The sequence below is a fragment of the Roseburia sp. 831b genome (assembly GCF_001940165.2).
In the GTDB taxonomy this organism is placed as follows: Bacteria; Bacillota; Clostridia; order Lachnospirales; family Lachnospiraceae; genus Roseburia.
Window position 1 is genome coordinate 1448603 of the sequence record NZ_CP135162.1, and the last position, 230686, is coordinate 1679288.

231 protein-coding genes, 3 tRNA genes, 1 other RNA gene and 3 pseudogenes (2 of these 238 cut by a window edge) are annotated in these 230686 nt (G+C 40.6%); 16 read left to right on the forward strand and 222 right to left on the reverse strand.

The window, feature by feature from the left end:
• The 43 genes from BIV16_RS06690 to BIV16_RS06900 all read right to left on the reverse strand — a co-directional run.
• On the reverse strand, positions 1-243 hold the 5' portion of the coding sequence (locus tag BIV16_RS06690) for a hypothetical protein (RefSeq protein WP_075678571.1). The gene continues 600 nt to the left of window position 1, outside the view; only the first 243 of its 843 coding nucleotides appear in the window; its start codon is at positions 241-243; its stop codon lies off the left edge, out of view.
• Positions 244-300: 57 nt separating this feature from the next.
• A complete protein-coding gene (locus BIV16_RS06695; protein WP_083625001.1) occupies positions 301-639 on the reverse strand; it encodes an electron transporter RnfA in 339 nt (112 codons plus the stop codon).
• Between the two features lie 296 nt (positions 640-935).
• Positions 936-1247 (reverse strand): type II toxin-antitoxin system RelE/ParE family toxin, encoded by a 312-nt coding sequence (locus BIV16_RS06700; RefSeq protein WP_075678569.1) that lies wholly within the window; start codon positions 1245-1247, stop codon positions 936-938.
• Positions 1237-1497 (reverse strand): type II toxin-antitoxin system Phd/YefM family antitoxin, encoded by a 261-nt coding sequence (locus BIV16_RS06705; protein ID WP_075678568.1) that lies wholly within the window; start codon positions 1495-1497, stop codon positions 1237-1239. Before BIV16_RS06705 ends, BIV16_RS06700 begins: the two co-directional genes overlap by 11 nt.
• 56 nt (positions 1498-1553) lie before the next feature.
• Positions 1554-3713 carry a VirD4-like conjugal transfer protein, CD1115 family gene (locus tag BIV16_RS06710; RefSeq protein WP_075678567.1) on the reverse strand — a complete coding sequence of 720 codons (2160 nt, stop codon included), beginning with the start codon at positions 3711-3713 and terminating at the stop codon, positions 1554-1556.
• Between the two features lie 6 nt (positions 3714-3719).
• On the reverse strand, positions 3720-4853 hold the full coding sequence (locus BIV16_RS06715; RefSeq protein ID WP_075678566.1) for a PcfB family protein: 1134 nt from the start codon (positions 4851-4853) through the stop codon (positions 3720-3722).
• Positions 4854-4869: 16 nt separating this feature from the next.
• A complete protein-coding gene (locus BIV16_RS06720; protein WP_075678565.1) occupies positions 4870-5373 on the reverse strand; it encodes a hypothetical protein in 504 nt (167 codons plus the stop codon).
• 9 nt (positions 5374-5382) lie between these two features.
• Positions 5383-6618 carry a hypothetical protein gene (locus BIV16_RS06725; RefSeq protein WP_075678564.1) on the reverse strand — a complete coding sequence of 412 codons (1236 nt, stop codon included), beginning with the start codon at positions 6616-6618 and terminating at the stop codon, positions 5383-5385.
• A gap of 32 nt (positions 6619-6650) precedes the next feature.
• Positions 6651-8099: a relaxase/mobilization nuclease domain-containing protein gene (locus BIV16_RS06730; RefSeq protein WP_330546477.1), complete on the reverse strand. Its 1449-nt coding sequence runs from the start codon at positions 8097-8099 to the stop codon at positions 6651-6653.
• Positions 8086-8418: a plasmid mobilization protein gene (locus BIV16_RS06735; RefSeq protein WP_075678563.1), complete on the reverse strand. Its 333-nt coding sequence runs from the start codon at positions 8416-8418 to the stop codon at positions 8086-8088. Before BIV16_RS06735 ends, BIV16_RS06730 begins: the two co-directional genes overlap by 14 nt.
• A 4-nt stretch (positions 8419-8422) precedes the next feature.
• Positions 8423-8956 carry a hypothetical protein gene (locus tag BIV16_RS06740; protein WP_075678562.1) on the reverse strand — a complete coding sequence of 178 codons (534 nt, stop codon included), beginning with the start codon at positions 8954-8956 and terminating at the stop codon, positions 8423-8425.
• 363 nt (positions 8957-9319) lie between these two features.
• Complete coding sequence (locus tag BIV16_RS06745) at positions 9320-10303, reverse strand: DUF3991 domain-containing protein (RefSeq protein ID WP_075678561.1); 984 nt, start codon at positions 10301-10303, stop codon at positions 9320-9322.
• Positions 10304-10305: 2 nt separating this feature from the next.
• Positions 10306-10869, reverse strand: coding sequence for a JAB domain-containing protein (locus tag BIV16_RS06750; RefSeq protein WP_173664523.1), 564 nt, complete (start codon positions 10867-10869; stop codon positions 10306-10308).
• Positions 10832-10963 (reverse strand): hypothetical protein, encoded by a 132-nt coding sequence (locus tag BIV16_RS06755; protein WP_278335595.1) that lies wholly within the window; start codon positions 10961-10963, stop codon positions 10832-10834. Before BIV16_RS06755 ends, BIV16_RS06750 begins: the two co-directional genes overlap by 38 nt.
• A 10-nt stretch (positions 10964-10973) precedes the next feature.
• Positions 10974-11969, reverse strand: a complete 996-nt coding sequence (locus tag BIV16_RS06760; RefSeq protein ID WP_075678560.1) for a DUF5688 family protein — start codon at positions 11967-11969, stop codon at positions 10974-10976.
• Positions 11970-11984: 15 nt separating this feature from the next.
• On the reverse strand, positions 11985-12311 hold the full coding sequence (locus tag BIV16_RS06765) for a helix-turn-helix domain-containing protein (protein WP_075678559.1): 327 nt from the start codon (positions 12309-12311) through the stop codon (positions 11985-11987).
• Between the two features lie 73 nt (positions 12312-12384).
• Positions 12385-17763, reverse strand: coding sequence for a SpaA isopeptide-forming pilin-related protein (locus BIV16_RS06770; protein ID WP_173664522.1), 5379 nt, complete (start codon positions 17761-17763; stop codon positions 12385-12387).
• An 81-nt stretch (positions 17764-17844) separates the two neighbouring features.
• Positions 17845-18606 carry a hypothetical protein gene (locus tag BIV16_RS06775; RefSeq protein ID WP_075678558.1) on the reverse strand — a complete coding sequence of 254 codons (762 nt, stop codon included), beginning with the start codon at positions 18604-18606 and terminating at the stop codon, positions 17845-17847.
• 241 nt (positions 18607-18847) lie between these two features.
• On the reverse strand, positions 18848-19024 hold the full coding sequence (locus BIV16_RS06780; protein WP_173664521.1) for a hypothetical protein: 177 nt from the start codon (positions 19022-19024) through the stop codon (positions 18848-18850).
• A gap of 2 nt (positions 19025-19026) precedes the next feature.
• Positions 19027-19491, reverse strand: coding sequence for a hypothetical protein (locus BIV16_RS06785; RefSeq protein WP_075678557.1), 465 nt, complete (start codon positions 19489-19491; stop codon positions 19027-19029).
• A 5-nt stretch (positions 19492-19496) separates the two neighbouring features.
• Positions 19497-20408 (reverse strand): ParM/StbA family protein, encoded by a 912-nt coding sequence (locus BIV16_RS06790; RefSeq protein WP_075678556.1) that lies wholly within the window; start codon positions 20406-20408, stop codon positions 19497-19499.
• A 242-nt stretch (positions 20409-20650) separates the two neighbouring features.
• Complete coding sequence (locus BIV16_RS06795) at positions 20651-20839, reverse strand: hypothetical protein (protein WP_075678555.1); 189 nt, start codon at positions 20837-20839, stop codon at positions 20651-20653.
• Between the two features lie 282 nt (positions 20840-21121).
• Positions 21122-22360 (reverse strand): SpoIVB peptidase S55 domain-containing protein, encoded by a 1239-nt coding sequence (locus BIV16_RS06800; RefSeq protein ID WP_075678554.1) that lies wholly within the window; start codon positions 22358-22360, stop codon positions 21122-21124.
• 150 nt (positions 22361-22510) lie between these two features.
• Positions 22511-24184 carry a DNA repair protein RecN gene (recN, locus tag BIV16_RS06805; protein ID WP_075678553.1) on the reverse strand — a complete coding sequence of 558 codons (1674 nt, stop codon included), beginning with the start codon at positions 24182-24184 and terminating at the stop codon, positions 22511-22513.
• Positions 24185-24279: 95 nt separating this feature from the next.
• The gene (gene argR / locus BIV16_RS06810) at positions 24280-24732 is read right to left on the reverse strand and encodes an arginine repressor (RefSeq protein ID WP_075678552.1); all 453 of its coding nucleotides are present in this window, start codon (positions 24730-24732) and stop codon (positions 24280-24282) included.
• 13 nt (positions 24733-24745) lie between these two features.
• On the reverse strand, positions 24746-25606 hold the full coding sequence (locus tag BIV16_RS06815) for an NAD(+)/NADH kinase (protein WP_075678551.1): 861 nt from the start codon (positions 25604-25606) through the stop codon (positions 24746-24748).
• 2 nt (positions 25607-25608) lie between these two features.
• Positions 25609-26412, reverse strand: a complete 804-nt coding sequence (locus BIV16_RS06820) for a TlyA family RNA methyltransferase (RefSeq protein WP_075678550.1) — start codon at positions 26410-26412, stop codon at positions 25609-25611.
• Between the two features lie 21 nt (positions 26413-26433).
• The gene (gene dxs, locus BIV16_RS06825) at positions 26434-28308 is read right to left on the reverse strand and encodes a 1-deoxy-D-xylulose-5-phosphate synthase (RefSeq protein ID WP_075678549.1); all 1875 of its coding nucleotides are present in this window, start codon (positions 28306-28308) and stop codon (positions 26434-26436) included.
• 31 nt (positions 28309-28339) lie between these two features.
• The gene (locus BIV16_RS06830; RefSeq protein ID WP_075678548.1) at positions 28340-29230 is read right to left on the reverse strand and encodes a polyprenyl synthetase family protein; all 891 of its coding nucleotides are present in this window, start codon (positions 29228-29230) and stop codon (positions 28340-28342) included.
• Positions 29231-29274: 44 nt separating this feature from the next.
• The gene (gene xseB, locus BIV16_RS06835; RefSeq protein ID WP_075678547.1) at positions 29275-29487 is read right to left on the reverse strand and encodes an exodeoxyribonuclease VII small subunit; all 213 of its coding nucleotides are present in this window, start codon (positions 29485-29487) and stop codon (positions 29275-29277) included.
• 52 nt (positions 29488-29539) lie between these two features.
• Positions 29540-30739 carry an exodeoxyribonuclease VII large subunit gene (gene xseA / locus BIV16_RS06840; protein WP_075678546.1) on the reverse strand — a complete coding sequence of 400 codons (1200 nt, stop codon included), beginning with the start codon at positions 30737-30739 and terminating at the stop codon, positions 29540-29542.
• A complete protein-coding gene (gene nusB / locus BIV16_RS06845; RefSeq protein WP_075678545.1) occupies positions 30736-31131 on the reverse strand; it encodes a transcription antitermination factor NusB in 396 nt (131 codons plus the stop codon). The genes xseA and nusB overlap by 4 nt, the downstream gene beginning before the upstream one ends.
• Before the next feature lie 150 nt (positions 31132-31281).
• Positions 31282-31659, reverse strand: a complete 378-nt coding sequence (locus BIV16_RS06850; RefSeq protein WP_075678544.1) for an Asp23/Gls24 family envelope stress response protein — start codon at positions 31657-31659, stop codon at positions 31282-31284.
• A gap of 99 nt (positions 31660-31758) precedes the next feature.
• A complete protein-coding gene (locus BIV16_RS06855; RefSeq protein WP_075678543.1) occupies positions 31759-32940 on the reverse strand; it encodes an AAA family ATPase in 1182 nt (393 codons plus the stop codon).
• 325 nt (positions 32941-33265) lie between these two features.
• Positions 33266-34468 carry a tyrosine-type recombinase/integrase gene (locus BIV16_RS06860; protein WP_075678542.1) on the reverse strand — a complete coding sequence of 401 codons (1203 nt, stop codon included), beginning with the start codon at positions 34466-34468 and terminating at the stop codon, positions 33266-33268.
• Positions 34469-34544: 76 nt separating this feature from the next.
• The gene (locus BIV16_RS06865) at positions 34545-34742 is read right to left on the reverse strand and encodes an excisionase (protein WP_075678541.1); all 198 of its coding nucleotides are present in this window, start codon (positions 34740-34742) and stop codon (positions 34545-34547) included.
• A gap of 19 nt (positions 34743-34761) precedes the next feature.
• Entirely contained in the window at positions 34762-35760 is a 999-nt protein-coding gene (locus tag BIV16_RS06870) for a tyrosine-type recombinase/integrase (RefSeq protein WP_075678540.1), read from the reverse strand.
• A 143-nt stretch (positions 35761-35903) separates the two neighbouring features.
• Positions 35904-36191, reverse strand: a complete 288-nt coding sequence (locus BIV16_RS06875; protein WP_075678539.1) for a hypothetical protein — start codon at positions 36189-36191, stop codon at positions 35904-35906.
• A gap of 80 nt (positions 36192-36271) precedes the next feature.
• Complete coding sequence (locus BIV16_RS06880; RefSeq protein ID WP_075678538.1) at positions 36272-36949, reverse strand: DUF5052 family protein; 678 nt, start codon at positions 36947-36949, stop codon at positions 36272-36274.
• Between the two features lie 27 nt (positions 36950-36976).
• The gene (locus BIV16_RS06885; protein ID WP_159435900.1) at positions 36977-37132 is read right to left on the reverse strand and encodes a hypothetical protein; all 156 of its coding nucleotides are present in this window, start codon (positions 37130-37132) and stop codon (positions 36977-36979) included.
• A gap of 24 nt (positions 37133-37156) precedes the next feature.
• On the reverse strand, positions 37157-37363 hold the full coding sequence (locus BIV16_RS06890; RefSeq protein WP_330546438.1) for a hypothetical protein: 207 nt from the start codon (positions 37361-37363) through the stop codon (positions 37157-37159).
• Between the two features lie 40 nt (positions 37364-37403).
• Positions 37404-39002, reverse strand: coding sequence for a DNA cytosine methyltransferase (locus tag BIV16_RS06895; protein ID WP_075678536.1), 1599 nt, complete (start codon positions 39000-39002; stop codon positions 37404-37406).
• Positions 38999-39280 carry a hypothetical protein gene (locus tag BIV16_RS06900; RefSeq protein ID WP_143524674.1) on the reverse strand — a complete coding sequence of 94 codons (282 nt, stop codon included), beginning with the start codon at positions 39278-39280 and terminating at the stop codon, positions 38999-39001. Before BIV16_RS06900 ends, BIV16_RS06895 begins: the two co-directional genes overlap by 4 nt.
• 104 nt (positions 39281-39384) lie before the next feature.
• On the opposite strand from BIV16_RS06900, the gene BIV16_RS06905 reads away from it, so the two are divergent.
• Positions 39385-40086 carry a DUF4145 domain-containing protein gene (locus tag BIV16_RS06905; protein WP_083624975.1) on the forward strand — a complete coding sequence of 234 codons (702 nt, stop codon included), beginning with the start codon at positions 39385-39387 and terminating at the stop codon, positions 40084-40086.
• Here the strand turns inward: BIV16_RS06905 and BIV16_RS06910 are convergent.
• The 28 genes from BIV16_RS06910 to BIV16_RS07045 all read right to left on the reverse strand — a co-directional run bounded on the left by BIV16_RS06910 (position 40079) and on the right by BIV16_RS07045 (position 57485).
• On the reverse strand, positions 40079-40285 hold the full coding sequence (locus BIV16_RS06910) for a hypothetical protein (RefSeq protein WP_075678534.1): 207 nt from the start codon (positions 40283-40285) through the stop codon (positions 40079-40081). The two genes, BIV16_RS06905 and BIV16_RS06910, sit on opposite strands and share 8 nt — an antisense overlap.
• A 16-nt stretch (positions 40286-40301) precedes the next feature.
• Complete coding sequence (locus tag BIV16_RS06915; RefSeq protein WP_075678533.1) at positions 40302-41045, reverse strand: hypothetical protein; 744 nt, start codon at positions 41043-41045, stop codon at positions 40302-40304.
• A 159-nt stretch (positions 41046-41204) separates the two neighbouring features.
• Entirely contained in the window at positions 41205-41483 is a 279-nt protein-coding gene (locus BIV16_RS06920) for a hypothetical protein (RefSeq protein WP_075678532.1), read from the reverse strand.
• Between the two features lie 3 nt (positions 41484-41486).
• Positions 41487-42212, reverse strand: a complete 726-nt coding sequence (locus BIV16_RS06925; protein WP_083624973.1) for a hypothetical protein — start codon at positions 42210-42212, stop codon at positions 41487-41489.
• On the reverse strand, positions 42202-42489 hold the full coding sequence (locus tag BIV16_RS06930; protein WP_075678531.1) for an HNH endonuclease: 288 nt from the start codon (positions 42487-42489) through the stop codon (positions 42202-42204). The genes BIV16_RS06925 and BIV16_RS06930 overlap by 11 nt, the downstream gene beginning before the upstream one ends.
• Positions 42479-42916 (reverse strand): hypothetical protein, encoded by a 438-nt coding sequence (locus BIV16_RS06935; protein ID WP_075678530.1) that lies wholly within the window; start codon positions 42914-42916, stop codon positions 42479-42481. Before BIV16_RS06935 ends, BIV16_RS06930 begins: the two co-directional genes overlap by 11 nt.
• On the reverse strand, positions 42859-43335 hold the full coding sequence (locus tag BIV16_RS06940; RefSeq protein ID WP_075678529.1) for a hypothetical protein: 477 nt from the start codon (positions 43333-43335) through the stop codon (positions 42859-42861). The genes BIV16_RS06935 and BIV16_RS06940 overlap by 58 nt, the downstream gene beginning before the upstream one ends.
• A 1-nt stretch (position 43336) precedes the next feature.
• The gene (locus tag BIV16_RS06945; protein ID WP_075678528.1) at positions 43337-43522 is read right to left on the reverse strand and encodes a hypothetical protein; all 186 of its coding nucleotides are present in this window, start codon (positions 43520-43522) and stop codon (positions 43337-43339) included.
• Positions 43523-43901: 379 nt separating this feature from the next.
• Complete coding sequence (locus tag BIV16_RS06950; RefSeq protein WP_075678527.1) at positions 43902-44519, reverse strand: hypothetical protein; 618 nt, start codon at positions 44517-44519, stop codon at positions 43902-43904.
• Positions 44516-44749: a hypothetical protein gene (locus BIV16_RS06955; protein ID WP_075678526.1), complete on the reverse strand. Its 234-nt coding sequence runs from the start codon at positions 44747-44749 to the stop codon at positions 44516-44518. The genes BIV16_RS06950 and BIV16_RS06955 overlap by 4 nt, the downstream gene beginning before the upstream one ends.
• A gap of 2 nt (positions 44750-44751) precedes the next feature.
• Positions 44752-46080, reverse strand: a complete 1329-nt coding sequence (locus BIV16_RS06960; RefSeq protein WP_075678525.1) for a replicative DNA helicase — start codon at positions 46078-46080, stop codon at positions 44752-44754.
• The gene (locus BIV16_RS06965; RefSeq protein ID WP_075678524.1) at positions 46077-46886 is read right to left on the reverse strand and encodes a phage replisome organizer N-terminal domain-containing protein; all 810 of its coding nucleotides are present in this window, start codon (positions 46884-46886) and stop codon (positions 46077-46079) included. The genes BIV16_RS06960 and BIV16_RS06965 overlap by 4 nt, the downstream gene beginning before the upstream one ends.
• Positions 46873-47478, reverse strand: a complete 606-nt coding sequence (locus BIV16_RS06970; protein WP_075678523.1) for an ERCC4 domain-containing protein — start codon at positions 47476-47478, stop codon at positions 46873-46875. Before BIV16_RS06970 ends, BIV16_RS06965 begins: the two co-directional genes overlap by 14 nt.
• A 99-nt stretch (positions 47479-47577) precedes the next feature.
• Entirely contained in the window at positions 47578-47850 is a 273-nt protein-coding gene (locus BIV16_RS06975) for a hypothetical protein (RefSeq protein ID WP_075678522.1), read from the reverse strand.
• A gap of 155 nt (positions 47851-48005) precedes the next feature.
• Positions 48006-48728 (reverse strand): MBL fold metallo-hydrolase, encoded by a 723-nt coding sequence (locus BIV16_RS06980; protein ID WP_075678521.1) that lies wholly within the window; start codon positions 48726-48728, stop codon positions 48006-48008.
• Positions 48718-49095, reverse strand: a complete 378-nt coding sequence (locus BIV16_RS06985; protein WP_075678520.1) for a hypothetical protein — start codon at positions 49093-49095, stop codon at positions 48718-48720. Before BIV16_RS06985 ends, BIV16_RS06980 begins: the two co-directional genes overlap by 11 nt.
• Before the next feature lie 91 nt (positions 49096-49186).
• Positions 49187-49498: a hypothetical protein gene (locus tag BIV16_RS06990; protein ID WP_075678519.1), complete on the reverse strand. Its 312-nt coding sequence runs from the start codon at positions 49496-49498 to the stop codon at positions 49187-49189.
• A gap of 9 nt (positions 49499-49507) precedes the next feature.
• Positions 49508-50578: a recombinase RecT gene (locus tag BIV16_RS06995; RefSeq protein WP_075678518.1), complete on the reverse strand. Its 1071-nt coding sequence runs from the start codon at positions 50576-50578 to the stop codon at positions 49508-49510.
• A gap of 2 nt (positions 50579-50580) precedes the next feature.
• Positions 50581-51315 carry a hypothetical protein gene (locus BIV16_RS07000; RefSeq protein ID WP_075678517.1) on the reverse strand — a complete coding sequence of 245 codons (735 nt, stop codon included), beginning with the start codon at positions 51313-51315 and terminating at the stop codon, positions 50581-50583.
• A 16-nt stretch (positions 51316-51331) separates the two neighbouring features.
• Complete coding sequence (locus BIV16_RS07005) at positions 51332-52261, reverse strand: hypothetical protein (RefSeq protein ID WP_075678516.1); 930 nt, start codon at positions 52259-52261, stop codon at positions 51332-51334.
• 1 nt (position 52262) lies between these two features.
• Complete coding sequence (locus tag BIV16_RS07010) at positions 52263-54305, reverse strand: AAA family ATPase (RefSeq protein WP_075678515.1); 2043 nt, start codon at positions 54303-54305, stop codon at positions 52263-52265.
• On the reverse strand, positions 54296-54559 hold the full coding sequence (locus tag BIV16_RS07015) for a hypothetical protein (RefSeq protein WP_075678514.1): 264 nt from the start codon (positions 54557-54559) through the stop codon (positions 54296-54298). The genes BIV16_RS07010 and BIV16_RS07015 overlap by 10 nt, the downstream gene beginning before the upstream one ends.
• Positions 54559-55182, reverse strand: coding sequence for a single-stranded DNA-binding protein (locus BIV16_RS07020; protein WP_075678513.1), 624 nt, complete (start codon positions 55180-55182; stop codon positions 54559-54561). Before BIV16_RS07020 ends, BIV16_RS07015 begins: the two co-directional genes overlap by 1 nt.
• A 139-nt stretch (positions 55183-55321) precedes the next feature.
• Complete coding sequence (locus BIV16_RS07025; protein ID WP_075678512.1) at positions 55322-55594, reverse strand: hypothetical protein; 273 nt, start codon at positions 55592-55594, stop codon at positions 55322-55324.
• 10 nt (positions 55595-55604) lie between these two features.
• On the reverse strand, positions 55605-56276 hold the full coding sequence (locus BIV16_RS07030; protein ID WP_075678511.1) for a hypothetical protein: 672 nt from the start codon (positions 56274-56276) through the stop codon (positions 55605-55607).
• Between the two features lie 24 nt (positions 56277-56300).
• Positions 56301-57107 (reverse strand): antA/AntB antirepressor family protein, encoded by an 807-nt coding sequence (locus BIV16_RS07035; protein ID WP_083624969.1) that lies wholly within the window; start codon positions 57105-57107, stop codon positions 56301-56303.
• Complete coding sequence (locus tag BIV16_RS07040) at positions 57104-57265, reverse strand: hypothetical protein (RefSeq protein WP_159435899.1); 162 nt, start codon at positions 57263-57265, stop codon at positions 57104-57106. The genes BIV16_RS07035 and BIV16_RS07040 overlap by 4 nt, the downstream gene beginning before the upstream one ends.
• A 13-nt stretch (positions 57266-57278) precedes the next feature.
• Positions 57279-57485, reverse strand: coding sequence for a helix-turn-helix domain-containing protein (locus BIV16_RS07045; RefSeq protein ID WP_075678510.1), 207 nt, complete (start codon positions 57483-57485; stop codon positions 57279-57281).
• 209 nt (positions 57486-57694) lie between these two features.
• Between BIV16_RS07045 and BIV16_RS07050 the strand changes: the two genes are divergently transcribed.
• Positions 57695-58432: a helix-turn-helix domain-containing protein gene (locus BIV16_RS07050; RefSeq protein WP_075678509.1), complete on the forward strand. Its 738-nt coding sequence runs from the start codon at positions 57695-57697 to the stop codon at positions 58430-58432.
• 1 nt (position 58433) lies between these two features.
• Here BIV16_RS07050 and BIV16_RS07055 read toward each other — a convergent pair whose 3' ends face one another.
• The 5 genes from BIV16_RS07055 to BIV16_RS07075 form a co-directional block, all read right to left on the reverse strand.
• The gene (locus tag BIV16_RS07055) at positions 58434-58610 is read right to left on the reverse strand and encodes a hypothetical protein (RefSeq protein WP_159435898.1); all 177 of its coding nucleotides are present in this window, start codon (positions 58608-58610) and stop codon (positions 58434-58436) included.
• A 99-nt stretch (positions 58611-58709) separates the two neighbouring features.
• A complete protein-coding gene (locus BIV16_RS07060; RefSeq protein ID WP_159435897.1) occupies positions 58710-58889 on the reverse strand; it encodes a helix-turn-helix transcriptional regulator in 180 nt (59 codons plus the stop codon).
• Positions 58890-59231: 342 nt separating this feature from the next.
• Entirely contained in the window at positions 59232-60221 is a 990-nt protein-coding gene (locus tag BIV16_RS07065) for a GH25 family lysozyme (protein WP_075678507.1), read from the reverse strand.
• Position 60222: 1 nt separating this feature from the next.
• A complete protein-coding gene (locus tag BIV16_RS07070; RefSeq protein WP_075678506.1) occupies positions 60223-60510 on the reverse strand; it encodes a phage holin family protein in 288 nt (95 codons plus the stop codon).
• Between the two features lie 15 nt (positions 60511-60525).
• Positions 60526-60861 carry a hypothetical protein gene (locus tag BIV16_RS07075; protein WP_075678505.1) on the reverse strand — a complete coding sequence of 112 codons (336 nt, stop codon included), beginning with the start codon at positions 60859-60861 and terminating at the stop codon, positions 60526-60528.
• 162 nt (positions 60862-61023) lie between these two features.
• On the opposite strand from BIV16_RS07075, the gene BIV16_RS07080 reads away from it, so the two are divergent.
• On the forward strand, positions 61024-61473 hold the full coding sequence (locus BIV16_RS07080) for a hypothetical protein (RefSeq protein WP_143524673.1): 450 nt from the start codon (positions 61024-61026) through the stop codon (positions 61471-61473).
• Between the two features lie 2 nt (positions 61474-61475).
• Here BIV16_RS07080 and BIV16_RS07085 read toward each other — a convergent pair whose 3' ends face one another.
• The 39 genes from BIV16_RS07085 to BIV16_RS07270 form a co-directional block, all read right to left on the reverse strand.
• On the reverse strand, positions 61476-62027 hold the full coding sequence (locus BIV16_RS07085; protein WP_075678503.1) for a hypothetical protein: 552 nt from the start codon (positions 62025-62027) through the stop codon (positions 61476-61478).
• Between the two features lie 2 nt (positions 62028-62029).
• Positions 62030-62440, reverse strand: coding sequence for a hypothetical protein (locus BIV16_RS07090; protein ID WP_075678502.1), 411 nt, complete (start codon positions 62438-62440; stop codon positions 62030-62032).
• Positions 62441-62671 carry a hypothetical protein gene (locus BIV16_RS07095; RefSeq protein WP_143524672.1) on the reverse strand — a complete coding sequence of 77 codons (231 nt, stop codon included), beginning with the start codon at positions 62669-62671 and terminating at the stop codon, positions 62441-62443.
• On the reverse strand, positions 62668-64695 hold the full coding sequence (locus BIV16_RS07100) for a hypothetical protein (protein ID WP_075678500.1): 2028 nt from the start codon (positions 64693-64695) through the stop codon (positions 62668-62670). Before BIV16_RS07100 ends, BIV16_RS07095 begins: the two co-directional genes overlap by 4 nt.
• A 3-nt stretch (positions 64696-64698) precedes the next feature.
• Positions 64699-65079 carry a hypothetical protein gene (locus BIV16_RS07105; RefSeq protein WP_075678499.1) on the reverse strand — a complete coding sequence of 127 codons (381 nt, stop codon included), beginning with the start codon at positions 65077-65079 and terminating at the stop codon, positions 64699-64701.
• Positions 65080-65182: 103 nt separating this feature from the next.
• The gene (locus BIV16_RS07110; RefSeq protein WP_075678498.1) at positions 65183-66088 is read right to left on the reverse strand and encodes a DUF4190 domain-containing protein; all 906 of its coding nucleotides are present in this window, start codon (positions 66086-66088) and stop codon (positions 65183-65185) included.
• Positions 66089-66174: 86 nt separating this feature from the next.
• Positions 66175-69948 carry a hypothetical protein gene (locus tag BIV16_RS07115; RefSeq protein ID WP_075678497.1) on the reverse strand — a complete coding sequence of 1258 codons (3774 nt, stop codon included), beginning with the start codon at positions 69946-69948 and terminating at the stop codon, positions 66175-66177.
• A gap of 93 nt (positions 69949-70041) precedes the next feature.
• The gene (locus BIV16_RS07120) at positions 70042-70374 is read right to left on the reverse strand and encodes a hypothetical protein (RefSeq protein ID WP_075678496.1); all 333 of its coding nucleotides are present in this window, start codon (positions 70372-70374) and stop codon (positions 70042-70044) included.
• Between the two features lie 20 nt (positions 70375-70394).
• On the reverse strand, positions 70395-70736 hold the full coding sequence (locus tag BIV16_RS07125) for a hypothetical protein (RefSeq protein WP_075678495.1): 342 nt from the start codon (positions 70734-70736) through the stop codon (positions 70395-70397).
• 22 nt (positions 70737-70758) lie between these two features.
• Positions 70759-71184, reverse strand: a complete 426-nt coding sequence (locus BIV16_RS07130) for a hypothetical protein (protein WP_075678494.1) — start codon at positions 71182-71184, stop codon at positions 70759-70761.
• 133 nt (positions 71185-71317) lie between these two features.
• Entirely contained in the window at positions 71318-71719 is a 402-nt protein-coding gene (locus BIV16_RS07135) for a hypothetical protein (protein ID WP_075678493.1), read from the reverse strand.
• Entirely contained in the window at positions 71719-72255 is a 537-nt protein-coding gene (locus BIV16_RS07140) for a hypothetical protein (protein ID WP_075678492.1), read from the reverse strand. The genes BIV16_RS07135 and BIV16_RS07140 overlap by 1 nt, the downstream gene beginning before the upstream one ends.
• A complete protein-coding gene (locus tag BIV16_RS07145) occupies positions 72248-72751 on the reverse strand; it encodes a hypothetical protein (RefSeq protein ID WP_242940294.1) in 504 nt (167 codons plus the stop codon). The genes BIV16_RS07140 and BIV16_RS07145 overlap by 8 nt, the downstream gene beginning before the upstream one ends.
• Before the next feature lie 3 nt (positions 72752-72754).
• On the reverse strand, positions 72755-73021 hold the full coding sequence (locus BIV16_RS07150; RefSeq protein ID WP_075678491.1) for a hypothetical protein: 267 nt from the start codon (positions 73019-73021) through the stop codon (positions 72755-72757).
• 1 nt (position 73022) lies between these two features.
• On the reverse strand, positions 73023-73451 hold the full coding sequence (locus tag BIV16_RS07155) for a hypothetical protein (RefSeq protein WP_075678490.1): 429 nt from the start codon (positions 73449-73451) through the stop codon (positions 73023-73025).
• 7 nt (positions 73452-73458) lie between these two features.
• Positions 73459-74058, reverse strand: coding sequence for a hypothetical protein (locus BIV16_RS07160; protein WP_075678962.1), 600 nt, complete (start codon positions 74056-74058; stop codon positions 73459-73461).
• Positions 74059-74116: 58 nt separating this feature from the next.
• Positions 74117-74413 (reverse strand): hypothetical protein, encoded by a 297-nt coding sequence (locus BIV16_RS07165; RefSeq protein ID WP_075678489.1) that lies wholly within the window; start codon positions 74411-74413, stop codon positions 74117-74119.
• Positions 74414-74416: 3 nt separating this feature from the next.
• Positions 74417-74689: a DUF6275 family protein gene (locus BIV16_RS07170; protein ID WP_075678488.1), complete on the reverse strand. Its 273-nt coding sequence runs from the start codon at positions 74687-74689 to the stop codon at positions 74417-74419.
• Positions 74690-74909: 220 nt separating this feature from the next.
• On the reverse strand, positions 74910-75275 hold the full coding sequence (locus tag BIV16_RS07175) for a hypothetical protein (RefSeq protein ID WP_075678487.1): 366 nt from the start codon (positions 75273-75275) through the stop codon (positions 74910-74912).
• Positions 75276-75293: 18 nt separating this feature from the next.
• Entirely contained in the window at positions 75294-75626 is a 333-nt protein-coding gene (locus tag BIV16_RS07180) for a hypothetical protein (protein WP_075678486.1), read from the reverse strand.
• A gap of 16 nt (positions 75627-75642) precedes the next feature.
• Positions 75643-76710: a bacterial Ig-like domain-containing protein gene (locus BIV16_RS07185; RefSeq protein ID WP_075678485.1), complete on the reverse strand. Its 1068-nt coding sequence runs from the start codon at positions 76708-76710 to the stop codon at positions 75643-75645.
• 24 nt (positions 76711-76734) lie between these two features.
• Positions 76735-77304: a hypothetical protein gene (locus BIV16_RS07190; RefSeq protein ID WP_075678484.1), complete on the reverse strand. Its 570-nt coding sequence runs from the start codon at positions 77302-77304 to the stop codon at positions 76735-76737.
• Between the two features lie 156 nt (positions 77305-77460).
• Entirely contained in the window at positions 77461-79080 is a 1620-nt protein-coding gene (locus tag BIV16_RS07195; protein ID WP_075678483.1) for a phage portal protein, read from the reverse strand.
• A 21-nt stretch (positions 79081-79101) separates the two neighbouring features.
• A complete protein-coding gene (locus BIV16_RS07200) occupies positions 79102-79293 on the reverse strand; it encodes a hypothetical protein (protein WP_075678482.1) in 192 nt (63 codons plus the stop codon).
• Between the two features lie 111 nt (positions 79294-79404).
• Positions 79405-79812 carry a hypothetical protein gene (locus tag BIV16_RS07205; protein WP_075678481.1) on the reverse strand — a complete coding sequence of 136 codons (408 nt, stop codon included), beginning with the start codon at positions 79810-79812 and terminating at the stop codon, positions 79405-79407.
• Positions 79813-79824: 12 nt separating this feature from the next.
• Positions 79825-82554 carry an LAGLIDADG family homing endonuclease gene (locus BIV16_RS07210; RefSeq protein WP_075678480.1) on the reverse strand — a complete coding sequence of 910 codons (2730 nt, stop codon included), beginning with the start codon at positions 82552-82554 and terminating at the stop codon, positions 79825-79827.
• Between the two features lie 266 nt (positions 82555-82820).
• Positions 82821-83054 carry a Com family DNA-binding transcriptional regulator gene (locus BIV16_RS15805; protein WP_083624963.1) on the reverse strand — a complete coding sequence of 78 codons (234 nt, stop codon included), beginning with the start codon at positions 83052-83054 and terminating at the stop codon, positions 82821-82823.
• Between the two features lie 27 nt (positions 83055-83081).
• The gene (locus BIV16_RS07215; RefSeq protein ID WP_075678478.1) at positions 83082-83444 is read right to left on the reverse strand and encodes a hypothetical protein; all 363 of its coding nucleotides are present in this window, start codon (positions 83442-83444) and stop codon (positions 83082-83084) included.
• Positions 83434-83892: a hypothetical protein gene (locus BIV16_RS07220; protein ID WP_075678477.1), complete on the reverse strand. Its 459-nt coding sequence runs from the start codon at positions 83890-83892 to the stop codon at positions 83434-83436. Before BIV16_RS07220 ends, BIV16_RS07215 begins: the two co-directional genes overlap by 11 nt.
• A 663-nt stretch (positions 83893-84555) precedes the next feature.
• Positions 84556-84643: transfer RNA gene (locus BIV16_RS07225), tRNA-Ser, on the reverse strand.
• 526 nt (positions 84644-85169) lie between these two features.
• Positions 85170-85242: transfer RNA gene (locus tag BIV16_RS07230), tRNA-Ile, on the reverse strand.
• A 124-nt stretch (positions 85243-85366) separates the two neighbouring features.
• Positions 85367-85534, reverse strand: a complete 168-nt coding sequence (locus tag BIV16_RS07235; protein ID WP_159435896.1) for a hypothetical protein — start codon at positions 85532-85534, stop codon at positions 85367-85369.
• A 3-nt stretch (positions 85535-85537) separates the two neighbouring features.
• Positions 85538-85693 carry a hypothetical protein gene (locus tag BIV16_RS07240; RefSeq protein WP_159435895.1) on the reverse strand — a complete coding sequence of 52 codons (156 nt, stop codon included), beginning with the start codon at positions 85691-85693 and terminating at the stop codon, positions 85538-85540.
• Positions 85694-85696: 3 nt separating this feature from the next.
• On the reverse strand, positions 85697-85930 hold the full coding sequence (locus tag BIV16_RS07245; protein ID WP_075678476.1) for a hypothetical protein: 234 nt from the start codon (positions 85928-85930) through the stop codon (positions 85697-85699).
• Positions 85921-86076, reverse strand: a complete 156-nt coding sequence (locus BIV16_RS07250) for a hypothetical protein (RefSeq protein ID WP_159435894.1) — start codon at positions 86074-86076, stop codon at positions 85921-85923. The genes BIV16_RS07245 and BIV16_RS07250 overlap by 10 nt, the downstream gene beginning before the upstream one ends.
• 96 nt (positions 86077-86172) lie before the next feature.
• A complete protein-coding gene (locus BIV16_RS07255; RefSeq protein ID WP_075678475.1) occupies positions 86173-86745 on the reverse strand; it encodes a hypothetical protein in 573 nt (190 codons plus the stop codon).
• A gap of 283 nt (positions 86746-87028) precedes the next feature.
• Positions 87029-87652 (reverse strand): hypothetical protein, encoded by a 624-nt coding sequence (locus BIV16_RS07260; protein WP_075678474.1) that lies wholly within the window; start codon positions 87650-87652, stop codon positions 87029-87031.
• A 603-nt stretch (positions 87653-88255) separates the two neighbouring features.
• The gene (locus BIV16_RS07265; protein WP_075678473.1) at positions 88256-88996 is read right to left on the reverse strand and encodes a phage antirepressor KilAC domain-containing protein; all 741 of its coding nucleotides are present in this window, start codon (positions 88994-88996) and stop codon (positions 88256-88258) included.
• Positions 88997-89142: 146 nt separating this feature from the next.
• Complete coding sequence (locus BIV16_RS07270) at positions 89143-89385, reverse strand: helix-turn-helix domain-containing protein (protein ID WP_075678472.1); 243 nt, start codon at positions 89383-89385, stop codon at positions 89143-89145.
• Between the two features lie 222 nt (positions 89386-89607).
• On the opposite strand from BIV16_RS07270, the gene BIV16_RS07275 reads away from it, so the two are divergent.
• The 4 genes from BIV16_RS07275 to BIV16_RS07290 all read left to right on the forward strand — a co-directional run bounded on the left by BIV16_RS07275 (position 89608) and on the right by BIV16_RS07290 (position 90512).
• The gene (locus BIV16_RS07275) at positions 89608-89850 is read left to right on the forward strand and encodes a hypothetical protein (RefSeq protein WP_075678471.1); all 243 of its coding nucleotides are present in this window, start codon (positions 89608-89610) and stop codon (positions 89848-89850) included.
• 84 nt (positions 89851-89934) lie between these two features.
• On the forward strand, positions 89935-90159 hold the full coding sequence (locus BIV16_RS07280) for a hypothetical protein (RefSeq protein ID WP_143524671.1): 225 nt from the start codon (positions 89935-89937) through the stop codon (positions 90157-90159).
• An RNA gene (locus tag BIV16_RS07285) (hammerhead ribozyme type II) lies at positions 90159-90228 on the forward strand. The genes BIV16_RS07280 and BIV16_RS07285 overlap by 1 nt, the downstream gene beginning before the upstream one ends.
• A gap of 11 nt (positions 90229-90239) precedes the next feature.
• On the forward strand, positions 90240-90512 hold the full coding sequence (locus tag BIV16_RS07290) for a hypothetical protein (protein ID WP_143524670.1): 273 nt from the start codon (positions 90240-90242) through the stop codon (positions 90510-90512).
• Between the two features lie 432 nt (positions 90513-90944).
• On the opposite strand, the gene BIV16_RS07295 is transcribed toward BIV16_RS07290, so the two are convergent.
• The 20 genes and pseudogenes from BIV16_RS07295 to BIV16_RS07395 form a co-directional block, all read right to left on the reverse strand.
• Positions 90945-92000, reverse strand: coding sequence for an AbiH family protein (locus tag BIV16_RS07295; RefSeq protein ID WP_075678468.1), 1056 nt, complete (start codon positions 91998-92000; stop codon positions 90945-90947).
• A 274-nt stretch (positions 92001-92274) separates the two neighbouring features.
• A complete protein-coding gene (gene metA / locus BIV16_RS07300; protein ID WP_075678467.1) occupies positions 92275-93207 on the reverse strand; it encodes a homoserine O-acetyltransferase MetA in 933 nt (310 codons plus the stop codon).
• Positions 93208-93218: 11 nt separating this feature from the next.
• Entirely contained in the window at positions 93219-95216 is a 1998-nt protein-coding gene (gene ligA, locus BIV16_RS07305; RefSeq protein ID WP_075678466.1) for an NAD-dependent DNA ligase LigA, read from the reverse strand.
• A gap of 32 nt (positions 95217-95248) precedes the next feature.
• Complete coding sequence (rluF, locus tag BIV16_RS07310) at positions 95249-96040, reverse strand: 23S rRNA pseudouridine(2604) synthase RluF (RefSeq protein WP_075678465.1); 792 nt, start codon at positions 96038-96040, stop codon at positions 95249-95251.
• 117 nt (positions 96041-96157) lie between these two features.
• Complete coding sequence (locus tag BIV16_RS07315) at positions 96158-97438, reverse strand: SH3 domain-containing protein (RefSeq protein WP_242940293.1); 1281 nt, start codon at positions 97436-97438, stop codon at positions 96158-96160.
• Between the two features lie 18 nt (positions 97439-97456).
• Positions 97457-97528: transfer RNA gene (locus tag BIV16_RS07320), tRNA-Arg, on the reverse strand.
• A gap of 183 nt (positions 97529-97711) precedes the next feature.
• A pseudogene (araD, locus tag BIV16_RS07325) lies at positions 97712-98236 on the reverse strand (L-ribulose-5-phosphate 4-epimerase AraD); the annotation flags it as partial.
• A gap of 277 nt (positions 98237-98513) precedes the next feature.
• A pseudogene (locus BIV16_RS07330) lies at positions 98514-98867 on the reverse strand (transaldolase family protein); the annotation flags it as partial.
• A 29-nt stretch (positions 98868-98896) separates the two neighbouring features.
• Positions 98897-100175, reverse strand: a pseudogene (locus BIV16_RS07335) (FGGY-family carbohydrate kinase).
• A 129-nt stretch (positions 100176-100304) separates the two neighbouring features.
• Complete coding sequence (locus tag BIV16_RS07345; protein ID WP_075678463.1) at positions 100305-101429, reverse strand: DUF4422 domain-containing protein; 1125 nt, start codon at positions 101427-101429, stop codon at positions 100305-100307.
• 235 nt (positions 101430-101664) lie between these two features.
• Complete coding sequence (locus BIV16_RS07350) at positions 101665-103524, reverse strand: ABC transporter ATP-binding protein (RefSeq protein WP_075678462.1); 1860 nt, start codon at positions 103522-103524, stop codon at positions 101665-101667.
• Positions 103517-105667 carry an ABC transporter ATP-binding protein gene (locus BIV16_RS07355; protein WP_075678461.1) on the reverse strand — a complete coding sequence of 717 codons (2151 nt, stop codon included), beginning with the start codon at positions 105665-105667 and terminating at the stop codon, positions 103517-103519. The genes BIV16_RS07350 and BIV16_RS07355 overlap by 8 nt, the downstream gene beginning before the upstream one ends.
• A gap of 30 nt (positions 105668-105697) precedes the next feature.
• On the reverse strand, positions 105698-106189 hold the full coding sequence (locus BIV16_RS07360) for a MarR family winged helix-turn-helix transcriptional regulator (protein ID WP_159435893.1): 492 nt from the start codon (positions 106187-106189) through the stop codon (positions 105698-105700).
• 129 nt (positions 106190-106318) lie between these two features.
• Complete coding sequence (locus tag BIV16_RS07365; protein ID WP_075678960.1) at positions 106319-107137, reverse strand: shikimate kinase; 819 nt, start codon at positions 107135-107137, stop codon at positions 106319-106321.
• Positions 107138-107403: 266 nt separating this feature from the next.
• On the reverse strand, positions 107404-108453 hold the full coding sequence (locus BIV16_RS07370; protein WP_083624999.1) for a TRAP transporter substrate-binding protein: 1050 nt from the start codon (positions 108451-108453) through the stop codon (positions 107404-107406).
• Positions 108454-108483: 30 nt separating this feature from the next.
• The gene (locus tag BIV16_RS07375) at positions 108484-109773 is read right to left on the reverse strand and encodes a TRAP transporter large permease (protein WP_075678459.1); all 1290 of its coding nucleotides are present in this window, start codon (positions 109771-109773) and stop codon (positions 108484-108486) included.
• Entirely contained in the window at positions 109774-110340 is a 567-nt protein-coding gene (locus tag BIV16_RS07380) for a TRAP transporter small permease (RefSeq protein WP_075678458.1), read from the reverse strand.
• A gap of 184 nt (positions 110341-110524) precedes the next feature.
• A complete protein-coding gene (gene aroD / locus BIV16_RS07385) occupies positions 110525-111289 on the reverse strand; it encodes a type I 3-dehydroquinate dehydratase (RefSeq protein ID WP_075678457.1) in 765 nt (254 codons plus the stop codon).
• A 65-nt stretch (positions 111290-111354) separates the two neighbouring features.
• The gene (locus BIV16_RS07390) at positions 111355-112536 is read right to left on the reverse strand and encodes an MFS transporter (RefSeq protein WP_075678456.1); all 1182 of its coding nucleotides are present in this window, start codon (positions 112534-112536) and stop codon (positions 111355-111357) included.
• A gap of 37 nt (positions 112537-112573) precedes the next feature.
• The gene (locus tag BIV16_RS07395) at positions 112574-113449 is read right to left on the reverse strand and encodes a shikimate dehydrogenase (protein WP_075678455.1); all 876 of its coding nucleotides are present in this window, start codon (positions 113447-113449) and stop codon (positions 112574-112576) included.
• 262 nt (positions 113450-113711) lie between these two features.
• Between BIV16_RS07395 and BIV16_RS07400 the strand changes: the two genes are divergently transcribed.
• A complete protein-coding gene (locus BIV16_RS07400; protein WP_075678454.1) occupies positions 113712-114593 on the forward strand; it encodes a LysR family transcriptional regulator in 882 nt (293 codons plus the stop codon).
• A 327-nt stretch (positions 114594-114920) separates the two neighbouring features.
• Here the strand turns inward: BIV16_RS07400 and BIV16_RS07405 are convergent, their stop codons facing one another.
• Positions 114921-115814 (reverse strand): LysR family transcriptional regulator, encoded by an 894-nt coding sequence (locus tag BIV16_RS07405; RefSeq protein ID WP_075678453.1) that lies wholly within the window; start codon positions 115812-115814, stop codon positions 114921-114923.
• Between the two features lie 252 nt (positions 115815-116066).
• Between BIV16_RS07405 and BIV16_RS07410 the strand changes: the two genes are divergently transcribed.
• The gene (locus BIV16_RS07410; protein WP_075678452.1) at positions 116067-118067 is read left to right on the forward strand and encodes an NAD(P)/FAD-dependent oxidoreductase; all 2001 of its coding nucleotides are present in this window, start codon (positions 116067-116069) and stop codon (positions 118065-118067) included.
• A 159-nt stretch (positions 118068-118226) separates the two neighbouring features.
• Here the strand turns inward: BIV16_RS07410 and aroE are convergent, their stop codons facing one another.
• On the reverse strand, positions 118227-119096 hold the full coding sequence (aroE, locus tag BIV16_RS07415) for a shikimate dehydrogenase (protein ID WP_075678451.1): 870 nt from the start codon (positions 119094-119096) through the stop codon (positions 118227-118229).
• A 756-nt stretch (positions 119097-119852) separates the two neighbouring features.
• Between aroE and BIV16_RS07420 the strand changes: the two genes are divergently transcribed.
• Positions 119853-120881 (forward strand): 3-deoxy-7-phosphoheptulonate synthase, encoded by a 1029-nt coding sequence (locus BIV16_RS07420; RefSeq protein ID WP_075678450.1) that lies wholly within the window; start codon positions 119853-119855, stop codon positions 120879-120881.
• Between the two features lie 69 nt (positions 120882-120950).
• Here BIV16_RS07420 and xerD read toward each other — a convergent pair whose 3' ends face one another.
• From xerD to BIV16_RS07520, 20 genes are all read right to left on the reverse strand, one after another.
• Complete coding sequence (gene xerD / locus BIV16_RS07425) at positions 120951-121835, reverse strand: site-specific tyrosine recombinase XerD (protein WP_075678449.1); 885 nt, start codon at positions 121833-121835, stop codon at positions 120951-120953.
• A gap of 207 nt (positions 121836-122042) precedes the next feature.
• Complete coding sequence (locus BIV16_RS07430) at positions 122043-122615, reverse strand: hypothetical protein (protein WP_075678448.1); 573 nt, start codon at positions 122613-122615, stop codon at positions 122043-122045.
• Positions 122616-122657: 42 nt separating this feature from the next.
• Positions 122658-123218 carry an NUDIX domain-containing protein gene (locus BIV16_RS07435; protein ID WP_083624955.1) on the reverse strand — a complete coding sequence of 187 codons (561 nt, stop codon included), beginning with the start codon at positions 123216-123218 and terminating at the stop codon, positions 122658-122660.
• Between the two features lie 267 nt (positions 123219-123485).
• Positions 123486-124997: a ribonuclease Y gene (gene rny / locus BIV16_RS07440; RefSeq protein WP_442971735.1), complete on the reverse strand. Its 1512-nt coding sequence runs from the start codon at positions 124995-124997 to the stop codon at positions 123486-123488.
• Between the two features lie 241 nt (positions 124998-125238).
• Positions 125239-125868, reverse strand: coding sequence for a regulatory protein RecX (locus BIV16_RS07445; RefSeq protein WP_075678445.1), 630 nt, complete (start codon positions 125866-125868; stop codon positions 125239-125241).
• Between the two features lie 18 nt (positions 125869-125886).
• Positions 125887-126942 (reverse strand): recombinase RecA, encoded by a 1056-nt coding sequence (gene recA / locus BIV16_RS07450; protein ID WP_075678444.1) that lies wholly within the window; start codon positions 126940-126942, stop codon positions 125887-125889.
• 376 nt (positions 126943-127318) lie between these two features.
• Positions 127319-127657 carry a thioredoxin gene (gene trxA / locus BIV16_RS07455; protein ID WP_075678443.1) on the reverse strand — a complete coding sequence of 113 codons (339 nt, stop codon included), beginning with the start codon at positions 127655-127657 and terminating at the stop codon, positions 127319-127321.
• Between the two features lie 11 nt (positions 127658-127668).
• Positions 127669-129258, reverse strand: a complete 1590-nt coding sequence (locus tag BIV16_RS07460; RefSeq protein WP_075678442.1) for a peptide chain release factor 3 — start codon at positions 129256-129258, stop codon at positions 127669-127671.
• Between the two features lie 18 nt (positions 129259-129276).
• Positions 129277-130434: a phosphopentomutase gene (locus BIV16_RS07465; RefSeq protein ID WP_075678441.1), complete on the reverse strand. Its 1158-nt coding sequence runs from the start codon at positions 130432-130434 to the stop codon at positions 129277-129279.
• A gap of 150 nt (positions 130435-130584) precedes the next feature.
• Positions 130585-131298 (reverse strand): SpoIIIAH-like family protein, encoded by a 714-nt coding sequence (locus BIV16_RS07470; RefSeq protein ID WP_075678440.1) that lies wholly within the window; start codon positions 131296-131298, stop codon positions 130585-130587.
• Positions 131295-131903, reverse strand: a complete 609-nt coding sequence (locus tag BIV16_RS07475) for a hypothetical protein (protein ID WP_075678956.1) — start codon at positions 131901-131903, stop codon at positions 131295-131297. Before BIV16_RS07475 ends, BIV16_RS07470 begins: the two co-directional genes overlap by 4 nt.
• Before the next feature lie 33 nt (positions 131904-131936).
• Entirely contained in the window at positions 131937-132488 is a 552-nt protein-coding gene (locus tag BIV16_RS07480; RefSeq protein WP_075678439.1) for a stage III sporulation protein AF, read from the reverse strand.
• An 18-nt stretch (positions 132489-132506) separates the two neighbouring features.
• Positions 132507-133688: a stage III sporulation protein AE gene (locus BIV16_RS07485; RefSeq protein WP_075678438.1), complete on the reverse strand. Its 1182-nt coding sequence runs from the start codon at positions 133686-133688 to the stop codon at positions 132507-132509.
• Positions 133685-134068 carry a SpoIIIAC/SpoIIIAD family protein gene (locus BIV16_RS07490; RefSeq protein WP_075678437.1) on the reverse strand — a complete coding sequence of 128 codons (384 nt, stop codon included), beginning with the start codon at positions 134066-134068 and terminating at the stop codon, positions 133685-133687. The genes BIV16_RS07485 and BIV16_RS07490 overlap by 4 nt, the downstream gene beginning before the upstream one ends.
• A gap of 11 nt (positions 134069-134079) precedes the next feature.
• Positions 134080-134274 carry a stage III sporulation protein AC gene (gene spoIIIAC / locus BIV16_RS07495; RefSeq protein WP_075678954.1) on the reverse strand — a complete coding sequence of 65 codons (195 nt, stop codon included), beginning with the start codon at positions 134272-134274 and terminating at the stop codon, positions 134080-134082.
• 42 nt (positions 134275-134316) lie between these two features.
• On the reverse strand, positions 134317-134835 hold the full coding sequence (locus BIV16_RS07500; RefSeq protein ID WP_075678436.1) for a stage III sporulation protein AB: 519 nt from the start codon (positions 134833-134835) through the stop codon (positions 134317-134319).
• Positions 134829-135779: a stage III sporulation protein AA gene (gene spoIIIAA, locus BIV16_RS07505; protein WP_075678435.1), complete on the reverse strand. Its 951-nt coding sequence runs from the start codon at positions 135777-135779 to the stop codon at positions 134829-134831. The genes BIV16_RS07500 and spoIIIAA overlap by 7 nt, the downstream gene beginning before the upstream one ends.
• 127 nt (positions 135780-135906) lie before the next feature.
• The gene (argS, locus tag BIV16_RS07510; RefSeq protein WP_075678434.1) at positions 135907-137691 is read right to left on the reverse strand and encodes an arginine--tRNA ligase; all 1785 of its coding nucleotides are present in this window, start codon (positions 137689-137691) and stop codon (positions 135907-135909) included.
• A gap of 161 nt (positions 137692-137852) precedes the next feature.
• Entirely contained in the window at positions 137853-138371 is a 519-nt protein-coding gene (locus BIV16_RS07515) for a QueT transporter family protein (RefSeq protein ID WP_075678433.1), read from the reverse strand.
• Between the two features lie 207 nt (positions 138372-138578).
• Positions 138579-138950 (reverse strand): hypothetical protein, encoded by a 372-nt coding sequence (locus BIV16_RS07520; protein ID WP_075678432.1) that lies wholly within the window; start codon positions 138948-138950, stop codon positions 138579-138581.
• A gap of 131 nt (positions 138951-139081) precedes the next feature.
• Here BIV16_RS07520 and sigG point away from each other — a divergent pair, with 131 nt between their 5' ends.
• Entirely contained in the window at positions 139082-139861 is a 780-nt protein-coding gene (gene sigG / locus BIV16_RS07525; RefSeq protein ID WP_075678431.1) for an RNA polymerase sporulation sigma factor SigG, read from the forward strand.
• Positions 139862-139911: 50 nt separating this feature from the next.
• Here sigG and BIV16_RS07530 read toward each other — a convergent pair whose 3' ends face one another.
• The 19 genes from BIV16_RS07530 to BIV16_RS07620 all read right to left on the reverse strand — a co-directional run bounded on the left by BIV16_RS07530 (position 139912) and on the right by BIV16_RS07620 (position 159693).
• A complete protein-coding gene (locus tag BIV16_RS07530; RefSeq protein WP_075678430.1) occupies positions 139912-141513 on the reverse strand; it encodes an MBL fold metallo-hydrolase RNA specificity domain-containing protein in 1602 nt (533 codons plus the stop codon).
• Between the two features lie 72 nt (positions 141514-141585).
• Positions 141586-142311: an RNA polymerase sporulation sigma factor SigE gene (gene sigE / locus BIV16_RS07535; protein ID WP_075678952.1), complete on the reverse strand. Its 726-nt coding sequence runs from the start codon at positions 142309-142311 to the stop codon at positions 141586-141588.
• Positions 142312-142324: 13 nt separating this feature from the next.
• Positions 142325-143074 (reverse strand): sigma-E processing peptidase SpoIIGA, encoded by a 750-nt coding sequence (locus tag BIV16_RS07540; protein WP_242940291.1) that lies wholly within the window; start codon positions 143072-143074, stop codon positions 142325-142327.
• A 197-nt stretch (positions 143075-143271) separates the two neighbouring features.
• Positions 143272-144486: a cell division protein FtsZ gene (ftsZ, locus tag BIV16_RS07545; protein WP_075678428.1), complete on the reverse strand. Its 1215-nt coding sequence runs from the start codon at positions 144484-144486 to the stop codon at positions 143272-143274.
• 170 nt (positions 144487-144656) lie between these two features.
• Complete coding sequence (locus BIV16_RS07550; protein ID WP_075678427.1) at positions 144657-145406, reverse strand: cell division protein FtsQ/DivIB; 750 nt, start codon at positions 145404-145406, stop codon at positions 144657-144659.
• Positions 145407-145427: 21 nt separating this feature from the next.
• Positions 145428-146543: an FtsW/RodA/SpoVE family cell cycle protein gene (locus BIV16_RS07555; protein ID WP_075678426.1), complete on the reverse strand. Its 1116-nt coding sequence runs from the start codon at positions 146541-146543 to the stop codon at positions 145428-145430.
• 35 nt (positions 146544-146578) lie between these two features.
• Entirely contained in the window at positions 146579-147940 is a 1362-nt protein-coding gene (gene murD, locus BIV16_RS07560) for a UDP-N-acetylmuramoyl-L-alanine--D-glutamate ligase (protein WP_075678425.1), read from the reverse strand.
• Positions 147941-147967: 27 nt separating this feature from the next.
• On the reverse strand, positions 147968-148921 hold the full coding sequence (mraY, locus tag BIV16_RS07565) for a phospho-N-acetylmuramoyl-pentapeptide-transferase (RefSeq protein WP_075678424.1): 954 nt from the start codon (positions 148919-148921) through the stop codon (positions 147968-147970).
• A gap of 89 nt (positions 148922-149010) precedes the next feature.
• A complete protein-coding gene (locus BIV16_RS07570; RefSeq protein ID WP_075678423.1) occupies positions 149011-150726 on the reverse strand; it encodes a peptidoglycan D,D-transpeptidase FtsI family protein in 1716 nt (571 codons plus the stop codon).
• Between the two features lie 71 nt (positions 150727-150797).
• Positions 150798-152876 carry a peptidoglycan D,D-transpeptidase FtsI family protein gene (locus tag BIV16_RS07575; RefSeq protein ID WP_143524668.1) on the reverse strand — a complete coding sequence of 693 codons (2079 nt, stop codon included), beginning with the start codon at positions 152874-152876 and terminating at the stop codon, positions 150798-150800.
• Between the two features lie 9 nt (positions 152877-152885).
• Entirely contained in the window at positions 152886-153416 is a 531-nt protein-coding gene (locus BIV16_RS07580; RefSeq protein ID WP_075678422.1) for a hypothetical protein, read from the reverse strand.
• Between the two features lie 36 nt (positions 153417-153452).
• Positions 153453-154391 (reverse strand): 16S rRNA (cytosine(1402)-N(4))-methyltransferase RsmH, encoded by a 939-nt coding sequence (gene rsmH, locus BIV16_RS07585; protein WP_075678421.1) that lies wholly within the window; start codon positions 154389-154391, stop codon positions 153453-153455.
• Positions 154392-154426: 35 nt separating this feature from the next.
• Positions 154427-154858 carry a division/cell wall cluster transcriptional repressor MraZ gene (mraZ, locus tag BIV16_RS07590; RefSeq protein WP_075678420.1) on the reverse strand — a complete coding sequence of 144 codons (432 nt, stop codon included), beginning with the start codon at positions 154856-154858 and terminating at the stop codon, positions 154427-154429.
• A gap of 222 nt (positions 154859-155080) precedes the next feature.
• On the reverse strand, positions 155081-155239 hold the full coding sequence (locus BIV16_RS07595) for a hypothetical protein (RefSeq protein ID WP_173664520.1): 159 nt from the start codon (positions 155237-155239) through the stop codon (positions 155081-155083).
• Between the two features lie 318 nt (positions 155240-155557).
• Positions 155558-156136, reverse strand: coding sequence for a zinc dependent phospholipase C family protein (locus BIV16_RS07600; RefSeq protein WP_075678419.1), 579 nt, complete (start codon positions 156134-156136; stop codon positions 155558-155560).
• A 176-nt stretch (positions 156137-156312) separates the two neighbouring features.
• A complete protein-coding gene (locus BIV16_RS07605; protein WP_075678418.1) occupies positions 156313-156627 on the reverse strand; it encodes a DUF1540 domain-containing protein in 315 nt (104 codons plus the stop codon).
• A gap of 242 nt (positions 156628-156869) precedes the next feature.
• A complete protein-coding gene (gene thrS, locus BIV16_RS07610) occupies positions 156870-158834 on the reverse strand; it encodes a threonine--tRNA ligase (protein WP_075678417.1) in 1965 nt (654 codons plus the stop codon).
• A 109-nt stretch (positions 158835-158943) separates the two neighbouring features.
• A complete protein-coding gene (locus BIV16_RS07615) occupies positions 158944-159105 on the reverse strand; it encodes a hypothetical protein (protein WP_159435892.1) in 162 nt (53 codons plus the stop codon).
• Positions 159106-159192: 87 nt separating this feature from the next.
• The gene (locus tag BIV16_RS07620; RefSeq protein WP_075678416.1) at positions 159193-159693 is read right to left on the reverse strand and encodes an SEC-C metal-binding domain-containing protein; all 501 of its coding nucleotides are present in this window, start codon (positions 159691-159693) and stop codon (positions 159193-159195) included.
• A 333-nt stretch (positions 159694-160026) separates the two neighbouring features.
• On the opposite strand from BIV16_RS07620, the gene BIV16_RS07625 reads away from it, so the two are divergent.
• Both BIV16_RS07625 and BIV16_RS07630 read left to right on the forward strand, forming a co-directional pair.
• Positions 160027-161460 carry a hypothetical protein gene (locus BIV16_RS07625; RefSeq protein WP_075678415.1) on the forward strand — a complete coding sequence of 478 codons (1434 nt, stop codon included), beginning with the start codon at positions 160027-160029 and terminating at the stop codon, positions 161458-161460.
• 62 nt (positions 161461-161522) lie between these two features.
• Complete coding sequence (locus BIV16_RS07630) at positions 161523-161753, forward strand: hypothetical protein (RefSeq protein ID WP_075678414.1); 231 nt, start codon at positions 161523-161525, stop codon at positions 161751-161753.
• 51 nt (positions 161754-161804) lie between these two features.
• On the opposite strand, the gene BIV16_RS07635 is transcribed toward BIV16_RS07630, so the two are convergent.
• The 13 genes from BIV16_RS07635 to BIV16_RS07695 form a co-directional block, all read right to left on the reverse strand.
• Entirely contained in the window at positions 161805-162425 is a 621-nt protein-coding gene (locus BIV16_RS07635; RefSeq protein WP_075678413.1) for a DUF4340 domain-containing protein, read from the reverse strand.
• Complete coding sequence (locus BIV16_RS07640; RefSeq protein WP_075678412.1) at positions 162425-164548, reverse strand: ABC transporter permease; 2124 nt, start codon at positions 164546-164548, stop codon at positions 162425-162427. The genes BIV16_RS07635 and BIV16_RS07640 overlap by 1 nt, the downstream gene beginning before the upstream one ends.
• Entirely contained in the window at positions 164542-165498 is a 957-nt protein-coding gene (locus tag BIV16_RS07645) for an ABC transporter ATP-binding protein (protein WP_075678411.1), read from the reverse strand. The genes BIV16_RS07640 and BIV16_RS07645 overlap by 7 nt, the downstream gene beginning before the upstream one ends.
• 170 nt (positions 165499-165668) lie before the next feature.
• Positions 165669-166274 (reverse strand): HAD family hydrolase, encoded by a 606-nt coding sequence (locus BIV16_RS07650; protein WP_075678410.1) that lies wholly within the window; start codon positions 166272-166274, stop codon positions 165669-165671.
• Between the two features lie 12 nt (positions 166275-166286).
• A complete protein-coding gene (locus BIV16_RS07655; protein WP_330546260.1) occupies positions 166287-167552 on the reverse strand; it encodes an adenylosuccinate synthase in 1266 nt (421 codons plus the stop codon).
• A 277-nt stretch (positions 167553-167829) separates the two neighbouring features.
• Entirely contained in the window at positions 167830-168729 is a 900-nt protein-coding gene (locus tag BIV16_RS07660; RefSeq protein WP_075678408.1) for a LysR family transcriptional regulator, read from the reverse strand.
• Between the two features lie 4 nt (positions 168730-168733).
• Positions 168734-169609 carry a DegV family protein gene (locus BIV16_RS07665; protein WP_075678407.1) on the reverse strand — a complete coding sequence of 292 codons (876 nt, stop codon included), beginning with the start codon at positions 169607-169609 and terminating at the stop codon, positions 168734-168736.
• A 14-nt stretch (positions 169610-169623) separates the two neighbouring features.
• On the reverse strand, positions 169624-170094 hold the full coding sequence (locus BIV16_RS07670; protein WP_075678406.1) for a methylglyoxal synthase: 471 nt from the start codon (positions 170092-170094) through the stop codon (positions 169624-169626).
• Between the two features lie 38 nt (positions 170095-170132).
• The gene (locus BIV16_RS07675; protein WP_075678405.1) at positions 170133-170663 is read right to left on the reverse strand and encodes an NUDIX domain-containing protein; all 531 of its coding nucleotides are present in this window, start codon (positions 170661-170663) and stop codon (positions 170133-170135) included.
• A 23-nt stretch (positions 170664-170686) separates the two neighbouring features.
• On the reverse strand, positions 170687-172162 hold the full coding sequence (locus BIV16_RS07680) for a methyl-accepting chemotaxis protein (RefSeq protein WP_075678404.1): 1476 nt from the start codon (positions 172160-172162) through the stop codon (positions 170687-170689).
• Between the two features lie 230 nt (positions 172163-172392).
• On the reverse strand, positions 172393-174015 hold the full coding sequence (groL, locus tag BIV16_RS07685) for a chaperonin GroEL (protein WP_075678403.1): 1623 nt from the start codon (positions 174013-174015) through the stop codon (positions 172393-172395).
• Positions 174016-174200: 185 nt separating this feature from the next.
• On the reverse strand, positions 174201-174485 hold the full coding sequence (gene groES, locus BIV16_RS07690) for a co-chaperone GroES (RefSeq protein ID WP_075678402.1): 285 nt from the start codon (positions 174483-174485) through the stop codon (positions 174201-174203).
• A 388-nt stretch (positions 174486-174873) separates the two neighbouring features.
• Entirely contained in the window at positions 174874-176112 is a 1239-nt protein-coding gene (locus tag BIV16_RS07695) for a galactokinase family protein (protein WP_330546261.1), read from the reverse strand.
• 250 nt (positions 176113-176362) lie between these two features.
• On the opposite strand from BIV16_RS07695, the gene BIV16_RS07700 reads away from it, so the two are divergent.
• On the forward strand, positions 176363-177256 hold the full coding sequence (locus BIV16_RS07700) for an AraC family transcriptional regulator (protein ID WP_075678401.1): 894 nt from the start codon (positions 176363-176365) through the stop codon (positions 177254-177256).
• Here BIV16_RS07700 and BIV16_RS07705 read toward each other — a convergent pair.
• The 6 genes from BIV16_RS07705 to xylB all read right to left on the reverse strand — a co-directional run bounded on the left by BIV16_RS07705 (position 177253) and on the right by xylB (position 189313).
• Positions 177253-178383 carry an Mbeg1-like protein gene (locus BIV16_RS07705; RefSeq protein WP_075678400.1) on the reverse strand — a complete coding sequence of 377 codons (1131 nt, stop codon included), beginning with the start codon at positions 178381-178383 and terminating at the stop codon, positions 177253-177255. The genes BIV16_RS07700 and BIV16_RS07705 overlap by 4 nt on opposite strands.
• A 174-nt stretch (positions 178384-178557) precedes the next feature.
• Positions 178558-180291: a methyl-accepting chemotaxis protein gene (locus BIV16_RS07710; RefSeq protein WP_242940290.1), complete on the reverse strand. Its 1734-nt coding sequence runs from the start codon at positions 180289-180291 to the stop codon at positions 178558-178560.
• Between the two features lie 132 nt (positions 180292-180423).
• Positions 180424-183849: a glycosyl hydrolase 53 family protein gene (locus BIV16_RS07715; protein WP_075678399.1), complete on the reverse strand. Its 3426-nt coding sequence runs from the start codon at positions 183847-183849 to the stop codon at positions 180424-180426.
• An 826-nt stretch (positions 183850-184675) separates the two neighbouring features.
• Entirely contained in the window at positions 184676-186124 is a 1449-nt protein-coding gene (locus BIV16_RS07720; protein ID WP_075678398.1) for a 4Fe-4S dicluster domain-containing protein, read from the reverse strand.
• 213 nt (positions 186125-186337) lie between these two features.
• On the reverse strand, positions 186338-187819 hold the full coding sequence (locus tag BIV16_RS07725; protein ID WP_075678397.1) for an L-fucose/L-arabinose isomerase family protein: 1482 nt from the start codon (positions 187817-187819) through the stop codon (positions 186338-186340).
• Between the two features lie 24 nt (positions 187820-187843).
• A complete protein-coding gene (xylB, locus tag BIV16_RS07730) occupies positions 187844-189313 on the reverse strand; it encodes a xylulokinase (protein WP_075678396.1) in 1470 nt (489 codons plus the stop codon).
• 277 nt (positions 189314-189590) lie between these two features.
• On the opposite strand from xylB, the gene BIV16_RS07735 reads away from it, so the two are divergent.
• Positions 189591-190610 (forward strand): LacI family DNA-binding transcriptional regulator, encoded by a 1020-nt coding sequence (locus BIV16_RS07735; RefSeq protein ID WP_075678395.1) that lies wholly within the window; start codon positions 189591-189593, stop codon positions 190608-190610.
• Positions 190611-191051: 441 nt separating this feature from the next.
• On the opposite strand, the gene BIV16_RS07740 is transcribed toward BIV16_RS07735, so the two are convergent.
• The 7 genes from BIV16_RS07740 to BIV16_RS07770 form a co-directional block, all read right to left on the reverse strand.
• Complete coding sequence (locus BIV16_RS07740; protein ID WP_075678945.1) at positions 191052-192308, reverse strand: dicarboxylate/amino acid:cation symporter; 1257 nt, start codon at positions 192306-192308, stop codon at positions 191052-191054.
• A gap of 37 nt (positions 192309-192345) precedes the next feature.
• Positions 192346-193206 (reverse strand): dTDP-4-dehydrorhamnose reductase, encoded by an 861-nt coding sequence (gene rfbD, locus BIV16_RS07745; protein ID WP_075678394.1) that lies wholly within the window; start codon positions 193204-193206, stop codon positions 192346-192348.
• Positions 193207-193424: 218 nt separating this feature from the next.
• Positions 193425-193769, reverse strand: coding sequence for a hydrogenase maturation nickel metallochaperone HypA (locus BIV16_RS07750; RefSeq protein WP_075678393.1), 345 nt, complete (start codon positions 193767-193769; stop codon positions 193425-193427).
• Between the two features lie 31 nt (positions 193770-193800).
• Positions 193801-196575, reverse strand: a complete 2775-nt coding sequence (locus BIV16_RS07755; RefSeq protein WP_173664519.1) for an FAD-dependent oxidoreductase — start codon at positions 196573-196575, stop codon at positions 193801-193803.
• 192 nt (positions 196576-196767) lie between these two features.
• Positions 196768-197439, reverse strand: coding sequence for a hydrogenase nickel incorporation protein HypB (hypB, locus tag BIV16_RS07760; RefSeq protein ID WP_075678392.1), 672 nt, complete (start codon positions 197437-197439; stop codon positions 196768-196770).
• Between the two features lie 270 nt (positions 197440-197709).
• Complete coding sequence (locus tag BIV16_RS07765) at positions 197710-199260, reverse strand: ASKHA domain-containing protein (protein WP_075678391.1); 1551 nt, start codon at positions 199258-199260, stop codon at positions 197710-197712.
• 33 nt (positions 199261-199293) lie between these two features.
• Positions 199294-199923, reverse strand: a complete 630-nt coding sequence (locus BIV16_RS07770; protein ID WP_075678390.1) for a hypothetical protein — start codon at positions 199921-199923, stop codon at positions 199294-199296.
• Between the two features lie 104 nt (positions 199924-200027).
• On the opposite strand from BIV16_RS07770, the gene BIV16_RS07775 reads away from it, so the two are divergent.
• Complete coding sequence (locus tag BIV16_RS07775) at positions 200028-201128, forward strand: GGDEF domain-containing protein (protein WP_075678389.1); 1101 nt, start codon at positions 200028-200030, stop codon at positions 201126-201128.
• A 92-nt stretch (positions 201129-201220) separates the two neighbouring features.
• Here the strand turns inward: BIV16_RS07775 and BIV16_RS07780 are convergent, their stop codons facing one another.
• The 20 genes from BIV16_RS07780 to BIV16_RS07875 form a co-directional block, all read right to left on the reverse strand.
• Positions 201221-202372, reverse strand: coding sequence for an ATP-binding protein (locus BIV16_RS07780; protein ID WP_075678388.1), 1152 nt, complete (start codon positions 202370-202372; stop codon positions 201221-201223).
• Between the two features lie 92 nt (positions 202373-202464).
• Positions 202465-203844, reverse strand: coding sequence for an RsmF rRNA methyltransferase first C-terminal domain-containing protein (locus BIV16_RS07785; RefSeq protein WP_075678387.1), 1380 nt, complete (start codon positions 203842-203844; stop codon positions 202465-202467).
• A gap of 63 nt (positions 203845-203907) precedes the next feature.
• Positions 203908-205704, reverse strand: coding sequence for a Na/Pi cotransporter family protein (locus tag BIV16_RS07790; RefSeq protein ID WP_075678386.1), 1797 nt, complete (start codon positions 205702-205704; stop codon positions 203908-203910).
• Between the two features lie 136 nt (positions 205705-205840).
• Positions 205841-207847, reverse strand: a complete 2007-nt coding sequence (locus BIV16_RS07795; protein ID WP_075678385.1) for a 2-isopropylmalate synthase — start codon at positions 207845-207847, stop codon at positions 205841-205843.
• 159 nt (positions 207848-208006) lie between these two features.
• Positions 208007-210709: a translation factor GTPase family protein gene (locus BIV16_RS07800; protein ID WP_083624950.1), complete on the reverse strand. Its 2703-nt coding sequence runs from the start codon at positions 210707-210709 to the stop codon at positions 208007-208009.
• 133 nt (positions 210710-210842) lie between these two features.
• Entirely contained in the window at positions 210843-211661 is an 819-nt protein-coding gene (locus BIV16_RS07805) for a polysaccharide deacetylase family protein (protein ID WP_075678383.1), read from the reverse strand.
• 58 nt (positions 211662-211719) lie between these two features.
• Positions 211720-213063 (reverse strand): MATE family efflux transporter, encoded by a 1344-nt coding sequence (locus BIV16_RS07810; protein WP_075678382.1) that lies wholly within the window; start codon positions 213061-213063, stop codon positions 211720-211722.
• A gap of 594 nt (positions 213064-213657) precedes the next feature.
• Entirely contained in the window at positions 213658-214632 is a 975-nt protein-coding gene (locus BIV16_RS07815) for a sugar ABC transporter substrate-binding protein (RefSeq protein WP_075678381.1), read from the reverse strand.
• A gap of 2 nt (positions 214633-214634) precedes the next feature.
• Positions 214635-216638: a methyl-accepting chemotaxis protein gene (locus BIV16_RS07820; protein ID WP_075678380.1), complete on the reverse strand. Its 2004-nt coding sequence runs from the start codon at positions 216636-216638 to the stop codon at positions 214635-214637.
• Between the two features lie 138 nt (positions 216639-216776).
• Positions 216777-218822, reverse strand: a complete 2046-nt coding sequence (locus BIV16_RS07825) for a HelD family protein (protein WP_075678379.1) — start codon at positions 218820-218822, stop codon at positions 216777-216779.
• Between the two features lies 1 nt (position 218823).
• Entirely contained in the window at positions 218824-219744 is a 921-nt protein-coding gene (locus BIV16_RS07830; protein WP_083624948.1) for a M14 family metallopeptidase, read from the reverse strand.
• Between the two features lie 58 nt (positions 219745-219802).
• Positions 219803-223162 (reverse strand): ATP-binding protein, encoded by a 3360-nt coding sequence (locus BIV16_RS07835; protein ID WP_075678378.1) that lies wholly within the window; start codon positions 223160-223162, stop codon positions 219803-219805.
• A complete protein-coding gene (locus BIV16_RS07840; RefSeq protein ID WP_075678377.1) occupies positions 223149-223772 on the reverse strand; it encodes a DUF4194 domain-containing protein in 624 nt (207 codons plus the stop codon). The genes BIV16_RS07835 and BIV16_RS07840 overlap by 14 nt, the downstream gene beginning before the upstream one ends.
• A 49-nt stretch (positions 223773-223821) precedes the next feature.
• A complete protein-coding gene (locus BIV16_RS07845) occupies positions 223822-225282 on the reverse strand; it encodes a Wadjet anti-phage system protein JetA family protein (protein WP_075678376.1) in 1461 nt (486 codons plus the stop codon).
• Positions 225283-225320: 38 nt separating this feature from the next.
• Positions 225321-226370, reverse strand: coding sequence for a 16S rRNA (cytosine(1402)-N(4))-methyltransferase RsmH (gene rsmH, locus BIV16_RS07850; RefSeq protein WP_075678941.1), 1050 nt, complete (start codon positions 226368-226370; stop codon positions 225321-225323).
• A 54-nt stretch (positions 226371-226424) separates the two neighbouring features.
• Complete coding sequence (locus BIV16_RS07855; protein ID WP_075678375.1) at positions 226425-227963, reverse strand: 2-hydroxyacyl-CoA dehydratase family protein; 1539 nt, start codon at positions 227961-227963, stop codon at positions 226425-226427.
• Between the two features lie 2 nt (positions 227964-227965).
• Positions 227966-229153: a 2-hydroxyacyl-CoA dehydratase family protein gene (locus tag BIV16_RS07860; RefSeq protein WP_075678374.1), complete on the reverse strand. Its 1188-nt coding sequence runs from the start codon at positions 229151-229153 to the stop codon at positions 227966-227968.
• A 185-nt stretch (positions 229154-229338) separates the two neighbouring features.
• Positions 229339-229884: a hypothetical protein gene (locus BIV16_RS07865; RefSeq protein ID WP_075678373.1), complete on the reverse strand. Its 546-nt coding sequence runs from the start codon at positions 229882-229884 to the stop codon at positions 229339-229341.
• Between the two features lie 9 nt (positions 229885-229893).
• Entirely contained in the window at positions 229894-230043 is a 150-nt protein-coding gene (locus tag BIV16_RS07870) for a hypothetical protein (protein ID WP_159435891.1), read from the reverse strand.
• A gap of 138 nt (positions 230044-230181) precedes the next feature.
• Positions 230182-230686: the 3' portion of a hypothetical protein gene (locus BIV16_RS07875; RefSeq protein WP_143524667.1), read on the reverse strand. Its footprint extends 107 nt past the window's final position; only the last 505 of its 612 coding nucleotides appear in the window; its start codon lies off the right edge, out of view — the gene reads right to left on this strand; it ends in the stop codon at positions 230182-230184.

Below are 230686 nucleotides of genomic sequence, written 5' to 3' on the forward strand. Positions count from 1 at the left end.
CTCTTCCTTCACATCCACACTCTCCGAGCAGAAACCTATGACAAAGAACAAAACCACAAGGGAAGAACCAACCGCTACAAAGATTGGTTCAATTCCCTCAATGATTGCCCAGGGTCCGCCACCCTTAAAGCTTACCGGTGACTGCCCAAGCATTGAAAAAACAAGCGATATCTGGTTATTCCAGAAACCAAACACCATCTCAAGCAAAGCAAGGATTTTGTCACCAAGTTTGAATATATCCATACTTGTTACATCTCCTTCCTGTTGTTTTGGGGATTATCCCCTGTTCGTACCTCTATCTTAGAAACCTAAGAAAGTAAGTACAGTGGAAATACCTGCCATCATAACACCTGCCACAATACCCTTAAGGGCAGAGTTCATGGTGGATGAATCCTGCTGCTGGTATGCCTGTGCAAACTCCATGACATTCTTTGCAAGGATAATGACACCCACGGCACCGATTACCGCAATAACCAGTGTCTTAAGGTTTTCCAAAGGCTGTGTTACCGCAGAAGTACCGGTTGATGCCGCAAAGCAGGTGGTTGTCAGCTGGGACATCATCATTCCCACACCGCATAAAGCTGGTACTAATTTCTTCTTCATTCCTCTTAATCCCTTCATCTTGCTACCTCCATTCATATTGTTGTTAGTTGCTACTGCTACGTTTTCTCTCTTCATAATCAAAAATCTCCTTTTTGTTTGTTAGGTGCAGTGAGTAAGCCGGATAAAAAAAGATGAATAACATCTATCCGGCTTAAAACTCCCGAATAGATATCATTCATCCATTCTTATCTGCATTGTGTAATTGTTTCTATATCCAAACGGGATTGCTCCCGGTAATAAAGTTAAATCAGGCTTTTCCTGATATGGTATGCTATAACCACCTCCTTTAAGACGTGAAAAAGCATCAGACTTTCATGGCCTGATGCTTCACATTATAATTTATCTTTGTAATTTTCTAACTGATGAAATATCCCAAGTACATAGACGACATTACCCTCAATTCGAAAAATCAGAATATAGTCCATGTCCTTTACTACAGCTTCTTTATACCCTTTACTCTTGAGAAACGAATCTCTGCAATCTGCAAATTGATACGGATTATCCTCCAAACGGTCATACAACTGTTCAATACCGTCCAGCAAATGTCTCGCTGCCTGTTCATTCCTGAATTTATACAGAATATAATTTACCAGTTGTTCAAGTAATTCTTCTGTCCTTTCAGTAATAATAAGTCTATAAGCCATATTTTTCCCTCATAGAACCTAAAGAACTTCTTGCATCTTTTGTTCTTCCTTCTGTAATTTGCTGTTCAGATATCTCAAGCTCTCTATAAACATTAAGTCTACGCATCGTCTTTTCGTAGTTCTCCATGCTCATGATAACCATATCTCCATATCCGTTTTTGGTTATATAAATTGGTTCTTCCGCTTTGTGACACATTTCTGAAATTTCCGAGGTATTTTTTAAGTCTTTAATTGGAATAATCTGTGGCATAATATGCACCTCCTTAACTATGGGCTAATTATACCATTATTATCCCACTTTTTCAATCAGCTATTTGTGACAAATTTTTCCTTCATCGTTTCCACACTCACATCCGGATAAAAATACTGCATAATAACATCCTTTGTTATCTTTTTTGCAATTGCCTTACGCAATTCTTCCTTCTGCTCCTCCGAATAATCCCAGTGAAGCATTCGATTTGTGAGAGTATCTTCCCAATCAGGCTCTTTTCTTTTCTTATCCGTATTGACGGTCCCAACTTCCTCTGCCGGCTCCTGCGAATACTCCAGCTCATTATTCTGCGAACGGTTTAACTTCTCCTTCTCACTTTCCTCCTCAAGCTCAGAAAACCTCCTGCTTAATTCCAAATCTCCAAGCAGCATAAACTCATCATAGGAAAGATTGTCTATATAGATGTTCTCCCCCTTCTTCTGAAGCTTCTCGTAATGCTCCACAGCCTTCTTTGACAGAATCTCAAAAGGCGGACCGATCAGATTACTTTCCTTTGCAACCTGATGTTCATAAGGCTTTCCCTTACCGTCTGCGGTCTGGTTAAACATCGGATGATTAAACGGAACATACTTGTTATCGAGGATCGGGTCAAAGCCACGGATAAAGATAATACATTTCCTGTTATCCAGCTTTCTGACCTCATCCGGCGTGAATATCTCACGACCAAGCACATCATAATTCCTTGAGGAACTGCCCTGTCTGCCCTTGGTTTCTCCGCTTGACTTCTTATCAATCGTTCCTTTTCCCAGAAGTTCTGACACATATTTGTGGGTACTCTGCTCGTTACCTCCAAGATAAATGAAGGTATCGCAGTTGCCGGGAATTGTCTCCCATGTATCCTTAAACAGTGCCTTTAACTGGGCAAAGTTCTGAATGATGATAATGCTTGAAATCTCCCTGCTTCGCATGGTGGACAGTAATGAACAGTAGTCATCCGGCAATGCAATATTCGCGAACTCGTCTAACATAAAAGTCACATGAATCGGGAGTCTGCCGCCACAGTTAAAGTCTGCCTGATAATACAGCTCCTGAAATATCTGTGTGTATAACATACCGATAATAAAGTTGTAGGACTTATCACTGTCAGGAATGACACAAAACAGTGCGGTCTTGGTTTCCCCATCTCCGTTTACACCGATACCGATATCCGCAAGATTTAACTCATCCTTGGATAAAAGCCTTAACACCTGCTTATTTTCCAGAAAGGCAAGTCTTGAGTTGGCACTGATAATAATGGAACGGACTGTATCTCCTGCACCACGCATACACTTGTTGTACTGCTTTACTGCCGGATGATTTGCTCCAAGTGGCGAATTTTCTTCCAGAAACTTCATTCGCACATCAAGCCTTGATGGTTTCCCCTGCTCCGTAACTTCTGCCTCTCCAAGAAGCTTTAATACGGTTTCAAAGTTTCTCTTTCCCGGCTTTTCCTCCAGCCACACATAATAAAAGATTGCCTGTAAGAACAGCCCCTCCGCCTTCTCCCAGAACGGGTCCGAAGGAGTTGCACCCTTTGGTGTGGTATTACTGATAAGGTTGGTAATCAGCTTTACCACATCCGTTTCTTCCCTAATATAAGAAAACGGATTATAGCAGTCTGACTTATCCATTTCCAAGAGGTTGATAACCTTCACATTGTAGCCATTGTTCTTTAACATCTCCCCGCAGCTTCTTAGGATTTCTCCCTTCGGGTCAGTACATATAAAAGAACAGTTATGGGGCATCTGCATCAGGTTCGGCTTTACCTCATAGAAAGTCTTTCCTGCACCGGAACCACCACAGATTAAAATGTTTCCGTTAAGCTTCAGCCTTCTGAAATCAAGGGACATCTTCACATTCTGACTCAGGATTCGGTTGAAATTCTCATCCTTATCCATCAGAATCTTGTTTACCTTTGCCGGTGATTCTAACTTGGCTGTACCAAATTCCTTGCCGGGCATATAGTTTCTCTGACTGGTGTAATACATAACAACAGCCATAGCGTAGACTACTACAACTATGGCTATCATCTTAATCGTATTCTCATTGTAATAATTGGCAAAGGGAGCTTCACACACCTTACTGAACCTCTCCATAAAGTCCATCAGGTTGATTCCCTGCTCCCATGCCCCGCCTATCAGATATCCAAGATACCCGGCAAGAACTGCACCAAGTAATAAAAACACCATGGACGGTTTCTTTTTACTTGTCTGCATAGGCATCTACCTCTTCTTTGCTGTGGCAGATGTGGTTTTGGTATGGGCTGTCTTTGTTCTGGTTTCTGTCTTTGCCTGCGTTTTTTCATATCTTTCACGCACGGAAGCTTCCACCTTGTCATAATGCCTGTAAAGCTCATCCCCACGCTTTGTTTCTACCACACGGTTTTCCTCATCATACAGCTTGTAATCCTTACTGCTGTCGATGAAGGTAAGCATGGTCTTTCCACTGTGAATATCCATGATATTCTCTTTGTTAATCCATACATATCTTGCATTCTCTCCCCAGGTTCCTGGAACCCTTGTCTTGACTGCATGATCATTCTCTTTCACAATCAGGGTCTTGCTGATGGTAACATCCGAAAGATTGGTATTCTTGGATGCGGACACTGCCATCATTCGTTCTGCAAGGTTCTGATAACCCCTGATACGGTTGATAAAAGCATCCCTGTCCATAATTACCTTATGCTCTCCTGCTTTATTCTTCTCACCAAGCACACCGATTGTCTCAAGCTGCTTTAACACCGTTTCTGCCTGTGTACTGTCAATGCTGAAGTTTTCCTTTACTGCGTCCACACTGATACTCTGCTTCTCCATTGCAAACAGACCAACCTTTTCAATCAGTCCGTCCATTGCCGCACTGGCTCTCGCCCCTTCCGCAGTGTGGACTTTCTCGTTTCCCATCTTCTGGCTCTTCAGGAAATCCATCAGCTTTCCAAGCTGCTTTTCATCCCCGTTTTTCAAATAGTCATCAAATGTGGCAATACGACCAAAGCTTAACTTCTGAATCATCATATTCACTCTTGGCACAGCCTCTGTATGAAAGATGACCTCACTCAGTCCGTCTTTCTTATTCACATCCGGCAGCACCGAATAGAGAATACCGTACTTTTTCGCCATCTTCTCCACTTTCTTCATATCCTTGGTTTCAAACTGCAATACCTGCAAATCCCCGCCTTTCATAAGAAGCTTTCTCATGGAAGTCTTACCAAGTGACTTTTCATAATCAAGCATTCCTTTTAGAAAGTCGATTGCCTTCTGCATGGCACCGATACCGCCACTGCCTACTTTCATTGCAATCTCAATCCCATCATATGCGACACGGATAATCTGCACCGCTTCCTGAATCTCTTCTGCCATCTGACATCCTCCTCTCTTATAGTACTGGTTCTCGCAAAGAGCATCTTGGTGTGAAACTCTGGGATGATTCATTCTCTTCACGAGTTTCTTCCTCATGAGCTTTCTCATCCTCCGTTTCCTGCTCCCTTCTGCTCTCATTGACCTTTTCCTTAATCTCCTGTGCATCTGCTCTTCTGACCTGCTCCTCTGTCACATCCACGCCGTAAGCCGTAAGCACTTCTGCCAGACGGTTGATTGCCTTTTTCTCTTCGATACGGTACATCTCAATGGATACCAAAAGGTTTTCAATCTGACTTACCCATGGCGGCTTCATATCAATCATCTTTGCATACTGGTCCATTACCTTCTGTGATTCCTGTTCATCCTCACAATCAGCAATTTCATCAATCAACTTTCCGGTCAATGTCTTATCCCCACTGCGGAATGCAAACTGAACAACAAACTCTTTTTCCTTATCAGAAAAGCTATGCTTTGTCTTACACAGTTCACTTACTGTCTCACTTATAATCGTTAAACCCATAACTGCCTCCTAATAATCCATACTGTTTTCAAGCACCGCAATGTCGATGATCTCTTTCATCTTCTCTGCGGATACATTGTTATTGATAAGTTCCACAAGCTGACTTTCCGTAAGTCCTTTCTCAATGGCACTTCTTATCTGCACAAGCTGTGCAGGAACCAGATCCCCACTTGCAAGTAGCTTTACAATATCCTGTCTGGATTTCTTCATAAAGCCGAGCTTACCAAGAAGTCCTGTAAATGCTCCCTGATTGCCTTTTCTTATGGTTCTCTCCACCTGCACATGCTGCACAACTCTTCCGTTTGCATCCACAATAGGTAACTGGTAATACACAGGAATCTGATATGCTCCCTGTGGCAATGGTCTTTCGGCAAAGAAAGACTGTGCTGCTGTCGTATTATCAGCATTAAACGCAGGTTTGCTAACCGGCTCATCTTTTGCTGCCGTATTTGCTTCTGCTGTAGTTTCAGTTCCGGCTACCTGCTGTGATACAGCGTCACCCTCTTTTGATGTCGCCATGTTCACCAACTTATCCTCTAAGTCATTAATTCGATTCTGCATCCTCTCCACCTCCTTCTTCTTATCTTCAATCTGCTCACGAAGTCTTGCGATCGTGGATGTTGCCCTGCTCAATTCCTCCTGTTGACTATTCAGTGCTGCTTCACTATCGTTATATTTCCGAATCAGATTATCATGCACTTCCTTGTCATGCCTTGCCGTCTCAAATACAGAAAGTTTCTTATTCAACTCATCATATCGCTTTTCCTGATGATTGATTTTTGCAACCACCTCTTCAAGCTGTTTTACCAGTCCTTCTACATATTCCTTTTCCAATCCGGAATTTTGCAATTCCTCCTTGGATTTTTCCATATTAGCAAGAATACCTTCAAAGGCTTTCTGCATATGCTTGGCATTTTCGCCTTTATCCATAACAGACTGTATTGTCTCTATAGGTACACCCTTCTGATAAAACTCCAATGCTACCTGCATCTGACTCCCATCCAGACCATCACGCATAATAACTGCAATCACTTCGTCGGATAAACCCTCTCTCAAACATTTGGAATATATCTGCTTAAAGCGAACATCACCTTTCTTTTTCAGGTATAATTCAACCTCTTCAATCGTCAGACCATACTCCAAATCATCTGAAACAAGGTCAATGACATCTTTTTCATAACCTGTATCCCTAAGTCGTCTTAAATAGCCATTGCGGTCCGATACACTAATTTTTGTACGTTCCATACAAATCCTCCTATCTGCAAAAAAATAACAGCCTATCTTCGTGGCTGTCTTGTAATAATCTTGTCCTTATTCTGTTCTCTTTCTTCTGTGATTTCCTTTGCCTCGGGTTCTTCCTCTGATACCATATCCTTCCAGATAGCATTTCCAAGATTAAGCTCCTTCTTAGCTGCACTTTCCTTTTCACTGCAAAGTCTGACTTCCTCCTTAAAATGCTCCTGCAATCGTTTGATTTCTTCATAGTCATATCCTTCATCCGAAAGTATCTTTTCAAGCTCCATCCATCGGTTATGCTCTTCAATGAAGAACTCATCCCCACGCCGGTAATTGTTTTCTGCACCTTTTAGCAAATCCATCTCATCTGCCACATCAAACAGTTCCTTATATCGTTTTCTGGCACGATATACCTTACTCTTTTCAGCAGAGCTTTCCTTTCTTTTATCCGTCAGATTCACTACCGTAGCCGCAAGCTGCTCCATACTGTGAATATCGTGTCTGACCAGAAACAAATACTGTTTCTGAAGCTTTTCCATCTTCTTAATCTCATCCTTATATTTCCACACCTGAGAATATGGTTTCTTTTTCAGCTTTCCGATACGATAAAGCTTGGCATAATACTTCTTTTGTAATCCTGTCAGTCTTGTGCGTTTATACCTTCGCACATAGCATTTCACAATTTCGGGCTTAAACTCTTTACTTGACCGGTAAAAAGATAAATCCTCTTCTTCAATCCTCTGGCGAATCCGTTCCTCTGTGTAATCCTTGCCCAGAGATTTACATCTGCGGTACACTCCCATTCCGGGAGGCTTGACTGCAAAATGCTTACCAAACTTAAGCTCATAGCCTTTGTCTGATAAAAGCTCCGTAAAATCCTCAAAGTTGCCAGCCTGCAATATACAGGCATCCAGATCACGCATAATCATCTTGTCCCAGACAAATTTGCCGTGACGGTAATCGTTATGCGTCGTTTTATACTCAGTATGCTCTTTGTCATCATTACCGATTTCAATGGTAGACAAACCATATTCCTCACATAAGCGATTGGTTATAGGCTGAATATACTTTGCCCAGTCACCCTTTTCATAACGGTATTTCCTGCCATCCACAAAACTTACACTGTTGAATACAATATGTGAATGAACATGATCCGTATTGTCATGAATACAGTAAACAGCCTCATACTCTTTTCCAAGATATTCTGCTACAAACTTCTGCGTTATCTCAAAGGCAACATCAGGAGTAACCTCCCCTTCCTTAAATGACAGAATGAGATGATACCCCTGACGCTTATCAACCTTATTAAATTCCTTCTTTGTCTCAATCATCTGCTTATATGCCGTATCCGGCTGACAGTTCATACCACCGATAAGCCTTCCGCTCTGCGTTTTCTCCGGATTCATAACATACTCAAGTGCCTGCTTCAAATGCTTACCCGGATATCCCTTACCACAATCCTTCATATAAAGAATCTTACTGATTGCCAAGTATCTCCACCACCTTTGCAACAGCCATATTCAGCTTACGCATATATGCCACAAGTCTTTCCTTATCATTCTCGGAATACAGTCCGGCATTATTGTGATAGGTGATTTGGTTAATATTGACACCGATACGGTTTACCTCATTGATCAAATCTCGAAGAAGCTGCCTCACTTCAGGGTAATCATTTGGCTTTTGTGAAATCATTAATCGCAAATATTCCGATTCCGACATATTGGCTGCTTTTGCCTTTTTCTCTAAAAGTTTTGCATCCCTTGTGCTTAACCGAAATTTTTTAGTGAGCGACAATCCATTATCTGACATACCATCACCTGCTCCTTCCACTTATGGCCGGCTGTTTTATCTCCGACACAAGATTTTCAACAGAAGGACCGATACCCTGCTCATTTAAGTTCTGTATGAACTGATTTGCCAATTTCTCGGCAAGCTTATCAATACCGGCACGATACATAGTCTGGTCAAAAAGCTTATCCAATACCGCTTCTTCCTCTTTTAAGCTTTCGTATTTACTCTGCCTATTAGAGAAATCAATCATATCTTTAGGTTCCTGCCTTGCCGCATCCATCTCAAGTATCTGCTCATAATTCCATTCGCACACAGCATCAATCAAATCATCCACTGAATAATCATCCCATACAATCTCACCGGGAACCTCATCCAAATCGCCACGATAAAGTCTGCCCTCTGCATAACCTACCGTGTAATCATGGTCTTTCATATAACGAAGAAGCATCTCTGCCTCTTTATCCGTCATTACAATAGAACTTCCAACCTTCCCTGTGACAGCCAGTAAATCTTCCGGCTGACTAATCTCTGTGATGTCATTAACTTCTATTCCCATCGCTGCAACCACACCTCCTTATCCGTGTTTTAAGAATCTTTTCGTTTACCTTAAGGGAGAAAGCTTATCTTCGATAACCTTTGCTAGATACGCCCATTGTACCCACAAGCTCCAATGTGCATCTAGTTAGGGGGAAAATCCCCCTAAAACCCTCTGAAATATCATAGTATGTCGATTTTTCCGACATATAATAGAAATCTATGTCGATTTTTCCAAATGAATTTTTTAATTTATGTCAAATTTTCCGACATATTTTTGGATAATATTTCTTCCTGCATCATCTAAGAATAATTACTCGACATATATTTCCGACATAAAATTTTAATCCATGTCAAAATTTCCAAATGAATTTTTCAATCTGTGTCAAAATTTCCGACATACCACTTTTTTCTCTTTCAAATTATCTAAATAGTTTTTCTTCGCTGCCACCAGCCATTCATTGTAATCCTTATACCCTTCGGGCGGCGGACAATCCTCAACTTCATAACCCATGCCATAGTATTTCTCCATTAGCTGGGCAGCCGCCTTTCTTCCCGGTTCATCCCCATCCAGACAAAACTTAATGGAAGTAATCTGCGGATGTTCCTTAATGAATGTGACAAGTGGAGCATCTGCAAGCATCCCAAGTGCCAGCTTGTTTGTCTCATAATCAGAGAAAATGTCCACATAACTCATCAGGTCGATTGCACCTTCAAACACTATAAGTTCCAAACTCTCGTCATTGACCACATTAAATCCATACTCTTTGTCATTGCCTGCCACATCGCACTTAAATGGCTTTCCCTCCTTATCAAACACACCTCTCATGCTTGCAAATCTAGTAACACCATTCTTGTCATTCCCCTTAAATACAATGTTGTGGTAATGCCTGCTCTCATAAATAAGTCCCTGCGACACAAAGTAGTCGATAACCTCTTTGCTGATGCCCCGTTCTTCCTTCAGATAGGAATACAAAAAACTGTTATCCGGCGAAGGTACGGGTAATACAAAAGGCTTTGGTTCCTGTTTTTTCTTTGCCTCAACCTGATATTTAAGCTCCGGCTTTCTTCCGGTATCTTCAATCCGGCGATACCCTGCAAAATCAAGCAGCCACCATACCGCCTCTTTTACCTCCATCCCACAGAATACCCGTAGGAAATCAATCTGCGAACCGCCATTCTCACCCTTATCATACTGTCTCGACCATCGGAACCAGTGGCTCTTATCATAGATTCGTATGGAATCCATTTCCTTAAGAGTGTGATAATGACCAACTCTTTTTACCGTATATCCCAGATAGGATGCTACTGCCGTTAAGTCAACACTTTTGGCAATGGCAAGCTCTTCCTCTGTAAATCTTTCGTTCATCATTACCTTCCTTTCCCTCTCTCCGCCACAAGACTATTGTTAAAGCTGAAGTTCTTATAATCTGTCGAGTAGGTAATATTCGGATTGTCAATCAGTCCTTTTTCCTTGAAACTGAAAAACTCCCTGTTATCACCACCAACAATCACATGGTCAACTAATTGAATCCCAACCATTGAACATACTGCATTCATCCGGTCCGTTATCATGGTATCCATCTTACTGGGAAGCAGGTTCCCGCTTGGATGTGAATGAATCAGCATAATACTTGCAGCATTGGAAAGGATGCTTGATTTCAGGATTTCCCTTGGATGCACTAAAGCTTCATTCAATGAGCCAATGCTTGCAAAAGTCACATTGATAGGTTTTAAATCTGATTGCAGATTTACTACACAGACAACTTCCCTGTCCATATCGCATAGAAGTTCTCCAATGGTAGCTGCTGCTTCATAGGGATTCTGCAAAGGAAGCTCCGAATAAAGGGGAGCCTCCTTCACAAGCTTCACTCTTACCACATCAAGCTTAAAGGCATCATCTGCATCCGTCACAAGTGTTTTCTCTTCTTTCATCTGCATCCTCCTTTATCTCAACCTGTATCATGAAGTCTCCATCCCAGACATTTATAAGAGCAATCAGTTCCTTTACGGTCATTTCCTGCTCCATAAGCTTCCTCCTATCTGGACTTTCCTGTATCGTAGATAAGCTGTGCTTCCGCAACGATACCATCAAGACGCTTGTTCGGTGTGTCCGTTGCAAGTGTAAGTCTTCTCGCATCCTTATCATAATGATACACTTGATTGGATAAACGTTCCTCCAATGCCACCTGATCCATGTTGATTTCATTTACCATCGCTGCAAGCTCATAAGGATCACCCATATCCGTAGATACTGCGATGCACTCATGCACAGAGGATGGTAAGATATAAAGGTCTGTTTCGAGTCTCTCAGCAAGCTTATGGAGATTGTCCTCATAAAGCATGGAAGCAGCACCGTTGATTCCTCTGTCGTTACTGATAACCCACATCATCTTATCCTCCGGAATCTCGCCAATCATCATCTCTGCGATCTCCATAGGCATACCATCAGCAATGAACATTTCCTTCATCACATCATTCATGGATTTTACAGTAGGCGGCAAAATTCTTCTGGTATTCTCTACGGCACACTTGAATAACTGCTCCTCTGTCATTCCAAGCTGATTTGCAAGGCTGTTTTTCACCACAGAACTCTGGATGCCCTTCTCATCCAAATTCACTACCCAGCGATAGATAATGGATAAGTCCTGAAACTCTCTGTGTGGCATATCTCTTAACATATCTTCATTCTGCAGCGTATTGACAACCTGAAACACTATGTTGTCCTTTGCACTTTCAAAATCAAGTTTTCCTACCTCCGGAACTCTGTCAAATGCCTTTTCCATGGTCTTTGCTGCACTCTGCAATACCTCCTGCAGATTCTCCGTATTAAGATAATGCTCGTACATGTCATTGATATAAATGGTAGGCGATACATTTCTGCCTGCCTCATTACTTACCATTGTAAGTCCATCCAGATTCTTGTTTACCTTAGTCACCGGCTCTACACGAAGAGCCATGTCCTGAAACTGTGGCGGTAAATAATCCTTAAACTTCTCTGCCACTACTTCCTTAAAAATCTCGTAATTCATCATATAAATTGTTCCTCCTTAATCCAAATTGTCAAATAAGAGCCCTTCATCGTCTGGGTCCTCATATACTTTTCTTTCTGTTTCATATCCGGGATCATCTTCCAGATGGATAACCACCTTCTTTTTGAAGGGGCATTCCCTGCATGCCACCGGGCACAGGACTTCTAATGGCACAGATAATACTTCTGCCACTTTTTTCAATTTCTCAAGGTCCGGGAAACCTTCGTCCCGTTCAAATGCTTCGATGATTCTTGCTCCATCGCAGCCGAAACCACATCTTCTTCCCAGTTCCTCCCGGCTGAAACCTCTCCTCTCCCGATATTCTTTGATTGCTTCACCAATCAAATGCTCTCACCTCCAGTTTGTAAAACAAAATGAGGTGCAAGCACATACGGCCTACACCTCATAAAGATGATACTTATTCAGTTACTTCATCGTCTTCCTTCTTTTTCCAAAGGAAAGCTCCTACACCTGCTAACAGTGCAGTTAAACCAAGTCCTGCCCAGAGCCAAGGATTGAAATTATCCCCGGTCTGTGGAAGCTTAGGTTCTGTAGGCTTGTTAGTGAGTGATAAAGTATATTCCACACACTCAGGTGCGTCATCATCATACTGTAACACTACCTCATGGACTGTTTCATCGAGAATATACCCTTCTGCTGCTTTTGTCTCTACAACAAAGTAATGGATATCTTCCTTGAAGCTGCCATCCTCATTGTAAATGCAGATAGGAAGTTCCTTGGATTCTGCATGACCATCTTTGTCAGTTACAACAGTTTCAATGACCTTGCCATCCTTATCACGGATTTCAAATTCAACTCCTGCAATAGGCTTCTTGGTCACTTCATCTGTTTTTTCGATGATAATCTTACCAACTGCATACTCATCCTTCATTGTTACCTTCTGGATTTCTTCTGTCTCTGCCACTTCAAATTCCACATCGTTTGCAATCTTGTAGCCATAAGGCGCTGTCTCTTCACGAAGGATATACTTTCCTGCCGGAAGTCTCTCGATAAGGTGTGACTTTCCTGCCTCGGAAGTCCAGCTCTCGATAGCCGTTCCTTCTGAATCAATGATAGAAAGCTTTGCACCTGCAAGCTCCTTCTCACCTGTGATGTCAGTCTTTGAAAATTCTACTTTGATAGGTGTGTTTTCAAACTCTGCCTCAAACTCGATAACAGCAACACCTTCCTGGTATTCTGCCTCCACATCAAATACTTCATCGGACTTCACATATCCCTTTGGAGCTTCAATCTCCTTCACATAGTAGTTTCCAAGTGGAAGGTCGGAGATAAATGTTGCTGTGCCATCCTCGCCTGTTACAGCCTTTTCAATCAGCGTATCAGCCTTAACGATGACTCTGCCATCCACATCCACGATATCCTCTTTCGCATACAATCCGAAGATTGCACCGGAAAGCAATTCATCTGTCTCAGAATCTTTCTTGATAACCGAAATCTCTACCTTCTGTCTTTCGTTTGTTACATCCATACCTGCATATACAATCTCTGTATTCTGGTCGATATAGGAAAGATCGGCTTCGATTGGTGTACTGTCAAGGACAAAACCTTCCAGAGTCTCTGTCTCCACAAGATAGTATTTACCAAGCGGAAGGTCTGAAATCATTGCAATTCCATCATCATTTGTAACGATGGTTGCCACAAGTTCATCTGCCTCATAGTAAACAGTATCCAATCCATCAGGACTTACAATGTCCTCTCTTGCATATACCTCAAAAGTAACACCTGCAAGTGACTTCTTGAAATAATCAAATATGAAATCGTACCAGTGACCTTTTACAAGGTTAATGTCTGTAAGGAACTCACCATCCTTATTGATAATGATTGTTCCGGTAGGCACTTCATCCTTCATAACAACACTCTGGATTTCTTCTGTATCTGCTACAGTAAATTCTATATCTGTTGCCTTGAGATATCCGTATGGAGCAAACTCTTCACGAAGGATATAAGTTTCTCCCACATGAAGTCTTTGAATTACATGTGCTTCTCCTGCCTCAGATGTCCATGTCTCGATTACATTCCCATCCTTGTCAATGACAGAAAGTGTAGCACCGGAAAGCTCTGCACCACTTGTGATATCTTCCTTTGTAAATTCTAAGGTTGTAGGGAAGTTATGGTAGATTGCAGTATCCGTACTATACTTGATATCCTGTCCCTTATAAGTTGCATCAAACTCTACAATTTCATCAGAAGAAGCATAACCAAGAGGTGCCTTGATTTCCTTTGCATAGTAATTACCAAGAGGATAATCCTTCACAAAGAAAATATCTCCGTTTTCATCAGAAACAGCTACCTCAAGCAGGGTATCTTTCTCTACGATTACATCGCCATCCACATTTTCGATATCCTCAGATGCATATAAACCAAACTCTGCACCTGCAATACCTTTTCCGGTTTCTCCATCCAGTTTATCAATGGATAAGTCAACCTTCTGTCTTTCATTTGCAAATGTCATGCTCTCCTTAATTACCGGAGTCTTATCATCCACATAGACAAAAGTGACAACCTGCTCTTCCTTGTTCAGTACATAACCGTAAGGAGCTTCCACTTCCACTACTCTGTACTTTCCAAGAGGTAGGTCAGATACTACAGCTTTTCCATTGTCATCCGTAACAACAGTTGCTACCAGCTCACCGTTACTGTAATACTTTGTTCTGTTTCCGTCAGCATCGCACTGCATGTCAGCAGTATAAATGTCCTCCGCAGCATAAACCTCAAACTTTGCACCGGAAAGGCTGCCTTCCTTATAGACAAATTCCTTATCTTCGGAATCCGCAAACAGACCTCCCTTATAGGCATCCAAAACTTCGCCCTTTTTCTCAATGATAAGCTCACCAACCGCAGCAGCATCTTCATACTCTACTGTGATGATTGCTTCGTAAGTATCAGGGTCAACCTCATAGAAAGTATCTGTATCAACCTTTACTTCCACATAGTTGTCATTCAGTACATAACCGAAAGGGGCTGCAACCTCTTCAATACGATAATTGCCAAGAGGTAATACATCCGGCAGAATCAGATCGCCGTCTTCATCCGTGAAGAATGAAGTATGCACTTTCTTTGACGGATAAGTGGTAATCATCTCCACATACTCATTGGTATCCATATTGAAAATCTTAAACTCCGTATTCGGAATAAGAACTGTCTGCTTTGTATCAGCATCCTTCTTAATCACACGAAGCTTTGCGGTAAATTCCCTGTCGATGAACACTCTCCATACCTGTGGCTCTGTCGGATGGTTTTCTACAATCTTAACCTCAAACGGCTTGATAGTTTCCATGTTGTGAGGTGTTGTAGATTCAACCACCACATAGGTTCCGTAAGGAATTGCAATGGATACTGCATGACCTTTTTCATCAGTGAAAATCTCTGTCTTGCCATCATTGCCGATAACTACCGGTGTTGCCTTGTCAAAATCATAGCTTCCGTCTTTCTTTACAGGTAAAGAAGATTTCAAATATGCTGTAAATCCTGCTCCTGCAAGAAGTGGTGCTTCTGTATCATCCCCATTATCAGAAACCTTGATAAGCTGGAACGGCTGCTTGATTACCTGCTCTTTTGAAGTTGCACTTCTTAAAACCTGTGGAATCAAATCGCCTTCATAATCACAAACCACATCATGCTCCTCTTCATCCAGAAGATAGCCTTCAGATGGTGTGATTTCTTTCACATAGTATTTTCCAAGATAGAGATTATCAACGGAACACTTACCTTCTGCATCTGTAGTAAGTGTTGCCACGAGATCATTTTTCTTAAAAACAACCCCTGTTGCTCCATCAGGATGTGAAATGTTCTCACGGGCATATAAACCATATACAGCACCTTCAAGTGTTGCATCTCCCTGTGGAACTGCTTTTCCGGTTTCTTTATCTACCTTCTGAATCTGAATCTTTGCTGTTGTTCTGTCATTTACAAAGGTATGGGAAAATGCTGCCTTTGCAGTTGTTTCAGACAGATAGTTGAAAGTAAACTCATACACATCAGATGAATTTCTCTGATATCCGTAAGGAGCCTTTGTTTCCGAGATATAATATCCGTTAGCAATCGGCAAATCTACTGTATAAGCTGCCTTTCCGTCCTCTCCTGTTGTTACAGTCTGTAAAGCTGTTCCCTTTGTTACGATAACCTGACCTGCATAGTTTTTGATGTCATTTCCTGCATACATGGTGTACTGACCGCCATCAAGTACATTTGCTGTGTCAGAGTCTTTCTTGATTACGGATACTTCCGCTTTCTGTCTCTCATTGTAAACAGTTGTAGCCTCATACTGGACTGTCACCGTCTGGTCCTTATACTCCACATTTACTGTCTGTGGTGTCGGATTGATGGTATATCCGTTGATGCTCTTAATCTCTGTTACAACATAAGTTCCGAGATGAAGGTCTGTGAGAACCACCTGACCATCACTTCCGGTTGTAAGGCTTTCTGCAACAACATCACCCTTGTTGTAAACCTTGGTTCCGTCTGCCTTATAGATATCTGCTCCTGCTGTTACCTTAAAGGTTGCTCCCGGCAGCTTTTTCTTTTCATAAGTGAAGTTGCTGCCATTCCATCCGGCAAGGACTTCGCCTTCCTTATAGATTGTGATTGCTCCAAGCTGCTCCTTGTCTGTTGCGGTAAAAGAAGTTGTCTGACCTGCCTTGACGGTAAGTGTGTGTACCTTATTGCTTAACACATACCCCTTCGGAGCCTGAATCTCTTTTACATAATAAGTTCCTGCTACAAGAGCCTTGGACTTTGCTGTTCCGTCATTTCCGGTTGTAATGGTATCTACTTTATTGGTACATGCACTGTCGGTATAAATACCATACTTGGCACCGGAAAGCTTCACACCACTTTCTTCATCCTGCTTCGTGAGCTTGCCATAGCCGATATTCTCTGTCTTGACCTTGATATAGGCAGAAATCGGGTCTGCACTTGGTCTTTCAGAAACAAATTCCTGATCCCCGGCATTTCCGGTAAGCCAGAATACACAGCTTGATGTGGTATCCACTGCACCAATGGTTGACTTAAACGTACCAAGTGTGGCTGTTGTATTGACATTCTTTGTATAGACTGTCATGGAATTGCCATTCTTTGATACGCTGAATCCGTCAATGGAAAAATCAAAGTTACCAAGAACCCCGTTTGTATCCTTAAAAGTATGCTCAAATCTCTGATTCGTCTCATTCCACTTTAACTCAATGGTATCTGCACCACTCTTGGTAGCACTTGCAAAGCTTGGTCTTGTAGCATTGTATGAAGCACTGATATTGTTTCTCAGTGTCTCATAATACGAATAAGAAGCTGATGCATCCGGTGCACAGTCACATAACTTCTTTGCTGCTGAATCTCCACTTGAAGTACCGTAAATGTTATTTACAATAATCCAGACCATAGCCTGTGTTGCAATAAACTTGTCACGCTGATCATTCGTAGGTGCCTTTGCTTCCGTTGTGGAATAACCATAGTACATACAATAAGCAAGAAGTTTTTCCTGCGATGCGGAAAGACTTGTATTCGGGTTACTGTCACTGTTCATAAGCTGTCCGCCTTTTGCTGACAGTCCAAAGTTCATACAGTATGCCGAATGACCGTCAATCATTGCATAAAGAATTCCGCCTGTATGCTTACTGTTAAACTCACTGATTACACCGTGATCCTTTGCCGATGCAGTCCAGAATGCAATGTTTGCACTTGGACTTGCTGCAAATGCGGTTGTTCCATTGGAAAACAGTGTAGTGAATACGGTAAGCATTGCAAGAAAACCTGCCATAATTCGTTTAATTTTCTGTTTCACTATACATTCCTCCTTAAAAAATGGCACAAAAATAGCAGGTCATTTTCATGGCCTGCTATTTTCGTATTTATTGAATTGTTATTATCTGAGACATCGGAACTCATAGAAGTCAGTTCCACCTGTGTTATGAACCCCTGCATATACGATATTAAATACCGGACTGTTTTCCAGTAACAGCATGTCTGCTATGTAAGTTGCGATTGCATCCTCACTTCGCAGTGGCTGTCCTGAAGTAGTGCCTGCCGTATTCAGGTCTGTTTCAACAAATACACTGTAGTAGCTGTTTTCCAGACCATCATATGGATAATACTCATTGTATTCTTCCTGAGTAATCCTGCCCTCAGCCAGAGCATTTGCAAGGTTGTCCTGCGTAGTAATCATACCGCCAGCCTGACATTTTGCGATTGCCTTTGCCACTACCGAATCCGGGCTGTATTCCTTTACTTCCGGTACCGGCTCTGGTTCAGGTTCCGGAGTCTTTTCCGGTTCCTGCTTCGGTTTCTCCGTGGCAGCCGGTTCCTGCTTTGGTTTTTCTTCTTTTGGGCTTTCCGTAGGTTTGGAACTCTCTTCCTGCTTCGGTGTTTCTTTTTCACTGCTTTCCTCTGCAACTTCCTTTTTATCTGTTGCATCCTCCTCAGTTACTTTCTCGTAAGCAGTAGTTGTTTCTTCCTCTTCCACGGTGATTTCCTCTTTAGGAGTTTCCGTGGTAACTGCCTCTGTGTCATTCTCTGTCTCAGTATTTTCATAACCAGACTTTGTGTCAGTTGCCACTTCCTTTGTGGACCCACAGCCGGTTACAGATAAAATCATTACGGATAAAAGAAACATAAGTAATTTCTTCATAATCGTCACCCATCCCTTTCCGTAAGAGGGATAGGCTGTTGTGTCCGTGCCTGTCCACTCTTACTGTGAACAATCCTTATAGGTACACGGGACACTTAACTGGGACTGTCCCGTACTCTGTGCATCTTAATCTCCTTCCATTATACTGCAAAATTCTTCATTCTGAAGAAATACTGCATCAGTCTTCGGTTCTTACGATAGTTCGCAAAAGTATTCATCATAATGCTCTCCTCCCTTCATTCTATGGTGTACCTGCCCTGACAAAGGCAAGAAACACTCTTCCTACAAGTCCAAACAGCAAGAGGAATATCTTTGTCACATTCAGGACTAATTGCAATACATGAAGTAAAATCCATGCGATTGCTTTCAATATCGTTACTAATATGTTGCCTAATCCGGCAAAGAATCTTCCTACCATAGCTATTCCTCCGTTTCTTCGTCTTCTCCCCAAAGACTTGCCATATCTGCAACTATAGGGTTAATTGCATCTTTCGTATCAGTTTTTTCCTCTATCGGCTCCTGAGACTGTTTCTGATACATCTGTTGATTGTTATTTTGCGAATTTGCTACTGCATGAGCCAGTATTGCAATGACTTCTCTTTGTACTGCTATCATTACTTCACTGACCACATCCTGCTTTAGTTTTTCTAAATCAGATGCTTTTATCTGCTTTTCATCCTTAATATGCTCCATAGTTGCTGTCTGAGTTAAATCCTCTTGGTTTAGCGACTTACTATAGAACTCAATCGCGTCAATAATAAACTGATTACGGGACTTATAGATATCTAAATTCAAATCGTTTAAAATCTTATGAACATATACATGTTGCGGGTTATTGACACTACATCTGACATTGTGATAATTACCTGCATCTTTTTCTTTCATTATTATCACCCCTTCCGGTTCATAAGCATCAGCTTACCAAGAAATTCAAATCCTTTGGCATTTGCATGAATATCTTCCAAATAGTTGATATTTTTCTGATTTCGTTTTCCAAAAAGCCTCATAACCGTAGCACCGCCACCAACAAATAGAATAGGAATTGCATTGATGTTATACCCCAGGGAAATCAGCTTTTGATATACTCCCTCGGCAAACAGCTCCAATTCTGATTGCAAGATTCGAATATATCTGTCATCCAGCTCATCGTTCCTTCCGGTCTTCATAAATTCCACAATATCACTTTCATCAAGTTTACCGGATGCATTTCTTACACATTTATCGTTAATCCGATTGATGCATCTGATTAAACCTTCATCCTGCGTATCGCAATGAGATTCATCCGGCTTACAATTTACAATAGGCATAATATCTATGGTCCATGACCCAACATCAACCACCAGATGCTTTCTTGCATTCTGTGGTAATCTATCTGCTACTGCTGCATAACATTGCGGAAATACTACAACCCGCACAATGTTTACACTGTATTCCTCTTTTTCATATTTGAAATAGAGTTGCTTTCTCTTTGATAGGTATGATATAAAATCTGACTTTTCTTTTGCAAACTTAGTGATAGGCAATCCTACCGCTAATATCACACTGGCATTATGCTTTCCTCTTCTTTTAAGCTCCTTTGCCATTGCTGCCAAAGTCAGTAAGTAATAATTCTCGTCACCTACCTTATTTTCATTTACCTCTAATCGCTCACAACCTATCTTGTAAAACTTACCTGCAAACTCTAATGTATCATCAAATAAAGCAGGTTCTGATGTCACATTGACACCGGAAGTAAAGATGGTAGATACTGTTTTCATGTTCATCCAGCCATGATCGATACCAATTACTTCAACATTATTCATTTGTTCGTTCCTCCTATTCTGATCTATTTTCTTTCAACTCATCAAGAATCTTTCTCATACAAAATCCAAAACATGTTCCAACATCATTTCCATAAGGACACTCTTTTCCAGTCTCTGTCAGGCATCCTTTTCTTATCCTCATTGCTTGTAGACTTGAATGTTCGTTCCTCTCTGTTTCTTCCAGATAACACCGAAAATTTGAATCACATTTGTCTGTTTTATAATACATGCAGTAAGTACAATCATGTTTGTCCCGGTATTGTTGTAAAAGAATTTTTCTCGTACTCTTCATCTATTTGCACATCCTCTCTAAAAAATTTCTCATAAACCAACTCATCATATTTTTGATTTAATCTGCCAACAGAGCGGATGAAACAAAGGTAAAAGAATACTATTATGATTATTCCTAGTGCAATCAATATCTTAACCATTCATTGCACCTTCTTTCGTCACCGGTACTGTTTGTTCCGGTATCTTTTTTCTTATATTGACCAAGTCAGCTTTCATGTTCGCTCCTCCTACAAAAAAGCAGGACCAAGAAGCTACATTCAAGCTAACTTAGTCCTGCTTATTAACAGTAACAAATAAGGTGGAACCAAATTAGCAATCGCCCCCCAATAAAGGGGCATAACATACTTTACTAATCTAGTCCCACCTTGTATAATGAAAAAAGTTACATCTCCTTTCCAGCACATTTTATCTTTTGTGCTAATTCAGTTGTATCTTGCGCAAAATACTAGCCTTTTCTTGGTCAATGAAATAGGACTAGAACACCGCAAACCCTTGATTTTACTGGATTTCCTTGTGTTGTTCCCATTATAACTCGTGAACATCCCTTGCACAATTCCGCCTGTTAATTCTAACAATGCAGGATCTGTCACCTCAAACATGATTCCTTTGTTTTCCTCATTCTCGCTGTAATCGATTTTTTCAATCTCTATTTCATAAGATTTATTTTCTCCTGTAATACCGGAAATCACGTATGCCTTTCCGTATGAAATTTCCTGTTTATATCCAACTTCCATGTACTGGCTTTCGCCAAGCGTGGTGATATCTTTTTCTAACACACCATGAATTCCTATTTTTTCATTCTTGGAAACGGTTCCAAGACGGGCACTGCTCGCATAATCTATCACACCGCTAAGTTCTCCCGGTGTTCCGTTTTTCCCCTTTTTAATGCCGACAATGTTGGTCTTGTAAATCCAGCCATCCTCGATATCCATAAGAAGTCCCGTGTCCGCATCACTGACTCCATGCCCAAGTGCTGCATACTCTCCGGATTCCTTGGCATATGTCAGGGTTCCAACCCCTGCGAGGTCATCTCTTACCCAGATTCCAAGCATATAAGCATTTTCGCTCACACGGACAGGTTCTACCTCCACCTGAATCGTCTCCCCATTCCGCAAAATATCTAATGTCTCCTTATGCTCTCCACACTCATTGATTCTTTGAATCAGTTCCTCCTTCGAATTGACCTTTCGACCATTTACTGCAAGGATGTAATCCCCCTCTTTTACCAGATGCTTCGATGGATTTTGTGCAATTCCATCTGATGTATTAATTTCTCCTGTTCCAATCACCATAACACCCTGCGTCTCAACATAAATGCCAATCGGACTGCCACCTGTATATACCATCTGGTCATCCACCAAGGTAACCTCTACATCTTTTACCGGGACAATGCCAAATAATTTACAGGTTACCGTATAATGTGCCGGATTCTCATTTTTTACCTGCGAAACCGTTTTCGAGATATGTTCGAACACCTCTGCCTGCTCCTGTTTTAATACAACACTTACCGGCACTCCAAACTGATAGGATGCTTTCTCCCCTACCGGTACATACATTTTGTCCGGTATTGCCTGTTCAAATGTAATCACGGCGAAAAGAGCCACCAGAAAAATTCCTGCTTTTCCTAATAAATATATCGTTTTTTGAAAGTTCTTTCGCATACGAATCTCCCATCCCACGCAGCTTTTGTGCCTTCTAATTCTATGGGCTGGCACAAATCCTGTGTGTGAAAAATTTAAAAAAAGAAGATACTTCTCTTGTATCTTCTTTTAGTATGCGTTAAATTTTCATTTTTAAAACAGAGGATTCCCTTACTTTTTCGACTGTGCAAGTTCTTTCATTTCCCTTGCGCTGTCTCTTACCGTATCGGTGATTTCGACACCGCCGAGCATCCTTGCAAGTTCTTCTACGCTCTCAACCTCCGATAACCAGCGGATATTTGAAACCGTCGTCTGATTCTTGACCTCTTTTTCAATCAGATAGTGGCTGTCTGCCATCGCCGCAATCTGTGGCAGATGTGTGATGCAGATAATCTGATGGCGCTTTGCGATGACATTCATTTTCTCCGATACCATCTGCGCCGTTCTTCCACTGATTCCACTGTCAATCTCATCAAAAATCAGTGTCTCAATCTCATCGCTCTCCGCAAGTACTGTCTTAATGGCAAGCATGATTCTGGATAATTCACCACCGGATGCAACTTTTCCAAGCGGTTTTACCGGTTCACCCGGGTTCGTGGAAATCAAAAATTCGGCATCATCGATTCCATTTGCTGTAAAAGATGGCGTACGGTCAAACTTCATCTCAAATGCAACGTCTAAGAAATTCAAATCATTGAGTGCCTGTTTGATCTGTGCCACCAGTGTCTTTGCATTCTTTTTTCGGATATCCGAGACTTTTTCACTGATTTTTTCCAGCTCCTGCTTATCCTCCTCGTATGCCTGTCTTAATTTTGCAAGATAAGCATCATAATCCTTAAGCTTCATTAGTTTTTGCTGTTTTTCTTCTAAGGATTCTAAGATGGCGGCAATATCTTTTCCATATTTTGCCTTTAAATGATTCAGTTCATCGAGACGGCGCTCCATCGCGCGAAATGTCTCGTCATCAAACTGTGTATCTTCTTTGTAATCCGCGATTTCACGATTGAAGTCATTCAAAAGATTGTCAATTTCACCGAGCTGCTCTTCAAAACCGGCAATTCTTTCATCATAAGAAGAGGCACTTTGCAATTCCTTTAATGCTCTTCCTATCAAATCGGAGGCAGAATCCAGGTTGCCGCCCGTATAACCGTATGCACCGGAAAGGGCATCCATAATCTTTTTCCCATTTAAGAAACGCTTGTATTCCTCTTCTAACTGCTCATCTTCCCCTACTGTCAGATTTGCATCTTCAATCTCTTTGATTTCGTACTCTAAAAAAGAGACCTCACGAAGACGTTCCTCCTCGTCTACCACCGAATCATTCAGCTCTGACTCCACCTTCTTAAACTTCTGGTAAGTCTGGGCTAACTTTTCCTTTGGCTTTTGCAATTCATTTTTCGCATAGGAATCAAGAATTTCAAGATGTTTCTTTTTCGATAACAAAGACTGGTGTTCGTGCTGTCCGTGAATATCAATCAGTAACGCAGCCACCTCACGCACCTTTGAGGTTGGAACCGTCTCTGAATTAATCTTTGCAACACTTCTACCATTTGTGATTTTGCGGCTGATAATGACAAGATCGTCCTCAGCCTCAACTCCGAGTTCTCTTAATTTCTGTTTCTGCGATTCATTTTCCACGCGAAACACCAGTTCAACCAGTGCGTACTCCGCATTTTCACGTAGCATCTCTTTTTGAACTTTCTCCCCAAGTGCAAGATTGATGGAGCCTATGATGATGGATTTACCGGCACCCGTCTCACCGGACAAGATATTTAACCCATCCATAAACTCTACCTCGGACTCCTCAATCAGTGCAAGATTTTTTACGTGCAGATTCTGTAACATGATTCACCAAGCCTTTCTGCTGCCTGTCCCTCATGAGAGACAGACACTCATTGATACGTGAAAAAATATCACACAACTCTCCCAATTTGTGTGTTCTACTCGTCAATTACTTTGCGTAATCTTGACATAATCGATACCGTATCATCTACACTTCTTACCGCGCACATAATTGTATCATCTCCGGCAATACATCCTACAATTTCATGAAGCTGCATTGCGTCAAGTGCGGCTGCAACCGCCATCGCCATTCCGGCAAACGTCTTGATTACCAAAATATTCTGTGCCATATCCATGGAAACAAATCCAGCCTTAAAAACATGCACAAACTTTTCTGTCATATCCTCCGTCGTCTCATTCAGTGCAACATACTTTTGTTTTCCATTGCTCATCGCAACCTTGGTTAGTTTCAACTCACGAATATCTCTTGAAACGGTTGCCTGCGTTACCTGATACCCCTCTTTTTCCAAATAATCGGATAATTCTTCCTGGGTTTCAACATCATTTCGTTTGATTAATTCTAAAATCTTCGCTTGTCTTTTTGTCTTCATACAACTCTCCAATCTACTGGTATGCTTGCATTTTTTTTCTTAATATCTCTAAAAAGCTCTTCTTGCTCAACTTACATATTTTGACGGTATCGCTTGCCTTGCGCACCACAATCTTATCGCCAACTTCTAGTTTCACCGCATTATCACCGTCAAAGCTGACCTCCACGGTCTCATCTTTTTGCGAACGCCTTTTTCCAATCTCTATTGTGATCTCATCGTCCGCACCGACTACGATACTTTTAGAGTTCAGATTATGTGCATTAATCGGCGTAATCAGAATCATCTGCGCCTTTGGATCCACAATCGGGCCTCCCGCTGACATGTTATAGCCAGTCGAACCGGTTGGCGTTGATAAAATGATACCATCGGCATGAAACATGTTCAAATATTCTCCATTTACGGAAACGATTAAGTTGACAACCGATAACGCTCCTGTCCGGTGAATAACGACATCATTGAATGCAATTCGTTCCACAATACGCTCGCCGCCTTTTATCTCACATCCATTGAGCATCATTCGTTTCTCGACCATATAAATTCCATTCATCATCTGGTCAATTGCCTCAAACACGTTCGATTCTTCTAATTCGCAAAGATAACCAAGTGTTCCAAGATTTACACCAATGATTGGAAAATTCTTTCCCACCAGCCTTGTCGCTGCCCGAATCAGGGTACCATCACCACCTAAGACCAGAACACAATCTGTCTCCTTTGGAATGTCTTCATCCTTTGGTGCTGCGGTGGAAATCTCCTCGCCACCACTTTCATAGCAAACACAGTCTCCGCCTTTTTCTTCTATATAACGTTTTATTTGCCTGGTCAAACGCAGGTCATCATCTTTATATGCATTTACAATGACTAAGAAATGTTTCATACTTATTTGTCAAGTTCTCCATGCGCAGCCTCAACAACGCTATGAATATCGACAGATTCCTCTTTTCTGCCCTCGGCTGTTTTTCTGATATAAACAAGATATTCGATATTTCCCTCCGGACCTTTGATTGGGGAATATTCTAAATTTAAAACCTCAAATCCAATCTCCATTGCGAAATCGATTACTTTTTGAATGACTTCCTCGTGAACCGCTTTGTCACGCACAACACCTTTTTTACCGACTTTCTCTCTGCCGGCCTCAAACTGTGGCTTAATCAGGCAAACCATCTCGCCATTGTCATTTAACAATGCTCTTGCCGGTCCTAATACCTTTGTCAGGGAAATAAAGGATACATCCACAGATGCAAAATCTAATCTGTCCTCAATGTCATCCGGTGTCACATAGCGGATGTTTGTCTTTTCCATGCAGACAACCCGCTCATCCTGGCGAAGCTTCCAGGCAAACTGTCCGTAGCCGACATCTACAGAATATACCTTTTTTGCACCATTTTGCAACATACAATCTGTAAATCCACCGGTGGATGCTCCGATATCCATGCAGATTTTTCCATCCAGCGTGATGCCAAAATGCGTCATTGCCTTCTCTAACTTTAAGCCACCACGGCTGACATATTTTAACGTATTTCCATGAATTTCAATTTCAACCTCGGTATCAAAAGTTGCTCCTGCCTTATCTTCGCGCTGATTATTGATAAAGACATTTCCCTCCATAATCATCGCCTTTGCTTTTTCCCTGGAAGGTGCTAACCCTTTTTGTACCAATAAAACATCTAATCTTTCTTTCATTCCAGCTTTATGCCTTTCTTTTTAAAAACTTGTAAGGGACAAATACTCTGTCACAGTCCGTTTGTAAATCGTATCTGCATCAATTCCAACTTCTTTTCGCAAAATTTCAACATTTCCATGTTCGACATAGTCATCGGAAATTGCAATATTTAAAACCGCAATGTCGGTTTCACATTCATTGTAGAACTCTGTCACGTAGGAACCAAATCCGCCACTGATGACATTCTCTTCCATCGTCACCACTAATCTGTGATTCTTCGCAACAGACAATAACATTTCTTCATCCAATGGCTTCGCAAATCTGGCGTTTACCAAACTACATTTGTAACCAGATTCTTTTAATCTGTCACGCACTTCCTCTGCAGTCTTTACCATGGAACCTAACGCCAATAACACAATCTCGGATTCCTCGTATATCATCTCACTCTTTCCATAGCAAATCGGTGCCCGGAACTCTTTTAATCCATCGTAGGCTTCTCCTCTTGGATAGCGCACCGCAATCGGCGTTGGAAAATCGATTGCAAATTTTATCATATCCGAAAGTTCCCACTTATTCTTCGGTGCCATGATTGTCATATTCGGAATCGTAGACAAATAGGAAATATCAAAAATTCCCTGATGTGTCTCCCCGTCACTCCCGACAAGCCCTGCGCGGTCAATTGCAAACACAACCGGCAGGTTCTGGATACAGACATCGTGAAGAATCTGGTCATACGCCCGTTGTAAAAATGAGGAATATACGGCAAAAATCGGCTTTAGCCCTGCTGCCGCAAGTCCCGCTGCAAAGGTAACCGCATGTTGTTCTGCAATTCCAACATCAAAAAAACGGTCCGGGAACATATTATGAAAACGTTTTAGTCCTGTTCCATCTGCCATCGCCGCTGTAATTGCGACCACTTTTTTATCGCGGTCTCCCATTTTTCGCATTACCGTCGAAAAAATGTCGGTATAATTTGCCTTCGTACGAGGATGAAGCGGTAAGCCGGTCTCAATATCAAATGGTTCTGTTCCATGGAAACGGGCCGGGTGACGCTCTGCCGGTGGATATCCGGCTCCCTTATGGGTAATCACATGTACCAGGACAGGTCCATCGATATTCGATGCCTCCCGAAGCAGCTTTTCGATACCACGGATATCGCCGCCATCCACAGGACCAAGATAGATAATTCCCATCTCCTCAAATAACATTCCTGGTATAAAAAGCTGTTTGATGCCGCTTTTTGTTCTTCGGATTCGCTCTACCATCTTGTCCCCGTAAACCGGAATCTTCGTCAGGGAGTTCATGACGCCCATCTTTAAATCACGGTATGCATCTGCCGTACGGAATCCGCTCAGATAGGTTGATAATCCACCGACATTTTCTGAGATTGACATATTGTTATCGTTTAGGACAATGATAAAGTTGGATTTTAACCTTGACGCATTGTTCAAAGCCTCAAATGCCATTCCACCCGTCAACGCCCCGTCTCCTATGACTGAAATTACCTTATAATCTTCTCCGGTAATCTCTCTCGCCTGCGCATAGCCAAGTCCAGCTGAAATCGAAGTGGAACTGTGTCCGGTCTGAAAACTGTCGCAATCGCTCTCCCCACGTTTCGGGAACCCGCTCATTCCGCCATATTTTCTCAACTCATCAAAGCCTTCTTTTCTTCCGGTCAGAAGTTTGTGCGTATAAGACTGATGTCCTACGTCAAAAATCAATTTATCCTTCGGAAAATCAAGCACCAGATGAAGTGCCATCGTAAGTTCTACTACACCAAGGTTTGACGCAAGATGTCCTCCTGACACCGAGATCTTTTTAATTAAAAATTCTCTGATTTCATCTGCTAAAATTGGCAATTCCTCTTTGTTTAATTTTTTGATATCATTCGCCTGGTTAATTTTTTCTAAAACCATTGATGTTTCCTCTGACTTTTTCCCTTATCTCTTATTTTTCTCTTGCAATCAGATACAAAATGAGTTCTCTTAAAAATTCATTTTGTACTACAAGGGAATCCATGTGTGCAACTGCACTTTCGGATAATCGAACTACATCTGCCTTTGATTTCTCGATTCCTTCATACGTTACATACGTTATCTTGTGATTTTTCTCATCACTTCCGATTGGTTTGCCAAGCACCTCTAACGTACTTGTCACATCTAAGATATCGTCCTGAATCTGAAACGCCAGTCCGACCTCTTTTGCAACGTCTTCTATCACTTTTTGTTCATTTTTCGTTGCTCCGGCTAAAATAGCTCCAATCAGCATAGATGCCTCTATCAAGGCGCCTGTCTTTAACTCATAGATAAAATCCAGTTTTTCCTTTGTCATTGCAGCATCCTGTTCGGACTCTACATCCACAACCTGTCCGCCAACCATGCCGTAAACGCCTGCTTTTGTTGCAAGAACGCGAAGCGCTTTTCCAATTCTTATATTATCAGGCTCTAATTCAAATGCCTTTGTAGCTGTCTCAAATGCATAATTTAGCAGCGCATCCCCTGCTAAAATTCCCATTGCCTCGCCATAAACAGCATGTGTCGTCTTTTTTCCTCTCCGGTATTCATCATTATCCATTGCCGGAAGGTCGTCATGTACCAAAGAATAAGTATGAATCATCTCCATCGCCGCCATAAATGGCTCAATTACCTTTGATTTCCCACCAAACAGACGATAGGTTTCCTGCATTAACATCGGTCTTAAACGCTTTCCACCCGCTAAGATGCTATAATTCATCGCCTCAAAAATGGTCTTTTGATATCCTTCTTCCATCGGCAGATATTGTCTGATGATTGTTTCAATCTGTTCTACCCGTGCCGCAATCTCCGTCTTGATTTCCATGCTACGCCACTCCTATTTTCAGTCTTAACTACATTTGTCGTTTATTAAAAATCCTGCAATTCTCCCTGTGCGTTCATCATCTGCATTTTTTTCTCAACGCCATCCAGAATCTCATTACAACTTTTTAATTTTTCAATACCGCTCTGATAAAGGCTAAATGACTCCTCTAATGTGACGTCTTTTTCCTCCATCTTTGCAATTACCTCTTCTATGGATTCAAATAAATCTTCTAACTTTGGGGTTTCCTGCTGGCTCATTCTAATCTCCATTCTAGCACTGACTTCGTGCAAATCTTGTATCTGATATCTCTTACTCTGTCACCTTTATAACTTTTGCATCCAGGCTGCCTTCTAACAGATGAATTTTTACCGTGTCATCTACCTTGACATTCTTTGCATCTTTGATTGCCTTTCCATCCATATCTGATACATAGGCATAACCCTGACTTAACTTCTTTGCAGGAGATAACCCATCTAATCTTCCTGCAAGGATTGCAAATTCATGTTTCTTTTGCTCTATCATCCGATTCATCTGGGTCAAAAGCTTCTCTTCTAACTCTGCAACATAACGCTGTTCATCGCGCAGCTTATGCTCTGGGCTGACATAGCGGAGCCGGACCCGAAGCTGTTCTAGCCGGTTATAATACCAGGTTAATTTCTGCTCCATGTCGCGGTACATCCGGTTGTAGTACTGCTTTCTTTGTGCCTCCACTGCCTGATAGTCATAAATCGCTAATTCTGCTGCCGCCGATGGTGTCGGTGCACGAAGATCTGCTACAAAATCTGCTATCGTCGTATCCGTCTCATGCCCAACCGCCGAAATAATCGGTGTCTCACATTCAAAGATGGCACGTGCTACCGCCTCTTCATTGAATGCCCACAAATCCTCAATGGAACCACCGCCACGTCCGACAATCATAACATCGACACCCAGTTCATCTAAAGCATGTATCCCATTAATGATGCTTTGAATTGCACCATCTCCCTGTACAAGTGCAGGATATAAAATAAGCTGCACATATGGATTTCTTCTTGCCGCAATATTGCGGATATCCTGTACAGCCGCACCAGTCGGTGCCGTCACAACGCCGACTCTTTTCACATACTTTGGAATTGGCCTTTTATATTCCTGGGCAAACATGCCCATCTCTTCTAACTCTTGTTTCAGCGCTTCGTATTTCAGGTAAAGATTTCCAGCGCCGTCTAGTTCGATTTCTCTGGCATATAACTGGTATTTTCCATCTCTTTCGTAAACCCGGATGGATCCCGTCGCCACCACTTTATCCCCCTCTTTCATTCGAAAAGAAAGATTCTTGCAGTCACTTGCAAACATAAGAGCACTGATGGTGCTGGAGGCATCTTTTAAGGTGAAATACAAAATTCCGGAAGTGTGATACTTACAGTTTGAAATCTCACCTTTGATGCTGATGCGGTTCATCATAAAATCCTGGGCAAACATATTTTTGATATATGTATTTACCTGTCCTACCGAATAAACATTCTTCATCATGCTAATTTTGCTAATACTCCATTGACAAATGCAGGGGAATCATCTGTTCCATATTTTTTGGCAAGTTCTACTGCCTCGTTGATGGCAACCTTAACCGGAACGGACTCCTCATATTTCATTTCATAAACTGCAAGACGAATCAGTGTCAGGTCAACTTTTCCCATACGAGTTGTCTTCCAGCCTTCTGCTACATCATTGATTGCTTTGTCAATGTCTGAAATATGACCAAGGATATCATTAAACTTTGCCTTGATGTATAATGCATCTTTCTCGGAACATTCTTCCTGCATCTCCTCATACATCATAAACTGTTCCGGCATCTCCTCCACATTGTGAAACTCCACACGAAAAAGCATGCGGAAAACCTGTTCTCTCAACTCTCTTCTTGTCATTAAATTCACTATATCCTTTCTTCTTGGTTCTTCTCATCCGTCCTTATCCGGATCTCATCTATCTGATCAATTCAAATCTTTTTCTTACATGGAAAAAGGGTGTCATACGACACCCTATATTATACTACATCTTTCGCTTTTTAAAAAGTACTATTTGTTATTTCCCATATCAACGCTGGCAATGCGGATATTTACGATGGATACTTCTAAGCCTGTCATTGTCTCAACTGCTGTTTTTACCTTGTCCTGAACTTTCATTGAAACATCTGGAATTGCATAACCGTATGCAATATTCAGCGCAACATCCACACTTACCACTCCGTCTGCCACTTCCACACGGATTCCTTTTGATAAGTTCTTCATTCCAAGCTTGCTGACCAATTCGTTGGTGATGTTGCCCGCCATAGAGCTGACACCTTCTACCTCTGTTGCAGCAAGTCCTGCGATGATTGCAACTACTTCATCTGCAATCTTTACTTCCCCTAAATTATCATCTTTTATTTTAAATGTTTTTCTATCCTCAGCCATGTATTTGCCTCCTACGTGATATTATGCAATTATTATAACAGACTATTCCTGTTTTGGGAATAAAAATCAAAGAATCCTAAAATATTTTTAAATATCGTTCTATTTGCCATTCCATTGCTGATATTCATCCAATCGTTGAATATAGCCTGAAAACTCAGGAACCGTAAAGTCTAATTCCTTATACCTTACCGGATAAATAATTCCCTTGCTGATAAGCTGCGCCCTTGTTGTAGAAATCGAACCGACACTCTTTCCGAGATTTTTTGCGACATTTGAAATGGCACATGGTAACTCGCCACATTTTACCATTGCAAAAATAAATTTTTTATCACTTTCTGCACATCTCTCATATCTTGATTTGAAAAATCCTTCATCCAAAGTCTTCAAGAACTCACCTATGCTTTTCTCAACATCTGAGACTTCTATTTTCTCTTTTTCTGTGTTTTTATACACTATCTGGCATAACTGTTGGATAAAAAACGGATATCCTTTTGTAATTGACACAATTTTTTCTATTGCATCATCTGTATATGAGACATGAAACTTTTTCGCCGGCTCCTCTATCGCTTTTTGGGATTGTTCAAGCGTCAAAGAATCAATCTGTTTGTAAGCAAATAATCTTTCCGAATATGATTTTTCGTCGGAAAGCATTTTATATATTTTAGGCAATCCGGCTCCCACAATCATAACCGGATATCCTAACTGATTCGCCCGATGTAATGCAGCAATTAAAGAACCAAGCTGTCCCTGTTTCATATATTGAATCTCATCTATAAAAAAACAAATCGGTGTTTCCGATTTATACGCTGTCTCCCCTATTGTTGTAAACACATCGGTTAAACTTTGTGTCAGGTTATTCGAAACATATAATTCCCGCTCCTGCATTGAGAGTGAAAATGTACTATCATCCGGATTAAACGATATTACCAATGATTTTATCGCTTCTAACGGTTTTTGTATCAAATGTTTAAACTTTTCTTTTGTGCTCACGGTTCTCAAAAAAGCCTGTGAACATTCTGCAATCTGTGAAATAAAATCATTCTTTTCTTCCACTTCAATATGCTTGCAAAATATTCCTTTTTCCTCTGCAACTAACTGCAGCTTATTAATAAGCACCGTTTTTCCAACGCCACGTAATCCGCTGAATATGATGGACTGTGTCGGAATATTCAATTTCAATGCTTCAAACATCTGTTCGACATTTTGAATATCCTCATCTCTTCCTGCTATATATACTGGCATCACCCCAGCCCCGGGTCTGTATGGATTAATCTTATACATAACGCGCTCCATTTCTGCACATCTGTGATTTGCATTGCAATTTAAAACGTATGTGTGAGTTTTTCTTTTTCACATGATTCGTTTCAGACACAATCTTATTTTACCGCTTTTTAATGTGTTTTTCAATGTGTTTGCGCTTTTTCCCGTGGGGAAAAGCCTATAAGTTTTTTCAATACATCCTCCAGGAACTATTTTCCCACAATCTCATCCATATTAATAAACGAATACGGCGTTGTCTGATAGACGTAGTAGTTTAGCCAGTTTTCATTTAAAATTATGGTTTTTTGTTGATTTTAAGGCATTTCACAATATTTTCGTGTGTAATTTACACACTACATACACACTTTTTATCATGAAAATCAATAATATTGTCCTTTACATCCGGAACAATTTTTTCAATATCATTTGATAATTTACTTTCCATAACATGTGTGTATAAATCCATTGTCATTTTAAGCGATGCATGACCCAAATACGATTGAACGACCTTTGGCGAAATACCATTTTCAAAACACCTTGTAGCAAACGTATGTCTAAAAGTATGACCGCTAAAAAAATCAAATTCATCTTCCAGACTTCGTGTTGCATTGATTCGTTTAATTACCGAACGTATCGCATCGGCGTATATAACAGAATTTAATGGCGTATTGTACATTGTGACAAATAGATATTCGTTTTGCTCTTTTGGTCTCCGTTTTGAAACAATTTCTTTTAATTCAAACTGTTTTGCCAAATACTGCTTACAAATACTGTTTAATGGAACCTTTCGATAACTCTGCTTTGTCTTTGGCTCTTCAACATGAAATGTCTTTCTTTCATCTGTTAAGTACTTCTGATACACTAATGTTTTATTTACATCTATGAATCCATTTTCCATATCAACGTCACTTCTGGTCAAGGCAAAAAGTTCACCAGGTCTTAGTCCTGTATTGACAGCTACATTAAATAAATTATCATAGAATGTATTTTTACAAAATTCAAAAAATATATTCTGTTCTTCTAATGAAAGCGCCTTTGCCTTTATCTCTCTTTCTGAACGTATCTTCACTCCTGAACATGGATTTTTAGACACAAGGTCATCTTCTAATGCCCTACTGAACATATCCGAAAGGATTATTTTAATTTTATTTTGTCTTTCATAATGGTAGCTGTTTTCATATGCAGTGTCAATCAATAATTGAATGTCAGACTTAACCATAGAATTTATCTTGCGATTTCCCATATAAGGTGATATATTTTTATTGTAAATATGAGTGTATTCTCGAAGTGTATTCGGGCGTACACTTTTTTCTTTGTACAGACTCACCCAACGCTTAAACCACGAATCCAATGTAATATTGTCTCTAATACTTGTATAGTTTTCGTTTTCCGCAATAGCAATTGCATATTCTTTTCTTAGATCCGAAATCTTCTTATTATAAATCGTTTTCTGATTTCCAAATCTATCTTTGTATCTTGCTTGGTATAAACCATCCTTTCTCTGAGTAAATCCTACTCCTAATTCTTTTCCTTTTAAATCTTTTCCCATATCACTTGTGCTCCTTATTCAAAAGAGCCTTGATATATTTTCATATTACTACAACCAGGCTCATTTTTCAATAAAACTATATTTCCAACGTTTTAGCTATATATTTTTCAAACTCCTTTCTCTTTACCAATTTCTTACCTTTCCCTACATAAAGCACAAACGGACATCCAGGTTCTTTTAACATCGACTGCAACTTGTTAATCCCTATATTACTGTATTCAGCAGCTTCTTCTATTGTAATATTCATTTTTTCCCAAATTGGTATGTTATTCATTAAATCACCTTTCTCATTTTTATGCTGCAGTATTTGCTTTTGTTCGGTCTAGCTCGACATCATCACAGATATAGTATCGCATCGTCACATCTGTACTGCTGTGACCAAGCCTTTTCGAAACATACAAAATGTCATTCGTTCTTCGATATTCCCTTGATGCAAAAGTTTTACGAAAAGAATGAACTGTTGCATTAAACTTGCAACCACCAGCAACAGCAATTTCCTTTGCCATCGCTTCTATTGTGTTTCTCGACAACGCCACGTGTAATCCACGCTTTCCAACAAATACCGGTCCCGCAGAACGTTCCCCGATATAAACTTGAAGTGCTTGCTTACACCTCTCTGTCATAAAACATGTTCTCCATTGCGATGTTTTTTCTCCCAAAATACGAACCTCTTTTCGTTGAAAATCTAAATTTTCAATCTTTAAATTTGAAATTTCTCCAACTCTTGGCCCAGCCGATAACATTAATTCAAACAAGGCATTTAACCTTAAATCATTTGAAATCGTTAATGATGCTTTTACAATTTCTTCATCGCTCAATCGCTCCTTTCGCTTTTGTGGAGCCTTGATTTTGTCAATGTCTCTAGCAACATCCTCTTCAATATGTTTCTTCCGATATGCCCAGGAAAAGAATGCTGACATATATCTTTGAATCGTTGATGCATATGCCTTGCTGATTTTATCTCTATAAAGTCTCAATGCAATATAATCCATCACATCTTGGCCTGTGCATGTATGATAATTCAACCTTGTTTCTTCGAAAAACTTTTTTATTATAATAATGTATAGATTGATGGTGCTTTGCTTTCTGCCTGTGGCTGTCAAATCAATTATGTATCTCTTCAAAATCCAGTCATTATTATACACTTCATTTGATGGCAGCGTCTCACTTGCTGTCAGATTAATATTCATCAACTTCACGGTAATTATATTTTTTAACCTATCAATTCCATCATTCGTTAAGTACCCCGTCATGCAAAAAACCACATCATTAATCAATTCTGTTTTTGTCATATAACTTTCTTTCTCCTCTTCCCAAATATTAAATTTCCATCGTTTCAAATGAGCCTGCGCCTAAACGCAGGCCCTTATTTCTTTTCTATATACGTTCGCAAATTTATGTTAAGAACAATACTACATCCACAACGTATCCATTCTTATATCTCCTTGTTTGCGCATAAAAGCTTGGCTCTTTCCAATGTTGTTAGAGACTTGTCATCCAAGATTCTAAACCACTCGCGATGGAAGAAGTCTTCCCTCTCATCATGCTTGTACTTCTCGTCGATATTATCCTTTAAAATTCCCAATATATCGTCAAATATTCCAAAAAGTCCGTCCTCAAATCCGGTCACGTAAGCTTCCCCAAATAGTATTTTTTGAACTTCCTCGATTCCGTCCATTTTGTCATAAATTCTTATCAATTTTTCGTAATCTCTAATATTCATCCATTGATTCCTCCTCATTCGTTTTCTTGATTATGGCATCTTTCAACTCATTTTCACATTCGGTATGGTGTAAATATTCATTAGTTTACCGAGTCCTCTATTAATTCGCTGTCTATGATTGTGAAATTGCTTCTGTGGATATACAATGGCAATCCATCAATCATAATTTTTGTTGTCTTTGGCAACTTGTCAGCCACTTCCCAAGTTACATCATCTCCGATAAATGCACCTATGTTATATCCGTCCTGTGATTGGATAAGAACAACTTTACTTCCATGCTGCCCCTGTTCTTTAATGTCGTACCACCAATTGGTTAATCCGACGTATGTATTTATGCCTTGACCATCGACTGATACTGTATATCCATCTTCACTGCCAGCTTCTACGGAATTTAACTCGTCTGGAATATCAAGCATGTCTAACCTTGTATCTTTAAATATCACTGTGCTGCCACAAGATTGTATATAACTTCCATCGATTTCGATTGTTACTACTGAACTTGTTTCGTAAAAGCTTGTCCAGGTTCCATCTGTGTTCCAGCCGTACTGTTTTATTTTGTTTGGAGTGATTGTGAAATTATTTCCATAAAAATTCAGAAAATCATTTCCCTGGTTGTCATATAGCATGGCTTCATAGGTAATAGGCTCTGAATCCTCTGTACTCTCCTGTGTAATCGTTGTCGAGTTGTCCTCTGTGCATCCTGCCATCATAAGCATAATTATTAAAATTGCAATTACTGATATTAATTTCTTTTTCATCTTCCTACCTCCACTAAAATCTCTCTTTTAATCCAATTCGATTTTTAAATCGCTGTCTTTATAAATCATCTGCCCTGTTCTATCCTCGTAAACTACCACATAGGCACCGCCTTTATCATTTACACTCGTGGCATCGTTTCGGTGCAAAATTGTCTTGTTTCCTTTTTTTACTGTTATCTTCATCTTTCTACCTCACTAAATTTTAATTTAATCCAAAGCTTTCATCTGATTTTCTTCGTAAGGCTCTCCGCAAAATGGGCATTTTGACAAAAGCATTGGAAGTTTTCTTTCTCTTTTCTTACCTGGCTCTTTCACAGTAAACGTCAATATTGCTCTGCCCGATATAAACTCAATCGGTGGAATTACGTACTCGAATCCTTTTGATTCTTTTAGCTTTTCAGTTTTTTCGCTCATACAATTGCACATCGTCTCTACCTCCATAAAGTCTAATTTATCACGCAAACCGGAGCTGTCCGGTCTGCTCTGCTTCTATCTTCATGTTCGGTGTGCGCTCTGCCACGCACAGCTCTGGCAAGTTTGCTTTTACAAGTGCTGCTGGGATCGGCGGGCATACCGCATTGCCGCATCTACGCACTTGTTCACTTCTTGGGTATGTCTTTCCTGTATAATCATGGTCAATTATGTAATCACCTGGGAATCCTTGACATCCATACAGCTCTCTTGGCTCTAACATCCGAAGTCCGATATCCACAATCTGATAATCCACACCCTCGATTGTTACTAGACCAAATCTATCCTTTGTTGTAACCGTATCAAGTGGTTGCTCTATATCCTGTCCTGTGGCATCTCCATAGTATTTAATCAAAAATGCTCTGACTTCTCCGAAATGTCCGGCTGATGTTGTAATTGTATGCAATGGTTCTCGCAAATCTTGCCCTGTGCCACTCTTATAAAATTTGCTCAAAAATGATGTGACAAGTCCATAACGATTTGAACTATCAACCGTCATTATCGGGTCTTCAATTGTCTGCCCTCTGACTTCTCCCCGTGCTGTCTCGGAATGATACTGTATAAGCGTTGGACTGATAAGACAATGTTCATTCTTGCTCACAATCGTTGTCAGTGGTTCCCGTACATCCTTGCTTCGGTCTTTTGTAAATCCAGTTTGCCCAATCTGTACCATATACGGCTCCACGATTCCATATCCGTGCTTTCCAGTAATGGTTGGCATCGGTTCCCGGATATCGTTCGGTCTGCGCTCTCCACCGTGGTTGCATTGAATGATAAATGGTTCCGGATTATCAAGAACGAACTTTTTCAAGCCTCTTGCAATCCGATCCATTGTTTTCTTTGCCAGCGGACGTACCGCCCGGATGCCGTACTTTTCCTTGATTTCTTCCGAAGTGTCAAAAATGCTCGGGCATGGCCGGCTGAAATCAATCTGTGTGTACGCTCCAACATAGGGTTTCAACAGTCCTGCTTTTACCGCTTCGCTGTCTGCCGGTCCGTGCGTTGGCTCTGGCCAAACAATCGGCTTGCCGTCACACCGCGCAATCATAAAAAATCTCTTTCGCATGGTGGGTGCGCCGTAGTCAGCGGCAATCAACTCCTTGAACTGCACTTCATAGCCTAAATCTGTAAGCTGCTGGATAAACCGTTCAAATGTCTTGCCCTGCTTACTCTTGATTGGATGGTGCCGTCGGTTCAACGGACCCCATGTCTTAAATTCTTCGACATTCTCCAGCATAATCACTCTCGGTCGGACAAGTCCCGCCCACCTGCAGGCTACCCATGCAAGACCACGAATATTTTTATCTTTCGGTTTTCCACCCTTGGCTTTAGAAAAATGCTTACAGTCCGGCGAGAACCAGGCTAGTGCTACCGGATGCCCACCACAAGCCTTTACTGGGTCCACTGCCCACACGTTTTCACAATAGTGTTTTGTGTTCGGATGATTTGCCTTGTGCATCCGGATTGCTTCTGGGTCGTGGTTAATGGCAATATCCACGCTATAACCTGTGGCTAACTCAATCCCGGTGGAAGCACCTCCCCCGCCGGCAAAATTGTCTACTATTAATTCTCCTTTTATCATGGCAGCACCTCTGGGAAATCCTCAATCTGCATTTGCCCCGCTAGTTTCTCTGCATCCTGCTCACATTCTTTACATGCTGCCACAAGCTCTGCGTCCATATTGGATTCCTTTCCAACCTCAATACAAAATACCGGTTGGTCAAAATCCGTGATGCACATTGCATTGACTATATCATACACTTTTCTCTTCTTTGGATTCGTCAAGATAACGCTTACTTGCGCATCATCTGGAAAACTATTCAGATATTCTTTTAATTCACTATTTTTCATTCTTTTCAAAAGGAACCCAGCGCGCCTTTTATCCGGATAGGTTCCGTCTCCTTTCTTATACTTGTTATTCCTTTTTAACCGATGTAAAATATTGTCAAAAAGGAGGTTTTTTTATGTTACATACTATTACAGCTAAAAATATGATTGATTCACGAAATAGCGAAATCAAAATTGACGATAAAGATATTACAGAATGTCCTTTATGTCACAAATCTATTGCCCCTCTACCAATTTTTGCTTGTATCTATGAATTATCGGATTCAACTATATGTGCTAGTGTTGTTTATTTTTGTAGACACTGTACTTCTCCATTTATTGCTCACTATCTAGTTTTCGATCCTACTTATCATGTCAGTTCCATCACCTATAACGCTGCCACATTTCGTTATGTTGAACCAATAAAATTTGTAAAAACGGCTTTTGATAATAAAATCGTTAAACTTTCACCACAATTTGACAAAATATATAATCAAGCCCTTGCTGCTGAAACATCTGGTCTTGATGAAATTGCAGGTATTGGTTACAGGAAATCCCTTGAATTCCTAATAAAAGATTTTGCAATACATGAAAATCCGGATGCCGAAGAAAAAATCAAATCTATGCCACTTGCAGCTTGTATCAAAAACTTTATTGATTCTCCTAATATAAAAACATTAGCTACTCGGTCTGCTTGGATAGGTAATGATGAAGCTCACTATATTCGGAAGCAAGAAGACCGAGATGTTAATGATATGAAATCGTTTATTCAGGCAACAGTTTACTTCATTAGCATGATTCTAATTACCGAAGACGCTGGTTCTATGGAACCTAAATAGATTCCTTAACAGCTTTTGTATCATGCTCTATAATCACCATACAATGCTCTGCATCCATTTCTGCCAAAAAATTTCCATCGAAGTCCCAGTATTGAGTAACCTCTCTTACTGGGTCTTTTTTTGTTCCAATACCTCTTTTTGCCTTTGTTTCAATTACCTGTATTACTTTTGCAATTTCAGTTCCATCTGGTCTTACCATTTTTCTACCTCCTAATTCACTGTGCTAAATAGCACATTATCCCGCAATCCGGGAAAATTTCTGTGTTCATGTTACCTCTGTCCGGGTCCAGTTCATCCAGATATACCGGATTCCCTTTACCGTCCTTAAGGATTGAATAGCCTACCAACCTTTCCAACTTCGCCCGGCTCTCGAATACTTCCGGGAAATCTTTTCGAATCCGATTCCAATATCCCATACCGCCCTTGATACATCCAATGCAATTGTTGTTTGGATATCCTTTTTGGTACATCCAAGGTCGGGCAAAATCAAAAGTCCGTTCAAACAATCCATGTACCTCTTCTTTTGAGAGGTTGCTTTCTATAAGCGGAAATTCGTGTGTAGCCTGCGGATTGGCTTCAACGGTTCGTTCGGCTCTGTCCTTTTCCTTAAGGTCAAATCCCCAAACGTAAGTCAACTCACAATCCCGGTGCTGTTCTTCCCACTCTTTTCTCACTCTCTTTTTTAACCAGTTAGTGCATGGTGCGAATCCATTCGCCGGGTTTCTAAATCCCCCAAATGCTCTCACACAATCCTCTACACAACTGTACTGACTTGATTTCAGTATTTTGACTTCCTTTCCGATTGCCTTTTCGCAATCCTTAATGAATCTGATACTGTCCTCCTGCTGGTCGGCGATATCAATGTAAATCCATTCGTCCACGTCTCCGGCAAGATACCCTGCCATAAAACTTGAAATTCCTGCGCTTACCCAACATACTTTTAGTTTCTTTTTTGTCATAACACCACGCTACAAATCCATGTATCGTGGATAGCAATCGTGCCGAGCGTTTTTTAACGTACTTTAAAGACATTTTTTCAGCCTACTCACTTCCCCATTGCTTTATGTATCAACTTCGTAACTTTAGCTTCAATACAACCTCGGTTTACCGAGGATTCGTTATTCCTTTCTTTCTGATATAATTTCATCTAAACAAGCATTCCAGCCAATCTTATACGATGGTGTAATTCCATCAGGCTGCGGATATCTTCCGCAAACTTTCATTTTCTCTGGAAGTTCCCGAAGTGGACACCAATCCGGCTTCCCGACATTGTTCGCATCCTCTCCTGTAGCACCACATACCAGATTAAGTTCCTTGGTGTCTCTTTCAAAGTATCCGCAATGACAATCTGCACAACACTCTGGCATGTCATCCATAACTAATACTGCTTTAGCCATACCTCACACTCCTTCCGGCTTCTCACACTTCTCAAACTCGATAACCCATACCCACGGCGATGCATCCCAACTGTAGCTGTCAAGGTCGGATTTCTTGATGGTGCTGTTCCAAAGGTTTTTCCACTCTTCCATTGCAATCTCCATGTCTCCGGCATGAACTGCCATAGAAGAAAGCCCCTCATTGCGAATACCGTCAATGGTAATCTCCTGCAACCGCTCAATTCTCACGTCCGTAACGCGGAGCCAGATTCGCGCCGCTTCTTTTGGCATAAATAATGATGGTTTCCACTCACCATTATGACTGAACCACTTATGCACAAATGTGTCATAGTCTAATCGGTTTATGGAATCTGTATTTCCATTTGCAAATTGCAACCTCACATCATCTCCGCCTGCTCTAAATCTTATGTCAGCAGTTGCTTCGTATCGGTGTGCTCGCCAACATTGCCATGTTTCCCGGACATACAGGATATCACCTGTGTGATATGGTGGATTCCATCGTTTACTCAATTCTTCCTCTGTAATATCGTTTGGAAGTTTAAATTCTTCTCCCCATATTTCATGTGCTGTTCTATTTGGATATCCCCATGTGTCAGAATCACTTCCTGCGAATGTGTAACACAGCCTTGATTTAGGCTGTGGCTTTACCAACCGTCTGGTGCAAGTCTTCCGTCCGTCCAGAATTGCCCGAACCATTTCTGTATTGAATAAAATCGGTTTAATTGCCACCTATCACACCTGCCTTTCTTCTCGTTTCTGCCCTGTGTTTTGCATCATATCTGTTGTGGCATCTCTGGCATAACGCTCTAAGATTACTGTAATCGCAATTTTCCGGTGTATGGTCTAAATGCGCTATTGTCAGGACAACTTTTGAGCCATTTTCGCGGATAGCATAATTCTCAATTCCACAAAATTCGCATTTATTGTCTGCCCGTTTAAGGATATCTTTTCGTATGTCTTTCCAGTTTGCCGGATATCTTTTCCGATTTTCTGGTTTAATTGGCATCTACACCACCGCCTTTCACAATCTCGATTGCTTTGTCCATTCCGTAAATTCTTCCTCTATCAATGTCTGCTTCTGAAATTTTAAGTGTTTCCAGCATAAGGCTTTTTCTATCTTCCAACTGCTGCACAACCTTATCCGGATCATAGGCGGTCGGATAATCACGCAAAGCGTAAATTACGTCTTGCATATCCTCCGCATCACTACGCATAACCGACCTTTCAAACGCATCCGCATCAATTAATCTTCCCATCGTTCGCCCTCCTGTTCCATGCTTTTCCTCGCTTTCTTCCTGCAACCATCTAAGCCAATCATTCTTGCTCATTGAAATATTACTACATTGCATAAATGCGTTCGCCAACTCATCATCCGTCATGCTCCGGATTTGGTCTGCATTGGTCTGTGGCCTTTCTTTATCAATTTTATCCATGACTTTCCCTCCATTTCTTTCAGCTTGGCTTCGGCTTCCTCTCGGTCGAGAAAAATTGTTTCTCCTATTGCCGATATAGTTACTTTGTTTTTGCACTTTTTTGTATCATTCGTAATTGTAGAAATCAGCAAATTCCTATAAAAATCCACAGACACTTCCGTAACTGTCGCTTCATAAATTCCATACAGAAGTTTCTTCTCTTTTCTATTCATTCCGCTAATCATTATCTGCCAAACTGTATCTCCCACCTTGCACGGCAACCGCAGAAGCAATCCCTGTTCCTCGGCATCCTCGTAATTTCCCAATTTTTCAATAATTTCTGTCAGATTGCTCTCTGACGAATCTGATTTATGGGTTAAATTCAATGGCTTTTGGGGTAAATGCTCTCCCACCGCACTTATCTTTGTTAATCTCTCCACGTTATCTATCCCTCCGTTTCAATTCTCGTTTACATGCTGCAATCCTTGTCTTGTTCTTCCCGCCGTTCCGCTCCATCGTCTCTACCGCTATGCGAATCTGATTCGATGTTGCTCTTTTTAAGTCTGCCGTGAAATTCAAATCCGTTGCCGGAAGTGTTACAAGGCTTTTTATTATATCTGTGTACATTGTTACTCCTTGATTTATAATTCACATTATGCTAAATTTATCTTGTTACTATTTCTTGCCGTTTCAGGCTTATTTCCCACGAAAGGAATTTAAAAATGTTTACTCAAAAAGAGAGAAACCATATCGACCAATCTTATTTTGTCGTACTGCAAGCAACATGTTACTCAATCACATTGCAATCACGAAATACTAAACACTATTGGCACATTCTACATGAGGTCGGACAAGGCTATTCAACTTGCCAAATCAATCATAAACACCATTCTGAAAACTCTTGGCACAGGCATCGAAATCAACCTAATCTGTCTGCCTCATTAATAGAAATCCGTTCCCATGACACATTTCATTTGCAAAGAGAAAAATCAAAAAAATCTCATTTCTAAATTTCGTATGTCTTTCCTGCGAATCGCTTATCAATGTACTTGCACTCATACGCCAGCACACTTGCTACACCTGTCATGGTTTCGTACCCTTTTGAAATACTATTAATGTAATATCGAATCCATTCAAACAGCTCAGAAATTTTATTCTTCGAAAAGCCAAAACTTGTTTTTAAGCACACTCCAATAAGAGAAAAATAATTACAGATTGATGCTGTTAAATATTTCCCGGCGGACGGCATTGAACTAGCCGCAACCTTTCTTTCAACAAGACTAAATCTCTCTCTGAAAGGAACCTTGTTAGCTTCCTCCTTAACATCAATTCCACACTTCTCTTTCATGAAGAACTGTAACTGTTCTGTTGAAAGTCCACCTGCTGCCGTCGTTTTTAAATATTCGGAAGTAATATTCTCGACTTTAATGATTCTTCGATTTCCAAATCCGAACTTATCATGAAGAATTTGAAATGCTATTAACTGCAAATTCAAAAAGGATTCCTCGATTAAAAAATCCGTATTTCTTTTGTTCTTCGCATAGTTTTGGATTCCAACCAGCTCTTTCTTTGAATAACCCAAGGGCTGCATCTTTCTGGATTTACGTCTTAACGCGTTACTCATTTACTTTTCCATCTCCTTTCTACGTCCTCAAAGTGACTAAATATGAGACTTTGAACATATTTAGCTATATTTGTCTGTGCGTATTTTTCTATTAGTGATTCTCCTGCTTTCATCATTCCTGCGAACCATTCTTCTCCGTCGTCAGCTTCATAATACTTCTGCCGAAATTTGTAATAATCATTAAAGAACATCCATTCTTCCGAACCTTTTTCAAATTTTTTACTTGCCATAATCAACCATCCCAATCATCAAAAGGCGAATTGTCAATATCTTCAAAATCTTGCATACTCCGTTCAAGTTGTTTCACTCTGGAAGAGAACTTTTCAAATGGCTCCGGGCGTTCAATGAACCTCATATGTTCTCCATCAAATTCAAGTCCTTCTCTCATTGGTTCGCCTTGTCGTTGCTTTTCAACCTTTAAGCCTTTGTACTTCCTGTTTTCCGATACATTCCAAAGAAGAATAATATTTGATGCATCCTGCTCAATATCGCCAGATTCTCGAAGCTCTGACATTGTAGGCTCTTTTGTATCTCTTATTTCAGAAGTTCGATTCAACTGTGATAGAAGAATAATTGGTACATGCAGCTCCATTGCCAGTGCTTTAATTGCCTTTGAAATATCTCCAACCTCTGACGCTCTGTTTGCAAATTTTCTATCTGCCTTTATCAACTGCAAATAGTCGATGATAATAACATCAAATTGCTGATGCCTGCATTCTGCCTTAATATCACTTACTGTTTTAGCTCCGGTTGAAATTGTGACATCATATCCACACATTTCTTCATTAGCTCTGTCAAACGCTTCTTTCTCGCCACCTAAAAATGATGTTGCACGCCTAACTCTTGTAAGGCTTAATTCTGCCAATCTGGCAACAAATCGCTCGTACACTTGTGATTCATTCATTTCAAGGTTGAAATAACCTATTCTGTTTCCTTTTTTTGCTATTTGACCAATTATTTGCGTAACCAATGCTGATTTACCAACACCAGGTCGTGCACCGATTACAGTCACATCTCCACCTTCAAGACATCCAAGGCAATCATCTAATTTGTAGAATCCGGTTTTTATACCGCCCTCTCCAACACGCTCATTGAAGTACTTGTCCTTATTTTCTTGCACAATTTGCTTCAATGATTTTGATTGAACGTCCTTACCCGCTTGCAATTCTTCAAGCCTTATTAAAACCTCTGCAATTGTATTATCAATATCACAAGGCCTTAAACTCGACCTATGAAACAATTCCTTTACTGTCCTTGCCCTGTAATCTCGAACAATGGTTTCCGCATAGCTTTTGATGGAAACGGATGTCGGTGCTGACAATGTACAATCCTTTAATTCCTCTCCAATTACTTCTGGTGACCATTTATGATTTTCAAGTGCCTGCGATAAAGACATTACATTGATATTATCTCCACGGTCGTACATGGTTAACATTTCAGCAAATGCGTCTTGGCAAAATTCCGATTCAAACATCTGTGGTTTTAACGTGTTATAAATCTTATTCATTGAAACGTTATCAATCAAAACGCAGCCAATCACACCTGTTTCAGCTTCTGTCAACTTTCACCACCTCGTATTTTCTGTTTCTCTTCAACTTTTCTTATCCAATAATCACAGTCATCAACAAGCCAATCTGAATACTTCGGAATATATCTAAATGTCGTATCATTTGGCTCTCGTTTCGCATAATCCTTTATGTAATCAACCGTCGCATAGTAAATAAGCTTTGCAACATCCTTTCGATTTGGTTCAAGCACTCCTAATAGTTTTTCCATCCACACTTGCTTCGCTTTTACTGCTGCTGATTTTTTAGGATATTTGTCAAATGTATCAATCCACGCCTGCTCTGCATTGAATGAACTGGCAAGCGAGCTTTCTTTTGTATTTTCTTTCTCTATATCTGTATCTATGTCTTTCTCTGTATCTATCTCTACATTGCAATTTTGTTGCAAATTGTTGCGCTCCGCTTCAACAGCGTTGCATTGCAACATTTTTTGTGCATTTTCCCTAGATTTCCGACTTCTTCTAGTACTTGCGGTCTCACTTCCTAGGTTATCTTGCACAAATGGCATGATGTACTCGATATTGTCAGATGTTTCCAGTAATCCACATGATAAAAGATACTGAATTGTGACTTGAACATTAATCTCGTCCTCGTCAATATCAAGGGCGATTTCTTTGTAAAATTCATCTTCTAAGCCGGAGTATTCCAGGTAACCGCCTTTTTTTAGCGATAACAACTGCATTTTTAAATAGATGATGGTATATGTATCTCCACCTGCCATCTTTCGTAGCTTTTTAATTCTCTTACTGTCGAAGAAGTCATCCATCAATTTAAGCCAATAGTATCGCTTATTCTCCGCCATCCTCTTTTCCTCCAAGTAATTCGATAACCTTTGCGCCTGCGTTCTCTGGTCGGCAAAATACAAACTCAACACCATACTTAAGCTGCATGGTCAACATCGCCTTTGCAAGCGTCTCACCGGATGTTGGTTTTGCTTTCGGTAACGCTACGTTCAGCCACTTTCCAATATTGTGCATATAAGCAATTTTGTTGTATCGGTGCATCCGTGGATTCTGCCAACGGAATACATCATCAATAGATTTCACTCCATCTGTATTCTCAATCAATACATACAACTTAATTCCGTTGTTCTGTGCCAAGATACATTCATCCCTGAACCTCGCGTGTTGCTTTCCGCAGATATTCCCGACAATCTCCTGCATATCTTTCTTGGTGTCTACCGACACATCGTAGCTTCCAAGGAAATCCATTTTTTTCACTTCCGTGTTTCGCCTTGCTTTTCTGTCTATTACATCCTGAACCTTTTCATTAACAACTATGTAATCACCAACCGGCAAAGGAAGTCTGTAAACTTCAATATCATTATCTTCAAAAAATTGTTTTTTCTGAATATGTTTATCCGCCTGTTGTCCTTTATCTTCTATCAATTTCACTTCATCACTTCCTCTCAAAATACCTCTGTGGCTTTGTAATTTGACCGTAGACGAGTTTTTATTGCATCAGCGGACAAATTAACAACAAAGGATAAAAATTTAGTTAAACGGCAATTCTGAATAACCTTTGATAACATATCTATTGACAACTACTGCAAACGTAGCTTCTTGATGTGTTTTTAAACACCAAATAATTTGTTCCTCTGTTGGTTCTTTATCAAAAACTTCTTCTGCTACTACAGTTTTCTTAAATCCGTTATCGTAAATAAGTCGCACAACATATTCTTTTCTAAGCATTTCTCCATCATTCAAGAGAACTGTGTCGCTATTAACTAAATCTGATTTTCCATTTCTTTGAATTGCATACTTCAAAGTTTTCCTCCTTTCCGGCGGCCACAGGGGGATTGCAACCGCCTTGTTGGTATTCCATGGCTTTCAATAAAATTTCGTGATATATTATTTTCCTTACCAAATAGCCATGTCCGCATGAATGGGTTTCTTTTATGCTTTCGCAAAGGTGTTTCAACCTACGTGAACGGACAAAGGTTCAAATCGACCTCTAATCCTTTTTCTGCTATGTAACAATCTGCGCCATATTTAATTGTTTCTCTTGTCTTTTGTAGAAATTGTGCCGAATCGGCGTTTTTATCTGATAAGTGTAGTAGAACGACATTTCTCAATGCCGGATTATCGTTAGTAGATATGAAGTCCAGAGCCGTTTGCAGGCTCATGTGACCTCTTAAAACATGTTCGCGGTTGACAGCTTCATTGTCAATCAAATCATCGCTGTAATTGGCTTCTGCGAGTATATGATTTACATTGGAGAACCGCCAACGGACGCATTCTGTATCTGTCACGTAGACAAGACTTCCAATGTCCGGATGCTCAATATAGAATCCATAACAAGGACACTCCGAACCGTCATTATTTCCATGGAACCAATGACCATCTTTTGACATGTTTGGAAAAGCCCTTATTCTAAACTGCGAATTGTCAAATTCAAGACTTTGTCCTTCATTTCTGAACGGTTCAAATACTGGTATTCCTGCTCTTGCATACTCAAACCAATGTAAATGGTGGTCAGAATGGATATGGGTTATAATGACCGCCTTAATCTTCCTCACATTGAAATCCAATGCTTTCTTGACTTCCATAAATGGCAACCCGGCTTCGATTATCAATGCTTCGTTGTCATTCTCCAGTATGTAGCAGTTACCGGATGAACCGGAACCTAAAACTTTAAGTTTCATCACCATCACCGCCTTTTGATTCAGATATGTACTTTACCCGTAAGTCATATACTGTCTGGCAAAGAGTATCGCAGATTTCATTTGCAATCTCTCCCTCATTTGCCAAGTGACGAACATAACTTTTACCGCATATATAACAAGTCAGTTTTCGTATAAGTTCCCACATCGCCCATGAAGTAACGCTGTCAATAACCGTTCGCATTAGTCCATCTTGGCTCTTTCCATCAACAGTTCTCTTTACAAACCAATACTCCCTTGGCTCTTTAAGCGTTGTGGAAACATCCTCTCTTATTACCTTTCCTCTAAGTGATTTCTCAACTTCTTTCAGGATTTCTGCTTTCAATTCTTCTTTTTCTTTATCTGTCAAAAAAATTCTCTCCTTACGTCAATAATGCTTCGTGTCTGCCCTAACAACTTCCACATTGCACTGCGTCTAAAAATGATAAGACTTCCATAGGCTACTCCAATTCTTCCTCTGCCGGGAACTGAAATACTTTAGGAAGCACCCAATAATTCGGCTGTACATATACTTTGTTTACATGGTCAAAACCGCCATCAAGTTCCATTCTTGTCAGATATTTTTCTCTAAGCATTTCCATAGCTTTCTTGGCTTTTTCTTCGGTTGAGTATGAAGCCATTTCCATATCGTTTATAACTGACTCCACACCAGTTAAATTTTTATTGAGAAAGTATATTACTCGGTTAAAACGCTGAATAACAACCTGCTCATAAGGAACATCAATTGTTCCGTCCTGTGATATAACTCTCATGGCAACCTCCTAGTCCTTCATAAAGTCTGGCACGTTCTCGTCATTCTCAACGACTTCTCCGGCTACTTTCTCTGGCTGTGCCATCTTAGGTTCCTCCACGGTTTCTGCAACTTCCTGGTCAACCTGGAAATCCTCGGAATTAGCATTCTCTGCAATTTCTTCCTGCGTTTGCACATAGGTTTCATCAAGCTGATTGAATGACTGCTTTGCCATACTGTTAAAGTCCTTGCGATACTTCTTGATTGCATTGTTACGCATCTTGCGAACAATCATAGATTCTGGCGTATCAAGCCATGCTGCGCTGATATAAGGCTTTGCAACTTCACATTCCAACATTTCATCAACGGTTGCGCATTTTCTCAAAGCGTCGAAAATCTCTTCTTTCTTTGTCTTGATTTTGCCTAACTGTTCCGCCGATGCTTTGTAACGATTCTGGCAGATGCCAAAAGTCTCATTCATCAGATTGTTGCGCACATGGGCAAACAGATTGACTTTTACACCGTCTCTCTCTGCAATCAGATACTGAAATGTGCCGTCCTTTAATTTCAGAGGATAAACAACACGGACAACTTTCTGCGACTGTCCCATTTCTTCCCACTCTGGCGGTGTCATTTCGATACCTTTATGCTTTGGATATGAAAATTCATCGCCCTCTTTAACAAGCCAACAAGGATATACGGTATCAACATTCTCTCCGTAGTTACGAAGTAATGCATCGTTGCCGTCTCCCTCGATCCCCATTTCAACGACCTGCACATAGTTGTCTCCGGACTTCTTTGTTCTAAGCTGAAAATAGCACTCTCTCGGCACTGCATTTGCATTAAGTTTAAGGCTTGCGCACTGACCGACAACCTCACGCAGATTTGACTTATCAAGATTGTTTAAGTCCTTGATTTTGTCGCTGTCCTTAACAAGCTGATAAATACTTGTCATAGCTGACATGGCGCACTGTTTTGAATAATCATCATATGGCACGCCACATAACTCAAAATCCTTTGTAACAAGATTCGTGATTGAATTAGTCCACTGACTGACCGCAGTGTTGACTTTCTGTACCTCTAAACTGTTGTTTTCTGCCATAATTATTTTTCCTCGCTTTCTTCAAATTCTTTTAACTGCTCCGCTAAATTCTTGCACTCATCCGCAACATATTCTTCGGTGCAGATAACATCATCAATCGGATATTTACTTTCAACCATTTTTCGTAGTTGATACTCTTTTCTATGGCTCGGAAACTTCTGCATCGCATAATCCAAATCCGACTTATCTCCTGCATGTCCGCAATCAAATCCGAACCACCACAAATCACTCTCGATTGGATAACTTGAATGCTCTCCACCGCCTGCGTATGTAATACCACCGTGACACTGAAAGTATGCTTCAATGCGTATCCTTTCATCTTCATCCAGACAAGCACCAAGCAAAGGAAAAATCCCGCTTACTTCTCTGTCCCCGACATCGGCTTTCTTGATTTCAAGGTAATCACTGTAATCCTTTCCGTATAATGGATGATTCTTTGGAATGCCGACATAACCGCATCTGTGCCCGATACTTCCAAATATGACAACACATTTGTAGCCTGCGTGTTCAAACTCACGCTCGACAATGTACCGTTTTTCCGGCGCTTCATATTTCTTCACAACTGCCACCTTGTCAGCACCGTAGATTTCCACCCACTTCATATCCACAGATTCATCCGTGACGATTAACTTTGCACCTTTGGCATTTACAACCGTGTCACCGGCTTTTACAGAATCCTCGGTGCGGTATGTATAACTTCTGGTGCTGTTTGGGAATTTTGCTTTGATATAATTCATTCTGATACCTCACTATCTAAAATAATTTATTTATCAATTCCATTGCATACATTGTGTCAACCTTGGAATCGCCAGTCTCTTCCATGTGTTTCTGCAATGCTTCGACCATCATCTGAAAATAAGTTGTATCTACACCGGTCAGCTGTTCTTCCAAGACTTTTACATCTTTCAAATCCAGCTCATTTAACTGCATACACATTTTTACATACTGACCAGCGTTGATATGATAGCCGCGCTCAATGTACTTCCTTGTGCGAATAATAGAGCAAAGCGGATATTTAGAGCCTACATAATACAATTCCTTGTTAATGATGCACTCCAACGCCTTAGGTGGAAGAAATACCTCGTTATCCCACGAACTCCATGCACAGGTGCAATGAACGAAATCATAATTCTTATGAATTTCCTCTACTTCTCCATAGAACCTTGTAACAATCTGAATCTTGTTTGAAAGGCTTATTGCGTTGCTCGTAATAAAGCGCGGTCTGTATTTTTCTTTAGAATCTGAATCCGTTTCTTCCTGTTCGTGCTCCATTCCAACTGCTTCATCTTCCTCGGCTGTAGAATCAAAATTGTAAGAAACGGAATTTCCTTCCACTTCATCCTCATCTGCAATTCCTTTGGAACGGACAAAACATTTTACCGAACCATTATCACTACCAGTCGCTTTTGCCAATTCTTTCCCCCACATAAGAGTGACCGGTTTATCTTTGTGCATATCGTTCCACTTATCAACATAGTATTTCGCAACCGCAATACACGCATCTTTTGTTCTGAAATATACATCGTAGTCATGCACAGTCTCCCCTGTTAAAAGGGAAACCAAGGCGCCACCTGTGATAATGGTATTTTCTTTTACCACAGCCTTTACGTTCTCATCGTCAATGCTCTCCATCCAGTCACGAAGTTTGTTACCTAAATGCCGCTTGATATTCTTACTGTTCATCCTACACACCCTCCACTTTCAACTGTTTGTCCTCTGATACGGTCAAAAGAATTAACTGTGCATCCATATCTGGCACATTGAACTCATTCAGCGATTCCGCGTTATCAACAAAAATCGGTACGCTCACGCCGTATAACTCGCTAAGAGAACGGATAATATCAAGTCCGGCTACGATTCTGTGACCACTGTTCAAAGTCGAATACGGAACGCCATTTACGGTACACTCACAGCAATCTTTAAGTCCGCCATTTAATTGCGTTTCAAAGAGTTTGAAGTTTACGGTCTTGAAATGGCTGTTGATAGATTCAGAAACCTTATCCAGCTTGAAGCGTATAAACTCTTCCAAGAGGTAAAGCATCTGTTCCTGGTCCGCAACTTTCTGTCCGATTTCTTTCTGCTCTGCCTGCAACTGTGCGATTCTCTCGTCAATCTCGACATTCATGGATGCCTTGGCAATGATACTGTTCACTTCATCAAGCCGGCTCTGTAAATCAGATTTTTCACATTTAAGGGAATCCAAAATTTCTTCATCATTAGATTTTTCCAGATTCTCGATTTTTGCAGTAACTTCATCATGTTTCACTTTCAACTCTACATACTTTGGATTCTGCATATAGTCTGAAAATTCCGGAATCTCCGCAAGTTTCTTATCAAAATCATTCTTTGATGCAAGTGCTGCAACTTCCTGTTCCTTCAAACTTTTGATGGATTCATGCAATTCTGTATTTTCTTTTCTCATACGTTCGATTTCAGATTTGTATTTATTCCCATCAGCAATCAGTTGCTTAAGTGTTGCTTGCTTACTTGCATTGAAATTAGCAATTGCGTCTCTCAACCTCTTCTCGGCATCGGCTTTTGCCTTTTCTTTTCTGTCCTCAAAATCTAATTTTAACTGCTCAATCTTATCAGCCGGAAGTGTCTGCCCGCATAAAGAGCAAACCGTTGTAGATTCGTCAAATACCCACTTGGATTCATCAAAGAGATACGGTGTTTCATCAAATGCCCTGGCAAATTCGGCATTGTACTGTGTTCCTAAACTGTGACGTTTTTCGTCATAATCAGCGATGCACTTATCATTCAATTTAATCTGATTTTCTGCAATCTGAATCTGATTATGAAAATCACTAAATTTTCGTGCAGCACAATCCTTTTCATTGTTAAGTTCTCTTCTCCTTGCGGACAGTTCACTATTCATAGTCTGCATAATGCCAGACATTTCAAATTGCAACTGCATCTCTTCCTGCTGCAGATTACCAATTGCATTTTCAATACTGGAATCCGCAATCTTTTTATCAACACCTGTAATCTGTCTCTCTAAATCAGCTTTTGCAAGTTCCTGCTCCGCCACGTCAACGTCAACCTTAGATTTCTCGGCTTCATCAATACGGACCGGAATTTCAGCCTGTTTCTTCTTCCACTCTGTAAGAGCCTTGGAAAACTTGGCACGAATATCGTCCGTAGACGGCGCTTTTCCTAATTCATCAACCAGTGGTGCATACTTGGCATCTGTCTTTGCAAGTTCCACATCTGATACTTCTGCAACAAGCTTCATCAGAATATCTCTCTGCTCTTTCCATTTCAGAGAAGAGAAATACTGCGGATTGGTCAACAGCTTAAACATATCCTCGCTCTGCGCCAGTCCGGAAACATAAGCTTTGAAATCAGCTTCACTTTTCGGGTAACCGTCAATTTCAAATGAATTGACATTTCCCTGCAATGTAACAGTATCAGTACCACGTTTCTTAACCCAGTTCTGTTTCTGCGTCTTGGATAGTTCCACTTCCTTGCCGTCTACATCCAGAACCGCTGCAACATTAATTTCTACGTTGTCAATGCGCTTTCCGTCCTTATCCAGTGGGCGTACATTGAACTTTTCCTCTCCGGCACTGTTCTTGTTAAACAGAAGCCATGTAAACGCATCAAAGATTGTTGTTTTTCCTGCAGCATTCTGTCCTTTAATACTTGTCTTGTTGGAGAAATTCACATCAAGGCTCCTAATTCCTTTGAAATTCTCCATATGTAACGATTTCAAAATCATTCGCATTTCTTTTTCATCCTTTCTTCATATCCATTTTTTAAACTTTCAAAGTAATTTTCATTCTCAATATATCCACTAACTGATTCAAGCACAGCCAATGGAACTCCAAGAGCTTTCTTTCCACTGTATCTGATATTTATTGCGTGGCACCTTGTGATGTACTGGTACACATCATCTATGTGTGTTCTGCATTCAATCAAATTTTCATATTCATCTCTTGGTATACACACGCTGTCCGAATTTTTATTGCCCTTTTCCATCAATCCGCCACCTCAATATTGCTTGCAGAAACCTCATACGCAATTCTTTCCTCAAAATCTGTATCAGAAATCTTCTTTTTGTATATACGGCTTTGAACACGTCCTTTAATTTTGATTTTTGTTCCAACTTCTAAGCCAGATGAAAATGCAGCGTTTCTTCCCCATGTAATACACGGAATATAGTCCGTTTTTCCATAATAACGTCCAACTGCAAGCAGCACATCCGCAACCTCTCTTCCAAATGGTGTTTTACGGTAAATTGGTTCTTTACAGATAAATCCAATTAAAGTTATTTCATTTTTGTCTAATCCACTAACTTTCGTAATTATTTCTTCAATATCTTGGACGAATACAGATAGTATCAAATGATTTCCCGTTTCATCATGTTCATTGAATGAGCGGAAACTTCCATATACATTAACGGCAAGTCCGACATGTTTGTCTTCAACTTTAAACAACCGTTCAGAAATGGTCAGCGGAACGACATCTGCAATACCGCTCGTTCTCTTTGCTTCAAGTGTCATAATGTAAAATTTCTCACCATAAAATTCATGGCTAAATACAGGCTCTGATGTAATTACTCCTGAAAGTTCTACAATGTTATTCTCTATTGTTCTATTCATATTTGAATTTCTCCTTTTTGTATGTTAAAATGTACGCAAATAGCTTATGCTATTGCTTGATTTGGAATCATTCTGCTTTGGTCGGTTTGGATGATTCCTTTTCTTTTTTTCTAATGTTTCTTTAATATAATGAAGATTCTCATTTGCACATATAATTTTCAGATCCATGATTATCGTATGTAATGTATGTAATCCCATCATCCGTATCATCATCTTCAACATATGGCGTATGTTCTTCGACAATTTCTTCCGCATCCTGCCAGCCCCCTTCCACTTTTGTGCCAATAAAAAATACTATCCAGCCTGAAAGTATAGGAATTGACAAAATAGGCTTTTCCGAAACATCAAAGCACATTGAAACGATTGCAATAAAAAATCCGATAATCTCAAATACTTTTGCTATTTTTTTCATAGGCATCCTCTCATGTAATAGAAAAAAGTTTTTTCATCTTCTTTTTAGGACTTTTTATTTCAAACCTTTCTCCTGTTTCATCGTCGATCATGTATTTGCCTTCCTGATGCATTATGTGCGGCTTAACTCCCTGCTCTTCCATAAACTCGAGCAAGATGTCTTTTCCGTCCTGCACAATACTCATCCTGTTCACGACTTCCATCCAGTAGACCATGTATCGTTCAACATCAAGATTCTGATATTCCATAAGAAATTCTGCCGCTTTGTCTCCGATCACTTTATCAATCCCGAACTTCTTAACATAATCCATAGTGTAAAAATAATCTTTCCACTGGTATTTTTCTCCATCAAATGACTTTTCAATAGGAAACATGTTCATGAACTCTCTCGGTGTCAATAATCCGATCATACTGTCAATTGCACTGATAATCCTAAACTCATCAATGATAAATTCGGACTCTGCACTTTTAAACACATCAAAACCTGTTGTAGATTTCAATTTTATTAGCAAGAACAGATCTTTTTTAAATTCATCTGGATAGGTTTCTTTCATTTCCTGCATGGTCATATCGCTTTGAGAGTTTATCATTTCATATCTTCTATGAAATGCTCTTGCGTAGTTAATATGCTTAGGCTTAAAATCAATCAGCTTTTTCCCGTCCATGACATAAAAATCATGCATTTCTTTCGTCTCCTCTCATATTTATTATTCTTTTCCAACTCCGTATCTGATTGCCATTTCTTTCACAATAGCCGTATATCCTTCGACCAATTTCTTGTCCTCTGCAATAATATCCACATAGGATAATTTGTCTCTGGCTGATTTACAGATACCCTCATCTGCCATGCGCCTGCGCTTATTAGTCAGCCGTTGTTTCAGATTTACACCCATTCGCTTTGACAACAGTTCATAACTTTCCGCTCTTACTTGGCTATATGCCTGCCCGCCGCCAAGTTCCATGCTGATCTTGCGCAGAATGTTTCCAGTATCATCACGCCATGATGTTGTATCAAGCGCAACCACTTCCCGGATACTCTCAACTCTCTGTTCCACATGGTTCAGTTGTTCCGCCTGCCGTTTCTGTTCCAACTGCTGTTCTGCTACAGAATTGAAAATCTTCTGGAACATCTGTAACTCCGGTGATAACTGATTGAGGTCGATTACCTTTTGTTTCACACGTTCTTCCAAGGTTGTGAAATAATCTCGTGCTTCTTCTGCTTTCGCTCCATTTCCTTTCATGGAAAGCTTCTTTGCAAAATGGGCTGTGAGTTTATAATCATCAGCAAAATTTCCTCTGCTACTTTCATTCGCCATTGATGGCGAGTAAAAATAATCCTCATTTTCAGTAGCAAATTCATTGTCAACAATATTGGCTTTCACCCATCTGGAATAATGGCTTTTATCCATCTCCAAGAACTCATACAGCTTTCTTGCTGTAGTCATTCCGTTTTCATCAACACCAAGCGCAATTTCGATTGGTGTCTGCATTTTAATTGTTTCTAAGTCGTTCATTCTTCTTCCTCCTTAAATATTTCTGGTGTGTCAGCTGCCACCTCATACACGAATCTGTAAAAGAATCGTAAAGCCCTCACATCTGTGATTTTATCAACCAGCTTTTTAAATTCATCTTTGCATTCATCTGCTGTCATATCTTGAATTTTCTTTTGCATGAAATTCTCCTTTCTAATCAATTAAATCTGATACTTTCATATTTAACGCAAGTGCGATAGCAGAAAGTTTTTCAAGTTTTGGCTGATATCCCGCTGCACCGCCTGTTTCATGATGCTTTTTCCATTCGCTTAGCGTTGCGGTAAGTACCCCACTCATTTGAGCCACCTTATAATCAGTGAGTCCAAGTTCATCCCTGCGTTTCGCGTACTTTTCGTACATTTTCCCACCTCTTTTCTACTGAAAGATATTGACATTAGCTTAGATTTCTGATATATTCATAGTGCTGTCTAAGTTAATATAGAAATCCAAGCGATTACTTTTTGATTAGCTTATTTTTCTAAGCTATGTTTGTACTTTAACATAGTTTTGTAAGTGTGTCAATACGTAATAGCTTATTTTTCTTATCTATTTTTAGAAAGAGGTATAATATGGGCGATTATTCTTATGAAAGATACGCTAAAATACGTGATTTTCGTGGCTTTACTGATTACAAGGTAACGCAATTAGCAGGAATAAAAGGAACTGCCACAATATCAAATTGGAAAAACGGAAAATACACTCCAAAAGATGATAAAATGCAACGCATAGCCGACGCACTTGAAGTAAGTCTTGATTTTTTAAACGGTAAAACTGATGAGATAGAATGTAAAGAATGCGGACAAAAATACAACCCTCTTGACGAATTTGATTGTGCAATACACGAACAATTTCACACAAAGATTCTCAAAGCAAAAGAAAAATATAAATGTCTGTTGCCGTACAATGAACTTGTATCTATTCGCTATAACAGTTTGGAAAAAATTAGAAGTGGTTCGGAAGATATAGCTACAGAATTGAATAAATATTTAAAAGCCGAATTTTCTCATTACGTTTATATGAATTACGAAGATAGCAGACATTATGATTTCTTTGAATTTGCGAAATCTAAAGTTGTAGAAATGATTAACAACGGAGATATTCCTCAAGACCAAATAGATAATGTTGCGAAATGGTATAAATTGGATAAGGAGTTTATAAATATACAAGGAGCATCACTTGCAAGAGCAAGTAAAAATCCTCAGTTAATGCGTTTACTTGCATATGCTGAAAAATTAAATCCAGAAATGTTAAACATGTTAGAGATACAAGCAAAAGCTTTATCAGAACAAAATAAAAAAGAGGAGTAGCTTAATTGCTACTCCTTATTTTTTCATCTACAAAATTATAAAACCAACGTAATTTATAATTTTCATTAATACCTCTGAATAAATCGCCCAGTCGCCTACGATACTCTTCATTAGAGATATATCTTTCTTCTGTTTCCTCACTGCATTGAATTTCCTCATCTTCTAAAACCAAATCCATCAAAGTACCTCCATAATTTTTATCTTTCCGAAAATGTCCTATGAATATTATAGAACGCACGTTCGAATATTTCAACTATATTTTCGAACAAATGTTTTTTTACCAAAAGAATAACTCCTCTACGCTTACATCCAAGGCATTGGCAAGCTTAAAAGCAACCTCTATCTTCGGATTAATATCTTTCTGATTCTCTAATCTACAAATTGTGCTTCGGCTTACGCCAGATTCCATTGCTAACCGTTCCTCCGACCACCCATGTTTCCATCTTAATTCCTGCAATTTATGTCTCATGTATAGATTATAGTAATTTATGAATGAATTTTTTACCGGTAATTTTTTCCATCTGAGGATATTATCTCATAAAAAGATGTCTGTGTGCAAAACACTTTTTGCGGAATTTACGTCAAATCGAATATGTTTCTTCTTTTATTTGTGTTATGATTAAAAGTTATTCTTTTTTTGATTTTTAACCACCTCTCTAAAATCAGTGTAGTTATATTTAGGTGTTAAAAGTCAAGCATTTTTTTAATTTTTTATTTTTCATGCAAAGACAAGCAAAAGAACACAAAAAAGAGCCGACAGAGTTGAAAATTTTCTCTCTGTCGGCTTTCTCGCTATCACTTATTTAATTGCTTCGGTCACAGTTGCAAGACCAACAACACCGTCTGGAACAAGTCCATGTGCTTTCTGCCACTCTCTAGTTGCTTCTAGTGTCTTGTTTCCAAACTTGCCATCTGAAGTTACGCCAATAATTTCCTGCCACCATCTGACCGCAGTAGGGCATCCCTGGATGTTGTAATAAATCAGGTGCGTTTTTGCCACATTCTGCGTTTTCGGGCCAAACTTCTTGTCCTCTGCAAGTTCATTTTTTGTGCCTTTCAAATCAAACCCGATGTTCGCTGCATGCTGGTACTGCCCCACCTTGTCATTTTCAATGTACTTAGGCTTGTCTACGACTGCCTGTGTGGCTTGTAAAGGCGTTTCGTGTTTGATTTCAAAGAAGTACTCGTTTAAATCCACACTACCCTCTACGCCAGAAATAGAGCCTTTAGAGGTATACTGCCACATGTCAACTCTTTCGAGTGCTGGGCTTGTCTGCGCATTTCCATCATTTGTACCGTATTTTGCGCACCAAATCTTATACTGCTTAATCTGGTCATAATCAAGATTACTCTTGAACCAAGACTCAGATGCATACACACCAGCTTCTTTGCCGCATGATACAACTTTTTCACAGAAAGCTTTTACAATTGCTGTTCTATCCTCTTTAGAAAGTCTGTCGGCACGAACAACCTTCGGTGTACCATCTCCGTCCTCTGAATCTATAAACAGTGGAAGTGTCGCACCGTACTGGTCAGCAAATGTAGCCGCAAACTGTGCCTCCTCTTCTGCTTCTTCAATATTTATTGCCTGTGACATAAAATAGATTCCAAACGGAATACCTTTCTCTTTGCATGCCTGTGCGAACTCAACAAACTTTGCATCCTGTACCACCTTGCCTGATCCATATCCGCGATAGCCAGCACGGATGATAACTCCATCCACGCTGTTAGCCACAGCTCCAAAATCTGAAACTGTATTATATTTTGATAAGTCAATCACTTTTCTCATATTATTTTTCCTCACTTTCTGTTTTCTTATCGCCATCAATCAATTGTTTTAACAACTGATGTAATCCGGTACTTGCTAATCCACTAAATAAGCCACTTAGCAAGATAGATGGTGAAATACTCCATCCATTCATCCAAATTGCTAAAATAACGCCTAAAATGGCACACACAGTAGGAATATACTTATTGTCAACATCCTTAATCCATTTCTTGATTACATAGCCTACACAAAGACAAATTCCTACAATTACAGGCACCATAAATTCTGATAAAAATCCTAAATCTGTCATATCAATTCCTCCATTTTATAAATTTTGTGCAATTAAAAAAATCAACCCAGTTGCCATTGCTCCAGCAACCGTGCTGATTATTGATGTTATTGCTGTCTTTTTATAATTTTTCATATCATCCGCCGGGGCACGTTCCATATCGTCAACCCTTGCATCCATACGGTCAATCTTTTCATCTAACGTACATACTGTTTCGTTCGTATGTTTCACCTCTCCAACCAACTCCACCATTGTTTTTGACATTGTATGTATTTCATTCACAATTGGTTCTAATTTGTCGATACGGTGTGTATTCGACTTGGAGCGCTGCTCAACTTCCGTAATTCTGTGTTCAATTTCAATTTCATTCATATTTTACGCCTTTCTATGCAAGTGATTTATTATTTAAATTTGTTATGGACTTCCTCTAATTACTAATTTCAAAATTTTTCTCCTATAAACGAAAGTTTAAAACAGGAATCCCAAAAGGTCGGAACATTGACCTCTCTTACAACAACAATCAGAACGTCAATTGTGAACGCAATTAATTCCTTAGTTGCAAGGATAGTTATACTGGAAAATGTAAATTCATGTGATGCACTTTTTTCAGTCGGAGCACATGGAGCACTTGCGACATCTGCATATTACACACTGACCTCAATCACAAAGAACTTTGGTTCAGACAACATTTATGTAGATAAATATGGTGCTATCATTTTTAAACTTGAAGGTCATTATATGCTTGACATAAATCTTGTGCTTGATAAAAGCTTTACTTCGATAAGCGCCAATATAAGCGTCCATCGGTACGATTCGAAAGGTGGTTCAGACACCCTTATTGCAGAGGAATTTTTCTACTCAGCAAATAATGCGCACAGTGGTCATATTAACATTCTCGTACCTGTTAAAGAATATGGATTTATAAAAATCTTTGGTATCGGTAAAATAGCGGGCGGCTATATATCTTTACATAGAGTTGCTTAGGTCTACTCTTTCGCCCAGGTCAGCCAAAAACTCATTGTGGCACTGCTTGTTAATCCGTCAATGATGAGTGTGTAACGACCGTCATTTCGTTTATTTATACCTTTAACGAAGTAACTGGAATCATCTCTGACAGTATGCGCTGATAGTAATGTATATCCTTCTTTATTAACTATTGCATAGTTTGTATTAGTCGAAGCCGTGTACAACTCCATAATGAGCTTTTCCTGCCGGGTATTAACTCTTTTTTGAGCATCGGTGTGGATGTCGTCAATTGTCGAGCCACCGACAGCGTTGACATTTTGTTCTGAAATATTAGAAGTTGTGATAGCAGTCGAGGCGTCTTGCTTCTTACTTAAACTTTCGTTTATCTCATTGACTTTTCCATTCGTTGCATTAATATCAGCACCACCAAAAGGATCTCCCTCCTGCGTATACTCGGTCGCATCCTCAAACGAGACTGTTCCATCATCATTTTGAATCATCCTGAATTTTCTTTTTTCATTCTTTGACGTATCCAGCACATCATCTTTGTAATTTGTCTTTAAATCTGCCATGTTTATAACCTTATTCCTTTCTGGCCGCCAAGCCTAAATGACAACTTTGGAAGTGCTTCCTTTTGCGCTGTCATTGTTTTGTATAGCAATAAAATAGCACTCTCAATTCGGTTAAATTCCGAATATAATGGAGTGCTTTGGTTTGCGTAATATGTTTTTTTATTTCCAATATTAAAGGAATAGCTACCAAGATTCAGCTTTTCCAAACAATCCTCAATAGCATTTATTTCTTTTGCGTATATCATACTTGTATAGGTTTTACCAGCACCTAGACTTACAATGTTTGGAAATCCATAAAAAAGTGATGTTCCCAACGCCTTGAGATATTCCAGATTTCCAATGATGCGGTTGTAATCTTCGATATTGAAATAATCAGAACTCTTCCAATCCGTTTTCGGTTCTATCCATGCCATTTAAGCTTCCTCCGGCTCTCCAAAATACTCAATATATTTTTCTACGTCATGCTCGCCCAGATACTCTTTTGCCTGTTCATCCGTTATAGGTACAATATCATTTGTTGAATAAGCTTTAAAAAAGTTCCCCTTCTTGGTTCTATATAACCAACGTTTACCTTCTTCTTCTGTGTAAACTAACTCCGATTTATCTGTGTCATACAATTTCCCATTAACTACTTTTCTCATCATGATACCTCCATCATTCTTAATGCATGTCTCAACTCTAACGTTCCACTAAAGCTACCGTTAAAATCAAACTTATGTGATTCAATTTCAACTTGCAGATTATTAACAACATCACTTTCCATGTATATAATATCTGCAGCATTTAGCCTTGGTTCTCCTCTATATTTCACATTGTATGAAATATTGTTTCTGTAATAGTTTCCTAGCCATTCAGCCACATCCTGTGCATGTTTCTGCGTACTGATTAACTGATTTTCAAATTCAACAGTATAACCGACACTTGCTAACTTTTGTGTATAATATACGGAATCATCTTTTGCCTGTGGTTTACCTTGTTTATCATTTTCAAATGTAAATATCCTAACAGAAACCGCTTTGTTTTGCTTTTCTCTGTAGCCGATCGGTTCTTCCAACATATCTTGTTTTTTCAATGTATAATCAGACAAATCACCAAATGACACCTTATTAACAAGAACTCTGTCATTCGGGTATGCCCTGGTAAACTCCAATGTCATAGTATCAAATGTACTAAATTCTTGATTCAATATATTGGTTTTATTCAAATCAGAAAACTTAAAAGTATCAGCAGCAACACCATTTCTAAAAGTATGAACAACCATCTCCTTAGGCGGGTTCCCGTCAAAATCAACATAAATACTATAATACATATAGCCTGCCGGCAATTTGATTGTAATGGATGGATTCGTCGTAAATTTTCCATCTTTATCTGCTACCGATGCGCTTATAAACGATGTTGCTAGATAATTTCCATCTTCTGGCATAAATACCATGCTGCCGTCCACAGAAAAGAAATTCTTTGTCATATCAGCATAAACATAATCGCTTCCCTTAACAACATTACCAGGATTTGACCATGCGCTTGCACCCACTGATGTAACAGTCAAATCATCTGGATTCAGTACTGTTGCAAAATTAGCTTTGATGCAGGGGTTCCCATCCTTGTTCTGGTACAAAATACATCTACCTGCATTAGCAATTAACTGCAAGCATTGTGCGTGTGATGCTTCCGGTAATGGGTTTGTAATAACCACATCTTTCAAACATTCATCTATTTCGTACTCATCCGGTTCTAATCCATAATCAGTTAATACCGATTTTGCATCGTCATACAGTGTTCGTGTATGAATTGTATTTCCAGCCGAATACTTATCTGTCATAAATGCAAATATATCTTTTGCGTTAAAATTCATTGCGCCTTTTTGTGATTTCCAATCAGACAAATATACACTTGCTACCTGCAACCATTCAACTGAATCATCTGCCAATGTAACGCCAACTGATACCGGTATCTTCTGCCCTGCCTGCAAGAAGTTCACAAAGGAATTATCATCATCAACATTGAACCTGTGTTCCATATCATTGACAGTTAGTGAAAAATCTATAGCCGGTAATTCCTCACATACTGAATTTACCTGCTCCCGCCATGACGCTGAACAAATATCATCATTGCCAAAATCAAGTCCGACACCCATCAACACTTTGTTGATTCTAAGTCTCTGCTGACCACCAACCATTGATACCGGTATAATTTGAATGTATGAAGTAGTTCCAAGATTATCCTGCGTTGTAAATTCCATAGAATTGTTTGCGTATGTTTTGTCGACTTCCTCTGTCTTTAATCTGAACGAAGTTGGATAACATTCATCGAAATTAATGGTAAATCCTTTGATTGAATATGAATCATTGAACTTGATTGTTATTACTCCTAGAATATCGTTGGTTGTACAACTTCTGTTCTGAATATACTGTGCATACTGATTATCTTCCGGAAGAAACAACATGCTGCCATCTGCCTTGAAATAATTCTGATCCATAGTGGCATACCTGCCATTTGCATCCTTATTATTCAACGGTGTATCTTGGCTACTCCAATAAGCAAATTTTCCATTAAGCCTTGCAGAATTTTGCGCATATTGGTTAATGACACCGACAGCAACGGACATATATCCTTGCTTTCGTATCATGCTATCCATCATTTCTTTATACTGTCTTGATACATTCTGCATATACTACCACCCACAATCAATTAAATTGAATTTGCACGTTGAAAAATTCTTATAGAAAATACCATCAAGGAAAAGAGGTTGCCCCGATGTATCTCCTGGGTACATGTAAATCGTATGTCGCTGGTTATCATCACCGGTAAATGTCACTGGAACGAAAAAAGGTTCCAATGCCGCTTTCATCATCTTCCATGTATCAGCATCGAGACCATTCCACTGTAAATTATTCAATTTCCAAAGTTTTCTTCCGACAAGCTGACCGACAACTGCATTATTTGCATTACGACCACTGTTTACCGCCTGTGAATGAACTATATCCAATCCTCTTGCTGGGTACGGAAACTGCACACCATTCACAATTAAAAAATCCGATGTTTTTCCTCGCATAAAACCACCACCTATAATTTTCATTAGGTTAACAGCTATTTGCCTTAAATAGCCGTTATTGCATAGAAAAAGCACCTACCCTTTTTCGGGTAAGTGCCTTTAATTATTTTCTTCCTGCTAAATAAAATTCTACTCTATCAAAATCTTTATATGCTGTCATTTGTTCTGATATTGTTTCACCTGGTTTCAATTCTGAATCATCATCTGTAAAATATGTCATTTCATATTCAACCAATTCATCATTAGAAAAAAATAAAGCGTAACCTTCAACAAAATCCGCTGCATCATCTCCATTATTTGTTACTTGAAATACAGCACCATTTTCTATATCATTTTGAATATATGACAAATCTTGTATAACGGATTTATAATATTTACTGGTGGATACATTCATTTTTGTCTCATAATGGTCAATATCAGCATTTGTTTCAAAAGCTTCATCTATAACGGATACGCATCCAGCACCAAGTGCATACAATTCACCATCGGCAGAAGACACTATTGTATTATCTGATCCATATGCTAACGATGATGTTGATATATCAACAGTTTTATCAGAAATATTCTTAACAACAATAAAGTGGTTTGTATACCAACCTATGCTATCAGGAAGTGTATATTCTGCTATAGTTTCTATATATTTTTCTTCTTTTTTATCATCTTTTTCCTTTTCAGTACCGACTATTGTACTTTCCTCTGACGTCATATTAGTTTTTGTTTCACTATCTTCAATTATTTCTTGTTCACTTTCAGCAGTGTATGAAATATCTTTTTTTCTGTTATTTCCTACATTTATAATCATTAGAATTGCGCAAAAAATGAGTATGCCAACTATTGATACAATTAGTCCTGCAATAGCCGTCTCATGTCCCTTATTTTTCCTTGTAAATGCCAGTATTGCCAAAATAAGTCCAACTATTGATGGTATAATTCCAATAGCTATGAATGAAAACAAGACACCAGCTATTCCACACACTAATGATGCAATCCCCAATCTGCTTTGTTTCATATTTTTCTTCTCCTTCGTCAATATTTTTTTCTTTATCATATCATTAATGGAAATGGAAGTCCATCCGAAGATAAACTTCCATTATTTTATGTTGTTCTTAATGTCAATCCCATTGACCTGCGACCTCTTTCGTTTGCTCTAGCAATATCTCTATCTCCTATATTTACAGATGTGTCCTTTTCTAGTAACTGTTTTAGCAAGCTATTCTGTTCTCTTAACAATGCATTCTGCTCCTCATTTGCTTGATAAACACCGTTTTTAATACCTGCAACAATCTGGTCATTATTTGCTACTGCATGGTGACTGCCAATCTGACCGACCATCTCATTGATTCCGTTTTCACGAGCCATGAATAACTGACCTGTCTCTGGGAAACCACCATCGGCAAACATCGGTATGTTACCTAACGAAATCTTATCAGTTCCTAATACTGACTTAATTCCACTTCCGATTACTGTTGATGTATCAATTTTAATCGTAAGCTTTGCATTTAACCATTCTGCGAAACTGTTCCACTTTGATTTCAAAGTTTCAATTGCAGCATTCCATGCCGAACTAAGGCCATCTTTTATTCCACTAAAACTCCATGAATCAGATGAAAATTTAGATTCGACACCACTCCACCATTTTGCAAAACCTGTATTTGACCACCATGATGTAAATTCATTCCATTTGGATTCTAAACCACTTTTTGCATCAGAGCCTAAACTTGACCACTTTTCTCTCGTAAACCATGGTGAAACGTTCTCTTTCCACCACTTATATACTCCAGTGTTCTGCCACCAGGATGTGAATTCATTCCATTTTTCCTGAAGTCCTTGTTGCATTCCATCTGATGCACCGCGCCACTTCTCTTTTGTGAACCATGGCGAAACGTTATTGTTCCACCATGTAGGAACTCCTGTTCCACCCCACCACTGACTAAATTCATTCCATTTTGTTGATAATCCATCTTTAGTATTTTGACCTAATTCGGACCATTTCTCTTTGGTAAACCACGGTGAGACGTTTTCATCCCACCAATCTGGAACTCCCGTTCCACTCCACCAATCACCAAACTCGCTCCATTTTGTTGATAGCGACGATTTTATATTTTCACCTAACTCCTGCCATTTTTCCTTCGTAAACCATGGTGTTACATCATTCGTCCACCATGAAGAAAGTTTTGCCGATAAACTATCAGCTAGTTCCCCCCACTCTTTATCTTCTGCATCTCTTGTTTCTCGATTTTTAGCTTGCCATTTTTCAAGTTTTTCAAGCCAAGAATCAAATGGACCGCTTCCATCTTCCTGCGTAACAGCTTTTCCATTTTTGTAAGGATTTGCAGTATTTTCTTCTGCCGATTTTTTTCTACCCTCATCCCAACCAAAATCCTTTATGTTCTGTATCCAATTTTTTGCATCCTCTACAAATTTAAAAGATACATACACTGTTGCTGCTATTGCAAATCCTGCCGCAACTGCACTACCTACACTTCCTGCTGCTGCAGACAACGATGAGCCACCAATTAATGATGAAAGTTTTGACGTGATTACAGATTTAAGAATCGCAGATGTCAGCAACTTTCCTGCATATTTTAATGCAAATGCTCCAATTAAAATTGCTACAGTATCAACATCTAACTCACCTACAAAATCTGCTATTCCTTTCCATACATCACTCCATTTTACCTTTTTTAATGCTGTTCTAATTGCATTAAACAAACCTTGAACCCATACATTAAGTGTTCTTCCCATAGATTTAAAATCAAAAGTTCTAAAGAACTCGTTTACACCGCTTGCAATAGATTCTCCAAGATTCGACCAGTCAAAAGTTTCTCCAAAAGATAGCGCTGCGTAAATTGCAGTATTCAAAGAGCCAGCAATTGTTTTTCCAACATCACCGAATAACCTAGGTGTAATCAGTCCATTAAGGAACTGCGCTAAGCCTGTTCCAAAGTTATTTGCAACACCATACACTGATTTCCAATTGATTTTCTCTAATGCAGATGAAATACCGTTGCTGATATAAGTTCCGATACCCTCGTAATCTCCACGTTCAAAAGCACTGCAAATAGCATCTGCTATCTTCTGTGCCTTGTTTTCGGATTCAGCAAAAGCTTTATCCCAAACGGATTCATAATCTGCAAGAGCATTTGCAATCTCATCTGATAAATCAATACCATTACCTTTTCCAGAACCGCTACTAGATGAAGAACCACTATCAGAATTAGGATTATTGATGTTTAATTCATCAATACCAAGAGTTACATCTTTTAGCTTTTTAGCTGCATTGGCAGCATCATTAAGGCTGTCTGCTGTATCGTCTGCATCCTCTCCTAAGTCCTCTACACCACTTCCATATCCCTTACTTGTTCCGTCCTGTAAATCTTTCAGCCAGTTATCGCCAAAGAAATGGAATCCAAGTGTTGTAAATAATCTGTTCAATGCCATAATCAAAGCATTGACAACAGGAAGTACATTTTTCACGATAGGCAAGAATAAATTACCAATAGTTCTTCCAAGGTTCGCAATCTGCTGTTTCATGATTCTGTACTGGTTTGCAACAGAGCCAAGAGTATTCGCCTGGTCTCCCCATGCTACCTTAGACTGGTCTAAAATAGCTATTAGTCGCAACTGCATCTTCTCGGACTGAGACATCGACGATAAAGACTTTGTTACTCCAAGATTGTATGCATACTGCTGTAATGTGGCATTTGTAATATCAATACCGAATTTATACAGTGCCCTTGACTGGCCAATCAATCCGGACTGGAAATTTGTCATAACAGAAGATAAATCCTCATTGGTATATGAGGACATATCTGCTGCAAGCATAGAAAGTGCTTTTGCTGTATTGGTACTTGTTTCACCGCAAAGACCAACCGCGTTCGTTACAGATACAATCTTTGCCTGGTAGTTCATTAACTGCTCTGGGTCAAGACCAAGGTTCTTATTATCGGTTAATGTCAAATTGCCGGAATCTCCAATGCTATATCCGGTCATTTTTAGGGTCAATGACTTTAATCTATCTGAAAATGAATTTGCGTAAGCTTCAGCACTGTCATATCCGTATTGCTCAAATTGATTTCCAAATTCTGTACCAATCTTATCAAGCGCAACGTTCCAATAGTTGAATGTTTCCACATAATCCATTGAAGAAAGAACTGCTTTCCATGTTCTTTGTATTCCATGCAGAACCGAATAGAAATTTGCATAGAAAGCTCCTGCAAGCTGTGAAAAGCTCCTAAAACTTCTGGAACTTTTATTTGTGCTTGATGTAAGAGCATTAAAGAACTGTGATAACTTATTTACGCTCTCTCCAGTTTTAGATGTAGCAGACTGTGTTCCTTTTACGCTTACTGCTAGGTTAGCTAGCGCATTCGTCATTTGAACAAGATTTCCGCTGACCTTTGGAGCTTTAGAAAGGGTGCTTATTGTCTGACTTAATGCTGTTGCGAATCTTGGCATATTGTCAATTGCATTTACAACACCTTTATTTCCAAGCTTTGAAATATTCTTCGCAATCTCTCCGATAGCTGTTGCATTTGCGGATGCTGCACCAAAAGACGAAAGCTGTTTTGCCATCACTCCAATTGCTGATGAAGAAGCATTTAAACTTGCCGGACTGATAGATGCAATTTTTTCAATATTCTTAGCAAGTCTAGTAAAATCTGCTGTTTTGATATTTGACATCCCAGCACTTGATTTACAGATTTTATCAACGCCGTTTGCAAATCCAACCAAATCACTTCCGTTCACTTTTCCAACAGATGAACTTAGTTTCTCTAATTTGCTAACAAGTGCATCTAAAGCTCTATTTGCTTTTGTTGCCTGCGCTTCAACCTCGATTTCAAGGCGGTCAATATCTGCTGCTCCCATGATTTCACCAACTTCCTATAGCTTTTTAGGTCAATGACTATCATTCCCTTCGATAGCCAGTAAAAAGAACGGACGCTGTGACACGTCCGCTCCTTAATTTTCATCGAATTTTCTATTAAATTCTGCAATCCATAATTTAAACTTTTCTTCTGGTGATAAAGGCTTTTCTTTTTCAACTAGAGAAAATGGTTTTTTAGGATATTTCGCACTTTTATTAAAACACGATGCGATGGCTTGATGAACATACAAGCCCTGGTAATAGGCTGCCACATCAAGCATTTTTAGTTGTTCCTCTTTTTCTTTGATGAAATTGTCCTGGTACATATACATGTACTTAGGATTAAGCTCCCAGAACACATCCATAGGTATTCCCATTCGAAGTGCCGCTGGGAGCCATACATCATCAATTAAACTGGAAAAGGTCATTTCCTTTTTCTCAACAACCTCTACTCCGTTTTCTGCTGTGCAGATTTCTTCGTATTCTTCGGTTTCTCCTCGTCCACATTGAGGAGTTTTCTGAAAAAACGACTTTCCTGCACTGCATTTGCGTATGCTTCGTAAATTTCCTCAATGTTTCCGCCGCCTTCGATATGCTGCTCGACTAAGTAATCTGCCTGTTCAGCATCACATGGTACTACAATTGCCACAAATGCGGACACCGCTGTAAAAATATACTTTCTACTAATAAGTCCTTCAACTGGCAATCCCATCTGCTCCATTCTCTTTGAATGTGTGAAATTAAGTTCTGGTACCGTATAAGTTTTGTTGTTGATTTTCACTGTTGCCATAATGATTTTTCTCCCTTCAATCTTAGGCTGTTGCAGCTCCGACTGAAATCTTTGTGGAAGGCGATACAGAAATGGTCATTTCACGAACACCATTTACTTCTCCCTCGTTAATGTAAACTGAATGCTGTCCTTCCCATGTAGCTACACCATCTGCTCCGTCAGTTCCCATTTTCAAGCGATATTTCAATGCTGTTCCCTCTTTTGCCTTTACTGACGTATAAGCTTTCAATGTGTAGTTTGCGGTAAACTCCATAGCATCCTGTGACTGCACACCTGCAATGAATGTCTGTGATTCATCTTCAAGGTCTGTTGTTTCAAGCTGATCCGGTGCACCTCCTAACTGTGGATAAGACTTGATCTTACACAGTTTTTCCCATGCTGTACCATCTGTACTTGTTTCCAAAATTGTTCCAATCGTGCTTACTGCTTTTACTTCTGCTTCTGCCATATTTTCTTCCTTTCTACCGCTATCTGCCTGCGGTCAGCGAACGTCTCTCGAGTTGACGTCCGGTGCATAAAAATAAGAGCCTTTCGGCTCTAAGTTTCATTTATATGCTACCGACATAAATGTCGGGACCATTTTAATTTATCTCTTTTATCTCATCTCCATCTGCATAAATGCGTTGGAATCTTGCAACCCATCGGCTTACGTTTGGGTCTGCTGCATTTGCAACAGGTAACGGACCGGCTTTACACTGCCAGCCATACTTATGCATAATTTCTTTTGCCTTACTGCAAATCGTATAACAAGTATTATCCGCAAGACTTCCGGTGGCATATGCCGATATGGTAATCATTGGTGTCTGTGAACCTTCATTCCCTTCCAAATCGTAATTTCCACCGGATATATCGCTTAAGGCTACGTCACAATATGGAAAATCGGTTTTCTTCGGTGTGATATATCGCCCGACCTTGCATTGCGGATATGCAGTTTTCATTTTCTTTTCAAAATGTGTAAAAAATGTATTCCATTCAAATGACATTATCTAAATACCTCTCTGGCTATTTCTACAACTTTTTCTCTCAATTCCTTGCCGGCATTGTACATTGGCATCTTCGGAGAAATACCGGTTGAATAGTGCCATTCGCCTTGTAAGTCCATGTACCACCATCCCGGCTCATTACCGTGCGTGCCGTATGTTCCGGTTCCTACGCCCGGAATATTCGCTGGGTTCTGCGCCGGAAGTCCTGCTCCAAACTCTAACATGAGTGCCGGTGAGATTTCTTTACTTTGCACGCCATCTAAGTTTTGCCATTGGCTTATAATCTTCTGCGAATCTTCCATATAAAAGATTGCCTTGCATCCGGCTTTCTCCGGTGTGATTTCAGAGGATAAATGAATGTACTTACCAAAACCACTACTACCAATGTGAATCTGTGCAATAGATATGCCCTCTGCGGTCAATCTGCGGCACAATTCCTCGCATTTCCCATCAAGGCTGTTCTGGTATTCCTTAATCTCTTTGATAGCGTTCTGAATCTCTTTTACGGATAAGCCGAATGATATTTTCTTACTCATTCAGCAATCCCACCTGCCTTGCCGTATCAACGGTTTTTCTTGCCGCATCTGAAATGCACTTAAAGGCTTCGCTCATATCAAGATTGGTGAAAGAGCCTGTTTGCAATGGTGGAATACTTGGAATCGGTGCATCAATAAGCCCTAACTCCAAATACACCTTAAAAATCTTTGGAGACTGAATAGCGAACCAATCAACCATTTCCTCATTCTTCGCCCACGCACCGTCAAACCGGTTTGAACTATCGGATAGTCCACTCTCATTCAAAAAAGCGTGCATGATTTCATGGCGTAGAACCCTCTTTCGATATGTTTCTTGCGTCTTTTCATCCATGCCAGTGAAATATTTTTCTTCTGACATATCAGCAACAACAATCAGCTTTTCATCTTCTCCACAATAACCGGAAAGCTTGTTTTTCTCCAGATAACTGTCCTCTGATACTTTGTGGGTTTCAATCTGGTATTCAGTTCCAAGGATATTGATTTTTCTGTTTTCCATATTTCACGCTCCAAACGTCATAAATCTGTTTCCAAAATGTGCTTCATTCAATGCCTTTTCAAGTTCATCTCGATAAGCAAATGGGCTTAATGGACTTTCAATCCTCTCTCGTAAAATTGGTGCTAATGCGCCCACGGAAGCTGTCTGCCAAGCATCTGCACACATCTTAGGTGGCAATTCAGCCAAAGCGTACATTTCCATTTTCTTATGGTCGCACGAATCAACTTTCGGGCAAGCCTTACACTTCTCTGATAACTTCGATAATACCATATCATCCCTCCGGTAATTCCTTAATCGCAATAACGATTCCATTCAGACTTTTCGCAGGCGGCGCGGCAACCTCATAATTGGCACTATCGCCATTCACAGAACCGTCCTCGTTGTATTGCGGTTCACAGCCAATCCACAACCGTGTCAGCTTGGTAATCGGGCAATCCATATTGCAAGTGGATATTGTCCGGGAATAGTCAACGCTACTTCCGAACACATCAGCCTGCACATCGCCCTTGCCTGCGGAAATGTTGGCATAAAAAAGAACCGGGTCATTATAACCTGGTTCTGTTCCTATCTCGACAGGGATTTTCTCTCCGTCAATCTCTATGTACTTGATATTTCCGTCCTCGTCACGGTCGTATACCTTTTTCTCGGCATCGTAGGTGGCGTAATAGAATGTTTGCTTATTTTTCTTTAATGAACGCATGAGGACTTTACCTTTCCTTAATTTCCAAAGTTCCATTAGAAATGCTTGCTACCATGTCGTTTAATGGAAGATACTTATTTTTCCAACCATCTATCCTAAATATTTCCGAATCCTTTTTAACTATATCTGTTTCATCCTCTGTAATACTCTCTTTAAACAAATACATTTCCAGTAAATATAACACAGAAAGCAACATCAACACGTTTTTTAAATTTGCTTCTTGATAATTTGCCACTCTCCCATGTTTTATATCATTATAAGCCTTCCACCATTCTAATTCGGATGGTTTTCTCTTATTCAAATTCTCAAATGGGGTAATACTAATATCTTTTACTAGTATTTTTCTATCAAACATATCTTCGTGTTTTTGCTCGATTCCATTTATATAATCATTTATGTTCTTTCTTTCTCCCTGTGAAAAACCCAACAACTCCTTAAAAACAATATCTATTTCTGAGCCAATCTCTCGAATTTGGCTTGCAAACTCCATAGAAAATGTATCGAAATTTCGTTTATCAAGTTCAACATATTGAAGCGTTTCTGTAAATCTTCTTTCCAGCATCAAATAAAATCTCCAATGCCTTTCAATGAATTCTTGCTTTGTCATTAGCATACACCCACCTTTCACCGCCATTATACGGCAAAAGGAGAACCGCTACAAGGATTTATTCTCCTACAATATCAATTCCATACTGCACGGCACATTCATGCTCAATTTTACATCCTCTGTAATCTTCCCAACCCTCTGCAAAATAAGCACAATCAGCCGTAGAAAGTAATTCCAGAGACTTTCCAAGGAACCATAAGGGCTTGGCATCATGCGGCGCGGATTCAAAGAATGAATCAATAACATCAACCTCTCCGAAACGTTCTGTGACCGCTTTAACAATCTTGTCTCTTTCTGCCTTGATTTCTTCATCGGTCTTATCTCTCATAGGCTGTGAAATAAATAATTTCTTCATAGATTATTCCTCGCTTCCCTTTACAACGAAATTCTCCCACTTCTTATAGGCATCCACATAAGTTTCATTCTTATCGCCGTTATGGGTAATCTCGTAATACATACCGTCTGAAACGGTTGTGCTGACCAGTGCCTTGTTGTTCTGTAAAGTCTTACAACTCCATACAACAAATACATCTTCCTTGGAAATCTGCTTTTTATCGGTCTTATCAGCATGAGTGTTGAAATAATCAACAACAATCTGCTTGCATAAATCTAAAAACTTATCGTTTGACATAATTTCTTCCTTTCCAAAATAGAAATATGGCGCACCGCCCACCACCGCTTAACGTGCGCCGCCTGCAACCATATTACCGGCACTGGCAAAATGGTCACGCACAATCTTCTTTCATTGCCTGCATTGCAAACAAATTACCTTTTCTACAACACGGTAGATAGGCTATACCGCTTAACCCTGCGGTCGGGAGATAAAAACCGGATCACCTAAACCTTTCTTTTTAAATACAGTTCGCAAATCCTATCACTCCCTTGTAAGCCATAAGATACTCACTATAAGTCCTTGAAGTTCCATTTTCCGAATGGCTCAACTGATTTTCTGCACCGTTTTTGGATTCAATCTCAATCGCCGCCATTGCAATTTTGGCTTTGTTTTTCTCCAAGTCTTCAAGGATTTTATCCATTCCCCATGAACTAGGATAGTTTCTAAGCGTTTCAAACGATTCAATGGCAAGGCTTACTGTCAGACTGGAAACGCTGATTTCTGCGTCATATTCAGTTATCATCGACTTAATATCTTCCTTGAATTTCTCCATTGGAGTGAGCGTTACCGCATCATCCTTTGGTGTTTCTTCAATATCAGCCATCCTGCCACCTCATTTCATTTACAGACCAAGTTTTTCAATGATCTGTTCTTTCAGCATCTTCCCGGTAGATTCCTCTGTTACTTCCAACCCTAAAGTTTTCGCTACTTCCTTAAGATCAGACGTACTCATTCTGGTAATCTCCGATCTCTGATACTGTTTTTGCCCTGTTTTAGGCTCGCCCATATCGGCATCACTCGGATTTGTCTCAATTGTCTGCGCCGGATCTAGTGGAATCTGAGCGGAAGAAGGGGCGGTTTTCTCAACCACCCTCTTATATCCGCATGATTCCATAACCCTTACCATGTTCTCGTTGACAATCATCTGAACGCCGTCTTTTTCATAGCAAATCATTCAACGATCACTCCTTTTAGGAATTAAGTGTTACTGCCTGTGTTGCTGTCTTTGTAACGCCGTTTTCTGTGTAAGATACGGTGACATTGCCAGCCTGTGTGATTGTATCAGGTGCATATGTAACATGTTTTGTTACATCCTGTGTTGCCCCGGAATTGCCATATGTAGCTGTTACAACCATTCCGGTAGGATCAAACTTCTCTCCGGAAGCGTACTTAGTCTTTGTCGGTGCTGTTGTGATTGCAATAGAGCTTAAAGCTGCTGTTGCATGAACGCCGATTGCGTCCAGCTTTTCATTTAAGCAGAAAGCGTCATAACGAACACGACCTTCTACTAACCATCCAGAGATACCAGGTGCATCGGAGTGAATCTTGTACTCTGTAAGTTTGATTGGCGCAACACAAACGATTGAATTTGTGATGATAAAATCAACATTTGCAGGGAAATAAGATGCTGGAGCCTTGATAATCGGTACTCCGTCAACCTCACCAACAACACCGTTAATTGCGATTTGAGTTGCCATATCGCCCTTCTTTGTGAATGCATCATCTAACTTGATGTTCTTGTAGTAAGATGAACGGCAGAGACAAATACGTCCGCCTGTAGGCACTTTTGCATCGTCAAGTTTTTCCTGCACAGACAAGAAATTCTCATATGCATTAGTCTTTGTGGTAGCTCCGGTTACGATATTTGCTGCCTTTGCAGATGCACAAATCTTATGGATACGGTAAATATCAACCTCTGGAATAACAACCTCGTTAATCTGACGTGCGAGCGCTTTTCCAGCCTCCATCGTCATCTGTGTATCATCGTAGGACTTACGATCAATAGTGAATGTGAATGATCTGTCCTGTGTCAGAGTCATTTCCTGTGTGTTGTTCCCCAACTCGTCCGGATTGCCGTAACGATTGGCACCAGAAGTCTTATAATCGTTCATTCCAACGGTAGGGATTGAATATACCTTTACGGTTTCAACACCGATAAAATCATAACTGTTATTTACTACTGCTCCCGTCAAAGACCCGAGTGCAAAACGCTCATCAACCTGTGGACTATACTTCTCTGCATAATTTACTACTGCCATATTTTTACCTCTACTTTCTTAAAATTACGAATTAAATCCCTGTAAGAACGGATCCTCTTTTCCATTGCTTACCCCGGTATTTACCTCCGGGCGGTTTTTGTACCACTCACTCTCCTTTGCTTTCAGAATGGATTCCTGCGCCTGTGACTGCACGGTAAAAAGAGTGTCTGTGTCGCCATCAAACTGCGCTTCGGCAGCTTTCTTGGCTAATTCCTGTGAGTAACCAAGTGTCAAGAAATTCTTTTCGAATTTGGAAACAGCGCTCTCTCTGCGGAGCCGATTAAGCTCTGCATCCTTTTCCGCTTCCTTGTCAGCCTTTTCCTGTGCCAGCTTTTCAGCATCGCTTAAAGTGGCGTTGTACTTTTTCTTCCAATTGGAAGCATCCGTAGCAGCATCTTCCTGCGCTTTTTTCAGCTTTGCGTTCTCTATACGCATCTGCTGCAACTGCTCTTCAAGACTTGGCTGTGGCTCATCTTTTTTCGGCTCATCCTTTGGCGGCTCTGTTGCTGGTGGCTTCGGCTCATCCTTTGGTGGCTCTGCTGCTGGCTCTGCAAAATGCTGCAAATTCATTTTCAAAAGTTCTTTCTTTTCCATCTTTGTTACCTCAACTTTCTTTGCGATTGATTACCCTCGTTTCCCTACGAGTTGTTTATTTTTGCGATTTTCGTTTTCCCTAACGTTGCGTTGCGAAACTTATAAGGCGCTTTCCCTAGCGCATATAAAAAGCACCAACATTTCTGTGAGTGCTGATTAGCTTTGTATTGGGCTGTTTTTCGTCTGGTCTGATGAATCCGGCATAATCCGCTTGGAATCCGGATTGACTTTGGCTTTCAGTGCATCGTCTGCATCCTGCTGTTGCCGTGGATCATCATTTTTATTTTCTCCCAGCTGATTGCCACTGGATTTCTTGCTTTCAAGCAATGTTTTCTGGTATTCAAGCATCTTTGGTACAGAATCTTCGACAGCCTCGGCGAGGTTCGGGAAAAAGTCTATTGCTTCCATTGCCACACGCGGATGCACAAAATTCTGAACCATCGTAGCAAGTGAATTGATCTTTGTTGCCATATCAAACGTTTTTTGCCGAATTGGTCGAATCTCAATATCACTATTTTTCAGTTTCAAAAGTGGACTCTCTGGATCCGTGTCCGGAGATTTCTTAATTGCAATCAATGCAAGGCGATTTCTTTCCTTGAAACCTCTCTTAATGATTGCCGCCTGCTTGCAAGCCACCGCTTCTGTTGCGGTCCAACCACTTGACAAGCTTGTCGCTCCGGTCGTAGAGCCGCCGCTTTGCTCCGTCTGCTTTGGTGTGAATGTTCTTTCCAAAATACCGTCATGCTTGGCTTGGATATTGGCAAGAACGCCGGTATAGTCGTAATTAAGAACCAGCCCCTTAATATTTGGCTGTTTGCCGTTTCCGTTGGTCTTGGTCAAAATCCATTGTCCGGCTTGAGGTCCTTTTACTTTTCCGTTATCATCTGTATCTAATTCAATGTCATTGCCCCACCAGTTCGCCTGTGTGGTCTGCGACACATCATTACACAGATCGGATTCAAGAATATTCAAGGCATTCAGTTCGTCAAGCTGGCGCTCAAATACGCCGGTCCGGTCTGTAGAACGTTCAAATTCGACAATATTTACTCTGCCGAATGGATTTACCTGTACGCCGTCCTTACCCTTTGTTATTTTCTTTCCGTTGCGGGTTTTTGTTCCGCGAACAAATTCAACCATGTCGCGGATTTCATATATCGCATCATCCGTAACGCAAGTGAATATCTTTGAACCATTCTCACCCTCTGAATACGACACACCCATTACAGGTCGCTCATAAGCATCAGAAGAATAGACAACAAACGAATAAAGAGGATTCAGCGTCACAAGATCAAATGCTGCATCATCATCATCCGGGTTACGCTTAATATCAATAAGCTGACAGCATATTCCGCATACTTCCAGATAATACGCAAGTAACTGGTCCTTACTTTCCATGTCCTCGGCATCGTACATTTCATTCAAAAGGGTGATTGCAGAATCGCTATCTGTTGGGTTGCTATCTGTTGGGTGCTTGTCCGACTTCTGTACAAACGCCATGTGATTGCCCCAAAAGTAACCAAGCCAAAATTCTGTGATCTGATGTGCAAGGTTGGAAATAGACTTAATATCAATGTCTGTCCGAACCTTCTTTTCACGCTTTAACGGCTGATCTCCTTTTTCAAAATTGATAAGGTTGCGAATCTGCGTGCGATTCAGCTCATGCTTTGTCATGGCGGTAGAAAGAACCTGGATAACATTGTCCTTTGTGATTTCTTTCACGTCTGTATAGATTTTGATTCTTCCACGATATTCAATGTTACGTTCTTTTTCGCTCACGCTTACTCACTTCCTTTACTTTCAATATATCCTGCAGCCGGATGCCGTTCTGCACTCCGGCGGTTCGATTCTCTCAACCTCAACCAAACGGAAACGATATTTATAAAATCCTTTACATTTTGGGCATTTGAAAATCTGATCTCCCATGTCTGCCGGAATCTCGATTTTCTTGCCGCATCTACGACAATTCCAATAAATACGTTCTGGTTCCATACGCATTTCTCCGCACTAAAAAGCCACCGCCGGATTTCTCCAACGGTGGCTTACTTTTCATTTTTCGATGATATAATAATATCATGAAAGTATGTCCTTTTTTTCCGCATTTCACATTGCTTTATTTTGGTCAAGCAAGTAAAAGAAATATCTGCGCATCTCATAAAATGCCGATTTTCCAATTGGCATACCCTCGCAAGCTATTAGATATGTAACTGGGACTTCGTAGCAAACTGATTTAATTATATATTGGCTTAAGTCATTTCCTGCTTGCTTTGCTGTTTCTTCAATCAACCGGCATTTTTCTTCTAAACCAATTCTCTTAATTGCCAGATTGCCGGTTGCATCTGAATTGCTGTGATAAATTGGCGTGTCCTTTATTTCAATGCTCTTAACCGTATCATTACTGAATTTCAACTGATTTTTCCATTCCGGATACTGCTCACAAAATCCGCAAAGTTCTTTGTATCGCTTACCGGAAATCCCATATTTTTCAAGATTCAACTCTCTTTTATTCACTCTATCACTCCTCTATCCCATTGGGCTATTGATAACCTGTGCTTTACACACAAAACCATTTGTTATATAAAGTGCGAAGCTTGCTAATCCATCCGGAACATCATCATGGGGATTTTTACCGACTACTGAATAACTCAATAACCATCCCATCATCACGCCATATTCATCTTTAGGCTTGTACATTTCTTTATCCTTGAATAAAACATGTTTCTTTACCCAATCGGCATTGACTATAATCTTTGTTTCCTTGTTTGAACTGGTTGTTTTGTCAGTGATGTTACACCTACCGCCACGCTCGTCAACTATCTTCGCCACCTCATACGCCACCCTGGTACCGCCGTTATTGCTCTCAAATTCGCACTGCTGCATATTGTTTTCAAGGATAATATCTGCTGATCTCTCATATTGCAGGCCATAATCACTGCTATCGTTGCAAATACAGTCAACCAGATAGAAGTCGTTTCCGTACTGCTTGAAACATGGCAGGAAATAGAAATCACTTCCCTTGTCCTTTGTATCGCAAATACCAAGAATTGCATCCGGTTCGCCAAGTGGCAATGACTGATACCGCCGCAGGTCATCTTCGTGATACAGAAGTCCTTCACGTTCAATAGGTTCATTCTTGTACAAACATTTGTACGAAATATCATCCATCGTTAAAGCTTGGTCATTGAAGAATTTCACGGACATACCATTAAACTCGTAATCAAAGTTGCTTTCTCCGGTTTCCGGGTCAATATCCGGCACTGCAATAAACCTCGCCCTTGGATTTCCGTCATATAGCCTTTTCAATCGTCCAATAACATCATGCACGGACCACCTTGTGGCAATATGTATCTCTTTTACCTGTTCATTCAGCTTTCTTTGCTTGGCATCGGTTCCATATATTCGCCACAGCTTGTCAAGCTGATTCTTATTCAACGCTTCTTCGATGCCGCCTATCAGATCATCACAGTACAAATATCTGTTACATCGAACTTTACCTGCATTTTTAGATCCTACAGACGTACATTGCAGATTGGCAAACGGCTTGTACTTGTTGAAATTGATCTGTTCTCTCTTGGCATCGGTGCTTGCCAAGTGAACATCCGGGAAAATCTCATTCCAACAATATTCCTCATCATTCGTGGTAATATCAATCACTCCGTCATAAAACATACGGGTAATATCTCCGCTGTGTGAGAAAAACAGGCTGTAATCGTCCGGATGTCTGCCGATAATCCACGAAGCAAAGAACTTTTCAAGTGTGGTATTATGAGTAATTACATAATCATCGGTTATGTATAAATGCGATGGATCGTCGATATAAATACACTGGCACTCTTCTTTACCAACAAATTTAATATCTGTAATAAATCTTTTTAACTTTTTCCGTCTTGGCTTATATCTGTCTGCTTTTCTTTTGATATAAAAAGGATTTGGTTGTTTAGAACTAAAACCAATCGTGACAGTATAGCAATCATTGCAACGAATATACTTTCCGTCTTTTTTATATCCAGCTTCCATTTTTGTTATCTTGGCATATCCTCCAAGAGAATTTACCAATTCTTTAACATCTTTTGCCAATTGTTCAGATATTGTGGCATAGCTGCAATTTGTGCATTTATTTGAAGCGTATCCATCCGTATCCATCAAACCGCGTAAAAGCCACAATCGCTCATCGTAACTCGCATACAAGTATTCTTTTGGAATGTGCTTTTCTTTCGCACCTTTCCCTTTTAACCCATATCTTTCAAGTGATTTTCTTAAGTCGCTCTTGCCTTGTGAATAATAGGTATTTGTCTTTATTCCATACCCATATTTTCCCTTATGAATGAACTCATACTGCAATGGAACATTCATTCTTACTCTTTCTAGCAATTCTTCGTCTTTTGTTGTAATACTCATATTTCCATCTGTAATAGAGCCATCACCAATAAGAACTCCTAAAAAATATGGATCAATTTCCAACTTTTCATGTTTTGAAAAGTCAAATTGTGGTACATAGTCGATTGAATAATTTGCTCTTTTCCCATTTTCAACTCTGTAATTTTTAAGCATGTCTTTTAATTCAATTGTTCTATATTTTTCACTACCATCCTTATTTTTTCTTCTTCTGTCATCTCTGGTCTGAACTGTCCATAAATGATTGTCAGAGCATCTTACCTTAGAACCATCGTCAAAGGTTAATTCATATATATCTCTTTTCTTTCTAGGAGAAATGCTCAATACTGTTGCAATATTTCCCCTTCCAGAAATAACCTTTTCCCCGATCTTAACGTCTCCCATACGAATAAATCCTGTAGGCGTCAAAAGCTTTGAATAAAGCGGTTGGCATTTTTGCGTACCAGGTGGCATTGAAATACTCAAAATATCCAATTTATCATCTTCCAAGTCCTGCATGGCTTGAATCAAACCATGTTTATTCAACTGCTTGCGCTTTGGAAGATAAAACATATCGCGCCGCTCACGCTTGCGCTCCAGATAGATTAAATACGAATCAAACCAATACGGCGCTTCCACTTTCAGAGTTTTCCAATACAATTCATCCATCAGTACGACTTCCACGCCTTTTTGAATCGCCCATGTGCAACATTCCTTGATGTATGAAGTGACTTTCAACGCCCATTCTGTGTCATTTTCCTTTTCAAATGCCACTTTTGCCACATCCAAAAGGTCAAACAGTGACCGGTATTCAATTCCATGCTGTTTTATGTAATTTTTAATATCATCAGCGGTTGCCCGTGTCTGTTCTGAAACCAAAAAAGAGTCTACCTCCCTTCTATCTTGGAAATAGGCTCTCTCTACATATGTGCCACATGGCACTCTGCAACTGGTGCTCTTGATTTTCTATCTCATTTACAATTCACGCCAAAACACTACATAGCACATCTGACTTGTGTCATACGATATACTGATTATTTGATCCACACTTTCTAATCCTTCCCAGTTCGGGTCATTCGACATAATGGCTTTGTTTATATCATTTGGGTCTTTGCAATATTGCCAATTTACTAATCTTGCCCGTTTCATAACCTTTTCACCACAATTCTATTGATTTTCCCGCATTTCGGGCATTTGATTTCAGCCTGTCCGTTGAATTTGCCTAAAAGGCGATTGCAATGCTGACACCGCTTTTCAAATAGTCCATCTGGCTTCATTGTCTGCCGTAGCGCATCCCGCTCTATACTCTCTATTACTGCTTCCATGCTCATTTCTTCATCTACCTCTATCTTATTTTTGCGTAAAAAAATACCAACCATCGAATATTGACGGTTGGTAACAATTATTCAATTTATCAAATCATCTAAAAAATCGTCTGGATCATCCAATTCATTTTTTATTGTTTCTTCAAGTGTTTTTAATTTGGGAGAATTACCAGAGGATAAAACCGTTATATCCGCATTTTTATTTGGCTGAATAGCAATTTCTCTATACCCGTCTTCAACCTGATTTGTGAAATAAATATAACCCTCTTTGTATGGTGCCACATAATTATTTATGCCGTCTATTGCCATATCATTATTGGATATATATTTATTGTAAAAAGGATTTCTTTTCCACAAATCGATATCAGATCGTTCCCATTCAATTTTGCCGTCTTCCGTTTTTCTTAATATTCCATCCAACGCTTTCTCTAACTTATCGCCCATTATTCTCTTGCTCCTTTTCTAAAAATGTAATGAATTCGCCCAAAAAAGCTATTAGTTTTTTTGTATCTTTGCCATATCTTCGATCGTACATGTCTTTTAACTCTTTAAATTCCTGTTCCCAATGTTCAATTTTTTTCTTTTTAGAGCCCTTTCTCTCATACTGCATTAAAACGTCCCAAGAAGAGCGAACCAACTGAATTGCATTGTTTATGTTTGCATATTGTGTTGTCGAAAACAACACTTCTTCCTGTGCACTCGGCGCTATATCCTGCAATTGTCTCAAACTTGGTAAATATATTTCAATCTTTTTATCAAAATAACTACGATCACTTTTTGATTTTAAAATACCATTCACCTTTTTATTTACAGTCGTAGTAAGTAATAAAGTAATAATTGTGATCACAAGACCGATTATACTTGACCAATTGCCAATATCACTTAAATTCATAACATTTCCTTCTCTTTTGTAATAATAAATATATTATCAACCATCAATGTTCAATTGTCAATGTTCAAAATAGCTACACAGGGAATCGAACCCTGTCAGATCAAACCATGCCAACCACTTTCAAATCTGCAATTTCTAGTCACGGAAGGGTTTTCTGTTTCCAATGATGCCGCTACCATCAATAAGTCTCCCATCGACCTGAACTATTGCAGTAGTGCCAGACTAAGTGGAGATAAGGATAAACACGCCCGGAAAGCATCGAACTTTCGTTAGAGGTTTTGGAGACCTCTTTCTGACCAACAGACAGACGTATATAAAGTTTTCACGATTTTTTGAAACTTGAAACGGTCAAACTTTTTCATTGCTTTCCAAAACAAGAGGATTTGTCGCCACCTCGGCAAAGCTACTTTCTAGAATTTTCACTTCTCAATAGCAACCACTGGTCGCATCCTTCAACAACGCACGCCGTGTTAGGGATTTGAACCCCAGAGACTTTTACATCCAGACTGTTTTCAAGACAGCACCCTCGACCAACCGGATACACGGCAAATATAGCGATCGCAGTGTAACCGCTACATTTGAAATTGTTTTTGTCACTGCTTTGTACAATTTCATGCGGACTTTCTACCGCTTACGGCAAGGTTTACCCCTGTCGTAAGTTAGCGCAGATATTCAGACTCGAACTGAAACACCGTTTCCGGCTACTGGCTGTTTAGCAAACAGTTTCCTTGCCAATTAGGATTATATCTGCAAATAACTTTCAAAACGGAGAAGGTGAGGAGAGCATTTTGTGGAATATACTCTCCTCTGTATGTATTTAAGGGGTATAGTCATATCCTGGGGAAGATATGACTAACCGGAATGGAGGGAATCGAACCCACTAACTCTCCAACAAACAGCCTATCCAAAGTTCATCAGAATCGAACCTGCTGACATTCCGAAACCGCCATCAGACGGTTAGCAATAATATTTTTCGTGCCATGCGTTGCACTATCCGGTTTACAGCATTTTACCGGCAACTCTTTTTTAACAGCTCAGGCACCGTGGGATAGATGCCCGAACTATCAATAGGCTGCTGTTGGGTTGCTCGTCAGCAAAATTACAAGACGGTCTCCATCCTAACCACACAGGCTTACACCCAATACCGCTCTTGGCGGTGATAACCACCGGACGGTCTCGCACCGCCCTTAACAGAATAGTCCTAGTGGCGAAAGGAGGTGCATCTAATACACCAAGACAAAACGTCTACGGAATGAATCTTTAAATCCACTCCTCAGTCGGAACAGCAGGAATTGAACCTGCGACCGCTCGGATATAAGCCGAGTGCTCTTCCATCTGCGCTATGTTCCGATGCGGCACTTTATAGAACCGCTTACAAAATTCAACTGATGAATATTTAGTTATGGCCAGCAGCCACCCAAAATAGATATATGCCAATTTTCTATTTCTGTTATTTTCAGACTGCCGGCTTAAGCTAAACCGGATGTTCCGATTTCTCACTCTGGTGTTTGGCGTCACCATCCAGTTTGAGATAATCTCCGGTATATCCCGGCTCCCTTGAAATGATTTTATGTATTCTTTCCACAACGATTTGAATTATCGGTAGAAAGTAAATACCAAATATTGGGTCAAATATTAACATTAACTATCTCCATATAGCCATTATGTTTACTGCGACAAATGTAATGATGCAGATGTCCGTAATTTTCTCTTTTCTATCTTCTGTAACTATGCCCATAATTCCAAATAGCGCAATTGCCAAGACATCGAACATAGTTATGATTAATTTTGCAACTTCCATCTTTTAATCCTCCGGCAGACAAAACACTTTTGAATCAAGTACATGTTCTGGTCTTGTAATCTCTTCATACTTGTTATGCATGTTCATAAACACTTCCCTGGCTCGTTGCTCGGATTTGTACTTTCCAATCAATTGACTTGTCGTATCAACTTTTGCATATATGTAACAATCCTGCATCCATGACACCGTATTCTCAAATTCAAATGAAAAATCTCTATTCTGTGATACTACTCGCATCCTTTGCCCTCCCAATCGTCGCATACATGATTGAACTCTACGAAATCTGCCACATACTCACTGTCGCTATTCACGCATATATAACCATCTGTTTTGTCATATGATCCATATTGGCAAGTTCCGCAGCACTGTTTACAATCTGACATATTAAAACCTCTCTTTTTGTTTTAAAAAATTTTTGAAAATCGTTATCGAATGTAACTTTTGAATTTTTATCTGATGTGAAAAATAGATTTTTGTTGTCAATCTGTAATTTTTACTTCATACATCATCATTGCGTTGAACAATCTATCCGGTATTTTGTCTTTGTAGGCTTCCGCAATAGCCTTGATATACTTTTCTTTTTCTTGTTTGTAACATTCAAATGCTGATACAGCATCTCTGTGGTCCTTTTTATGATTTTTCCCATCTATACTACAACACGAAATGAAGCATTTCCTTTTCTTGCTATAATAAACTCCTATCGGCAAGTCACCACGTTTTAGTTTGTTAGAAACAAATACTTGATTTATTAACTTAGGAACGAAAATACAATTTTCCGGGCAATAGACCTTGTTTCCATGATGAATTATGTCTTTATCAAGGCTCATCTCTTCACCTGGTATCTCATAATAATTTCTATCGTACCATTTTCTAAACACAGAAAAATCGAGCCACTCATCGCAAACTGCAATCCCTTGTTTTCTATAATTTTCATATTTTTTCTCTGATGAATAACATCTCTTAAGCATATTTCTCCATGTTAGAAAGCTCTTATCATTGGTATTGCTATATCTGCTTGTCTTGTCAGAACAATATCCCATTCCATATACCATGCAATATCCCCTTTTTGTTATTTCTTAATTCGATCTACTCAGTTACTACCCGGGGGTGTTTCCTGTAAGACCCCGCCCCGGCATCCGTCCGGACCATTCCAGCACAATTAAAAACGCATGTTAAATTGTGCAATCTTCAAAAACAATTAACACAATTCTGTTTTGTGCGTTTCAAGACTTCGTTAAACAAAACTATTACGAAGTCTTAGCGAAATCTTGAACCTCTGAAACCCTTGATTTTGCTAGGGTTTTAAATTGTTGTTAAACTAAACACAATTTAGAATCAAAAATCCGGGTTCGGCGGTTCTAATTGTGTACTTTTTACAGACAATTCAGGCGGTTTATAGCGCTCCCGAATCTGTTCTATGCTCTGCGTCTGTTCTGGTGATTGTGCTCTCACGCCTGGCATATTGAAGCCACAATACTTATTCAGCGACGGCATGTAATTCATCGGGTTTCCTTTTCCGGAGACCTGCAATCCTACAAGGCTTTCCTCTCTCATTTCGTCAATCTTTTTCGAAATGTCGGAACCGAGAGAGCCGAGCGTGGCATCGTGTGACCACTCATTCAGCGTGTCTCTGTGAATTCCTGTAAAGAATGTGAATCCTGTAATATTAATAATCTTTTCATAATCATTACACAGGTCAATATAAAGTTCTAATACTTTTAATACTTTTTCCTTGTCATATTGATTATTTATATTATTTTCACTTTTCAAGTACACTGTATTATCTTTAAAGACATGATTATATATATATTTACAGCAGTTATACCATCTGTTTTGAGAAGTTTTACACATGTCTTCAATGTTTCGTTCTTCCATCCAGAAAGTAATATATTTTTCAATGTCATTTTTAAAAACATCGACAGTAATATTATTTACTTCCTGTACTTCAATTTTCGACATGATTGTATACTCCTTTCTTCTGGATCTTTAAAATAAAAAATGCAACTGATACAATTCAATTCCTTGAACTGCACCGGCTGCATGAATTCCGTCACTTCCGGGACCTGCTCAATTATGAGATGTTGCCCGGATGCTTTTAAATTTGATTTAACGATACCATTCTATCATTTTCTTGTCAAGATGTATTTTAAAATTAAATTTTAAGCTTATATATTATATATATTTAATATTAATATACTGCCTTGTTTATATATTTTATAAATATAATTGACTGGCTATAATATACTCTTTCTCTGTATCTAGTGTCTATATCTACGTTGCAAAAATGTTGCACTTTGTTGCACAGGTGTTGCATTGCAACAAAACTAATACTATTCTATCATTTTTCACTTGTTCGCCAGGCATTTTCTAGCCTTAATAATTTTGTGAAAAGCAACGAAATTTTTCTGCGATTTGCACAAAAAAGACGGCTATATTTCAAGCCGTCCATCTTGTTAAATATTTAAATCCTCTGTTACGATTCCCATCGCTTCAAGCTTCGCCTTCGCTGCTCTAATCTGGTACTCAATTTCTTTTTCTTTACATCATTAACGTGTTCAGCTTTTATGCTACTTTGTCAAGTATTTTTCTAATGTAGTCAACACCTTTTTGAAAAACAAGAGTTTTAATATTTATCCGGATTTCTCCCGGCTTGGCTGCATACTTCTGTTCTATAACTCTAAAATATCCACAGTCAATATATTTCTGATATGGTTCATTATTCTGCTTTAAAATTCCGTTATTTCTAAGAATTTCAAAAAGCTTGTTTCTGCCAATTCCTGGGAAGTTCAAAACCTTTGCGACTTGTCCAATATCAATAGCGTCTTTGCTGTCAGTCACCGCATCAAAAAACTCTTCTTTCGGCTTCATTCTCTCATTTTCGGTCAAGAGCAATTTATTCTTTTTCTCAAGCTCCTGTTTTCTTTCCAGTGCATCAGCGTAAGCCCTTAACGCTGTAGGGTAATCTTTCGGAATTTCGTTTTGATCCTTATTAAAATAGTTGTCAACAAGTCTGTCATACACATCCCATGCAACATCGTTGTTTAATGATTTTGCATGAAGAAATGCGCCTTTCTCTGTCCAGAGATACAGACGATTAAGATTACTAGGCAAATCGTGAATTTCACGAAACGCTCGGAGTTCTTCCCCGTCAAGCAAAATAAAATGTTTACCCTCTTTATACCGCCCTTTGTTATGATTAAAATTGTATGAAATCGTTTTACTATCTGTTCCGTACGCTTCAGCAATCTGCTGTGTTGTTAGTACGCGAATATTTTTATACTCCGTCACTGTTAAATTATTCATATATTTACTCTCCAATCAAATTCAATTATTTTTTATATCTTCTGTAAGTAGAGTTTTTCTCTTTCTTCTGTGAATTAAATTTGCTTTATCTGGAGTAAATAAAAAACTACCAAAGCGCCTATTTTGCGGCTGTTATCTTTGGTAGTTTAATCATTCTTGTTTGGTATGTATTCCATTATATCTTTTGGCTGACACTTTAAAGCATCACATAAAATAATAATTGTATCTGTGTTTATTGTATCGCCTGCAATTATCTTTTGTATTGTTGATGGGTGTATTGGGTTTGGCTCTAATTTTCTTAGATCTGCCTTTTTTATCCCCATTTTATCCATTCTCTCAAATAATTTTTCGTAAGAAATTTTACCGGGTAAAATTCTTTCTTTTGGCATGTTCTCACCTCACTTTTATCTTAATATACTTTAGCGTACTTTAAAAGTCAATATTTTTTTCGTTCTAATGTACTAATATGCGTTTTATTTTTGTACGTTATAGTGAACTTATTACAAGTATCATGTGTCGTTTTTGTGTACTTTATCCATTGCATTTAAGTACGTTTTAGTGTACTATATAACCATCAAGAGGAACACGAAACAGAAAGCGAGGAAATAAACATGGATGAATTTGCAAAGATGATTTACGAACAATGGTTCAAAGAAGAAGCAGACAATTTCAATTGGGGCGATTACGACAAAGCAGTTGAGAAAATCCACGAAATTCTAAACGAAAAACTTGCAGATGAAATAGAATGCTCCATCAACAAAAAGGTTTGGGATATTCAAGAAAAAGCTTTTATAGCCGGATTCTCATACGCCTGTAAATGTCTTTCAAACGGCAAAATAGAATTTTCGAAATAATCTTTCCGGCGGCGGTTCAGACGTACGCAGCAAAGCAACCGCCGGAACTACTAAAAAATGAAGCACGAAAGCGAGGGTTTAAACATGACAGGAACAATCAAAATCAATGGAGCATACGGCGCTAAAATTGGAAATATACAGGTATTTACTTATGAGGGAGCTGTTAATGCCTATAAAAATTTTTGCAAGCTCTTTAATCGTGACATGTCAATTGAGGCATCTGTAGTTCAGGATGCAGCCGCCGAAGATATGCACAAAATTGGCTTCAGTTGGGAAGAAATCGAAGCTATTGAATTATTTGTATCTTAAGCCGAAACGCTCCACTCCGGAGCGTCAGCCGCGGACCGGTCGCCGTGGCTCTGATGATGGCAGACCAGAAAGGATTAAAAATGACACAAAAAGAGCGATACGAAAACGAGATAAAAGAGATTCAGGAGAAAATCGAATTCTTAAAAACCAAATGCAAAGAAAAACGGGAATTTATAAAAAAAGAAAATTTTTCACTTCGAGAATTAAATTTGAATAAATCAGATTATTTGATTAGCAAAATTAAATTTTCGGGCTTTTCAGACAGCGAAAATGTGCTGATTGTAATAATTGACTTTGAAGATGGCTCTTATTTGAGAAAAAGAATTTATAATTTTGAAGAAAAATTTGACTAGTCGAAACCGCCGCCCGGCGGTCTGCAGGAACTGCCCCACCTGCACCGATGAGACAGGGCGCTGCGGTCGATGTGTTTAATGATTTATAAAATTATCCGCTTGACAATTACCGTGCAAGCTCATAAAATCGAATTTAAGAACATTTCAGTATAAATCAGCCAGATTATCATTAAAATGTTTCCAATTCGAAAATGACGCGAATATGAAGTCTAGACAGTATATTATCGATAATGTATCATGAATAAGGCACTTTATCGTTGTAAAATTTTCTAGGAGGTCAAAATCATGATTGAATTACTATTTTACATAATGTTCTTTCCTATTATTCTAGCATTCAAACTATTTGGGTGGATTATAAAAGGAATTCTTGCCATTCTACGAATGATTGGATTTATAGATATTTTCAAATAAAGCAAAAAGACCGTGCAGCTTCTATTCGCTGCACGGTTCAAATTTAATAAATCCGTTCTGAATAAGCTTGGTTGCTTCTTCTTTTCCAAACACATCTATCAGATTGATTACTTTCTGTTCGTAGTCATCCTGATTATATATATAAATCACAAATCCTCTTGCCAAACTTCGCAATTTTACGATAATATCTCCGTCTGTTTTATCCATAGAATGACCATAAAAATAAACAATTGGTTTTGGCGATAAAACGTTATTCCGATCTATCAATCTTGCTTCGTTTATATACCCGGTCAATTTCTGTATTCTCTGAAAATACTTTTTAAAATATACAAAATCCAAATTCATTTCATCCTCGTCATTAAATCCGAGAACCATATTATTTTTATCAAGACTTCCATGAACATGAAATACATCTTCCGGCTTTATTCCATAGATTCTATATGTATCAGTGTAATTAAAAGAAATAACATAAGATGGATTTACTTCTTCGATTTGGTGAATTTTCTTTATGCTCTCACATTTTTCATTCATTTGATTTTTTAAATATATTCGCAAAAGTTCTATTATTTCATCCAATTGTTTTTTTAGTAAATTCAAGATTTCTCGCTTATTTAATCCAAAGGCATTTGTATAATACTTATTATCCAAATGCATAGAATGAATGCTGGAACGGGAATAATCCTTATCATACAGCAATACAAATGAATGTAAGCAATATATAGTTTTTAGCATACCACTTTTTGACATATCTATTCGTGCTGAATCCCATGATATGCATCCTCTATTATCTATAAAAGATGGATATTTAGAAAAAAATAATTCAAAATACCCAATTATTTCTTTTATTAATCTTTCTAAATCTACCCAGCCAGGCACCACGTTAGTATAACGAAAAAAATATCCTACGAATCCATTGCTTTCTATGCACTTATGAATAAATTCACGTTCAGACTGATTTTCGATAAAACTATCATCTTCTTTTGCTTTCTTAATCCAATCAATAAAATCATCATATCTAGTGTTTAATTCGTGTGACAAATCAAATCCGTTTCCGATAACTAAAATATTGTGCTCCATAATCTTCCTCTTTCGTAATTAACAAATGAATTGTTGTAATACATCGATTATATAACAAACCATAATTTTGTGCAAAAAAAGAGAAGATGTAAAAAACATTCTTCTCATATTTTTGTCATATCAAGGCTCTTATTTAATTTTTCTTATAGTATCAGTTTTGTGTGTAGTACTACACACGCTTTACACACACTTGCTATTAAAATACATAAAAATTTATAGAATTTTATATTTTTCAGTACCTTTCAACAAATCCCATAAAATCAACTCAAATGCCTTATTTTCCCACAATCTCATCCATATTAATAAACGAATACGGCGTTGTCTGATAGACGTAGTAGTTTAACCAATTCAGGTACAGTGCATTTCCGTGGGATCTCCACTGTAATCTTGGTTTCTTGGTATCATCATCATCCGGGTAATAATTCTTTGGCGGTGCAATCGGAAGACCTTTTTCCTTGTCTCTCATATACTCTTTGTGAAGTGTCATTCTGTCATACTCTGGATGACCCATCACAAAAATCTTGCGGCCTTCGTTTGCAATCACAAGAAAAACTCCTGCTTCTTCGGATTCTGCTAAAATCGTCAAATCATCCACTGCTTCAATGTCTTCTTTTAACACCTCGGTGTGTCTGGAATGCGGTGCCATGAAATAATCATCAAAACCTCTGACAAGCGGAACCTTGCGGTTCTTTACGTGGTGTTCATAAACACCGAACTTCTTTTCTTTTAACATATGTTTTGGAATTCCATAATGGTAATAGAGTCCTGCCTGGGCTCCCCAGCACAAATGAAGGGTCGATGTTACATGTGTTTTGCTCCACTCCATGATTTCACACACTTCATCCCAGTAATCTACCTCTTCGTATTCCATCTGCTCTACCGGGGCACCTGTGATGATGAGCCCGTCAAGATTCTGTTTTTTTATATCATCAAAGGTCTGGTAAAACTTGTTCAGATGACTCAAAGACGTGTTCTTTGACACATGGCTTTTTACTGCAAGGAATGTCACATCCACCTGCAACGGCGTATTGGAAAGAGAACGTAAAATCTGAAGTTCCGTGTCCTCTTTTAACGGCATTAAGTTCAGGATTCCAATGTTAATCGGGCGGATATCCTGATGGGATGCACGTTTTTCATCCATAACAAATATATTTTCCTGTTCGAGAATCTCTTTTGCAGGCAGATCACTTTGTGTTTTAATTGGCATTTCTAATCCCTCTATTCTTCCAGCATTTTATATAATTCTTCCTCTGAAATTACCGGTATTCCAAGGTTCTGCGCTTTGGTAAGCTTCGAACCGGCCGCCTCTCCTGCGAGCACATAACTTGTCTTTTTTGATACAGAGCCAGAAACTTTCGCTCCATGTTTTTCCAGTAATTCAGCTGCTTCTTTTCTTCCTAAAGATGGCAGTGTTCCTGTAACTACAAATGTAAGTCCGGCAAATTTATCATCTGCCCCCTCTTCCTCTTGCAGTTCCATATTAACGCCACTCTCTTTCAGACGTTTTAGAATTCTTTGATTTTCTTCCTCATCGAAAAAGTCACGGATACAGATGGCGCTAATCTCACCGATATCATTTACCTGTTTCAAATCCTCCACAGAGGCGCCTACTAACGCATCGATATTCTTAAATACTTTTAAAATACCTTTTGCTGCCGCCTTTCCGACATTTGGAATTCCAAGTCCTGTCAAAAGCTTGTAGGCATCATTTTCTTTGGAAGATTCGATTGCAAGAAGCAGTTTATCTGTATTCTTTTCTTTTCCTATAATTCCCTGTTCAATCAGTTCATCACGATGATTCTTTAAATCGTAAATATCTGCAACATCTTTAATATACCCCAAACGAACCAGTTCTTCAATATAGACTGTTCCAAAACCTTTGATATCCATCGCATCTCTTCCGACAAAATTGATGATATGACGCTCTAACTGTGCCGGACAGGTCAAGGAAGTACATTTGATATCCGCAGTATCTTTTTCCCGCTCTGTCTTTGCGCCACAGACCGGACAGCGGTCTGGTATTGCAAATCTTACCCAATCCGATGGACGTTTCTCTTTTCTTACTTCCTTTACTTTTGGAATAATTTCACCTGACTTGTAAACCACAATGGTATCACCGATTCCAATGTCAAGGTCATCGATAAAATCCTGATTGTGAAGCGTTGCCCGGGATACGCTGGTACCACACAAACGGATTGGTTCAAAAATCGCAGTCGGTGTGATTCGACCTGTTCTTCCAACTGACAGTTCGATATCCAAAAGCTTTGTTTCTTTTTCTTCCGGTGGGTATTTATATGCAACTGCCCATCTTGGTACTTTTGTGGTTGCTCCTAACTTCTCGCGGTCCGAATAACGGTTCACCTTGACAACGGCACCATCGATATCGTATGCAAGGTTTCCTCTGTTTTCTCCGATTGCCGTAATCGCATCCCAGACTTCGTCTGCACTCTTACAGACTTTATAATCGTCAATTACTGTTACTCCCTGCTTTTTTAAATATTCATACCCTTGTGTATGGGTTTCAAACTCCATTCCTCTTACCTGTTGGATATTAAAAATAAAAAGGGATAATTCACGTTCCTTTGTCACTGCACTGTCAAGCTGGCGAAGTGTTCCTGCTGCACAGTTTCTTGGATTGGCAAACGGCTTCTTTCCTAACAGTTCCTGGCGCTCATTGACACGATCAAAGTTCTCTGTTTTCATATAGACTTCCCCACGAATTTCCAAATACTCTGGTGCGTCTTTTAATTTCTTTTTGACATCCTTGATTACTTTCGCATTCGCCGTTACATCTTCTCCAAAATTGATTCCGTCCCCACGAGTCTCCGCTAATACAAGTTCACCGTTTTCATAGCGAAGTGTCATAGAAAGTCCATCAATCTTATATTCCACAACGAACTCCGGATCATCTAACTGTTCCTGCATCTCTTCTACAAAACGATAGATTTCTTCTCTTGAAAATACATCCTGTAAACTTAACATTGGCACATTGTGGCGAACCAGCACGCCGGCCTCTCTTTTTGCCGTTCCCCCAACATGCTGTGTTGGAGAATCCGGTGTCACAAGTTCCGGGTGCTCTTTTTCTAACGCCTTTAGCTCATTCATCATCATATCATACTCATAATCCGTAATCTCAGGACTATCCATGTTATAATAACGATTGCTATGATATTCTAAGGTCTTTCTTAATTCTTTGACTCTTTCTTCCGCGGACATCTTTTTCTCTCCATTTCCAATTTCTAATCTAACTACAAATGTTTTTGATTGTATTTTGCCTTTTCACCAGATTTCTTCTTGGTCTCTTTGGCATAAACGGTTTGATTAGACGAATTCTCAATCAGTTTTGATAATGTTTTAAATTCTTCTGGTGTCACCTTCCGGTATTTTCCAACCTCAAGGTCTCCCAACTCAATATTCATGATTCTGACACGTCTTAACTTTTCCACACGATATCCAAAATATTCACACATCCGGCGAATCTGTCGGTTAAGCCCCTGTGTCAAAATAATCTTAAACTCCCGTTTTCCAGTCTGTTTGACATGGCATTTTCTTGTCGTTGCTCCTAGTTCCACAAGCGGAACCCCATTTGCCATTCCATGAAGAAAAGAATCTGTGACTGGTTTATTTACTGTCACGATATATTCTTTCTCATGATGGTTTCCAGCACGCATCATCTTATTTACGATTTCTCCATTATTGGTCAAAAGAAGAAGACCCTCTGAGTCCTTATCTAGTCTTCCAATCGGGTACACACGTTTCGGATAGTTGACAAAATCAACCACATTGTGTTTATCAAAAGATGCTGTCGTACAGACAATTCCAACCGGCTTATTTAACGCAAGTAGAATCATCTCTTCTTCCTTTGTCACTTCTTTTCCGTTAAAGCATACCCTCTGCCCCGGATACACACGTTCTCCCGTTGTTGCAACTTTTCCATCTATCGTAATATTTCCCGCTTCAAGCTGTCTGTCTGCCTCTCTTCTTGAGCACACACCCGCTTCACTTAAGAATTTATTAATTCGAACTCCATCCTGCTCCATACATTTCCTCCTTACCGCACGAAAACGTTTCCACACTTCTTTCTTTTATGTGAAAAAACGGAGACTTCACATATCGAAAAGTCTCCGCCTCTATACACTTTTTAAATGTCTTAAAACTTATTGAAGTAATTCGGTCTTCACATAACCTTCCTTACCATTCCAGGTAACCTTTGTCCAGCCTTCTGCATAGCTCATTACAACGGTAACTTTTTCTCCTGCGAATGCAACACCAACTTTATCTGCTGTCTCACTCATAGAAGAACGAATGTTGGTGGAAGCTGTTAATGTAATGACAGTTCCTTCTGCAATATCACCTGCTGCTGTTCCGGCATCCGTACTCTGTGCAGGCGCATCTGTTGTCAAAAATTCACTCTTAATATAACCGGTAGAACCATTGTAATCAATAATGCTCCAGTCACCATCTGTTCCGGTTCTTGTAAAGCTTGTGCCGCCTTCTGCTGTTCCAAGCTTATCAGAATTCTCATCTGCTGCACTTCTGACATTTACCTTAGAGGTAGTATAAACAGTCTCTGTTGTTACCTGTGGCTCCTGCGGTGTCTCTTCCTGTGGTGTCTCCTCCTGTGGAGTTTCTTCCTGAGGCGTCTCTTCCTGTGGTGTCTCAGTTTCAGTTGTTTCTGTCGATTGTGAGGTGACAGATGTTACCCAGGATGCAATCGCATCTTTTAATGTTGTTGAAATCATATTGGATAAATTCGGGTCTGCTGCAAGTGCACTCTCATATTTTGCCTGTACATCCTGCTGCAATGCAACCACGTCATCTTCCTGCTCAAACTGTGTAATCAGGCTTTGAATATTTGCATCCAATGCATTTTCCTGATTTGTGTAATTATACTGACTATATAAGTTATCAATATAAAGACTTCCATCCGGATTTGTTCTTACATAGAAGAAATCAAGTCCTGGTGCTAATATATCAACACCGACAAATTTCATTTCCATATATACTGACACCAGATAAGAAGTATCATCTGCTCCCTTTTTGGTATAGCAGCTGATGTTCTGATATCCTTCTACATACTGGCTGAATACCCCGATATAACTCTGTTCGTTTGCAGAGATTGGTGATGCAAGTGTTGATAATGTTGCAATATCACCATTGGCATATGCAGTATAGTAGTTGTTAATCAGTTCATTAATTGCCGGATTGGCATCCACTTCATATTCCTGTGCAGTTGTATCAGAAACCTCTGTCTGCTCTGTCTCAATCACATTCTGTGCATCTTTCTTATCCTTCGGATTGGTACATTGTGCAAGCACAATCACAAGAACAACAAATAATACACCGGCTGTAATATATCGAATATTTTTCTTACAAAAATCTATCATTTTCTGGAATGTTTCTTTTTTTAAAAAATCTTTTACTTTTGAAAAGTCCATCTTATCCTCCTTAAAAAGTGCGCCTGGCGGGAATCGAACCCGCATTACTGGAGTCGGAGTCCAGTGTTCTATCCATTAGACTACAGCCGCTTATCTATCAAAATTTTAGGAATTATCATACGAATCTAACTTCATTTGTTTTGTTGTTTTTTTGTAACAATTTCTTAACAACTGTTTTCTATAATAACAAAGATGATTTCAAAAGTCAATGCACCATGACAGAAAAAAGGCTTGATTGGAAACGTTTTTTTCCACCAAGCCTCTTTTTTTATTCTACTGACCGTAATATGCATTTTCTCCATGTTTCCGGTAAAAATGCTTTTCTTTTATGGAATCCGGTGCCGGTTTCACATTTGGATTCAGTAGTTCCGTATAACGCGCCATTTTTGCAACTTCTTCTAAGACAACTGCATTGTGAACTGCTTCCTTTGCATCTTTTCCCCAGGTAAACGGTCCATGGTTTGCACAAAGGACTGCCGGTGTATACATCGGATTTCTCTTTCTTTGTTCAAAAGTCTCTACAATGACAAGTCCGGTATTTTTCTCGTATGCCTCGTCAATCTCTTCTTTTGTCAGGCTTCTTGTGCACGGAATCTCGCCAAGGAAATAATCCGCATGTGTAGTTCCATACAGTGGGATATCTCTCGCTGCCTGTGCCCACGCCACTGTTTCCGTGGAGTGAGTATGTACGATGCCACCGATTTCTTTAAAATGCTGATACAACTCCAAATGCGTTGCGGTGTCAGAAGACGGATTTAAATGACCCTCCACACGGTTTCCCTTCAAATCCATCGCAACCTCCTAATGTTTATTGTCCAAAAACGGCAGAGCCGTCCTCCGTCTTTGACAACTTCTAATCTCCAAATACGGCAGAGCCGTCCTCCGTCTTTGACAACTTCTAATCTCCAAATACGGCAGAGCCGTCCTCCGTCTTTGACAACTTCTAATCTCCAAATACGGCAGAGCCGTCCTCCGTCTTTGACAACTTCTAATCTCCAAATACGGCAGAGCCGTCCTCCGTCTTTGACAACTTCTAATCTCCAAATACGGCTCTATAGTCCGCCTGGAACTTCTCAATTCCCTGATTTGCACTGAAAATCAATGTCACACTTGTCTTAATTTTCTCTGCGCAAAGAACCTTAACCGCTTTTAATCCCTCTATTGTCATTGGAATTTTTACAACCATGTTTGGATGAATGGCTGCGATTTCACGACCTTCTTTGATTATGCCTTCTGCATCGGTTGTCGTTGCTTTTACTTCCCCGGAAATTGGTCCATCTACAATGGATGTAATCTCTTTGATTACTTCCGTAAAATCTCTGCCCTCTTTTGCAATCAAAGATGGGTTGGTTGTAACTCCACAGATAACCCCCATATCATTCGCTTTTCTAATGTCGTCTACATTTGCTGTGTCAATAAAAAATTTCATGACTTCTCCTTTCTTTTGGAACTAAAATTTTATAAATTTTTCAGGCAGTCAACCGCAGCTTGTTCTACCGTTAACCCCTGTTTATAACGTTCTAAGAAATGGTCAAACCCTGTTACATCCTGTTCATCCGAATAAATGGTACTTCCGTTATCCTCCAAAAAAACTTTGCGTTTTAAATAGGTATCCAGTTTTTCCTTTTCCTCTTTTTGAACGAGATAAGAGGCAAGAAGTGCAATTCCCCATGCTCCGCCTTCTCCTGCTGTTTTCATCACCGTCACCGGTGTATTTAACGCTGCTGCAGTCATGCGTTGTCCAACTTCTTTTGTCTTAAAAAGTCCGCCATGACCGGTAATCCGATCCAGTTTGACCTGCTCGTCTTTCAGCAAAATATCCATTCCTGCTTTCAATGCGCCAAGCGATGTATATAGATGCACTCTCATGAAATTTGCGAGTGTAAAGCTGCTCTGTGGTGTCCGCACAAACAATGGCCGTCCCTCCGTGAAACCTGTAATATGTTCCCCAGAAACATAATTATATGCTAACAATCCACCACAGTCTGCGTCTCCTTCTAAGGCTTTCCGGTAAAGGGTACCGTAAAGTTCATCCATATCGACTTTTCTTCCAAGGCTTTCCTCAAACTCCCGGAACAGGTTCACCCACGCATTCAAATTCGAGGTACAGTTATTACAATGCACCATTGCAACTGCATGCCCCTCCGGGGTCGTGACAAGGCCTAACTCCTCATGAAGGTTTTGTAACTCCTTTTCCAGCACAACCATCGCAAAAACAGATGTTCCCGCCGAGACATTTCCGGTTCGAACCGCCACTGCATTCGTTGCCACCATCCCGGTTCCGGCATTTTCTCCGGCAGCAAGAACCTTTGGAAAAATATCGCGAAGTTTCCATGGATACTGCAGCGGTGCAATCTTTTCTTCAAACTGTTCTATCATGGTCTGATTGAAATCGTGTGTTGCTCCATCAATCGGAAACATTCCAGATGCCTCGCCAACCCCAAGCACCTTCTGTCAGTTCTTTGGATGCCTGCCCTGTCATCGTATTTCGCCAGGTACGAAATGGAACTAAAAGTTCTCCCTTTTGATCTAAGACAAGATAACCATGCATCATCGCAGAAAATCCGATTGCTGCAAGCTTTGTAAGTGTCACTCCATATTTTTGCTGTACGTCCTTTGCCATTTTTGTATAGGCATCCTGTAAACCACTCCAGATTTAATCCAATGAATACGTCCAGATCTGGTTCAATTCCAAGCACGCTTTCCCATTTAAAATCGTATCTTTCGTACTGCTCATGTAAAATCCTCCACCACTTTTTCCTGTTTCATCTTACAACTTGCCCATTCCCAAAAACAAGTTATTTTTTAACTACTTTTTTGGAATTAACATCCATTTTTTATCCTTTTCTTCTGTCAGGATGAATTTTTAGCACTCTTTTGCTGTTATTTTTTGCTCAAGGAATGAATATAACCTTTCTTTCTCTTCATCACTGCCCTTTAACATCAGAACCGCTACCCGGATTTCTTCCGTTGAAATCCGTTTCTCTTTTAAAACGGCAATGTTATCTTCTTCTACAATTCCATTTCTTGCCTTTAAAACTACGTGATTTAAAACGGTAAACTCCTTCATCAATTCCGCAAAATCGCAGCTGCGCTCCAAAAGAATTGGAAGTCCTTTTTTCTCCTCCTGCTCCATCGTTGCAAGCACCTGCATCGAAAGTTTTAATTCTCCTGTCACATCTGATGCTTCCATCAATACGTCTGGCCTGTGCTGTAATGTCTGTAAAAAATATTGTTTTGCCCCCACAACATCCTTTTTTGCAAAAAAATCTGCCAGTTTTTCTTTTACTTCCCTTGTCTCGGCTTTTTCGCCAAGCATTCCCACTTTGCATTCATAGACTTTTAACTTCCTTGTTGTGACAAAGACAAGCAGCAAAAATTCCGAAATAAATCCAAATACTCTTTTGTGATAATCATCCTCACCGGTCTCAAGATTGATTCGCTTTTGCACCTCAAAAAAGATGGAAAACAGCCAGGTACAATAATCGTCAAACAAGGCATGTGAAGTCACAAGAATATTTCCAAAATAGGTCTCATTGGAGTGCACCAGACGAACGAAATCGGGATAATATTCTGGATATTTTTCCTGGATAACCTCCCCTGTCACATCCAGGGCATGAATGTTATGATTCGCCGAAAATCCATCATAATAAGAATTGTTTAACTGCACCCTAAGTGTCGTAACCATATCGTATTCTTTTAAAAGTTCTTCGTATTCTTTCTTTGTGAAAATTTTATCAAACCGGTTCAGCAAATACCTGCGATAATGACAGGTTCCGATGTAATCATCCTCGTGATAATTCTTCCAGATCCAGTAAAATCCTGTCAGTTCACTATAATAGCAGTTCAAATTTGAAATATGCTCTCCGGTGTCGTCACACCAATATCCCAAATCCTCTTTTCCAAAATGACCGACCTGCAGCGGCTGATACATCCTATCCGGCGGAATCTCAAATTTTTTATGTGTAAATGTAAATATCTTGATACTCATCGCAGCTCCTCTTTCTACTCATGCTCACATCTCTTTGAACTCCATTATAAACCAGTTATTTCAAGAAAGAAACTGTCGAAAGACGGCTTTTCCTATACCATACAAATTTAGATACAAAAATACTTCACAACTTAGTGGTCGAAAAATTGAAAGCCAGGTCTTATCTGTTACGATAAAAGAACAGTAGACCTGGCTTTGAACATCATATTTCGTTTTCTAAATTGTAAAGTATTTTTTATTCTGCAATCGCATCTTCAAACTGTGAATTGTAAAGTCCTGCATAAAATCCATTCTGTGCAAGCAGCGTTTCATGATTTCCCTGCTCGACGATATCACCGTCTTTCATGACAAGAATCAAATCCGCATCACGAATGGTAGAAAGTCTGTGTGCGATAACGAAGCTGGTTCGTCCTTTCATCAAGTGATCCATCGCCTTTTGAATTGCAATTTCTGTTCTGGTATCAACCGATGATGTTGCCTCGTCAAGAATCAGAATCTTATTATCTGCTAAGATTGCACGTGCAATCGTAAGCAGCTGTTTTTGACCCTGGGAGACATTGCTTGCATCCTCGTTTAATTCCATCTGATATCCACCCGGCAATGTCTTGATGAAGTGATCTGCATGTGCTGCTTTTGCTGCTGCAATGACCTCTTCATCGGTCGCATCTAACCGTCCATAACGGATGTTTTCCATAATAGTTCCTTTAAACAGCCAGGTATCCTGGAGAACCATGCCGAACGCATCCCGAAGTTCACGCCGGTTAAAGTCTTTTACATTATGACCGTCTACAAGGATTGCTCCACTGTTTACATCATAAAAACGCATCAGAAGTTTTACCATTGTCGTCTTTCCGGCTCCGGTCGGACCTACAATTGCAATCTTTTGTCCAGGTTTTACGCTGGCGCTAAAATCATTTATAATCGTCTGATCTTCATGATATCCAAAGTGAACGTGTTCAAATTCCACTTCGCCTTTGATTTCTGCTAAGCGAACCGGATTCTCAACAATCTGGTCTTCTTCCTCTTCCTCTAAGAATTCAAAGACACGCTCGGAGGCTGCAGCCATGGACTGTACCTGATTGATAACCTGTGCAATCTGCTGAATTGGCTGTGTGAAATTTTTCACATACTGGATGAATGCCTGAATATCACCAATCTGAATCACATTTCGAATGACGAGCAAGCCACCTGTCAACGCAACTGCTGCATATCCTAAGTTGCCGACAAATGTCATGATTGGCATCATCATTCCAGACAAAAACTGTGACTTCCATGCGGAATCAAACAAGATTTCATTGGTCTTTTCAAATTCGTCTACAACGGCTTTTTCTTTATTAAATACTTTGATGACCATATGACCGCCGTAAACTTCTTCGACCTGACCGTTGATATGTCCTAAGTACTCCTGCTGGGACTTAAAATACTTCTGTGATTTTTTTACCACAAAAGAGACAAGCACTGCTGAGATTGGTAGAATTACAAGCGCAATCAGTGTCATAAGCGGCGAAATGCTAAGCATCATGATAAAGACACCAATCAAGGTGGCAACCGAGGTAATAATCGTTGTAATACTCTGGTTTAAGCCCTGACCTAACGTATCGACATCATTGGTGATACGGGATAACACTTCACCATATGTGCGGCTTTCAAAATAGCGCATCGGCATACGGTTGATTTTCTCTGAAATTTCTTTACGCAGCTGGTAACATACCTTCTGTGTAATTCCTGTCATAATCCATCCTTGAATGAAACTAAAGATGGCACTTCCTGCATACAGGCAAAGTACAAAAATCAGGATTTTTCCGATATGATTAAAATCGATGCCTCCTGTTCCCGCAATCTTAGCCATCAGTCCCTCTGACAAGGATGTCGTTGCTTTTCCTAAAATCTTTGGCCCAATAACATTAAATACCGTGGAGCAGGCTGCAAATAAAACAACCACAATAATTCCAATTTTGTAAGCTCCGATATAAGAAGATAATTTTCCGATGGCAGCCTTTAAATTCTTTGGTTTTTTACCCGGCATCATGCCTCTGCCCGGCCCTCTCATCGGTCTGCGCTGTTTATTTTGTGTATGATTTGTCTCGTTACTCATTGCAAATCACCTCACCTTCTGATTCAATTCCTAACTCTTTTGCAGACAACTGTGATTTTGCAATCTGCTGATATACGTCACAGTTTTTCAAAAGCTGTTCATGCGTTCCTTTTCCAACGATTCTTCCCTCGTCTAACACAAGAATCTGATCTGCATGTAAAATGGTACTGATTCTTTGTGCCACGATGATAACCGTACTGTCTGCAACCTTTTTCGATAATGCCTTACGAAGTGCTGCATCTGTCTTTAAATCAAGTGCAGAAAAACTGTCATCGAACACGAAAATTTTCGGTTTCTTTGCAATGGCACGTGCAATGGCAAGACGCTGTTTTTGTCCACCGGAAACATTGGTACCACCCTGTGCAATCGAGCTATCGTATTTTTCATTTTTTTCTTCAATGAAATCGGATGCCTGTGCGATGGCTGCTGCTTCTTTGATTTCCTCATCGGTTGCATCTTCTTTTCCAAATCGTAAGTTGGATGCAATTGTTCCAGAAAACAGCACACCTTTTTGCGGTACAAATCCGATTTCTTCTCTTAAATCTTCCATACGAAGAGAACGAATATCTTTTCCGTCCAATGTGATTTTACCTTCTGTCACATCATAAAGACGTGGAATCAGATTGACTAATGTTGATTTTCCACAGCCGGTACTACCGATAATCGCAGTTGTCTTTCCTGACTCTGCCACAAAATCAATGTCACTTAACGCATTCTCCTCACCGCCCGGATAACAGAATGAAACATGTTCAAATCGTAACAATCCATTGTGGGATGTCATTTCAAGTGGATTTTCCTCTTCCACAATTGTTGATTTTGTCTGCACAACTTCGTCAATTCGTTCTGCTGCCACCGCTGCTCTTGGAAGCATTACGGACATCATCGTAAGCATTAAGAAGGACATTACAATCATCATTGCGTATGTGATAAACGCTGTCATTGCACCAACCTGCATGGTTCCTGCGTCAATTTTATGTGCTCCTACCCATACGATTCCAATGCTAAGACAGTTCATAATCAACATCATTCCAGGCATCATAAATGTCATGACCCTGTTTGTAAAAAGCATCGTCTTAGTAAGTTCTTTGTTGGCATCGTCAAAACGTTCTTCTTCCTTTTTCTCACGTCCAAATGCACGGATAACCGGAATACCAGTTAAAATTTCTCTAGATACCAAGTTCACACGGTCTACTAATTTTTGCATCAGCTGGAATTTTGGCATTGCAACCGACATTAAAACAGCAACAAAACCTAAAATCACAAGGATTGCAAGTACGATGACCCAGCCCATTCCGGCACCGGTCTGTGCTACTTTTATGACACCACCGATTCCAAGAATTGGTGCATACGCTACCATACGAAGCAGCAAAGCTGATACCATCTGAATCTGCTGGATATCATTCGTACTTCTTGTAATCAAAGATGCCGTGGAAAAACGATCCATCTCCGCATTGGAGAATCCAACTACATTTTTAAATACATTGTCTCGAAGTCCCCTTCCGATTCCGGCGCCAACCCTGGATGCGAAAAATCCGACTAACACTGTCGTAACACCCATCAAAAGCGCCATTGCAACCATTCGAAGTCCCTCTGACCAAAGATACCTCGTCTGGATGTGATTCAAATCAACACCTGCATTTTCTTCACAGGATACTGCATAGGCAATTCCCATCGATTTTACCAAAGAACTTCCCATCGTATCGATTTTCTCATCCACTTTTTCTCTCATCGCAAGAATGCTCTTTTTTGTCATACTTTCAGGTGGAATCTGCTGTGTCTGCTCCTGTCCCGACATCGTAAGCTGGTAGTTCATCAACAGCGGTGTCGTAAATTCTTCATCCAATGCGTCCAGTTCGTTTTTGTCCTGTACTGTCAACACATAATTTTCACCCTGTTTTTCGTAACTGTCCTGCCAGTCCTTTACTTCCTCGTCTGTCATAAAAAGCTGTGCCATCTCATAATCTTCTTCTGTCATTTCCGATGGCAGCACGTGTTCAACACCATTATGAATGATTCCCACATCAATAATGTCAGATGTGTACTGTGGTAAGGACAAATCACACCATGCCTGCACAAACAAAAGCAGCACAATGATGATGATACTCTTCCAGTATGGAATCATATTTTTTGCTATTTTACTCATCCTTTTCTTCCTCTTTTCTCCTTCTAAATATTATGCAATGTCTGCATCCTGTCTTTTTCCGTCTTTTGGAGGCTTCGCTACGGCACGTTTCTTAATTTCCTGTGCAGAAACCTCGTAAACTTCTTTCAGGTATGCAATCAGATGTTCCATCTTTTCTTCATCCAGACGTTCAAACACCGCATGGGAAAAGTCATTCATAATCTGCTCTGCATTCGCTAGAACTTCCTTTCCCTTTTGAGTAAGAAACACATACGTGTTCCTCCTGTCCTCCGTATCCACCGAACGCTCTATCATACCCCGCTCTTCTAGGCCTTTCAGCGTCCTGGATGCTGCCGGAGTTGCAACCCGCATCTGCTGCGCCAATTCCGAGACCCTGACACCTTTTCCTTCTTTCTCTTTACCCACACATTCAATCGTCATAAGCGTGCGGAAATCACTTCCGCTCAACTCCGGAAACATCGATGTGATATCCAGCTTCCGGAAACGATGAAAGGCTTCGAAGAATTCATTCTTTTGTTTCAATTTCATCACCTCTAATTAGTTAACATTGTTATCTATTATCATATGTTAACTAATTTAGCAAAAAAAAGACTGCCCGTCAAGGCAGTCCGTTTACATTTTTCAAAGCTTTTCGAGATTGTTTATATTTTTTTAGATTTCTGCTTCCTGTGCTTTTTTCTTCTCATCCGCATTGTCTAATGCAATCAATTTTGAAATAATCTCCTCGCAGATTGTCACTACATCCTTGCCGTCCGTTGCAACCACGACATCTGCTACCTGCTGGTAACGCTCTCTTCTCTTTTCCATCAGGCTGCTGATAAATTCCACATTCATGTTGTTATTTAAGATTGGTCTTTCATCGCTGTCTTTGACACGCTCGTAGATGGTCTCCGGCTTAGCCGTAAGGAGTACCACTCTGCCGTGCTTTTTCATATGGTCAGCATTTTCCTCTCTCATGACAACACCACCGCCACAGGATACAATCGTCTGGCTTTTCTTCTGTAATTCAATCAATGTGTTGCTCTCAAGGTTTCTAAAGTATGCCTCTCCGTATTCGTCAAAAATCTCAGAGATAGACATTCCCTGTTTCTCTACAATCATCTGATCCATCTCGACACGTTCCATTTCAAGCTTGCGCTGCAATTCTCCCGCAATCGTGCTTTTTCCTGCACCCATGAATCCAATCAAAAAAATGTTGTAGTCAAACAGGCTCTTCGCCTGGATACGGCGGCTGTTTTTCATGATATATTTAAAAATATCAAGAATCTCTTCCTCAAATTCACAGTCCCCTAACTTTGCTTCCAAGGCATCTGTCTGTTTCTTCTCCTGCTCCGGCTGTAAAATCGGAATACCGGTCGCCTTCTTGTACGCAATGATTTCCTGAATATGAGACATACGAATCGCCAACTGCTCAATAATTACATCATCACATTCTCCAATTTTTTTTCGAATCTCCTCAAGTCTTTCCATGCTATCTAATCTCCCTGTCATTTTTTTGTAAAAATCCTGCATAGCAATTTCCTATAAAGATTCGGGTGTCAAAAGGTTGTTCACAAATTTGTTATTGGCAAATTGGCTTGTCATTGTGTAATTTGACAGTAAGAAAACTGTAAGCAACCTTTTGACACCTGAATCCTATAAACAAAAAAATCTTCCTGCTATTCACAACGTCTGACGTCATTATAGCAAGAAGATTTCGTATAATCAAGAAAAACTTTTTAGTACTTTAAAGTGTTTTAGTCGTAAAGTGCACCATTTGTGTACGCATCCACGATTTCCGGAGACACACTTTCTGAAATTGCATCATAGACAGGCTTGCTGCGCTCTTTCATTTCTTCCCTTGTCGCCTCATCTAGTGTTACAATCTGTGTTCCACTTTCCTCGATGGTCTCAATACGGGATGCAATACGTTTATCCGACTGCTCCCTTGCATATTCTTTTGCAAGATCTGCCGCCTGATTGATAATCGCCTGCTGTTCCTCCGATAAACCATTGTAAAATTCTTCACTGACAATCAAAGAAATCAGATGTGGTAAATGATTCGTCTCCACCACATATTTCTGCTGTTCATAGAGTTTATTCGATACAATAACCTCGTATGGATTCTCCTGCGCATCGATGGTTCCCTGCTGCAGTCCGATATAGACTTCTGAGAATGTCATCGGTGTCGGGCTTGCCCCGAGTGCCTTCCAGAAATCCATGTGATAGGAATTTTCCATCGTACGGATTTTTACACCTTTAAAATCATTTACATTTGTAATTGCTTTATTGGTCGTCATGACACGGAATCCCTGGTCTGCATAGCCAAGCAGGACATAACCGCCATCCAGATATACCTGATCCATCTTCGCAAGGAAGACTTCGTCATCGACATGCTCTCTGACCTCTTCAATCGAATCAAACAGACATGGAATGTCAAACACCGCCGTATCCGGCATAAATGTCACCTGTGGCGCCGTATTTTGCACCACAAACGGAATATCGCCGTCTTTACAGGACTCTAACAATTCGCGGTCTCCTCCTAACACACTGTTTGGATAGACGCAGATTTCCATGCTGCCGTCGCTGAGTCTTCCCACCTCTTCTGCAAATTTTTCAGCATAAATCTGTGTTACCGTATCCTCCGGGCTTGAGGTTCCAAGCGGCCATGCATAGCGCTGTACCTCTAACTGGTTTTCTTCGGTTGAAAGCTCCTTTTCCTTGCTGCTTGAAGTTCCGCAGCCAAACAATGTTACTGCTGCAAGGAGTACTCCAACCCCGCACATTAATACTCTTTTTCTTCTCATCACAATAACCATGCCTTTCTACCTGAACTTCTACAACAAAAACAGACTAATTGCCGGAATAAATGCAATCAAAAGCAACGCCAAAAGGAAATAACCGACCATCGGCATCGCCTTTTTTGCAATATCCATCACCGGCACCTTGGTCAGTGAACTTGCCACAAAAAGATTTACTCCAATCGGAGGTGTGACAAATCCAACTGCAAGGTTGACAATCATCATCACACCAAAATGAATCGGATTCATTCCGATGCTCTCTACGATTGGAAGCAGAATCGGGCTTAAAATCAAAATAGCCGGTGTGGTATCCATCACCATTCCCACAATCAAAAGGAATATATTCACAACAAGAATTAAAATAATTTTATTCGTCACATGTGCTAAAATCCACGCACTGACCATCTGTGGCACCTGCATTAAAGTCAAGACTCTTGAGAATGCGGTCGATGCTGCAAGAATGAAAAGAATCGGTGCATAGGTCTGCATTGCCTCTCGTAAAATGCCCCAAAGTTCCCGGATTTTTATCGTTTTGTAAATAAAAAGGCTGACAATCAAAGCATAAAAAACAGAGATTACCGCCGCCTCTGTCGGTGATGCCACGCCCGTATAGATACAGCCTAACACAATCACCGGGCTGAGCAGTGCAAAGAAACTGTCTTTTAAAACACGAAGGAACCCTTTTTCATGCAGTTCATCAATTTTGGCATTGATTTTTTCCTTGTCCTCGCCATATTTTTTACAATGATAGTACGCATAAAAAATCAAAAGTGCACCAATCATAAGTCCCGGCACAATACCCGCTAAGAAAAGGTCACTGACCGATTCCCCGGATGCCATCGCATACATGATAAACGGAATACTTGGCGGAATGATAACACCAAGTCCACCCGCTACCGCCACAATCGCAGTGGAAAAATCTTTTTCGTATCCCATCTCCACCAAAAGCGGGATTGTCATACTGCCGACTGCCGCAACCGTTGCCGGTGCTGAACCGGAAATGGCTCCATAAAACAGACAGGTAATGATGACGGCACACGGAATTCCCGCTGTTCTTTTTCCAAGGAAATAGGAAAACACATCAAACAGTTTCTTTGAAATCTGACCATGTGCCATTAAAATTCCCGCAAGAACAAACATCGGAACCGCAAGAAGCGGAAAACCGTCAATTCCACCAAGCATGGAACGAATGACATAGCTTGCGCTCGCCGTAAACGAACTGTCAAATGCTCCCGGCAGCACTGCCACAATTCCGAGGGAAATAGATACCGGAATTGCAATAATCAAACAGATTACAAATAAAATAAAAACAACAATAGACGACATCTACTTCACCTCCCCTTCTTCTTTTGTTCTAGAAACCGCCTCGTTTATTACGGATGCGAGGTCTCCCTCCTCCGGCTCTTTCTTTTCTTTATCTAGCACCACACGCCACTCTAAAAACCACCGCTGTACCAGACGGAAGGCACATAACACGAAACTGACAAGTGGAGCCGACTGCACATAATACATCGGGATTCCACACGCCGGACTGACCTGTCCGCTCTCAATCGTCGCTTTCAGATACAGGTACGCATACGGTATCAGATAGAAAAAGAAGATGATTTCCACTGTCAGATTTAACACCTTAAAAACTGCCTTGCCTCTCTTTGGAAAAAGCTTGATAAACTGATCAATTTTGATTGAAATACATTTCTTGGTGCAAAGGCTCACACTCAAAAAGGCTGACCAGATAAACAGATACCTGGTAATCTCCTCTGACCATGAAAGCGAAATGGAACATACATATCTGGAAAAAACCTGTATGCCCATAACCACTACCATGCCAATCAAAAATACAATCATGAAAAACTCTTCTAAATACTCGTCCACCAAATGTAATACCTTCTTCATCCTACATCCTTTCTCTGTCGCCAGCCATGCTGTCACACCCACCTTACAGCCGTTTCACCTGTGGCAGTTTTTGTCATTTTTTTAACAATCTTAAATATGAGATAAGTCCCTACCTGTATCAAGTCATAAAATGATTCACACATCCAACAACTGGCAAGTGGGGACTTATCTGTCCTACTAATAACTATAAACTTTTGTGAATTAATGTCAAAACTTCTTTTAAATCTTCTGCATTCATCTGTCCAGGTGCAGAGGCTTTTCCAACCGCACCAAAAGTTAATGCAGAGCCGAATACCTCACCGCAAAGACGGCTGATCAAACCGGTTCCTGCCATTGACATCGTAATGATTGGACGGTCTGCATACTCTCTTGTCATCTCTTCGGTTGCTGCAAGTAAGGTCAAGACATCCTTTTTATTCTGTGGCATAACTGCAATCTTTGGAATGTCTGCATCTAAGTCCTGCATTTTTCTAAGACGACCTACGATATCATCTTTGTCCGGTGTCTTGTCAAAATCATGGTTGGATGCCACAACTGCAACACCGCTCTCATGTGCGGCTGCGATGATTTCTTTTACATACTCGTCTCCTGTAAAAGCTTCTACATCCACAAGGTCTACCAGACCGGTTGCTGCTGCATTTTTATTCAATGTCACATAAGTTTCCGGGTCGATTGCTTTTTCTCCGCCCTCTTTTGAGGTACGGAATGTGAAAAGCAATGGTGTCTCTTTCAATGCCGGGCGGAGATCTTTCAATACGTCTTCTACCTTATCAAATTCGAATACACCTTCGAACCAGTCTACACGCCATTCTACAACATCTGGATTTACATTCTCAAATGATTTTGCTGCTGCAAGAATCTCTTCTTTTGTTTTTCCAACGATTGGGACACAGATTTTTGGAATTCCGTCGCCAATCTTAACTCCACGAACTTCTACATATGCGCTCATATTTTACCTCGTTTTCTATTTGGTTTCCGCTCTAGGAAACTGTGCCATAATTTTTTGTTACCTGATTATTCATCTACGTTCTTCAATAATGTACCATATCTGATATTGACAAAAATTGCAAGAACTACACCAATTACTGTGATGACAATGTTCATCACGATAACACCGGTTGCGCTCATCTTAGATGCTGCACTCAAAATTGTGTAATTACACAAGCTGGAGGCAATCATAACTAAGCTTGTGATGGTTCCCTTGATTTTAGGGAATAAGTCGTTTACCGTAGCGGTTGCCATCTGAAGAACTCCACCGGCTGCTGCGTAACCGATGACAAATGCACCAATGTAGCAGATAGATGGTGTTCTAAGTAAGTAAACAAGAACTAACATCACGACAGAGATTGCCGGGTAGATTACCAAAAATCTTACCTGTTTAAACTTTGTGATTAATAAGGATGTTACCACTAACGCTACCATCGTTCCTGCTGAGTAATAGGTCTGCATCACAGATACGCTCTCAGAAGGAATTCCTGCGATATCTTTTCCGAATGTCTGTGCACAGATTAACCATAACTGGAACGTTGCTGTGCTGGTAAATCCAATTAAAATCAATGCTACACTTTCAATGGAAAAATGTGCATTTTTGATATTGCTAATCAAAGATTCCTGTTTTCCGGTTCCCTCTACGGTTGGGAATGGAGCAAAAATTGCAAGTACACCAAGCACTGCGATTGCGATGCCTGCGACAAGCGGAAGTGTTAAGTAAGACATTGCACTTCCTGCAACTAAGCCTAAGAAGAATGGCATTAAAAGCTGTGCAATGGAAATGAAAAATTTAATTCCCATTGTAGCGATACCGGTATATTTGTTGATGATTTCCGTAACAGCCGGATAGGTTGCAGTGTCTAAGAATGAGTTTGCGATACCACCAAGAACGGCTGCAACATAGGCAACTGCTACGTTTGGTGAGAATGCTATTCCGACAAAGAAAATCACATAGGAGAAACATCCAATGACAACGGATGCACGACGTCCTAATTTATCGGATAGTGGTCCTGCAAATGGAAGGGAAATCAAACGTCCAAGTCCAAGTGCTGCTGCGATTGCGGTGACAGCCATAACATCTGACATGCCCCACTGCTCTGCTAATAATTCTTTTACAACCTGCTGGCTTAAGATGGAACATCCAATACCATGGATGAAATAATTTAAATAAAGAATAATTGCGCTAGGTAAAAATTTTTTATTCATTTTTTCTCTCCTAATCTAAATATGTTTGAATCTGTTTTTATTCGTATTTGATATTTAAAACTTCTTTCATGTGTTCGATTGGCATATCTTTTCCTGTCCAGAGTTTGAATGCTGCTGCTCCCTGGAATAACATCATGCCAAGTCCGTTCATCGTCTTACATCCTACTTCTTTTGCCATAGAACGCATTTTTGTCTCAAGTGGAGAATAAGGAACATCCACAACGATTAATTCCGGGCGGAAGAAAGATTTATCCGGTACAACAGACTGTCCTTCTAATGGTTTCATACCAACGCCTGTTCCGTTTACGAAAATGTAAGAGTCAGCCATTTCTTCTCTTAATTTTTCCTTGTCATCCAAATCATAAAGTGTGGCTTTACAATCGGTACGCTCGTTGATTTTTCTTACAGTTTCTACTGCGTTATCCCAGAATTTATCATGAATGTTGAAGATGGAGATTTCTTTTACACCATCTAATGCAGCCTGGATTTCGATTGCTGTTGCAGCACCGCCGGCACCTGCGATTGTCATTTTCTTACCAATCACATCGATGTCGTTGTCTTTTAAGGACTGCATGAATCCGATACCATCTGTGATATGGCCTGTTAAAACACCATTTTCATTTACGATTGTGTTTACTGCGCCACAAAGCTCTGCTGCCGGTGATAATTTGTCGAGATACTGTCCTACTACTGTCTTGTTTGGCATAGATACGTTAGAACCAACCATCTTTAAGGCACGAAGACCTTTTACGGCATCCTCTAATGTAGAATTGTCTACTTCAAATGCAAGGTATGCATAATCCAATCCCAAATAAGCGAATGCTTCGTTGTGCATTGCCGGTGAACTGGAATGTCTGATTGGGTATGCCATTAATCCAATAAGTTCTGTGTGACCTGTAATTCTCTCTGCCATAGTTTTAATCTCCTTTTCTTACATTACATTTGTTTTTACTGCTTTTGATATGTTTTCTTTGTTTTCAACGCCCTGCCCTGTTTGTTAAAAACTTAACAACCTTTGATAATCTTATTATACACCGCTTTTATCTATACTTCCAATGCTTATTTTGTTATATTTCAGTAGTTTTAATGTACTGATTGTGATATAATGTGCACAAATACAGGATGTAATTTTTGTAATCCATAGTTTTTATTTTGTTAATCGAGGTGAATCTATTATGACTTTGAATCAATTGAGTTATTTTTACCAGGCAGCGACCTTGCAGCACTTTAACCAGGCGGCAGAAAAAATGAATATTTCGGAGCCAAGTTTAAGCCGGTCCATCAGCGCCTTAGAAGATGAACTTGGCGTCACTTTATTTGAAAAAAAAGGTAGAAACGTCATTTTAACCAAGGCTGGACAGATTTTTCTAGAACACACCGAAATCATTCTCAACGACATCCAGCGGGCAGAAAATAAAATGAAGCAGATTGCAACGGACGGTGGGCACATTGACATTGCTTATGTTTCCCCACTTGCGAAATCTTATATTCCAAAAACAGTCCGTTCTTTTTTAGCGCAGGATGAGAACAAAAATGTAACCTTTCACTTTTCACAGGATATCACCCGACATAATATTGAAGGATTAAAAAAAGGAACCTACAATGTAATCTTCGGTTCCTACTCTCCTGATGAGCCAAATATTGAGTTTCTTCCTATTATACTTCAGGAAATGGTTGTCATCCTTCCAACAGACCATCCTTTGTGCGCCAGTGAAGCAATTGAAGCCGGTGTTTTCGAGCAGTACCCGGTTCTTTCCTATGACCACAACTCCGGTCTTGGAAAATACACCAAGAACTTTTTTAAGGAACATGGCGTTGCTCCAAACTATATCTGTGAATCCCCGGATGAGAACGGAATCGCTTCCCTCGTTGCGGAAGGGTTCGGTATCGCGCTCGTTGCCGATGTCGATTCCATTCACCGACCGGACATCTGCATCCGCCCCTTAATTCCGTCCGAATCCTTTGCGCACACCGTCTACATGGGCTACATGCAGGGAAAATACCAGCTCCCTGCCGTGTCCCGCTTTATCCAGTTTGTCAAGGCGAACCGGTATTAAAAATTGCACATTTGACATATAAATACAATTTTTAATATATTGTCCAATTTTGATTTAATTTACGGATGGCGGTTTACATAAAAATAGACCTTTGGGTAACAATGAATAGTCGAAAAAAACTTATCCAAAAAATCGAGTTTTTTTGCAGAATCCTATACAATTTTTTTAAAATGCGTTACAGTTATCCAAAACAGCTAAAAAGGTTTACATAACGCCTGCAATTTCAAGCCTTTTTGGAAAATTTTTCAAATAAGACACCATATTTATAAAATGAAACTTTTTCATCCCCTATTAAACGGAATGCAACCTCTTTTATCCCCCCGAATTCTATAATTCAAGGTTTCCGGTTTCACTTTGTACATAGCTTTGGAATGCTTTGACAACCGGTGGAAGGTAATGGTCTTTTTTGGTGACCATATAGACGGAGCGCTCGTATGCCGGATGTTCAATCTGTAAGGTTTTCACCGGCAGCGTCTTTAAAATCGGAATCTGCGGCATGATTGCGATTCCAAAATCCTGTGCCACAAGTCCCGCCATGCTGCTGTCCTCTTCTATTTCAAATGCAATCTGCGGGAACTGGCTTATCTTTTCAAAAAGCTGATCTACAACCGGGCGAAGTCCACTCGTTTTCGGAAAGAAAATCTGCGGATACGGCGTTGTCTCGCGAAGGTCTACACTCTCACGCATGGCAAGCGGATGATTCTTTGGCACAACCAGTACAAGCTTTTGATTGCCGATACGCTCAAAGGACAAATCCGGCTCCCTGTCCTGAAAAGACGCAAATGCCAGGTCAAAACGATCTTCCTTAATCCCTTCTACAATTTCACTTGTCGAGCCAACCGTAAATTGAAAATCAATCTGATAATCCGAAAAAGCATCTAAAAACCCGCGCACCATCCTCGGTGCGAACGAACTTCCCAACGTATAGATATAGGCAAGACGTATCTCCCCCTCTTTACTTCCGTTCATAGTTTTAATGCGCTTTACCCCGATGTCTAACGTCTTTAGCGTCTCCTCCACATAAGGAAGAAAAATCTTTCCGTAACGTGTCAGCACAACGTTTCTTCCTTTTTTTTCAAACAATCTGGTTCCAAGTTCCTGCTCTAGCAGCGAAATCGCATGGCTTAAGCTTGGCTGCGTGATGGATAACATCTGTGCCGCCCTCGTATAGTGTTCCTCTTTTGCAAGTGTCACAAAGTATTCCAGCTGATTGAGATTCATTGTGATATGCCCCCTGTTCCTTCTCATTTTTTCATCGTAACACAATTTATAGTTATTTTCTATGAATTTCAGTTAAAAAATCAATTAGACATTTTTATTTTTTTCAGCTACATTGAAATTAACAAGTGTGAAATCGCATAAAATAATTGCAACGCAGTTTTTTACACTTTCATTGTTAAAAAAGTAACAACTGCCCGTTACCAAAACAACCTTTGCATTGTCAAACTATTTCAAACAAAGGAGATTAAAACTATGAGAAAAAACTATCCACATATTTTTGAACCAATGACCATTCGTCGTATGACAGTCAAAAACAGAATCGTAATGACCCCTATGGGAACCAACTACGGTGAACAGAACGGTGAAATGAGTTTTCTTCATATTAACTATTACGAGCAGCGCGCGAAAGGCGGTACCGGTCTTCTTATCGTAGAAAATGCCAGCGTTGATTCCCCTCAGGGTTCTAACGGTACTACCCAGCTTCGTATCGACTTAGATAACTACATCCCAAGATTATATAAATTATGTGAAAACGTTCACAAGCATGGTGCCTGTATCGCAATTCAGTTAAACCATGCAGGTGCTTCTGCAATGTCATCCCGTATCGGCATGCAGCCGGTATCCGCTTCTGACGTTCCATCCAAAGCAGGTGGAGAGATTCCTCGTCCTTTGGAAAAAGAAGAGATTCTTCACATTGTAAAAAAATACGGAGAAGCAGCAAAACGTGCTCAGATCTGTGGTTTCGACGCTGTTGAAATCCACGCCGGACACTCTTACTTAATCAGCCAGTTCCTCTCTCCGATTACCAATAAGAGAACAGACGAATTCGGTGGAAGTGCAGAAAACAGAGCACGCTTCGCAAAATTAGTCATTGAGGAAGTCCGTAAACAGGTTGGACCATTCTTCCCTATCTTTGTCCGCATCAGCGCTGACGAAATGATGGAAGGCGGAAATACCTTAGAGGATACCTTAGAGTATTTACAGTATTTTGAAAAAGAAGTTGACGTCTTTGACGTTTCCTGTGGATTAAACGGATCCATCCAGTATCAGATTGATGCAAACTATCTTCCAGATGGATGGAGATCTTACATGGCAAAAGCGGTTAAGGAAAAATATGGCAAACCTTGTATGACCGTTGGTAACATCCGTGATCCTAAGGTTGCAGAAGATATTCTTGCAAGAGGCGATGCAGACTTCATCGGAATGGGCCGTGGTCTTATCGCAGATCCGGAATGGGTCAACAAAATAGAATACGGTCATGAATGTGACTTAAGAAAATGTATTTCCTGTAACATTGGATGTGCTGGCCACAGAATCGGTTTAAACCAGCCAATCCGTTGTACCGTTAACCCTGCTGTCAACAGTGGTGATGACTACATGAAGACCAAAGTAAACAAACCATGTAACGTTGTTGTTATCGGTGGTGGTACTGCCGGTTTAGAGGCTGCCTGCACCGCTGCAGAAGTCGGATGTACGACTTTCCTTATCGAAAAAAATGCTGAACTTGGCGGACTTGCATCTGTAATTTCCAAAATCCCGGACAAAAAACGTCTTGCAGATTTCCCAAATTACATGATTCACAGAGCATCCAAGCTGCACAACTTATTTATCTTTAAAAACACAGCAGCAACCGTTGAAATGGTGAAGAGCTTAAACCCGGATATCATTGTAAACGCAACCGGATCCGTTCCTACTCTTCCACCAATCACAGGACTTCATGACCTTGTAGATAAAGATGATACACGTGTTGCAACTGTTTTAAAAATGATTGAACGCATCAACGAATATCCAGAAGATATGAAAGGCAAAAAAGTTGCCATCATCGGTAGTGGTGCCGTTGGTCTTGATGTAATGGAATTCTTCACACCAAGAGGTGCTGAAGTGACTATGGTAGAGATGCTTCCTATGATTGGAAACGGTCTTGATCCTGTTTCAAAATGTGACACAAACGCAAAAATGGCAAAATACAACGTTCGCCAAATGACCAATACAGCTCTTCAGGAAGTAAAGAGCGACCGTTATATTGTAAAAAATCCAGATGGAGAAATCGAGGAAATTCCTTTCGACTATGGTTTCATCTGTCTTGGAATGCGTGCAAATACTCCGGTATTAGCCGATTTAGAAGAAGCTTTCTCTGATACAAATGTTGAAATTGTCAACATCGGAGACAGCAAACGTGCTAGAAGGATCATTGAGGGCACAGAAGAAGGACGTAACATCCTTAATGTACTTGCCCGCCATGACTTCTTATAGAATAAATATTCTTTTCCCCTTAAATCGATGAGATAATTCTTATCAAAAAAGCTTTCTATGTTCTACTTTTGTAGTTACATAGAAAGCTTTTTCTATATCCATTCTTCTCTTCTTGCTACCAGCGAACGGAACCATCTTCGTTATGTAGCAGTACTTCCCTTATGAAAAGAATAATTTCTTCACATCTTCTACCGGCATCTCCATACCTGTGTAAAGTTTAAATGCGGCAACACCCTGCCACAAAAGCATTCCTTTTCCACCGATACAGGTACATCCGGCTTCTTTTGCCTCACGAAGAAGTCTTGTCTCCTCCGGGTTATATACAGCATCTGCCACAACAAGTCCTGGACGGAATGCGCTTAAGTCTTTTACAACACTCTCCTTTTCCATCGGTTTCATACCAACGATTGTCGCATTTGCAAAAATATCACTAGAAGCAATCTCTTCTGTCATCTTCTTCGTGTCTGCAATATCATAAACATTTACAACGCATCCCGGAACCGCTTTTTTAATCTTCTCTGCTGTCTCTAAGGTTCTTTCAAAAAAAGCGTCCTTGATGTTAAAAATTGAAATCTCTCTTGCACCGTCTAGTGCACACTGCACCTGAATTGCCGTTGCTGCTCCGCCGCCTCCGGCAACCGTGATTTTCTTTCCTTTTATCTCGATTCCATGGTCACGCAGATTCTGTACGAACCCCTCTCCGTCTGTAATGTGACCGGTCAGTTTTCCATCGTCATTGACAATGGTATTGACGGCGCCGATAATCTGTGCTGCCGGTGAAAGTTCATCCATGTATTTTGCAGCCTCTGTCTTATCTGGCATCGTAACATTACAGCCTCTCATATGTAATGTACGCATTGCTGCAACTGCATCCTTTACCTGTTCTACCTTTATATCAAACGCAAGATAAGCATAATCTAATCCAAGCTTCTCAAAGCTGTAATTATACATCGCCGGTGATGCGGAATGTCCTACCGGTGAACCAATCAATCCTAATAAACCTGTCTTGCCTGAAATTCTCTTTTCCATGTTTTTCCTCCATACGTTATGTATTTTCTATTCGTCAAATAGAATTCTCTTGCATCCCCCAAAGGCAATGTCTCGAATAACTTAAACACATTCTATCCGTTTTCTTTTTCAATTTCAAGTACTTTTTCGATTTAAAGTCAAAAAGTTTTTTCTGTTACATTTTTCTTCTTTCTTTTACATGCCTTACTTTTTCATTTTTTAGATTCGGGTGTCAAAAGGTTGCTCACAAATTAGTTATTGGCAAATTGCACAAAGACAAGCCTCTTTTTGTGCCTTTGAGGAAACATTAGAAAATCTTAGTATGCCTTTCTATCCACAGTGATGTTCTGCCACGGACGGCAGAACAAGGCTTCACGAGCCATGGATGGCTCGTTGAATGCCAGTCACGTGACTTTAAAATAATCTTTGTCAGGCATACTTAGATTTTTCTTATGTTCGCTCATCGGAACAAAATTGGCTTGTCATTGTATAATTTGACAGTAAGAAAACTGTAAGCAACCTTTTGACACCTGAATCTTTCTAAAATGTTTTCTTCCCATTTTTGGAACATGTTTTCTTCCCATTTTTGGAACAGGATTTGACATCTTGTTACTTTTCGATTATGATATAGCTTAAGAATTTTATAAAAGTTATAGTAATTATAGCTATTATAACTTGATTTTATATTATAAGAATTTAAGTGAAATGGATTTTTCATACAAAACCATTAGCGGTTCGTGTGAAATCATTTTTTCACATACAAGAATGGAGATTATTATGAGTTTTACATATCTGAACCAATTACCATCACCGGAGGAAATCAAGAAACGTTATCCCCTGCCTGCAAATCTTGCAGCTTTAAAGAAGGAACGTGACAAAATGATATCTGACGTCATCTGTGGAAAAGATGACCGTTTTCTTGTCATCATTGGGCCATGTTCTGCGGATAATGAAGATTCCGTGTGCGATTACGTCAGCCGCCTGGCGCCTATTCAGGAAGAGGTAGGGGACAAGCTGATTTTAATTCCAAGAGTTTACACCAACAAGCCGCGTACCACCGGCGAGGGCTACAAGGGAATCGCTTCTCAGCCTGACCCTGAAAAAGCACCTGATATGGTAGAAGGTCTGATTGCAATGCGAAAAATGCATATCCGTGCCATTGCAGAGAGCAACCTGACCTGTGCAGACGAAATGCTCTATCCGGAAAACTGGGGTTATGTCGAAGACCTTCTCTCCTACGTTGCCATCGGTGCACGTTCTGTCGAAGACCAGCAGCATCGTCTGACGGTCAGCGGTTTTGATGTTGCATCCGGCATGAAGAATCCGACCAGCGGTGACTTCTCTGTCATGCTGAATTCTGTTTATGCCGCCCAGCATCCTCACCACTTTGTTTACCGTGGCTATGAGGTTGAAACACCCGGCAATCCACTTACACATGTAGTTTTAAGAGGTGCTGTCAGCAAGCATGGCAATACCGTACAAAACTACCATTACGAAGATTTAATCCGTCTTTGCGACATGTACGATAAAATGGATCTCGTCCACCCTGCCGCAATCATTGACGCAAACCATTCGAATTCGAACAAAAACTTCAAAGAACAGATTAGAATTGTAAAAGAAGTGCTTCACAACCGTCAGGTATCCGAACAGATTCACACCATGGTAAAAGGTGTCATGATTGAAAGTTACATTGAAGAAGGCTCCCAGAAAATCGGGGAACACATCTACGGAAAATCTATTACAGACCCATGTCTCGGCTGGGAAGATTCCAAGAAATTGATTTATACGATTGCAGAGATGCAGTAAACACCAAAAGAGCCAGATACGGCAAATGCCGTACCTAGCTCTTTTATTTTATTCTATGCTCTTTTTATTCTATGCTCTTGGATGAGCTTTCTCATACACTTCTCTTATCTTATTCTGGTTCATCTGCGCATAAATCTGTGTGGAGGAAATATCAGAATGACCTAACATCTCCTGTACTGCCTTTAAATCTGCACCGTTATGTACCAAATGAACTGCAAAAGAATGACGCAACGTATGTGGTGTAATCTCAGAACGGATTCCCGCCTTCTTGCCATAATATTTCATAAGTTTCCAGAAGCCCTGTCTGCTCATCGACTGACCGGAGCAGTTTGTAAACAGCCACTCGCTCTCTTCATTCTTGACGAAAGCAGGACGACCTTCCTGTAAATAGCGTTTTAACGTATCACGCGCCACATCGCTAAATGGAATCATCCGCTCCTTATGTGCATCCACACAAACCAGGCATCCCTGTTCTAAATCCACATTCTCTATTTTAAGTGAAATGAGTTCCGAAACACGGATTCCCGTAGCATATAACAATTCCAGCATTGCCTTATCACGCAGTTCCTTCGGCGAATCGCCAGAAGGCTGTTCTAGCAATAATGCTGCCTCTTCGACAGAAAGTACCGCCGGTTCTTTCTTTTCGATTTTTGGTGCCTTTAAACCCTCTGCAGGGTTCTGTTTTATTCTGCCACTCTCCTGCAAATAGGAAAAGAATGCTTTCATTGATGCAATGCATCTTGATATGGTAGAGGCTTTTCGTCCCTCTTGTCCTAAATGGTTCAGATAAGCTTCCAAATCTGACGCAGTGACCACATCCACCTGTTTCACGTTCTTTGTCAAAAGATATTCTCCCATCTTTCTCAAATCACGCTCGTATGAAACTTCCGTATTTGTCGAAGTGTTTTTTTCCTCATGAAGATATTGGATGAAATTGTGTATGTCATGTGTCATAATCTTACCTGCCCCAATTCTTATTCTCTCATTCCCTTATTTATTACAAAACAAAAAATTGTATCCCAAAGAGAGATACTTCCTTTATTATAATGATTCCGGTGCAGAAAATCAAATAATATTTTTCACCAAAAAACAGTGATTTACATAAAACTACAAGATATCGAATTTCTCCATTTTTTTCGTACCATATCTTGTAAAAATTTTTTAGAAAAATTTTAATATTTTTATTGTTTTTTTCAAAATAATGGGGTTTAGACTACTTTCCAGGGCGCATCCTAGCAAAACAAGACCCAAAAATCCCGCGTAAAAAAAGACGCGAAACAGGATTTCTTTTTTGGTGTGATACCCAGCATGGACAACCATTCCTCTTTTTTCGCGCCTTCTTGCTCCATAACAGAAAAGAACAAAGGCGGCACCGTAAAAAATCCATTGTGGAAAAAGGAACAAAAAACCTAACACGATTCCTTTTATTCCAAAATTTGAGATTGCCGCCGTCAGATATATCCCCAAGAACATACTAAACAACGCTCCCATACTTTTCTGAAAAAGCGTATTTTGTATCAGCAAGTCCAAAAGAATCAGATAACTGCATACCTGTAAACGCTGTGAAAGCACACTGCCAAAAAGAGCGGACTGATCCAATGTTCCATACAAAAACTGCTCCAGAAAGTAGGTATTTAAGACTCCATAAGAATTTAAAATCTCAATGCCCATTCCATTTGCAAGCAATATCCCAAGCAAAAAACCGCCCAAAAGGACAAATCGATAACGCTTCAATTCGTATTCCTTCTTGTTTTTGTCTGTTCAATATATGAAACATTATGCCATTTTATGTATCAATTCTTTTAAGACCAGATTTTGGTAAGCAAGAATCGAAGCTACTGTCTTAGAATCCTGTATTTTCCCCTCTGCAATCATCGCGGTAAGTTCTTCTAACTCGTACGCTTCAAGGTCAATAAATTCTCCTTCATCTAAGTGCTGTACACCTTTTTTCAAATCTCTTGCAAGATAGACATCAATAAATTCATTACAAAACGCTACCGTTGTCTTTAAAGACAATAAAGGGGTGAGCTGATTCGCTTTGTATCCGGTCTCCTCCTCTAACTCACGTGCGGCGCAAACCTTCGTATCCTCTGTCACACTGTCCCTTGACCCTGCAGGAATCTCTAATGTTTCTCGTTCTAGCGCATTTCGGTACTGCCTTACTAGAAGTACCTTTCCGTCTTCTAACACTGGTAAAACAGCCGCAGCACCCTTTCTATGGCACACAAAATCCCATTTCTCGCATTTTCCATCTGGAAGCTCTATCGTATCCTGATAAAAATCAAGGATTGAGCCCTCAAAACATAATTCCCGGTTTATTCTCTTTACATGCTGCATTTTTCTTCTCCTCCATTTCACACCAATTCGTCCATATAGCATAATCTATTATACTATAATATAATATAAATAAGAATCCTGCTTGCAGGATTCTCCGCCTGCGGCGGGTCGCATTTGCGACATTGTTCAACTCCGCCGCAGTGCGATCCTCACGGAGCATTTTTTGTGTAAGAGGAACGAAATTTCCTATTACATAAAAAATAAAAAGGAAAGTATTGAAAACTTTATATTCTCAATACTTTCCACATTTTTCAGATCTACGAAAATTTACTTCGCGTAATCCGTAACTCTGCTTTCTCGAATCACATTTACTTTAATCTGTCCTGGATATTCTAATTCAGATTCAATCCGTTTTGAAATATCACGTGCTAATAATACCATATCGGCATCACTAACCTGCTCTGGAACTACCATAATTCGAATCTCTCTACCCGCCTGAATAGCAAATGACTTATCTACACCCTTAAATCCGTTTGTTATATCTTCTAACTGCTTTAATCTGTTGGAATATGTTTCTAATGTTTCTCTTCTTGCACCTGGTCTTGCGGCACTGATGGTATCAGCAGCCTGAACAATACATGCAATCAAAGATTCCGGTTCTACATCACCGTGATGTGCTTCTACTGCATTGATAATCAATGCTGATTCTTTGTATTTTCTACATAAATCGACACCAATCTGAATGTGAGAGCCTTCCATATCATGATCGACTGACTTACCAATATCATGCAATAAACCTGCACGCTTTGCAGTTCTGACATCGACACCGATTTCAGCTGCAAGTAAGCCGGAAAGCTGCGCAACCTCGATAGAATGTTTCAATGCGTTCTGACCATAACTGGTTCTGAACTTCATTCTACCAAGCAGACGAACAAGTTCTGGATGAATTCCGTGAACACCAACCTCTAAGGTTGCTGTCTCACCTTCTTCACGAATCATTGTCTCTACTTCTTTTTGTGCTTTTTCTACCATTTCTTCGATTCTAGCTGGATGAATACGTCCATCTACAATCAATTTCTCTAATGCAATTCTGGCAACTTCTCTTCTGATTGGATCAAATCCGGATAAGATGACTGCTTCCGGTGTATCATCAATAATCAAATCAACACCTGTCAAAGTCTCTAATGTACGGATATTACGACCCTCACGTCCGATAATTCTACCTTTCATCTCATCGTTTGGAAGCTGTACAACCGAGATTGTTGTCTCAGCGACATGATCTGCAGCACATTTCTGAATGGCTGTAACTACATAATCCTTTGCCTTCTTATCAGCTTCTTCTTTTGCTTTGTTTTCCAATTCTTTGATTAATTTTGCAGTATCAAGTTTAACATCTTCCTCAACGGTTTTAAGAAGATATTCCTTTGCCTGTTCGGAGGTTAATCCTGAGATTCTTTCTAGTTCCTGTAACCGCTCTTCGTTGAGCCTTGCGATCTGAGCTTTCTGTTTGTTGATTTCTTCTTCTTTTGCAGCAAAGCCTGCTTCACGTCTCTCGATAGATTCTAACTTCTTATCTAAGTTTTCCTCTTTCTGTACAACACGACGTTCGCTACGCTGAATCTCTGCTCTACGCTCTTTGATTTCCTTATCAAGCTCATTCTTTGCCTTGATGGACTCTTCTTTCACCTCAAGCATGGATTCGCGCTTCTTGGTCTCTGCTGTCTTCACTGCCTCATCAATGATTTCTCTTGCTTTCTCATCCGCGTTACCAATCTTAGCGTCTGTGACCTTTGAATGGTACAGATTTGCAAGGAACCAAACGACAATTGCAGTTACCACTAATGTAATAACAACAGCAATCGCTACCTGCACAGGAGCACCTCCTTTATGAAATTTTCATTGTTCATATAACATTAAACATTCTTACTTGTCTGTCATAAATAACAACAGTTAAATTTTATCCTTTTTTCGAAATTATGTCAAGTGGATAACTATACAATATGCATAATATTGCATACATTTTCAAGGATTATACTACATATTGTGCCAAAATAAACCTTTCCTTTGCAAAATTTTGAATTTATTTCGACGAATCCATCTCCTCCATATTTTTCATGACGAAAAGGACGTCCGCGCTCTTGTATCCCCGTCTCATACAAAACTGATACTGTTTGCGAAACTCATTTGCATCCTGGCTTTTTCCGTCATATTTTCGTTTTAACAGCAATTGATAAATCTTTTGCTTATCCTCATTTTCGTACTCTTCTTCTAATGCCTGCTCAATAAGTTCCTTCGGAACCCCTCTTTTGCAAAGGTCCATCTGCAGACGCATTCTGCTCTTCTTCTCTTGCTGATAACGGATAAAATTCTTTGCATAGCGTAAATCGTCTATATAGTGATAACTCTCTACGTAGTTGATTGCGCTCTCGATACACTCCTTAGGATATCCATTCTGGCTTAACTTATCAAAAAGTTGTTTTTTGGTACGATCCATCTTCTCTAATAAATGCATGGCACGTTTTTTTGCTCTTGGTGTTAAAACCTCTGTTATTATCTTTTGATATGCTTCCTCTTCGAGATATCCATCTTCTTTGATTCCATATTTTCTGCATTCACCTGAATAAAGGGAAAAGGTGATTCCATTTCCCAACAGAATCTCCCTTTTCCCTTTTTCTAAAGGTGTCACGGAAACAATCTGTATCTGTGACATAGCTTCTCCTCTTTATTTTTATTCCTCGCTTAACTCTACTTCCGGTGCCTTGGCAGTATCTTCTTCTGGTTCACCATCCATATCCACTTTAAAATGATCGCGCACTTTTGCCTCAACCTCTTCACAGATAAGTGGATTCTCTCTCAGATAATTCTTGGCATTCTCTCTACCCTGACCAATTTTCTCGCCATTGTATGCATACCATGCACCAGACTTATTGATAATACCAACATTCGCTGCCAGGTCAAGAATATCTCCCTCTTTGGAAATACCTTTACCGAACATGATATCAAATTCTGCCTCCTTAAATGGAGGTGCAACCTTATTCTTTACAATCTTAACACGGGTTCTATTACCAATCACTTCACCGCCCTGTTTCAATGCCTCAATTCTTCTGACATCCATACGAACAGAAGAATAGAACTTCAACGCACGTCCACCCGTTGTTGTCTCAGGGTTACCAAACATGACACCAATCTTCTCACGCAACTGGTTGATAAAAATTACGATACAGTTAGACTTGCTGACTACGGAAGTTAACTTACGAAGTCCCTGACTCATAAGTCTTGCCTGAAGTCCCACATGGGAATCTCCCATATCACCATCAATCTCAGCCTTAGGAACAAGTGCCGCAACAGAATCGACGATGACAATGTCTACAGCGCCAGAACGAATCATGGTCTCTGTAATCTCAAGTGCCTGTTCTCCGCAGTCTGGCTGTGAAATATAAAGATTATCAATATCAACCCCGATATTCTTCGCATATACCGGATCTAAGGCATGCTCTGCATCAATAAATCCCGCAATTCCGCCTCTCTTTTGTACTTCCGCAACTGCGTGAAGTGCAACTGTTGTCTTACCACTGGACTCTGGTCCGTAAATCTCAATAATACGTCCTTTTGGAAGTCCGCCAAGTCCTAATGCAATATCTAAACTTAAGGAACCGGTTGGAACCGTCTCTACATTCATGCTTGCAGAGTTGTCTCCCAACTTCATAACAGATCCCTTACCATACTGCTTCTCAATCTGAGAGATTGCAGCATCCAATGCTTTCAATTTATCTTCTTTCGCCATTTTTCTCCTCCATGCGAACCTATGTTCGTTTTCTGTTCTTATAGTAGTATAAATCTGATTCATTGTCAATAAAAAATCGAAAATTTGTTCGTTTTTTATGGAACAACTTTTTCTAATAGAAATATCTCATATCATATGTCCCATAAATCGGACACATTAATATCTTAAAAGGATCCTTCTTCACTTTTTTAAGATTCTTTCATATCTTGTCTTTTATCATGCTTCTATCTTTCGGGAAATCTGGGAACTGGCTCTGCTGCCAGGCGGACGATTCAGATAAGAAATGGTATGCCTTCTTTATCCAAAAACATACATGTCTGATAAGAAAAGCATACCATATCTCTTTTTCTCTTACAAATAAATTTTTTCTAAACTCTTACATCGAAAAGCTTGCATCCTGATTGTCCGCAATCAGCTGTAAAATCTGTTCTTTTGTCTGAAATCCTGCTGTTCTTGCACGAAAGATTCCACAGTTCATCACAATCAAGGACGGAATGTTCATGACCTGATAATTTAAGGCAAGTCCGGCTTCTTTGTCTACATCGACCTTGCCAAATTTTACTTTTCCATCTAATTCTTTTGCAAGTTCTTCTATGACAGGAGCCTGCATTTTGCAAGGCTCGCACCAGTCTGCCCAAAAATCAAGCACAACCGGAATCTTGCAGGCTAATACTTCCTGTTCAAAATTTTCTTTTGTGATTGTCACAACTCCCATTTGTATGCTCCTTATTCACGTCCAAACTCTGATAAAACAAGTCCTTCATTTCGGTCTAATGTCATACCGACACTCCATGCATTGACAAACAGTAACAATGGACGGCCTTTCAAATCCTGAATCTTCTTCATATCAGAGGTTCCTGTTAATTTATCCATATCGATGTCCTTATTTTCAATCCAGCGGATATGTTCATAAGGCAGATTTTCCATACGGATTTCAACGTTATATTCGTTCTCAAGACGATATTTTAAGACATCAAACTGCAGCACACCGACAACACCGACGATGACCTCTTCCATTCCCATATTATATTCCTGGAAAATCTGAATGGCACCTTCCTGTGCAATCTGCTGCATTCCCTTCATGAACTGTTTCCGCTTCATCGTATCGACCTGGCGTACTCTTGCAAAATGCTCCGGCGCGAAGGTCGGAATACCTTCAAACTGGAACGGTTTTGCCGTGGTAATTGTATCTCCAATCGAAAAAATACCCGGGTCAAACACACCAATGATATCTCCGGCATAAGCCTCCTCTACAATGTGGCGCTCCTGTGCCATCATCTGCTGCGGTTGGGATAATTTAATCTTCTTATTGCCACCCTGTACGTGTGTGACTTCCATACCAGCCTCAAATTTACCGGAACAGATTCTCATAAACGCAATTCGGTCACGGTGATTCTTATTCATATTCGCCTGAATCTTAAAGACAAACGCAGAAAAATCCTCCTGGAATGGGTCAATCTCTCCGATATCTGCCTTACGTGGCAATGGAGAATATGTCATTTTCAAGAAATGCTGTAAAAAGGTCTCAACACCAAAGTTTGTTAAGGCAGAACCGAAAAATACAGGAGAAAGTTCACCCTTGCTTACTAAGTCCATATCAAACTCAGCACTTGCTCCATCTAACAATTCAATCTCTTCTAACAGCTTGTCCTTATAATCCTGTCCGATTTCATCCACCAAAGCCGGGTCATCAATGTCAATCTGTTTTTCCTGTCCCTCCTTGGTTCCTTTTAATGTATCGGAAAAGGTCATGACCTTCTTTGTATTACGGTCATATACCCCCTTAAAATTCTTTCCGGAACCGATTGGCCAGTTAACCGGGCATGTTGCGATACCAAGCTCTTTTTCGATATCATCTAACAGGTCGAAGGTATCGTTTGCATCACGGTCCATCTTGTTAATAAAAGTAAAAATCGGGATATGTCTCATAACACAGACTTTAAACAGCTTTCTTGTCTGCGCCTCAACACCTTTGGATGCATCGATTACCATGACCGCAGAGTCTGCTGCCATAAGGGTACGATACGTGTCCTCCGAGAAATCCTGATGTCCTGGTGTATCCAAAATATTGATGCAGTAACCGCCATAATTAAACTGTAAAACAGAAGAAGTAACAGAGATACCTCTTTGCTTTTCGATTTCCATCCAGTCAGACACTGCATGGCGTGCTGTCGCTTTTCCTTTTACGGAACCAGCTAGATTGATTGCACCTCCATACAATAAAAACTTCTCTGTCAATGTTGTCTTACCTGCATCCGGATGGGAAATAATTGCAAAGGTACGACGTTTCTCTATTTCTTTTCTTAAGTCAGCCAAAATAATTCCTCCAAAAAACTAAAATTCAATGATGGTCTTTCCGGCACATTCTGGCTTAATTCCAAAATAATTCAAAATTGTCGCTGCTGTGTCGGCAAAACACTCTCTTGTTCCATAGTTTACACCTGCTTTGATTGGTTTTCCATACATCAAAAGTGGTGTGTACTCTCTGGAATGATCGGTAGAAGGTGTACTTGGATCACAACCATGATCTGCCGTAATCATAAGAATATCTTCGTCTTTCATCTGTGCTAAAAGCTCTGGAAGACGTTCATCAAAGTAAGTTAACGCTTTTGCATATCCCTCTACGTCATTTCTGTGCCCGTATAACATATCATAATCTACCAGATTTGTAAAACATAAGCCGTTAAAATCTTTCTTCATATAAGCGAGTGTCTTATCAATTCCATCTGCATTTCCATCGGAACGCACATATTCAGTGATTCCTTTTTCCGCAAAAATATCGATAATCTTACCAACCGATAACACATCAAAGCCAGCATCTTTTAACTGGTCTAACATCGTAACTTTTGGTGGCTGCAAGGAAAAATCATGCCGTCTGCTTGTTCTTGTAAAATTGCCCGGTGTTCCGATAAATGGTCTTGCAATGACACGTCCTACCCCATGTTCTCCCTGTAACATTTCTCTTGCAATCTTACAATATTCATACAGCTGTTCTACCGGAACGACATCCTCATGTGCTGCTACCTGGAATACAGAGTCCGCGGATGTATACACGATTAAGTCCCCTGTCTTCATGTGCTCCTCTCCGTAATCACGGATTACATCGGTACCGGAATATGGCTTGTTGCAAAGCACACCTCTTCCTGTTCTCTTTGAAAATTCATCTAAGATTTCCTGTGGGAAACCATTTGGATACGTTGGAAGTGGTGTCGGTGAAATCACTCCTGCAATCTCCCAGTGACCAATTGTAGTATCTTTTCCTTTGGATACCTCTGTCATTCTTGCAAAAGAACCGAGTGGTGCTTTCTCCTTTTCTCCAATGTCTACTCCATCAATATTAAAATATCCCAATTTTCTCATGTTTGGCATCGAAAAATAAGGGCTTTTGGAAACTGCTTTTAATGTATTGCTTCCTGCATCTCCATAATCTGCCGCATCCGGCATTTCCCCGATTCCAACACTATCTAAAACAATCAAAAATACTCTTTTCATCTTTATGCTCTCCTATCCTGCCAGGATGCATTTGCCTCCATTCAAAGAGACACCTCTGACATATTACCATTAGCATAAACCGAATTGATAAGAAAATCAAGAAAAAGAACGCTACAAACGTAACGTTCTTCTTCCTGATTTTGGTATGCGTTATTGCTGCTGTGCCTGGGTCGTGATTGGCGTAATGACAATATTTTCCGCTGAAATATTGGTCTTTCTTTTTACGATATCCTCCACCTGTGCTCTCTTGGCATCGGTAACATCTCCCATATTTAATACAACGTCACAGGATTCATCTGTGATGCTTACGACAACATCAGAAAATCCTTTTGCCTCAAGCAGCATCTCGGCTGCTGCCTCACGCTCCGCAATGTCGGTCATTGTAATCATTTCATTTACAGCTGACTGTTTTTGCTCCTCTGTCACACTGGTATTGTCAATGATTTCTAACAATGCCTCCTTATTTTTGGAACGAATCTGCTCCCTGTTTAATTTCATTTCCGCCGCAAAGTCGACATTGCCAACCGTTGTGCTTGTAAGAACTGCTGCCCCTGCGTTTTCCATATTCTCGCCTTCTTCTACCTGTGCATCCACATTCGTCTCTGTCGTCTCCTGTGCGACATCGACGGATTCATCCGGCTCTTCCGCCACAAAGATGTCCCCTTCTAAAAGACTGTCCTCATCTGAAATTTCATATTCTTCCTGCATTGCATCATCGGTTACTGCATCGGATGCATTTGCTGCTGTCTGGGCTACCGCTTTATCATCTATGTTTTCATTCATATAGCTGATATACCCTGCTACCGCAATCATCAAGGCAAGCGCCGTAATGATGATTTGATTCTTGCGAAACATTTTTTTCAATTTGATTCCTCCTGCATGCGCATCTTTACTACTTTAATTTTATGTGGTTCTACCGAAAATAATGACTGAACTGCGTCCGAAATCTCTGTCACCACCGTCGGACTGTCAGCCCCCTGTGCCACAACGACAACTCCTTCCACCATAGGAAGCTCCTCTTTGGTCACATATGGGTATTTTCCATCCTCATTCTCCACGTACACCGTCTGCTGCTCATTCCCGCTCTCCGTAATCGTTCTGCTTCCCCCGTCTCCATCCGTCTCTGTCGTCTGGTTATTCTGCGTCGATGCATCTTTTTCTACCACATGTGTTCCATCGTCTTTTAGTGTAATCATCACCCGCACATTCCCAACCCCGTCCATCTCTGCTAGCACCTCCTCTAACCGTTTCTCCAGCTGTGTCTCATACGCATCCTTTTCCAGTTCCTTGGAACTTTTGGAATTAGATGTCTGTTCTACATTTGTAGTTGAATTTTGTTTTTCCTTTTTGGCTCCTGTCGGAAATGCGACCACCAGAAGAAGGACGCCTGCCAGTGCAAGAATCAGCCAATCCCCCTTTTTCCAATTGAAAACTCCACCTTTTTTGAACCAGAGGTTTAATTTTTCCATTCCTTTTTGCTCCATACCCTCAATCGCTGCTCCTCATTCATACGAAATATCTAATTGTTCCTCGCTCAATCCATAATGTTCCATCAATGCCTCTTTTAAGTTTTTACATAGTTCCTTCTCCTGTGGCGTCTGTTCCCCTTCTTCTCCCACCTCAATTTTTCCAATGATAATCTGATGTGAGGCGTCCCCCGTAACAGTAAGGCTTATGTGTGAAACCTCATATTGTTCCGTCAGCTCTATCTCTAGCTGCTTCACCGTGAAATTCTGTGCCGCTACAACCCGCTCAATCTCATCTTCCACTAATTTTTTATATTGTTCAAAATATTCGCTTTGTTTTGAAAATTCAATTTTTTTTGCATTTTGGTTGATTTCTTCTGCCTCCTCTAAAAATGCCTCATACTGCACTTTTTCTAAGAACTCCTCCGGGTTCATAAAAAGTGAAAGTACCGGCGAAAGAAATACAAACGCTAACAGGATTCCCATGAAAAAACGGATGTATTTCTGGTACGTTTTTGCAGGGACTAACTGAAAAAACAACATAAATAAGAGGAAAACCGCAAGATAGCTTTTCATGAATTCAAACATCTTATCCCCAGATGCCTCCTAATACATGACGCTTGTTGCCGCCGTGGTAAGTGCAATCGTCACCACAAAAAGCAGCAGACAGGTTCCAAGTGTCTTTGCATACAAGATACATCCGTTCGTCACCCCCTCCATACATCCATAGATGCGCTTATCTGAAATTGGTCCTGCAATCGCACCTGTCACTTTATAAAGCACGACCATACACATAATTTTTAAAAATGGAACCAGGCAGACAATTCCTAGTAACAACAGCGCCGCAACACCGACACAGTTTTTGATGACCATTCCACTTCCAACTAACAATTCGCTCACACTCGAAAAGGAGTTCCCGATTCCCGGAAGAAATGATGCCACTTTTCCAAAAGCACCTCCCGTCAGCCTGTCTTTTGCCGGCGCAATCAGATTCTGAATCACATTGAGTCCTAATATGATTCCCCAGCAAGCTTTAAACGTCCACTGAATCAGACTTTTCATAAGCTCCGTAAACCCTTTGAATTTGTCTTCCTCAAAAAAATTGCCAAACAGCTCTAACAGGATATAAAAATGAACTCCCGGCAGTAAAAAGCGCTCGAAAATCCATTCCACAAGATAGATGACCAAAAAGGACAGCTGATAAAATCCGAGGGATGAATTCACATTCGAAGAGAACATCATCGTAAAACAAAAAGTAGGCACGAGCGCTTTCATAAAGGAAATACAATTCTGTAAGGACTGCGATACCAGTTCACTCACATTCATAACGGACTGTAATAAAAGTACAGACAAAAGACAGTAAAGCAACATAAAACAAATATCCGAAACATACGTTTTTTCTAACATTCCGGTAAAATTAGAGAGGGTCGAAAATGCAGCCAGCAATAATAAAATTTCCGCCAGAATTTTCCGGTTTTCACGAACCTGCGCACAGATGGCATCCTTGACGCTATCCATTACCTGCGTGATATCCAGATTCTTTGTTTCCCCCTTCCACAAGGCCTCAAACAAATCCGAAAAACTTGTTTTTTCATCCATGTCGGTCAAAACATCATCCAGGCTGGAAAAATCCATCTCCTCTTGCAGCTCTTCTAGCGTCTGTTCCCCTATCCCTTTTTCCTCCCTGGTCTGCCCTTGTCCTGTTTTTTCATATGCGAACGTCTGTTGCGGGAACAATAAAAAATTCAGGAAAAAGAAAATGAACAATCCAATGATTCCTTTTTTCATAAAAACTGCTCCAATGTCTCTAAAAAAGTGGTTAATACCGGCATGCTTATCACCAGAATCGAGATTTTTGCAAAAATTTCAATCTGCTGGCCTACTGCCCCGTATCCTGCATCCTTGCAGATATTTACCGCAAACTCTGCCGCATAGGCAATCCCAATCATGCGAAGCACAATGGAAAGATACGAGCTGTCGATTGTCAACATGGACTCTATTTTCTTTACAAATGCAAGGATTCCCTCCACCTTTGTAAGCGTAAAAATACAGATGCAAACGCTCAGTCCAAGACTGATAAGCGTGCTAAATTCTACTTTTTCTTTTTTTAATAACAGTGCTGCTAAAACTCCTGTCAGCCCTATCAGCCCTACTTTTATGATATCCATCTTCTTCCCACCTATATTGCAAACAAGGTCTGCATCGTCTCAAACAATTCTGATATGTAAGGCACAATCCAGAACAGCACAATGATCAATCCTGCAAGGCTTGTTAAAAAAGCATGTTCTTCCCTCCCACTGTGCTTTAAGACCTGGCTTAACACCGTCACCAGAATTCCCACTGCCGCTATCTTAAAAATTAAACTGATACTCATTTTTCTATCCATGCCTCTCTTTTACCCAGCATTTTTCTGAATCTAAATCAAAAGGAGAATGACAAATAATCCACTCATTACCGTGACTGTTCCGATTACCTTATCTCTCTCGCCTTGTTTCTTTCGTTCTTCCTTTATCCGCTCCTCTAAGCGTTCTAAATAGAGTGCAAGATGTCTTTCATTCTCTGCGATGTTTTTGCCAAAAAAAGCTTCTCCAGCCTCCGCTAATAACTCTGTTTCTTCTGTTGACAAATGTAATTCTTTTCTCGATACATAAAAACATTCCTTCCAGACTGTGATTGCTCGTCTGTTTTCCTTTTTTTCGAGGTTCTCTCCGATTTCCATGCAGATTTTTTGCAGACGCTTTTCCTCTGTAAGGTGCGCTTCCTTTAATAAAAGTTCCATCGGAAGCATCCTGTAATGCATGTTTTGTGAAAGTTTTAACAAAAGAGAACGTATTTCGTATAGCAGCTTCAAATGCTCATGACGCTCCTTTTGCATGGAATAGGCAAGCCCGATACTTCCAAGGAAAATAAAGATACACCCGCCTGCTTTTAGCATATGCGCTCCAGATTTTCATCATAGATTTCGATTTGGCGCTCTCCGGTGTCTTCCTTTTTCAAAAATACAAAACGTTTTATGATTTTCTTTTGCAGCCAGTTCCTTAAATAGGGCTTTTCCCACAATTCCCGGATTTCTCCCGCGTGAATCGTTCCAAGCACCTGACTCCCGGAAAAAACAGCACGCTCAACCGCTGCAAAATCTCTTTCTTCCCCAAGCTCATCCACCGCAATCACCTGAGGTGACATGGTCCGCAGCAAAAGCTGCATCCCTTCTTCTTTTCCGCATCCTTCTAGCACATCTGTGCGTGGTCCCAAATCATTTTGTGGAATCCCAAGGTGGCACGCTGCAATCTCGGACCGTTCGTCCACCACGCACACCTTTAACCCACCAAAAAGGTTCTCCCCCGTTGACAGCATTCGGATGCAGTCTCTTAGATATGTTGTCTTTCCAACGCCAGGTGCCGACACAAGCAATGTATTATAAATACTTTGTCCTCTTCGCAAAAAAGGTAAAATCTCTTTCGCACACCCTTTTCTTTCCCTTGCGACACGTATGTTTAGGAATGTAATCAAAGAAATTCCATCTATTTTTCCATCCGACACCACAGTTTGTCCTGCCAGTCCGACACGATGTCCTCCTTCCATCGTCAGATACCCCTGTCGAATCTCCTGTTGGAACGCATATAAGGAATAATTACAAATGTAGTTCAACATCTCATTTAAGTCTGCGGCGGACATTGGCTGCATCATCTGCCGCTTTTGCCGCCACTGCTCCTGCGATACCATCTCCTTTTTTCTGACGTCCCAATAACGGCACTCATTCCCATATACAAATTCCAACGGCTGTCCTACTCTGGCACGAATCTCCTCAATTCCATCCTTCCACGTGGTTTTTCTTAACGCTTCCCGCACCTCTCCCGGGAAAATATCCTCTAGCTCCAAGTCACATTCCTCCCGTCATCTTTTTTATGTAATAGGAAATTTTCTATTACACAAAACAAAAAGTCATAGATACAAAATTGTATCTATGACTTAAATATATGACTTGTCTCTTTATTTATGACTACTTTTACATACGTTCCGGTGCAGAAAATCCTAACACATCGATGCATGTTTCAAGAATGGATTTGGTAAGCTCTAACAGCTTGATATAGGAAGCCTGAACCAACTCATCTTCCTCTGCCATAATCTTGGTTCCATGATAAAAGCTGTTGAATGCATTCGCAAGATCGTAAATGTAGGAACAAATCTTGTGAGGTGCAATCTCCTCCAATGCGTTTTCCATAACCGCGTTAAATTTGCTAAGCTCTAACATCAAATTCTTCTCACTTGGAGAATGAGCACCTGTAATCTGACCTTCTACCTGTTTGCCAAGCGCATAGTATTTCTTTAAAATGGACTTGATACGAACGATTGTATACAAGATATATGGGCCTGTATTTCCCTCAAAAGAGGTAAATCTGTCAATATCAAAGATATAGTCTTTGCTTGCCTGATTTGAAAGATCGCCGTACTTGATTGCAGCAAGTGCGATTGTCTTTGCAATCTCTTTTGCCTCATCCTCTGAGATATCAAGATTTTCCTTACTCTTCTGATTCTCCGTAATCTTCTTTAACATCTCTTCATTGACGCTTGAAACCAGGTATTCCAGACGCATAACACCACCTTCACGTGTCTTAAATGGTTTGCCGTCTTTTCCATTCATGGTACCAAATCCTAGGAATTTTAACTCTGTCTCCGGTTTTACAAGACCTGTCTTTCTTGCACAACGGAATACCTGTGTAAAGTAAAGTTCCTGACGTTTGTCTACCACATAGATTAATTCATCTGGATTGTAGTCTTTCATTCTCCACACGATGGTAGCAAGATCGGTTGTATTGTAAAGGGATGCTCCATCTGATTTTAAAATCATGCATGGCGGAATTTCCTTGGTATCTGTATCTTCTTTGACATCTACAACCAAAGCGCCGTCGCTGATGTAAGCAAATCCATCCTCTTTCATCTTCTGAACCATATCTGGAATGTATGGCTGGGCATCGGATTCACCCTTCCATAACTCGAAGGAAACATTCAGGTTCTCATAATTGCGTTTCAAGTCTGTGACGGAAACATTTAAAATATGGGAAAGTAATGCCTGGTATCCACGTCTTCCATGCTGCAGTTCAAACGTTGCCTGCATTGCTGCGTCTTTGTATGCTGCATCCTCTTTTGATTTCTTGCTCGCAGTTGGATAAATCTCTTCCAGCTCTGAGATCGTAAACGGAGCTTCCTTTGGATATTCTCCCTCGTATGCCTCATCAAAATATACCAAATCCGGATGACGCAGTCTAAGCTCTGTAATAATCAGTCCCATCTGAAGACCCCAGTCTCCTAAATGAACGTCACCAATCATATTGTGACCCATAAATTTTCCGATTCGCTTAACGCTCTCTCCGATGATGGCAGAACGCAAATGACCTACATGAAGTGGTTTTGCAACGTTAGGTCCACCGTAGTCAATCATAATCGTCTTTGGATTCTTTGACTTCTCACAGCCAAATCTCCCTTCATCTTCCTGCATCTTACGCACGTACTCTGCAAGATAAGCCTCATCTATTTTTAAATTTAAAAATCCAGGTTTCACAGACTCTGCCATTGCAAAAATCGGATTTTTCTCTAAGATTGCAACAATTTCGTCTGCAATCATGAATGGAGCTTTTTTGTATTCTTTTGCTGCTGCCATTGCACCATTGCATTGATATTCACAAAGATCTGGTCTGTTTGATAACGTTACCCTTGCATATTTTGCATCATAACCACATTCTACAAATGCTTTCGTAACTTCATCTGTAATTAAATCCAGAATTTTCTTCATCTTTTCTTCCTCCTCATGTTATCGATACCGCTATTTGTCTATTGTAAACACCTATGTAAAAAATGTCAAAGTTTTTTCATATTTTTTCATTTTAAAAAATTGTCCAATCAAAAACCACTCATCCGCTGACATCCTCGGTGAGTGGTTCCTGTTATAATTTTTTATTCCTCTAAATTTTTAAAAATGACATTCCGGTAACGGTTCAATACATTTAATAAAACAGAACCTACGATACATACGGAAATCACTTCCCCTGCCCCTACTGTTACCGCATAAAACGGAATGGACAAATCTGTTCCTTTATACTCAAATACAAGTCCATAGCCAAAACGAAGTACAAATGGCACAATCACCATATTGGAAATGACTGGTGGCAGTGTACATAAGAACTTATGTTTGCGAAGCAGATACGTTCCAATTGCCGCAAGCAAAGTTGCAAGACTTCCAAATACAATATCATAAATGGCACATCCTGTCAGTAAGTTTGCTAACAAACAACCAATCCATAAGCCTGGAATTGCTGCCGGTGTAAAAAATGGTAAAATGGTAAGCGCTTCCGATAAGCGAACCTGAATGGCTCCTGAAGCAAGATTAAAGGCACTGACAAAATAAGTCAGAACCACATAGATTGCTGCAATCAACGCAGCTTGCGTGATAAATAGTACTTTTTTGTTTCTCATTTCTTTCTCCTTTAGTTTTGTTTTCCGTCAGGAAGGTCCCGAACTGACGCCCTGGTTTTTATTACTGTGTGGAGGGTCCGTAAAACACACAATGCGCTGTCCGCTACATGCAAACAGCGTCTTGTACTATATCACATTTTTTTTCAAAAATCAAGCAGACGATTTACCTGATTTTTATCTATTCTTTCAAACTCTCTTTGTGGCTGTCTAAGGCTGCCTGTTCTCATCAATCACGGAACGAAGGTGTGCATCTTTTTCGCCTAAAATCTGCTCAATCTGTCCTTTTGTCACACTGTCCATCTCGTTTTGTCCATACAGACCGGAGTAAGAGTTGGTTGTGGCATTGTAACTGTCTTCCGAGCGCTTTTTGGCAGCTTCAATCTCTGCCTGCTTCTTTGCCTCATCTTCTAACTCTTCTGCCCGAAGACGCGCCAAAATCTCCTCCGCCTGTTTTAAGCTGTCATCCTTCGCCTTTTCTGCCTCTAATTCTTCCTTCGTAACATAGTGAACATTCCAGCGTTTGATGATGCTTCTTTGAATCTTCTCCCTTTCATCCCTCTCATCTATTAAATCTTTCATATTCCACCTACTTCTTCCCATTTCTTTACTATATTATCATGTTCCAAACTTAAAAAAAAGCAATTTCTTGTATAAAATAAATCCGAATGCAGCATCCTTTTACTATCAGACAATTCTCGGAGGATCTTTATATGGCTGCATACAAAGTTGAAATATGCGGTGTCAATACCGCAAAGCTTCCCATTCTAAAGGAAGAGGAAAAAAAGGAACTGTTTTGTCGAATCAAGCAAGGCGACCTTGCCGCCCGTGAAACCTATATCAAAGGCAACCTGCGCCTTGTTCTTAGCGTTATCAAACGTTTTTCCGGAAATCACGAAAATGTCGACGACTTATTTCAAATTGGCTGCATCGGACTCATCAAATCCATTGACAATTTTGACCCAACCATGGGGGTTAAATTTTCCACCTATGCTGTTCCCATGATTATCGGGGAAATCCGACGATATCTGCGGGACAATAACTCCATTCGTGTCAGCCGCTCCCTGCGTGATACCGCCTATAAAGCAATCCATGCAAAAGAAATTCTGTCAAAGACAACCTTCAAGGAACCGACCTTAGAAGAAATCGCCTCTGCCGCAAACTTAACACCGGAGGAAATTATTTTTGCCCTGGATGCCATCCAAAGCCCTCTCTCCCTGTATGACCCTGTCTACACAGACGGTGGTGACACCCTGTATGTCATGGATCAAATCAGCGATAAAAAAAACAAGGAAGAGAACTGGGTGGAACAGCTTTCCCTCTCCGATGCAATGGAACGGCTCGGAGAACGTGAAAACTATATTTTAAAGCTCCGTTTCTTCGAGGGCAAGACACAGATGGAAGTTGCCGAGGAGATTCACATCTCCCAGGCACAAGTTAGCAGGCTCGAAAAATCTGCTCTAAAATCCATCCGTCATTACCTCTCCTCTTAGTATCCGGCTGCATCCGGGTGCATACCTGCCGGATGCAGCAACGCCTTATTCTATCGTTCCATCTTATTGCATAACTCATTAATCTGGTCAGCGAATCTTGCAAGTTCCTTATTTGGCAGTCCCTCACTTCTTCGAATAATTGCAACGAGACGTTCTCCGGCTGCCACAAGTCTTGCAAATACGGTATTAGATGCCTTCGCATCCTTCTTCTTCTTCTCCACAAGCTTGCGGTCGCCCTGTTTGATGCATGCACCTGTCAGCAGATCATAAGTGTCTCCACTATAAGGTGCCACCGCATCAAGCCCTAATTTCTGATTGATATGGTCTGCAAAAAACTCTGTCACCTTATCGTCCCCGTGAACCACAAAGACTCTCTTTGGCTTTTCGGTAAATGCACCAATCCATTTGGTCAGATGATTCATATCTGCGTGTCCACTGATACCCGGAAGATTTGCAATTCTCGCATGAACCTCAATGCTTTCACCAAACAGTTTTACTTCTTTTACACCATTTAAAAGAGAATGACCAAGCGTACCAGGAACCTGATAACCAACGAAAATAATCGTCGAATCTTTTCTCCATAAGTTGTGTTTTAAGTGATGGCGGATTCGTCCTGCCTCACACATTCCAGAAGCGGAAATAATAACCTTTGGCTTCTCAATGAAATTGATCATCTTGGATTCATCGCTGGTTACTGCGACTTTTAAGCCATCGAATCCAATTGGGTTAATTCCGTTTCTGACAAGATCTAATGCCTCCTCGCTAAAGCAGTCGGACACATTTTTATTAAAAATCGTCGTTGCTTCCACCGCAAGCGGACTATCAATATATACATCAAAATTCTCAAATTCCGGCAGCAGATGTTCTGTCTTAATCCGTCGTATAAAGTAAAGCATCTCCTGTGTTCTGCCAACCGAGAACGCCGGAATTACAACATTACCGCCACGGATAAACGTCTCCTTAATCACATCCGCCAGTGCCAGTGCAAAATCCGGTGGTGTGTCATGAAGCTTGTCGCCGTAGGTTGATTCCATCACAACATAATCGGCATCCTCAATGTACTCCGGGTCTTTAATCAATGGGCGGTTTCCATTTCCAATATCACCGGAAAAGACGATTTTGCGTTCTTCCTTTTCCTCTGTCACCCACATCTCAATGATTGCCGAACCAAGCAGATGACCTGCATCCCGAAATCTGACCTTTAAGCCATCGCAGATTTCGACTTCCTTGTCATAATCGCATGGAATAAAATGATTCAGCACTCCCATTGCATCATTCATATCATATAGCGGTGTCACTTCCGGCAGTCCTGCTCTTTGTGCCTTACGATTCCTCCACTCAGCCTCAAACATCTGGATATGCGCACTGTCTTTTAACATGATATTACAAAGCTGGCAGGTCGCAGTTGTCGCAAAAATCTGTCCGCGGAATCCATGATTGTAAAGCAATGGCAGAAGTCCCGAATGGTCAATATGTGCATGTGTCACAAACACATAATCTATCTCTGCTGCATTGACCGGAATCTCCTGATTGACATACAAATCCGGTCCCTGCTCCATTCCACAGTCGACTAAAATGTGTTTGTCTGCAAATGCTAAAAAGTGGCAACTTCCTGTAACCTCATGTGCTGCGCCTAAAAATTCAAGTAACATATTTACCCCTTCCTTTCCTCGTGTGTTTTTTACCTCTCCTATTTCAAATATTTCTAACTTTATTGTAACACTTTATTCGAATTTTACGATTTCTTTTTTCAACCGAATCATGATTTTCTTCTCCAATCTAGAAATATAAGATTGTGAAATTCCTAACATATCCGCTACCTCCTTCTGCGTTTTTTCAATTCCTTCCTTGGAATTTAATCCAAAACGAAGTTCAATAATCAATCTCTCCCTTCCGGATAATTTTTCAATCGCCTTAAACAGCAGTCTTTTTTCTACATCGTGCTCCATATCCCGGTAGATAACATCCTCCTCCGTTCCAAGAATATCCGAGAGGAGCAATTCATTTCCATCCCAGTCGACATTTAAAGGCTCGTCAATCGAAACTTCCTGTTTGGTCTTGTTATTTCTGCGCAGATACATTAAAATCTCATTCTCGATACACCTGGACGCATAAGTGGCAAGCTTGATGTTTTTGTCCGGGTTAAAGGTGTTGATTGCCTTAATCAGCCCAATCGTTCCAATGGAAATCAAATCTTCCACGCCAACCCCTGTATTGTCAAATTTTTTGGCAATATAGACAACCAGCCTTAGATTGTGCTCAATCAGTTTCTTTTTTGCCTCCTTCTCTTCGTCCCCTCCAAGACAGATAATACACGCATTTTCCTCCGCTGCCTCTAGCGGTGGTGGCAGGATTTCCGCCCCGCCTATGTAGAAAATTTCCTGCTCCTTTTTCTTAAAAATGCCACAGATTCTTGGCAATATATGTGGCACTGCCTCCTTCCACATCATCTTTATCATTGTTTTACCCTTCTTTCCCTTTGATTTTTTGTTCCAGCGCCGTTGCATGTAAAATCATCTGATATTCCCGGTTATCAAGTTCTCCGTCCTCCGCAACCCCGATTACGACAGGACGTATCTGTATGGAATGCTCTTTCTCTAAAATCTCCATTTCCTCTAGCGTCGCAACCTTTAGACATCCATGTTTTTCTCCAATGGCGCAAAAAGGAACCAGCCGGTATGGCAATGGTCCATCTTTTTCAAATTCTTCTATGCACTTTTTTGATACAACATGCACCGGTTCTTTTGTATAGCAATCCATCAATTGGTTTCCGCTATCCCAGTATGCGTATATTTTTTTCCTTTTTCCCTGGTGAGAAATCCACACGGTATAACAATGCGCTGCACGTTTTTTTCTTCTTGCCAGATAATCGACACACGTGACGAAAATCAGAACCACCACGCAAATTTTTCCGGTTTCCATTGCAATTCCCTGACATTCCCTGTTTAAAAGATTCCATACGCCGCCTAACAGCAACAACATCAGATAGCAGACACCCCAGTTTTCGAAAAAGCTTCTCCTCCCTACCATTCCAAATGCAGCAACTACCATTGCCGGTCCTAGAACCAGATGGGTTATGCCCAGATACCAGGAGTAGCTTTTCAGAAAAAAAAGAAAAAGCAGCCCTATTCCAGATGCCACAAATGCAACTACAATTAGTTTTGTATTCTTTTCCTTTCTATGTAAAAGATGATTTGTCCCTGCAAGTGCCATATAATCCATCAATAAATTTTGAAAGAAAAAAACATCCGCATAGAAAACATAAATATCTTGTCACCTCCAATTCCTCTTTATTATAAAAAAAAGAGACTGCTTATTTTGTCAAACAAGCGTCCTTTTCTGTTCGAAATCATTTTCTTTTTCCGACAAAAAAAGCTACACCCCAAAAAGAGTGTAGCTTTTATCTCATCTTATTTTCTTGAATTCTTTAAGAAATCTGGAATCTTGATATCAACCTGCTGTACTGTGCTTTCTGGCTGACGTGGTTTCTGGATTCCACTAAAAGTTGGTGTTGATGTCGTCGTTGTCTGGCGAGGTGTTGCAGCACCTGCTCCAAATCCAGTTGCTGTTGTCGTAGAGGATGGTCTGTTCAACATGCTTGTTGCCGGTCTTGGCGTTGGTGTAGGAGTTGGATTCTGATATTTAAGCTGTGGCATAATCTTGTTTGCTGCAGCTGGATTCTCAAGTCCTGTCGCAATGACAGTGATTGTTACCTCATCCTGCATAGATTCATCATATTTTGCACCGAAGATAACATTTGTATCTTCTCCGGTAAGACTCTGAACATAGCTTGCAGCATCGTTTGCATCCATCAGGGAGATATCTCCGGATACATTGATGATGACATGAGAAGCACCGTTGATGCTTGTCTCAAGAAGTGGACTTGCAACTGCAAGCTTCACTGCCTCATTTGCCTTATCATCACCTTTTGCAGAACCGATACCGATATGAGCCATACCCTTGTCCCTCATGACGGTACATACATCGGCAAAGTCAAGGTTAATCAATGCAGGTACATTGATTAAGTCTGTAATACCCTGAACAGACTGCTGTAAAACTTCGTCTGCTTTGCGCAATGCATCTGGCATTGTAGTTCTTCTGTCTACAATCTCAAGTAATTTATCGTTTGGAATTACAATCAAGGTATCCACGTTGTCTTTCAAACGTTCGATACCGGAAATTGCGTTTACCATACGCTGTTTTGCTTCAAATTTAAAAGGCTTTGTTACAACACCTACGGTCAGGATTCCCTGATCTTTTGCAATCTTTGCAACAACAGGTGCAGCACCTGTTCCGGTTCCACCACCCATTCCACAGGTAATGAATACCATGTCAGCACCTTTTACTGCTGCGGAAATCTCTTCTGCACTCTCCTCTGCTGCCTTAGAACCAATCTCAGGCTGTGCTCCCGCACCTAATCCCTTAGTCAGTTTTTCACCAATCTGAAGCAATGTTGGTGCCTTGCAAAGTGCCAATGCCTGTTTATCTGTATTAACTCCGATAAACTCTACTCCGCAAATATTCTCATCAATCATTCTATTTATCGCATTATTACCAGCTCCACCGACTCCGACTACGATTATTTTTGCATTAGAATCTGCGTCTGTTGTTTTAATCTCAAGCAAGGTGCTTCCTCCTTCATATCTCCTCAAAATTTATATAAAAAATTATATCTCATTCTTTCTTAAGTTTATCCGTCTACCTATTCCTATCCGTTATAAACTCATATACTATAATATAATTTTTCCTTCAATTAATCAACCTTATTTTCAAAAAAAATTTCGAAATTTTATTTTTATTGTGCTCTGTCAAATACAATATCTGTTGTTTGCTCGCTCCAATTTTCTAAATGTAGTGTTCCGGCCTGTCCTTCTAGCTGCGGCAGAATGTATGACAAACGTACTACCTTTTGTGTCAGTTCCTCGTCATCACCTACAATAACCGATATTCCGTTATAATTTAATGTCGGCTCATAGGATGTGTCATAGGAAATCTCATTCGGGAGCACCTTATATTTTTTTAAAACCTGTGTCAGTGTCAGCAGATTTTTTAAAATATCTTTGTTCTCCAACGGAAGCTGTTCATATAAGACAACCTCGCTGCAGTCAAGTCCCGTCACTTTTGGCACACCGTCTATCACATCCTTTGACGTCTCCACCACAAAACCGTCCTTATCAAAATATGCATTCTGCCCGATTGCATCAATATAAAGATATCCAAGAATTCCTTTTTCATACACCGTTACATGAAGTACATGCGGGTTGTCCATCGAGATTTCTAACGTATCGATAAATGGAATTTCCTCTGTCTTTTTAAATTTGTACTTTAGGACGTTATAAAGCGTATTCCAGGAATAGTCGTCGTTTAATACCCATTCCTTGACCTGATCATCGGAATAAAGTTCATTTCCTTCCACAACGACATCCTTGACCGTAAATACTTTTATGACAACAAGTGCACCCACTGCCAATAAGAGTAAGATACACAAAAATACAATTAAGCCTATCTTTCTTCTCTTCTTTTTCTTTCTTTTCTCTCGAATCATTCCAAGCCTCTTTTTTGCGTGTTAAATCGCATCAAATTTAATGCCACGCGATACACTTAGTGCTAACCCAATCTCCGCTAAAAGGAACATGATTGACGTTCCACCATAACTGATAAATGGAAGTGAAATTCCGGTATTCGGAATTGTGTTGGTTACAACCGCAATGTTTAATACCACCTGTATGGAAATATGCGCCATAATTCCAACCACAATCAGCGCTCCATATAAGTCTGCCGCATTGTTTGCGATAATCATAAATCTCCAGATTAAAAGCAAAAACAGTGCTATCACACAAATTGCGCCAAACAGCCCAAGTTCCTCACAGATAATAGAAAAAATCATATCGTTTTGGGCTTCCGGGATAAAGCCGAGTTTTTGCATACTCTCTCCTAGGCCTTTTCCAAACAAGCCTCCGGAACCAATCGCATACAATCCCTGCAATGTCTGGTAACCTTTATCCGATGAGGTCGGGTCCAGCCAAATCTGAATTCGTTCTGCACGGTAAGACTCCAGCAGAACAAATATAACACCTACCACGCCTACCACAAGCACCATCCAGACAAAGTGTGAATACTTCGGGCTCGCCACAAACAGCATACAGACTGCAATTCCCATAATGATAATGGCAGTACTTAAGTTGTTGTACGCAACCACTCCGACAATCGGGATAATAAGTGCCATCACAATGACAAGGCTTCGGAATCTTCCCATCTGCTTTGGAATCTTATAAATAATCATTGCCAAAAACAAAATTACGGCAAGCTTTGCAAACTCGGATGGCTGGAAGGAAACCCCTCCAATATAAAGCCATCTCGCCTGTCCTTTACTCTCATGACCGACAAAAATTACGGCCGTACAAAGTCCAAGTGCTCCGATGTAGGCAAGCCCTCCTAATTTTCTCCAAAAATGATAATCCACCTTGGAAAGAAATGCCATCACTACCAGACCAAGGGCAGTTGACGCCATCTGACGTTTGAGGTAATGAGCCGCATCGTTGTATTTGGTTGCACCGGAATAAGAGCTGGTACTATATAGCATTACAAGACCAAAGCCAAGTAAAAATATCACAATAAACAAAAGACTATAATCAAAATAGCGGACGGTTTTTTCTTTCTTCTTTCCTTCTTTTTGTGCCATTCAGTCACTCCCATTCCATTGAAACCTGTTTGTTTTTATTCTGCAAGATTTCTGACATACTCTTTAAAAATCTTTCCACGCACTTCATAGTTCGGGAACATGCCCCAGCTTGCACATGCAGGTGACAATAAAACTGCATCCCCGCTTACTGCATTCTGGTAACAATAATCGATTGCTTCCTCAAAGGTATCGCATAGAACTACATCTGTAAATCCATGTTTTTTTGCACATGCTGCGATTTTTTCTTTTGTCTGCCCAATCAGAACAAGTTTCTTTACTTTTCCATGGAAGCTTTCTATCCATTCATCGTATTCGGACTGTTTATCATAACCGCCTCCGATAAGCAGGGTCGGACGGTTCATCGCACTGATTCCCTTGATGGCAGCATCCGGGTTTGTTCCCTTTGAATCATTGTAGAACTTCACGCCTCTTTTTTCTGTCACATATTCAATACGGTGCTCTACCGCCTGGAACACTTTTAAGACTTCTACAATTTTATCAAGCGGAACCCCCATCTTCATTGCAATTGCCGTTGCAGCCATTACATTTTCATAATTATGCGCACCTAGGATATTTAATTCATCCACATCAATGACTTTTTGTGTTGTTTTTCCATCTGCATAATAAATGGTATCGTTCTCAAGGTAAAAGCCCTGGTCTAATTTTCTTTTGCTGCTAAAGAATACAACGTTTGTCTTACACTCTTTTCCAAATGCACGAAGGACGTCATCCTCATAATTTAAGACACAACATTCATTTTCTCCCTGATTCTTTGTAATGCTCTCTTTCGTCTTGATATAGCATTCCATCGTATGATGGCGGTTCAGGTGATCCGGTGTAATATTTAAAATTGCGGAAACCACAGGTTTAAATTCATGTGTTGTCTCTAGCTGGAAACTACTGATTTCTGCAACTGTGACCGTATCCTCCGTTGTATCTGCCGCAACGGATGTATATGGAATTCCGATATTTCCCACCACTTTTACATCCTTAAAGTAGTGTTCCATAATCTGTCCTGTCAATGCAGTTGTTGTAGTTTTTCCGTTTGTTCCGGTAATTGCAACAATTTTGCCTTTTGCAAAATGATATGCCAGCTCAATCTCACCCCAGATTGGAATCTCTTTTTTGCGAAGATCCTCCACCATTGGCAAATCGGTCGGAACACCCGGACTTAAGACTACAAGGTCAATCTGATTGCTGACCGTCTCTGTCAACTCTCCTAACACAATCTCTACATCTGCAAAAACAGGTGATTTTTCACGCAAAACCTCTACATCTAAATCCTTGTTTCCATCAAAAAGAATCACTTCAATTCCTTTTTTCTTTAACAGCTCTGTTGCTGCGACTCCACTGATTCCAGAGCCTACTACCAAAACTTTTTTTCCTGTCAGTTCCATTGAACACACCTTCCTATCTAACCTCTTTTATAATGCAAGTAATGCCACTAAACAAAGCATCGCTGTCACAATCGAAAATACTGCTACTACTCTTGTCTCGGACCAGCCACCCAGTTCAAAGTGGTGATGGATTGGTGCCATTCTAAAAATTCGTTTTCCGCCAGTCTTCTTAAAGTAAGTTACCTGAATGATAACGGACAGTACTTCTACTAAGTAAATAAATCCCACCAATAAAATAAACAACGGCATCTGCATCATGTATGCGGTTGCTGCCACAAAACCACCTAGCGCCAAAGAACCGGTATCTCCCATAAATACGCTTGCAGGATATACGTTAAACAATAAAAATCCAAGCAGTGCACCTACCACTGCACAAGTGATTGCAGAAACACCTGCATTTGTTCCGATTGCCACAACAGAAAAGAAGGTGGCTACCATAATCGTAACACTTGACGCAAGACCGTCTAATCCGTCTGTGAAGTTCACACCATTTACCGTTCCGATTACCACAAAATACATAAGTGGGACTGCAACCCAGCCAATGTTCCAATATTTTCCGCCGGAAAATGGGAGCAACATGGTAAGGGATACATCTGTGTAATTTAACATGTATACAACGAAAACTGTAGTTACAATAATCTGAAGAATCATCTTCTGCCATGCCAAAAGTCCATCTGATCTACGCAGCACAACTTTTAAATAGTCATCTAAAAATCCGATTGCGCCAAATCCTACTGTCATAAAAAGAATTGGAATAATCTTTGGCTGATCTTTGATGTAAAAAAGTGATGTCAGAATGATACTTGCCAAAATGATGATTCCGCCCATCGTTGGCGTTCCCATCTTCTTTTGATGAGATTCTAATTCTTTTCGTTCTGTCTGCCCAATTTTTAATTTTCTCAAAAATGGAATCACAATTGGACCTAAAATTGCGCTGATTGCAAATGCAATCATTACCGGAATTACTACTTCATATGTCATAATTTCACACCTCTTGTACTTTCTTAACGAACATATGAGCATCTCGTCCTGCGGATGCCCATCGTTTTTCTAGTATACGTTATTTTTTCTTATTTATCAAGGTAGGGTAACACATTCTCAAAGATTTCTTTTGCCACCGGAGCTGCAATGGTACCTCCATAGTAAACCCCTTTCGGATCCCTGATAATCACAAGCACCAGCACCTGTGGGTCTGACGCCGGAGCAAACCCTAAAAAGGAAGAAATATACTTGTGGTCTGATCTTGGAAGCGTCTGTGAGGTCGCTGTCTTTCCGCCAATTTCAAACCCTTCCACCGCACCATTTTTACCGGTTCCTTCTGACACAACTTTTTCCAGCAAATAACGCAGCGTTTCTGAAGTTTCTTCCTCACAGATATTATCATAACTCTTATAAGAAAATGTTTCCACCACTTTTCCATTTTCATCTTTTGCACAGACACCAAAATGCGGCGTCACCCTTGTTCCTCCATTGATAAGGGACGAAACTGTTGTCGCAAGCTGGATTGGTGTAATCTGAAAGGACTGCCCAAAGGAAATGGTTGCAAGTTCTACCTGACCGATATTATCCAGCTGGTGCATAATGGTTGCCGCCTCGCCGGGGAGGTCAATATTGGTTTTTGACAACAGCCCAAACTGTTTAAAATACTGATAGAAGCGTTCTGGTCCCAGTCGAAGTCCTACCTCAATAAAAACCGGGTTACAGGAATTCATGATTCCCTCTACAAATGTTTCACTCCCATGTCCTCCTACCTTGTGGCATCTGATTTTGCGGTCCTCCACAATCTTAAACCCCGGACACTGAAACTGGTCATCTAAAGAAAGAACGCCCTCCTCTAGTGCGGCCGCTGTCGTGATGATCTTGAAGGTAGAACCTGGCTCATATGTATCATTGATACAGGGATTTCTCCACATCTGATTCCGCAGTTCCTGTTTTTGTTCCTCCGTCTCAGTTCCGGTCAGTTCACAGTCTAGCGTAAACGGATCATTTAAATGAAACTCCGGGTAATTGACCATTGCCATAACCTCTCCATTTTGCGGATTCATCACAAGCACAGACACATTCTGTGCCTCTTTTTCTGTATAAACCTTTTGCGCCGCCTGTTCACAGTACATCTGAATATTCGAATCCAGGGAAATATATAAATCATTTCCGTTTACCGGCTCCATTCTCGTCTCCCCTGCATTTTCAATCTCAACCCCTCTTGCATCCGTCAGCGTCAAAATTTTGCCATCTGTTCCTTTTAGATAATCCTCATATTTTACCTCCAGACCAAGTATCCCCTGATTATCGGCTCCTGTAAAACCAATTACTTTTGATGCAAGCGTGTCATAGGGATAATACCTTTTGTAATCCTCATCCACTTTTACCCCTGCAAGCTGATACTCCCGGATGGCATCGCCGGTCTCCTTCGGAACATTCGTCTTGATTCGTTCAATCGAGCTTACCTTTTCCACTCTTTTCCTTACTATTTCCTCAGAAAGTCCCAATTCTTTTACCAGTACATCGATGACCCTTTCCGGATCTTCTATCTGGCTGTGAATCACCGATATGGTACACACGGAGCGGTTGGTTGCAAGTACGGTCCCGGTTGCATCCACAATCTGCCCTCTTGCCGCCTTGATATCACGCTCCCTTTCGTGCAAATCTTCCGCTTTCTTTCCATAGTATTCCGAACAAAATATCATCAGATAAACAAGTCTTCCAATCAAAAAAAGAGAGATGAAAAAAATGAACAAAAACATAATCCATATCTTTTTTCGATGAAACGTCTTACTCCGATACATACAAAAAACCTCATAAAAGCCTTACTAGAATCTATTCAAACTTTTATGAGGTTATGAAGTCATTTGTATTTTTACTGTCCTTCCGGAGTATTGGTATCTTCTCTTTGTGGTTCTTCCGGAACATTCTCGCCGGTTCCTTCTTCAATGGATTCTGCATTATCTTCGCCGACAACGGAATCCTGAACACCTGTATTGGCAGCCTGATCTGCTGCGGCAGACTGGTTGGTCGGTGATGTTGCGGAGTTTGGTGCCCCTGTAATGGTGTATCCGTCGTTGATGCCCGTAAGCTCTTCATCCGGATAGATATTCATATAAGGGTAAACCTCTTTCATAATCTCACGCACGATATTCTGTGCGTAAGTACTATGTGCCTGATCTGCTGCGTTTGGCTCGTCCACAATACAGTAAATTACAATCTGTGGATTTTCCTGCGGCGCATAACCAATGAAGGAAACTAAATATTTCTTTTCTTCAATCGGGTGCTTCTGTGCCGTACCGGTCTTTCCACCCATGGAATAGCCATCTACTTTTGCAGTGGAGGCAGTTCCCTGTGCCACAACATTATATAAATATCCTTTTACCGTGTCGCTTGTTGAACTAGAAACGGTCTCTCTTAAAAGTGTTGCACCCTTTTCCTCGATGGTGTTGCCATCGGAGTCTGTTATTTTTTTCACAACCCTTGGCTGATACAGATATCCCCCATTAATTAAGGAAGAAAATGCGGTTCCCATCTGAATCATGGTCACGTTAAAACACTGTCCAAATGAGTTGGTTGCAAGGTCAATCGGTGTCATCGTATCCTTGGTATAAATCAAAGAATCCGTTCTTGCCTCACCCGGCAGGTCAATATTGGTCTTTTGTCCAAACCCAAATATCTGCTGGTATTTGGTGAAATTGTCAATTCCAATCCAGTATGACATCTGCATCAAGGCATCATTACAGGAATTCATAAGCGCCTGTTCAATCGTCTCATGTCCATGACCGTTTCGGTTGACACAGCGAAGTGGCTTTGGATAGCCTGCTATCATCTCATATCCATCGCAGTCGAACTCATCTGTCGGCTGCAAGGTCGCAGTATCTAATCCGGTTGCTACAGTAAATGGTTTTGCCGTAGATCCCGGTTCATAAGTCGATGTCACGCAAAAATTCTGCCACAAATCATTTAAGATATCTAACTTTGTATCATCATCCATCGCATCAATTTCTTCCTGTGTATAATAGGAAGAAAGGTCTCTTGGATTGTTTAAATCGTAGTTTGGATAACTTGCCATCGCAAGCACTTCCCCGTTGTTCGGGTTCATCGCTAAAACCGCAATGTGCTTTGCACCGGCTTCCCCTTCACGGTAATTGTTCGTGTAGGCTTCGTTAAATTCTAAAATCTTGGATTCTACAATGGACTGAATATTTGCGTCAATCGTACTGACAACGGTATTTCCATCTTCCGCTTCTTTGACCGTTTTTTCAAAATTATTATCCGAATTCAAATAACCATACGTTCTTCCGTTTACACCGTTTAACGTATCGTTATAATAATTCTCGATTCCATTGATTCCCACATTCCCGGATGTTGTAAATCCAATCAGGGAACTTGCCAGGGTATTGTATGGATATTCCCTCTGGTATTCTTTTTCAAACCACACACCCTTGATATTCGGGTTTACCAGCTTTCCTTTTTCATCCTCTTGTTCCTGTAAATCGGTAAAAGCCTGTACCTGTTCGTATGGAAGTTTCTTGGCAAGCACAATGTATCTGCTGTCCTTTGAATCTTTTGCATAAGATTCGAGCGTCTCTTTTGTCACATAATCCGGGAAACACTGCACCAATGCATCAATCGTCGGCTCAATGTAGGCATCCTTGCTTGTCATAACCGAGCAGTCCAAAATCACATTGTATACAGCTACACTTGTAGCTAGAACGGTTCCTTTCGTATCGACAATATCTCCGCGCTGATACGGAATGGTCTGACTGTCGTATTCCTGCTGAGACAGGACAATTTTTTCATATTTTTCTCCACTGGTATATTCAATATACATCAGTCTTCCAATGAGAATGCCAAGAAAAAGGGTAATGCAGATAAACATTACAATTAATTTTTTCTGCATCCGCTTTGGAAATTTTGTCAATGGTTTTTCTTTTTTCTTTTTTCCCACTTTATGCTCCTAGTTGTTTGGAATATCACGATACTGGTTCATGTAATCTTCGTTGTCAACCGAATAGTACACAATCTGCTCCGGTGTCGCGTAAGTCATTCCTAACTGGTTCATTGCAACATCTTTTACCGCATCTAAATCGGTTGCGGTGTTCACTCTTTTTTCTGTTGCATCATTGTCTGCCTTTAAATCTGCAATCTGTGTTTCTAAGCTTGCAATATGGTTCATTCTGGTTGTGACATCTGACTGTAACTTCACGTAACCACAGGCAAAGCCAACGAGTAATGCAACCGCTGTCATCAAAAATACAGCATAGCCACGGTTCATTCTTAAGGCTTTTTCACGGTTTTTCATTGCAGCGCGTCTTTTTCTGCGTTGCATAGCCTCGCGTTCTTCTTCCTGGCGACGTCTTTCCTGTTCTCTTCTTTTTCGCTCAACGCTTCGGTAATCCGGCGCAGCCTCTAATCTTCTTATCGTATTTCCATCTATGTAAAATTCATTTTTTGTCTGATTGTTTGTTCTGGGCTTTCTGTTTTCCATATCACTTCACTCCTCTCTAAATCCGCAATTTTTTATTTAAGCACGTTCAAACACTCTAAGTTTCGCACTCTTCGAGCGTTTATTTTCTTCTAATTCTTTCTCTGATGGTAAAATTGGTTTTCTTGTCACAACTTTCCCTTTTGAAACAGCACCACATACACATACCGGGAAATCACTTGGGCATGTACATGGGTTTTCATTTCTCTTGAAATTCACTTTTACAATACGATCCTCAAGAGAATGGAACGTAATGATACAGATTCTTCCACCCGGATTTAACATCTCAATCATGGTATCTAAGTTGTTCTGTAACACATCCAGCTCATGATTCAGTTCAATTCGGATTGCCTGAAACGTACGTTTTGCCGGATGACCGCTGGTCACCTGCATCTTCATCGGAATGGACTCACGGATAATTTCTGTCAAATCTCCGGTTGTCTCAATCGGTTTCTTTTCTCTTGCTTTTACAATGTGTTTTGCAATATTTTTTGCAAATTTATCTTCTCCGTAATCCCGGATAATGCGGTACAGCTCCATCTCGCTGTACTCATTTACAATATCCTTTGCGGTTAATGTCTGTCTGTTATCCATTCTCATATCGAGTGGTGCATTTTCATCCCGGTAAGTAAATCCACGTTCCGGTGTATCTAACTGGAAAGAGGAAACTCCAAGGTCTAATACAATGCCATCCACTTTTTCCACTCCAATCTTTTGCAGCTCTTCTTTCATATTCGCGTAGTTGCTTCGAATGATGGTAACTTTATCTTGAAATTCGTTTAATCTTTCACTAGCGGCACGAATTGCATCCTCATCCTGATCAATTCCAATCAATCTTCCCTTTTCGGATAATCTTTTGGCAATCTGGTAAGAATGTCCGCCCCCGCCAAGTGTTCCATCTACATAAATACCATCGGGTTTGATATTCAGGTTTTCAATTGTCTCTTCTAGTAAAACTGAGTAGTGATTAAATTCCATTTTTCATCAATCCTTTCTGCCCAATGGCTTGTGTCTTAAATACTTAATCCTAAATCGGCCATATGCTCTGCCACTTCATCCATGTCATCATAGTTGTTGTTATCCAGCCATCTGTCTTTGCTCCAGATTTCAATTCGGCTAAGCACTCCCACCAGAACAACATCTTTTTCAAGGTCTGCATATTCCCTAAGTACGGATGGAAGTAAAATTCTTCCCTGCTTGTCCAACTCACAGGACGCTGCCCCAGCGAAGAAGAAACGGGAGAATTTTCTTGCATCTTTGGAGGTCATGGAAATATTACGAAATTTTTCTTCTATGTTGTGCCATTCTTCATTTGGATATACAAACAAGCATCCATCCAGTCCCTTTGTAACCACAAATTCATTCCCAAGCTGTTCTCTGAATTTGGATGGAACTATCAGTCTGCCTTTCGGGTCCACTGTGTGATTGTACTCTCCCATGAACATAACACAACACCTACTTCCAGATTAGGTGGTTTGACACAAAACTGAAACTTTCACTCCACTTTATACCATTCTCCACCACTTTCCTCCACTTTTATGTATATCTTACTCCACTCACGCCACAATTGCAAGTAAATCCATGAAAAAAGTACTGCTTTCAGGCAAAAAAATAACACCAGGCATTTGACCTGGTGTTATTTCTCCTCAATTTTCCCGCTTTAGAACTTATACCCGTTCTTTCATCTCCAAGTATTCTTCAATCAGCTTGTCCAATCTGATACTTTTCTGGTAGTATTCCCCAAATTCATCTTCTTGTAAAAGTGACTCATCCAATTCTAGGCGAGCTAGTTCGATTTCCTTTTGTAGTTCCGTCATGTCCCTCATATGAATCCTCCTTGCTGCTTAGATTCCTATGTCTGCTGCTTTCTCATTTCGTTCTTTCTTTCTTTCTTTCTTTCTTTCTAAGAGTTCCCCACACCCTTATCTTTTGCCAATCAAGCAGTTCTAGTCCATGCAAAATCTGCCAGACTCAAAAGAACGGTTTCTTAACCTTTTATGCAGCACCCCGCAATGGTAAGACCCCGATAGGAAATATATGTAACTTTCTCCTACCCTTACATATTACTATCATATTCAGCAAAAATCAAACAAAAGCCACCTCATTTTTTCCCCATTTTTCGACAAAACTGACGATAATTTCTTTTAGGAATGTTTCAAAAAATGTTCTTCTTTCTTTTGGGCAAGCAATGAAATCATGCCCTCAACCGCTTTCTGATTCACCTCGACGATGTGACGGATATCGCCCTCGACATCGTGTTTCTTCTTATTATAATCATCATGTGTCTTCTGAATAAAATTACAAAGCGCTTCCGGGGAATGAAATTCTGCTTTCTCGTGTCTGGTGTTCCCCTTCTTTAAGTATGTTCTTAAATCTCTCTTCAAACGCTCCTCATAACTGCAATGTTCCCGGAATCCTCCGTGAAACGTCTTATTGTGTGGATACGTGAAATAATCTGCAAGGTAGTGTGTTACCTGACCTAAATCTAAAAAATAGGCTCTTCCCTTTTTTCCATGGTGTTTTTTGCCCTCTGCAAGTTTTTCAATCTCTTTTTGCAGTTTTGGATAAGTTGCCGTGATTTCATGACGCTTGTATAGAAAAGACGGTTTGATATCTGGCAAAATGCTTCCAAGATAAAAGGACCACTTGTGTTTCTTTAGATTTTCATCTTTTACATTCTGAACAAGATAACGTGCCAATGAAATATGTGACTTTTTTCTCATATAAATCCATCCTTTCCAAACTCTCTATCCTCATAGTACTTCCAAAAGCTTATGCTTTCAAGCTCCATTTTCTACCTGTTTTTACTTATTTTCGCACTTCTACAAAAAGCTCCCATACATTCCCTGTTTAAGAAAATCTGCCTGCCAATGGCATTACACTGGCAGGCAGATTTTTGTTATTTACAGTCAAAGCTTGCACATTCTGTTTCTTTACAGTTACATGCATTTCCACCGGCAATTCCGATGTGCTCTGCCTGACATTTACAGGCATCATTGAACATACAGTTTGTTGCTTCACAGGACACATCTACTTCTTTTTTGGAATTTTTAACCGTGTTTGTGTTGCATCCACAGCCTTTTTCCTTGAAGCTGCTGCAGCAAGTCTCGGAATTCTCGGTTGCATCTTTTCCATCCACTAAAATATTTTCTTTCATACAGCACTTATCTTCGTTGTAAAAGCATCCTGTTACGGAACAATCTAAGTTTGTCATGTTTCTTCCTCCTTATAGAACTGTTTGCGGTTTCCAAAGTAGTATGCGTTCTTTTTCTTTTTTTCATTCCCATGATGCAAGAAAAATTTGCTTTTGCGCGTCACTTGCATCCTCGCGGATTGTTTTACTTTATAAAGACTATGATTCTCTCATTTTTCAAATCAAAAAAGACACGTTTGCATCCGGATGAACGGAAGCTTGCGTGCCTTCTTCGCTTTTTATTTTTTTATAAAATCAGTCTGTTATTTTGTCTCTTCCTGTGGCTGTTCCTGTCTGATTTCTTTGGTGCGGATTTCTTCACAAATCTGGTTTACAAAGACGTCAAGTGCTTTCACACCTTCATCTCCTGCGAAACGGCTTCGAACAGAAACGGTTCCATCTGCTTCTTCCTGATGTCCTACAACAAGCATGTATGGAAGTTTGTCAAGTCTTGCTTCGCGAATCTTGTAACCAATCTTTTCAGAACGGTTATCTACGGTTGCATCGACACCGTTTTTCTTTAACTCCTTGCAGACTTTGTTTGCATACTCTTCGTATTTCTCAGAAATCGGAAGTACACGAACCTGCTCTGGGCATAACCATGTTGGGAACTTGCCAGCGTAATGCTCGATTAACCATGCAAGTGTTCTTTCATAACATCCCATAGATGTTCTGTGGATGATCCAAGGAAGTGCTTTGTTACCATTCTCATCAATATAGTACATGCCGAATTTTTCAGCCGATGCACAGTCTAACTGGATAGTAACCATAGTATCTTCTTTGCCGTATACATTCTTAGCCTGGATATCAATCTTAGGACCATAGAATGCTGCCTCGCCGTCTGCTTCTGTATATGGAATATGATTTTCATCCATAACATGACGCAGATACTGCTGTGTGCTGTTCCAATATTCATCATCACCAAGATATTTTTCCTTGTTGTTTGGATCCCATTTGGAAAGACGGTAAGTAACATCTCCGTCAATACCAAGTGTCTTCATAACATAATGACATAACTCGGTACATCTTGTTAACTCTTCTTCTGCCTGATCCGGAGTTAAAATAATGTGAGCCTCTGTGATGGTAAACTGACGCACACGTGTAAGTCCATGCATCTCTCCGGAATCCTCGTTACGGAATAAGGTAGATGTCTCTGCCATACGATATGGAAGATCTCTGTAAGAATGCTGCTCGTTCATGTATACATAATACTGGAATGGACATGTCATTGGACGAAGTGCCATGGTCTCTTTATCATCGCTGTCTTTATTTAAAATGAACATACCATCCATGTAATGATCCCAGTGACCGGAAATCTTATAAAGGTCAGCTTTTGCCATCAATGGTGTACGGGTACGAAGATATCCCCACTCGTTATCCTCTAAGTCCTCAATCCATCTCTGGAGTTTCATAATCATCTTGGTTCCCTTAGGAGTAAACAGTGGAAGTCCCTGTCCGATAACATCAACTGTGGTGAACAATCCCATCTCACGTCCAAGTTTGTTGTGGTCACGACGTTTTGCATCTTCTAATTTCTCAAGGTACTCATTCAACTCTTCTTTTTTATTAAATGCAGTACCATAAATTCTCTGTAAACGCGCTTTGTTGGAATCTCCTCTCCAGTAAGCCATGGAGGAAGAGGTCAGTTTGAATGCCTTGATTCCTTTTGTGCTCATTAAATGTGGTCCTGCACAAAGGTCAACGAATTCGCCCTGATCGTAGAAGGAAATCTCCTCGCCCTCCGGCAAATCTTCAATTAATTCTACTTTAAAAGGCTCGCCTTTTTCTTCCATGAATTTGATTGCCTCTTCTCTTGGAAGGGTAAATCTCTTTAATTCATGACCTTCTTTGATGATTTTTTTCATCTCTTTTTCCAGATTATCTAAATCTTCTCTGGAAAATGGTTCTGCCTCAAAATCATAGTAAAAACCATCTTCAATCGCAGGTCCGATCGTAATTTTAGCATTTGGGAATAAACGTTTTACTGCCTGTGCCAATACATGGGATGCTGTATGACGGATAACTTTTAATCCCTCAGCGTCACTTGCTGTTACAATATTTAATTCGCAGTCGTTCTCCAAAACGGTTCTTAAATCTACGATTTCACCGTTTACTTCACCTGCACAGGCAACGCGTGCAAGTCCTTCACTGATATCTTTTGCGATGTCATAAACTGATTTTGCTTCACTGTACTCTTTTACAGAGCCATCTTTTAATGTGATTTTCATGTCATATCTCCTTCCATCAATTAAAAAATCCCTGACACTACATAACGTAATGTCAGGGACGATTTGCTCATTCACCGTGGTTCCACCCAGATTCACTCCTTGAATCTAACTACAACAATTCAAAGAATCTCTTTCTGATGGTAACGGAATCACCGGACCGGATTGGGGCCACTCCGAGGTAGTTTTCAATCGTTTCCCAATAAGATGCTTCCAGCGCACTCTCTATCAGTGGCATCTCTCTCTGGATTCTTCCACGACCTACTCGTCTCATCCACGTGTTGGTTTCTTAAGTTGTCTTGATTGTAGACCTATTTTTTCAATCTGTAAAGACCTTTTTGAAAAATTTTGTATCAAAAAATTATCTTCCACAGCAGTATTTGTATTTCTTTCCAGAACCGCATGGGCATGGATCGTTACGTCCAACTTTCTTTCCAACTACAACTGTACCTGATTTCTTCTGTAATAAGAATAATTTTTTCTTCTTATCTGCATCAAAGATGTTGTCCCACATTGGAAGTTCGTATAACCAGTCTGCTTTCGCATCTACCATGTTCATGTATAATTTCTCTTTATCAAATACAAGGCTGACCTTTGTATCTTCTTCCATTGTCTCGATTGGGTTTGGTTTTACAAGGCTGTCGTTAATTCCATCTAAGAATCCTGTCATTTCCATAACAGTGATGCCGTATTTATCTGCAAGCTCTTTTACAGTTCCTTCGACTTTTTCATCTGGATTTGTCAATAATTTCTCATAAACCCCTTTTTCTAAAAGAAAATATCTCTGCCAGAATCTCTGTAATTCGCCCTTATCTGTCTTTTCATTATAGGCAACTTTCTGCCACTGCTCTAATAATGCCATCTTACTATCCTCGATTTCTTATCTTTTTTCTTGCATTTTCATGTAAGATACCTTCTTCCATAAATGCATTTACTATTATACCAAAAGTGACACACTTTTTCAAAATATTTTTTTACTTTTTTGCTGCTATTCTGTATAATATAACGTAACGTTTTTCGTACAGATAAAATTTGCTTACCTAAGGAGACTATCATAAAAAAACTATCACAAACCGGCATTCTATTTCTTTTTTTACTCATTCTTATATTTTCTGTTTTTGCAAAGCCGACAGTTCCACCGAATCTGACCTGGGAAAATCAGGATCTTTTAGTTGGAATTGCAAAAGAACCATGTGTGTATACAGTATACAATCAGATTCGATACGCCTTTCCGGCTGCTTCTTTCGATGAAAAAGTGGCTGATGATTATATTTACACACTTTCAGATGTCATCTCATATTCGAATGATTTCTTTCCATCCGTTGAAAAAGATTTCACAATCTATCTGGGATTCGAGCCTGACCAGAATCAGTCCCTATATGAAAAAGCAAAAATCCCTACCGACCGTCCACTTTCATACGACGATGTTTGGAATATTCTGCAGAAATTACATGCAAGCTCCATAGACTCTGCAGAACAATATGGCCTTTTTGCAGAGTATTGCCTGACTCATCATCTGCTTTCTGCGGATGCGTTGCAAGCCGATGACTCTTCCACTATGAATCTTGCCACTTTTTTTGACGATACCGACCATCTATATTATTTAGATTTTACACTTCCGATGTTGGATTCTGTCTATTTTTCCAAAACCGAAAACAATACCGTCAAAAAAGCTGTTCTTGACTTTTCGAACTGGTATGTTGCCAATCATTCTTTCGAAGAATATGAAAAACTCTGTTCCTCCTTAGAAGAACAAAATTCTGCTCTTGTTGATGCAAAAAACGCATGGCTGAAAGAGATTGGATGCAGTTCCTCCTATTCTGAATTTGACAAATTGTTTTTCCATTACAATGCCACCCGCTCTACCACCTACCAATTAGAAACTTCGGATGCCATCTGGCTTTGGGATGATGCTGACGTACAGTCCCTTGGCTACGTTGACATGGTTTCTAACTTTCAAGTTCTTCTGCCATTGAGCGAACTGGATTTTGCTGATGCGAGAGAATACTATAAGGAGTATCTGCCGTCTGATTTGGGCAAAGTTACAATTTTAACGCAGTTTACCAATACCGCATGTCCTTACTCTTTTTTTGATTCTTCGAATACCCAGATTTCCATCCCATTGGGCTGGTGGGAGGCAGGACGTTCTCTTTTACATGAATACTGCCACTTTCTGACTTGTGGAGATGAAAAGATTCTTTCCTCTGGCGATGCACTTTTTGCGGAATGGTTTTCTGTTGCACCATCTAGCATCACATTGGAAAATCGCATGAAGGAAACCTTCTTGACCGAATATTTAGGCAAAGAATATTTGCAAAGTGAAGGTTACTGGGATGAGACAACGGATTCCTTTTCCTCCTCTCTTGGCACCTGCAAGGATGCCCTGGAATCCTTTTCCTCAAGAAACCTTTCCGAAGCATCTGGTGAGGTAGAGCAGATAACGCTATCCGATTTAGATTATGCGGAGCAAGGAGTTCTAGCAGAATATCTTATCGAAACCCGCGGCATGGATTTCCTGGTGGAGCTGGCAAAAGCACAAGGTGACTACGAGGTTGTCCTTGGCGAATCACTTACAGATTTGTATTTAGAGGCAATGAACTGGGTTGACCAATCCCTCGATAACCGTTAAAATGGATTTGTTTCTTAGCTACTGGGAATTATATAAACGATTTTTAAAGATTGGAGTCAGTAATGAAAAAAATAAAACAGATTCTTGCCATCCTTGGCATTGTCCTTTTAGTCGGACTTTACATCTCAACGCTTGTGTGCGCTCTCTCAGATAGTCCTGACTATGAAAGAATGTTGTCCGCCTCTGTTTATGCGACCGTGATTATTCCGGTTCTCATCTGGGCTTATTCTTTCATCTATAAATTATTGAAAAAACATTATGGAAAAGACGAGGATGATTCCACGGAAAAATGACAAAAAGGACTTACCTACATTTGTAGGTAAGTCCTTTTTTGATTCTTTTCTTTATTCTACGCTGGCTTCCGTATCCGAAACACTTTCTGTTTCTTCTGTCACCGCTTCTTCCGGTTCTTCTGTCTGGGTGTCCTCCTCTTTTACAAGGCTATCCACCGTCTTTGAGAAAGTGGTCGAAAGCGTATTGTCCACTGCATAGACTGTTTCTCCATCTCCGGTCATCAGGTAATACTGGCTTGTCATAGCATTCTGATTTCCAAGATAAAGCGTTGTCGTACTCTCTTTTGTTGTCAATGTAATCGTATTCGACGGCTGGTCAAGACCATAATCAGCCAGACTGTCATAATCATCAAACGAATCGTCTGCGGTAAGACTTGCCGCTTTTTCTATCATTCCATTTACAACATCTTCGTCTAAATCCAGGGAAGTATCCTGGTCATAAACCCATTCATCACCGTCTTTGGTGAAGGATAAGGTCTCACCGCTCACCTGATAGGAAAAGGCGGTCATATCATCCGTATCAAGTTCTGTCACGGTAATCTCATTTTCTTTTTCTTCTTTCTCCTTCTTCTCTTCCTGCTTTTGGTTATAAATATGAATTCCAATGTAAGCAAGAACCAACACAAGAAGAATCACAACCGTTATCACAAACTGTTTTCTTTGTTTTTGCATTATTTCTTTCTCCTTGCTGCCCAGATGACAATTCCGATTCCAATTAAGAAAATTGGAAGTACAATTGCAAACATAAGTGCTGCTACAAATGCTGTTGCGGATGCCACAGTAATATTACTTAGTGTATAATCCTTGGTTGCAATCACACTCGTTGCCGACTCTGTATCACCTATCAACTGGTTTGTAATATCTGTGAAAAATTTCACATTGTTTCCAGATACCACTTCATTGGCTTCGTCGGACAACAATTTGAGGGAACCGCAGACAACCAGTTTTGTCGTATTGTCATCATCTACCTTCTGTTCTACTGCAAGTGCTACGGAGAATGGTCCTTCTACATCCCCATCTTCATATTCATAGCTCTTGAAGTTTTCCAAATCTGTCTTGGATAACGATTTTTCTGTCGTATCTAACAAAGAGGTATAGGTTGTATTATCGTTATCCTCACCATAGGTAAGACCTACGCTATATGGTGCAAAAATGTAGCCCGTGCTTGAGTTTGTCGTATAATCCGAAGATGCAATCTTTGGAAGCAGATAATATGGGATATTAGAGTAGTTATAGCTGGAATCATTATCCATAACCACACCTTCTACCGGTGTCACACCATAGGCACTCAAAATCGAATTATAGTTGCTTAGGTTTTCTGCCTGGAAATTACAGGTAAGAATTGCTTTTCCACCTGCCTGCAGATAATCTAATACCTTTTGTGCATCGTCGGATGACAAATCAGATGTTGGCGCATTGATGATAATTGCTGCCGCATCCTCTGGGACTGCATCCTCTTTTAAAAGCGTAAGCTGTGACAAGGTGATATTTGCTTTCTTCACTGCCTCTGTAAAGCTGCCGGACAGCGCTGTCTCTCCGTGTCCTTGAATCTCATAAATTACCGGCAAATCGGATTCCGCCATTGTGACATACTGGATGGCACTGGTAAGCTGTCCCTCTGCATCGTAACCATCAATGGTGCTGGAGTAATTAGAATAATCGTAAGAATATTCATATACATCATGATAATCTACCACACGGGATCTCTCATCACTTACGACAATCAAACTGTTTGAAGTCGGAGAATCCTCTGTATACTGCTGGTAAAAAGATGGATACTTGGTAGGGCTCTTATACTCTACTTTTACATGTTTGGAAAGACTCTCATAACGCTGAAGGGTCTCATTTAACGTCTCATCTGCCGATTTTTCCTCTGCAAGGACATAAATCGTGATATCCTGGTCTAATGTTTTTAAATAATCTTTGGTATCCTTTGTAAGTGAATACAGCTTTGTGGAAGTCGCATCGATAGAGGTAATGGTGGTTGGAAGTTCATTCACCACAAGGTTTACAATCACCGTAATTGCAAACGCTGCCACGATAAATCCCACATTGAATACGCCCATCGAAAGCTTTTTTGAGCTAAGGCTCCAACGTCTCTTTTGAATTGACTGACAAGTCAGGAACAAAAAGAGTGCAACCAGACTTAAGAAATAAACCACACTGGTAAGATCTAAGCTTCCGCTCATGAAATTTTTCATCGGCTGGTAAAGATCGTAACAGTTTAAAATCTTAATGATGATATTGTTTGTTGCAGTACTCATTCCGGTAATGCTTGACATCATATATCCGAGGAACAATACCGCAAACGAAAGAACCGCTGCGATTACCTGACTTTCTGTAATGGAAGAAATGAAAAGTCCGATTGCAATGCAGGCACAGCCATATAGCCAGAATCCAAGAACCGCTACATAACTTTCCCCGAAGGGAACGGTTCCATAGATGGATAAGAATAATGGCGTGAGCGCAATCACTGCCATGGCAATGGAAAAGACTGCAACCATGGCAAGATATTTGCCAAATACAATTTTTCCAACCGATACCGGTGAGGTAAGCGTCAGCTGATCCGTCTTATTTTTCCGCTCTTCTGCAAGACTTCGCATTGTAAGAACTGGAACTGCAATCAGCATAATAATCGCCAAAGAGGAAATGGAATACGAAACATACGGATATCCACCTCTTAAGTTATATGCGAAAAAATATAATCCATAAAGGGCAAGGATTGCTGCAAGAAACAACCAGCCAATCACGGTTTGAAAATAAGATTTGAATTCTCTTTTAAAAATTGCTAGCATTCTGCCTGTACTCCTTCCTGTGATGATGTAAGCTGTAAGAAGACATCCTCTAACGATTTCGTCACGGTCTTCATTTCAAGGATAACGGCGCCATGTTCAACACATGCTGCAAACACCTTTTCACGCAAATCAACACCTTTTGTTGCAGTTAGGACAAACTTACTTGTCTCTTTTTCCTCGGAAACAGCTTTCTCAAGATGCTCTACTTCACCAAGCTGCTGCAACTGTTTTGCAAGCAGTTCACCATCTCCTTTTACAAGAAGTTCGATTTCCTGTGCACCGGACATCAGATTTACAAGGTTTTCCGTAGAATCACTTGCCACTAACTTTCCTTTTGAAATAATGAATACATGGTCGCAAACGGCACTGATTTCAGTCAAAATGTGGGAACTTAAAATGACTGTATGTTTTTTTCCTAATTCCTTAATCAAATCACGGATTTCGATAATCTGTTTTGGATCAAGACCGACCGTTGGTTCATCCAGGATAATGATTTCCGGATATCCAAGCACTGCCTGTGCAAATCCAACCCTCTGACGATATCCTTTGGAAAGATTTCGAATCATTCGTCCTGACACATCCGAAATCTTTGTAATTTCCATCGCCTCATCCACATAACGGGAACGCAGACTTTTTTCAATTTTTTTCAGCTCTGCGACGAAATTCAGATACTCCCGCACAGTCATGTCCATGTAGAGTGGCGGAAGCTCCGGAAGATATCCGACACATTTTTTTGCCTTCTCCGGCTGTTTTAAAATATCATACCCATTTAATTTTACTTCTCCGCTTGTAGCAGCCAGATAACCGGTAATGATATTCATCGTAGTCGATTTTCCAGCACCGTTTGGTCCCAAAAAACCATAAATTTTTCCAGGTTCTACCGTCAGTGACAAATCATCGACTGCAACATGGCTGCCGTATTTTTTTACCAAATGATTGATTTCAATCACAGCAAACTCCTCCTTTTTCCTCATTAAAAAATAGGTAACTGCCGGCTTTTGTTCTCGCCTAACAATTACCTATTTATTAGCATACGCATGATATGTGTTCAAAAGTAGTGAATTCTGTGATAAAACTGTGAACTTTGGTTAGTTCTGTCTAACTTCAATCCTACCATTCGTTAAATCTGCACGCCTAACGCACGAAGTTTTTCGCAGGCCTGTTCATAACCCTGAAATAAAATCGTATGAATTCCCTGCCGGTTCGCCTCATCTAAGTTCACCTGACGGTCATCTAAAAACACACATTCGTCCGGCTCTAAATGATAACGGTTTAAAAGTTCCTGATAAATCTCTGGTTCCGGCTTGATTGCCTGAATCTGATAAGAAAAGACCACACCATCCATCTCTTTTTCAAAAGACAATGCCTCTAACGTGCACTCTCTTGTGTATCTTCCATAATTAGACAAAATATAGGTATGATAACCATTCTTTTTCAATGTTTTTACAAAATCCATCGCATAATCATACTGCCAGATGCATCGTCCAATGTTCTCCCAAAGAAGCTTGATTTCTTTCTCATACTCCGGTGCATTTTCGATAAATGCCAAAAGCTGCTCCTTATCGCTAAGACTGCTTCTGTCTAATTCATCCCAGGCTTTAGAACGCACTGTTGCATCTGCAACACGCTCAAAGGTCTCTCCTTCAAATCCCAGCTCATGAAATGCCTTTTCCCAATCAAACTCTACCAGAACTTTTCCAACATCAAAAATAATATTTCGAATCATTTTCTGCCCTGCCTAACGGTAAATAATATCGTCTCTTCCTGGTCCATTGGATACCATTGTGATTGGATAACCGATCTGCTCTTCAATGAACTCAACATATTTTCTACAGTTTTCTGGAAGTTCTTCATATTTCTTGATACCGCGGATATCGCATTTCCATCCTGGCAATTTTTTGAATACAGGTTTTGCTTTCTCTAACTTCGCTGTAACAGGGAAATCTGTTGTGACTTCTCCATCGATGTCATATCCGACACAGACCGGAATCTCATCTAAATATCCTAATACGTCTAATACTGTAAATGCAACGTCGGTTGTTCCCTGCATACGGCATCCATATTTAGATGCAACACAGTCAAACCATCCCATACGTCTTGGACGACCTGTTGTGGCACCAAATTCTCCACCACGACGTCTTAATTCATCCGCTTCATCTCCGAAGATTTCGCTGACAAATGCACCAGCTCCTACTGCGGAAGAATAAGCTTTACATACTGTCACAATCTTCTTAATCTCGTATGGTGGGATTCCTGCTCCGATTGCGCCATAAGCAGCAAGTGTAGAAGATGATGTTACCATTGGGTAGATTCCGTGGTCTGGATCTTTTAACGTACCAAGCTGACCCTCTAATAAAATTCTCTTTCCTTCTTTGAGCGCTTTATCTAAGTATAAGGAGACATCTCCCACATAAGGCGCAACCATGTCTCTGTACTCATGTAAAGTTGCTAACAGTTCCTCTTCTTTTAACAATGGTTTGTGATACATATGCTCCAGCATAATGTTCTTTGTCTCACAGGTACGTTTTACCTTTTCCTGTAATAACTCTTCATCGAATAACTCACTTACCTGGAAACCGATTTTTGCATATTTGTCTGAATAAAATGGTGCAATACCGGACTTGGTAGAACCAAATGAATTCTTTCCAAGACGTTCTTCCTCATACTGATCAAAAAGAACATGATATGGCATTACCATCTGTGCTCTATCTGAAATCATGATGTTTGGTGCAGGCACATTACGGTCTGTGATGGATTTAATCTCATTGATTACCTTTGGAATATCTAACGCAACACCGTTTCCAATAATATTCATAATATGGCTGTGGAAAACGCCGGATGGTAATGTGTGTAATGCAAATTTACCATAATTGTTTACGATAGTGTGTCCTGCATTTGCTCCTCCCTGAAAACGAATAACAATATCTGCCTCGTTTGCGAGCATATCTGTGATTTTACCTTTTCCTTCGTCGCCCCAGTTAGCGCCTACTACTGCTGTAACCATTCTTTTTTCCTCCTGGTTCTCACTATGATTATTCTGTATCGGAGATTTTGTTCTGCTTCTCCCATACACTGCTTTATCAAAACATCCTATTTTCTGATAAAGCCCAAAAAAGACAGGTGTAAAAACCTGTCTTTTCTTTCCCTGTTTTTACTTATTGATTATACACGAAAGTATTGCATAAGTAAAATTAATATTCTTTATATATGACATAATTTCCCTTTATGTCTCTTATCAAAGATCTCTGCCTCATTTCCTATTAGTCCTTCTTACCAGTCTGCTACGCTTCCTGCAAATCCTGTTGTAAAAACTGCAGCAACCTGGATGCGGCCGCAGATAATGGGATGCTTTCATTGGTCACAATGCAAAACTGGCGGGGCGGTAATTCCTGTTCAAACTGAAGTTTAAAAAGTTCTCCGTTTGCAATCCCTTCTTTTGCAAAATCTTCTACAACACTTGCAATTCCAAGATTTCTTCTTGCAAACTGAATCAACATTCCACTTGTGGCAAGCTCAAACTCCGGGTTGACACATACACCCTGCGTCTTTAAGAATTCTTCTACATAATTCCTTGTCGAAGTGTTTCCCTCAAGGCACATGACCGGAAGTTCTTCTAATACCCGATAAGAAAGTTCCTTTCCCTTTAGATATTCAAAACTCTTTCCGCCAACAAACACATCCGAAATCGTCCGTACCGGTACCATTTTCAAATGGTTCTTTACCGATAACGGTGTACTTACAATTCCGAAATCAATTTTGCCGTCATTTAGATGCTTGATGGTCTCAGGCGTCGGTGCATTCGTCACCGTCACCTTTATCTTTGGATATTTCTCATGAAAGCGTTCCAGATAGTCCAAAAGATAGAACTGCAATGTCATATCGCTTGCACCGATACAGATTTCACCGGCATCCAGATTCAACATCTCTGTCAGCTTCTTTTCACCGGATTGAATCGTCTCGTATCCTCGCTGCACATAAGAAAACAGCATCTCCCCTTCCTTTGTCAGCCGGACTCCCTTCGAAGTCCGGACAAACAGGGAGCAGCCCAAATCACTTTCTAAGTGCTTCACCGCCTGACTGACTGCAGGCTGCGTGATGGCTAACTCCTCGGCTGCAAGGGTGATGCTTTTTTCTTTTGCTACATAATAGAAAATCTTATAGTATTCTAAATTGATGTCCATTGTCTTATTCTGCTAACTCTGGAATTTTTTTGGAACATGCAATTGCCAGTGCGCCCGGTCCGATATGACAGGAAATACTTAAGGACAATGGATTCATTGTAATCTCCATTCCCGGAAATGCGTCCTGCACTTCCTTCTTGAAATTCTCTGCATCTTCAAGATTGTGTGTATATGCCATCTCTAAATACAGATTCTTTCCTTCCGGATCATGGAAACGGTTTGCAAAGTCATTTTTCATTGCCTCAATCATAATGCTCTTTGCCTGTTTCACTGTTCTTGCCTTTGCAAATGCATCCAGTTTTTCTCCCTGAATCTGTAAAACCGGTTTTAACTTCAACAAAGTTCCAAGTGCTGCTGCTGCCGGTGTGATTCGTCCACCCTTTTTCAGGTAGTACAACGTATCCACCATAATATAGATAGAAGATTCGAACTTTTCTCTCTCCAGAATCTCTTTAATCTCTGCCGCACTCTTTCCAGTCTCTGCAAGATTCTTCGCATCCAAAACGGACTGTCTTTGTGTGACAGAAATTCTTTGGTTGTTGACAACCTGAACTTTTCCATCGTAATCCTGAGACAACATATATGCCGTCTCACAGGAACTGCTTAATCCAGATGACATTGGAATATAAACAATCTCGTCATATTCTTTTAAAATCTCGTCCCACATATCGGTAACGTTTCCAACCAATGGCATTGATGTTGAAATCTCAACACCATCTGTAAGTTTTTCATAGAACTGATCCTGTGTCAGATTGATATCTTCGTATAATGTCTCTCCGTTCAAAAAGAATGGCATCGGTAAAATTTTTACGCCCAACTCTTCTGCCTGTGTCTGTGTGATACCGCTATTGCTATCAGAAACAATTGCTACCTTACTCATGAAATCTGCTCCTCCTATAATGTTTCTGAACGTTCTTTTATATTCTTCTGAAAATTAATTACTTCATGCTCATATTCCTGGCTCATAAGTTCCGACTTAATGATAAAGTCAGCCGTTGCACGGTTGTTTGCGATTGGAATATCATATACCTGAGCAATTCGAAGCAGCGCCTTTACGTCCGGATCATGTGGCTGTGCGGTTAGAGGGTCTGAGAAGAACACAATAAGGTCAATTCTTCCCTCCACAATTTTTGCACCAATCTGCTGGTCGCCCCCCAAAGGACCACTGTTATATCCTCTGACCGGAAGACCTGTCTTATCTGTAATCATTCTTGCTGTTGTGCCTGTTCCACACAAAAAATGATTCTTTAATATCTCTTTATTCTCTTCACACCATGCAATCATCTCTGCCTTTTTCCCATCGTGTGCAATGAGAGCTATATTCTTCTGTTTTCCAATTTTTAATGTGATATAATTATCGCTCATCTGGTCTCTCCTTCTCTTCTGCCAAACTAATACGTGTTTCAATTATACCATACCTTTTTTGTTTCTTCCACTAAAACTTCTTGCTGCAAAAGCATCCGTACAAACTCCGTATCGCGCTCATCCCAGCTTTCCCTTGGCATACTTTTATTGGTCATATAAATCTTCTCCGGCGTCTCCCACACCGAGTGAAAGCCCTTTGCAATTTCGCTCTGTGTCATATGAAGCGGAACCATTTCCGGTTTTACCTCACACAGATAAAAGAAGGTTTTTCGGACAAAAATCTTGGTTTTGTCAAAGATATCACGTCTTTTTTCGATTGTCATTCCAAGTTCCCTGCAGCTTTCCGGTATTATCAGCAGGCCGGTTTCCTCTTGCACTTCTCTTTCCAATGCGACGATGTAATCTTCGTCTGGCTCCACACCGCCTCCCGGAATCTTGTATTCTCCGTCTCCGCTGCATTGCATTGCCATTTTTCCATCTCTAAAAATGACTCCGCGTACGACATTCTTCTCAATTACTTCTGTTAATCCTGCATAATTGCCTGCATCAAAAACTTTCAACACTCTCATGTATCCACCAGCCTTGCAAGGTTTTATTTTTGTGAAACAAGTGCTTTCATCTGTCCTGAAATTTCATGAATCTCATCTAAGGTTCCATTTAATTCTTTTAATGCATTCATACATGTCTCAAATATGGTAAGGCTCTCATCTGCAGATGCAGATACCTCCTCGCTGGATGCAGATAAGTTTGTAATACTGTCTGTAATCTGGGTATTGGATGCTAGGATACCATCCACTTCATCTGTAAGACCTGTCATTGCCTTATGTAATTCTTCTACTTTTTCTTCAATTAAATCAAATTTTTCACCGGTGGAACCTACCATCTCATTCTGCTGGTCAGAAGATTCTGCTGCCTTTTGCATACTTTCGGAAGCTTCTTCTACATCTGTTGTCAGTTTCTCGATAATTTCTGTAATCTTTCCTGCTGACTCCTGTGTCTCCTCTGCCAATTTCCGAATCTCATCTGCTACGACCGCAAAACCTTTTCCTGCTTCTCCTGCACGTGCTGCCTCAATGGAAGCATTCAGTGCTAAGAGGTTTGTCTGGTCTGAAATACTTTTAATGGTTCCGATAATAACCTCAACCTCTTTGATACGGTTATCTAGTTCTTCTGTTGTCGATCTGGTTTCTAAATTAATGCGTGACGTCTCTGTTGCTGTCGTCTTAAGTTCTTCTACAATACCTGCTCCCTCTACAATGGCATCTTTGGAAACCCTAGACGCATCTTTCATGGAGACGGTTTCTTTTTCCATGTTCTCTAGGCTTGTCTGAATGACACTTGTCATCTTCGTCTGCTGTTCAATTGCTTCCGCTGTCACTCTGACGCTCGCAGCAATCTCCTTCACGGAATTATGGCTGTTCTCCATACTCTCTGTCAAAACAGAAGCATTCTCACTTGCAACATCAAATTTTTCTGCCAGTTTCTCGGACAACCCCATAACCTCAGCTGCCACCTTTGCGCCGGCATCCATCTGGTTTTTCACTTCCTGGATATTCTCATCTGTATGTTTCTTATGCATATTTACTATAATACAGGACACAATACCGGCAACAATAATAAAAATGGTCTGTGTCACTACAAGATTTTTAGCTTCATGCACTGTAAACGTAATCTTTACACTATAAATGATACTAAGTACTGATGCCAGTATCATTGTGATTTTAGCAAACAAACGATCCGTGAATAAAACCGACACTAAAATAATCGGATAAGCCAATGCCTGCATTGCGGTATTGGCTGATGAAAAAATTACAATTGCATACGTTAACATCAGGCAGGACCCGCAGATCTTAGGGAAAGCACTCTCGTACTTATATCTTACATAACCGGCCGCAAGTCCTCCTATTATAAGAAATTCAATTACTGTCCTCATAATCAAAGAACCTTTGTTTCCAATATTCGATAAAATCGACATGATATTAATAATTTCTAATACAGACAGTATAATTAATCCTAATACATAAGCAACCCTGTTTTTTTCCTGGTTTTGTTTTATTTGTAAATTCATGCTATACTCCGTCCTTTCGTACTATATATGATATTTCAGTATACTACTATTCTCATTATTTTTCAATAATATTGCATGATTCTACTTCTTTTTTCATTGCATGATTCTACTTCTTTTTTCAAAATTCTTCTATAATGCATTCAACCTTATTTATCATATAGACACAAAAATCGGAGTGACAAGCTTTCGCTGCACTCCGATTTTTATTTTTCATGTTATCTATACTTAGATTACATCATTCCCATTCCTGGATTTCCTGCTGGCATTGCAGGCGCATCTTCTTTGATGTTTGCAACAACAGATTCTGTTGTAAGTAAAGTAGATGCTACCGATGTTGCATTCTGTAATGCGCTTCTTGTAACCTTAACCGGATCAAGGATACCTGCGTCTACCATGTTGACATATTCTTCGGTAGCTGCGTTGAAGCCCATACCTGGCTCAGATTCTTTTACTTTGTTGATGATAACGGCACCCTCTAATCCTGCGTTTGCAGAGATGTAGTACAATGGAGCTTCGAGTGCTTTTAAGATAACCTTAGCACCTGTCTTCTCGTCACCCTCTAAGGTGTCAGCTAATTTTGCAACTTCTTTTGTTGCATGAATGTAAGCAGATCCGCCACCTGCGATAATTCCTTCTTCGACTGCAGCTCTTGTTGCATTCAGAGCATCCTCCATACGAAGTTTCGCTTCCTTCATCTCTGTCTCAGTTGCAGCACCAACACGGATAACGGCAACACCACCTGCTAATTTTGCAAGTCTCTCCTGTAATTTTTCTTTATCAAATTCGCTTGTTGTCTCTTCAATCTGACCACGAATCTGGTTTACTCTTGCCGCAATTGCTGCTTTATCTCCGGCACCGTCTACGATAACGGTGTTCTCTTTCTGAACTTTAACAGATTTTGCACGTCCTAACTGTTCTAAGGTTGTGTCTTTCAACTCAAGACCTAATTCAGAGCTGATAACCTGACCACCTGTTAAAATTGCGATATCCTCTAACATTGCTTTTCTTCTGTCGCCATATCCAGGAGCTTTTACCGCTACGACATTGAATGTACCACGTAATTTGTTTACGATTAAGGTTGTCAAAGCTTCTCCTTCGATATCTTCTGCAATGATTAATAATCTTGCACCAGACTGTACAATCTGCTCTAATAATGGAAGAATCTCCTGAATGTTACTGATCTTCTTATCTGTGATTAAGATATATGGATCATCCAAAACAGCTTCCATCTTATCCATATCTGTGCACATGTATGCGGAAAGGTATCCACGGTCGAACTGCATACCTTCTACAAGGTCAAGTTCTGTCTCCATGGTCTTGCTTTCTTCGATTGTGATAACACCATCGTTAGAAACTTTTTCCATTGCATCTGCAACCATGTTACCAACTTTTTCATCACCTGCAGAGATAGATGCTACTTTTGCAATCTGATCTTTTCCGTTTACTTTTGCAGACATTTTTACGATAGCATCAACTGCTGCATCTGTTGCTTTTTTCATACCACGACGAAGGATGATTGGGTTTGCACCTGCTTCAAGGTTCTTCATACCTTCCTGAATCATTGCCTGTGCTAAAACAGTAGCAGTTGTAGTACCATCACCTGCAACATCGTTTGTCTTTGTTGCAACTTCTTTTACAAGCTGCGCTCCCATGTTCTCGAAAGCATCTTCTAACTCGATTTCTTTTGCGATTGTCACACCATCGTTTGTGATAAGTGGAGCACCGTAAGATTTATCTAAAACAACGTTTCTTCCTTTTGGTCCGATTGTAACTCTGACTGTATTTGCTAATTTATCAACACCAGCTCCTAATGCTGCTCTGGCTTCTGTTCCGTATTTAATTTCCTTTGCCATAATTCATTACCTCTTTCTATATTTTTTTATTTTCACTCATGCACTCATCCTTGGAATGTTATATGCAGCTGCATTTATCATTCCAAGCGCCCACTCGCATTAAAAATGCTCGTGTTCGTCTGCTCGTCAAATTCACAATTTTGTATGCAAGCATCCAATTGTGAACTTTCCTCGCTAGGTTCGTTCTATTCAACGACTGCTAAAATATCGTTCTGCCTTACGATGATATATTCTTCACCATCTAATTTTACTTCTGTTCCGGCATATTTCGAATAAATCACTTTCTGACCTGCTTTTACCTGCATAGTCACTTCTTTTCCATCTACCATTCCGCCAGGACCAACTGCAATAACTTCTGCTTCCTGTGGTTTTTCCTGTGCGCTGCTTGTTAAGATAATTCCGGATTTTGTTGTCTCCTCTGCTTCACACTGTTTTAAAACGACTCTGTCACTTAATGGTACTAACTTCATTTTAATTCCTCCTGTTCCATTATCTTTATTCTATTCAGATTACTTTCTTTGGTTATTAGCACTCATTTCGTTTGAGTGCTAACCGATAGTCATATAATAGTTTTTTACACCCCAATTCGCAACTTGATATATTTCTATATATTTTCATATATGATGTTATTATCTTTGTTTTCCTCTCGTTTTCTCTTGTTTTCTTATTTTCCATTGTTTTCCCTGATTTTATACTTTTTTTACAATTAAGATTCGGGTGTCAAAAGGTTGCTCACAAATTTGCCAGTAAGAAAACTGTAAGCAACCTTTTGACACCCGAATCCAATTCATTGAAACCACAGAAAAAGGAGCCAAATCTGGCTCCTTTTTCTTGTGGGGTATTTCAATCTGCTTTTTATTATGAAATATGTACTGCTCCGGTTGCTCTTAAGTTCATCGGATATACATTTTCTTTTCCAACATATTCTGCAATGTAATCTGCATAATGCTGTGTCTCTTTTTCCGGCACGATGCACATGATAACACCTGCGAATCCACCACCATGTACACGGCACATGCCATCGCCAAGTCTATTTAAGAACAATTCTGTCAAGGCAAGGGTACGTGTAATCTTCTGCTCTTTGCAATCCTGAAGGGAATAACAGTTCTGTAACAGTTCCCAGGAAGAAGTTCCGGACTGTTTCATCAAATCCAGCACCTTCTTGGTATCGTCTGCCTTCATTGCATCTGCTGCTTCTTTGACACGTCTGTTCTCCTCGAAGAAATGCACCGCACGAAGGAATGCACGGTCGTTTTCGATTTCGTTGCAATGTGCCAAAAGTTCCTCTAAGGATGTCTCACATAATAAAGAAACGCCTAATACCTTCGCAGCTTCTTTCATTTCATTTGGAATTGAAGAATATTCATCTCCAAGGTCTGCGTGACCTTTTCCGGTATTTACGATAACAAGCTGGTAACCTGCTTTTGCAAAAGAAAATTCAACTGCTTTGTACTCCGGCTCATTTCCCTTGGAAAAATCGAATAAAACAGGACCACCAACGGCACATGCCATCTGATCCATCATACCGGATGCTTTGTTCCAGAAAACGTTCTCAGCATATTTTCCGGCTTTTGCATAATCAGAAACACTCATCTTGTTGTCGTTAAAGAAGTAGTTTGTCATGGTGCAGACTAACATCTCAAATGATGCGGAGGAGCTGACTCCTGCTGCTGGAATTACAGTTGTAGTTACATAAGCATCAAACCCGCCGACCTGGTATCCCATGTTTTTCAAGCCTTCCATCATACCTGCAACCAAAGATGTGGTTCCCTGTACTTTTTCAATCTCATCAATCTTGGTAAGATCCACTACGATTTTCTGGTCGTATCCTTCACTTGTGATTCGAATCACATCACTTCCGTTCGGGCATGCCGCACCGATGGTATCAAGGTCGATACTAGAAGCGATGACCCATCCTCCGTTATGGTCTGTGTGATTTCCAATCATCTCTGTTCTACCAGGCGCAGAGAAAAATTCCATCTCCTCTTTTTGGTAAATCTCTGTGAAATGTTTTGCAAGATTTTCAAAGCGCTGCTTGCTTTTTGCGCTTTCCCCATAAATTTTTACTAACTGTTCGTCCTGTGGTAATCTCATCATAAATACCTTCCCTTCTTCAATCTTATATGTACAAGGTCCATCCTCCCTTGTAGGATTGCTTCTAAATAAAATATTCACTCGCAAGGGAACTAGCATCTTCTTCCCTTGCAACTTCTATTATACTGCGTTTTTCAAAAAAAACCTTAACTATGTTTTGCAAAACAGGTAATATCTTGCGTTATCAACAAAAATCATGGTATTATATAGGTAATTTATTGTGATTCCAAGTTGTAGACAAAGGAGAAAAAAGATGCAGATTGTGACAAACCAGAACCAGAAAGAATTAAAACAACACGGAAGTGAGGGTTTTCCTTTTCTTGTCAGTTATGAAAGCCTTTCCCGTTACGAATCCGGCTCCTTCCAGTGGCATTGGCATCCTGAAATTGAGATTACTTATATCCACAGTGGACAGATTCACTATCAGGTAAACCAATCCTCCTTTCATCTAAAGGAGGGTGATATTATTTTTGCAAACGCCAATGCGCTCCACACCGGAAGCATGGAAAATCAACAGGACTGCGAATATATCTCCATCACATTTTCTCCTAAGCTGATTTCCGGCTTCTCCCACAGTCTGCTCGAACTCAACTACATTGAACCAATCATTCACAATTTTTCCATGCCAGCTCTTTATATCGACGGCAGTAAAGATTGGCATTCTTCCTTTGCCGCTGTCGTGAAGGATATTATTGCATCAAATGAAAAAAAGGCTCCACTCTATGAATTCGAAATTGTCATCGGATTACAAAAACTCTGGAAACTCCTTTACACCGAGAACTTTTCACATTCCACTTCCAATGCCCCTGCACACGACCAGCTTGCCTACCAGCGCATCCGGGAAATTATTTCCTACATTGAAAGGCATTATGCAGAACCCATCACGCTTCATGACATTGCCACCGAGGTTCACCTGTGCGAAAGCGAATGCAGCCGTCTGTTCAAACGCTATATGAAAGTTCCACTTTTTTCTTTCTTGCAGGATTATCGCATTGAACGAAGTCTGGAATACTTAAAAAATCACGAATCCTTGATTACGATTGCAGAAAAAGTGGGATTTTCTGATTCCAACTATTATTCCAAGGTCTTTAAAAAAAGAAAAGGCTGCAGCCCAAAACATTACCGGAAAATCTACAATGAATGTTAACTGTTTTTCTTCTCATCCATCGTCTCTTTTACCTTTTGTTTTACAACTTCATTTCCAGACTTCCAGAGGAGGCGGACTGCACGTGAAAAAAGCTTTTGCGTATCCTCTGGCAGATTTGAGGTTGCCTTTATAATTTCCTGTATCTTTTTTAGCTTACTGTTGTAAAAATCATCTACGGTATGAACATTTGCCTCCTCAAGCACAGAAAATGCCGTCTCGACAATTTCCTGGCGCTGCTTTTCATTTAACTGCTCTAACCAGTTTTTCATTGTCTTATCGAGCATCAGGCTCTCTGGCGCCACTTCTTTTCCATAGACAAAGTGCTTTCCCAGCACCTCCCAGGACATCGGATCATGCTGTGCCACACCATGTTCCGTACTTTTTACCACCTCATACCGGCTGTCATGCTCTAGTAAAAGTCCGACAATTGAAGACTCCGGTACAATTCTTCGAATCAATGGCTCCATCTTCTGATACTGTGGACTTTCTATTATCTCTTTATGAAAACCAGGCCCATCATTACTGTAAACCGCCACAATATGTCTCTGAATTGCAGGTTCACACATGACCGCCGCAAAAACAGATAAATTGCCACCCTTCGAATGTCCCCCGATTCGAAGCGTACGTGTGTTCTTTTCCATGACATAATTCAGATAATTAACCGCTTTTCGCTGCCCCGGCGTCTCCTCTAAATATCCCATGTTAAAATTTTCACGCCATCCCACAATGGTACTGTCCGTGCCACTGTATGCGACAAAGATACTCTCATCCGGCAGACCGACACAAAGCACCGAGAACTGGGACTGCCGTTTTAAATCGATATCATTGACATACCGCGACAATTTGATATCCGCAAAACGTTTGGTCTGTGCCGCCTTTTTCATGACAAAAGCCGACATCTTCGTCATGGAAACCTTTGCCAAGATATCCTCTTCCCTGTTTTTTTCAAAAAAAAGTTCTGACGCCGCCTTTAAGGTAATGCTTCCCGCTTCCTTTATCCCTGGTACAATCCCGGCAAATTCTACATATACAAGCTGCGACAAAATGAGATTGTCTATCTCATTAAACGAATCCGCCTCAAAGGACAAATCCCCTCTCCACTCCAAATAATCCATGATATTAGCCATAGCTGCCTTCCCCCCTTCTCTTTGTTTCTAATTCTATTTTACACCAATTATATGCGGAAACAAAGCATTGCGCAAAAGAATCTTGCATAGCAATTTTCTACAATCGAAAGAAAAAGAGCCCGCTATTGCAGACTCTTTTCTAAATAAGAAGAAAACTGATGTAATCTTTAATATTTATCTTTCTAATTTGAATTTTCCAACCAGCCCATTCATGGATTCTGCCTCTGCTGATAATTCCTCGCTGGTTGCAGATGATTCTTCTGCTGTTGCAGAATTCGACTGAATAACTTCAGAAATCTGGTTGATACCAGCCTCTGCCTCATCCATCGCCTGTGCCTGGGATGCCGCAATCTCGCTCAGTGTCTTAGAGGAATCAGCTATCTTTCTGACACCTTCTACAACACCTTCAATAGAAGATGCTGCGCTCTCAGCTGCCTTATTTCCCTCCTCAATCTCTTTTAAGGAGCCTTCAATCAACTGACGTGTATCTACTGCAGACTGTGCACTCTGCTCTGCTAATTTTCCAATCTGTTCTGCTACAACCGCAAATCCTTTACCCGCTTCTCCTGCTCTTGCCGCCTCAATTGCAGCGTTCAATGAAAGAAGGTTGGTCTGGCTTGCAATACTCTCAATTTCAGAAATGATGCTCTCAATCTGCTGTGATGTCTCATTGATTGCATTCATGGATTCTACCATGGCTCTCATCTCTGTACGGCTGTCCTCTGCCTCAGAAGCATACTGCTGTGCCTGACGGTAAGATTCTTCTACATGTTCTGCCGTCTTGTTGACACCTTGTGTGATATCAGCAAAAGTTGCCTGTAACTGTTCTACGGAGGCTGCCTGATCGGTAGAGCCTTCTGCCAATGCCTGGGATGCCTGCGCCAGATTTTCTGCACCCGCAGTTACCTGCTGGGATGCTTCCTCAATCTGCTGCAAAGTCTCTGACATCTGTTTTTTCATTTTACGCATTGCCAAAATCAAGGCTTTGAAATCACCGGCATATTTTTCTTCCATGGATGTACCGACTGTGTAATCCCCCTCTGCCATAGCGCCTAATAAATGTCCTGAATCTGTGATAATTGCATTCAGATTGTCTGCCATGTCTTTTACCTGTGTAATCATCTCAGACACTTCATCTTCTGTCTCTGCCTCCGGGAATGGGGAATGTAAATCTCCCTTTGAAAATTCTGCAAAACGATTGGATAATTTCCCCATTGGAATTGCAATTCCATCTGCAATTTTCCTGCCAATTTTCTGTGCTGTAAAATAAGCAATTACTACAACTATGCCAATCAAAGCCACACAAATTCCACTTAAAACAACCAACATTGTACTTAACGAATTACCCCTGCTTACATTTACATTCAGAAGTTCCGACATATCCGCATAAACTTCCTCATAAAGAGGATCCAACTGATCATAAGCCATTTTCTGTGCCTTGATGGATTGCTGTATATCCGTAGATGCACCAAGCTCTAAAATTTCATCATCCAGTGACCAATAGGATTCCAATACGCTTGCAATATCATTGTATAACTTCTCTTCTTCGGAAGTAACAATGGTATCTTTCATATCTTCAAAGTAACCCTCAAACTTCTCTTTCTTGGTATCATGCATATCCTGTGCTTTTTTGATAGCATCTGCATCCTGGTAACCAATAGATGCACGTGTTGCACTTCTCGTATCTGCAAATGTAATCATTGCCTTACCAATGTCACCCTGTGAAAATCCATAATTTTTGAGTGCATAGGAATATCTGTTTGATACTATGAGCAACAATATGATTCCAATAAGCGAACCAATATCTGCCATAAAGATAACCATCTGGAATCCCTTTAGCAGCCTTGGCCTGATTTTCATCTTATTCATACCTTTCATTTTTTTCTCAAGTTTGTCGTCCCTTTTCATTGTTTCCCTCCTCGCTTCCCTGCTTTATCCTGATTACTTTTATTTTAATCCTGCCCGCGATTTGATTCAATAAGGCAACGCCCTTGATTTCGTCAACTTCGTTCTCAATTTCTCCAACTTCAAGAATTTCTTCTAAATTAGCAACGTTTTTCTTGTTTTGACAAAAGCGGCACCAACCATTGTAATGCCAGCAAGAATCAACAGGATACAACCTGCCATGTCTGCATGATCCCCGGTATCGACAGAAGTCTTTGACAAATCGGTCTCACTTACGGTAATGACATAATCAGAAGCATGTGTAAAGGTAAATTCTGCACTTCCATCTGCCCCGATTTTTACGGTCTGCATATATTCTAACGCACCGGTCGTTGGATTGTAGTAATGCAGATTTGCATAATAACCGGCACCTTCCATTCCAAGCGGAATCGTAATCGTTGCTGTTGCTCCAAATTCCCCATCAAAATCAAGAGACACCTGTTTTGTGTATTTTATTCCATCATCCTGAATGGAATCTACCACATCCTTAGCGATATTGCCACTGTCTAACGTCACTCCAAGTGAAATATCTTTTGCATCTGTGATAGTTTTTCCATTTATCTTCCAGACCACACCATTGTCTAATGTAAAGCTTAGTGTAATATCTTTTCCTTTAATAGCATTGAAAACATCAGCCGAAATCGTTTCGTCTGCGGATGTCACTGCAATGGAAATGGTATCTCCCTCGGAAGCTGTCGCAATCTTTTGTTCCACTTTTTCTGTAAATGTCTGCTCCGATGTTGTTGCTGTGTCTGTCACAGTTCCGCTTACCTGATTGTTTGCTCCGGTGTTGCCTGTTGTGTCATCCTTAGCTGTATTGTCTTTTGTGGTGTCGTTTGTTGTGTCATTTTTGGTTGTATCATTTTGGGTTGTATCATCTTTTGTAGTATTGTCTTTTGTGGTATCATCCTTGGTCGTATCGTCTTTACTTGTATCGTCTTTTGCTGTATCGTCCTTGGTTGTGTCGTCCTTATCGGAATCGTCTGTATCTGCATCGTCCGACTTGATTTCGCCACTCTGGTACAGATAGAAATCATCCCAGGAACCCCATGCACCTGCTGCGGCATCTACTTTTGCTCCTACAACAATCGTTGTATTATCTTCCGTCACTTCAATGTCTGTGATAACAGGATTGCTCCAGTTCTGCCAGCTTGTAACAGATGTTTCTTTCGTGTATGTCTTGTCACCGTTTACTGCATACAGTTCAAACGCTGCATCATCTCCGGCATCTCCGCCCTGCACATAGGCTTCTAACGTATAAATACCCTTATTTAATGTAACTTTCTGTTCTGCGGTAAAGGAAACAGCGTCGGAATCCCAGAACTTTAAGCTGTAACTTCCGCTTCTTTTGTTGTTATCTTTGGTACGTGCCACACAATCATCGGAAAGTGTCCACATGCTCATATCGCTGTCCTCAAAGCCACCATTCAATAACAAGTTTTTCTGTTTGATGGTAAGCTGACAGGTTACGTCGTATTCTGTTTCTTCTACGGTCACTTTTCCGGAAATCGTGTAAGTGCCGACTCCGGCTGCCACTGCAGCTTTTAATTCCTCTTCGCTCCAGCTGACTGCTACTTCCTCTGTTGTACCGGTGTTATAGTTGACGGTTGCAGTCTTTGGAAGTGTTACGGTATCTCCTGCTTCTGCCTCAACGTCCGCCGCCGTCACGGAAGTGACTTTTACCGGTGTCTTGGTTCCTGTTTTTACATAATTAAAGATTTTTAAAGATTCCAGCGGATATCCGTTAAAATCAAATAATGCCTGGTTATCTACGGCAGAACCGCCATACCAGAGTCCGGCATCGTCCGGGTCATATTCTGCGGAATAAGAAGATGCCCAGCCGGAACCGTAAGTCTCCCAAAGTGTTTTATTTTCTGCTAAAACAGTTGCGGCATCTGCTGCATCTTTATCATACACCTGAACCGGAATCCATGCCGGTTCCCAGTAAAACATACCGATTCCGGCATCTCCAATATCTGCAACTGCCTGCATCACAGAACGAAGCTCCATTGCCTGTCCCTGAACAGATACTTCATAATCAATGTCAATTCCTGTTTTACCTTCATAAATGGTGTTGGTATGACCATCTCCGTCTTCATAGGTGTAAGCCCAGGAAGTCTCTGCCACCATGACTTTTTTGCCATACGTCTCTGCAATTGCTGATAACACACTCGTTAAATTGCTTGTACTTCCATGCCAGTATGGATAGTAGGAAGATGCAAACACATCATAATCGACACCGTAAGTATCGAGATTTTTTGCATAACCTGCATAACGTCCTGCGGTTTCCGGATTTGCAAAGTGTAGTGCAACCAGAATCTCTTTTCCGGATGCTTTCGCCACCTCTCTGACTGCGCTGCTTCCTGCGTTAAAAAGCTGACTCATATTTGCCCAGTTTGTCTCCCCGCAAATCTGTCCATTTGTCTCATTTCCAATCTGAACCATTCCAACATCCACGCCGGCGTCAAGTAATGTATTTAAACTCTCTTTGGTAAATGTGTTGAGCGCCTCGGTCTTTTCTGTCAAAGCCATATCTGCCCATGCCTTCGGTGCAACCTGTTTTCCTGGATCTGCCCAGAAATCAGAGTAATGGAAGTCAATCAGCACTTTCATTCCGGCATTGGTCGCATACTGTCCCATTGTTACTGCCTTGGCAAGGTCATTATTTCCTCCGCCGTAACCATTTCCGTTTTCACCGTAAGGATTATTCCAGACACGAAGACGGACATAGTTTACGCCGCAGTCTGCCAGTAAATTGAAAAATCCCTGCTCATCTAATTTATTTCCATCAAAGTCATAGTAGGTAACTCCACTTTCAATTTCAGAAAGATAAGAAGAAACATCCACACCCTCGATGAAATCATCACTCATTCCCTTTACTTTCTGCACATAAAGGTCTGATTCTACTGCTGTGTCCCCATCATCGGATGAATCATCCTTTGAAGTATCATCTGTGTTCTCATCCGATGTCTCCACCATTGAAATAGAATCAATATAACCATATCCACCTTCTTCCACAGTCACATAGAATCCGACTTCAAGTTCTGTGTCCTCTGCCACGGTAAAAGTGTCTTCCCCGTAAACCCAGGAATTATAACCTTCCAGTGCATTTCCTTCCCCAAGGTTATCACCTACTTTAAGCTGAACAGTCGCATCTTCTCCCATAAAATCAGAAGATACTTTATAAGTTCCTGCCTGAACGGTAACTTCCTGTGTTAATGTATAAGTACCACCATCGCCCATCCAGAATTTAAAACAGGTATCTCCCTGATTCTCTCCGGTTGTGAGCCATTCATCATCTGCATACGTGTAATAATCAAAGCTGGCATTATCCCAGGTAGACGGCGTCACCGTCCAGATTCCATCATCCCAGAAGGAACCTGTAAATTCTGCATCTTTCAACTCAATTTCTGTTGCATCCCCCGTTGTATCCTCCTGCGCACACTGTGCGGCCATCGACTGACCTACCAGCAAGGATACTGCCATTGCTACACTGGCTGCCCGTTTCCAAACCTTTTTCATCCTTATAACCTTTTCCCTTTCGCCTTTTTCGAACAATGCGATTTTTCTTTCTCTCCCCGCTCGCTTTTACCCTTATGCGCAATTTTTCTTTTATTTGCGCAATCGGTTGTTCTTATATAAGAATACCTCGTGAGTTTTTATTTTTCAATGCGCAGTAGTTCTAATCTTTTGCCCTTGTTTTTATCTATTTTGTATAATTCTAGTCCTTTTTCACCATGTTTTTCAGATAAAATATGCGCAACTTATATGTATTTATTGCGCGTATTTATAAATTTAACTATATGGAAACGGGAGTATGGCGTCAGATGCATAGAAAACGAAGTACCCTCGAAAGTTTCCCCAGGACGTGTTTTCCATCACACATTGGACATATCGATACAATCTTTCATATATTATCCGATTTCGGTGTATTTTACGATTGTTGGTTTCCATAAAAATAACCTTTTGGATAATAGTGAAAGACTAAAAGAAAATTATCCAGAAATTCAAGTCTTTTTGCTGTATTTTGGTCAACTTTTAAAAACCACATCGTATTTATCCAAATCCAGCAAAATAGTTTACATAACACGGTTAATTTTAAGAGTTTTTGGATAAATTTTTTACTGAGACGTCTTATTTGTAAAATAGAATTCTCTTATCTTTATTTGCGCTAACCAACTCTCTTATCCTTGTTATTATTTTAAAATTTTTCAAAAAAAGAGAAACTAATATCAAATTACGATACTAGCTTCTCTTCCTCACTCTTAATATAATGTCATTGCCCTTGCGGTCTGGGTGATTATCTGTCAGGAACGTCTTTTGCAGCCCCTCTTTGTATTTTTCTCTATTATTCACGATGCATGGAGAAGGAATCCATCTCATAATGAGTTAAGTTTTCATGAATTCCACGTTCGTCTGCCTGATTTAACAAGCTTTCACGATTCTTCTTGGAAGTAATTGGATCATTGTAGGAGCTTGGTCCGCCAACACATCCGCCTTCACAAACCATACCTTCGATAAAGTCTTCCTGTAATCTTCCTGCTTTCATAAGAAGCAATGCTTTCTTACATTCTGCAGCACCATTACACTGACATACTTTAGCGTCGATTTCATCTTCAGATTCTTTTAAACTCTGTAATACAGCAGCTGTAACACCACCGGACTGAGCAAATCTCTTTCCATAGATGGAAGATTCCTGGTAATTATTTTCATCTGGTTTTAAGATGACATTCTTTGCACTCATGATGGCGCGAATCTCGCTGTATGTTAATACATAGTCTGCATTTCCATCAATCTTCTGGTCTGCCACTTCTGATTTTTTTGCAACACATGGTCCGATGAATACAGTTACGGCATCTGGATCTTTTGCTTTTACCATACGGGAAACTGCACACATTGGAGAAATGGTAGTTGAAATATTATCTGCCAACTCTGGGAAGTGTTTTCTAACCATATTTACAAATGCAGGACAGCAGGATGTCACTTTCTTCTTTCCTTCTTTGTAAGCTTCTGCCCATTCTTCTGCTTCATAGGCAGCTGTCATATCTCCGCCAAGACCTACTTCGATGAATCCGTCAAATCCAACTTCTTTCATCGCCTGTTTCCAGCTGTTCATTGTAATGTCAGCACCAAACTGTCCCTCTGTTGCAGGAGCAGCCATTGCATATACTTTCTTATTCGATTTTAATGCCTCGATAACATCTACGATAGAAGTCTTAGAACCGATTGCACCGAATGGACAGCTATGGATACATTTTCCACAACGGATGCATTTCTTTTCGTCAATCACAGAAATTCCATATTCATCATATGTAATCGCATTAACCGGACAACTGAACTTACAAGGTCTCTTCAAATGAGCGATTGCATTGTATGGACAGGCCTGGGCACATTTTCCACACTCTTTACATTTTGCAGGATCGATATGGGAACGATGACGTCCCGGCTCAATTGCACCAAACTTACATGCATTGATACATGCTTTTCCAAGACAGTTCTGGCAGTTCTCTGTTACTGTGTAACTTGAGATTGGACAGTCTTCACAGGCAGAACTGATTACCTGAATTACATTTCCATCATCGACTGGTCCTGGAGCCTTGCCTTCTGCAAGTCTGACTCTCTGTCTGATAATCTCACGCTCTTTGTAAATACAGCAGCGGAACTGTGCAGCTGGTCCTGGAATCAGTTCCATCGCTATGTACTCTTTCTTCTCATCCAATTCACCGGCGAATGCAAGGCGCGCCACCTCATGAAGTACATCATGTTTAATTTTAATTACATTTTCGTCAGCATACATCGTATTTTTTACCTCTCTATATTTCGTTCGTTAATTTTTTAACCATCTTATGCATTATAACTTAATTGTATGGAATTGAAAACCCCTATTTATGTTTTTATTGAAATACATATGGGTGCAATTTCTTCTAGAAAAAAGAGACTGTAACACACTTTTTGCATTACAGCCTCTCTTCTCTTTCCTCTAAAAATGAACTGGTTAAATCAATTTCTCTTAGAATGGATTTTCCGTTGGATACATCATGCCTGACGGCTGGTTGAAGTTGATGTCTTCCATCGGAACCCCTAAATATTTGAATACGTCAAACAGTGCTTTTCCGTAATGGCCGAATGCTACGGCTCCGTGATGCGGATAGTTCTTCTCAATCAGTACGTGGCGATAGAATCTTCCCATTTCCGGGATTGCAAATACGCCGATGGCGCCAAAGGAACGTGTTGCAACCGGAAGCACCTCTCCCTGTGCCACGTAAGCGCGGAGCTTGTTATCGGATGTTGACTGTAAGCGGAAGAATGTGATGTCTCCAGGAATAATATCTCCCTCTAAGGTTCCGTTTGTCACTTCGATTGGAAGGCTTCTTGCCATAATCATCTGATATTTCATCTCGTGGAAGGATAACTTGCTTGAACAGGTATTTCCACAGTGGAATCCCATAAAAGTATCTGTATGTTTGTAGTTGAATTTTCCTTCGATGGATTCTTTGTACATATCCTTTGGTACGGAGTTATTGATATCTAATAAAGTAACGGCATCTTCGCTGACGCAGGTTCCGATAAACTCGCTTAATACGCCATAGATATCCACTTCACAGGATACCGGGATTCCTCTTCCGGTCAGACGGCTGTTGACATAGCATGGAACAAAACCAAACTGTGTCTGGAATGCAGGCCAGCATTTTCCGGCGATGGCAACATACTCACGATAACCTTTGTGTGCTTCTACCCAGTCTAATAAGGTCAATTCATACTGTGCTAATTTGGATAAAATCTCCGGTTTCTTATTGCCGGCACCTAATTCTTTTTCCATATCTGCTACAACAGCAGGGATTCTTTTATCTCCGGCATGCTTGTTGAATGCTTCAAAAAGGTCTAACTCGGAATTTTCTTCAATCTCAACACCTAAGTTATATAACTGTTGGATTGGTGCGTTACAAGCCAAAAAGTTGGTTGGTCTTGGTCCAAAAGAAATAATTTTTAATTTGGATAAACCATCAACTGCTCTTGCGATTGGCAAAAATTCATGAATCATATCGGCGCAGTCCTCGGCATCTCCAACCGGATACTCTGGAATATAAGCACCTACATTTCTTAACTTTAAGTTATAGCTTGCGTTTAACATACCACAGTATGCATCACCACGTCCCTGAATAAGGTTATCCTGTGTCTCTTCGGCTGCTGCCACAAACATCTTTGATCCTTCAAAATGTTTTGCAAGCAGAGTCTCTGAAATCTCAGATCCAAAGTTTCCAAGGTAAACGCAAAGTGCGTTACAGCCTGCTTTTTGGATGTCCTCTAACGCCTGCACCATATGAATTTCGCTCTCCACGATACAAATTGGACATTCGTAGATGTCAGCTGCGTCATATTTGTCTGTGTATGCTTTTACCAAAGCTTTTCTTCTGTCAACGGATAATGATTCCGGGAAGCAGTCTCTTGATACTGCTACGATTCCTACTTTTACTTTTGGGATGTTATTCATGTTCTTTTCCTTCATATATAGTTCTTATATAATCTTATCAAACAAATTCTTGCATGCCGGATAGATGTTGCGGTACTGCTGATACCTTGCCTCATATTTTGCGGCAAGCTCCGGTTCCGGCTCGATGGTCTCGACCACTTTTACAATCTGTGTGGCTGCCTGCTCTACATTTTCGTAGGCACCGCATGCAACTGCGGCAAGCATCGCTCCACCTAGAGACGGTCCTTCTTCTGTCTCTAACACATCCACCTTGATATTTAAGATGTTTGCAATCATTTTCTTCCAAAGCGGGCTTTTCGCACCACCACCGCAGATTTTGGTCCGCTCAATTTTAAGTCCTAATTTCTTGGCAACCTCAAAAGAATCTCTTAAGGCAAATGCCACACCTTCTAACACTGCCTGTGTCATGTCTGCTCTTGTCGTGTCCATCGTCATGCCGATAAACGTAGCTCTTGCGTTCGGATTGTTATAAGGGGAACGCTCTCCCATTAAGTATGGAAGATAGTAAACGTGGTTCTCGCCAAGTTTTTTTATCTGCTCCTGCTCCTTCGCATAATCTTTTGTCTGCAAAATCTCATCGTTCCACCATTTGTTGCAGGATGCGGCGGATAACATGCAGCCCATCAGATGATAGGCTCCGTTTGCATCGCAGAATGCATGAAGTGCGTTATTTTCGTCCACACCAAACTTCTTCGAGGAAACAAAAATCGTTCCACTTGTGCCAAGCGAAATGTTACACTTTCCATCGCCGACGGTACCGGTCGCAACTGCGGCTGCGGCGTTATCTCCTGCACCGGCTGCTACTTTTACATTTGCAGTCAGACCAAGTTCTTCTGCAATCTCAGGTTTTACCGTTCCGACACATTCATAGCTTTCATAGACCTTTGGCAGCATTTCCTTTGTGATATGGCAGATTTCGCACATTTCATCCGACCATCTCCGATTCTTGACATCGAGAAGCAGCATGCCGGACGCATCCGACACATCGGTACAAAATGTCCCGGTTAATTTGTATGCCAGATAATCTTTTGGCAGCATGATTTTCTTGATTCGCTTAAAATTCTCCGGCTCATTTTCCCGCATCCAGAGAATCTTTGGCGCTGTAAACCCGGTAAATGCAATGTTTGCTGCGTACTCGGATAGCTTTTCTTTTCCAATGGTCTGGTTCAAATAATCACATTCTTTTGTGGTTCTTCCGTCATTCCAAAGAATTGCCGGGCGAATCACCTCGTCCTTTTCATCTAAAACGACAAGGCCATGCATCTGTCCGCCAAAGCTGATTCCGGCTACTTTCTTCGCATCAAATCCCTGTAATAATTCCTTCACACCTTCGATGCTCTCTTTGTACCAATCCTGCGGTCTTTGCTCTGACCATCCTGGATGTGGGAAAAAAAGAGGATATTCTCTCGATACAATGTTTCGGACTTTTCCGTTATCATCCATCAGCAACAGCTTCACTGAGGATGTCCCCAAATCAATTCCAATGTAAAACATCTTCTCCCATTCCTTTCTTTTATGTGCACGTGCACGCTATGTATTCATATTACCCCATCATTTTTTGAATTTCAATGTAAAAAATGTAGAATTTTAGCCTATATTTTTAGTGATTTTTCCTTTTTTCTTTTATCCTGCAAAAATAATTTGTGCATGTGCACGCAAAAATGCTATACTATAAAAAAGAATCCTGCTTATAGGATTCTCGCGAAGCATTTTTATGTAACAGGAACGAATTTTCCTATTCCATAAAAATAACAGAAAGGATGGATTTATCATGGCAACCATGAAAGAAATTGCACAGTTAGCCGGGGTCTCCCGTGGTACGGTAGACCGTGTTTTAAATCATCGTGGCGCTGTCAATGAAGATACAAGGAAAAAAGTTTTAGAGATTGCAGAGCTTTTAAAGTACCAGCCAAACAAGGCCGGAATCGCATTAGCCGCCCAGAAAAAGAAGCTTAAAATCGGCATCCTGCTCTTTGGAATTGAGAATCCTTTTTTTGACGAGGTCTTACAGGGGCTTCACGAAAAGGCGGCGGAACTTTCCATCTACGGATGCACAATTTTAGAAAAACAGATTCCTTATTCATTGGATGCACAGCTTTCTGCGATCGAGGAACTGCTTAAAGAGGACATTCACGGACTGATTCTCTCTCCGTACAACGATCCGCTTATCCAGGAAAAAATTGACGCTCTTTTTGACGCCGGAATTCCATGTGTTACCCTAAACACAGATATTTCCAATTCCAAACGGCTTACCTATGTCGGAAGCGATTTTCAAAAATGCGGACAGATTGCAGGCGAACTCCTCTCCCTCTTTACAAGCGATTCAGCGAAAATAGGAATTATTACTGGTTCTAACAATGTACTCTGCCACGAGGAACGCATTGCTGGATTCCGGCATTATCTGACAAAAACAAACTCTTCCATGCAAATTCTTGATATTGCCGAAAATGAGGATGATGATTATAAGAGTTTTGATGTCACAAAATCCTTTTTAGAAAAATACCCGGATATGACAGCACTCTATTTTACAGCCGGTGGTGTGTACGGAGGATGCCGTGCCGTCTTACACGCAAAAAAAGAACGTGCCTTGTCTATTGTGACGTTTGACTCCGTTCCTTCTACCATTGAGATGTTAAAACACAATGTCATTTCCGCTACCATCACGCAACAGCCAAAAGAACAGGGGGCTCTCTCCCTATCCATTCTAATGGATTATCTGTTGTATGAAAAACATCCCGATTCCGACTGCAGCTATATGGAATTATCCATCAAAACAAAAGAATGTTTTTAGCAGATAAGCGTAAAAAAATACCGACCATCAAACATCCTTCAGATGTCCCATATTTTGGACACCAAAGAATGCTTTTGGCCGGTATTTTCTATTTGGATTCAGGTGTCGAAAGGCAACTCACAAATTAGTCGCTGGTAAATTGCACAAAGGCAAGACTTTTTTGTGACTTTGAGGGAACATTAGAAAATTTTAGTATGCCCCAAATACCCAGTGATGTTCTGCCACGGACGACAAAACAAGGCTTCACGAGCCAGGGATGGCTCGTTGAATGCCGGTCACGTCACTCTGAAATAATCTTCATCTGGCATAGTTAGATTTTTCTTATGTTCACTCAACGGAGCAAAATAGACTTGGCATTGTGCAATTTGCCAATAAGAAGTCTGTGAGCTGCCTTTTGACACCTGAATCCTATTTGAAAAAGGTCTATTTTTTCACCTATTTTTATTCTTTTTTCTGTCTGGACGCATAGAACCGCTCTTTGTCTACCGCCTTGTTCCAAGAAGCTACAATGGTTGTACAAACCGCATCACCGGTGATATTAACTGCTGTTCTTGTCATATCAAGGATTCGGTCAATTCCCATAATAAGAGCAATGCCTTCTACCGGAAGTCCTACGGAATTAAATACCATTGTAAGTGTAATCAAACCTACACTTGGAATTCCAGCCGTTCCGATGGATGCTAGGGTTGCCGTTCCAATTACGGTCAAAAAGTCCATCGGCGTTAAGGTGACACCAAATGCCTGTGCCGTAAACACAACTGCCACACCCTGCATAATCGATGTTCCATCCATGTTAATGGTTGCACCCAGTGGAATGGTAAAGGAAGAAATCTTTTTGGAAACACCCATTTTTTCTGCCAAGGTATCAATCGACAATGGAATTGTCGCATTAGAGGTTGATGTTGAAAATGCGAACGCCATAACCGGGAAAAAGTTCTTAATAAAGATAATCGGATTGAGTCCTGTAAAAATCTTCAAAAGAGCCAGGTATACACCAAAACACTGTACCGCTAACGCAAGCAATACACAGAACATGTATTTTAACAGCGGTATGAATGCCTCAAATCCAATCTCTGCAAATGTCTTGGAAATCAGGCAAAATACTCCGATTGGTGCAAATTCCATTACCAGCATGGTCATTTCCATCATGATATCGTTAAACTGTGCAAAAAAGTTTTTGACAATGTCAACACGGTCTCCCATTTTTGCAAGTATCACACCCAAAATCAAAGCGAACAAAATAATCTGCAACATAGTTCCGTTGCTTAGCGCCTCGAAAATATTGGTTGGAATAATATTTAAAAGTGTCTCGGCAGCATTGGTTTCTTCTGCCTCAGATGCTACCTGTGAGGTAATCTGAATCTTTGACATATCCAGTCCTTTTCCAGGATTGAAAACGCTCGCAATTCCAAGAGCAATCGTGATTGCAAGTGCTGTCGTAATCAGGTAAAAAATCAATGTTTTGACGCCGACACCACCCAGTTTCTTCGTGTCTCCAACCGACATGCTTCCGCAGACAAGGGAACAGAATACCAGCGGTACAACCAGCATGCGCATCAGCCGGATGAATCCCTGTCCTACAATATATAAGACACCATTTACCACAATTTCTGACTTAAAATTGGAATCTGGTATCACATAATTTAAAATAATACCAAAAACTGCACCTAATAGTAATGCAATAAAAATCTTGGTCATCAGTCCTAACTTTTTCTTTTCTTTTTTGTTTTCTTTTCTAGTATCTTTCAAATAACATTCCCCTCTCTTCTAAATATTCCCTGAGTGAATCCTGCCATTTCGGGAACTGGTAAACATCCACCATGCTCAAAATAAAGTTGTCGAGCACTGCAAATGCAGGTCTTACCTTTGAAAAGTCTGACATATTTGTTGGAACCGGGCTCATTTCTGCTTCTTTTCCGGTCAGACGCAAAATCTCTTTTGCAAACTCATACCGGCTGCAAATTCCCTGATTGGTTGCATGATAGGTTCCATACTCTCCGGTATGAATCAGGTGAATCAAAAATCTTGCAAGCTCCGATGCGCTTGTCGGAGAGCCGAACTGGTCTGATGCGATGGAGAGCGATTCTTTCGTCTCCACTTTTTTCAAGAAATCAAGCACAAAATTATCTCCCTCCCCATATACCCAGGTACTCCGAATGATAAAATGTTTGTAGTTGAATTCTTTGACATAATTTTCACCTGCCAGTTTGGAACGACCGTAAACCGTACCAGGATTGGTGCTGTCAAACTCATTGTATGGTGCTGTACTTTTTCCATCGAACACGTCATCCGTTGAAATCTGTACGAATTTAGCCTCTAACTTCTTTGCGGCAATGCTTAGGTTTCTTGCGCCTAACGCATTCACGCGAAATGCTTGTGCGGGATTTTCCTCACAAAGTGCAACATCTGTCATTCCGGCACAATTGATAATGACATCCGGGCGGTTCATCTCACCAAATCGTACCACCTCATCCGTCTGTGTAATATCCAAATCATCGATATCTGTATCCAAAAGCTCATATTCGAGTTTGTTCACTTCTTTATTGATTGCACGTCCAATCTGTCCATTGGCTCCACAAATCCAAATTTTTTGCATGCTATCCCTCCACACCTCTTTTGTTTCGTTTGTATTTTTTCATGCCCTTTATTATATCAAAATTATAACCGTAATTATAGTATCTTCTTCCCATGTTTTTCATCCAATTTTTCCCATTTTATCCAAAACCAGTAATTCCAGAAGCAATCTTTCCGATTGCCAAAAGGAGCCATCACACATTACATGCAATGACTCCTTTTTTATATTTGAATTTATACTCAGGCTCCCTCAATTTCCTTGATACTAAATCCATTTCCAGAAAGCAAATGTGTTGCCTCACTCTTACAGTACGGGCATACTTTTGCATACTGGACTGTTGAATATGTCTTTCCACAATCCTCACAGATTGTCACTCCCGGATCTATTTCAATCTTTAACTCCGAATCCTTTAACAGCTCGGAATTGCGGCATGCATAGCTCCAGCAATCTGTCAGATACTCCGGTACAACTCCGCTTACCTCACCAATCTGGCAGGTAACGGACTTGATTTCGGAAAGATTATTTTCGGCACCGACTTCTTCTACGGTACGAATTACATGAACAATGATTCCAAGTTCGTGCATTTTTTCCTCCTTTTCGCAAACGAAAAGCTTCTTATTTCTTCTTAGAGAATTTAATCTTGATAGCCTGTTTTGCTCCATTTGCAAGAACATGTTTTAACTTGTCCTCACTTGGAGTCATCTTGCTACATCCTGGAAGTTCTCTATGTAACTTGATTGCATCAAATTCACACTTGGTTGTACAGATACCACATCCGATACACTTGTTCTCATCCACAACAGATGCACCACATCCTAAACAACGTGCTGTCTCTGCTTTTACCTGTTCTTCTGTGAAGACAAGTTTTGCATCACGGAAGGAATGTTTGGTATCGATTGTGTCATTGTGACCTGGAATCTGACGGCTGGAATTGTCATAGTTTTCCACTTTGATATTCTTTTTGTCTAATTCAATGAAGTCATTTCTGTTACGTCCGATTGTAAGTGAAGAATGAGGACGAACAAAACGGTGAATAGAGATTGCTCCCTGTTTACCTGCTGCAATTGCATCGATTGCAAATTTAGGTCCTGTGTAAACATCACCACCAACAAAGATATCCGGTTCTGCTGTCTGGTAGGTAAGTGCATCCGCAACTGCTCCGTTACCTCTGCCAAGTTCTACCTTGCTTCCCTTTAATAAGTCACCCCATACAATAGCCTGACCTACGGAGAAGAACACATGTTTACATTCGATTGTCTTTAAGTCATTCTCATCATACTGTGGATTGAATCTTCCGTCTGCATCCTTAACAGAAATACATCTCTTTAAGACGATTCCGCGTACTTCGCCGTTCTCGTCTACCAGAACTTCCTTAGGACCCCATCCTGGATTTACCACGATTCCTTCGGATTCTGCTTCTTCGATTTCTTCAACAGATGCAGGCATTGTCTCTCTGGATTCCAGACAAAACATGTTAACTGCTGTATTATCGTTTCCACATCTCTTAGAATCTCTTGCAACGTCGATGGCAACGTTACCACCACCGATGACAACTACGTCACCTTTGATGTCATATTTTTCATTTGCATTTACTTCTCTTAACAATTCAACGGCTGGAGCACATCCTTTTGCTGTATCGTTCGGGATTCCCGGTAAACGTCCACCCTGGCATCCGATTGCAATGTAGAATGCTTTGTAACCCTGTGCACGAAGTTCGTCTAATGTGATATCTTTACCAACTTCTACGCCAAGTTTGATGTCAACACCCATCTCTTTGATGATGTCGATTTCAGCCTGAACAACGTCTTTCTCTAATTTGAAAGATGGAATACCATATACTAACATACCGCCGGCACGTTCGTTTTTCTCGAAGATTGTAGGTTTGTAACCTTTTTCTGCAAGATAGAATGCACAGGATAATCCTGCAGGGCCACCACCGATGATTGCAATCTTCTCGTTGAATTCACCCTTTAAGGATGGAACAACTTTTTCTGGAATGTAACGTGTCTCAGCTTTCAAATCCTGAGCTGCGATAAATTTCTTAACTTCATCGATTGCGATAGCCTGATCGATTGTTCCACGTGTACAAGCATCTTCGCAACGACGGTTACAGATATGACCACAAACTGCTGGAAGTGGGTTGTTTTTCTTGATTAATGCAAGTGCATCTCGATATCTTCCCTGTGCAGCCATCTTTAAGTAACCCTGAACTGCGATGTGTGCAGGACAGGCTGTCTTACATGGAGCTGTACCAGTGTCATAACAGTTAATTCTGTTGTTGTCACGGTAGTTTTCATCCCACATTTCCGGTCCCCATTTTTTCTCAGATGGAAGCACGTGTTTTGGATATTCTACCTTAGATCCGTCCGCTTTACATAATTTCTGACCAAGTTTTACGGCACCTGCTGGGCAGTATTCTACACAACGTCCACAAGCGACACAGTTTTCTGTCTCAACTTTTGCAACATAAGCAGAACGTGACATATTTGGTGTGTTGAATAACTGTGAAGTACGAAGTGCATAACAGACATTTACGTTACAGTTACAGATTGCGAAAATCTTATCTTCGCCATCGATGTTTGTAATCTGGTGAACGAAACCGTTATCTTCTGCCTTCTGGAAGATTTCTAATGCTTCTTCTTTTGTGATGTAATGACCACCTTTGTTTGTCTGAACAACATAGTCAGCCATATCACCAACAGCGATACACCAATCATCCGGATCATCTGCACAGCCTTCTTCATAAGTTGTACGGGAACGACGGCAAGAACATGGGCTTGCTGCATATTTTCCTTCATATTTATCTAACCAATGAGAGATATGCTCGATAGAGATTGACTGGTTCTCCATCTCGATTGCTTTCTCTACCGGAATAACGTGCATACCGATACCTGCTCCACCTTCTGGAACCATAGGTGTTACTTTTTCAAGTGGTAAGCGGCTCATACGCTCGAAGAAACGTCCCATCTCAGGATGCTCTTCTAACATTTTTAAGTTCATGTTACCAAATTCTGCACTACCTGGAACGAACATTGGTAAAACGTACTGTTTTTCGTGCTGTGGGTTCTCCCAGTTATACTCTAATACACCATTTACAGACATCTGCTCTAACAGTTCTTCACAGTGTTTTCTATCCATTCCACTGATTTTTACCATCTGGTCTAATGTCTTTGGCTTACGAACGCCGCCCATCTTTAAGGCAAGCTCTGCCATCTCGTCTGTACACATTGCTGCAAGACCCCAGTATTCTGGATCATATTTTGTGATTTTTACAAGACCTAATTTCTGTTTTGGACGGTCTGTAACCATCTTTGCAAGCTTTACGATTGCAGGACGCTCTACTTCTTTTTCAATAAACTCTGGTACGAAATTTCCTAATGGATCTGCCATTTGTTATCCTCCTTTAGAATAAACACTTGTTAATTATCTTCTTTTTCCCTTTGGCATCCCACTCGGTTGGCCGGGTTTGTTTGTTTTTCTTATCGTTGCCTGAGTAAAACCCTCCCGAGGGGATATTTTATTCAAAATACAACCACTTGTCTTAGGGGCAAGTGGTGCATTGAAATCAAGTCATAACTGTTTTTATTTTTGATATTCTTTTATCTGGGTACGAATCCAGTTCGCCCAATCCTCAAATCCTTCTCCTGTCTTCGCAGAGACGAAAAAAATTTCGGCGTTCGGATTTAATTCATGAATCCGCTCCGTTACCGCCTCTTTGCTAAACTCATCGAAAACAGCCAAGGTATCGCATTTGTTAATCAATACGACATCACATACGGAAAACATCAACGGATATTTTAATGGTTTGTCGTCACCCTCCGGAACTGACAAAATCATGGCGTTCTTGGTACTTCCGGTATCAAACTCTGCCGGGCAGACCAGATTTCCGACGTTCTCTAACACAACAAAATCAAGGTCCTTTGTGCCAAACTCACGCATTCCCTGTCTGGTCATATCTGCATCCAGATGACACATTCCACCGGTATGTACCTGAATGGCACGTGCACCGGCTTCCACAATGGTCGCCGCGTCGACATCTGAATCAATATCCGCCTCCATGACACCAATCCTAATCTCATCCTTTAGCATGGAGATTGTACGAACCAAAGTTGTCGTCTTTCCAGCTCCCGGCGATGACATCAGATTTAATAAAAATGTGCCCTCTTCCTTAAGCTCAGCGCGCAGCTTGTCAGCATCTGCATTGTTGTCTTCAAAAATGCTTCTCTTTACATCGATAACTTTAAAGTCGCTCATTTCCAAACCTCCGTTGTTGATTGATGTGGTTATACCTATATGCGATATATCGCTTGGTCATACCTCATGGATTGACAATATTTTAACACACTTTTTCCCAAAAATCAACGCTATATTACGGATTTTTACATTTTCTTCCTGGTATGTGTTGTTACTTTTTTATAGTTGGTATCTGGTATGACCAGTGACACGATATCCGTTTTCCGTGAATCCGCACAAAAAATTTTTCCTCTTTTTTACATTATATCATATATATTTGTGACTTTTTTCCTATTTTCGCAATGAATTGTACAAAAAAGGAATATACTCAAGGTAGGTTTCCTCAAACTCTTTTTGTTTTGCAAGATTGATTTCCGTTGTGATTTTGCGGATTGTATCCACTTCACACTTTCCATCTGCTTCCATTGCATAGCGATGCAGGCCACTAAGCACCGTGTTTCCGACCGGCACAATTCTTTCTTTTATCTGCTCCGGGAAGATTCCAAGAAAAACTGCAGTCTCCACATTCAGCTCATTTCCAAAACCTCCGGCAAGATACAACGTATCCACCTCACTCCAGGTGACTCCCATTTCTATTAACAACAGCTCCATTCCGGCTCTCACCGCTGCCTTTGCAAGCTGGACTTCCCTGACATCCTGCTGCAAAAATGTGATTCCGGGTGCAATTTTATACCCGCTTTCCCGGAATGGTTCCACCAACGTCCCATTTTCATCCATCAGATTTTGTTTCAAAAGCTCTGCCGTAAGCTGCAGGACACCACTTCCGCAGATTCCGACCGGTGTTCTTTTTCCAATCGTCTTGTAATGGCATCTTCCATGCTCTATTTTGACCGTGTGAATCGCGCCCTCGATTCCAGGTACGCCACAGGATATGTTTCCGCCCTCGAATGCCGGTCCGGCCGCAACGGACGTTGCCAGGATGCTCTCACGATTTCCAAGTGCCATCTCCCCATTCGTGCCAAGGTCTACAAAAAGTGAAATCCCTTCTTTTTTCTCCATCTCGCAGTCATATAACCCTGCCACAATATCTGCGCCAACAAACGCTGAAATCCCCGGAAATACCGTCACCTTACACGTTAGTTCTTCCGTTCCAAACAATTCACGAAAAGAAAGATTTTGCCAGTCAATGCTTACCGGTGTAAAGGGGTAGCTGCCCAGTTTTTCCGTGGAAAATCCCATCAGAAAATGTTCCATCGTCGTGTTTCCGGCTATAAGAACGTCTGTTATCTTCTCCCGGTCAATCTTTGCCTTTTTCCAAAGACGGCGGATTCCGTTTAACACATCCTGCCGCAAGGTCTGCTCCAGGAGCGCCCTGTTTTTCGTCTGTGCCTGCCGGATTCTTGAAAGGACATCCGCGCCAAACGAGACTCCATGATTTCTCCCTGTCTCGGCGCAAAGTACCTCTCCCGTCTCCCTTTTCACGAGCCAGAATGCCAGTGTGGTTGTTCCTATATCAACTACAATTACATATGTAGTTATTTTCACTTCCCCCGGCTTCTCATTCTCAGTTCTACGCACCCTGCCGGAAGATAAAATATGCATCTTCTCCTCAAAGTCTTCCACTTCCACAAGCGCTTTTCCCGTCGGATAAGCCGTGCAGGCAAGGCGGTAGCCTGCCTCTAATTCCTCTTTTGAAAAAAAAGCTGCATCCTGCTCACCAGGGGCTGGTGCACCTTCCAGGAAACGCACCCTGCATTTCCCACAGATTCCCGCGCCGCCGCAGTTCGATGCAATCCGGATTCCCTTTTGTAAAAGCTGCTCCAGCACAGATTTTCTATTTTCTGTTGGTTCCAGTTCGACGATTCTCTTTTCCTGTCTCATTTTTCTACTCTTTTCCGGCAAATTGCCTTATGTTCACTTTTTTGCATAATTACAGTTCTTTTTCGTACAGTTCTTACAGTCATGTCCAATCCGGTAACAAGAGGTGTCTTTTGTTTTTTCAAAAAAGAACAGCATGCTCTTCTCCGGTTTTAACATTCCACCACTTGTAACCGTAACCGGAATCTCTTTTCCCATAACAGCAAGTACATCCTCCACCCGAAAATCAAGCGGTGCCTCTTTTCGTGCCGCCAGACCGCTACCTTCTTTCTTCGCTATCTGAATAAGCTCTGGCTGCATCCGCTCTTCCATTGAAAAGAGAAGCTGGTCTGCGATGCAGTTTGCCAGCATCCCTTTCATCAAATCTTCCTGAAAAAGCTGTCCTATGCAATCGCTGATTTTATCTCCTAACGTCAACAGCACGGCATATCCGTCTCCAAGCCCCTTTACCTGACACTCCCTTATCTGATAAAATGGCTGTATTTCCTTTTGTAGTTGTTTTTCTAATTGTTTTGTTTGTTTATACAATTCCGAATATAATGGATTCTCCTTGGTACAGTCCATCATCAATAGAACACGTTCAGGATTTGCAACCAACAGAAGCTGCGTTCCTCTTTTTACGACCTCTCTCATCTTTTCTTCCCATCTTTCCTCTATTTTTTTCAAAAAGCTACCTTTTATTTCTATCTATGGTATAATAATTCATTATACGGATTGTGCGTCCCGCATTTTTTAGAAGGCATGTGCAATTCAACCATGGGAGGTTTTTTGTGGATACAGCAAACGAAAGTTATGAAAAATGGCGTAATCTTTTATTTCGGGCAAATGTAATCATTGCATGCCTTGTATTTTTATCTGAAATAATTATTTATTTTTTCCTTCGGGCAGAATCTTTGATTTTCCAGCCCTTACCGGTCTATTTTTTCCGGTATCTGATTTTACCGACCATACTTGATATTCTTATTTTACTCATAGGGAAGCTGTTTTTGCAACACCTTCCTGCAAAAGCGAGGATTACAAACTATGTTCCGGTGGTACAGATGACCTTAATCTGTCTTGTGGTTGCCGCCACACACAACATTTTTTCCGTTACCATGTGTGTCTTTTGTTTTCCTATTTTTTCGACAACGCTTTTTAATAATAAGAAAATGACTTCACGCATCACCTTGTTAAGCGTCTTATGCGTGCTGATTACCATTTTCATCCGTGCGTACTTCCGCACTCCTGGCTCCGATGACACCTACCTGATTGAGGAAAGTCTGATTGCCATTGCAATTACCGTTGGAACCAACATTTTAAGTAACGTTTTAAACAACCATCAAAATATGCAGCGAAATATCATCGAAACAAGTTTTCAAAAGCAAATGCAGATGCAGGATTTACTCAACCACGACCAGCTTACAAGCCTTTATTCGCACACCGCATTTATGAACCACCTGCATGAGGTGCTTGACATTGAGGACGCCTACGACGACCTTTTGTATGTGATGGCAATCATCAAAATCGATGATTTTAAATCTTTAAACAATGAGTACGGCCACTCAAATGGTGATTTTATTCTGCGAAGGGTTGCAACCTTAATCCAAAATTACTGCGATAAGAACGCTTTTGCAGCAAGGTTAAGCGGCACCAAATTTGTCATTTTATTCTCCGGCAGCACCTTGCATCAGTGTAACCGGATTCTGAACGATTTGAAAAATGACTTCGAAACACAGCCGTTTGACTTTACCGACCAGCCGGTTACGCTAAGCTGTGGTCTCTCCTCCTTTATGCCGGGAGAAAGCGCTGACGCCTTCTATACACGTACACGGGACGTCTTAGCGAAGGCGAAAGGGACCGGCAAAAACCAGACCGTTTTAGCCAGACCATAAAAAAAGGGCTATCCCGTATGAAATATGATGTCATTTTCATACGGGATAGCTCTTTTTCTATTGCAGCTAACGATACCTGCTAATATTAATTCTTATTTTTTATCGTAGTCCTCTAAGAAATTGTGAACCACGCCGTCTTTCTTATATGCAACAACTGTGCTAAGATTTACATTTTCCACACTCTTAAAGATATTTGCCTCGACATAAGGATTTACTTCCTTCATCTGCCTGATCAGGTTCTTGATTTCCAGACGTTTTGATTTTGAAGCTCCCTCGTCACTGCAGCTGCTACAGGTCTCCGTGAAACGGCAGGCACACTGCAAGAAATGAAGTTCATTGTAATCTCTCCAATGCTTGATATCATCCTCTCTTACCAGATAGAGCGGACGAATCAGTTCCATTCCTTCAAAGTTTGTGCTGTGAAGCTTTGGCATCATAGTCTGTACCTGTGCGCCGTAAAGCATTCCCATCAAAATGGTTTCGATGACGTCATCATAATGATGGCCAAGCGCAATCTTATTGCAGCCAAGTTCTTTTGCCTTGCTATATAAATAGCCACGTCTCATTCTCGCACACAGATAGCATGGATTCTTCTCAATATCGTAAACCGCATCAAAAATGGTGGATTCAAAAATAGTGAGCGGAATTCCCATAATCTTTGCATTTTCCTCAATCAGCTTCCGGTTGGTTGCATTATATCCAGGGTCCATCACAAGAAAAACAAGGTCAAACTGGAACTTGTTGTGGCGCTTTAATTCCTGGAAACATTTTGCCATCAACATCGAATCTTTTCCACCGGAAATGCAGACTGCAACTTTATCGCCCTCCTGCAGCATCTCATACTGGTTGATTGCTTTGCAGAAACGGCTAAAGATGGATTTATGAAATTTTTTGCGGATACTTTTTTCAATCTCATCCTTCTTCTCTGTCTTTTCTGCCTGTCCGACCTGCCAGATCAGCCATGCGTTATAACCGCCCTCTAAGTTGTAGGCAGTCAGTCCCATTTCTACAAACTGTTCTACAATGGCTACACTTTCCACACCTGTTTTACAAAAGACAAAAACCGGCACCTCTTTGTCCTGTTCGCGCGCCCACTGCCCGCAGTCCGCCGGCATCACGTGAATCGCTCCTTTTACGGTACCGTACTGGTATGCCACATTGTCCCTGATATCCAGCAAAATTCCCTGTGGCTGCTCATTTTCATATTCAACCCAGCTGATATTTGCACCATTCTCTCTGCTCATCTATCTAAAATCCATACCTTTCTTCAATTTCCTAGTATTTTAATATACATTATGTGATATTATAACAGCACAAAACATTTGTCAAGATTGTGCTAAAAGCAGTTCTTGCGAAGTCCCTTCGGATAATGATTCTTCATCACACCGCCCGCTAATTTACCCCAGCCGATGCTGTAACCGTCCACGGTAATCAGATACCAGCCCTTTTCACCTTCATAATTTAATGTCTGTCCATTCAGATAAGCCCGGATTTCGGCACCATCCGCTGGAAAATCTGCCACATATTTTGCCTCCTGCGGTTTTAAAGAAAGTGCAAGCGCATGGGATGGTTCAAACCGGTTCTTTTTCATGGTTCCAAGATGAAGCCCCGGTCGAAGCACCTTCAGCTGGCTGGTCGATGGCATTCCCTTTGGCGCAAGATACAGCTGATCTCCATATTTTAAAAGTGTTCCTTCTAATTTTATCTTTAAAAATTCTTCACAGAAGGCAAGGTATTCTTTGCATTCTTTTTCTGAAATGCCCTTTTGCAATCCGTTCTTACAATAGCCCTCATAAGATGCATCACAGGTTCCATCCTTTTGAAGAACAGCCACATAATGACCTTCTCCATGCAGCTTATTCGGCCACAGACGGATGGTTTTTTCAATACCGCAGGCAGGATTATCTACCCAGTCTGCCACGCCCCCTTCCATGCCTTTAAAGTGCTCTGCCTCTACAATGGAAAAATCACTATGGTGCTCTAAGAAGCGGCTGATGCTTCCCTCATTCTCTGCCGGCGCAAAGGTACAAGTCGAATACACAATTCTTCCCCCCGGCTTTAGCATAGAAGCCGCACGGTCTAAAATCTCATCCTGACGTTTGGCACAGATTTCTACATTTTCAAGGCTCCATTCCTCACAGGCAATCTCATTTTTTCGAAACATTCCCTCACCTGAACACGGCGCATCCACCATAATACGGTCAAAATACTCCGAAAATGTATCTGCTAACTTTTGGGGAGACTCATTGGTTACCATCGCATTGGGAATTCCCATCCGCTCGACATTTTCTGAAAGAATCTTTGCCCTTGCCGGATGAATCTCATTGCTGATTAGGATTCCCTGTCCTTTCATATAAGAAGCAATCTGTGTCGTCTTACCTCCCGGCGCTGCACAAAGATCTAGCACTCTCTCACCGGGCTTTGCCTCCAAATAGGCTGCCGGCGCCATCGCACTCGGCTCCTGAATGTAGTAGACACCAGCTTCATGGTAAGGGTGTTTTCCAGGGGCATCCTCTTTTCCATAGTAAAAACCATTTGTTTCCCATGGAACCGGCTCTAATGAAAACGCTGCCTCCTCTTTCAAACGTTTGCAATCTGCTTTTAATGCATTGACACGCAATGCCTGATATTTTTCCTTCTCGTAACTTTCCACAAATGCCGGATATTCCTCGCCTAGCATCTGTCTCATTCTATCTAAAAACTCCTGTGGAAGCATCTTACCTCTCTCCTTTGTCTGTTTAAAAAAAGCCAGACTGATTTAACAATCCGGCTTTTTGTCTTATTTGTTTTTTGCTTGTTTCTTATTCTTTTTGAATCCGTTAATTGCATATTTTAAACTATATTCTTCAAAAAGTCTATGATATTCTTCGTTTTTCAAATCTTTCATGCTCTTTAAATATTCATGCGTATCAAAGTCTGCCGCCTCAATCTCAATCATTGCAACTGCGACATTCGAACAATGTGCTGCAATTCGCTCTAAGTTCGTCAGTACATCGTTGAAGGCAAATCCCTGCTTCATCTCACATTTTCCGACACGAAGTCTTGTCACATGGTCTAATTTACATTCATTGCACAAAATACTGATCCATTCACGGAGTGGTTCCACCTTAGAAGCCAGCTCTAAATCATCATTTACAAATGATGTCACGGTCATGCTAAGAATTTCCTTGACCGCATCATTTAAGACATCTAACTCCTCTTTTGCCTCTTCGGAGAATGAAATCTTCTTTTCATTTAAGTCTGCTGCCACTCTCGACAGATTCAGGGCATGGTCGCCAAGACGTTCAAAATCTCCGATGGTATGTAAAAAGACGGATACCTGTTTGGTCTGCTGCACGGTCATTTCCTGTGCCGTCAGCTGAATCAGATATGTTCCTAATTTATCCTCATACTTATCAATCAGATTTTCTTTTTCCTGAACCTTCGCATATTTTTCCTGTGAGAACTTTTCCAAAAGTCCCATCGCACGCAAAATATTTTTTCTTGCTTTCTTTGCCATTCCATTGATTGCAGTATGGCTCTGTGTGATGGCAAGTGCCGGATATGCCAAGAAACGCTCCTCAAGCAAATCGAAATCTGCCTGCTCTTCCATCTCCTCCGGTGAATCCTTCACCAAAACAAATACCAGTTTTTCAATCAGACGGATGAATGGCAATAAAACTACAATTGTAGCTACACGGAATACGGTGTTTAAGAGCGCAATCAAAACCGGACTCATGGTTGCGTCCATAAATTTAAAGTGTACAAACGCATTCACGGAATAAAATACAATTGACCAGAATATCATACCAAATAAATCGTTTAAAAGATAGATTAAAGCGGTACGTTTTCCATTTTTATTTGTTCCAATGGAAGATAAAAGAACCGGACAGGCTGCACCGACACCGATACCCATTGTAATTGGCAATGCGGTTGCAAAACTGATACTTCCCGTCACGGAAAGAGCCTGTAAGATACCAACCGATGCGGATGCACTCTGTAAGACTGCTGTAAAAAGAATTCCTGCCAGAATACCTGCTGCCGGATTGGAGAACATCGTCAACATTTTCACAAAGTGTGGATTGTCTTTCAATGGAGAAACTGCACCACTCATCGTCTGCATTCCCACCATCAAAATCGCAAAACCAAGCATAATGTCGCCGACATTTTTATAAGATGCTTTCTTGACAAACATTTTAAAAATGATACCAATAATCGCTACCAGCGCTGAGATTGTCGCTGTCGATAAAAGTTGTGCAATTCCACTGGAACCATCTATATAAGACAGACATAAAATCCATCCTGTAATACTGGTTCCAATGTTTGCACCCATGATGATTCCGATTGCCTGTGCAACCTTCATCATACCGGAATTTACAAATCCAACCACCATAACTGTCGTTGCGGATGAGGACTGAATAATTGCCGTTACAACTGCCCCGAGTAGAACACCCTTGATTGGCGTGTTGGTCAACTTATATAAAATCAGTTCCAGCTTGTTGCCAGCAACCTTTTTTAATCCGTCTCCCATAAGTGACATTCCAAAGAGAAATAAAGCTACTCCACTTAGCAGTGACAAAATAATCGTGATTCCCATTTCTTTTTCTGTTTCCTTTTCATTTACCTTGATTCAAAATATCCGGTGTACCTGATATTTTCGTTTACATGTTCTTTACCTGAAATTTACACCTTTTTTACTTTACCAAAATAAATGAATTTCATCAATAGAAAATTTATGATCTGGTCTTTTCTCTGCTTGCATCCCGGTACTGAATCGGCGTCATTCCAAACATTTTTTTAAAAGAACGGTTAAAATGTTCGACGTTCTGATAACCGACATTCGACGAAATACGCTCCACATTCATATTTCCATCTTTCAATAAAACCTTCGCCTTTTTCATCCTTACATTTGCTACATGTTCCCCGAATGTCTTGCCGGATTTATCTTTGATGTACTTTGAAATGTAAGGTTCTGACAGATGGAACTGTTCTGCCATGGTCTCTAAGGTTACGCTCTGGTAATTGGTCTGGATATAATTTAACATCGCAACCAGACGGTCGTCCTTGCAGTTTTCATCTCTTTGAATCTGTGGCAGTTTATTGACCGCAACCACAAGCGCATGAATGGAAGCTTTGATAATATCCTCATTCGTGCCGGCGCCCCAATACATTTTGCCATCGCAGGTGATTCCAACATAAGCCATTGCCTTTGAGGAGGAACCATGGGAAAGTGCGTGCTCCTCGTAAACGGAAAGTTCATAACTTACGTCAAAAAACTGCTTGATGGTATTGCTTACCGCATCAAGGCGTCCATTTCCGTTTGCATCCACAATGGTTTTCTTGTCGTTGCAGGAAATGGTCGATTCTGCCATAATACCGTCACTCTGTTTAAAATGACACTCTGTAATCTGGAAATATGGTGTATAATGCATGTAATTATTTTCAAAAATTTCATATACCAAGCGCGGTGACAATTCCTTGTGTTCCTCATCGGACACCTGTTTTACCGCATAGCCAACTTCCTCCCGCATCTTCTCTGGAATGGAAAGGGAGAAGTTCTGTTTTAAGATGTAGCTTACGCCGCCTTTTCCTGACTGGCTGTTGATACGGATAACATCGGAATCATAGGTACGTCCGACATCTACCGGGTCAATTGGCAGATATGGTACGGTCCATTTTTCTAATTTCTTTTCTTCACGCCATGCCATACCTTTTGCAATTGCATCCTGATGAGAACCGGAAAATGCGGTAAAGACCAAATCTCCTGCATAAGGCTGTCTTTCATAGACATGCATTCTGGTCAGTCTTTCGTATGTTTCACGAATGTGTGGCATATTGGAAAAATCAAGAATCGGGTCAACACCATGCGCATACATATTCATTGCAAGCGTAATGATATCCACGTTACCGGTACGTTCCCCGTTTCCAAACAAAGTTCCCTCGATTCGGTCTGCTCCCGCCAAAATTCCAAGTTCTGCGTCGCAGACACCACTTCCTCTGTCATTGTGCGGATGTAAGCTAAGCACTACATTGTCACGATATTTTAAATTTTTGCTTACATATTCAATCTGTGTGGCAAATACGTGTGGCATTGCCGTCTCAACGGTCGCCGGGATATTGATGATTGCCTTATTGTCTGCCTGTGGTTTCCAGACATCTAACACTGCGTTACAAACTTCAACGGCATATTCTACCTCTGTTCCGTGGAAGCTTTCCGGGCTGTATTCAAAGGAGAAATCTCCATCTGTTTCCTCTGCCAACTCTTTTAAAAGCTTTGCCCCGTCAATTGCAAGCTGTTTGATCTGTTCCCTGCTCTTTTTGAACACCTGTTCTCTTTGTGCCACAGAAGTAGAATTGTACAGATGGATTACCGCATGCGGCGCACCCTTTACTGCCTCGAACGTCTTTTTGATAATATGCTCTCTTGCCTGTGTCAGCACCTGAACCGTTACGTCATCCGGAATCATATCACGCTCAATCAGCGTTCTCATGAAGATAAATTCTGTCTCGGATGCTGCCGGAAACCCTACCTCAATCTCCTTAAATCCGATATCGACAAGCATCTGGAAAAACTCCAATTTTTCCTCCAAACTCATCGGCTCAATCAAAGACTGGTTTCCGTCTCGTAAATCTACCGAACACCAGATTGGTGGTTTGTCAATATAGTCTTTCTTGACCCAGTCGTACTCACAGACCGGCGGCATAAAATATTGTCTTTCGTATTTGTTCGCATTTTTCATAATCAATACCTACCTCTTTCTATCTTTCAAACTCATGTTTTCCACATCATATTTGCAAAATCTTTTTCATACAAAAAGCATAGCACAGCTTTATCAGAAGTGGTATGATTAAATTTAATCACTTTGGTTGATATTTTTTAATATTTTTAAAATAATACATCATTCTTCTTGATTTATTTTAATCGAAGAATCCATTGCATTTTTCGCCTCATCGCTTAGATAATCGGTCAGATAGGTCTTGGATGCAGGCTTATTTTCCTGATAGGAAGCCATCAGATGTTCCGTTGCCGCCTTCATTTCTTTTTCAAGTTCTCTTGAAGAAATCAGGTGACATCCTTCCCCACGGATAATAATCTGCTCTAAGCCGTCGGAAGTTGCAACCGTCATGTTATATTTTTTCCCATTTTCATGGGCAAATTTTTCGATATACTGATCCGCTGTCTCCGCCTCCTTTGTAAAGACAACGTGGATGTTGTGGTAATCGCTCACCTCTGTCTCATGGCCCACCACGCGGTAGGCATCGAATACGACAATCAGATTACACTTTTTTATGCCCTGGTAATTGCATAATAAATCAAGCAGTTTTCCCCTTGCACTGTCCATATTTTTCTCTGCAAGTTCTTTTAATTCCTGCCATGCAAAAATAACATTATAGCCATCGACAAGCAGATATTCTTCTGCCTTTTGGGATGGTTTCTGGTAACTTCTTGTCACCGGAAACATGGTGGTCTCTTTTCTTTTCTGATAACCGTTTCTAGGTGCATCCTGTTTTCTTCGGTTGGCGTCAAATGTTTTTGCTAAAATTGCGTCAATCTCATCTGTTCCAACAAAACGTTCCCTCTCACTTGCCCTCTTCTCTGCCTCCCGTTTCGCTGCCTCTACACTTTTCTCAAACGCACTTTCCCTTGTCTCCTTAAAAAAAAAGCTCTCGACATGCATATAGTCCGGCACCTCATACCACGGCACAATAACCCCTGCTCCATGCGCACAGAAAACAGAATCGGCTGTATTTGCAAGATCTCGTTCCACATCATAGCGGCAGTTTTCCACTACTTCTTCCATGTTATGGCATGGACCATATCCATCTAACTCACAAAAAAGCTTTCCGCGCCCTTTGGTGTAGGCAAGTAATTCCTTCTGATAATCCCGCATCGTAGAAACCGGAATCCTTCCTGTTAAAACAGACTGTTCCCCATTTGTATCCGGCGTCTGAAATATACCGTTTCTCTTTTCAATATCCGTCATGGCTCGTCCCACGCAATCCATTGGCACCTCTAAACGGAAACGGTAAAATGGCTCTAAAAGAACGGATTCCGCCTGCATCAACCCTTGCCGCACTGCACGATACGTCGCCTGTCTAAAATCGCCACCTTCCGTGTGTTTCTGATGAGCCCGTCCGCCTACCACTGTGATTTTTACATCCGTTAGGACAGAGCCCGTTAGCACTCCTTTAAATTCTTTTTCTTCCAAATGGGTGGAAATCAAACGCTGCCAGTTCTTGTCCAAAATATCCTCACTGCAATTTGTCGCAATCGAAATTCCGCTTCCAGGTTCTCCCGGCTCTAACAAAAGATGTACCTCCGCATAATGACGAAGTGGTTCAAAATGTCCGACTCCCTCCACCGTATTTGTGATTGTTTCCTTGTAAACAATACTTCCGGCATCGAAAGAAACGTCCACATCAAACCGTTCTGCTATCACACTTTTTAACACTTCAATCTGAACCTCTCCCATCAGCTGAATCTGGATTTCCTGTAAATTTTCATCCCAGATGACATGAAGCGTTGGGTCTTCCTCCTCAAGCACGCGCAGCTTTGGAAGCATCACCGCTGCGTCTACCTCTTCTGGCAATAACACACGATACGTTAGAACCGGCTCTAAAACAGGAAGTCCGGTTTCTTCTTCATCTCCAATTCCCTCTCCCGGATAAGTGTGCGTTAATCCTGTCAAAGCGCACACCTCACCTGCTAAGACTTCATCGACCGTTTCATATTTTTCCCCGGAATAGATTCGAATCTGGTTGATTTTTTCCTCCCAGTCCTCTTTTTTAGCTCCATTTTCTTTTCCAGACAAAAGCGCCTTTACCTTAAGTGCTCCCCCTGTTATCTTACAAAAGGTCAGACGATTTCCCTGTTCATCTCTTGCAATCTTATAAACTTTTGCTCCGAATTCTTTTGGGTATTCCCGCTCTTTCATATAACAGTCCAAGGCGTCTAAGAGTTCTTCCACGCCCTCTGCTTTTAAAGCGGAGCCAAAAAATACCGGGAAGATTTTCCGCGCTGCTATCATGTCCTGAATCTGTTCTTTTGGGATTTCACCTGTGCTTAAAAACTGTTCTAAGACCTCCTCGTCTCCCATTGCAACTTCTTCCAGAAAATCCGGGTTTTCTTCCTGATTGAACCAGATACAGTTCGAGTCGAGCCTCTCCTTTAATTCCATAAGACGGGTATTTCTGTCCGTTCCCGGCTGATCCATTTTATTTACAAAGAAGAAAACAGGAATCTGATAACGTTCCAACAGACGAAACAGCGTCATCGTATGTCCTTGCACCCCATCTGCACCACTAATCACTAAAATGGCATAGTCTAACACCTGTAAGGTACGTTCCATCTCTGCAGAAAAATCGATGTGCCCCGGCGTATCTAAAAGGGTAAACTGTGTATCCTTCCATGTAAAACCTGCCTGTTTGGAAAAGATAGTAATTCCTCTTGCACGTTCTAACCGATCGGTATCAAAAAATGCATCCTGATTGTCAACACGCCCCATTTTCCGAATACATCCGCTCAGATACAGAAAATTCTCCGAAAGTGTTGTCTTTCCGGCATCTACGTGTGCCACAATTCCCGTTGTAATCTTTTTCATTCGTTCTTCCCCTCGTTTCTTTATCTTGCACCATTATATCATATCCGAATTCGATTTAGAATGTGGATTTGAATGCCGGAATGAATGCGTAAGCTTTAAACAATCATTCCAGCTTCAAATCCATATGTAAATCTTATTCCGCCTCGACAAGTTCGGATAATGGATGGAAGGTATAACCCATCTCTTCCCACTTTGTCAGTAGTTCGTCTAAAACCTGTGCATTTGTGGAGGATGTGCTGTGAAGCAGCACAATGGCACCTGGGTGGATTCTTCCAATCATCTTATCAAAGGCTTCCTCTTTTGTGGGCTGGGCATCTACATTCCAGTCAACATACGCAAGACTCCAGAAAAAGGTGTGGTATCCGAGTTCTTTTGCCATTTTTAGATTTTCGGTACTGTATTTTCCCTGTGGCGGACGGTAATACTTTGTCATCGTCTCACCGGTAATCTCCTGGTATAATTTTTCTACATCCTTAAGTTCCTTCTGAAATGAGGTCAAATCCGAAATCGATGACATATCGGGATGATGATAGGTGTGATTTCCTACGGTATGACCGTCTGCAACCATCCTTTTTACAAGGTCCGGTGCCGTCTCAAGGAAATGTCCTACAACAAAAAAAGTTCCTGGTGCCTGATGTTTCTTTAAAGCATCCAGAATTGGTTCCGTATTCCCATTTTCATAGCCGCAGTCAAAGGTCAGGTACAACTTTTTTTCTGCGAAATCTCCTACATAATAGGTATCGTATTTTTTTAATTCATCCGGGGAAGCGTTTCCGGTTGGCTGCAGTTCTTTCCCACTCTCCCCAAAGCCAAGCCCCCAGTTATCTACTTCTTCTGCAATAGAAAAGGAACCAACTACTTTTGTCTTTGCAAGGGCAGCCCCACGTCCTGCTGCGAACATGAGCGCCAATACCAAAAGTAGACCAGTTCCTTTTAAAATGTTCTTTTTCATGTGTTCTCCGAAAAAACTTCTTTCTACTTATATATGAAGTCTTTCTACCAAATATGACTTATTTCCAATCCCTGCTTCTCCACTCTTTTCTTAGGAACATAACCGCCACAACTGCTGCCACAGTCTCTGCAATTGGAAATGCAATCCATACTCCGTCTGTTCCGATGCTTCTAGAACTTATGATTGCAATTGGAAGCAAAATAATAAACTGACGGAGTAATGTGATAATCAGACTGATAACTCCCTTTCCGATTCCTTCAAATTCTGCTGCAATGATAATACCAACTGCGGAAGGCACAAAGGCGATGCTGACAATTCGAAGCAGACGCTCTCCTAACACATACATCTCTTCGGTCGCATCAAACATTCCAAGAAATACATCTGGAATCAGCCAGAAAAGAAGCGTTCCAATCACCATTACCGTTCCAACCAAAAGAATCGAATATTTCATGATTTCTTTTTCACGTTTCATCAGTTTTGCTCCGTATTGGAAACCAACAAGCGGTCGGATTCCTTGAATCAACCCGCTGACCGGCATATATACAAACGTTTGTAGTTTGTAGTAGATTCCAAACACTGCAACCCCTATCGGTGTCAGTCCAGAAAGAATAACATTTAAGCCCGATACCAAAAAGGATGGTAATGCCATCACAAGTGCAGATGGAATTCCGACCGCATAAATTTGCTTTACAATCGGTAACATCTCATCCCGGCGTTCTAATTTTCTGCTTCTTAGCTCACTCTTTCCTTTTAAGAACAGAATCACTCCGATTCCTGCAGAAGTCATCTGTCCGGCAACCGTAGCGATAGCCGCACCCTTTACTCCAAGGGCTGGCATTGGGCCAAGTCCGAAAATTAAAATTGGATCTAACACAATATTAACCACACAACCTGCTGCCTGTAAGGTCATGGAAATCATCATTTTTCCCATCGCCTGGAAAATCTTTTCTAACGTGATGTGTAACATCTGACCAAAGGAAAATAAAACGATGATAACACCATAATCCATGCAATATTTTAAAACCTGCTCATTTGTTGCATACAAACCCACAAATGGACGGAGAATCAAAAGCCCGACTATGGCATCAAACAGATACTGAAATACACTTAGAATCAGGCCGACTCCTACTGCCTCCTCCGCTTTCTTTCGATTCCCGGCTCCCATATTTCTTGCAATATAAGAATTCAGACCAACGCCTGCACCAACTGCAATCGAAAGCATCATATTCTGTATCGGGAAAACAATCGACACAGCAGATAATGCATCCTGGCTTAATCTAGCCACAAAGATACTGTCAATAATGTTGTAAAGTGACTGAATCAACATAGATAACATCGGCGGAAATGCCATGTAGCACACCAGCGGGAAAACCATTTTTGTCCCCATATCATTTTCTCTCATACTATCTCCATTCCTGCGCCATACAACTTGTTCCAATTATCGTAATATCCGTCCTGTTTTCACACTGACATCACGTCTTGTCTTTGCTCACAAAAATAGGGCTACCCCTCCCTCTGTTTTATAAACTCAGAAAACAGAAAAAAGGTATAGCCCGTTGGCGCATTTTTTATTTTCTTTTCAAACCGCGTGTTACTATATCATATCTTCTTCCCCAGTGTCAAGCACATTTTTCTCTCATACACGAAAAACTTTTACTTTGAAAGAATCGGGTGTCAAAAGATAGCTCACAAATTAGTTGCTGGCAAATTACACAAAGACGAGACTATTTTTGTGACTTTGGGAGAACATTAGAAAATCTTAGTATGCCTCCCTATGCCTAGTGATGTTCTGCCATGGATGGCAGAACAAGGCTTCACGAGCCACGGATGGCTCGTTGAATGCCGCTCACGTCACTTCAAAATAATCTCCAACAGGCATACTTAGACTTTTCTTATGTTTACCCATCGGAACAAAATAGACTTGGCTTTGTGTAATTTGCCAACAAGAAAACTGTAAGCTATCTTTTGACACCCGATTCTTTAAAGGGAATCTGACTTATTTATACTCAGACACATTGCTGCTGTCTACTTTTTCAAATGGAACCCAGATATATTTTCCATCCTCCGTAGCGCCCTCTATATCCTTGATAGATTCACCTTTTACAAATCTGATTGCTGCCTCTAGTGCTGCCGTTCCCTGTCCAACCGCAGACTGATAAACGGTAAATGCCATCTCGCCGTTTTCGATTGCCTCGCATCCGTCCGCAGTCGCATCAACACCCAGAATCGGCAACTCATTCAAATCGATTTTTGCTTCCTTACATGCCTCTACAACACCAAGTGCCATGTCATCGTTGTTGCAAATTACACAGTCTACCGGAGAACCGGTTTTTAAGAACACTTCGAACATTTGTTTCGCCTGCTCTGTCTCCCAGTTTGCATAATCCTCGAAAACATAGTTGATTGTCTTTCCACTTTCCTCTAGGGTCTTTTTGGCACCTTTGGTTCTTCCATTGGTTGCAGAATGATTCTTCGGTCCTTTTAAAATAACCACATTAATCTCATCCTTATCTGCAAACTGATCCAGCACATATTCTGCCTGGTATTGTCCTGCTACACTTTCATCTGAACCTACATAGATGTCTTCCGCTGCATCTAACTGGTCATCCTCCGGGCAGCTGTTGATGAAGATAATTGGGATATCCCCAGCATTTGCCTTTAACTCTACAACAGTATCTACGGATACCGGTCCACAAATGATGGCGTCATAATTTTCTTTTACCGCAGTTTTGATATGTTCTACCTGGTTTTCAATGGAATCTTCTGCATCTAAAACATCCAGTTGAACTCCCTCCTTATCGGCAGTTTCCTGTGCGGCATCTACTAACATCTGTCGGAATGTATCCATGGAACTGATGGAAAGAAGCACCTTCATTTTTCCATTACTGGCTGTGCCTGTATTTCCACAACCTGTAAAGCAATATGTTATCATGATTGCTATGCTCAATAAGATTCCAAGCTTTTTCTTCATTTCTAGCGCTCTCCTTTCTCTATCTGGAACATCTCAACCTGTTTTGCCAGTTCTTTTGCAGACTCTGTTAATTCCTCTGCATCGTGTGCGACTGCCTGGCTGTTGTCAGTGATGGAATTAGCCTGCTCTACCATCGTATCTGATGTTGCTAAAATTTCTTCTGAACTTGCTGCCTGCTCCTCTGAAATCGCAGCCACACTGCTTGCCACACCATCTACTTTCTCCACTTTTTCAATCATCTGCTTCACAAGATTGCTTACTACATCAATATTATCAAAAATCAAATCAAACGTCTTTAATGCGTCTCCTACAAGCTCACTGCTGCTGTTGATGTTGCTGACGCTATCATCTGCCTGTCTGACTGCATCTTTTACCAGCTCATTGATTTCAGAAATCAGATTTTCTATGCTATGTACAGAGTTTGCACTATTTTGTGCCAGCTGACCGATTTCGGTCGCCACAACAGCAAATCCTTTTCCTGCCTCACCTGCTCTTGCAGCCTCAATGGATGCATTTAAAGATAACAGATTTGTCTCCTCTGCAATTCCGCTGATAACTCCTGTGATGTTGGTAATTTCCTCGGATGCCTTTCCGACTTTATCAATCGCCTGCTGCAGTTTCAAAACGGATTCATTAATGCTTTGCATTGCATTTCCAACATTCTGCATATCCGTTTTTCCTTTGCGGGATGCCTCCACGGTCTCTTTCATCTTACCATCGACCTGTTCGCCATCTTCTCTTGTATCTGCGACAACCATCGCCAGTGTTGTTGCATTTTCCGCAATCTCATTGACCGAAAGGGATAACTGCTCCACGGTATTATTTAACTCCTGCATCGACTGGCTTTGTGTTTTCGAGGCATTGTACATCTCCCGGGAAACCTGATTACTGCTATCTGCCTGTGCGTGTAATTTGCCGGACACGCCATGAATCGAAGCAATCATATTGCGCATGGATTCAATAAACTTCTCTACTCCTGCACTCATCACACCGATTTCATCATTGCTCTTGGTTGCAACACTTACCGTAAAATCACCTTCTGTCATCGATGTAATAATATTGGTAAGTTCTTTTACCGGCTTGATGGTCACATGAATAACCCGGCTGATCAAAACGGCTAATATCAGCACCGAAATAGCTGCTATGACAATCATGACCGTTCTAACCGTGTTAATATCTGCATAAATAATGGACGTTGGAATATAGGACACCAATAACCAGTCCGTTCCCGATATTTCTTTAAAAGCCGTCAGGTTTCCATTAATCTCTTCCATATCGTAGTCACCCTGCTGTCTCTTTTCATCGATTTCCTTCATCAGGGAGCTGTCTGAATCACTTAACTTTGTTGAAATCAGGCTGTTATCACGGTGTGCTAAAATCGTACCATCTGATGAATTAATCAAAAATGCCTGTGCGTCATCCATTTCTACAAAACTATTTACAATAATACTGATTCGCTGCAGGGACAAATCCGCTGATATTACCTTCATAACCCCTGAATTATCGTTTAAAATACCGGATGCACTAATCACTGCCTCACCATTCTCATTGGTATAGGCATCTGTGAATCCCATGTTCAATCTGGTTAATCCATCCTGATACCATACGGACTCCGTCGGATTACTCTCCTTTTTCTCTGAGCCATCCGCCACAAGCAGCTTGCCATTCTCCTCTGCGACGTACAATCCTTCCGGATAGTTGTCATTGTAACCATAGTATTGGTCTAAGACAGCCTGAAGACTTTCTTCATCTGAAACTGTTCCTTCTATGGTCTGTTTCACACTTTGAAATGCGGCTAAATTCTCATTCAGCCAGGACTCAATCTCATTTGACTGATTTTCAATAGATGAATTCAAAAGACTTTTGGAATATCCGGTTATAATACTTTTTGATATAAAATAAGACACCCCAACCAGCAGCAATACAATCACGATTACAACCGGAAGAATCGTTCCCAAAAGCTTCGTCATAATTGGAACCATTTTCTTTTGTTTTTCCTGATTCATTTTCTTCTTCCTCCCCAGTTCATACTATATATTTATTATAGTACTTTTGTATGTTTTGTACAAGCATTTTGCTTTTTTTTGTGATTTTTCGTGTTTATAGTACATTTTACTTCTTATTGTGTGAAAATATTGATTGCATTACGCAATTTTAAACAACTTTAATACATGAAGTGCTCTTGTCGCATCGATATAGAGTGCCTGTTGCTCCAATGGTGTCTTATAATTTTGCAAATCCGGTACGAGTACCGCATCGAATTCCAGCCCTTTTGCTAAATAAAATGGCATGACAGAGATTCCCGTAGAAAAATGCATACTGTCCTTGGTCAAAAGATGAATCTCCTCCTCTTGAAACATTGTTCTCAATTCCTTTGCGGTCTTATTTGCTGAATCTGCATCCAGTGTCAGTACCGCAATCGTATCAAACTCGCTAAGCTGCTTGATTTTATTTGCCATACTTTTATACATTTCTTCCCTTGAACCAACCGATATGGTCTGTGGCAGCTCCCCATGACGCTCCACACAGGATTCGGTCTCTTTTTCAATCAATCCATTGGCAAATGTCGTTATTTCCGAGGTAGAACGGTAGCTTTTATTTAATTCCACAGGGTAGATATCTTTTCCAAAAATGTGTGGCAAAAAGGTTAGCACATCCTGCTGTTTTTCTGCCATCGTCTGCATCTTATCCCCTAAAATGGTCATCGGGCAGTCAAACATTTTTTCCAGAATCAGATACTGCAGATAAGAATAATCCTGCATCTCATCAATTAAAAGATGTTTCACCGGTCTTCGCTCTGCCGGCGCAACCGTCATATATTTTAAATATAACAATGGATAGACATCCTCATAGCGAATCATGCCCTGCGGCCGCTTTAATTCTTTTCTGCCGGATTTTTTCAGGAAACGGTTATATAACACAAAAAGATTAGTCGTATCATACATCCTGTCTAATTTATCATAAATAATCTGCTTCTCGTCATCCTCCATATTTTTGCCGCGAAGCGTTTCCTCCGCATCAATCAGATATTCCCCAATCTTATGCATACGCGCAAAAATAGGCGCATCACAGAATTTTTCATAAAACATTTTCGAAATATCTGCCTCTGCAAAAAACATCTTCTTATACTTAAAATCACGGAAATTTACAATCTCCCACTCAAGATTTAAGACAAACTCATTTAATTCTTCCACATATCCCCTGGTCTGCTTATAAGCTGCCTCCTTTGTCGGTCGAACCAGGGAATGGGAAATGAAATATTCGAGCGGCTCTTTTTCATGCAGTTTCTTCTCCAGCTCATCATAGCGGTCCTCCGCTTCCCCATACGCCCGAAGCTCCCGGTAAGCAAAATCATCAAACGTCATCTCACAGATGTTTTCCTCGCCTAACTCTGGCAAAATTCTTGAGATATAATCTGCAAAAATACTGTTTGGAGACAGAATGAGTACCTGCGCTGCATTTAACTTGTCACGGTTATGGTAAAGCAGGTAAGCAATCCGGTGCAATGCAACCGATGTCTTTCCACTTCCCGCACAGCCCTGCACCGCTAAAATCCGATGGGAAACATCACGGATAATGCTGTTTTGCTCTTTTTGGATGGTCGTCACAATGCTTTTTAACCTTGCATCGGCATGTTCAGACAACGCCTGCTGCAAAATTTCATCATCGATATTCATCTCATTTTCTAACGCATAAATGAGTGTTCCGTTTTTGATTTTATACTGCTTTTTCTTTGTGACTTCTCCGGTTAAAATGCCGGCTGGTGCCTGAAATTTTGCCGGACCCTTATCGTAATCGTAAAATAAACTTGCAACCGGCGTTCTCCAGTCATAGACCAAAGGGTCTGCTGCCCTTCCCTCGGCAAGATTCGCAATCCCGATGTAATAGGTTTCCGCCTCGTCCTCACCGTCGTAGCAAAAATCTACCCTTCCAAAATAAGGGGCGTACAACATTTTTTCAAAACGGTAACGCTGCTTGACATACTCTCCCTGCTCCGTAATCCGGCTCTTGAGTGCCATGCTGTTGTCGTACATCTCATAACCGTATTCGTCAAATTCGGTATAGTTTTCCCAGAAATAATCATGCATGCTTTCAATGTCTTTCTCATTTCCCTGCATTTTATCATCAATCTGGGCAATCTTTGTCTTTAATTTTTCAATCACAAGTTCTAAATACTTTTCTTCTGTCATCTTAAATCTCTGTCATTCCTCCTAATAAAATCCGTTTGTTTTCCTCATAAATCGTATCAAACTGCCCGATAGGAAGCGGATTTATCCCTTCTCCTGCTTCTATTGTAAATCCCGGCCTGTTATACTCCATGATAAACCAGTCCTTATATCCCGCATGCCCGGACGCAAACGGTGTCTCCTCCACAGTATATCCACTTACCCAGTGAAAATACTGTGCAATCTCTGCTGCACCCGCAGGGTTGTAGTCCAGATATTTCCAGTAAATGACACGCCCTTGCGTGTGATATGCCAAAATGAGTAAAAAATCATGTTCTTTGGTGAACTCGTAAACCGCCCTGCTTTCCGGTGCCACAAGCGGTGCATCGCCAACAAAATCTCTCGGAGCCGGCGAAGTGTAGCCTTGTGCAGACTTGATTCTCCTTGCCTCCTCCCAGCCTGCCGGGAACTGGAGATTCAAATCGATTCCATCGATATTTGCCTTCCATCCATCCGGGAATGGAATCTGGGGATAATCCGCGGCAATCCTTCTTGCCTGATTTAAGTAAAATGCATCCTCTATCTCTCCATTTACCAAATCAACCCCATCCGGATTCACAAGGGGCACCAGATAGAGTTTGTAATGTTCAAACAGCCAGTCTGCCCGCACGCCATAAAGGCTCTCCCCACCTGCATAAGCGCTCGCGTATTCTTCTAGGAATTTTAACAAAACAGGCGTTGTAATCCATTCGTTTGCATGAAAAGAGGCGTTGTAAAACACCTCCTTTTCCCCTGTTCCAATCTGAATGCAAAAAATGGGACGCCCCATCACACTTTCGCCTATCACACTTTGCACAAGAAACGGGTAAGCCTCTGCTAACTTTGAAATTACCTGTTCGGTGAGGGCTGATGAATAAACTACATTTGTAGGTACAATATTTGCCATATTCTTCTCTTCCACATTTTTACCTAATTATATGCAAAATGTGGTATGGCGGTTCAGTCTATTCCTCTTCCTCCTTCACAAGCAGCGAGAAATCTTTTTTCTCAAATTCCTGGATTGAGATGCTCTTCTTATCCGGATTTGCATACACGAACGTCTTATCTACATTTTCAATATAGTTTTGAATCTTATCGTTCGTTGCACTGATGATTGCCTGGAATCCGAGTCCACGAATCAGCTGGATACAGCTTGCAACCTTCTCTGCATCCATCTTGGAAAATGCCTCGTCAAGCACAACCAGACGAATCGTTGGTCTTCTCGATAATTTTGAGGACAGGTTAATATGATATGCCTGTGCAAAACTTGCAAGAAGCGCAATGTAAAGCGGGTTTTGTCCCTCACCACCTGAGTTTTTCTTAATCATCTTGCTAAGTCCGATGACAAGGCGTTCTTCGCCCTCTACAATCTGTTCCATCTCAAACGAAAGATAGGTTCTGTAATCGGCGTATTTTTCCATGTTCTGTTTGGCAAGCTCCTGTTCCGCCGGTGTCGCATTCTCTGGAATGATGAACATCTGGAGTAATTCTGCCATCAGCTCCCCATATTTATTCTCATGGTTCATCGAGAACAAATCCATCTGTTGATCCATGGATTTTACCAGACTGTTCGGGTCAACCTCAAGTTCCTTATCCATGAACATATCATAATATTCGCCGTCTGCACCTTTGTTTCTTGTAATTTTAAACTGATAACGATCCTTACCGAAATTCAGGTTTCGGATAATACGGTTTAACTCATCCCGGCGCACATAAGCTTCCTGAATGGCACTTCTGATTTTAAAGACAAAATCCTCTTTAAAATGTTCAACGGCTGCTTTTGCCTGCTCACTTGCCTTCTCCCGATACTGCGTCAGATCATCGCATTTTAATTCGTCTAACAATGCATGATAATCTGCATTTTCTTCCTCGCTTGCGGAAAAATCACGGTTTGGATGCTTCTGTAAGTATTCCATTCGGATATCAATCAGGCTTCCTCTTTCTTTGTCCGCTTTCTCTCTGCCTTTTTCAATATCTTTTGTTGTCTGGTTCATGAGTTCTTCGTAATTTGGATTCGTGCGCTCTGCCATGTATGCTTCAAACTCTTCCTCATTCTTCAAAGAGCCTTTTAAGTCACGCTGCATTTGTAACAACGTCTCATTTCGATCGATGTTGCCTCTGCTTTCTTTTTCAATATCATCGCTCTTCCTTCGAATCTGGAATTTCAAATCATCCATTTTCGCTTCTAATGATTTTTGTTTTTCCCGAACTTCTGCAAGCTGTTCTTTTAAAACTTCCACGGTTCCTTCCCCGATTTCCTGCATGTTCTTTTCAATTTTCTTCTTCTCTTTTTCTTTATCCGCCTTATTTACCACATCAGCAAACATATCCTGGTAAGCACTGACGGAATCCTCTAAGAACTCTAAGCCTAAAATTTTTCTGGCTTCTTCGTCTGCTTCCCCGTACTCTGCAATCTGGCTTTCCAGCTCATCCAACTGCATTTGTAGTTCTTTTTGACGCTGTTTTTTACTCTTTTCACCGATAAATGCACGTTTGGTATAGTTTTCTGGATTTAAACGTTTCAACTGGAAATTCTGATAAAGCATACCATCCGCTGTCACACCAATTCTGCACTGGCGAAGTTCTTCGATGGATTCGCATTTGATGACGTTTCCAAGTAAAAAGTCGACAAACTTTTTCACGTATTCTTCGTCCGCCTTGATTTCCTCGGCAAGTGCATGTTTGCGGACTTTTATCTCCTGCTTTGACACACGCTCGGTATCCACCAGGGAAACATGCCAGTATTTCTTTGGATCAAGCCCTTCGTAAATCTCCATCGCTTCCTTGACATACTTTGGCTCTACCATCAATGCTAACTTGTTCCATGCAAGGTATCCTTCAATCGCATTTCTCCACTTTTCATCCTTGATATCCAGCATGTCCGCTAAAATGCGAACCGGAATTCTTTTTCCACAGGTCTCAAATAATTTACGCTCAATCTCACTTCTGGCAAGCTCTAACTCCCTTGGATACGCTTTTTTACCCATTTTCAGTTCTGCCAAATCTTTTTCAATGAAATCTGCTTTTTTGCGGAGAGAACGAATCTCAGAAGCCTTCTCCTGGTGGTCTTTTTCGACTTCTTTTTTGACCTCCAAAAGTTCGTTCCGCAGGCGCTCAACCTCTTCCCCGACAATCGTTCCTTCCTGGAACTTCTCGATATCCCATAAAATCTGGTTGGAAATAATGTCGACATCCTCCCAGTCACTCAGACGGTTGGATAAATTCTGCCAGCGAATCTCGCTACGCTCCAATAATCTAAGGTTCTCCTCGATATTTTTTAACTGCTCTTCTAAGCGGGAATAACCGCTTCCTGCAAGCTGCTGGTTGATTTCCTGGTACTCCCTGTCATACTCTTCGTTTAGGGCAAGGGCTTTTTCTAAATACTCCTGTTGAAGCTTGACGTCTTCCTTCCAGTTTTCGATACGCTCCTGCATCGTATCTACCTGCTGTTTTTGTTTTAAAATGGCAAGTTTTTGCAGTCTGTAATTTGCGTTGTCTAACCGTTCTTTCTCTAAATGGAATCTGTCGAACTGACTCTGAATCTGCTCTAATTCTTCTACTTCCTGCATGGTTGCCTCAATTTTTTTACACATTCTTCCATAGAGTACCACGCTCTCTTGCATGTCCTCAATCTGGATGTCCTGCTCCATACAGATATATTCTTTTACAAAGTCTTCGAGACGGATATTCATACGGAATGGAATCGCACGCTTGAAAAGGCGTGGGAATTTTTCCATATCCAGTCCACCCAGATAGACATCATACAGGTTGCGGCGGAAGCGCTCGTTATTTGAGGTATAAAACTGATCTTCCTTCGCATAATTTTTCTGCAGCGTCTCACGCAGTTCGTTCATCGTGATGGCACGGTTGCCAACCCGGTAATGATTTTCAAAAAGTCCGCCCTTGTGCCAGAAAAAGAGTCTGTTTACCTCGTTTGTTGCGGTCTCAACGTCAAAAACAACGCCGACACATTCCCTTTCCTTGGTTATTGTCTGCTCTAATTCAAGTACGATTGTAGTTGAAAAATTCTGGTTTCGTTTGTACTCTGCCTGGTTGTTTTCTCCGATATTGACCATACCTCGCAGATACTCAATCAGACTTCGGTCTGAGTCATCTGCTGCCGCCTTATTAAAAAAGCTTCTACCATCTGTATTTGCGTATAGCACAATCTGAATCGCATCGATTACAGTAGACTTACCACTGCCGGAATGTCCGGTAAAAAAGTTGATGCTTTCATTCAGACTCAATACTTTATGATTGATATAATGCCAGTTGTTCAGACAAATCCGATTGATTGCCTTATATGCCTGATTACTGTTCTCCATCTGTTAATTCTCCTTCCTCTTCCTCCTGGGAAAAGCTTTGCAGCAATCCCACCATATCTTCCTGCAATAACACCAGATTGATACATGGGTAAACCAAAATTCTGGTCTGTTCGCTTAATTCATCTAAGGAATCTAATACTTCTACCATCTGATATTTTTTCAAAATACCAAATGCTCTTTTCACTTCTGAAAGGGAGGACAACCCCTTTACCAGGCGAAACTCTCCGACTTTTGTATTCAATTCTGCAAACGTTACCACCACGTTGACACTCGAGGAGACGGATGCCATCTTTTCATCATATAACAGCTTTAACAAAAGCAGATAAATGGTGGAAAGTTTTGGAAGTTTCTCTCCAAGCGTTGCATTTCCTTGAATGTAAATACTTCCAAGTTCCGTATTTTTCTGCAGACGGATACCCGCAACCTCAAAATACTGTGTCAGAAATTCCATATGATTCTCACAAAAATAAAAATCCTTGTTTAAGACCATACGTCCTTTCTTCCTGTCATATTTTCGCTCTAAAATAAACGACTGCGCCAAAAGCTGTGTAATCACATCCTTTAACTTTTCCTGGTCAGTCGTGGCTAACTCTTTATAATATTCAAACATCTTAACTCCATTCTTGTATGGAAAAACGGACTTTCCATACTACCTTTTCTTATTCTTCCGATGTGATTCTCTTTTTAAATACCATGGCAGGATAACTGTAACATCCATTTTCAACCTGGCGTTCCTCCACCATGACCTCGTAAGTGCTGTTTTTTCTCATACTGATATCGTATGCTAAAATCAGTTTTTCAAAAGCTTCATCGTCTGCTAACTGCATCTGTTCTGCCTCTAGCACGTCACCTGTCATATTCTCTTCAATGAATTCTTCAATCTGCCGTTTGGTATAGCGGTGCTTGATTTGATTCATACGAAGCACATCATCACGGGAAAGCTCATTTTCCTGTGGTTCTTCGCTTAAATCATCCTCAAACTTTTTCTTTCGTCTTCTCTTAAAGAGTGGATTTTCACTTAAAAGTTCCACGTTAGAAAGGCGCATTTTCTTTGCGACAAGCTCCAATTTTTCCTGTTTCTCGTCTGTTTCCTCGCCTAACTCATTTAAAATCTGAATCAAGAGTCCATGACGTTTGGTCTCATCACTCAAAAGATAATTCAAACGGCTGACTGTCGCACGGATATACTTACTGTGTTCTTTATCCATATTCGCAATCCGGTGCTCAATATCATCAAATCCACGCTCAATCTGGTCAATCAAATCCAGGACGTCTTCCTCCTGCTGGTTTCGCATAGAAAAATAAGGCTGTACATTACTATTTGTAGTTGAATCCTTCTCCTTCGTATTCCCATTTGAAAAATCTTTTTCTTTTAACTGACGCTCTAAGCGCTGCTTGGTCCGGATTTTCTCCACCCATTCCTCGTTCTCTCTCATCTCTTTTAGGCATCGCTTGATGTCCATCTTATAGATGTAAAAGTTATCGCTTGTCTTTAAGATATGGTATTTTCGCTTTACTACTTCCTCGACATATCCTTCTAAATGTTCCTTTAAAATCGCGTCATAGGATTGTTTTTCTAACAGTCGTTCAAAAAATTTATCCATATTATGAAGCATATCCTGCAATGATTTGTTCAACTTTTTCGTATTAATCAATGCCGTTTTTAGCATCGCAATGTTCATTCTGGAATCATGCTGAAACGAAAATAACGTTGCATAGACATTCTGAATGTAAAGTTCGGTATCTTCTAACGGTTCCCGCACTAATTGTTCGAATGCATCAATAAAAATAGCCGCATAGTCTGGAATGACAATGTTGGTTGCCATCGTTGCATAATCATCTATTTTACGAAGCCACTTCGTCTTTAACAGCCAGTTTAAAATACGGCGTGGCAGTGCTTCCCTGCTTTCTTCCTCCGATTCGATTTCTTCTGTCTCAAACTGAAATCTTCTGGCTGCACACATTTCACTTAACACCTGTATGCAGGCCTCTTTGCTCAAAAAATAATTGTTGTATTGGTATTCTTCGTTGATTGCCAACAGAGCTTCCATATAAATATCTCTGTTTACAGAACGAAACAGCCCCCAAAAAGAGGGCGGTATCTCATATATAAACTTCAAATTGTCTTCTTCCTCACTTTATCTTATCCGTGCAAAAGTTATGCCTTAATCGCCCAACGCATCTTCGTGGAACGGGCACGCCCATTCTTCGCACATTCCTCTGCAGATGGTCTGACTACATCCGTAGCTACTTCACTGTAAACGCCTGCTTTTTGCAAACGTTTAAAAGACTTCTTTACAAGGCGGTCTTCACCTGAATGGAAGGTTAAAATCGCAATTCTTCCGCCCGGTGCCATGACATCGGGAAGCTTTTCTAGGAATGCCTCTAACACCTCAAACTCGCTGTTTACATCAATACGAAGTGCCTGAAAGGTTCTCTGGCAGGATTTTTTGACTGCTTCTTTCCGTTCTTTTTCCGGCACTACAACAAGTGCCTGCTCGATTACCTCTGCAAGGCGTTTCGTTGTCTCAATCTTGTTTCCTTTTCGAAATTCCTTGAATACTTCCTTCGTAATTTCGGCTGCATAAGGCTCGTCCGAGTTCTCGATTAACATCCCCTCTAACTCATCCGGTGTCACACTGCGCAGGCGCTCTGCGGCAGACTGTCCACTTTCTGGATTTAAACGTAGGTCAAGCGGTCCATCAAATTTATAGGAAAAGCCCCGATCCGGGTTATCAATCTGCATGGAGGATACTCCTAAATCTGCCATCAGAAAATCAAATGGTCCATATTCGGCTGCAACCTCGTCGATATAGGCAAAATTTTTCTGGATAACAGTCAGAATATCCTCACCAAAGCCTGCATCCTGCAATCTTTTCTTTGTCTTTACAATCTCAATCGGATCAATATCTAAAGAGTATAAATGTCCTTCGCCGTTTAGACATTTTAACATTTCCCTGGAATGTCCACCGTATCCAAGTGTTGCATCTAAGCCTTTCTGACCTGGCTTTATCCGTAAAAAATCAAGGATTTCTTTTACCATAATGGAAATATGCATTCCGGCCGGCGTACTTCCCTTTCGAATTACTTTATCAATCGTATCTGCATACTTTTCCGGGTTCAATTCCTTATACTTTTCTTTATAAGATCTAGGGTGTGTTCCCTTGTATCTGACACGGCGTTTGTGAACACCAGTTTGATTTTCCATGTTGTTTGTCTCATCTGCCATTTTTTGCACATCCTCTCTTTTTATCTTTTTGCTCTACCATGCATTCGCGTCATCAAATTCTTCTAAAGTTGGGTCTAGCGGTTCTTCTCTTAATACCGTTCGCATATAGCGGTTGACCTCTGTTCGCATATCCCGTCTGGAAGCGTCATTTGGTTTCATCAAAGAGTGCGTTACCCAGACAAGCTTCACACCGTGCGCTCTCGCTTCCTCCTCAAAAATGCCATGATAACCAGACATTGCCTTACATCCCATGTGTGTATACATGATAACCATATCCACACCAAAGGTCTCACAATATCGCCACAACGCTTCCACACCGGTCTCATATCCACCGTTGGAACGGTTTCGCATAATCATATTTTCATATAGATAGGCAAGGTCTAAGATTGCCTGGTCTTTGTCTTCGGTATTGACATTCTGTGTCGACACAAGGCTTAACATATCAACCAGTGTCACAATTCCCCAACAGTTTTGTAACCAGATTGGAAAAGCCGTATAATAGGCAGCCTGAACACCCCAGGAAATCGCACGATGGCGAATCTCTTTACAGCAAAGTTCTTTTTTCTGGTAGGCTTTCACCGCAAGCTGTGTCATCTTTTGATCCGTCTTTAAAAAAACAGCATTACGACCTCCCGCCGCCTGGTATACACCGTAACGATACAACGCAAGGTTGTCTCCAACCACCTGTGGATACTGTGTTCTTGATAAATCAAACCACTCCAGCATCTGTTTGGTCTCTTCATTGAACACCTTCATCGTGGAAAAGAATGCGTCCCAGTCAAATTTTTCTCCGGTCTGCTCCTCGATAAACGCAATTGCATTTCGAATCTCATCCGCAGCGTATTCCTGCACACTTTCCTGTCTGTGGCGGATTGGTACCGCAAGCTGGAAGGTAGGAATTTTAAATCTGCGTGCCTCAAGACCATTTCCCATCAGACTTCCGTCACACGTTGTATTACACTGAATCGCACATTTTCCAATCAAAGGGAAATCGTCATCAATCGCTACCCCTAACTCCGCCGCCGGCATCGGGCAGACATCCGATGGGATTCCAAATTCCTGCGCAATGTCAACGTAATGTGTGACACCCTGCTGTGACATCATGGAACTGGTATACACCGCCGGCACCTCCACGGAAAGCCATTTTAAATTTGGGAATCCATTCATGATTTCACTCATCATATTTTCATCAAAAAGAACGATTTTCTCATTAAATTTGGTATCGTTTCCAATCGCCGGGTCCGCACGGAAAATGTCCTCTAACATGCCGCACATATCCTTTACAATCAATCCAAGTCCGGTATGTGCCAGACGAAGCTGCGTCCCACGCATCCCTTCGGTATGACGGTCAAAAAAATCTGGTACTGCAAGATAATTTGACATCCAGCGATAACGGAAAAATCCCTTGATATTATTTGGTTTCATGGAAAAAGAAATCAACATTTTCCAGGTTTTCAGCCATTCGATATAATCATACCAGGTATCCTTAAAACCACGCCATTCCCTGCGCTTTCTGGCCTTTTTTCCAACATAAAAACTTCCTAATTGTTCACTGCCAATCTGTTTTCCCACCGTTATTCTCCCTTTTGTATCTTTTTAATCTCAACGCTTTCCACAAATGCCTGAACTCTTGTTCGAAGCTGTCCGGAACTTCCTACAACGTAAGGACGATCCACAGAAAGAACCGGATATCCATAATCTTCCCGCAATACATGACTTGCCAGGGCTCTCTCGTATCCCCAGTAATCACAGAATTTAATCTGCTGATAAATGATTCCGTCCGCATGATATTCTTTGGCTAAATCGTTGACATACTGTTTTCTCTCTACAATCTTATCGGTATTCATAAAACGAGGACATTGACCCACCTTAAGATAATAACGGCAAATCTGTGTCAACACATCTTCCTCATCATTTAATGGAATCTCAAGTCTGCCCGGAAATGCCCCAAAACAATGACGGTCCGCCACCACCATTGCCCCTGATTCCTCAATCAATTGAATCAAACCTGGGTCATCTATCTCAGAACCGACTAATACCACCCGCACACGATATGGATTCTTCGCATCCGGCTCTCTTGTCTTTAATTCTTCTAACGTCTCTTTTAGCTTTTCTTTGATTGCATCCTTCGGACAGCAATAACTTGCAAGACACAACACAGCAAATTCATATCCTGTGATTGTTGGATGCTCCATCTTACGGTACTCACTGATTTGCAACAGCAGCCTGCTTATCTCATTTTGCTCTTCTACTGCTTTTCGCAGTGCAGCATCCGAAACATCAATTCCATATACTTTTCTTAAAGGCTCTAACACACGGATTCTCATCTGCTTCACATAGTGTTTTAACGCAGTCTCATCGGATTTCATCGGGACATCTGCATAAGAGATAAAAAATTTTTCTTTGTCACATACCTTCTGCTGTTCCATATTTTCCACACAACGGTTCATCTGGGCACAGGCATCCGGTGCCATGATACAGTCCAGGAAACGATAACCGCCTTCAATTCCTCTTTCTAAGATGGCACGGCAGCCCTCGCAGAGCAAACTGCTCATATAATAAGTTCCAATGTCAATCGAACCGGTACGCGGTGCCCTTAATCTTACAGAAAAACATCCCGGCAAATTTAAAAGTGGCTCCGGTATCTGGGCGCAGACACTTCCGATGGCAATTCTGCCCTCACCAAGCGCCTTTGTCACCAAATCATTTTTTACCTCTTCCAATTGTTTTTCAAAATAATAAATATGTTTTAAATCCTTCATCCGCTTTTGCTATGCTCCCCTGGTTTCTATCTTTTGTTGTTACAAACATATGTTCGTTTTATTATAAAAGCACTTTTATTATTTTACCATAATTCCAGGCGTAAGACAACTTTGGTGGATTGTTTCTCGCTACACGCGAAAAAAGATGTTGTACCTGTGAGCCGTCTCACCTGTACAACATCCTTTTACTTTTTCAAACATTCCTCTTCTATTTTTACTAAGCAATTTGAGTTCTGAATTTCTAGTATTTCCTTCTGATTCAGATTTTTAAATTGTACCCCAACAAATTTTTCTCCTGAAAACAACAAATCGTTGCTGTCATCAATTTTGTAAGCATTTAACTCATGTTCTATTATTTCATCCTCCAATATTAAAATTGTATTTTTTTCTTTCCAAAACCTAAAATATCCTTCTTTCGTAATGTTCGGATTATCCTCATTAAAATCCGAATCATATATACTAATTCCCGTATCCTCCGTTTCTATTACAGGAATAGAACTTGTATTATTTATTATTTCATCCTGAATAAAATAACTAATATATTCTATCGTTCCATCCTCTGGATTAATAGCTATATCCAGTGGTGGTTTACGTTTATTCTCATAAAACAAATGATAATTTTGCCCTACTCTTTTATCAACAGCTGATATTTCAAACAAAACAAGCCCTTTTCCCATACCTTCTATTTTTCTATCATATTTTTTTTCACTATACAGCTTTTTTAACTTCATTTTCTCTCCTTAATTAATCATTCTTGCATGGTATACTACCCCTGTCTCAGTGTTAATACCAAGTTCCCAGTTACCATACGTTCCAAAATACTTTCCTGGTTCTTTGGCACTTATGGTTTCCATTGCTTTATTAAGTGACGAAGAATAACTTTCTAGCATAGCCTGACTGCGAGTATCAATACTCCAGCTTTCCTCTCCAAATCTGCTTACATACTCCCCCCATGTGCTTGGTTGCGTTTGAATTTGTCCATAACACTTTTGTTCCAGTTTCAGGATTTATATAATTAATGTTTTCACCTAATTCAATTTTAAATGTTGCAGGGATTTCTGTAGCAGACATATTATCAGCTGTACTAGTTTCACAGTCTGCTTTTCTTCCATCTCACAGACCATGCTGTCACTCCAGTCTATCACGTCTGTCAGAAACGGAATTGCATCTGTTGCGCCAAGCCAGAATCCATTCCACTTGCTTGTCTTATTATACAAGGCTGCCATCATCTGGTATTCCTTGAATTCTTCCACGGACATCTGATTTCTTATGGTTGCCGCTGCTGTCGCTGTTTTACTGTTCAAAAGTTGATTTGCCTGTTTATTTTCTTTAAAATACTTATCTATGTATTCTTTTGCAACTTCAAGCTCTTCGTCCGACAGTTTATAATCTGTCTCAATCCAGCTCTTAATCTGGTATTTTTCCTTTTCTGATATGTTTCCCTTGTCAAAAGTATCCTCATATATGGTACAGATACCTTGTAAGGTATTTCTGCATACACTGCTCATCGGTGTGCTGCTGTTATCAATGGAC

Coding starts and splice junctions, on each gene's coding strand:
- BIV16_RS06695 (WP_083625001.1), bottom strand. CDS start 639: ATGAATGGAGGTAGCAAGATGAAGGGATTAAGAGGAATGAAGAAGAAA.
- BIV16_RS06700 (WP_075678569.1), bottom strand. CDS start 1,247: ATGGCTTATAGACTTATTATTACTGAAAGGACAGAAGAATTACTTGAA.
- BIV16_RS06705 (WP_075678568.1), bottom strand. CDS start 1,497: ATGCCACAGATTATTCCAATTAAAGACTTAAAAAATACCTCGGAAATT.
- BIV16_RS06710 (WP_075678567.1), bottom strand. CDS start 3,713: ATGCAGACAAGTAAAAAGAAACCGTCCATGGTGTTTTTATTACTTGGT.
- BIV16_RS06715 (WP_075678566.1), bottom strand. CDS start 4,853: ATGGCAGAAGAGATTCAGGAAGCGGTGCAGATTATCCGTGTCGCATAT.
- BIV16_RS06720 (WP_075678565.1), bottom strand. CDS start 5,373: ATGGGTTTAACGATTATAAGTGAGACAGTAAGTGAACTGTGTAAGACA.
- BIV16_RS06725 (WP_075678564.1), bottom strand. CDS start 6,618: ATGGAACGTACAAAAATTAGTGTATCGGACCGCAATGGCTATTTAAGA.
- BIV16_RS06735 (WP_075678563.1), bottom strand. CDS start 8,418: ATGTCAGATAATGGATTGTCGCTCACTAAAAAATTTCGGTTAAGCACA.
- BIV16_RS06740 (WP_075678562.1), bottom strand. CDS start 8,956: ATGGGAATAGAAGTTAATGACATCACAGAGATTAGTCAGCCGGAAGAT.
- BIV16_RS06745 (WP_075678561.1), bottom strand. CDS start 10,303: ATGAACGAAAGATTTACAGAGGAAGAGCTTGCCATTGCCAAAAGTGTT.
- BIV16_RS06750 (WP_173664523.1), bottom strand. CDS start 10,869: ATGAAAGAAGAGAAAACACTTGTGACGGATGCAGATGATGCCTTTAAG.
- BIV16_RS06755 (WP_278335595.1), bottom strand. CDS start 10,963: ATGGAGCAGGAAATGACCGTAAAGGAACTGATTGCTCTTATAAATGTC.
- BIV16_RS06760 (WP_075678560.1), bottom strand. CDS start 11,969: ATGATGAATTACGAGATTTTTAAGGAAGTAGTGGCAGAGAAGTTTAAG.
- BIV16_RS06775 (WP_075678558.1), bottom strand. CDS start 18,606: ATGAAGAAATTACTTATGTTTCTTTTATCCGTAATGATTTTATCTGTA.
- BIV16_RS06780 (WP_173664521.1), bottom strand. CDS start 19,024: ATGGTAGGAAGATTCTTTGCCGGATTAGGCAACATATTAGTAACGATA.
- BIV16_RS06785 (WP_075678557.1), bottom strand. CDS start 19,491: ATGAAAGAAAAAGATGCAGGTAATTATCACAATGTCAGATGTAGTGTC.
- BIV16_RS06790 (WP_075678556.1), bottom strand. CDS start 20,408: ATGAATAATGTTGAAGTAATTGGTATCGATCATGGCTGGATGAACATG.
- BIV16_RS06795 (WP_075678555.1), bottom strand. CDS start 20,839: ATGGTTAAGATATTGATTGCACTAGGAATAATCATAATAGTATTCTTT.
- BIV16_RS06800 (WP_075678554.1), bottom strand. CDS start 22,360: ATGCGAAAGAACTTTCAAAAAACGATATATTTATTAGGAAAAGCAGGA.
- recN (WP_075678553.1), bottom strand. CDS start 24,184: ATGTTACAGAATCTGCACGTAAAAAATCTTGCACTGATTGAGGAGTCC.
- argR (WP_075678552.1), bottom strand. CDS start 24,732: ATGAAGACAAAAAGACAAGCGAAGATTTTAGAATTAATCAAACGAAAT.
- BIV16_RS06815 (WP_075678551.1), bottom strand. CDS start 25,606: ATGAAACATTTCTTAGTCATTGTAAATGCATATAAAGATGATGACCTG.
- BIV16_RS06820 (WP_075678550.1), bottom strand. CDS start 26,412: ATGAAAGAAAGATTAGATGTTTTATTGGTACAAAAAGGGTTAGCACCT.
- dxs (WP_075678549.1), bottom strand. CDS start 28,308: ATGGTTTTAGAAAAAATTAACCAGGCGAATGATATCAAAAAATTAAAC.
- BIV16_RS06830 (WP_075678548.1), bottom strand. CDS start 29,230: ATGGAAATCAAGACGGAGATTGCGGCACGGGTAGAACAGATTGAAACA.
- xseB (WP_075678547.1), bottom strand. CDS start 29,487: ATGAGCCAGCAGGAAACCCCAAAGTTAGAAGATTTATTTGAATCCATA.
- xseA (WP_075678546.1), bottom strand. CDS start 30,739: ATGATGAAGAATGTTTATTCGGTAGGACAGGTAAATACATATATCAAA.
- nusB (WP_075678545.1), bottom strand. CDS start 31,131: ATGACAAGAAGAGAGTTGAGAGAACAGGTTTTCCGCATGCTTTTTCGT.
- BIV16_RS06850 (WP_075678544.1), bottom strand. CDS start 31,659: ATGGCTGAGGATAGAAAAACATTTAAAATAAAAGATGATAATTTAGGG.
- BIV16_RS06855 (WP_075678543.1), bottom strand. CDS start 32,940: ATGTATAAGATTAATCCATACAGACCCGGGGCTGGGGTGATGCCAGTA.
- BIV16_RS06860 (WP_075678542.1), bottom strand. CDS start 34,468: ATGGGAAAAGATTTAAAAGGAAAAGAATTAGGAGTAGGATTTACTCAG.
- BIV16_RS06865 (WP_075678541.1), bottom strand. CDS start 34,742: ATGAATAACATACCAATTTGGGAAAAAATGAATATTACAATAGAAGAA.
- BIV16_RS06870 (WP_075678540.1), bottom strand. CDS start 35,760: ATGACAAAAACAGAATTGATTAATGATGTGGTTTTTTGCATGACGGGG.
- BIV16_RS06875 (WP_075678539.1), bottom strand. CDS start 36,191: ATGAATATTAGAGATTACGAAAAATTGATAAGAATTTATGACAAAATG.
- BIV16_RS06880 (WP_075678538.1), bottom strand. CDS start 36,949: ATGAAAAAGAAATTAATATCAGTAATTGCAATTTTAATAATTATGCTT.
- BIV16_RS06885 (WP_159435900.1), bottom strand. CDS start 37,132: ATGAAGATAACAGTAAAAAAAGGAAACAAGACAATTTTGCACCGAAAC.
- BIV16_RS06890 (WP_330546438.1), bottom strand. CDS start 37,363: ATGAGCGAAAAAACTGAAAAGCTAAAAGAATCAAAAGGATTCGAGTAC.
- BIV16_RS06895 (WP_075678536.1), bottom strand. CDS start 39,002: ATGATAAAAGGAGAATTAATAGTAGACAATTTTGCCGGCGGGGGAGGT.
- BIV16_RS06905 (WP_083624975.1), top strand. CDS start 39,385: ATGTTACATACTATTACAGCTAAAAATATGATTGATTCACGAAATAGC.
- BIV16_RS06910 (WP_075678534.1), bottom strand. CDS start 40,285: ATGGTAAGACCAGATGGAACTGAAATTGCAAAAGTAATACAGGTAATT.
- BIV16_RS06915 (WP_075678533.1), bottom strand. CDS start 41,045: ATGACAAAAAAGAAACTAAAAGTATGTTGGGTAAGCGCAGGAATTTCA.
- BIV16_RS06920 (WP_075678532.1), bottom strand. CDS start 41,483: ATGGCTAAAGCAGTATTAGTTATGGATGACATGCCAGAGTGTTGTGCA.
- BIV16_RS06930 (WP_075678531.1), bottom strand. CDS start 42,489: ATGCCAATTAAACCAGAAAATCGGAAAAGATATCCGGCAAACTGGAAA.
- BIV16_RS06935 (WP_075678530.1), bottom strand. CDS start 42,916: ATGGATAAAATTGATAAAGAAAGGCCACAGACCAATGCAGACCAAATC.
- BIV16_RS06945 (WP_075678528.1), bottom strand. CDS start 43,522: ATGTACACAGATATAATAAAAAGCCTTGTAACACTTCCGGCAACGGAT.
- BIV16_RS06950 (WP_075678527.1), bottom strand. CDS start 44,519: ATGAGTAACGCGTTAAGACGTAAATCCAGAAAGATGCAGCCCTTGGGT.
- BIV16_RS06955 (WP_075678526.1), bottom strand. CDS start 44,749: ATGGCAAGTAAAAAATTTGAAAAAGGTTCGGAAGAATGGATGTTCTTT.
- BIV16_RS06965 (WP_075678524.1), bottom strand. CDS start 46,886: ATGGCGGAGAATAAGCGATACTATTGGCTTAAATTGATGGATGACTTC.
- BIV16_RS06980 (WP_075678521.1), bottom strand. CDS start 48,728: ATGAAACTTAAAGTTTTAGGTTCCGGTTCATCCGGTAACTGCTACATA.
- BIV16_RS06990 (WP_075678519.1), bottom strand. CDS start 49,498: ATGAGAGTTATATCACAGGACGGAACAATTGATGTTCCTTATGAGCAG.
- BIV16_RS06995 (WP_075678518.1), bottom strand. CDS start 50,578: ATGGCAGAAAACAACAGTTTAGAGGTACAGAAAGTCAACACTGCGGTC.
- BIV16_RS07000 (WP_075678517.1), bottom strand. CDS start 51,315: ATGAATTATATCAAAGCAAAATTCCCAAACAGCACCAGAAGTTATACA.
- BIV16_RS07005 (WP_075678516.1), bottom strand. CDS start 52,261: ATGAACAGTAAGAATATCAAGCGGCATTTAGGTAACAAACTTCGTGAC.
- BIV16_RS07010 (WP_075678515.1), bottom strand. CDS start 54,305: ATGCGAATGATTTTGAAATCGTTACATATGGAGAATTTCAAAGGAATT.
- BIV16_RS07015 (WP_075678514.1), bottom strand. CDS start 54,559: ATGGAAAAGGGCAATAAAAATTCGGACAGCGTGTGTATACCAAGAGAT.
- BIV16_RS07020 (WP_075678513.1), bottom strand. CDS start 55,182: ATGAATAGAACAATAGAGAATAACATTGTAGAACTTTCAGGAGTAATT.
- BIV16_RS07025 (WP_075678512.1), bottom strand. CDS start 55,594: ATGAAAAAAATAGCAAAAGTATTTGAGATTATCGGATTTTTTATTGCA.
- BIV16_RS07030 (WP_075678511.1), bottom strand. CDS start 56,276: ATGCATGATTTTTATGTCATGGACGGGAAAAAGCTGATTGATTTTAAG.
- BIV16_RS07035 (WP_083624969.1), bottom strand. CDS start 57,107: ATGAACGACTTAGAAACAATTAAAATGCAGACACCAATCGAAATTGCG.
- BIV16_RS07040 (WP_159435899.1), bottom strand. CDS start 57,265: ATGCAAAAGAAAATTCAAGATATGACAGCAGATGAATGCAAAGATGAA.
- BIV16_RS07045 (WP_075678510.1), bottom strand. CDS start 57,485: ATGTACGAAAAGTACGCGAAACGCAGGGATGAACTTGGACTCACTGAT.
- BIV16_RS07050 (WP_075678509.1), top strand. CDS start 57,695: ATGGGCGATTATTCTTATGAAAGATACGCTAAAATACGTGATTTTCGT.
- BIV16_RS07055 (WP_159435898.1), bottom strand. CDS start 58,610: ATGGATTTGGTTTTAGAAGATGAGGAAATTCAATGCAGTGAGGAAACA.
- BIV16_RS07065 (WP_075678507.1), bottom strand. CDS start 60,221: ATGAGAAAAGTGATTGACTTATCAAAATATAATACAGTTTCAGATTTT.
- BIV16_RS07070 (WP_075678506.1), bottom strand. CDS start 60,510: ATGACAGATTTAGGATTTTTATCAGAATTTATGGTGCCTGTAATTGTA.
- BIV16_RS07075 (WP_075678505.1), bottom strand. CDS start 60,861: ATGAATGAAATTGAAATTGAACACAGAATTACGGAAGTTGAGCAGCGC.
- BIV16_RS07085 (WP_075678503.1), bottom strand. CDS start 62,027: ATGGCAGATTTAAAGACAAATTACAAAGATGATGTGCTGGATACGTCA.
- BIV16_RS07090 (WP_075678502.1), bottom strand. CDS start 62,440: ATGGCATGGATAGAACCGAAAACGGATTGGAAGAGTTCTGATTATTTC.
- BIV16_RS07095 (WP_143524672.1), bottom strand. CDS start 62,671: ATGATGAGAAAAGTAGTTAATGGGAAATTGTATGACACAGATAAATCG.
- BIV16_RS07100 (WP_075678500.1), bottom strand. CDS start 64,695: ATGCAGAATGTATCAAGACAGTATAAAGAAATGATGGATAGCATGATA.
- BIV16_RS07105 (WP_075678499.1), bottom strand. CDS start 65,079: ATGCGAGGAAAAACATCGGATTTTTTAATTGTGAATGGTGTGCAGTTT.
- BIV16_RS07110 (WP_075678498.1), bottom strand. CDS start 66,088: ATGAAACAAAGCAGATTGGGGATTGCATCATTAGTGTGTGGAATAGCT.
- BIV16_RS07115 (WP_075678497.1), bottom strand. CDS start 69,948: ATGGGAGCAGCAGATATTGACCGCCTTGAAATCGAGGTTGAAGCGCAG.
- BIV16_RS07120 (WP_075678496.1), bottom strand. CDS start 70,374: ATGACCTTTTCCAGTTTAATTGATGATGTATGGCTCCCAGCGGCACTT.
- BIV16_RS07125 (WP_075678495.1), bottom strand. CDS start 70,736: ATGGCAACAGTGAAAATCAACAACAAAACTTATACGGTACCAGAACTT.
- BIV16_RS07130 (WP_075678494.1), bottom strand. CDS start 71,184: ATGGCAGAAGCAGAAGTAAAAGCAGTAAGCACGATTGGAACAATTTTG.
- BIV16_RS07135 (WP_075678493.1), bottom strand. CDS start 71,719: ATGTCATTTGAATGGAATACATTTTTTACACATTTTGAAAAGAAAATG.
- BIV16_RS07140 (WP_075678492.1), bottom strand. CDS start 72,255: ATGAGTAAGAAAATATCATTCGGCTTATCCGTAAAAGAGATTCAGAAC.
- BIV16_RS07145 (WP_242940294.1), bottom strand. CDS start 72,751: ATGGAAAACAGAAAAATCAATATCCTTGGAACTGAATACCAGATTGAA.
- BIV16_RS07150 (WP_075678491.1), bottom strand. CDS start 73,021: ATGGTATTATCGAAGTTATCAGAGAAGTGTAAGGCTTGCCCGAAAGTT.
- BIV16_RS07155 (WP_075678490.1), bottom strand. CDS start 73,451: ATGCGTTCATTAAAGAAAAATAAGCAAACATTCTATTACGCCACCTAC.
- BIV16_RS07160 (WP_075678962.1), bottom strand. CDS start 74,058: ATGACAAAGCAAGAATTCATTGAAAGGCATTGGAGATTTTATTTGATG.
- BIV16_RS07165 (WP_075678489.1), bottom strand. CDS start 74,413: ATGAAGAAATTATTTATTTCACAGCCTATGAGAGATAAGACCGATGAA.
- BIV16_RS07170 (WP_075678488.1), bottom strand. CDS start 74,689: ATGTCAAACGATAAGTTTTTAGATTTATGCAAGCAGATTGTTGTTGAT.
- BIV16_RS07175 (WP_075678487.1), bottom strand. CDS start 75,275: ATGGCTGATATTGAAGAAACACCAAAGGATGATGCGGTAACGCTCACT.
- BIV16_RS07180 (WP_075678486.1), bottom strand. CDS start 75,626: ATGATTTGCTATGAAAAAGACGGCGTTCAGATGATTGTCAACGAGAAC.
- BIV16_RS07185 (WP_075678485.1), bottom strand. CDS start 76,710: ATGGCAGTAGTAAATTATGCAGAGAAGTATAGTCCACAGGTTGATGAG.
- BIV16_RS07190 (WP_075678484.1), bottom strand. CDS start 77,304: ATGGAAAAGAAAGAACTTTTGAAAATGAATTTGCAGCATTTTGCAGAG.
- BIV16_RS07200 (WP_075678482.1), bottom strand. CDS start 79,293: ATGGAACCAGAACGTATTTATTGGAATTGTCGTAGATGCGGCAAGAAA.
- BIV16_RS15805 (WP_083624963.1), bottom strand. CDS start 83,054: ATGGTTGGTATTTTTTTACGCAAAAATAAGATAGAGGTAGATGAAGAA.
- BIV16_RS07215 (WP_075678478.1), bottom strand. CDS start 83,444: ATGGGCGATAAGTTAGAGAAAGCGTTGGATGGAATATTAAGAAAAACG.
- BIV16_RS07220 (WP_075678477.1), bottom strand. CDS start 83,892: ATGAATTTAAGTGATATTGGCAATTGGTCAAGTATAATCGGTCTTGTG.
- BIV16_RS07235 (WP_159435896.1), bottom strand. CDS start 85,534: ATGTTAATATTTGACCCAATATTTGGTATTTACTTTCTACCGATAATT.
- BIV16_RS07240 (WP_159435895.1), bottom strand. CDS start 85,693: ATGGAAGTTGCAAAATTAATCATAACTATGTTCGATGTCTTGGCAATT.
- BIV16_RS07245 (WP_075678476.1), bottom strand. CDS start 85,930: ATGCGAGTAGTATCACAGAATAGAGATTTTTCATTTGAATTTGAGAAT.
- BIV16_RS07250 (WP_159435894.1), bottom strand. CDS start 86,076: ATGTCAGATTGTAAACAGTGCTGCGGAACTTGCCAATATGGATCATAT.
- BIV16_RS07255 (WP_075678475.1), bottom strand. CDS start 86,745: ATGGTATATGGAATGGGATATTGTTCTGACAAGACAAGCAGATATAGC.
- BIV16_RS07260 (WP_075678474.1), bottom strand. CDS start 87,652: ATGTCGAAAATTGAAGTACAGGAAGTAAATAATATTACTGTCGATGTT.
- BIV16_RS07265 (WP_075678473.1), bottom strand. CDS start 88,996: ATGAATAATTTAACAGTGACGGAGTATAAAAATATTCGCGTACTAACA.
- BIV16_RS07270 (WP_075678472.1), bottom strand. CDS start 89,385: ATGCCAAAAGAAAGAATTTTACCCGGTAAAATTTCTTACGAAAAATTA.
- BIV16_RS07275 (WP_075678471.1), top strand. CDS start 89,608: ATGGATGAATTTGCAAAGATGATTTACGAACAATGGTTCAAAGAAGAA.
- BIV16_RS07280 (WP_143524671.1), top strand. CDS start 89,935: ATGACAGGAACAATCAAAATCAATGGAGCATACGGCGCTAAAATTGGA.
- BIV16_RS07290 (WP_143524670.1), top strand. CDS start 90,240: ATGACACAAAAAGAGCGATACGAAAACGAGATAAAAGAGATTCAGGAG.
- BIV16_RS07295 (WP_075678468.1), bottom strand. CDS start 92,000: ATGGAGCACAATATTTTAGTTATCGGAAACGGATTTGATTTGTCACAC.
- metA (WP_075678467.1), bottom strand. CDS start 93,207: ATGCCAATTAAAACACAAAGTGATCTGCCTGCAAAAGAGATTCTCGAA.
- ligA (WP_075678466.1), bottom strand. CDS start 95,216: ATGTCCGCGGAAGAAAGAGTCAAAGAATTAAGAAAGACCTTAGAATAT.
- rluF (WP_075678465.1), bottom strand. CDS start 96,040: ATGGAGCAGGATGGAGTTCGAATTAATAAATTCTTAAGTGAAGCGGGT.
- BIV16_RS07315 (WP_242940293.1), bottom strand. CDS start 97,438: ATGGACTTTTCAAAAGTAAAAGATTTTTTAAAAAAAGAAACATTCCAG.
- BIV16_RS07345 (WP_075678463.1), bottom strand. CDS start 101,429: ATGAGTATCAAGATATTTACATTTACACATAAAAAATTTGAGATTCCG.
- BIV16_RS07350 (WP_075678462.1), bottom strand. CDS start 103,524: ATGAGTAACGAGACAAATCATACACAAAATAAACAGCGCAGACCGATG.
- BIV16_RS07355 (WP_075678461.1), bottom strand. CDS start 105,667: ATGAGTAAAATAGCAAAAAATATGATTCCATACTGGAAGAGTATCATC.
- BIV16_RS07365 (WP_075678960.1), bottom strand. CDS start 107,137: ATGGAAAGACTTGAGGAGATTCGAAAAAAAATTGGAGAATGTGATGAT.
- BIV16_RS07370 (WP_083624999.1), bottom strand. CDS start 108,453: ATGAGAAGAAAAAGAGTATTAATGTGCGGGGTTGGAGTACTCCTTGCA.
- BIV16_RS07375 (WP_075678459.1), bottom strand. CDS start 109,773: ATGTCGTCTATTGTTGTTTTTATTTTATTTGTAATCTGTTTGATTATT.
- BIV16_RS07380 (WP_075678458.1), bottom strand. CDS start 110,340: ATGAAGAAGGTATTACATTTGGTGGACGAGTATTTAGAAGAGTTTTTC.
- aroD (WP_075678457.1), bottom strand. CDS start 111,289: ATGAGCGCATATGTAGAAGTTCGTGGAGTTAAGATTGGCGACGGAATT.
- BIV16_RS07390 (WP_075678456.1), bottom strand. CDS start 112,536: ATGAATAAAAAATTTTTACCTAGCGCAATTATTCTTTATTTAAATTAT.
- BIV16_RS07395 (WP_075678455.1), bottom strand. CDS start 113,449: ATGGCAGAGAGAATTACAGGTCACACAGAACTTATTGGATTAATGGCA.
- BIV16_RS07400 (WP_075678454.1), top strand. CDS start 113,712: ATGACTTTGAATCAATTGAGTTATTTTTACCAGGCAGCGACCTTGCAG.
- BIV16_RS07405 (WP_075678453.1), bottom strand. CDS start 115,814: ATGAATCTCAATCAGCTGGAATACTTTGTGACACTTGCAAAAGAGGAA.
- BIV16_RS07410 (WP_075678452.1), top strand. CDS start 116,067: ATGAGAAAAAACTATCCACATATTTTTGAACCAATGACCATTCGTCGT.
- aroE (WP_075678451.1), bottom strand. CDS start 119,096: ATGGAAAAGAGAATTTCAGGCAAGACAGGTTTATTAGGATTGATTGGT.
- BIV16_RS07420 (WP_075678450.1), top strand. CDS start 119,853: ATGAGTTTTACATATCTGAACCAATTACCATCACCGGAGGAAATCAAG.
- xerD (WP_075678449.1), bottom strand. CDS start 121,835: ATGACACATGACATACACAATTTCATCCAATATCTTCATGAGGAAAAA.
- BIV16_RS07435 (WP_083624955.1), bottom strand. CDS start 123,218: ATGCAGCATGTAAAGAGAATAAACCGGGAATTATGTTTTGAGGGCTCA.
- BIV16_RS07445 (WP_075678445.1), bottom strand. CDS start 125,868: ATGTCACAGATACAGATTGTTTCCGTGACACCTTTAGAAAAAGGGAAA.
- recA (WP_075678444.1), bottom strand. CDS start 126,942: ATGGCGAAAGAAGATAAATTGAAAGCATTGGATGCTGCAATCTCTCAG.
- trxA (WP_075678443.1), bottom strand. CDS start 127,657: ATGGGAGTTGTGACAATCACAAAAGAAAATTTTGAACAGGAAGTATTA.
- BIV16_RS07465 (WP_075678441.1), bottom strand. CDS start 130,434: ATGAAAAGAGTATTTTTGATTGTTTTAGATAGTGTTGGAATCGGGGAA.
- BIV16_RS07475 (WP_075678956.1), bottom strand. CDS start 131,903: ATGGAAAAATTAAACCTCTGGTTCAAAAAAGGTGGAGTTTTCAATTGG.
- BIV16_RS07480 (WP_075678439.1), bottom strand. CDS start 132,488: ATGTTTGAATTCATGAAAAGCTATCTTGCGGTTTTCCTCTTATTTATG.
- BIV16_RS07485 (WP_075678438.1), bottom strand. CDS start 133,688: ATGAAAAAAGGAATCATTGGATTGTTCATTTTCTTTTTCCTGAATTTT.
- BIV16_RS07490 (WP_075678437.1), bottom strand. CDS start 134,068: ATGGATATCATAAAAGTAGGGCTGATAGGGCTGACAGGAGTTTTAGCA.
- spoIIIAC (WP_075678954.1), bottom strand. CDS start 134,274: ATGAGTATCAGTTTAATTTTTAAGATAGCGGCAGTGGGAATTCTGGTG.
- BIV16_RS07500 (WP_075678436.1), bottom strand. CDS start 134,835: ATGCTAAAAGCAGGCGGGTGTATCTTTATTTTCCTTGGAAGTATCGGG.
- argS (WP_075678434.1), bottom strand. CDS start 137,691: ATGAAGAAAATTCTGGATTTAATTACAGATGAAGTTACGAAAGCATTT.
- BIV16_RS07515 (WP_075678433.1), bottom strand. CDS start 138,371: ATGAGAAACAAAAAAGTACTATTTATCACGCAAGCTGCGTTGATTGCA.
- BIV16_RS07520 (WP_075678432.1), bottom strand. CDS start 138,950: ATGAAAGATTTAATAGATGAGAGGGATGAAAGGGAGAAGATTCAAAGA.
- sigG (WP_075678431.1), top strand. CDS start 139,082: ATGGCTGCATACAAAGTTGAAATATGCGGTGTCAATACCGCAAAGCTT.
- BIV16_RS07530 (WP_075678430.1), bottom strand. CDS start 141,513: ATGTTACTTGAATTTTTAGGCGCAGCACATGAGGTTACAGGAAGTTGC.
- sigE (WP_075678952.1), bottom strand. CDS start 142,311: ATGATGTGGAAGGAGGCAGTGCCACATATATTGCCAAGAATCTGTGGC.
- BIV16_RS07540 (WP_242940291.1), bottom strand. CDS start 143,074: ATGGCACTTGCAGGGACAAATCATCTTTTACATAGAAAGGAAAAGAAT.
- BIV16_RS07550 (WP_075678427.1), bottom strand. CDS start 145,406: ATGATTCGAGAGAAAAGAAAGAAAAAGAAGAGAAGAAAGATAGGCTTA.
- BIV16_RS07555 (WP_075678426.1), bottom strand. CDS start 146,543: ATGGCACAAAAAGAAGGAAAGAAGAAAGAAAAAACCGTCCGCTATTTT.
- murD (WP_075678425.1), bottom strand. CDS start 147,940: ATGGAACTGACAGGAAAAAAAGTTTTGGTAGTAGGCTCTGGAATCAGT.
- mraY (WP_075678424.1), bottom strand. CDS start 148,921: ATGACATATGAAGTAGTAATTCCGGTAATGATTGCATTTGCAATCAGC.
- BIV16_RS07570 (WP_075678423.1), bottom strand. CDS start 150,726: ATGTATCGGAGTAAGACGTTTCATCGAAAAAAGATATGGATTATGTTT.
- BIV16_RS07580 (WP_075678422.1), bottom strand. CDS start 153,416: ATGGAAAACAGAAAGCCCAGAACAAACAATCAGACAAAAAATGAATTT.
- rsmH (WP_075678421.1), bottom strand. CDS start 154,391: ATGGAATTTAATCACTACTCAGTTTTACTAGAAGAGACAATTGAAAAC.
- mraZ (WP_075678420.1), bottom strand. CDS start 154,858: ATGTTCATGGGAGAGTACAATCACACAGTGGACCCGAAAGGCAGACTG.
- BIV16_RS07595 (WP_173664520.1), bottom strand. CDS start 155,239: ATGAGGGACATGACGGAACTACAAAAGGAAATCGAACTAGCTCGCCTA.
- BIV16_RS07600 (WP_075678419.1), bottom strand. CDS start 156,136: ATGAGAAAAAAGTCACATATTTCATTGGCACGTTATCTTGTTCAGAAT.
- BIV16_RS07605 (WP_075678418.1), bottom strand. CDS start 156,627: ATGACAAACTTAGATTGTTCCGTAACAGGATGCTTTTACAACGAAGAT.
- thrS (WP_075678417.1), bottom strand. CDS start 158,834: ATGAAAATCACATTAAAAGATGGCTCTGTAAAAGAGTACAGTGAAGCA.
- BIV16_RS07615 (WP_159435892.1), bottom strand. CDS start 159,105: ATGAGACGAGTAGGTCGTGGAAGAATCCAGAGAGAGATGCCACTGATA.
- BIV16_RS07620 (WP_075678416.1), bottom strand. CDS start 159,693: ATGGCATTATTAGAGCAGTGGCAGAAAGTTGCCTATAATGAAAAGACA.
- BIV16_RS07630 (WP_075678414.1), top strand. CDS start 161,523: ATGAAAAAAATAAAACAGATTCTTGCCATCCTTGGCATTGTCCTTTTA.
- BIV16_RS07635 (WP_075678413.1), bottom strand. CDS start 162,425: ATGCAAAAACAAAGAAAACAGTTTGTGATAACGGTTGTGATTCTTCTT.
- BIV16_RS07640 (WP_075678412.1), bottom strand. CDS start 164,548: ATGCTAGCAATTTTTAAAAGAGAATTCAAATCTTATTTTCAAACCGTG.
- BIV16_RS07650 (WP_075678410.1), bottom strand. CDS start 166,274: ATGATTCGAAATATTATTTTTGATGTTGGAAAAGTTCTGGTAGAGTTT.
- BIV16_RS07655 (WP_330546260.1), bottom strand. CDS start 167,552: ATGGTTACAGCAGTAGTAGGCGCTAACTGGGGCGACGAAGGAAAAGGT.
- BIV16_RS07660 (WP_075678408.1), bottom strand. CDS start 168,729: ATGGACATCAATTTAGAATACTATAAGATTTTCTATTATGTAGCAAAA.
- BIV16_RS07665 (WP_075678407.1), bottom strand. CDS start 169,609: ATGAGTAAGGTAGCAATTGTTTCTGATAGCAATAGCGGTATCACACAG.
- BIV16_RS07670 (WP_075678406.1), bottom strand. CDS start 170,094: ATGAGCGATAATTATATCACATTAAAAATTGGAAAACAGAAGAATATA.
- BIV16_RS07675 (WP_075678405.1), bottom strand. CDS start 170,663: ATGAGAGTGTTGAAAGTTTTTGATGCAGGCAATTATGCAGGATTAACA.
- BIV16_RS07680 (WP_075678404.1), bottom strand. CDS start 172,162: ATGAATTTACAAATAAAACAAAACCAGGAAAAAAACAGGGTTGCTTAT.
- groL (WP_075678403.1), bottom strand. CDS start 174,015: ATGGCAAAGGAAATTAAATACGGAACAGAAGCCAGAGCAGCATTAGGA.
- groES (WP_075678402.1), bottom strand. CDS start 174,485: ATGAAGTTAGTACCATTAAGTGACAGAGTCGTTTTAAAACAGTGTGAA.
- BIV16_RS07695 (WP_330546261.1), bottom strand. CDS start 176,112: ATGATGAGATTACCACAGGACGAACAGTTAGTAAAAATTTATGGGGAA.
- BIV16_RS07700 (WP_075678401.1), top strand. CDS start 176,363: ATGCAGATTGTGACAAACCAGAACCAGAAAGAATTAAAACAACACGGA.
- BIV16_RS07705 (WP_075678400.1), bottom strand. CDS start 178,383: ATGGCTAATATCATGGATTATTTGGAGTGGAGAGGGGATTTGTCCTTT.
- BIV16_RS07710 (WP_242940290.1), bottom strand. CDS start 180,291: ATGAAAAGGGACGACAAACTTGAGAAAAAAATGAAAGGTATGAATAAG.
- BIV16_RS07715 (WP_075678399.1), bottom strand. CDS start 183,849: ATGAAAAAGGTTTGGAAACGGGCAGCCAGTGTAGCAATGGCAGTATCC.
- BIV16_RS07720 (WP_075678398.1), bottom strand. CDS start 186,124: ATGTATGCTGACGAAAATGTAATTAAAATTAAACATGATGTACTTCAT.
- BIV16_RS07725 (WP_075678397.1), bottom strand. CDS start 187,819: ATGAATAACATCCCAAAAGTAAAAGTAGGAATCGTAGCAGTATCAAGA.
- xylB (WP_075678396.1), bottom strand. CDS start 189,313: ATGTTTTACATTGGAATTGATTTGGGGACATCCTCAGTGAAGCTGTTG.
- BIV16_RS07735 (WP_075678395.1), top strand. CDS start 189,591: ATGGCAACCATGAAAGAAATTGCACAGTTAGCCGGGGTCTCCCGTGGT.
- BIV16_RS07740 (WP_075678945.1), bottom strand. CDS start 192,308: ATGACCAAGATTTTTATTGCATTACTATTAGGTGCAGTTTTTGGTATT.
- rfbD (WP_075678394.1), bottom strand. CDS start 193,206: ATGCAAAAAATTTGGATTTGTGGAGCCAATGGACAGATTGGACGTGCA.
- BIV16_RS07750 (WP_075678393.1), bottom strand. CDS start 193,769: ATGCACGAACTTGGAATCATTGTTCATGTAATTCGTACCGTAGAAGAA.
- BIV16_RS07755 (WP_173664519.1), bottom strand. CDS start 196,575: ATGGCAGATCCATTAGGAAATTTCGTACCAGAGTTTATTGAAAAAGAA.
- hypB (WP_075678392.1), bottom strand. CDS start 197,439: ATGAGCGACTTTAAAGTTATCGATGTAAAGAGAAGCATTTTTGAAGAC.
- BIV16_RS07765 (WP_075678391.1), bottom strand. CDS start 199,260: ATGAGACAGGAAAAGAGAATCGTCGAACTGGAACCAACAGAAAATAGA.
- BIV16_RS07780 (WP_075678388.1), bottom strand. CDS start 202,372: ATGAGCAGAGAGAATGGTGCAAATATCAGCTGGGTTGAATATGAAAAT.
- BIV16_RS07785 (WP_075678387.1), bottom strand. CDS start 203,844: ATGCTTCCACAGGAGTTTTTAGATAGAATGAGACAGATGCTAGGCGAG.
- BIV16_RS07790 (WP_075678386.1), bottom strand. CDS start 205,704: ATGGGAATCACGATTATTTTGTCACTGCTAAGTGGAGTAGCTTTATTT.
- BIV16_RS07795 (WP_075678385.1), bottom strand. CDS start 207,847: ATGAAAAATGCGAACAAATACGAAAGACAATATTTTATGCCGCCGGTC.
- BIV16_RS07800 (WP_083624950.1), bottom strand. CDS start 210,709: ATGAAAAAGATTACAACGGGAATTGTGGCACACGTAGATGCCGGAAAG.
- BIV16_RS07805 (WP_075678383.1), bottom strand. CDS start 211,661: ATGAAAAAGAACATTTTAAAAGGAACTGGTCTACTTTTGGTATTGGCG.
- BIV16_RS07810 (WP_075678382.1), bottom strand. CDS start 213,063: ATGAGAGAAAATGATATGGGGACAAAAATGGTTTTCCCGCTGGTGTGC.
- BIV16_RS07815 (WP_075678381.1), bottom strand. CDS start 214,632: ATGAAGAAAAAGCTTGGAATCTTATTGAGCATAGCAATCATGATAACA.
- BIV16_RS07820 (WP_075678380.1), bottom strand. CDS start 216,638: ATGAATCAGGAAAAACAAAAGAAAATGGTTCCAATTATGACGAAGCTT.
- BIV16_RS07825 (WP_075678379.1), bottom strand. CDS start 218,822: ATGACAGAAGAAAAGTATTTAGAACTTGTGATTGAAAAATTAAAGACA.
- BIV16_RS07830 (WP_083624948.1), bottom strand. CDS start 219,744: ATGGCAAATATTGTACCTACAAATGTAGTTTATTCATCAGCCCTCACC.
- BIV16_RS07835 (WP_075678378.1), bottom strand. CDS start 223,162: ATGGAGAACAGTAATCAGGCATATAAGGCAATCAATCGGATTTGTCTG.
- BIV16_RS07840 (WP_075678377.1), bottom strand. CDS start 223,772: ATGTTTGAATATTATAAAGAGTTAGCCACGACTGACCAGGAAAAGTTA.
- rsmH (WP_075678941.1), bottom strand. CDS start 226,370: ATGGAAAATCAAACTGGTGTTCACAAACGCCGTGTCAGATACAAGGGA.
- BIV16_RS07860 (WP_075678374.1), bottom strand. CDS start 229,153: ATGAAGGATTTAAAACATATTTATTATTTTGAAAAACAATTGGAAGAG.
- BIV16_RS07865 (WP_075678373.1), bottom strand. CDS start 229,884: ATGAAGTTAAAAAAGCTGTATAGTGAAAAAAAATATGATAGAAAAATA.
- BIV16_RS07870 (WP_159435891.1), bottom strand. CDS start 230,043: ATGCTAGAAAGTTATTCTTCGTCACTTAATAAAGCAATGGAAACCATA.